The sequence below is a fragment of the Pseudomonas sp. B6(2017) genome, assembly GCF_002112765.1.
Classification (GTDB): domain Bacteria; phylum Pseudomonadota; class Gammaproteobacteria; order Pseudomonadales; family Pseudomonadaceae; genus Aquipseudomonas; species Aquipseudomonas piscis.
This window is the reverse complement of the sequence record NZ_NEIQ01000003.1, coordinates 168,379-399,064: the sequence shown is the minus strand read 5'-3', so window position 1 is coordinate 399,064 and position 230,686 is coordinate 168,379. Positions and strand designations below refer to the sequence as shown.

192 protein-coding genes, 5 pseudogenes and 1 riboswitch (2 of these 198 running past the window's edge) are annotated in these 230,686 nt (G+C 64.1%); of the genes and pseudogenes, 110 read left to right on the top strand and 87 right to left on the bottom strand.

The features are described from left to right. A protein-coding gene (locus CAG11_RS07350; RefSeq protein ID WP_085595716.1) for an ABC transporter substrate-binding protein crosses the window boundary here: on the top strand, positions 1-471 show its 3' portion. Its footprint begins 285 nt before the window's first position; only the last 471 of its 756 coding nucleotides appear in the window; its start codon lies off the left edge, out of view; the stop codon is at positions 469-471. A 77-nt stretch (positions 472-548) separates the two neighbouring features. Here CAG11_RS07350 and CAG11_RS07345 read toward each other — a convergent pair whose 3' ends face one another. The 4 genes from CAG11_RS07345 to gpmI form a co-directional block, all read right to left on the bottom strand. Then, on the bottom strand, positions 549-1,358 hold the full coding sequence (locus CAG11_RS07345; protein ID WP_085595714.1) for a divergent polysaccharide deacetylase family protein: 810 nt from the start codon (positions 1,356-1,358) through the stop codon (positions 549-551). A gap of 98 nt (positions 1,359-1,456) precedes the next feature. Further along, complete coding sequence (locus CAG11_RS07340; protein WP_022639247.1) at positions 1,457-2,767, bottom strand: S41 family peptidase; 1,311 nt, start codon at positions 2,765-2,767, stop codon at positions 1,457-1,459. Between the two features lie 31 nt (positions 2,768-2,798). Further along, on the bottom strand, positions 2,799-4,085 hold the full coding sequence (locus tag CAG11_RS07335) for a murein hydrolase activator EnvC (protein ID WP_053132556.1): 1,287 nt from the start codon (positions 4,083-4,085) through the stop codon (positions 2,799-2,801). A 135-nt stretch (positions 4,086-4,220) separates the two neighbouring features. Continuing rightward, positions 4,221-5,750 (bottom strand): 2,3-bisphosphoglycerate-independent phosphoglycerate mutase, encoded by a 1,530-nt coding sequence (gpmI, locus tag CAG11_RS07330; protein ID WP_031319998.1) that lies wholly within the window; start codon positions 5,748-5,750, stop codon positions 4,221-4,223. A gap of 150 nt (positions 5,751-5,900) precedes the next feature. On the opposite strand from gpmI, the gene CAG11_RS07325 reads away from it, so the two are divergent. Genes CAG11_RS07325 through secB form a run of 3 tightly spaced genes read left to right on the top strand, consistent with a single transcriptional unit; the run spans position 5,901 to position 7,087 of the window. Then, complete coding sequence (locus tag CAG11_RS07325) at positions 5,901-6,314, top strand: rhodanese-like domain-containing protein (RefSeq protein WP_022639249.1); 414 nt, start codon at positions 5,901-5,903, stop codon at positions 6,312-6,314. Continuing rightward, positions 6,314-6,568, top strand: a complete 255-nt coding sequence (grxC, locus tag CAG11_RS07320) for a glutaredoxin 3 (RefSeq protein WP_022639250.1) — start codon at positions 6,314-6,316, stop codon at positions 6,566-6,568. Before CAG11_RS07325 ends, grxC begins: the two co-directional genes overlap by 1 nt. Before the next feature lie 39 nt (positions 6,569-6,607). Continuing rightward, positions 6,608-7,087, top strand: a complete 480-nt coding sequence (gene secB, locus CAG11_RS07315) for a protein-export chaperone SecB (RefSeq protein WP_022639251.1) — start codon at positions 6,608-6,610, stop codon at positions 7,085-7,087. Between the two features lie 166 nt (positions 7,088-7,253). On the opposite strand, the gene CAG11_RS07310 is transcribed toward secB, so the two are convergent. Beyond that, a complete protein-coding gene (locus CAG11_RS07310) occupies positions 7,254-7,709 on the bottom strand; it encodes a tRNA (cytidine(34)-2'-O)-methyltransferase (RefSeq protein WP_022639252.1) in 456 nt (151 codons plus the stop codon). Here CAG11_RS07310 and CAG11_RS07305 point away from each other — a divergent pair. Beyond that, a complete protein-coding gene (locus CAG11_RS07305) occupies positions 7,708-8,148 on the top strand; it encodes a hypothetical protein (protein WP_053132554.1) in 441 nt (146 codons plus the stop codon). The two genes, CAG11_RS07310 and CAG11_RS07305, sit on opposite strands and share 2 nt — an antisense overlap. Before the next feature lie 511 nt (positions 8,149-8,659). Here the strand turns inward: CAG11_RS07305 and ntrC are convergent. Together ntrC and glnL are read right to left on the bottom strand one after the other, a co-directional pair. Continuing rightward, entirely contained in the window at positions 8,660-10,096 is a 1,437-nt protein-coding gene (gene ntrC / locus CAG11_RS07300) for a nitrogen regulation protein NR(I) (protein WP_022639254.1), read from the bottom strand. Next, the gene (gene glnL, locus CAG11_RS07295) at positions 10,093-11,178 is read right to left on the bottom strand and encodes a nitrogen regulation protein NR(II) (protein WP_022639255.1); all 1,086 of its coding nucleotides are present in this window, start codon (positions 11,176-11,178) and stop codon (positions 10,093-10,095) included. Before glnL ends, ntrC begins: the two co-directional genes overlap by 4 nt. Positions 11,179-11,537: 359 nt before the next feature. Here glnL and CAG11_RS07290 point away from each other — a divergent pair, with 359 nt between their 5' ends. Further along, entirely contained in the window at positions 11,538-12,671 is a 1,134-nt protein-coding gene (locus CAG11_RS07290) for a bifunctional transcriptional activator/DNA repair enzyme AdaA (protein ID WP_085595712.1), read from the top strand. On the opposite strand, the gene CAG11_RS07285 is transcribed toward CAG11_RS07290, so the two are convergent. The 3 genes from CAG11_RS07285 to glnA all read right to left on the bottom strand — a co-directional run bounded on the left by CAG11_RS07285 (position 12,640) and on the right by glnA (position 15,262). Further along, positions 12,640-13,089, bottom strand: coding sequence for a hypothetical protein (locus tag CAG11_RS07285; protein ID WP_085595710.1), 450 nt, complete (start codon positions 13,087-13,089; stop codon positions 12,640-12,642). The genes CAG11_RS07290 and CAG11_RS07285 overlap by 32 nt on opposite strands. 60 nt (positions 13,090-13,149) lie before the next feature. Continuing rightward, the gene (locus CAG11_RS07280) at positions 13,150-13,704 is read right to left on the bottom strand and encodes a chorismate mutase (protein WP_085595708.1); all 555 of its coding nucleotides are present in this window, start codon (positions 13,702-13,704) and stop codon (positions 13,150-13,152) included. 151 nt (positions 13,705-13,855) lie between these two features. Further along, a complete protein-coding gene (gene glnA, locus CAG11_RS07275; RefSeq protein ID WP_053132545.1) occupies positions 13,856-15,262 on the bottom strand; it encodes a glutamate--ammonia ligase in 1,407 nt (468 codons plus the stop codon). A 332-nt stretch (positions 15,263-15,594) separates the two neighbouring features. On the opposite strand from glnA, the gene thiI reads away from it, so the two are divergent. Together thiI and typA are read left to right on the top strand one after the other, a co-directional pair. Further along, a complete protein-coding gene (thiI, locus tag CAG11_RS07265) occupies positions 15,595-17,049 on the top strand; it encodes a tRNA uracil 4-sulfurtransferase ThiI (RefSeq protein WP_053132543.1) in 1,455 nt (484 codons plus the stop codon). Positions 17,050-17,188: 139 nt separating this feature from the next. Beyond that, complete coding sequence (typA, locus tag CAG11_RS07260) at positions 17,189-19,012, top strand: translational GTPase TypA (RefSeq protein ID WP_085595703.1); 1,824 nt, start codon at positions 17,189-17,191, stop codon at positions 19,010-19,012. 149 nt (positions 19,013-19,161) lie between these two features. Here the strand turns inward: typA and CAG11_RS07255 are convergent, their stop codons facing one another. Next, complete coding sequence (locus CAG11_RS07255; protein ID WP_031320092.1) at positions 19,162-19,605, bottom strand: YkgJ family cysteine cluster protein; 444 nt, start codon at positions 19,603-19,605, stop codon at positions 19,162-19,164. Positions 19,606-19,870: 265 nt separating this feature from the next. Between CAG11_RS07255 and CAG11_RS07250 the strand changes: the two genes are divergently transcribed. The 5 genes from CAG11_RS07250 (at position 19,871) to CAG11_RS07230 (ending at position 29,351) form a co-directional block, all read left to right on the top strand. Next, the gene (locus tag CAG11_RS07250) at positions 19,871-22,321 is read left to right on the top strand and encodes a glycogen/starch/alpha-glucan phosphorylase (protein WP_085595701.1); all 2,451 of its coding nucleotides are present in this window, start codon (positions 19,871-19,873) and stop codon (positions 22,319-22,321) included. A gap of 212 nt (positions 22,322-22,533) precedes the next feature. Further along, positions 22,534-26,184 carry a DUF2339 domain-containing protein gene (locus tag CAG11_RS07245; protein ID WP_085595699.1) on the top strand — a complete coding sequence of 1,217 codons (3,651 nt, stop codon included), beginning with the start codon at positions 22,534-22,536 and terminating at the stop codon, positions 26,182-26,184. Further along, positions 26,181-27,560 carry a DUF3999 domain-containing protein gene (locus CAG11_RS07240; protein ID WP_085595697.1) on the top strand — a complete coding sequence of 460 codons (1,380 nt, stop codon included), beginning with the start codon at positions 26,181-26,183 and terminating at the stop codon, positions 27,558-27,560. The genes CAG11_RS07245 and CAG11_RS07240 overlap by 4 nt, the downstream gene beginning before the upstream one ends. Before the next feature lie 173 nt (positions 27,561-27,733). Beyond that, on the top strand, positions 27,734-28,744 hold the full coding sequence (locus CAG11_RS07235) for a class 1 fructose-bisphosphatase (RefSeq protein WP_022639522.1): 1,011 nt from the start codon (positions 27,734-27,736) through the stop codon (positions 28,742-28,744). 4 nt (positions 28,745-28,748) lie between these two features. Then, a complete protein-coding gene (locus tag CAG11_RS07230) occupies positions 28,749-29,351 on the top strand; it encodes a DUF924 family protein (RefSeq protein WP_022639523.1) in 603 nt (200 codons plus the stop codon). Positions 29,352-29,499: 148 nt separating this feature from the next. On the opposite strand, the gene CAG11_RS07225 is transcribed toward CAG11_RS07230, so the two are convergent. After that, a complete protein-coding gene (locus CAG11_RS07225) occupies positions 29,500-31,392 on the bottom strand; it encodes a methyl-accepting chemotaxis protein (protein ID WP_218191787.1) in 1,893 nt (630 codons plus the stop codon). Positions 31,393-31,672: 280 nt separating this feature from the next. Here CAG11_RS07225 and CAG11_RS07220 point away from each other — a divergent pair, with 280 nt between their 5' ends. After that, positions 31,673-31,927, top strand: a complete 255-nt coding sequence (locus tag CAG11_RS07220) for a hypothetical protein (RefSeq protein ID WP_022639525.1) — start codon at positions 31,673-31,675, stop codon at positions 31,925-31,927. A 33-nt stretch (positions 31,928-31,960) separates the two neighbouring features. Then, positions 31,961-32,530, top strand: a complete 570-nt coding sequence (locus tag CAG11_RS07215; RefSeq protein WP_031320095.1) for a lipocalin family protein — start codon at positions 31,961-31,963, stop codon at positions 32,528-32,530. Positions 32,531-32,651: 121 nt separating this feature from the next. Here the strand turns inward: CAG11_RS07215 and CAG11_RS07210 are convergent, their stop codons facing one another. Beyond that, complete coding sequence (locus CAG11_RS07210) at positions 32,652-34,016, bottom strand: formimidoylglutamate deiminase (protein ID WP_085595693.1); 1,365 nt, start codon at positions 34,014-34,016, stop codon at positions 32,652-32,654. Positions 34,017-34,235: 219 nt separating this feature from the next. Between CAG11_RS07210 and hutC the strand changes: the two genes are divergently transcribed. The 19 genes from hutC to CAG11_RS07115 all read left to right on the top strand — a co-directional run bounded on the left by hutC (position 34,236) and on the right by CAG11_RS07115 (position 57,840). Further along, entirely contained in the window at positions 34,236-34,904 is a 669-nt protein-coding gene (gene hutC / locus CAG11_RS07205; protein ID WP_235777293.1) for a histidine utilization repressor, read from the top strand. Further along, positions 34,901-35,473: a HutD family protein gene (locus tag CAG11_RS07200; RefSeq protein ID WP_085595691.1), complete on the top strand. Its 573-nt coding sequence runs from the start codon at positions 34,901-34,903 to the stop codon at positions 35,471-35,473. Before hutC ends, CAG11_RS07200 begins: the two co-directional genes overlap by 4 nt. 411 nt (positions 35,474-35,884) lie before the next feature. After that, positions 35,885-37,567, top strand: a complete 1,683-nt coding sequence (gene hutU, locus CAG11_RS07195; protein ID WP_085595689.1) for a urocanate hydratase — start codon at positions 35,885-35,887, stop codon at positions 37,565-37,567. 117 nt (positions 37,568-37,684) lie between these two features. After that, positions 37,685-39,148, top strand: a complete 1,464-nt coding sequence (locus CAG11_RS07190) for a cytosine permease (protein WP_085595687.1) — start codon at positions 37,685-37,687, stop codon at positions 39,146-39,148. Between the two features lie 74 nt (positions 39,149-39,222). Continuing rightward, complete coding sequence (locus tag CAG11_RS07185) at positions 39,223-40,188, top strand: ABC transporter substrate-binding protein (RefSeq protein ID WP_022639531.1); 966 nt, start codon at positions 39,223-39,225, stop codon at positions 40,186-40,188. Between the two features lie 71 nt (positions 40,189-40,259). After that, positions 40,260-41,111: a proline/glycine betaine ABC transporter permease gene (locus CAG11_RS07180; protein ID WP_022639532.1), complete on the top strand. Its 852-nt coding sequence runs from the start codon at positions 40,260-40,262 to the stop codon at positions 41,109-41,111. Next, complete coding sequence (locus CAG11_RS07175) at positions 41,108-41,935, top strand: glycine betaine/L-proline ABC transporter ATP-binding protein (RefSeq protein WP_053132517.1); 828 nt, start codon at positions 41,108-41,110, stop codon at positions 41,933-41,935. Before CAG11_RS07180 ends, CAG11_RS07175 begins: the two co-directional genes overlap by 4 nt. 48 nt (positions 41,936-41,983) lie before the next feature. Further along, entirely contained in the window at positions 41,984-43,507 is a 1,524-nt protein-coding gene (gene hutH, locus CAG11_RS07170; protein ID WP_085595685.1) for a histidine ammonia-lyase, read from the top strand. Between the two features lie 116 nt (positions 43,508-43,623). After that, complete coding sequence (gene hutH, locus CAG11_RS07165; protein WP_143494513.1) at positions 43,624-45,162, top strand: histidine ammonia-lyase; 1,539 nt, start codon at positions 43,624-43,626, stop codon at positions 45,160-45,162. 111 nt (positions 45,163-45,273) lie between these two features. After that, positions 45,274-46,686: an amino acid permease gene (locus CAG11_RS07160; RefSeq protein WP_085595683.1), complete on the top strand. Its 1,413-nt coding sequence runs from the start codon at positions 45,274-45,276 to the stop codon at positions 46,684-46,686. A gap of 12 nt (positions 46,687-46,698) precedes the next feature. After that, complete coding sequence (gene hutI, locus CAG11_RS07155) at positions 46,699-47,904, top strand: imidazolonepropionase (RefSeq protein WP_053132508.1); 1,206 nt, start codon at positions 46,699-46,701, stop codon at positions 47,902-47,904. A 10-nt stretch (positions 47,905-47,914) separates the two neighbouring features. Continuing rightward, a complete protein-coding gene (hutG, locus tag CAG11_RS07150; RefSeq protein WP_085595682.1) occupies positions 47,915-48,718 on the top strand; it encodes an N-formylglutamate deformylase in 804 nt (267 codons plus the stop codon). A gap of 171 nt (positions 48,719-48,889) precedes the next feature. Further along, positions 48,890-49,861 (top strand): prolyl aminopeptidase, encoded by a 972-nt coding sequence (pip, locus tag CAG11_RS07145; protein WP_022639538.1) that lies wholly within the window; start codon positions 48,890-48,892, stop codon positions 49,859-49,861. Continuing rightward, positions 49,858-50,295, top strand: a complete 438-nt coding sequence (dtd, locus tag CAG11_RS07140; RefSeq protein ID WP_022639539.1) for a D-aminoacyl-tRNA deacylase — start codon at positions 49,858-49,860, stop codon at positions 50,293-50,295. The genes pip and dtd overlap by 4 nt, the downstream gene beginning before the upstream one ends. A gap of 276 nt (positions 50,296-50,571) precedes the next feature. Beyond that, positions 50,572-52,425, top strand: coding sequence for a glucan biosynthesis protein G (locus tag CAG11_RS07135; RefSeq protein WP_031320099.1), 1,854 nt, complete (start codon positions 50,572-50,574; stop codon positions 52,423-52,425). Further along, the gene (gene mdoH / locus CAG11_RS07130; RefSeq protein ID WP_085595680.1) at positions 52,418-54,988 is read left to right on the top strand and encodes a glucans biosynthesis glucosyltransferase MdoH; all 2,571 of its coding nucleotides are present in this window, start codon (positions 52,418-52,420) and stop codon (positions 54,986-54,988) included. Before CAG11_RS07135 ends, mdoH begins: the two co-directional genes overlap by 8 nt. 230 nt (positions 54,989-55,218) lie before the next feature. Next, on the top strand, positions 55,219-56,016 hold the full coding sequence (locus tag CAG11_RS07125; RefSeq protein ID WP_022639542.1) for a transporter substrate-binding domain-containing protein: 798 nt from the start codon (positions 55,219-55,221) through the stop codon (positions 56,014-56,016). Positions 56,017-56,153: 137 nt separating this feature from the next. After that, entirely contained in the window at positions 56,154-57,113 is a 960-nt protein-coding gene (locus tag CAG11_RS07120; RefSeq protein ID WP_085595781.1) for an amino acid ABC transporter permease, read from the top strand. Then, positions 57,106-57,840: an amino acid ABC transporter ATP-binding protein gene (locus CAG11_RS07115; protein ID WP_053132503.1), complete on the top strand. Its 735-nt coding sequence runs from the start codon at positions 57,106-57,108 to the stop codon at positions 57,838-57,840. The genes CAG11_RS07120 and CAG11_RS07115 overlap by 8 nt, the downstream gene beginning before the upstream one ends. 79 nt (positions 57,841-57,919) lie before the next feature. Here the strand turns inward: CAG11_RS07115 and CAG11_RS34485 are convergent, their stop codons facing one another. The 11 genes and pseudogenes from CAG11_RS34485 to ubiE all read right to left on the bottom strand — a co-directional run bounded on the left by CAG11_RS34485 (position 57,920) and on the right by ubiE (position 66,008). Next, positions 57,920-58,633, bottom strand: a complete 714-nt coding sequence (locus tag CAG11_RS34485; protein ID WP_371263450.1) for a methyl-accepting chemotaxis protein — start codon at positions 58,631-58,633, stop codon at positions 57,920-57,922. Positions 58,634-58,774: 141 nt separating this feature from the next. Then, positions 58,775-59,836, bottom strand: a pseudogene (locus CAG11_RS34480) (methyl-accepting chemotaxis protein); the annotation flags it as partial. Between the two features lie 126 nt (positions 59,837-59,962). Continuing rightward, positions 59,963-60,670: a 16S rRNA (uracil(1498)-N(3))-methyltransferase gene (locus tag CAG11_RS07105; protein WP_085595676.1), complete on the bottom strand. Its 708-nt coding sequence runs from the start codon at positions 60,668-60,670 to the stop codon at positions 59,963-59,965. After that, the gene (gene tatC / locus CAG11_RS07100) at positions 60,667-61,461 is read right to left on the bottom strand and encodes a twin-arginine translocase subunit TatC (RefSeq protein ID WP_022639546.1); all 795 of its coding nucleotides are present in this window, start codon (positions 61,459-61,461) and stop codon (positions 60,667-60,669) included. The genes CAG11_RS07105 and tatC overlap by 4 nt, the downstream gene beginning before the upstream one ends. Beyond that, complete coding sequence (gene tatB / locus CAG11_RS07095; RefSeq protein ID WP_085595674.1) at positions 61,458-61,889, bottom strand: Sec-independent protein translocase protein TatB; 432 nt, start codon at positions 61,887-61,889, stop codon at positions 61,458-61,460. Before tatB ends, tatC begins: the two co-directional genes overlap by 4 nt. Positions 61,890-61,899: 10 nt before the next feature. Continuing rightward, entirely contained in the window at positions 61,900-62,181 is a 282-nt protein-coding gene (locus CAG11_RS07090; RefSeq protein ID WP_085595672.1) for a twin-arginine translocase TatA/TatE family subunit, read from the bottom strand. Between the two features lie 25 nt (positions 62,182-62,206). Then, positions 62,207-62,539 carry a phosphoribosyl-ATP diphosphatase gene (locus CAG11_RS07085; RefSeq protein ID WP_022639549.1) on the bottom strand — a complete coding sequence of 111 codons (333 nt, stop codon included), beginning with the start codon at positions 62,537-62,539 and terminating at the stop codon, positions 62,207-62,209. 1 nt (position 62,540) lies between these two features. Next, positions 62,541-62,933, bottom strand: coding sequence for a phosphoribosyl-AMP cyclohydrolase (gene hisI, locus CAG11_RS07080; RefSeq protein ID WP_022639550.1), 393 nt, complete (start codon positions 62,931-62,933; stop codon positions 62,541-62,543). A gap of 80 nt (positions 62,934-63,013) precedes the next feature. After that, positions 63,014-64,618: a ubiquinone biosynthesis regulatory protein kinase UbiB gene (ubiB, locus tag CAG11_RS07075; protein ID WP_053132493.1), complete on the bottom strand. Its 1,605-nt coding sequence runs from the start codon at positions 64,616-64,618 to the stop codon at positions 63,014-63,016. Beyond that, complete coding sequence (locus CAG11_RS07070) at positions 64,615-65,238, bottom strand: SCP2 domain-containing protein (protein ID WP_085595670.1); 624 nt, start codon at positions 65,236-65,238, stop codon at positions 64,615-64,617. The genes ubiB and CAG11_RS07070 overlap by 4 nt, the downstream gene beginning before the upstream one ends. Next, on the bottom strand, positions 65,238-66,008 hold the full coding sequence (gene ubiE, locus CAG11_RS07065; protein ID WP_022639552.1) for a bifunctional demethylmenaquinone methyltransferase/2-methoxy-6-polyprenyl-1,4-benzoquinol methylase UbiE: 771 nt from the start codon (positions 66,006-66,008) through the stop codon (positions 65,238-65,240). Before ubiE ends, CAG11_RS07070 begins: the two co-directional genes overlap by 1 nt. Before the next feature lie 155 nt (positions 66,009-66,163). On the opposite strand from ubiE, the gene CAG11_RS07060 reads away from it, so the two are divergent. From CAG11_RS07060 to CAG11_RS07050, 3 genes are all read left to right on the top strand, one after another. Continuing rightward, positions 66,164-66,439 carry a polyhydroxyalkanoic acid system family protein gene (locus tag CAG11_RS07060; protein ID WP_022639553.1) on the top strand — a complete coding sequence of 92 codons (276 nt, stop codon included), beginning with the start codon at positions 66,164-66,166 and terminating at the stop codon, positions 66,437-66,439. Positions 66,440-66,653: 214 nt separating this feature from the next. Then, on the top strand, positions 66,654-67,076 hold the full coding sequence (locus CAG11_RS07055) for a phasin family protein (protein WP_083456918.1): 423 nt from the start codon (positions 66,654-66,656) through the stop codon (positions 67,074-67,076). A 10-nt stretch (positions 67,077-67,086) separates the two neighbouring features. Next, positions 67,087-67,968, top strand: a complete 882-nt coding sequence (locus CAG11_RS07050) for a phasin family protein (protein ID WP_085595668.1) — start codon at positions 67,087-67,089, stop codon at positions 67,966-67,968. A gap of 70 nt (positions 67,969-68,038) precedes the next feature. Here CAG11_RS07050 and CAG11_RS07045 read toward each other — a convergent pair whose 3' ends face one another. The 10 genes from CAG11_RS07045 to CAG11_RS07000 form a co-directional block, all read right to left on the bottom strand. Further along, the gene (locus tag CAG11_RS07045) at positions 68,039-68,659 is read right to left on the bottom strand and encodes a TetR/AcrR family transcriptional regulator (protein ID WP_022639720.1); all 621 of its coding nucleotides are present in this window, start codon (positions 68,657-68,659) and stop codon (positions 68,039-68,041) included. A gap of 59 nt (positions 68,660-68,718) precedes the next feature. Further along, positions 68,719-70,401: a class II poly(R)-hydroxyalkanoic acid synthase gene (phaC, locus tag CAG11_RS07040; protein ID WP_085595666.1), complete on the bottom strand. Its 1,683-nt coding sequence runs from the start codon at positions 70,399-70,401 to the stop codon at positions 68,719-68,721. A gap of 108 nt (positions 70,402-70,509) precedes the next feature. After that, on the bottom strand, positions 70,510-71,370 hold the full coding sequence (gene phaZ, locus CAG11_RS07035; RefSeq protein WP_022639722.1) for a poly(3-hydroxyalkanoate) depolymerase: 861 nt from the start codon (positions 71,368-71,370) through the stop codon (positions 70,510-70,512). A gap of 124 nt (positions 71,371-71,494) precedes the next feature. Next, complete coding sequence (gene phaC / locus CAG11_RS07030; protein WP_085595664.1) at positions 71,495-73,174, bottom strand: class II poly(R)-hydroxyalkanoic acid synthase; 1,680 nt, start codon at positions 73,172-73,174, stop codon at positions 71,495-71,497. Between the two features lie 255 nt (positions 73,175-73,429). Beyond that, a complete protein-coding gene (locus CAG11_RS07025) occupies positions 73,430-73,807 on the bottom strand; it encodes a gamma-butyrobetaine hydroxylase-like domain-containing protein (RefSeq protein ID WP_053132484.1) in 378 nt (125 codons plus the stop codon). 139 nt (positions 73,808-73,946) lie between these two features. Then, positions 73,947-75,290: an ATP-dependent protease ATPase subunit HslU gene (gene hslU, locus CAG11_RS07020; protein ID WP_022639725.1), complete on the bottom strand. Its 1,344-nt coding sequence runs from the start codon at positions 75,288-75,290 to the stop codon at positions 73,947-73,949. An 82-nt stretch (positions 75,291-75,372) separates the two neighbouring features. Further along, positions 75,373-75,903: an ATP-dependent protease subunit HslV gene (hslV, locus tag CAG11_RS07015; protein ID WP_007968352.1), complete on the bottom strand. Its 531-nt coding sequence runs from the start codon at positions 75,901-75,903 to the stop codon at positions 75,373-75,375. A gap of 188 nt (positions 75,904-76,091) precedes the next feature. After that, positions 76,092-76,799: an SPOR domain-containing protein gene (locus tag CAG11_RS07010; protein ID WP_022639727.1), complete on the bottom strand. Its 708-nt coding sequence runs from the start codon at positions 76,797-76,799 to the stop codon at positions 76,092-76,094. Between the two features lies 1 nt (position 76,800). Continuing rightward, positions 76,801-78,537 carry an arginine--tRNA ligase gene (gene argS, locus CAG11_RS07005; RefSeq protein WP_085595662.1) on the bottom strand — a complete coding sequence of 579 codons (1,737 nt, stop codon included), beginning with the start codon at positions 78,535-78,537 and terminating at the stop codon, positions 76,801-76,803. 161 nt (positions 78,538-78,698) lie between these two features. Beyond that, entirely contained in the window at positions 78,699-80,918 is a 2,220-nt protein-coding gene (locus tag CAG11_RS07000) for a primosomal protein N' (RefSeq protein WP_085595660.1), read from the bottom strand. Between the two features lie 263 nt (positions 80,919-81,181). Here CAG11_RS07000 and rpmE point away from each other — a divergent pair, with 263 nt between their 5' ends. From rpmE to CAG11_RS06985, 3 genes are all read left to right on the top strand, one after another. Then, positions 81,182-81,403, top strand: a complete 222-nt coding sequence (gene rpmE / locus CAG11_RS06995; RefSeq protein WP_011058815.1) for a 50S ribosomal protein L31 — start codon at positions 81,182-81,184, stop codon at positions 81,401-81,403. Between the two features lie 41 nt (positions 81,404-81,444). Beyond that, entirely contained in the window at positions 81,445-82,230 is a 786-nt protein-coding gene (locus tag CAG11_RS06990) for a thermonuclease family protein (RefSeq protein WP_085595658.1), read from the top strand. A 187-nt stretch (positions 82,231-82,417) separates the two neighbouring features. Further along, positions 82,418-83,686, top strand: coding sequence for a malic enzyme-like NAD(P)-binding protein (locus tag CAG11_RS06985; protein ID WP_022639732.1), 1,269 nt, complete (start codon positions 82,418-82,420; stop codon positions 83,684-83,686). A 112-nt stretch (positions 83,687-83,798) separates the two neighbouring features. On the opposite strand, the gene CAG11_RS06980 is transcribed toward CAG11_RS06985, so the two are convergent. Next, positions 83,799-86,231, bottom strand: coding sequence for a penicillin-binding protein 1A (locus CAG11_RS06980; RefSeq protein ID WP_371857914.1), 2,433 nt, complete (start codon positions 86,229-86,231; stop codon positions 83,799-83,801). A gap of 217 nt (positions 86,232-86,448) precedes the next feature. Between CAG11_RS06980 and pilM the strand changes: the two genes are divergently transcribed. From pilM to CAG11_RS06915, 12 genes and pseudogenes are all read left to right on the top strand, one after another. Continuing rightward, complete coding sequence (pilM, locus tag CAG11_RS06975) at positions 86,449-87,501, top strand: type IV pilus assembly protein PilM (protein WP_085595654.1); 1,053 nt, start codon at positions 86,449-86,451, stop codon at positions 87,499-87,501. Continuing rightward, positions 87,501-88,067, top strand: a complete 567-nt coding sequence (locus CAG11_RS06970; protein WP_085595652.1) for a PilN domain-containing protein — start codon at positions 87,501-87,503, stop codon at positions 88,065-88,067. Before pilM ends, CAG11_RS06970 begins: the two co-directional genes overlap by 1 nt. Further along, positions 88,064-88,687: a type 4a pilus biogenesis protein PilO gene (locus CAG11_RS06965; protein WP_085595650.1), complete on the top strand. Its 624-nt coding sequence runs from the start codon at positions 88,064-88,066 to the stop codon at positions 88,685-88,687. The genes CAG11_RS06970 and CAG11_RS06965 overlap by 4 nt, the downstream gene beginning before the upstream one ends. Further along, complete coding sequence (locus CAG11_RS06960) at positions 88,684-89,205, top strand: pilus assembly protein PilP (protein ID WP_085595648.1); 522 nt, start codon at positions 88,684-88,686, stop codon at positions 89,203-89,205. The genes CAG11_RS06965 and CAG11_RS06960 overlap by 4 nt, the downstream gene beginning before the upstream one ends. Before the next feature lie 101 nt (positions 89,206-89,306). Beyond that, a pseudogene (locus tag CAG11_RS06955) lies at positions 89,307-90,602 on the top strand (type IV pilus secretin PilQ); the annotation flags it as partial. 4 nt (positions 90,603-90,606) lie between these two features. Then, positions 90,607-91,125: a shikimate kinase AroK gene (aroK, locus tag CAG11_RS06950; protein ID WP_053132472.1), complete on the top strand. Its 519-nt coding sequence runs from the start codon at positions 90,607-90,609 to the stop codon at positions 91,123-91,125. A 145-nt stretch (positions 91,126-91,270) separates the two neighbouring features. After that, on the top strand, positions 91,271-92,371 hold the full coding sequence (gene aroB, locus CAG11_RS06945; RefSeq protein WP_085595644.1) for a 3-dehydroquinate synthase: 1,101 nt from the start codon (positions 91,271-91,273) through the stop codon (positions 92,369-92,371). Positions 92,372-92,380: 9 nt separating this feature from the next. Then, positions 92,381-93,979: an AAA family ATPase gene (locus CAG11_RS06940; RefSeq protein ID WP_085595642.1), complete on the top strand. Its 1,599-nt coding sequence runs from the start codon at positions 92,381-92,383 to the stop codon at positions 93,977-93,979. 348 nt (positions 93,980-94,327) lie between these two features. Further along, on the top strand, positions 94,328-98,776 hold the full coding sequence (gltB, locus tag CAG11_RS06930; RefSeq protein WP_085595640.1) for a glutamate synthase large subunit: 4,449 nt from the start codon (positions 94,328-94,330) through the stop codon (positions 98,774-98,776). Between the two features lie 121 nt (positions 98,777-98,897). After that, entirely contained in the window at positions 98,898-100,316 is a 1,419-nt protein-coding gene (locus CAG11_RS06925) for an FAD-dependent oxidoreductase (protein ID WP_022639922.1), read from the top strand. 229 nt (positions 100,317-100,545) lie between these two features. Further along, complete coding sequence (gene hemE, locus CAG11_RS06920; RefSeq protein WP_085595638.1) at positions 100,546-101,613, top strand: uroporphyrinogen decarboxylase; 1,068 nt, start codon at positions 100,546-100,548, stop codon at positions 101,611-101,613. A 134-nt stretch (positions 101,614-101,747) separates the two neighbouring features. Further along, complete coding sequence (locus tag CAG11_RS06915; RefSeq protein WP_085595636.1) at positions 101,748-102,095, top strand: YgiW/YdeI family stress tolerance OB fold protein; 348 nt, start codon at positions 101,748-101,750, stop codon at positions 102,093-102,095. 90 nt (positions 102,096-102,185) lie between these two features. Here the strand turns inward: CAG11_RS06915 and CAG11_RS06910 are convergent, their stop codons facing one another. Further along, positions 102,186-103,421, bottom strand: coding sequence for an MFS transporter (locus CAG11_RS06910; protein WP_371857915.1), 1,236 nt, complete (start codon positions 103,419-103,421; stop codon positions 102,186-102,188). 152 nt (positions 103,422-103,573) lie between these two features. Between CAG11_RS06910 and CAG11_RS06905 the strand changes: the two genes are divergently transcribed. Next, positions 103,574-104,473: a LysR family transcriptional regulator gene (locus tag CAG11_RS06905; RefSeq protein WP_085595632.1), complete on the top strand. Its 900-nt coding sequence runs from the start codon at positions 103,574-103,576 to the stop codon at positions 104,471-104,473. Here the strand turns inward: CAG11_RS06905 and CAG11_RS06900 are convergent. The 20 genes from CAG11_RS06900 to CAG11_RS06805 all read right to left on the bottom strand — a co-directional run bounded on the left by CAG11_RS06900 (position 104,441) and on the right by CAG11_RS06805 (position 121,339). Then, positions 104,441-104,932 carry an excinuclease gene (locus CAG11_RS06900; protein ID WP_085595630.1) on the bottom strand — a complete coding sequence of 164 codons (492 nt, stop codon included), beginning with the start codon at positions 104,930-104,932 and terminating at the stop codon, positions 104,441-104,443. The two genes, CAG11_RS06905 and CAG11_RS06900, sit on opposite strands and share 33 nt — an antisense overlap. Positions 104,933-105,055: 123 nt before the next feature. Next, complete coding sequence (locus CAG11_RS06895) at positions 105,056-105,502, bottom strand: hypothetical protein (protein ID WP_085595628.1); 447 nt, start codon at positions 105,500-105,502, stop codon at positions 105,056-105,058. A gap of 27 nt (positions 105,503-105,529) precedes the next feature. After that, positions 105,530-106,756 (bottom strand): beta-ketoacyl-ACP synthase, encoded by a 1,227-nt coding sequence (locus CAG11_RS06890; RefSeq protein WP_085595626.1) that lies wholly within the window; start codon positions 106,754-106,756, stop codon positions 105,530-105,532. Beyond that, the gene (fabG, locus tag CAG11_RS06885) at positions 106,756-107,484 is read right to left on the bottom strand and encodes a 3-oxoacyl-ACP reductase FabG (protein ID WP_085595624.1); all 729 of its coding nucleotides are present in this window, start codon (positions 107,482-107,484) and stop codon (positions 106,756-106,758) included. Before fabG ends, CAG11_RS06890 begins: the two co-directional genes overlap by 1 nt. Beyond that, complete coding sequence (locus CAG11_RS06880) at positions 107,481-107,954, bottom strand: hotdog family protein (RefSeq protein WP_085595622.1); 474 nt, start codon at positions 107,952-107,954, stop codon at positions 107,481-107,483. The genes fabG and CAG11_RS06880 overlap by 4 nt, the downstream gene beginning before the upstream one ends. Then, entirely contained in the window at positions 107,951-109,147 is a 1,197-nt protein-coding gene (locus tag CAG11_RS06875; RefSeq protein ID WP_085595620.1) for a beta-ketoacyl-[acyl-carrier-protein] synthase family protein, read from the bottom strand. The genes CAG11_RS06880 and CAG11_RS06875 overlap by 4 nt, the downstream gene beginning before the upstream one ends. Further along, positions 109,144-109,629: a DUF3261 domain-containing protein gene (locus CAG11_RS06870; protein ID WP_085595618.1), complete on the bottom strand. Its 486-nt coding sequence runs from the start codon at positions 109,627-109,629 to the stop codon at positions 109,144-109,146. The genes CAG11_RS06875 and CAG11_RS06870 overlap by 4 nt, the downstream gene beginning before the upstream one ends. Beyond that, complete coding sequence (locus CAG11_RS06865) at positions 109,626-110,387, bottom strand: class I SAM-dependent methyltransferase (protein ID WP_085595615.1); 762 nt, start codon at positions 110,385-110,387, stop codon at positions 109,626-109,628. The genes CAG11_RS06870 and CAG11_RS06865 overlap by 4 nt, the downstream gene beginning before the upstream one ends. A 143-nt stretch (positions 110,388-110,530) precedes the next feature. Next, on the bottom strand, positions 110,531-112,870 hold the full coding sequence (locus tag CAG11_RS06860; protein ID WP_085595612.1) for an MMPL family transporter: 2,340 nt from the start codon (positions 112,868-112,870) through the stop codon (positions 110,531-110,533). After that, complete coding sequence (locus CAG11_RS06855; RefSeq protein WP_085595609.1) at positions 112,854-113,465, bottom strand: outer membrane lipoprotein carrier protein LolA; 612 nt, start codon at positions 113,463-113,465, stop codon at positions 112,854-112,856. Before CAG11_RS06855 ends, CAG11_RS06860 begins: the two co-directional genes overlap by 17 nt. Next, positions 113,462-113,887 (bottom strand): thioesterase family protein, encoded by a 426-nt coding sequence (locus CAG11_RS06850; RefSeq protein ID WP_022639936.1) that lies wholly within the window; start codon positions 113,885-113,887, stop codon positions 113,462-113,464. The genes CAG11_RS06855 and CAG11_RS06850 overlap by 4 nt, the downstream gene beginning before the upstream one ends. Further along, positions 113,880-115,424 (bottom strand): histidine ammonia-lyase, encoded by a 1,545-nt coding sequence (gene hutH, locus CAG11_RS06845; protein WP_022639937.1) that lies wholly within the window; start codon positions 115,422-115,424, stop codon positions 113,880-113,882. Before hutH (CAG11_RS06845) ends, CAG11_RS06850 begins: the two co-directional genes overlap by 8 nt. Further along, positions 115,405-116,352, bottom strand: a complete 948-nt coding sequence (locus tag CAG11_RS06840) for a glycosyl transferase (protein WP_022639938.1) — start codon at positions 116,350-116,352, stop codon at positions 115,405-115,407. Before CAG11_RS06840 ends, hutH (CAG11_RS06845) begins: the two co-directional genes overlap by 20 nt. Continuing rightward, on the bottom strand, positions 116,349-117,083 hold the full coding sequence (locus CAG11_RS06835) for a glycosyltransferase family 2 protein (RefSeq protein WP_085595779.1): 735 nt from the start codon (positions 117,081-117,083) through the stop codon (positions 116,349-116,351). Before CAG11_RS06835 ends, CAG11_RS06840 begins: the two co-directional genes overlap by 4 nt. A gap of 19 nt (positions 117,084-117,102) precedes the next feature. After that, a complete protein-coding gene (locus tag CAG11_RS06830; protein WP_085595607.1) occupies positions 117,103-118,776 on the bottom strand; it encodes an AMP-binding protein in 1,674 nt (557 codons plus the stop codon). Beyond that, complete coding sequence (locus tag CAG11_RS06825) at positions 118,773-119,318, bottom strand: hypothetical protein (protein ID WP_085595605.1); 546 nt, start codon at positions 119,316-119,318, stop codon at positions 118,773-118,775. The genes CAG11_RS06830 and CAG11_RS06825 overlap by 4 nt, the downstream gene beginning before the upstream one ends. Beyond that, positions 119,315-119,569: an acyl carrier protein gene (locus CAG11_RS06820; protein ID WP_085595603.1), complete on the bottom strand. Its 255-nt coding sequence runs from the start codon at positions 119,567-119,569 to the stop codon at positions 119,315-119,317. Before CAG11_RS06820 ends, CAG11_RS06825 begins: the two co-directional genes overlap by 4 nt. A 9-nt stretch (positions 119,570-119,578) precedes the next feature. Beyond that, a complete protein-coding gene (locus CAG11_RS06815) occupies positions 119,579-119,851 on the bottom strand; it encodes a phosphopantetheine-binding protein (RefSeq protein ID WP_022640294.1) in 273 nt (90 codons plus the stop codon). Next, positions 119,820-120,641, bottom strand: a complete 822-nt coding sequence (locus tag CAG11_RS06810; protein ID WP_085595601.1) for a 1-acyl-sn-glycerol-3-phosphate acyltransferase — start codon at positions 120,639-120,641, stop codon at positions 119,820-119,822. The genes CAG11_RS06815 and CAG11_RS06810 overlap by 32 nt, the downstream gene beginning before the upstream one ends. Then, on the bottom strand, positions 120,617-121,339 hold the full coding sequence (locus CAG11_RS06805) for a beta-ketoacyl synthase chain length factor (RefSeq protein ID WP_085595599.1): 723 nt from the start codon (positions 121,337-121,339) through the stop codon (positions 120,617-120,619). Before CAG11_RS06805 ends, CAG11_RS06810 begins: the two co-directional genes overlap by 25 nt. Before the next feature lie 343 nt (positions 121,340-121,682). Between CAG11_RS06805 and CAG11_RS06800 the strand changes: the two genes are divergently transcribed. Next, positions 121,683-122,453 carry a ParA family protein gene (locus tag CAG11_RS06800; protein ID WP_022640297.1) on the top strand — a complete coding sequence of 257 codons (771 nt, stop codon included), beginning with the start codon at positions 121,683-121,685 and terminating at the stop codon, positions 122,451-122,453. Positions 122,454-122,504: 51 nt separating this feature from the next. Here the strand turns inward: CAG11_RS06800 and trxC are convergent, their stop codons facing one another. Beyond that, a complete protein-coding gene (gene trxC, locus CAG11_RS06795) occupies positions 122,505-122,939 on the bottom strand; it encodes a thioredoxin TrxC (RefSeq protein ID WP_085595597.1) in 435 nt (144 codons plus the stop codon). A gap of 226 nt (positions 122,940-123,165) precedes the next feature. Here trxC and CAG11_RS06790 point away from each other — a divergent pair, with 226 nt between their 5' ends. Both CAG11_RS06790 and CAG11_RS06785 read left to right on the top strand, forming a co-directional pair. Continuing rightward, positions 123,166-123,456: a type II toxin-antitoxin system HigB family toxin gene (locus CAG11_RS06790; protein ID WP_085595595.1), complete on the top strand. Its 291-nt coding sequence runs from the start codon at positions 123,166-123,168 to the stop codon at positions 123,454-123,456. 2 nt (positions 123,457-123,458) lie between these two features. Beyond that, positions 123,459-123,860, top strand: coding sequence for a type II toxin-antitoxin system HigA family antitoxin (locus CAG11_RS06785; RefSeq protein ID WP_085595593.1), 402 nt, complete (start codon positions 123,459-123,461; stop codon positions 123,858-123,860). A gap of 1 nt (position 123,861) precedes the next feature. Here the strand turns inward: CAG11_RS06785 and selO are convergent, their stop codons facing one another. From selO to CAG11_RS34460, 7 genes and pseudogenes are all read right to left on the bottom strand, one after another. Next, a complete protein-coding gene (gene selO, locus CAG11_RS06780; protein WP_085595591.1) occupies positions 123,862-125,325 on the bottom strand; it encodes a protein adenylyltransferase SelO in 1,464 nt (487 codons plus the stop codon). Positions 125,326-125,394: 69 nt separating this feature from the next. Further along, positions 125,395-128,721, bottom strand: coding sequence for a mechanosensitive channel MscK (gene mscK, locus CAG11_RS06775; protein WP_022640302.1), 3,327 nt, complete (start codon positions 128,719-128,721; stop codon positions 125,395-125,397). Between the two features lie 69 nt (positions 128,722-128,790). Further along, positions 128,791-130,533 (bottom strand): potassium/proton antiporter, encoded by a 1,743-nt coding sequence (locus tag CAG11_RS06770; RefSeq protein ID WP_085595589.1) that lies wholly within the window; start codon positions 130,531-130,533, stop codon positions 128,791-128,793. Positions 130,534-130,699: 166 nt separating this feature from the next. Further along, on the bottom strand, positions 130,700-131,563 hold the full coding sequence (locus tag CAG11_RS34475; protein ID WP_371263446.1) for a methyl-accepting chemotaxis protein: 864 nt from the start codon (positions 131,561-131,563) through the stop codon (positions 130,700-130,702). After that, positions 131,555-132,310 (bottom strand): annotated as a pseudogene (locus tag CAG11_RS34470) (MCP four helix bundle domain-containing protein); the annotation flags it as partial. The gene CAG11_RS34475 and the pseudogene CAG11_RS34470, both read right to left, overlap by 9 nt. A gap of 203 nt (positions 132,311-132,513) precedes the next feature. Further along, positions 132,514-133,377, bottom strand: coding sequence for a methyl-accepting chemotaxis protein (locus CAG11_RS34465; protein WP_371916603.1), 864 nt, complete (start codon positions 133,375-133,377; stop codon positions 132,514-132,516). Beyond that, a pseudogene (locus CAG11_RS34460) lies at positions 133,369-134,124 on the bottom strand (MCP four helix bundle domain-containing protein); the annotation flags it as partial. The gene CAG11_RS34465 and the pseudogene CAG11_RS34460, both read right to left, overlap by 9 nt. 326 nt (positions 134,125-134,450) lie before the next feature. Between CAG11_RS34460 and CAG11_RS06755 the strand changes: the two are divergent. Together CAG11_RS06755 and CAG11_RS06750 are read left to right on the top strand one after the other, a co-directional pair. After that, positions 134,451-134,681 (top strand): hypothetical protein, encoded by a 231-nt coding sequence (locus CAG11_RS06755; RefSeq protein ID WP_022640306.1) that lies wholly within the window; start codon positions 134,451-134,453, stop codon positions 134,679-134,681. After that, complete coding sequence (locus tag CAG11_RS06750; protein ID WP_031320336.1) at positions 134,678-134,980, top strand: cell division protein ZapA; 303 nt, start codon at positions 134,678-134,680, stop codon at positions 134,978-134,980. The genes CAG11_RS06755 and CAG11_RS06750 overlap by 4 nt, the downstream gene beginning before the upstream one ends. 76 nt (positions 134,981-135,056) lie before the next feature. Here the strand turns inward: CAG11_RS06750 and CAG11_RS06745 are convergent, their stop codons facing one another. Together CAG11_RS06745 and putA are read right to left on the bottom strand one after the other, a co-directional pair. After that, on the bottom strand, positions 135,057-136,859 hold the full coding sequence (locus tag CAG11_RS06745) for an acyl-CoA dehydrogenase (protein WP_085595585.1): 1,803 nt from the start codon (positions 136,857-136,859) through the stop codon (positions 135,057-135,059). A 178-nt stretch (positions 136,860-137,037) separates the two neighbouring features. Further along, positions 137,038-140,991, bottom strand: coding sequence for a trifunctional transcriptional regulator/proline dehydrogenase/L-glutamate gamma-semialdehyde dehydrogenase (gene putA, locus CAG11_RS06740; RefSeq protein ID WP_085595583.1), 3,954 nt, complete (start codon positions 140,989-140,991; stop codon positions 137,038-137,040). 461 nt (positions 140,992-141,452) lie between these two features. On the opposite strand from putA, the gene putP reads away from it, so the two are divergent. Beyond that, positions 141,453-142,937: a sodium/proline symporter PutP gene (gene putP, locus CAG11_RS06735; RefSeq protein ID WP_085595581.1), complete on the top strand. Its 1,485-nt coding sequence runs from the start codon at positions 141,453-141,455 to the stop codon at positions 142,935-142,937. 142 nt (positions 142,938-143,079) lie between these two features. On the opposite strand, the gene CAG11_RS06730 is transcribed toward putP, so the two are convergent. Together CAG11_RS06730 and CAG11_RS06725 are read right to left on the bottom strand one after the other, a co-directional pair. After that, complete coding sequence (locus tag CAG11_RS06730) at positions 143,080-143,574, bottom strand: DUF2165 family protein (protein WP_085595579.1); 495 nt, start codon at positions 143,572-143,574, stop codon at positions 143,080-143,082. Between the two features lie 130 nt (positions 143,575-143,704). Continuing rightward, positions 143,705-144,976: an O-acetylhomoserine aminocarboxypropyltransferase/cysteine synthase family protein gene (locus CAG11_RS06725; RefSeq protein ID WP_053132415.1), complete on the bottom strand. Its 1,272-nt coding sequence runs from the start codon at positions 144,974-144,976 to the stop codon at positions 143,705-143,707. A 256-nt stretch (positions 144,977-145,232) separates the two neighbouring features. On the opposite strand from CAG11_RS06725, the gene CAG11_RS06720 reads away from it, so the two are divergent. Beyond that, complete coding sequence (locus CAG11_RS06720) at positions 145,233-146,078, top strand: 23S rRNA (adenine(2030)-N(6))-methyltransferase RlmJ (RefSeq protein ID WP_085595577.1); 846 nt, start codon at positions 145,233-145,235, stop codon at positions 146,076-146,078. Between the two features lie 66 nt (positions 146,079-146,144). Here the strand turns inward: CAG11_RS06720 and msrA are convergent, their stop codons facing one another. The 4 genes from msrA to aceE form a co-directional block, all read right to left on the bottom strand. Beyond that, a complete protein-coding gene (msrA, locus tag CAG11_RS06715; RefSeq protein WP_022640794.1) occupies positions 146,145-146,792 on the bottom strand; it encodes a peptide-methionine (S)-S-oxide reductase MsrA in 648 nt (215 codons plus the stop codon). A 69-nt stretch (positions 146,793-146,861) separates the two neighbouring features. Beyond that, a complete protein-coding gene (locus CAG11_RS06710) occupies positions 146,862-149,555 on the bottom strand; it encodes a GGDEF and EAL domain-containing protein (protein ID WP_085595575.1) in 2,694 nt (897 codons plus the stop codon). A 314-nt stretch (positions 149,556-149,869) separates the two neighbouring features. Next, complete coding sequence (aceF, locus tag CAG11_RS06705) at positions 149,870-151,822, bottom strand: dihydrolipoyllysine-residue acetyltransferase (RefSeq protein WP_085595573.1); 1,953 nt, start codon at positions 151,820-151,822, stop codon at positions 149,870-149,872. Between the two features lie 11 nt (positions 151,823-151,833). Beyond that, on the bottom strand, positions 151,834-154,479 hold the full coding sequence (aceE, locus tag CAG11_RS06700; RefSeq protein ID WP_085595571.1) for a pyruvate dehydrogenase (acetyl-transferring), homodimeric type: 2,646 nt from the start codon (positions 154,477-154,479) through the stop codon (positions 151,834-151,836). 380 nt (positions 154,480-154,859) lie between these two features. Here aceE and glnE point away from each other — a divergent pair, with 380 nt between their 5' ends. The 15 genes from glnE to CAG11_RS06625 all read left to right on the top strand — a co-directional run bounded on the left by glnE (position 154,860) and on the right by CAG11_RS06625 (position 173,244). Continuing rightward, the gene (gene glnE / locus CAG11_RS06695; RefSeq protein WP_085595569.1) at positions 154,860-157,799 is read left to right on the top strand and encodes a bifunctional [glutamate--ammonia ligase]-adenylyl-L-tyrosine phosphorylase/[glutamate--ammonia-ligase] adenylyltransferase; all 2,940 of its coding nucleotides are present in this window, start codon (positions 154,860-154,862) and stop codon (positions 157,797-157,799) included. 133 nt (positions 157,800-157,932) lie between these two features. Beyond that, on the top strand, positions 157,933-158,967 hold the full coding sequence (waaF, locus tag CAG11_RS06690; protein ID WP_022641018.1) for a lipopolysaccharide heptosyltransferase II: 1,035 nt from the start codon (positions 157,933-157,935) through the stop codon (positions 158,965-158,967). 1 nt (position 158,968) lies between these two features. Then, positions 158,969-160,030 carry a lipopolysaccharide heptosyltransferase I gene (waaC, locus tag CAG11_RS06685; RefSeq protein WP_022641019.1) on the top strand — a complete coding sequence of 354 codons (1,062 nt, stop codon included), beginning with the start codon at positions 158,969-158,971 and terminating at the stop codon, positions 160,028-160,030. Further along, positions 160,030-161,154, top strand: a complete 1,125-nt coding sequence (locus CAG11_RS06680) for a glycosyltransferase family 4 protein (protein WP_022641020.1) — start codon at positions 160,030-160,032, stop codon at positions 161,152-161,154. Before waaC ends, CAG11_RS06680 begins: the two co-directional genes overlap by 1 nt. Next, positions 161,151-161,957, top strand: a complete 807-nt coding sequence (gene rfaP, locus CAG11_RS06675; protein ID WP_085595567.1) for a lipopolysaccharide core heptose(I) kinase RfaP — start codon at positions 161,151-161,153, stop codon at positions 161,955-161,957. The genes CAG11_RS06680 and rfaP overlap by 4 nt, the downstream gene beginning before the upstream one ends. Then, positions 161,957-162,691, top strand: coding sequence for a lipopolysaccharide kinase InaA family protein (locus CAG11_RS06670; protein ID WP_085595565.1), 735 nt, complete (start codon positions 161,957-161,959; stop codon positions 162,689-162,691). Before rfaP ends, CAG11_RS06670 begins: the two co-directional genes overlap by 1 nt. Further along, entirely contained in the window at positions 162,688-163,440 is a 753-nt protein-coding gene (locus tag CAG11_RS06665) for a lipopolysaccharide kinase InaA family protein (RefSeq protein WP_085595563.1), read from the top strand. The genes CAG11_RS06670 and CAG11_RS06665 overlap by 4 nt, the downstream gene beginning before the upstream one ends. Further along, positions 163,440-164,894 (top strand): lipopolysaccharide kinase InaA family protein, encoded by a 1,455-nt coding sequence (locus CAG11_RS06660; protein WP_085595561.1) that lies wholly within the window; start codon positions 163,440-163,442, stop codon positions 164,892-164,894. Before CAG11_RS06665 ends, CAG11_RS06660 begins: the two co-directional genes overlap by 1 nt. A 236-nt stretch (positions 164,895-165,130) precedes the next feature. Further along, on the top strand, positions 165,131-166,888 hold the full coding sequence (locus tag CAG11_RS06655) for a carbamoyltransferase (protein WP_085595559.1): 1,758 nt from the start codon (positions 165,131-165,133) through the stop codon (positions 166,886-166,888). Continuing rightward, positions 166,872-168,002 (top strand): glycosyltransferase, encoded by a 1,131-nt coding sequence (locus tag CAG11_RS06650; protein ID WP_085595557.1) that lies wholly within the window; start codon positions 166,872-166,874, stop codon positions 168,000-168,002. The genes CAG11_RS06655 and CAG11_RS06650 overlap by 17 nt, the downstream gene beginning before the upstream one ends. Continuing rightward, positions 168,002-168,898, top strand: a complete 897-nt coding sequence (locus CAG11_RS06645) for an antimicrobial resistance protein Mig-14 (protein WP_085595555.1) — start codon at positions 168,002-168,004, stop codon at positions 168,896-168,898. The genes CAG11_RS06650 and CAG11_RS06645 overlap by 1 nt, the downstream gene beginning before the upstream one ends. Positions 168,899-168,906: 8 nt before the next feature. Then, complete coding sequence (locus CAG11_RS06640) at positions 168,907-170,331, top strand: PIG-L deacetylase family protein (RefSeq protein WP_085595553.1); 1,425 nt, start codon at positions 168,907-168,909, stop codon at positions 170,329-170,331. After that, complete coding sequence (locus tag CAG11_RS06635; protein ID WP_085595551.1) at positions 170,328-171,284, top strand: glycosyltransferase; 957 nt, start codon at positions 170,328-170,330, stop codon at positions 171,282-171,284. The genes CAG11_RS06640 and CAG11_RS06635 overlap by 4 nt, the downstream gene beginning before the upstream one ends. Positions 171,285-171,326: 42 nt before the next feature. Further along, the gene (locus CAG11_RS06630; protein ID WP_085595549.1) at positions 171,327-172,094 is read left to right on the top strand and encodes a glycosyltransferase family 2 protein; all 768 of its coding nucleotides are present in this window, start codon (positions 171,327-171,329) and stop codon (positions 172,092-172,094) included. Further along, positions 172,084-173,244, top strand: a complete 1,161-nt coding sequence (locus tag CAG11_RS06625) for an O-antigen ligase (RefSeq protein WP_085595546.1) — start codon at positions 172,084-172,086, stop codon at positions 173,242-173,244. The genes CAG11_RS06630 and CAG11_RS06625 overlap by 11 nt, the downstream gene beginning before the upstream one ends. A gap of 24 nt (positions 173,245-173,268) precedes the next feature. Here the strand turns inward: CAG11_RS06625 and CAG11_RS06620 are convergent, their stop codons facing one another. Continuing rightward, a complete protein-coding gene (locus CAG11_RS06620; protein ID WP_085595544.1) occupies positions 173,269-173,913 on the bottom strand; it encodes a phosphotransferase in 645 nt (214 codons plus the stop codon). Between the two features lie 117 nt (positions 173,914-174,030). Here CAG11_RS06620 and msbA point away from each other — a divergent pair, with 117 nt between their 5' ends. The 4 genes from msbA to hldE all read left to right on the top strand — a co-directional run bounded on the left by msbA (position 174,031) and on the right by hldE (position 178,862). Further along, a complete protein-coding gene (gene msbA, locus CAG11_RS06615; RefSeq protein ID WP_085595542.1) occupies positions 174,031-175,833 on the top strand; it encodes a lipid A export permease/ATP-binding protein MsbA in 1,803 nt (600 codons plus the stop codon). Positions 175,834-176,017: 184 nt separating this feature from the next. After that, positions 176,018-176,722, top strand: coding sequence for a sulfotransferase family 2 domain-containing protein (locus CAG11_RS06610; RefSeq protein ID WP_085595540.1), 705 nt, complete (start codon positions 176,018-176,020; stop codon positions 176,720-176,722). Next, a complete protein-coding gene (gene cysC / locus CAG11_RS06605; RefSeq protein WP_085595538.1) occupies positions 176,715-177,326 on the top strand; it encodes an adenylyl-sulfate kinase in 612 nt (203 codons plus the stop codon). Before CAG11_RS06610 ends, cysC begins: the two co-directional genes overlap by 8 nt. A 102-nt stretch (positions 177,327-177,428) precedes the next feature. Then, positions 177,429-178,862, top strand: a complete 1,434-nt coding sequence (gene hldE / locus CAG11_RS06600; RefSeq protein ID WP_085595537.1) for a bifunctional D-glycero-beta-D-manno-heptose-7-phosphate kinase/D-glycero-beta-D-manno-heptose 1-phosphate adenylyltransferase HldE — start codon at positions 177,429-177,431, stop codon at positions 178,860-178,862. 44 nt (positions 178,863-178,906) lie between these two features. Here hldE and CAG11_RS06595 read toward each other — a convergent pair whose 3' ends face one another. The 4 genes from CAG11_RS06595 to CAG11_RS06580 form a co-directional block, all read right to left on the bottom strand. Continuing rightward, positions 178,907-179,878, bottom strand: coding sequence for a metal ABC transporter ATPase (locus CAG11_RS06595; RefSeq protein WP_085595535.1), 972 nt, complete (start codon positions 179,876-179,878; stop codon positions 178,907-178,909). 41 nt (positions 179,879-179,919) lie between these two features. Beyond that, positions 179,920-180,732, bottom strand: coding sequence for an aldo/keto reductase (locus CAG11_RS06590; protein WP_085595533.1), 813 nt, complete (start codon positions 180,730-180,732; stop codon positions 179,920-179,922). Then, positions 180,729-181,904 (bottom strand): FAD-binding oxidoreductase, encoded by a 1,176-nt coding sequence (locus CAG11_RS06585; protein WP_085595531.1) that lies wholly within the window; start codon positions 181,902-181,904, stop codon positions 180,729-180,731. The genes CAG11_RS06590 and CAG11_RS06585 overlap by 4 nt, the downstream gene beginning before the upstream one ends. Positions 181,905-182,016: 112 nt before the next feature. Continuing rightward, positions 182,017-182,349, bottom strand: coding sequence for a multidrug efflux SMR transporter (locus CAG11_RS06580; protein ID WP_022641336.1), 333 nt, complete (start codon positions 182,347-182,349; stop codon positions 182,017-182,019). Between the two features lie 104 nt (positions 182,350-182,453). Here CAG11_RS06580 and CAG11_RS06575 point away from each other — a divergent pair, with 104 nt between their 5' ends. From CAG11_RS06575 to CAG11_RS34455, 3 genes and pseudogenes are all read left to right on the top strand, one after another. After that, positions 182,454-183,344, top strand: a complete 891-nt coding sequence (locus CAG11_RS06575; protein WP_085595529.1) for a LysR family transcriptional regulator — start codon at positions 182,454-182,456, stop codon at positions 183,342-183,344. A gap of 22 nt (positions 183,345-183,366) precedes the next feature. After that, positions 183,367-184,647 carry a lipid IV(A) 3-deoxy-D-manno-octulosonic acid transferase gene (waaA, locus tag CAG11_RS06570; RefSeq protein ID WP_085595527.1) on the top strand — a complete coding sequence of 427 codons (1,281 nt, stop codon included), beginning with the start codon at positions 183,367-183,369 and terminating at the stop codon, positions 184,645-184,647. 92 nt (positions 184,648-184,739) lie between these two features. Next, a pseudogene (locus CAG11_RS34455) lies at positions 184,740-184,856 on the top strand (ISL3 family transposase); the annotation flags it as partial. A gap of 143 nt (positions 184,857-184,999) precedes the next feature. Here CAG11_RS34455 and CAG11_RS06565 read toward each other — a convergent pair. Together CAG11_RS06565 and CAG11_RS06560 are read right to left on the bottom strand one after the other, a co-directional pair. Continuing rightward, positions 185,000-187,318 (bottom strand): molybdopterin-dependent oxidoreductase, encoded by a 2,319-nt coding sequence (locus CAG11_RS06565; protein ID WP_085595525.1) that lies wholly within the window; start codon positions 187,316-187,318, stop codon positions 185,000-185,002. Between the two features lie 647 nt (positions 187,319-187,965). Continuing rightward, entirely contained in the window at positions 187,966-189,399 is a 1,434-nt protein-coding gene (locus CAG11_RS06560) for a TolC family outer membrane protein (protein ID WP_085595523.1), read from the bottom strand. Between the two features lie 196 nt (positions 189,400-189,595). After that, positions 189,596-189,700: riboswitch (TPP riboswitch) on the top strand. Positions 189,701-189,865: 165 nt separating this feature from the next. Between CAG11_RS06560 and thiC the strand changes: the two genes are divergently transcribed. Then, a complete protein-coding gene (thiC, locus tag CAG11_RS06555; RefSeq protein ID WP_022641340.1) occupies positions 189,866-191,755 on the top strand; it encodes a phosphomethylpyrimidine synthase ThiC in 1,890 nt (629 codons plus the stop codon). Positions 191,756-191,873: 118 nt separating this feature from the next. After that, positions 191,874-193,160 carry a putative hydroxymethylpyrimidine transporter CytX gene (gene cytX / locus CAG11_RS06550; RefSeq protein ID WP_085595774.1) on the top strand — a complete coding sequence of 429 codons (1,287 nt, stop codon included), beginning with the start codon at positions 191,874-191,876 and terminating at the stop codon, positions 193,158-193,160. Here cytX and CAG11_RS06545 read toward each other — a convergent pair. Continuing rightward, positions 193,129-193,875 carry a DUF3298 domain-containing protein gene (locus CAG11_RS06545; RefSeq protein ID WP_022641342.1) on the bottom strand — a complete coding sequence of 249 codons (747 nt, stop codon included), beginning with the start codon at positions 193,873-193,875 and terminating at the stop codon, positions 193,129-193,131. The two genes, cytX and CAG11_RS06545, sit on opposite strands and share 32 nt — an antisense overlap. Before the next feature lie 224 nt (positions 193,876-194,099). On the opposite strand from CAG11_RS06545, the gene CAG11_RS06540 reads away from it, so the two are divergent. The 9 genes from CAG11_RS06540 to CAG11_RS06500 all read left to right on the top strand — a co-directional run bounded on the left by CAG11_RS06540 (position 194,100) and on the right by CAG11_RS06500 (position 203,361). Further along, a complete protein-coding gene (locus CAG11_RS06540; protein WP_022641343.1) occupies positions 194,100-194,717 on the top strand; it encodes an NUDIX domain-containing protein in 618 nt (205 codons plus the stop codon). Next, a complete protein-coding gene (locus CAG11_RS06535; RefSeq protein ID WP_022641344.1) occupies positions 194,708-195,160 on the top strand; it encodes a DUF1249 domain-containing protein in 453 nt (150 codons plus the stop codon). Before CAG11_RS06540 ends, CAG11_RS06535 begins: the two co-directional genes overlap by 10 nt. 119 nt (positions 195,161-195,279) lie before the next feature. After that, positions 195,280-196,095, top strand: coding sequence for a 3',5'-cyclic-AMP phosphodiesterase (gene cpdA, locus CAG11_RS06530; RefSeq protein WP_085595772.1), 816 nt, complete (start codon positions 195,280-195,282; stop codon positions 196,093-196,095). 65 nt (positions 196,096-196,160) lie between these two features. Next, positions 196,161-196,769: a YqiA/YcfP family alpha/beta fold hydrolase gene (locus CAG11_RS06525; protein WP_085595520.1), complete on the top strand. Its 609-nt coding sequence runs from the start codon at positions 196,161-196,163 to the stop codon at positions 196,767-196,769. A 42-nt stretch (positions 196,770-196,811) separates the two neighbouring features. Beyond that, positions 196,812-198,716 carry a DNA topoisomerase IV subunit B gene (gene parE / locus CAG11_RS06520; RefSeq protein WP_022641347.1) on the top strand — a complete coding sequence of 635 codons (1,905 nt, stop codon included), beginning with the start codon at positions 196,812-196,814 and terminating at the stop codon, positions 198,714-198,716. After that, a complete protein-coding gene (locus tag CAG11_RS06515; protein ID WP_085595519.1) occupies positions 198,716-199,699 on the top strand; it encodes an esterase-like activity of phytase family protein in 984 nt (327 codons plus the stop codon). The genes parE and CAG11_RS06515 overlap by 1 nt, the downstream gene beginning before the upstream one ends. Continuing rightward, positions 199,696-200,217 (top strand): TIGR02281 family clan AA aspartic protease, encoded by a 522-nt coding sequence (locus CAG11_RS06510; protein WP_085595517.1) that lies wholly within the window; start codon positions 199,696-199,698, stop codon positions 200,215-200,217. The genes CAG11_RS06515 and CAG11_RS06510 overlap by 4 nt, the downstream gene beginning before the upstream one ends. Positions 200,218-200,224: 7 nt before the next feature. Next, positions 200,225-202,483: a DNA topoisomerase IV subunit A gene (gene parC / locus CAG11_RS06505; protein WP_022641350.1), complete on the top strand. Its 2,259-nt coding sequence runs from the start codon at positions 200,225-200,227 to the stop codon at positions 202,481-202,483. Between the two features lie 167 nt (positions 202,484-202,650). Then, positions 202,651-203,361, top strand: a complete 711-nt coding sequence (locus tag CAG11_RS06500; RefSeq protein ID WP_022641351.1) for a membrane integrity-associated transporter subunit PqiC — start codon at positions 202,651-202,653, stop codon at positions 203,359-203,361. A gap of 280 nt (positions 203,362-203,641) precedes the next feature. Here CAG11_RS06500 and CAG11_RS06495 read toward each other — a convergent pair whose 3' ends face one another. Continuing rightward, a complete protein-coding gene (locus tag CAG11_RS06495) occupies positions 203,642-205,174 on the bottom strand; it encodes an AhpA/YtjB family protein (RefSeq protein ID WP_031320620.1) in 1,533 nt (510 codons plus the stop codon). A gap of 133 nt (positions 205,175-205,307) precedes the next feature. Here CAG11_RS06495 and serB point away from each other — a divergent pair, with 133 nt between their 5' ends. Next, on the top strand, positions 205,308-206,522 hold the full coding sequence (serB, locus tag CAG11_RS06490) for a phosphoserine phosphatase SerB (protein WP_022641353.1): 1,215 nt from the start codon (positions 205,308-205,310) through the stop codon (positions 206,520-206,522). A gap of 73 nt (positions 206,523-206,595) precedes the next feature. On the opposite strand, the gene asd is transcribed toward serB, so the two are convergent. The 3 genes from asd to CAG11_RS06475 are packed head-to-tail and all read right to left on the bottom strand — an operon-like array spanning position 206,596 to position 209,873. Then, positions 206,596-207,456, bottom strand: a complete 861-nt coding sequence (asd, locus tag CAG11_RS06485; protein WP_053132362.1) for an archaetidylserine decarboxylase — start codon at positions 207,454-207,456, stop codon at positions 206,596-206,598. Between the two features lie 19 nt (positions 207,457-207,475). Continuing rightward, positions 207,476-208,291 carry a thiosulfate sulfurtransferase gene (rhdA, locus tag CAG11_RS06480; RefSeq protein ID WP_085595514.1) on the bottom strand — a complete coding sequence of 272 codons (816 nt, stop codon included), beginning with the start codon at positions 208,289-208,291 and terminating at the stop codon, positions 207,476-207,478. A 43-nt stretch (positions 208,292-208,334) separates the two neighbouring features. After that, entirely contained in the window at positions 208,335-209,873 is a 1,539-nt protein-coding gene (locus CAG11_RS06475; protein WP_085595512.1) for an HDOD domain-containing protein, read from the bottom strand. A 165-nt stretch (positions 209,874-210,038) separates the two neighbouring features. On the opposite strand from CAG11_RS06475, the gene motA reads away from it, so the two are divergent. Further along, a complete protein-coding gene (motA, locus tag CAG11_RS06470) occupies positions 210,039-210,890 on the top strand; it encodes a flagellar motor stator protein MotA (RefSeq protein ID WP_022641357.1) in 852 nt (283 codons plus the stop codon). A gap of 3 nt (positions 210,891-210,893) precedes the next feature. Next, the gene (motB, locus tag CAG11_RS06465; RefSeq protein ID WP_085595510.1) at positions 210,894-211,988 is read left to right on the top strand and encodes a flagellar motor protein MotB; all 1,095 of its coding nucleotides are present in this window, start codon (positions 210,894-210,896) and stop codon (positions 211,986-211,988) included. 72 nt (positions 211,989-212,060) lie between these two features. Here motB and rsgA read toward each other — a convergent pair whose 3' ends face one another. Continuing rightward, positions 212,061-213,092: a small ribosomal subunit biogenesis GTPase RsgA gene (rsgA, locus tag CAG11_RS06460; RefSeq protein ID WP_085595508.1), complete on the bottom strand. Its 1,032-nt coding sequence runs from the start codon at positions 213,090-213,092 to the stop codon at positions 212,061-212,063. Positions 213,093-213,200: 108 nt separating this feature from the next. Between rsgA and orn the strand changes: the two genes are divergently transcribed. Together orn and CAG11_RS06450 are read left to right on the top strand one after the other, a co-directional pair. Continuing rightward, the gene (gene orn, locus CAG11_RS06455; protein ID WP_022641360.1) at positions 213,201-213,743 is read left to right on the top strand and encodes an oligoribonuclease; all 543 of its coding nucleotides are present in this window, start codon (positions 213,201-213,203) and stop codon (positions 213,741-213,743) included. A 102-nt stretch (positions 213,744-213,845) separates the two neighbouring features. Next, a complete protein-coding gene (locus CAG11_RS06450; protein ID WP_022641361.1) occupies positions 213,846-214,457 on the top strand; it encodes a trimeric intracellular cation channel family protein in 612 nt (203 codons plus the stop codon). On the opposite strand, the gene queG is transcribed toward CAG11_RS06450, so the two are convergent. After that, the gene (queG, locus tag CAG11_RS06445; protein WP_053132359.1) at positions 214,439-215,518 is read right to left on the bottom strand and encodes a tRNA epoxyqueuosine(34) reductase QueG; all 1,080 of its coding nucleotides are present in this window, start codon (positions 215,516-215,518) and stop codon (positions 214,439-214,441) included. The two genes, CAG11_RS06450 and queG, sit on opposite strands and share 19 nt — an antisense overlap. Before the next feature lie 64 nt (positions 215,519-215,582). Here queG and CAG11_RS06440 point away from each other — a divergent pair, with 64 nt between their 5' ends. The 12 genes from CAG11_RS06440 to CAG11_RS06385 all read left to right on the top strand — a co-directional run bounded on the left by CAG11_RS06440 (position 215,583) and on the right by CAG11_RS06385 (position 229,925). Continuing rightward, positions 215,583-216,443 carry an NAD(P)H-hydrate dehydratase gene (locus tag CAG11_RS06440; protein ID WP_085595506.1) on the top strand — a complete coding sequence of 287 codons (861 nt, stop codon included), beginning with the start codon at positions 215,583-215,585 and terminating at the stop codon, positions 216,441-216,443. Further along, entirely contained in the window at positions 216,431-216,901 is a 471-nt protein-coding gene (gene tsaE / locus CAG11_RS06435) for a tRNA (adenosine(37)-N6)-threonylcarbamoyltransferase complex ATPase subunit type 1 TsaE (RefSeq protein WP_031320622.1), read from the top strand. The genes CAG11_RS06440 and tsaE overlap by 13 nt, the downstream gene beginning before the upstream one ends. Positions 216,902-216,904: 3 nt before the next feature. After that, a complete protein-coding gene (locus CAG11_RS06430; RefSeq protein WP_207245095.1) occupies positions 216,905-218,332 on the top strand; it encodes an N-acetylmuramoyl-L-alanine amidase in 1,428 nt (475 codons plus the stop codon). Beyond that, positions 218,329-220,242, top strand: coding sequence for a DNA mismatch repair endonuclease MutL (gene mutL / locus CAG11_RS06425; RefSeq protein ID WP_085595502.1), 1,914 nt, complete (start codon positions 218,329-218,331; stop codon positions 220,240-220,242). The genes CAG11_RS06430 and mutL overlap by 4 nt, the downstream gene beginning before the upstream one ends. After that, complete coding sequence (gene miaA / locus CAG11_RS06420; RefSeq protein WP_085595500.1) at positions 220,242-221,213, top strand: tRNA (adenosine(37)-N6)-dimethylallyltransferase MiaA; 972 nt, start codon at positions 220,242-220,244, stop codon at positions 221,211-221,213. The genes mutL and miaA overlap by 1 nt, the downstream gene beginning before the upstream one ends. A 92-nt stretch (positions 221,214-221,305) precedes the next feature. Continuing rightward, on the top strand, positions 221,306-221,566 hold the full coding sequence (gene hfq, locus CAG11_RS06415; protein WP_007921378.1) for an RNA chaperone Hfq: 261 nt from the start codon (positions 221,306-221,308) through the stop codon (positions 221,564-221,566). 12 nt (positions 221,567-221,578) lie between these two features. Next, positions 221,579-222,880, top strand: coding sequence for a ribosome rescue GTPase HflX (gene hflX, locus CAG11_RS06410; protein ID WP_022641367.1), 1,302 nt, complete (start codon positions 221,579-221,581; stop codon positions 222,878-222,880). Positions 222,881-222,976: 96 nt separating this feature from the next. Next, positions 222,977-224,155, top strand: coding sequence for an FtsH protease activity modulator HflK (hflK, locus tag CAG11_RS06405; protein ID WP_022641566.1), 1,179 nt, complete (start codon positions 222,977-222,979; stop codon positions 224,153-224,155). Next, a complete protein-coding gene (gene hflC / locus CAG11_RS06400; RefSeq protein ID WP_085595497.1) occupies positions 224,155-225,024 on the top strand; it encodes a protease modulator HflC in 870 nt (289 codons plus the stop codon). Before hflK ends, hflC begins: the two co-directional genes overlap by 1 nt. 292 nt (positions 225,025-225,316) lie before the next feature. Next, complete coding sequence (locus CAG11_RS06395) at positions 225,317-226,504, top strand: ATP phosphoribosyltransferase regulatory subunit (RefSeq protein WP_085595495.1); 1,188 nt, start codon at positions 225,317-225,319, stop codon at positions 226,502-226,504. A gap of 54 nt (positions 226,505-226,558) precedes the next feature. Then, on the top strand, positions 226,559-227,851 hold the full coding sequence (locus CAG11_RS06390; protein ID WP_022641569.1) for an adenylosuccinate synthase: 1,293 nt from the start codon (positions 226,559-226,561) through the stop codon (positions 227,849-227,851). A gap of 139 nt (positions 227,852-227,990) precedes the next feature. Further along, positions 227,991-229,925 (top strand): methyl-accepting chemotaxis protein, encoded by a 1,935-nt coding sequence (locus CAG11_RS06385; RefSeq protein ID WP_085595493.1) that lies wholly within the window; start codon positions 227,991-227,993, stop codon positions 229,923-229,925. A gap of 50 nt (positions 229,926-229,975) precedes the next feature. Here the strand turns inward: CAG11_RS06385 and CAG11_RS06380 are convergent, their stop codons facing one another. Beyond that, positions 229,976-230,686, bottom strand: the end of a protein-coding gene (locus CAG11_RS06380) for an iron ABC transporter permease (RefSeq protein ID WP_085595491.1). Its footprint extends 849 nt past the window's final position; only the last 711 of its 1,560 coding nucleotides appear in the window; its start codon lies off the right edge, out of view; the stop codon is at positions 229,976-229,978.

Here is a 230,686-nt window from a genome sequence, read left to right as displayed (position 1 = left end):
GGCGTGTTCGTCATGGCCCGGCTGCCGGACCGCGAGCCGTTGTTCAAGTGGGTCGGCCCCATCGGCCCGGACGACTGGATCATGCTGGCCAAGGCCGGCAGCAAGATCACCCTCGAATCCCTGGAGCAGGCGCGCAAGTACAAGATCGGCGCCTACAAGGGCGATGCCATCGCCGAGACCCTGGCCAAGCAGGGCCTGGCCCCGCAAGTGGTACTGCGTGACCAGGACAACGCCAGGAAGCTGGTGACGGGGCAGATCGATCTCTGGGCCACCGGTGATCCCGCCGGGCGCTACCTGGCCAAGCAGGAAGGCATCACCGGCCTCAAGACGGTGCTGCGCTTCAACAGCGCCGAGCTGTACCTGGCCTTGAACAAGGACGTATCCGACGAGGTGGTAGCCAAGCTCCAGGCGGCCCTGGACGAGATGCGCAAGGAAGGCCTGGTGGAAGAGATCATGGGCCGCTACCTCTAGATCAGCGGCAAGCTACAGGTAACAGCAGATCGGTGGCGCTTTGGCTTGTAGCTTGAGGCTTGCCGCTTCGCGCTGCCCTATCTGTACTTGCCGTTCTTGCCATGCCCGCTCATGGCCTGGTTGCTGCGCAGGCTGATCATCGACTTGATATCGATCCACTCGATGCCCTGGGCCTTGAGCTTGGGCAGTTCGCGCTCCAGCACCGCCAGGGTCTGCGGATACGGGTGGCCGATCATCACCGCCGAGCCCTGCTTGTGTGCCAGCTTGATTGCCGTCTGCAACTGCTGGGCAATCGCCGGCTCGGTACGTTCATCGTCGAGGAACACATCCCGGGAAACGCTGGCCAGGCCGATCTTCTGTGCCTCGGCGGCGGCCACGGTCTGGGCGCTGGTGCGGCTGTCGACGAAGAACTTGTTGCGCCGTTGCAGCTCGCCCATGAGCCAGGCCATGGCCGGTCGCTGGGACGTCATGCGGCTGCCCATGTGGTTGTTGATACCACTGGTGTAGGGCACGGCCTGGAACGCCGCTTCCAGCCGCTTCTGCAGTTCTTCCTGCGGCAGCTCCGGGTGCCAGGCGAAGGGCCCGGTGGCCGGGTCCATGGGCATGTGCAGGATGACGATCTTGCCCGCGCGGTGGGCTTCCCGGGCGAATTCGGCGGCGTGGGGCGTATCGGGCATGATCGCCGTGGTTACCGGACCGGGTAGTCCCAGCACGCGGCGATCGCGGGGCAGGTTCTGGCCCAGGTCGTCGATGATCAGGCTCAGGTAGGCCTTGGGCGCCTGTGGGGCGGCGGCCTGGGCCGGGAGGCAGCAGAGCAGGGCCAGCAGCAGGCCGCCGAGCAGCCTGGAGAGCGGCTGGCGGCTGTGCGTCGAAGGAAAGTGCAGCATGGGAATCAGCAATGGCCTTGGCAGTGGGACGCCCTGGCGGACGCTTCGCCGGCTAGCCGGCTCCCTGCTTGGGAGTCGGCCGGCCGGCGAGGGTTCAATCATTTTCCGCGGGTGATGCTCAAGCCCTTGAGCAGGCTCAGGGCCTGGGCCAGCTGGTAGTCGTCGTCCTGCGGCATCGGCTTGGCCTTGCCGCTCGAGCCGCTTGGCTTGTCGGCGCCGCCGTTGCCGTTGCCCAGGTGGCCCTGGAGGTCGGCTTCCTTGAAGTACTCGCCGTCCTGGGACTCGCTGGTGATCTTGGCGCGGCGCACCTCGATGTCCGGGACGATGCCCTGGGCCTGGATCGAGCGGCCATTGGGGGTGAAGTACAGCGCGGTGGTGATCTTCAGGGCGCGATCGTTGTTCAGCGGCAGCACGGTCTGTACCGAACCCTTGCCGAAGCTGGTGGTGCCCATCAGCACGGCGCGCTTCTGGTCCTGCAGGGCGCCGGCGACGATCTCCGAGGCCGAGGCGCTGCCGCCGTTGATCAGCACCACCATGGGCACGGCTTCGCTCTCGTCCTTGCCGGTGGCGGAGAAGCGCAGCTCGGAATTGGCGATCCGGCCCTTGGTGTAGACGATCAGGCCCTTGGTGATGAAGTGGTCGACCACTTCCACCGCCGCCTGCAGCACGCCGCCCGGGTTGTTGCGCAGGTCGAGGATGATGCCGTTGAGCTTCTTGCCGTTGTCCTTGCGCAGCTTGGCCAGGGCCTTGGAGACTTCCTCGCCGGTCTTGACCTGGAACTGGGTGATGCGGATGTAGCCATAGCCGGACTCCAGCAACTGGCTCTTCACGCTCTTGACCTGGATGGTGGCGCGGGCCAGGGTCACGTCGAATGGCGTGCCACCGTCGCGGACCAGGGTCAGGGTGATCTTCTGGCCGATCTTGCCGCGCATCTTGTCCACGGCCTCGGTCATGGTCTGGCCGCGGGTCGGCTGGCCGTTGATCTTGACGATCAGGTCACCGGCCTGGATTCCGGCCTTGGAGGCCGGGGTATCGTCGATCGGCGACACCACCTTGATGAAGCCGTCTTCGGCGCCGACCTCGATGCCCAGGCCGCCGAATTCGCCGCTGGTGCTTTCCTGCAGTTCGGCGAAGTCTTCCGGCCCCAGGTAGGACGAGTGCGGGTCGAGGTTGCTGAGCATGCCCTTGATGGCGTTTTCCAGCAGGGTCTTGTCATCGACAGGTTCGACATACGCGGCCTTGATGCGGTCCATCACCTCGGCGAAGGTGCGCAGCTCTTCCAGCGGCAAGGGCGCCTTGGTGGTCGCGGCGCTGGTCGCCTGGGCGGTTTCGGCGGCGAACGCCAGGGGCGCGCCGATCACCAGGGCGATCGTCAGGGCCAGCGAGGTAAGGCGGGACAAATGCAGCATGTCGAACGAACTCCTAATTTAGATGCAGCGCTTATCCTTGCGCGTGGCACCACTGTGCCGGGTCGCTGGGGCGGCCCTGCTGACGAATTGCAAAGTACAGCGCAGGAGTGTCCTGTCCGCCACTATTACCCACTGTGGAGATGGACTCTCCGGCCTTGACCACGTCGCCAGCTTCCTTGAGCAGCGTCTGGTTGTGTCCGTAGAGGCTCAGGTAGCCGTTGCCGTGGTCGAGGATCACCAGCAGCCCGGCACCGCGCAGCCAGTCGGCGAATACCACCCGGCCCCCATGCACGGCATGGACCTGGCTGCCGGCGGCAGCGCTGATCATCACCCCATCCCACTTGGAGCGGGCATCGTCGCCACGAGTTTCACCAAAGCGTGCCAGCAATCGACCATCGACTGGCCATGGAAGTTTGCCCCGTGCCGAAGCGAATGCTCCGCCATAGGACGGCCCACCGCTGGAAACCAGTGCCCCAGGGGTGGAGTGGACCGGCTTGCGCGGCGCATCGCTGGTGTCGGCCTGGGCTTCACGCAAGCGCTTTTTTTCGGCTTCCTGCTGGGCAATCAGCGCTTTCTGACGCGCCTCTTCCGCCTCGCGAGCCTGGCGTGCCAGGGTTTCCTCGATGGTCTTGAGAACCTTGCCCAGGTCGGCCTGGTCCTGTTCGCGCTGCTGCAGCTTCTGGTCCCGAGCCTTGACGTCGTCGTTGAGCTTGGCCAGGGCCAGCTGGCGCTCCTTGCGGACCTTGGCCAGTTCTTCGCGCTGGGTGTCGAGGCTGCTTTTCTGCACCAGCAACTGGGCCTGCTGCAGGGAAATTTCCTTTTCCACGTTGGCCAGCTGGCGCAGGGTCTCGTTGAAGTTCTTCAACTGCTCCAGGCGGGCCTGGCTCAGGTAGTCGTAATAGGTGAGGGTACGGGCGAATTTTTCCGGATTCTGCTGGTTCAGCAGCAGCTTGAGGTATTCCTGGCGCCCGTTCTGATAGGCCGCGCGGGCCTGGATGGCGATCAGTCGCTGCTGTTCAGTGCGCGCGCTCTGGAGTTTTTTTTTCTCCTCATCGAGTCGCTGCAGCTCGGATTCGCTTTTCTTCAGCTCTTTCTGCAGGGCCTCGACCTGCTTCTCCAGCTTGCCCATCTCGGTCTCGGTACCGCGCAGCTCCTTCTGTACTCCGGACTTTTCTTCCTGCAGCTTGCCCAGCAGTTTCTTCAGCTCGGCAATGTCCTGACGCGTGGCGTCCAACTGTTGTTGGGTTTGCGCGCGCTCATCGGCGAAAGCCGGTTGGAGCAGGCAGGTCAGGGCAAGGGCAATCAAGGCGCGAAGCATAGAGGCGGGCGACACCAGGGAAAGGGACGGCCTAGTATGCCCGCCCATCGCCGCAAAAAAAACGCCTCAAAGCCAACTGCTTTGAGGCGTTCGTCATAAAAGGCCGTTTGCGGCCAATTATTGGGCCATTTGCTATCAGACCAGGATCGATTTACCGGTCATTTCCGCAGGTTGCGGCAGGCCCAGCAGCTTGAGCATGGTTGGCGCCACATCCGCCAGGACGCCGCCTTCACGGACCTTCAGCGGCCGCTTGCCGACATAGATGAAGGGCACCGGCTCGGTGGTGTGGGCGGTGTGGGCCTGGCCGGTGGTTTCATCGGACATCTGCTCGACATTGCCGTGGTCGGCGGTGATCAGCGCTTCGCCACCGACCTTCTCCAGGGCGTCGACGATGCGCCCGACGCACAGGTCCAGGCACTCGACGGCTTTCACTGCGGCGTCGAACACGCCGCTATGGCCGACCATGTCGCCGTTGGCGTAGTTGACGATGATCACGTCATAGCGCTGGTGCTCGATGGCGTCGACGATCTTGTCGGTGACTTCCGGGGCGCTCATTTCCGGCTGCAGGTCGTAGGTGGCGACCTTCGGCGACGGGATCAGGATGCGTTCTTCACCCGGGAACGGCTCTTCGCGGCCGCCGGAGAAGAAGAAGGTCACGTGGGCGTACTTCTCGGTCTCGGCGATGCGCAGCTGGGTCTTGCCGTTCTTGGCCAGGTAGTCGCCCAGCACGTTTTCCAGGCTGCTGGGGGCGAAGGCCGCCGGGGCCGGGATGCTCGCCGCGTACTGGGTGAGCATGACGAAACCGGCCAGTTTCGGCTGGCGCGCACGCTCGAACTCCTGGAAGTCGTCCTCGACGAAGACCCGGCTCAGCTCGCGGGCCCGGTCGGCGCGGAAGTTCATGAACACCACGGCATCGCCGTCCTCGACCTTGACCGGCTCGCCGATGGTGGTGGCCTTGACGAATTCGTCGCTCTCATCGCGCGCGTAGGCCGCTTGCAGGCCTTCCTGGGCGCTGGCGGCGCTGAACTGGCCCTGGCCCTCGACGATCAGGTTGTAGGCCTGGGCCACGCGGTCCCAGCGGTTGTCGCGGTCCATGGCGAAGTAGCGGCCGATCAGGCTGGCGATACGGCCCTTGCCCAGGGTCTTGAAGGTTTCGTCCAGCAGTTCGATGGACGACTGGGCGCTCTTGGGCGGGGTGTCGCGACCGTCGAGGAAGGCGTGCAGGTAGATTTTCTCGGCGCCACGCTTGAAGGCCAGCTCGGCCATGGCCACCAGGTGGTCCTGGTGGCTGTGCACGCCGCCGTCCGACAGCAGGCCGAGGATATGGACCGCCTTGCCGGCAGCCACGGCCTTGTCCACGGCGGCGCAGATGGTCGGATTCTCGAAGAATTCGCCGTCGCGGATGGCCTTGGTCACCCGGGTGAAGTCCTGGTACACCACGCGGCCGGCCCCGAGGTTCATGTGGCCGACCTCGGAGTTGCCCATCTGGCCGTCCGGCAGGCCGACATCCATGCCCGAACCCGAGATCAGGCCGTTGGGCACGCTGGCGCACAGGCGATCCAGGACAGGCTTGTTGGCGGCATAGACGGCGTTGGATTCGTGGCTCTCGCTGTGACCGAAGCCATCCAGAATCATCAGGACCAAAGGTTTAGGCGTGGTAGTCATGGCGTCCACTCGTGGCTGGAATAGGAGGTGTTGAAAAAGGGAGTGGCAGTTTAAAGGCAAGTTCCATCGGCGTCACCGCCGGGCGGGGTTTGGCCGGCCTTGAGGGCTGTGTATACTGGCCGGCATTTTCACGCCCTGGAACCTCCTTAGATGGTTGCTCACCTGATTCAATTCGCTACTGAACACTACTTGCTCGTCGGCGCCTTCGTCATTCTCCTGGCCCTGCTGATCGCTCACGAACTGAGCCGCGGTGGTCGCAGCCTCAGCACCGGTGAGCTGACTGCGCTGGTCAATAGCGAGCAGGGCGTGGTGATCGATATCCGTCCATCCAAGGAATACGCCGCGGGCCATATCGTCGGCGCGCTGAACATTCCCCAGGACAAGCTCACCGCTCGCATCGGCGAGCTGGAGAAGCACAAGGCCAAGACCATCATCCTGGTGGATGCCCAGGGCCAGCACGCCGGCACCCACGCCCGCGAGCTGATGAAGTCCGGCTTCACCGCGGCCAAGCTGTCCGGCGGTGTCGCCAGCTGGAAGGCCGATAACCTGCCATTGGTGAAGTAATGTCCCAGGTCATCGTCTACTCCAGTGATTACTGCCCTTATTGCTCGCGGGCCAAGCATCTGCTCGCAAGCAAAGGCGTAGCCTTCGAAGAGATCAAGGTCGATGGCAAGCCGCAGGTGCGCGCCGAAATGACCCAGAAGGCCGGGCGTACGTCCGTGCCACAGATCTGGATCGGCGCCACCCACGTAGGTGGTTGTGATGATTTGTTTGCCCTGGAGCGCGCCGGCAAGCTCGACGCGCTGCTGGCAGCCTGAAACTTCCCTTATAGACCCCGAGATCAAGAAGGATCTGAGATGACTGACCAACAGAACACTGCTGCTGCCGAAGACGAAAGCGCACCGCAATTCTCCCTGCAGCGCATCTACGTGCGTGACCTGTCCTTCGAAGCGCCGAAAAGCCCGGCGATCTTCCGTCAGCAGTGGGAACCCAGCGTCTCCCTGGACCTGAACACTCGCCAGAAAGCCCTGGAAACCGACTTCCACGAAGTGGTGCTGACCTTGTCCGTGACCGTGAAGAACGGCGACGAAGTGGCCTTCATCGCTGAAGTGCAGCAGGCCGGTATCTTCCTGATCAAGAACCTGGACGAGGCTTCCATGAGCCACACCCTGGGTGCCTTCTGCCCGAACATCCTGTTCCCGTACGCTCGCGAAGCGCTGGACAGCCTGGTGACCCGTGGTTCGTTCCCGGCCCTGATGCTGGCTCCGGTGAACTTCGACGCGCTGTATGCCCAAGAGCTGCAACGCATACAGGCCGGCGAGAACACCGTTCAATAAGAGCTTCGCCAAGCCATGAAAAAAGCGCCTTTGACGGCGCTTTTTTCATGGCTCGGCGAAACCTCCAGGTAGGAGCGAGGCTTGCCCGCGACAAGGGCGACGCGAAATGCCTGAGCACCGCGTACCGTTCATCGCTGGCACGCTTGGCTCCGGCACGAGCAGGCGCTTATTTGAAGCCCAGTTGGCGCCAGCCTTCATAGACCGCCACCGCCACGGTGTTGGACAGGTTCAGGCTGCGGCAGCCTTCGCGCATGGGCAGGCGCAGGCGCTGTTCGCCGGGCAGGGCGTCCAGCACTTCGGCCGGCAAGCCACGGCTTTCCGGGCCGAACAAGAAGGCGTCGCCTTCCTGGAAGCTGGCGTCGTGGAAAGGCCGCGAGCCCTTGGTGGTGAAGGCGAACAGGCGCGGGTGGCCGAGGCTCTGCAGGCAGCTGGCGAGGTCGGGGTGGCGTTGCAGGGTGGCGTATTCGTGATAGTCGAGGCCGGCGCGACGCAGGCGCTTGTCGTCCATTTCGAAACCCAGCGGCTCGATCAAGTGCAGGTGGCAGCCGCTGTTGGCGCATAGCCTGATAACGTTGCCGGTATTCGGCGGAATTTCTGGTTGGAAGAGGATGACGTGAAACATGCACGGCTCCGAAGAGAAAGACAGGCAGCATTCTACGCCTGAAGAAGACCCGCGGCCGAAGCTAATGCTGCGGGTGTTCGGCTCCCTGGCCATAGTCGGGTTGATGGTTGGCTTGATGATCGGGCGCCTGACCCAGACCGAGCCGGTGCAGTTGCTCAAGGTCGAAGGCGTGGCCGAGGGCCTGGTGGTGTGGTTCGACCGTGAGCCCAAGGTCCATGGCGAGCATATCGAGGGGGCGGTGGCGCTGCTGTTCGATGCCACGGGCCAGGCACAACAGGGTCAATTGCAGGTCAACCAGCGGACCGCGAACTGGCGGATACGCCTGGCGGACCAGGGCTTGTTGCTGAACCTGGTGGCTGCTCGCCCGCTGCGGGGCGAATGGAGCGCAAGCGAGGTGGACGGGCGTTGGCGCCTGGAAGTCCGCCTGCGCGAGCAATAAAAGAGGGAAACCCCGGCCTGCCTGTACCAAGGCCCCCAAAAGGGAAGGGCTGGTCGTTTTGTCGGCGACGAGCCCTGGTGTAAAGAAGGGGATTCCCGGCCTGCCTGTACCAGGGTCCCCAAAACTCTGGCCTGCTCGCTTGGCGCGGGCGGACCGGGTGTTAAAGAGGGGAGTCCTGGCCTGCCTGTACCAAGGTCCCCGAAACGGGTGAGCGGTGGTGCTCGTGATCTTGTTATTGCAGGGGGCGTGCCAATTCGGGATTAAACGGTTCAGTTAATTGCAGGCTCAAGCTGAGGGCCCCGTTTCTCGGGGCTTTCGCCGTTTTGTTGAGTTTTTCTTGCCTGGCCTGGTGCGGCCGTTCGCAAGCAGATCCTGCGTCTGGCTGAGCCTTTTGCTGGTGCAGGCTCACCATTTCGGTGCACGAAAAGCATCGCGGGCAAGCCTCGCGCCTACGCAACACAAGATCCGTAGGGGCGAGGCTTGCCCGCGATAGAGGTTACAGAACGGCAGCTCAAGCCTCGTCGCTGTCCTCCTCGTCGCCACCGTCGACCTTCATGCCCAGTTCCTTGATCTTGCGGGTCAGCGTATTGCGCCCCCAGCCCAGCAGTACTGCGGCGTCGCGGCGCCGGCCCGCGGTGTGCTTGAGGGCGGTCTCGATCATGATCCGCTCGAAGCTCGGTACCGCGCTGTCCAGCAGGTTGGACTGGCCGCGGGCCAGGGCCTGGTCGGCCCACTGGCGCAATGCCTGCTCCCAGTTGGTCACCGGCGCCGAGTCCTGGGGCAGGCTCAGCAGTTCCGGTGGCAGGTCGCCAATATGCACCTCGCGCCCGGAAGCCATCACGGTGATCCAGCGGCAGGTGTTCTCCAGCTGGCGCACGTTGCCCGGCCAGGGCAGGTTCTTCAGGTATTCCTCGGTCTCGTGCTTGAGCAGCTTGGGTTCCACCGCCAGCTCCTGGGCCGCGCGGCCGAGGAAGTGCCTGGCCAGGGTCGGGATGTCCTCGCGACGATCCGACAGGCGGGGAATGTGGATGCGGATCACGTTGAGGCGGTGGAACAGGTCTTCGCGAAACTTGCCGGCATGGACCAGGGTTTCCAGGTTCTGGTGGGTGGCGGCGATGATCCGCACGTCGACCTTGACCGGGGTATGGCCTCCGACTCGGTAGAACTCGCCGTCGGCCAGCACCCGCAGCAGCCGGGTCTGGGTGTCGGCCGGCATGTCGCCGATCTCGTCCAGGAACAGGGTGCCGCCGTCGGCCTGCTCGAAGCGCCCGCGCCGCAGGTTGGCCGCGCCGGTGAACGCGCCTTTTTCATGGCCGAACAGCTCGGACTCCATCAGGTCCTTGGGGATGGCCGCCATGTTCAAGGCGATGAACGGCGAACTCGCCCGGGGGCTGTGGCGATGCAGGGCATGGGCCACCAGTTCCTTGCCGGTGCCGGATTCGCCATTGATCAGCACGGTGATGTTGGAGTGGCTCAGCCGGCCGATGGCGCGGAATACCTCCTGCATCGCCGGCGCCTCGCCGATGATCTCCGGGGTGCGGGCCAGGCTCGGGGCCACTTCCAGGCCTTGCTGTTCCTGGGCGTGCTGGTTGGCGCGCTTGACCAGGGACACCGCCTCGTCGACGTCGAATGGCTTGGGCAGGTACTCGAAGGCGCCGCCCTGGTAGGAGGCGACGGCGCTGTCCAGGTCGGAGTGGGCGGTCATGATGATCACCGGCAGGCGCGGATGCTGCTCGCGAATCCGTGCCAGCAGGTCGAGGCCGCTGGCCCCGGGCATGCGGATGTCGGAGATGATCACGTCCGGGGTCTGGCGTGCCAGGCGGCTCATCACCCCGTCGGCGCTGTCGAAGCTCTGGGTGGTCATCCCTTCCTGCTGCAAGGCTTTTTCCAGGACCCAGCGGATTGAACGGTCGTCATCGACGATCCACACGGTTTCACTTCGGCTCATGTCGATGGGGCTCCTTGTTCCAGTGGCAGAAAGATCGAGAACGTGGTGTGGCCTGGGTGGCTGTCGCACTCGATCAAGCCCTGGTGCTGGCTGATGATGTTCTGGGTGATGGCCAGGCCCAGCCCGGTACCATCCGGACGGCCGCTGACCATGGGGAAGAAGAGGGTGTCCTGCAGTTCGGCGGGAATCCCCGGGCCGTTGTCGATGATCTCGATCTTGGTCACCAGGCGGTGGCGTACGTGGCCGATGGTGAACTGGCGCATGGTGCGGCTGCGCAAGGTGATGCGGCCCAGGCGCAATTCGTTCTGGGTGCTGATGGCCTGCATGGCGTTGCGCACGATGTTCAGGACTGCCTGGATCATCTGCTCGCGGTCGACCAGCACGTCGGGAATGCTCGGGTCGTAGTCCCGGACCAGGGTGATGCAGCCCTGGCTCTCGGCCTCCACCAGGCTGCAGACCCGCTCCAGCACCTCGTGGATATTGGTCGGCGCCAGGACCGGCAGCTTGTTCGAGCCGAGCATGCGGTCCACCAGGTTCCGCAGGCGATCGGCCTCTTCGATGATGACGTTGGTGTAATCCCTGAGGCCTTCTTCAGGCAGCTGGCGGGCCAGCAACTGGGCCGCGCCACGGATTCCCCCCAGGGGATTCTTGATTTCGTGGGCCAGGCCGCGCACCAGCATCTTGCTGGTTTCCTGTTTGGACAGCTGGGCCTCTTCCTTGGTGATGCGCAGCAAGCGATCCCGGGGATGGACTTCCAGCAGCAGCAAGGTGTCACCGTTGCTGAGGATCGGCGTCACTGCATAGTCCACGGTCAGGGTCTGGCCGGTCAGGGCGGTGAGCATCGCCTCGCGCTTGGTGAAGGGGTGGGCCTGCTCCACCGCCTGGCGCAGGGAGCTCAAGGCTTCGGCCGACTCGGTGAATAGCTCGCTGATGAACTGCCCATGGCTGCGCTGGCCGCTGATGGCCAGGAGCATTTCCGCCGCCGGGTTCATGTACTCAAGGCGCAGGTCGGCGTTGAGCAGGATGGTGGCGGTGGTCAGGTTGTCCAGTAACAGGCGATGCAGTGGGTCGCTGATGGTCATTCGGACCTCTTTTGGAGCAGGGCGATCTGCGGCCGGTCGCGGATCGTGCACGGGTTGAAGCACTGTCATGGGGAAAATGCAAAAACCAAACCAAGGCTCCGAAAAGAAGCGTCCGAGCCCCTGAAGCAGGCGTTTGAACGACGCTTGCCTGGCGGGCTGCCAGCCCTGGCGAAGGTTTTCGACCCAAAATGGGTGGCCGATGAGCCATGGGTGCAAGGTTGTGCACCAATATAGTGCATGATCTGCCTCCGTGCATGATCCTTCGGCTGGATGGTGAATCGACGCCCGTTTTTCAGCGGCAACCATCCGGGCGCGGGTTTAGAGTGCCGGACCCGATGCTCGAAGAACCAGGATGCACCATGGACCACGCCCCCCTGCTGTTTCGCCTCCCTGACGACGACACCCTGTACCAGGCACTGCTGGATCGCGATCCGGCCTATGAAGGTTTTGCCTATGTCGGGGTGAAAAGCACCGGAGTGTTCTGCCGCCTGACCTGTGCCGCCCGCAAGCCCAAGCGCCATAACACGGTGTTCTTCGGCTCGATCAAGGGGTGTGTCGAAGCGGGTTTTCGCCCCTGCTTGCGTTGCCGCCCACTGGCCGAGGCGGGAGTCCAGGAGCCCTGGGTCAAGGTCTTGCTCGAGCAACTGCACGCGGATGCCGAGCGCCGCTGGTACGAGGATGACCTGGTGCGCCTGGGTTTGGACCCGTCCACCGTGCGGCGTGCCTTCAAGCGCTACTTCGGCGTGACCTTCCTGGAGATGGCCCGCTTGCGGCGCATGGGCCGGGGCATGCAGCAACTGGCATCGGGCGAGCCGGTGATCGAGGCCCAGATCAGTGCCGGCTTCGACTCCGACAGCGGCTTTCGCAAGACCTTCGGCCGGCTGGTCGGCCAGCCACCCTCGAACTTGCGGGGGCGCGAGCTGCTCAAGGCGGATTGGTTGCAGACCCCCATCGGCGTGATGCTGGCCGTGGCCGATGCCCAGGTCCTGCATCTGCTGGAGTTCTTCGACCGCCCGGCCCTGGCGGGGGAGCTGCGCAAGTTGCAGGACAGCAGTGGTTCGAGCATCGGCTTCGGGCGTTTTGCCCCCATCGACCAGATCGAGGCCGAACTGCGCCGTTATTTCGCCGGTGAGCCGGTGTCTTTCCAGACACCATTGGCGATGCAGGCCTCGGCCTTCACCCGTACGGTATGGCAGGCGCTGCGGGCCATTCCCCTGGGCAGCACCTGCAGTTACGCCGGGTTGGCGCGGGATATCGGCTCGCCGACGGCGGTGCGCGCCGTGGCCCGGGCCAATGGCGCCAACCAGATCGCCATCGTCATCGCCTGCCATCGGGTGATCGGCGCCGATGGCTCGCACACCGGTTATGGCGGTGGCCTATGGCGCAAACGCTGGCTGCTGGAGCATGAGCGACGCATGCACCTGGCTGGACGGGAACAACCGGTGCAGGCCCAGGAGTCGTTCAGCGGTGGGCGCGCAGCAGGAAGAAACTGATTTCCGCGCTTTGCTGCAGGACTTGCTCGCCCTCAAGGACTTGCACCGCCAGGCGATGAAGGCCGCGGTCGAGGTTCGACAAATGCAACTGCGGGCCACGGCCAGGGGCGCCGTGGGGATCGCCATCCAGCAGCAGGCGCAGGCGATGGGACGGCTGTAGCGGCGGGTGCAGGTCTACCTGGACGCTGAAGCTGCCGTTGTTGGCCCGCAGCGCGCCCTGCTCCGGCACTCCGTTGAGCTGCAGGCGGCGGTAGGCCTGCCTTTGGCTGGTCTGGCAGGCGGCCGGTGCCCTGTTCGAAGGCGGCCAGTCGCTGGGTCCTCGGTCGCTGCCGGTGCAATGGCCGGCGGCGGGGTGATAGGGGGCCGCATCAGCCGGCAGCAGGGTTATCCACAGCAGCCATAAAGCAGCGATACGCATGGTCCGGATCCTCCTGGCGAGCCCTCAGCATAGGGGTGCACCGGGCAGGGGCGGGCGTGGTTAACCTTTGAATACACATAATTCGGCGGTGGCCCGGATCATCGCCAGCTGGCGCAGCGGTTCGCCGGCGCTGGCCTGGTTGGCCCGGGCCAGCCACTGCGGGCAGTGCGGGTCGCTGCGCCGGGGAGCGAAGCTGGCCAGTTGTTGCAGCAGGCGCTTTTGCAACTGGTCCAGTTGCGGGCGGATCTGTCCTGCCAGGTCCTGGCGGGGAGTGTCCGGAGCCCGGCCTTGCAGGTTCCAGGCCGAGAGCCTGGCGTATTGCACCAGCTTGTTGGCCTCGATCTGCGCGGCGAAGAACTGCTCCACCATGGCCTCATCCAGGCCATGGCTGGCAGCCTGGGCCGTGGCTGCGGCGATCACCTGTTGCTCCCGGGGCCGGTCTTCCACGGCCTTGTGGCTGTCCCATTTGCTCAAGGCCACCTGCTCGGCGAGTGTCAGGCGTTCAGCGATGCTGCCCAGTAGTGGGGCGAGGCTGGCCGGGGTGTCATCGGCCCGGGCCAGGCTGGCGGACAGGGCGCAGGCCAGGGCGAGAAACAGGCTCAGGGAAGATTTCATCGGCGGGCTTCCGGGTGGGTAATGGGCTGGCCATGATGCCTGCAAGCTGGCGGGACGCCCACGGAAAATCCCCGGGGCGTTTGTGCCGGGAATGAAAAAGGCCTCCCGAAGGAGGCCTTTCGATCACGCCGCTTGCGCGAGCGCTACCGGATCAGCAGCTGTAGTACAGCTCGTATTCCAGTGGGTGCACGAAGGTGCGGACCTTGATCTCTTCTTCGCTTTTCAGGGCGATGTAGGCGTCGATGAAGTCGTCGCTGAAAACGCCGCCTTTGGTCAGGAACGCACGGCCCTTGTCCAGCTCTTCCAGGGCTTCCTTCAGGCTGCCGCAAACTTGCGGGATCTCTTTGGCCTCTTCAGGCGGCAGGTCGTACAGGTTCTTGTCCGCGGCATCGCCTGGGTGGATCTTGTTCTGGATACCGTCCAGGCCGGCCATCAGCAGTGCGGCGAAGCACAGGTACGGGTTGGCGGCCGGGTCCGGGAAGCGTGCTTCGATACGGCGGGCTTTGGGGCTCGACACGTAAGGGATGCGGATCGAAGCGGAGCGGTTACGGGCCGAGTAGGCCAGCATCACTGGAGCTTCGAAGCCTGGCACCAGGCGCTTGTAGGAGTTGGTGGCCGGGTTGGTGAAGCCGTTCAGGGCCTTGCCGTGCTTGATGATGCCGCCGATGAAGTACAGGGCGGTATCGGACAGGCCGGCATAACCTTCACCTGCGAAGGTGTTCTTGCCGTCTTTCCAGATCGACATGTGTACGTGCATGCCCGAGCCGTTGTCGCCGTACAGCGGTTTTGGCATGAAGGTGGCGGTGCGGCCATAGGCGTCGGCCACGTTGTGCACCACGTACTTCAGGGTCTGGGTTTCGTCGGCCTTCTTCACCAGGGTGTTGAACTTGACGCCGATTTCGTTCTGGCCGGCAGTCGCCACTTCGTGGTGGTGGACTTCGACGGTCAGGCCCATTTCTTCCAGTGCGTTGCACATGGAGGTACGGATTTCGTGGTCATGGTCGAACGGTGGCACGGGGAAGTAGCCGCCCTTGATGCCTGGACGGTGGCCCTTGTTGCCGCCTTCCACGTCCTGGTCGGACATCCACGAGCCTTGCTCGGAGTAGATCTTGAACATCGAGCCGGAGATGTCGGACTTGAACTTCACCTGGTCGAAGATGAAGAACTCAGGCTCTGGACCTGCGAATACGGTGTCGCCGATACCGGTGGCCTTCAGGTGCTCTTCGGCGCGCTTGGCGATCGCCCTTGGGTCACGGTCGTAGCCCTGCATGCTCGAAGGCTCGATGATGTCGCACACCAGGATCAGGGTCGGCTCTTCGGTGAACGGGTCGAGCACGGCGGTCTCGTCGTCCGGCATCAGGATCATGTCGGAGGCTTCGATGCCTTTCCAGCCAGCGATGGAGGAACCATCGAACATCTTGCCCGCTTCGAAGAAGTCCTCATCCAGCGCATCACGAGCCGGCATGGTCACGTGATGTTGAGTGCCCTTGGTGTCCGTGAAGCGCAGATCAATCCACTTGACGTCATGATCTTTGATGAGTTGAACCGACTTCGACATAGTGTCCTCCGGGGTGGCTTCGGGCTTGATGTTGGAGTGCCCTTAGAATGTGGGTGATGCCGGCGCGAATACTCTGCCATGGCAACCTGCCTCACAAGGGAGCAAATTGCATGCCAGTGCCCTGGGATGGGTTTTGTGCTCCAAAACCACGCTTTGTACGACCCATGGCAACGAACGCCGGCTTTTTGCGCACTGCAATGTAGCGCTTATTCGAACGAATGACCCGTTTTGGTGCATTGAAAACCTTCTGCACATTAACTGGTTAAACCTTGAGCAATTTCCGCTATAATCCGCGCCCCCCTTTTTCGGCTGGCCCAGCGCGCGCTGTTTTCATGAAACTAATCGTTAAAGTTTTCCCGGAAATCACCATCAAGAGCCGCCCGGTACGGACGCGTTTCATCCGTCAGCTGGCCAAGAACATCCGTGCCGTGCTCCGCGACCTGGACCCGGCCGTGGTGGTCAATGGTGTGTGGGACAACCTCGAGCTGGAAACCGCCGTCAGCGAGCCCAAGGCCCTGAAGGAGATGACCGAGCGCCTGCGCTGCATGCCCGGCATCGCGCATTTCCTGCAGGTCGATGAATACCCCCTGGGGGATTTCGACGACATCGTCGCCAAGTGCAAGCAGCACTTCGGCCACGCCCTGGAAGGGAAGATCTTCGCCGTGCGCTGCAAGCGTGCCGGCAAGCATGAATTCAGCTCCATGGATGTGGAAAAGTACGTCGGCAGCCAGTTGCGCCGGCAGTGTGGTGCGGCGGGAATTTCCCTGAAAGAGCCGCAAATCGAAGTGCGGATGGAAATTCGCGACCAACGGTTGTTCGTGATCCACAGCCAGCACAACGGCATCGGCGGCTACCCGCTGGGCGCCCTGGAACAGACCCTGGTGCTGATGTCCGGCGGCTTCGACTCCACCGTGGCGGCCTACCAGATCATGCGCCGCGGCCTGATGGGGCACTTCTGCTTCTTCAACCTGGGCGGTCGTGCCCATGAATTGGGCGTGATGGAAGTCGCGCACTATATTTGGAAGAAGTACGGCAGCTCCCAGCGCGTGCTGTTCGTCAGCGTGCCGTTCGAGGAAGTGCTCGGCGAGATCCTCGGCAAGGTCGACGACAGTCATATGGGCGTCATCTTGAAGCGTATGATGTTGCGTGCCGCCTCGAGCATCGCCGAGCGCCTGCACATCGACGCGCTGGTTACCGGCGAGGCGATCTCCCAGGTTTCCAGCCAGACCCTGCCGAACCTGTCGGTGATCGACTGCGTGACCGACAAGCTGGTGCTGCGGCCGCTGATCGCCAGCCACAAGCAGGACATCATCGACCTGGCCAACCAGATCGGCACCGCCGATTTCGCCAGGCACATGCCGGAATACTGCGGGGTCATCTCGGTGAACCCCAAGACCAATGCCAAGCGCCATCGCGTCGAGCATGAAGAGAAAGAATTCGACATGGCCGTGCTCGAGCGAGCGATCGAGCGGGCCAAGCTGGTGCCGATCGATCGCGTGATCGACGAGCTGGGCCAGGACCTCAAGGTCGAGGAAGTCGACGAAGCCCTGGCCGGCCAGATCGTCATCGACATCCGCCATCCGGATGCCCAGGAAGACGATCCGCTGGAACTGCCGGGGATCGAAGTGCAAGCGCTGCCGTTCTATGCGGTGAACGCTCGTTTCAAGGAGCTGGACCCCAACCGCCAGTACCTGCTGTATTGCGACAAAGGCGTCATGAGTCGCCTGCATGCTCACCATCTGCTCAGCGAGGGACATGCCAATGTGCGCGTTTATAGACCGAGCTAAATGCCCGGGGCTGTTCGCCTGTGGCTTGCGTCACCGGCCCCCCGACGCCGCCGTCAAGCTGTAACGGCAAGGCCTGAATCTACTGTCCATCGCTGCCCGCACTGGTCAGCACACCGAATCCTCTGATCGAGATACACAAGTGATCGAAAATCTACGCAACATCGCCATCATCGCCCACGTTGACCATGGTAAGACCACCCTGGTAGACAAACTCCTGCGCCAGTCCGGCACCCTGGAGCGCAACGAGCTCAACGACGAGCGCGTGATGGACTCCAACGACCAGGAAAAAGAGCGCGGCATTACCATCCTGGCCAAAAACACCGCCATCAACTGGAACGGCTACCACATCAACATCGTGGACACCCCCGGCCACGCCGACTTCGGCGGCGAAGTTGAGCGCGTAATGTCCATGGTCGATTCCGTTCTGCTGCTGGTCGACGCTCAAGACGGCCCTATGCCGCAAACCCGTTTCGTGACCAAGAAGGCTTTCGAAGCCGGCCTGCGTCCGATCGTGGTGATCAACAAGGTCGACCGTCCGGGCGCGCGTCCTGACTGGGTTCTGGACCAGATCTTCGACCTGTTCGACAACCTGGGCGCTACCGAAGAACAGCTGGACTTCAAAGTGGTCTACGCCTCGGCCCTGAACGGCATCGCCGGTCTGGACCACACCGACATGGCCGAAGACATGACCCCGCTGTACCAGTCGATCGTCGACAACGTGCCTGCGCCAAGCGTCGACCGTGACGGTCCGTTCCAGATGCAGATCTCTGCCCTGGACTACAACAGCTTCCTGGGTGTGATCGGTGTTGGCCGTATCGCCCGTGGTCGCATCAAGCCGAACACCCCGGTTGTGGCCATCGACACCGAAGGCAAGAAGCGCAACGGCCGTATCCTCAAGCTGATGGGCCACCACGGCCTGCACCGCGTCGACGTCGAAGAAGCCCAGGCTGGCGACATCGTCTGCATCAGCGGTTTCGATGAGCTGTTCATCTCCGACACCCTGTGCGCCCCGGATACGGTCGAAGCGATGAAGCCGCTGACCGTTGACGAGCCAACCGTTTCCATGACCTTCCAGGTCAACGACTCGCCGTTCTGCGGCAAGGAAGGCAAGTTCGTCACCAGCCGTAACATCAAGGACCGTCTGGACAAAGAGCTGCTGTACAACGTTGCCCTGCGCGTCCAGGAAACCGATTCCCCTGACAAGTTCAAGGTATCGGGCCGTGGTGAGCTGCACCTGTCGGTACTGATCGAAACCATGCGTCGCGAAGGCTTCGAGATGGCTGTAGGCCGTCCGGAGGTGATCATCCGCGAAGTGAACGGCACCAAGCAGGAACCGTTCGAAAACGTGACCATCGACATCCCTGAAGAATCCCAGGGCAAGGTCATGGAAGAGATGGGCCTGCGTAAAGGCGACCTGACCAACATGGTGCCGGATGGCAAGGGCCGTGTTCGTCTGGAATACAACATCCCTGCTCGCGGTCTGATCGGTTTCCGTAACCAGTTCCTGACCCTGACCAACGGTGCGGGCATCCTGACTTCGATCTTCGATCGCTACGACACCATGAAGTCCGGCCAGATGTCCGGCCGCCTGAACGGTGTTCTGGTTTCGGTCGAGACCGGCAAGGCCCTGACCTACTCCCTGGAAACCCTGCAGGCTCGCGGCAAGCTGTTCGTCGAGCACGGCCAGGAGATCTACAACGGTCAGATCATCGGCCTGAACAGCCGTGACAACGACCTGGGCGTGAACCCGACCAAAGGCAAGAAGCTCGACAACATGCGTGCTTCGGGCAAGGACGAAGTCATCGCCCTGGTACCACCGGTTCGCCACACCCTCGAGCAGGCCCTGGAATTCATCCAGGACGACGAGCTGTGCGAAGTGACTCCTAAGTCGATCCGTCTGCGCAAGAAGATCCTCGACGAAGGCGAGCGTACCCGCGCTGCCAAGAAAGCCAAGTCCAACTAAGACTGGCTGAATGAAAAACGCCCCCGGTCGCAAGGCCGGGGGCGTTTTTTTGTGCCTGGAGAAAACCTGTAGGGACCGTCTTGCCCATTACCGGCCAAGACGCTGTCTACACCGGCGATGGCGGCAGAGTTGCAGAGGGTGGGCGGGGGTCAGAAGCGTTCCAGGGTCCGTCGGCTGGTGTTGCTCGGGCGTTCCAGGGGCTTGGGCTTGTAGGCGCAGTAGCCTGGGCGCGGGCCGATCTTGGGATGGTTGCGGCAGGTATCGGGGCGCTTGTCGTAAATGGTGCACAGGCGGCTCTTGCGGTCCAGATACAGGCAGTCGTTGTTGCTCATGCGCTGCAAGGTGAAGATTTCCGACTTCTGGTTGTAGCGCTCGACGATGCCTTCCTTCTGCAGGCGCTTGGCGATGTTCTTCGCCGGCTCGCCCCGCTCGAACTCGTCGACGATGCCGATGCGGATCAGGTCCTTGATCTTCACTTCCACTGGCAGTGTGCAGCAACTGGACATGCAGGAACCGCACATGGGCGCGGAGTACTTGGCCCAGGTATCGAGGCGATCGATTTCCGCGGCGGCAATCAGGTTGGAGTTCATCAAGGTGGGTTCCGGCATGTTTTCGGGGCGCGCGATCATACCGGGACTGCTGGATTTTTGAACAACTTTGCGTCGGATTTTTCGCACTGATGTGCCGGTTATTTCGTGCTGGTACGACCTCTGCTTGTTTTTTCCCCGCTGGAGCGGGGGACGGCGCTTTTTGCCCGGTCATTTGAATCAAGGCCGAACCAGAGCCTTCACCTCGTGTCAGACCGACTAGGCTCAGTCAATTCCATGCTCACTGTGTATCTCGTCAGAGGTCTTAACGATGACTCAGGAATCCCCTGTTCGCGACACGGAGGTAGCGGCTTTTCGTGAAGCCGTCTTGACCAAACTCACCTATGCGGTCGGCAAGGACCCGGACCACGCCTTCGACCATGACTGGTTCGAAGCCATCGCCCTGGCGGCCCGGGACCACATGGTCGATCACTGGATGGATCACACCCGGCAGATCTATCGCCGGGGCCAGAAGCGGGTGTACTACCTGTCCCTGGAGTTCCTGATCGGCCGCTTGCTGATCGACAGCCTGAGCAACCTCGGGCTGCTGGACGTGGCTCGTGAAGCCCTGTCGGACCTGGGCGTGGACCTGGAGCGCATTCGCCTGCTGGAGCCCGACGCGGCCCTGGGCAATGGCGGCCTCGGGCGCCTGGCGGCCTGTTTCATGGAGAGCATGTCGACCCTGGGGATTGCCGGCCATGGCTATGGCATCCGTTATGAACACGGGTTGTTCCGCCAGGCCATAGTCGACGGCTGGCAGCAGGAGCAGACCGAGCACTGGCTGGACTTCGGCAACCCCTGGGAGTTCGAGCGTCCCGAGGTGATCTACTCCATAGGTTTCGGCGGCGGTGTCGAGACCGTGGTCGACGAGAGCGGCGCGCCCCGCCAGGTCTGGTGGCCGGCGGAAACCGTGCGGGCGGTGGCCTACGACACCCCGGTGGTGGGTTGGCGCGGTGCCAGCGTCAACACCCTGCGCCTGTGGCGGGCACGGGCCATGGAGGAGTTGCACCTGGAGCGCTTCAACGCCGGCGACCACCTGGGCGCCGTGGCCGAAGTGGCGCGGGCCGAGAGCATCTCGCGGGTGCTGTACCCGGCCGACAGCACCGAGGCTGGCCAGGAGCTGCGCCTGCGCCAGGAATACTTCTTCGTCTCGGCGTCCCTGCAGGATCTGCTGCGCCGGCACAAGAACATGCACGATTCGGTGCTCAGCCTCGGCGAGCATGCGGCCATCCAGCTCAACGATACCCACCCGTCGATCGCCGTGGCCGAGCTGATGCGCCAACTGGTGGACCTGCACGGCATCGCCTGGGATGCGGCCTGGCAGGTCACCGTGGAAACCCTGGCCTACACCAACCACACCTTGCTGCCCGAGGCCCTGGAGACCTGGCCGGTGGGCCTGATGGAGCGCCTGCTGCCACGGCACATGCAGATCATCTACCTGATCAACGCCCAGCACATCGATTCGCTCAGGGCCAAGGGCCTGCATGATTTCGACGTGCTGCGGGCGGTATCGCTGATCGAAGAGGACAACGGCCGCCGGGTACGCATGGGCAACCTGGCGTTCCTCGGCTCCCACAGCGTCAATGGCGTTTCCGGCCTGCATACCCAGCTGATGCGCAGCACGGTGTTCTCCGAACTGCACAAGCTGTACCCCGAAAGGATCAACAACAAGACCAACGGCATCACCTTCCGCCGCTGGCTGTACCAGGCCAACCCGCAACTGACCCAGATGCTGGTGGACGCCCTGGGCCCCGAGCTGCTCGACAGCCCCGAGGACCGGCTGCCGGCGCTCGAGCCCCTGGCCGACAAGCCGGCGTTTCGCAAGCAGTTCGCCGAGCAGCGCCTGCACAGCAAGCGGGCCCTGGCGGCGATCATCCATGAGCGCCTGGGAATCGCGGTCAACCCGGCGGCGATGTTCGATGTGCAGGTCAAGCGTATCCACGAGTACAAGCGCCAGTTGCTCAACCTGCTGCATACCGTGGCGCTCTACCAGGCGATCCGCGCCGAGCCGGAAACCGACTGGGTGCCCCGGGTGAAGATCTTCGCCGGCAAGGCCGCCGCCAGCTATCACCAGGCCAAGCTGATCATCAAGCTGGCCAACGATATCGCCCGCACGGTGAACAACGACCCTACGGTGCGTGGCTTGCTCAAGGTGGTGTTCCTGCCCAACTACAACGTCAGCCTGGCGGAGAGCATCATTCCCGCCGCCGACCTGTCGGAGCAGATCTCCACCGCCGGTTTCGAGGCCTCGGGCACCAGCAACATGAAGTTCGGCCTCAACGGCGCCTTGACCATCGGCACCCTGGACGGCGCCAACGTCGAGATGTGCGAGCGGGTCGGGGCCGAGCACATGTTCATCTTCGGTCTCACCGCCCAGCAGGTGGAGGCACGCAAGAGCAACGGCGAGTTCAGCGCGGCGCCGGATATCGCCGCGTCCCACCGGCTCAACGATGTCCTGCAGGCGATCCGTGGCGGGGTGTTCTCCCCGGACGATCCGTCGCGCTACACCGGCTTGGTGGATTCGCTGGTGGACTATGACCGGTTCCTGGTCTGCGCCGACTTCGATGCCTACTGGAGCGCCCAGGCCCGAGTCGAGGAGCGCTGGCACGATTCCAAGGAATGGTGGCGCTCGGCGGTGCTCAACAGTGCGCGAATGGGCTGGTTCTCTTCGGACCGGACCATTCGCGAGTACGCCACGGACATTTGGAAGGCCCTGGAGTAAGCCCGCCGGCCAGGCGCTGGAACTGTGAGCAAGGCCCGGCGTTCGCCGGGCCTTGTCGATATACTGGGCGGCGTTTTTGTCCCGGCCCGTGCCTCGTCGCTCGTGCCCGGCTTCCAATGGCAATGGCGGCCCCGCACAGGCAGGGCCGCGGCCGAAGCGGTAAAACAACAGCTGGACCTGTCCGTTACCGGACTGTTTAGGGATGTCGACACATGCAATGGATGTTCATGCTGCTGGGCGCGGTGCTGGGGTGGATCGTCGATGAGTCTTTGGGCGATGCACTGATTGGCGCTTTCCTCGGCCTGGCGGTTGGCCTGGCCTTTCGTCTTGGCCTGTTGCACAAGCAGCTGGCTGGCCAGCAGCTTGAGCTGCAGCAAGCCAGGCAGGACTTGTCCCGGCTGGGCCAGCGTCTGGAGCTGCTGGAGGCCGGCAGCGGCTCGCCGGCCGAACCTGTGGCCCAGCCCGAGGCCCGCAGCGCACCGGCTCCCGAGGTCCAGGTCGCCAGTGCTCCGGTTCCCGAGCCGGCCGCACCGCCGCAGTTCGTCCTCGACGAGATCCTCCCCGTGCAGCCGGTGCCCGCCGCCTCTGACCTGGTCTGGGAACTGCCTCCCGCCGCCACCCCGGCTGCCGTCAGCGAGCCGCTGCCGGACTCGGCCTGGCGTTCGCAGCCGCAGCGGCAAGCCGAACCGCAGCCGGCACCTTCGCCGGCAGCACCCGTGGAGTACGAGCCGAACCTGATCGAGCGCGCCATCAGCGGTGCGCGCAATTGGCTGTTCGGTGGCAACACCGTGCTGCGGGTCGGGGTGGTGCTGTTGTTCCTCGGCTTGGCATTCCTCCTGCGCTACGCCACCGAAGGCGTGGTGGTGCCCATCGAGTTGCGCTATGCCGGGGTCGCGGCCTGTTCCCTGGGCCTGCTGGGCCTGGGCTGGTGGTTGCGCCGACGTAACGGTGCCTATGCGCTGATGCTCCAGGGCACGGGGATCGCGGTGCTGTACCTGACCGTGTTCGCAGCCATGCGCCTGCACCCGCTGCTCGATCCTTCCGCGGCCCTGGGCCTGCTGGTGGCGGTGACGCTGTTCTCGGCGATCCTGGCCATCACCCAGGATGCCCTGGGCCTGGCCGCCGCGGCGGCACTAGGCGGGTTCGCGGCGCCGATCCTCACCTCCACCGGCGCAGGCAGCCACGTGGCGTTGTTCAGCTACTTCGCCCTGCTCAACGCCGGCATCCTCGCCATTGCCTGGTTCAAGGCCTGGCGCCTGCTCAACCTGATCGGTTTCGTCGGTACCTTCGGCATCGGTTTCGCCTGGGGCATGCGTTCCTACACCCCTGAACTGTTGTGGAGCACCGAACCGTTCCTGGTCCTGTTCTTCCTCATGTACCTGGCCATCGGCCTGCTGTTCACCCGGCGCAAGCTGCTGGACCTGAACGATGCCCCCGCCGATGGTGACCGCCAGGCGCTGTTGCAATGGTCGGCGCGCAAGGGCGACTACGTCGACGGCAGCATGCTCTTCGGTCCGCCGCTGGTGGGCTTCGGCCTGCAACTGGCGCTGGTCCAGCACCTGGAGCTGGCCGCGTCCTTCAGCGCCCTGGCCCTGGGCCTGGTGTACATGCTGCTGGCCCGCTTGCTGATGGGGGGCCGGGCCCTGCTGCTGGGCGAGACCTGCCTGGCCCTGGGCGTGATCTTCGCCAGCCTGGCCATTCCCCTGGGCCTGGATGCGCGCTGGACCGCCGCCGCCTGGGCGGTGGAGGGCGCCGGGATCTTCTGGCTCGGCATGCGCCAGCGGCGCTCGTTGGCCCAGGCCTTCGCCCTGCTGCTGCAGGCAGGTTCTGCCGCGGCCTTCCTCAATGAATTGCGCTTTGCCAGTACCAGCCTGCTGTCCGGTGCGCCCCTGGGGGCGTTGCTGCTCGGTGGCGCCCTGCTGTTCAGCTTCGACCAGTTGCGCCGCACGCCGCAGGAGCAACTGCCGAACTGGCTGAAAGAAGGCATCCGCCCACTGTTGGCGGTGGCTGGCCTGGGCTTCCTGTATCTGCTGGCGCCGCTGTTCTTCGCCGCCCAGGGCACGGCCATCAGCTGGGCCCTGGCAGGGCTGGCGACGCTGTTCGTCGGCTTGCGCCTGCAATCGCGGACGTTCCTGTTCAGCGCGTTCGCCATCCAGTTGCTCGGTGGTGCGTTGTTCCTGTTGCACCTGAAGGGCGCTGACGGCGATGCCGGTGGGGTCTTGAGCAGTGGCTGGAGCGGGTTGATGAGCGCCTCGCTGATCGGCCTGGCGCTGATCGGCGGCATGCTGGTGGCCTCGCGCGATGCCATGGTGCGCGACGATCCGCGCTTGCTGCGTGGCCTGTCGGTGGTGCTGCTGGCGGGCTTGGTGCTGATCAACCTGGCGGTGCTGTTCGTCCTGCCGTGGCGCACCGCCAGTGGCGTCTGGGCTGCCTGTGGCTTGTTGATCATCTGGTTGAGCCTGTACCTGCAGCAGCGGGTGAGTTTCTTCTTCGGCCTGGCGTTGCAGGTGATCGGCGGCAGCGCCTTCCTGCTGGTCGGTTCGGACTGGTTCTACGCGGCGCTGGCCGAGGGCGTGCGGCCCCTGGCCAATGGCGACTTCTGGACGCCGATGGTGCTGGCCCTGGCGGCGCTGGTGGGTGCCTGGCGCCTACAGCGGGGCAACCATGGCTCGGCGTTCGACGCCCTGGCCCTGGGCCGCCTGGCCGATTTGCTGCTGGCCTGGGGCGCCTGTTGGTGGGCGTTCACCTGGATCAAGGAAGTATTGCGTTTCGCTCCCGCGCATTGGCAGCCGGCGCTGCTGTTGGCGCTGGCTACGGCCAGTGTGTTGCTCGCCACGCTGCTGGCGGTACGTTTGCAATGGAAGTCCCTGGGCTTGCTGGGCAGCCTGTTGATCCCGGCTGGCGGGCTGGTGCTGATGGCTTGCTGGACCAGCCGCTACAACCCGGCGGCAGATTTCGGCTGGCTGGCCTGGACGGCGCTGTTCGCCGTGCATTTCTTCAGCCTGCGGCGCCTGGCTGCGCTGCTGCCGGCGCGGGTGGCAAGCGTCGCCCATGTGCTGGGTTGCTGGTTGTTGATTGGCGTGTTGGCGCTGCAGCTGCGTTATGGCCTGCTGCTGTTGTCCGAGCAGTACAACGCTTGGCGCTGGCTGGGTTGGGCGATCCTGCCGAGCCTGTACCTGGTGGCGATGGCCGCGCCGCGCAACTGGCCGTGGCCGGTGGCCGGCCACTCCCGGGAGTATCGCCTGTATGCCGCGCTACCCCTGGCGGCGCTGATGCTTGGCTGGTTCTGGCTGGCCAACCTGTTCAGCGACGGACGCGCCGATCCGCTGCCCTACCTGCCGTTGCTCAACCCGCTGGAGCTGGGGCTGCTGTTCGCCCTGTTCGGGGTCTATGTCTGGTCCCGTAGCGCGGCGCTGGAGCTGGCGATTCGCAGTGGCTACGCCGAGCGTGGCACGCAGTTGGTGGCCGGGGTCTCGCTGTTCGCCTTCTTCACCGTAATGGTGATGCGCGCTGCCCATCACTGGAGCGGGGTGCCGTTCCATCCCGATGCCCTGCTGGCCTCGATGATGGTCCAGGCCGGGCTGTCCATCGTCTGGACCTTGATCGCCCTGGGCCTGATGATCGGCGGGCACCTGCGCCATCGCCGCGAGATCTGGCTGATCGGCGCGGCGTTGATCGCGGTGGTGGTGGCCAAGCTGTTCCTGGTGGAGCTGAGCAACCGTGGCGGCCTGGCGCGGATCGTCTCGTTCATCGGGGTCGGGGCGTTGCTGCTGGTGGTGGGTTATTTCGCCCCATTGCCGCCCAAGCGGGCGGAGGCCGAGCCTGAGGCCGGCAAGTCGTTGAATGAAGGAGTGTCGCCTTGAGTCAGAAGCTGAACCTGCGCTGGTGGGGGGCCATGGGCCTGTGTGTGGCGCTGTCCGCCGTGGCCCAGGAACAACCGGGGGACTTCAGGTCCCGGGTGCCGTTGAGCCTGAGCGGCGAGGGCCCCTGGTACCGCCTGGAGCTGCCCCTGGCGGTGCAGATGCGCGCCAGCCAGACCGACCTGCGCGACATCCGGGTATTCAATGCCGCCGGCGAGCCCCAGGCTTATGCCCTGGCCCGCCAACAGGCCCAGGCCAGCGAGCAGCGCAGCCTCAGCGCGGTGAAGTGGTTCCCGCTGTACAGCTCCGCCCAGGCCGGCGACAGCCCGGCCAGCGTGCGGGTGCAGTCGGGCACCAACGGTACCCTGGTGGAGGTGCAACCCGAGGCGCGGGCGCAAGCGGAGCAGCAGGTACTGCGCGGCTGGTTGCTCGATGCCAGCGCGATCAAGGCACCGCTTCAGCAGCTGGTCCTGGATTGGAGCAGCGAGCATGACGGTTTCCAGCGTTTCAGCATCGAGGCCAGCGACGACCTGCGGCACTGGCAGGCCTGGGGCGAAGGGCAGGTCGCGCGTTTGTCGTTCGCCGACGAGCGGGTCGAGCAGCATGAAGTGGCGTTGCCCGGGCAGTCGGCGCGTTACCTGCGCTTGTTGTGGAAATCTGCGCAGGTGGCGCCGGCGCTGACTGCCGCACAGTTGCAGAGCAGCACCACCAGCAACCAGCCATCGCCATTGGTGTGGTCGCAGCCGCTGGCCGGCACTGCGGCCAAGGCGGGCGAGTACAGCTGGCAATTGCCCATGGGCCTGAACGTCGAGCGGGTACGGGTCGAACTCAAGCAGGCCAACAGCCTGGCCCCGGCCCGGCTCTACGGGCGCCGCGACAGCAGCCTGCCCTGGCAGCCGCTGGGCAACGGCCTGTTGTATCGCCTGACCCAGAATGGCCAGGACGTGCAGCAGAACGAACTGCAATTGCCCGGGCAGACCGTACAGCAACTCAAGCTGGTGGTGGATGAGCGTGGCGGTGGCCTGGGAGCGGCGGCGCCGGCCCTGGAGTTCGCCGTGCGTGGCGCGCAGCTGGTGTTCCTGGCGCGTGGGGATGGGCCTTACACCCTGGCGCTGGGCAACCCCGGGGTGAGCGCGGCCAACCTGCCGTTGTCCACCCTGATTCCCGACTACAGCCCGCAGCGCCTCAAGCAGTTGGGCCAGGCCCGGATCGAGGGTGATGTGCAACTGAGCGCATCCGCTCCTGGCGATGCCGCGACGCCCGCAGCCCCCGGGCCGGACTGGAAGAAGATCGGCCTGTGGGCGGTACTGCTGCTGGGCGTGCTGGCCCTGGGCGCGATGGCCTTCAGTCTCCTGCGCAAGCCTCAAGCCAAGGCTTGAGCCCGGCGCGAGGGGGGTCGCTCCCTCGCCACCCGTGCCCGTGGTTTTGCGACTACGCTGAACCCGGCGCCTGAACTCTATCTGCCCGTTCCCTGTCTCAGAGGAGGAAATGCGCCTCGACTCGCGTTAAACTGCGCGGGTTTTTCAAGCCCCCCATCCTTCCGGAGCCTTCCATGTCCCGCGTTACCCTGAGTCGCTATTTGATTGAGCAGACCCGCAGCAACAACACTCCTGCCGATCTGCGCTTCCTGATCGAAGTGGTGGCGCGTGCTTGCAAGGAAATCAGCCATGCCGTTTCCAAGGGCGCCCTGGGCGGCGTGCTGGGCAGCATGGGCACGGAAAACGTGCAGGGCGAAGTGCAGAAGAAACTCGACGTGATCTCCAACGAGATCCTGCTCGAGGCCAACGAGTGGGGCGGCCACCTGGCCGGCATGGCGTCCGAGGAAATGGACAACGCCTACCAGATCCCCGGCAAATACCCCAAGGGTGCCTACCTGCTGGTATTCGACCCGCTGGATGGCTCGTCGAACATCGACATCAACGCCCCGGTCGGCACCATCTTCTCGGTACAGCGTTGCCCCAACGAGTACCTGAGCCAGAACGAAGCGCTGAATGAAAAGGCCTTCCTGCAGCCTGGTTCCAAGCAAGTGGCCGCCGGCTATGCGATCTACGGCCCGCAGACCATGCTGGTGCTGACCCTGGGCGACGGCGTCAAGGGTTTCACCCTGGACCGCGAGATGGGCAGCTTCGTCCTGACCCACGAGAACATCACCATTCCTGAAAGCACCCAGGAGTTCGCCATCAACATGTCCAACGAGCGTCACTGGGAAGCACCGGTCAAGCGCTACGTGGACGAGCTGCTGGCCGGCGATACCGGTCCGCTGCAGAAGAACTACAACATGCGCTGGGTCGCCGCGATGGTGGCCGACGTGCACCGCATCCTGACCCGTGGTGGCCTGTTCATGTACCCACGCGACAGCCGCGAGCCGGAAAAACCCGGCAAGCTGCGCCTGATGTACGAAGCCAATCCGATGTCGTTCCTGGTGGAGCAGGCGGGCGGCGCGTCGACCAACGGCCACCAGCGCATCCTCGACATCCAGCCTGAAGGCCTGCACCAGCGCGTAGCGGTGTTCCTCGGCTCGAAGGAAGAAGTGGCCCGGGTTACCGCCTACCACCAGGAGTAAGTTCATGAGCGCACCCTGGCAGCCCCTGCTCGACTGGTGGTTCGGCGACGCCGAGACGCCGGCACAGATCGTCGCTGCCAAGGGTGGCTTGTGGTTCGGCAAGCGCGACAGCCAGGATCGCCAGGCGCAAGAGCGTTTCGGTGACCTGGTGGAGCAGGCCCTGGCCGGCGGCCTGGTCGAGTGGACGCAAAGTCCCCAAGGCTGGCTGGCCCTGGTGCTGTTGCTGGACCAGCTGCCGCGCATGATCCACCGCGATACCCCCGGGGCATTCTCCGGCGACGCCCGGGCCCAGGCCCTGGTGGCCCAGGGTATTGCCGCAGACTTCGATCGGCGCCTGACGCCCATGCAGCGCTGCTTCATCTACCTGGTGTTCGAGCATTGCGAACACCTGGCGGTGCAGAATGAAGCCGTATCGCGCTTGGCTGCCTTGCACGACGAGCAGCCGGAGCAAGACCGCCCGGTCTTCGCCAGCCAATTGGACTATGCCGAACGGCACCAGAAGATCATCGCTCGCTTCGGGCGCTTTCCCCACCGCAACGCCATTCTCGGACGTGAATCCAGCGCCGAGGAACTGGCCTTCCTGAGCCAGCCCGGCTCAAGCTTCTAATCCTTTTCCTGTAACCGCTGCCGAGCGGGTGAGGCTGCGCCAAGGCCCCCAGGGCTTGCGGCGCTTTTGCCGATGCGACTCCCGCGTCCTTGCGGGCCGTGTACCGCCTCTAGTAGCGGCTGCACGAGGCTATCCCTGTTGCCCGACGTCAGATCCGGAAGCTGCCCACCAGGTGTTGCAGGCGCTGGGCCTGCTGTTCCAGGTCGGCGCAGGCGCGCAGGGTGGCTTGCAGGTTTTCCACGCCTTCCTGGTTGAGGGTGTTGATCTCGTTGATGTCGACATTGATCGACTCCACCACGGCGGTCTGTTCTTCCGTCGCGGTCGCCACCGACTGGTTCATGCCATCGATCTCGCCGATGCGCTGGGTCACGCTGCCCAGGCGCTCGCCGGCCTGGTTGGCGATGCCGACGCTGCTTTCGCTCTCGCGCTGGCTTTCGGTCATGGTGCCGACTGCCTGGCGGGCGCCTACTTGCAGTTCCTCGATCATCTTCTGCACCTGCTGCGCCGAGTCCTGGGTGCGGTGGGCGAGATTGCGCACCTCGTCGGCGACCACGGCGAAGCCACGTCCGGCCTCACCGGCGCGGGCGGCCTCGATGGCGGCGTTGAGCGCCAGCAGGTTGGTCTGCTGGGAGATACCGGTGATCACTTCGAGGATCTGGCCGATGTTCACCGTGTTGCTGTTGAGGGTCTCGATGTGCTCGCAGGAGTTGCTGATCTTGGCCGACAGCTGGTGCATGGCGTCGATGGTCCGGTCCACTACTTGCTGGCCATCTTGTGCCAGGTTGCGCGCCTCGCTGGAATGCTGCGACGCCAGGGCGGCGTTCTGGGCGATTTCCTGGGCGGCCGCGCCCAGCTGGTTGATGGCTGCGGCCACGCTGTTGGTGCGCGAGGCTTGCTGGTCGGAGTTGAGCATCGACGAGTTGGAGGCGGCGACTACACGCAGGGCCACTTCGTTGACCTGGCCGGTGGCCGAGGAAACTTCGCGGATGGAGCTGTGGATGCGTTCGACGAAACGGTTGAAGGCAACGCCCAGGGTGCCGAATTCGTCATGGTTGTGGATCTCCAGGCGCCGTGTCAGGTCGCCTTCGCCTTCGGCGATATCGTGCATGGCCCGGCCCATCAGGTGCAGGGGTTGCAGCAGCAAGCGGATCAGCATGCCCAGCAGGCCGATGATGATTACCACGGCGATCGCCATGGCGATCAGCGCCGAGGTGCGGAACTCACCGAGCATGGCGAAGGCCGCGTCCTGGTCCAGGACCAGGGCCACGTACCAGTTGGCCGAGTTCACGCCGTTGACGCGAGTGAAGGAGATGAACTGGGTCTTGCCGTTCACCTGTACTTCCTGCAGGCCGGGGCTCACCCGTGGTGCGCCGTCCGGGTAGGCCTCGGCCAGGTTCTTGAGCACCAGCTTGTTGTCGGGGTGGATCAGGATCTTGCCATCGGCGCCGACGATGAAGGCGTGGCCATGGCCGCCGAAGTTGAGCGAGTTGATGATGGCGCTGATGCTCGACAGGTCGATATCGGCACCCGCGACGCCGATCATCCGGCCCTGGTGCTGCACGGGAGTGGCAACGGTGATCACCAGCTTGCCCGACGAGGCGGCGACGTAGGGCTCGGTGACGATGGTCTGCTGCGCCGTGTTGGCCGCCTTGTACCAGCCACGGCTGCGGGGGTCGTAGTCGGCCGCGCGGTTACCGGCCGGGACCGAGAACATCATGCCGTCCTGGCCGCCGAAGTAGGTGAGCTGGAAGTTGCCGGTGTAGGCGGGCAGGCCGACGCTGCGCTTGAGGCTATCGGCGCCGCTGCCGTCCACGGCGATCTGCTGCGCCAGGGATTGCAGGAGCTGGATGCGGCTTTCCAGCCAGGTCTGGATGTTGCTGGTGCTCAGGCTGCCCAGTTCCTGCATCGAGGATTCGGTACTGCTGCGCAAGGCTTCGCGCTGGCGGTAGTCGTTGAACAGAATGAAACAGGCGAACGCGACGGCGACCACAAGGGCGGCGGCAAGCAGGATCTTGTGGCTGAACTTCATATTACTGGTCATTAAGTGAACTACCGCGAGGGGGTGGTCAACGAGGGGCGTCAATTTGCCACAGTGGTGGTATTTGCGCTGCAGTTATGTCGACTGGCCATCAGTGAAAATGAGCCCGACCGGCACAAAACCGACGAACAGCCAGGCGCTGATCGAAGGTGGTTGATTTGCGTGGGAAATGCCTGGTTCATCGGCAAGAAATACCCGGCCTGGCGGGGAACCAGAAGGGGGTTTTCTCTTCTAAGCTTCTGGTTGGCTGACAGGCCTTCCCCCTTTCGTCCAGGAGTTCACCATGTCCCTGCGTTCCATCGCTCTGTTGTCGTTCTGCGTGCTGTTGGCCGCATGCAGCAAGGTCAATCAGGAAAACTATTCCAAGCTCTCGACGGGCATGCCCAAGGCCGATGTCGAACAGCTCCTGGGCAAGCCGACCGACTGCTCGGGCGCACTGGGCATGTCCAGTTGCACCTGGGGCGACAAGAACAGCTTTATCAGCGTGCAGTATGCCGGTGACAAGGTCCTGATGTTTTCCGGGCAAGGCCTGAAGTAAAGACCGGGGCCTGGGGCCCACGGGAGAAAAATAATGATGCGTTTCGTTGTCACCCTTCTAGCCGGCCTGCTCTTGGTCGGCTGCGCCACGTCCCGGGACGATTCGTTGGCGCCCAAGACCGCTAGCCATGTCGAACTCAAGCGCTACCAGGGGACCTGGTACGAGTTGGCGCGCCTGCCGATGTACTTCCAGCGCAACTGCGCGCAATCCGAAGCCCGATACACCCTGTTGCCGGATGCGACGATGGCGGTGCTCAACCGCTGCCTGACCCCGGAATGGAAGTGGGAAGAAGCCCGAGGCACCGCCACGCCCCAGGTGCCGGGCCAGACCGACAAGCTCTGGGTGCGCTTCGACAACTGGTTCACGCGCCTGCTGCCGGGAGTGGCCAAGGGTGAGTACTGGGTGCTGTACGTCAGCGATGACTACAAGACGGCGATCGTCGGCAACCCTAACCGGCGCTACCTGTGGCTGCTGTCGCGGACCAAGGAAGTCAACGAGACGGTACGCGAGGAGTTGCTGAGCAAGGCACGCCAGCAGGGCTACGACACCACGCGCTTGATCTGGCGGGTCTCGGACTCGGCCATGGCCAAGACCTCCAAGTAGTCCGGTTTCATCGAGGCGGGGCCCGCTGTGGCAAGAGCATCGTTGGCGAGATGCCGTGGTGATCAGGAGCCTGGCTCACGGCCCGCAAGGCGGGCCTGGTGGTTGGCCGGGCCGCCGGGACTCAGCCCAGCAAGTCGCGCAGGACCTGGGCGAAGGCCCGGCTGCTGGTTTCCTCTGCGGCATGTCGACCGTCGCGCACCACCCAGCGCCCGCCAACCATCACATCCCGTACCTGGCGATCGCCACCGGCGAACAACCAGCGGTTGAGAATCCCGTCGGCATTGGCGGTGGCCAGGTAAGGGTCGTTGCCGTCGAGCACCAGCCAGTCGGCGCGGTTGCCCACCGCCAGCGTGCCGATCGCTTGCCCCAGGGCCTGGGCGCCACCATCCAGGGCCGCGTCGTAGAGGGTGCGGCCGACCATGGGCTGGCCTGCCCGGTACAGGCGATTGCGGCGCTGATCCCGCAGGCGCTGGCCATATTCCAGCCAGCGCAATTCCTCCACCACGCTCAACGAGACATGGCTGTCGGAACCGATGCCCAGGCGGCCGCCCTGGGCCAGGAAATCCACTGCGGGGAAGATACCGTCGCCCAGGTTGGCCTCGGTGGTCAGGCACAGGCCGGCGATGGCCCGGCTCCTGGCCATGAGGCTGACTTCCTCGGGGTTGGCATGGGTGGCGTGGACCAGGCACCAGCGCTGGTCCACCGCGACGTTTTCATATAGCCACTGCAAGGGCCGGCGGCCACTCCAGGCCAGGCAGTCATCGACTTCCTTCCGTTGCTCGGCAATGTGGATATGCACCGGGCAGTCCGGGTCGCTGGCGGCCAGCACTTCGCTGATCTGCTGTGGCGTGACTGCGCGCAGCGAGTGGAAGCACAGGCCCAGGTGCTGGTTGGCTTGTCCGGCCAGCAGGGGACGTAGCTGCTGTTGCAGCTTGAGGTAGTGCTCGGTGCTGTTGATGAAGCGGCGCTGGCCGTCGTTGGGCGCCTGGCCACCGAAGCCCGAATGGCTGTACAGCACCGGTAGCAGGGTCAGGCCGATGCCGGTGTCGGTGGCGGCCCGGCTGATCCGGCGCGACAGCTCTGCGGGGTCGGCGTAGGCCTGGCCGTCGGTGTCGTGGTGCACATAGTGGAATTCGGCCACCGAGGTGTAGCCGGCCTTGAGCATTTCGATGTACAGCTGGCGGGCGATGACTTCCAGTTGCTCGGGGCTGATCCTGCCCACCAGGCGGTACATAAGGTCGCGCCAGGTCCAGAAGCTGTCATTGGGGTTGCCGGCCACTTCCGCCAGGCCGGCCATGGCCCGCTGGAAGGCATGGGAGTGCAGGTTGGGCATCCCCGGCAACAGTGGGCCCTTGAGTCGTTCCGCACCCTCTGCGCCCGCGTTGGCCTGGATGTGGCTCAGCTGGCCGTCGGCATCGACTTCAAGACGTACATCATTGGCCCATCCGTCAGGCAGCAGCGCGCGTTCGGCAAAGAAGGCGGACATGGTTCGAGTACCCCATTGTGTGTTATTTGTATATACATATACAGACGTTTGCCTGCCCGGTAAACTCCGGCAAGCTAGGCTTTCGTCGCCAGGCGTCGACCGACCCTGACCACTTTCACCGACCCTCAAGGATTTCCCGTGCCGACCCCGACTGCCAACTCGCCGCTGGCCGCCCACCTGAGCGATAGTCCGGCGCCCTTGTATGCCCGCGTCAAACAGATGATCACCCAGCAGATCGAGAGCGGAAACTGGCCGCCGCACTATCGCGTGCCCTCGGAAAGCGAACTGGTCAGCCAGCTGGGCTTCAGCCGCATGACCATCAACCGTGCGCTGCGCGAGATGACCGCCGAAGGCATGCTGGTGCGCATGCAGGGCGTGGGTACCTTCGTCGCCGAGCCCAAGACCCAGTCGGCATTGTTCGAGGTGCACAACATCGCCGACGAGATCGCCTCCCGCGGTCATCGCCACACCTGCCAGGTCATCACCCTGGGCGAGGAGGCCGCCGGTTCCGAGCGGGCCCTGGCCCTGGACATGCGCGAAGGGCAGAAGGTCTTCCATTCGCTGATCGTGCACTTCGAGAACGACATCCCGGTGCAGATCGAGGATCGCTTCGTCAACGCCCTGGTGGCGCCGGAATACCTCAAGCAAGACTTCACCCTGCAAACGCCCTATGCCTACCTGTCCCAGGTCGCGCCCCTGACCGAGGGCGAGCATGTGGTGGAGGCGATCCTCGCCGAACCTGAAGAATGCAAGTTGCTGCAGATCGAGCGTGGCGAACCCTGCCTGCTGATCCGCCGCCGTACCTGGTCCGGGCGCCAGCCGGTGACCGCCGCGCGGTTGATCCACCCCGGTTCCCGGCATCGCCTCGAAGGACGCTTTCACAAATGATCCGGTCTAGCCTGCTACGCGCCGCCGACTATCCGCGCATGCCCTGGAAGAACGGCGGCGGCAGTACCGAGGAAATCACCCGGGACAGCGGGGCCGGCCTGGAAGGCTTCGGCTGGCGCCTGTCGATCGCCGACATCGGCGAATCCGGCGGTTTCTCCAGCTTCGCCGGCTACCAGCGGGTCATCACCGTGCTGCAGGGCGCTGGCATGCAGCTTTGCGTGGATGGCCAGGATGTGCGCCCGTTGCTGCCCCTGGACCCCTTTGCCTTCAGTGGCGCCAGCCAGGTCAACTGCACTCTGCTGGACGGCGCCATCCGTGATTTCAACCTGATCTACAGCCCCGAGCGCTATATGGCGCGGCTGCAGTGGTTCGATGGCCAGCAGCGCTTCTTCAGCCAGGCCCATACGGTGCTGGTGTTCAGTGCCGCCGAACAGGCCTGGGTCGATGTGGCCGGCGCTGCGGTCCAGGCCCTGGGCCGCTACGATTGCCTGCGCCTGGACGACAATGCCGGCCTGCTGGAAGTTGCCCTCGACGGGCGCTGCTGCGTGATCGAACTCACCAGTATCTGAGTCACCCTTGCTGGCGGGCCAGGGCGTGGCCTGCCAGCTTCCCTTCTAGTCTCCATCACTCTTCTATCCGTGCTTCGGCCTCCTGCTCGAGGCGGCTGGCCCTTGTCCGTTCCCGGGGGCGGATCCTGTTCCTGACAGCGCACCAATCTGTTACCGAATGCCCCAGCAGTGGGCAAAACCTGCCCCTGGTAACAACCAGCGGGAGCGTCGATTGATACCCGAGGGAAAATTCATTCAAGGCCGAGGAGCCCGATCTAGAAGGTTTCCAGGCGTTTTTCGGTGATTGTTCCAGGTGGCCTGGACAGAGTTGGCCGCTTGATTGCATATGCTTGTATGTACAAGTAAATATGTGTGCGTAAGAGTCGATGCCATCCTCTTCGCACCTTGGGCTCATCGTCGAGGAGGTTTTCCGTGGCTGACAACAAATTCACCAAATACCGGAACGTAGAAATCCGTGCCCCGCGTGGCAACAAGCTGACCGCCAAGAGCTGGCTGACCGAAGCGCCGCTGCGCATGCTGATGAACAACCTCGATCCGGAAGTCGCCGAGAACCCCAAGGAGCTGGTGGTCTACGGCGGCATTGGGCGCGCGGCGCGCAACTGGGAGTGCTACGACAAGATCGTCGAGAGCCTCACCCACCTGAATGACGACGAGACCCTGCTGGTGCAGTCCGGCAAGCCGGTCGGCGTGTTCAAGACCCACGCCAACGCCCCGCGCGTGCTGATCGCCAACTCCAACCTGGTGCCGCATTGGGCCAACTGGGAACACTTCAACGAACTGGATGCCAAGGGCCTGGCCATGTACGGCCAGATGACCGCCGGCAGCTGGATCTACATCGGCAGCCAGGGCATCGTCCAGGGCACCTACGAAACCTTCGTCGAAGCTGGTCGCCAGCACTACGGCGGCAGCCTCAAGGGGCGCTGGGTACTGACCGCGGGCCTGGGCGGCATGGGCGGCGCCCAGCCACTGGCCGCGACCCTGGCCGGCGCCTGCTCGCTGAACATCGAATGTCAGCAGAGCCGCATCGACTTCCGCCTGCAGACCCGCTATGTCGATGAACAAGCCAAGGATCTGGACGACGCCCTGGCGCGTATCGCCAAGTACACCGCCGAAGGCCGCGCCATTTCCATCGCCCTGCACGGCAACGCCGCCGAAATCCTGCCCGAGCTGGTCAAGCGTGGCGTGCGCCCGGACATGGTCACCGACCAGACCAGCGCCCACGACCCGCTCAACGGTTACCTGCCGGCCGGCTGGAGCTGGGAGCAGTACCGCGATCGCGCACAGACCGAACCGGCTGCCGTGGTGAAAGCCGCCAAGCAATCGATGGCCGTGCACGTGCAAGCCATGCTCGACTTCCAGAAGCAGGGTATCCCGACCTTCGACTATGGCAACAACATCCGCCAGATGGCCAAGGAAGAGGGCGTGGCCAACGCCTTCGACTTCCCGGGCTTCGTCCCGGCCTACATCCGCCCACTGTTCTGCCGTGGCATCGGCCCGTTCCGCTGGGCGGCGCTGTCCGGCGATCCGCAGGACATCTACAAGACCGACGCCAAGGTCAAGGAGCTGATCCCGGACGACGCCCACCTGCACAACTGGCTGGACATGGCTCGCGAGCGCATCAGCTTCCAGGGCCTGCCGGCGCGTATCTGCTGGGTCGGCCTGGGCCAGCGCGCCAAGCTGGGCCTGGCATTCAACGAAATGGTCCGGCGCGGTGAGCTGTCGGCACCGATCGTCATCGGCCGCGACCACCTGGACTCCGGTTCGGTGTCCAGCCCGAACCGTGAAACCGAATCGATGCAGGACGGTTCCGATGCCGTGTCCGACTGGCCGCTGCTCAACGCCCTGCTCAATACCGCCAGTGGCGCGACCTGGGTTTCCCTGCATCACGGCGGCGGCGTCGGCATGGGCTTCTCCCAGCACTCGGGCATGGTCATCGTCTGCGACGGCAGCGATGAAGCCGCCGAGCGTATCGCTCGCGTCCTGACCAACGATCCGGGCACCGGCGTGATGCGCCATGCCGATGCCGGCTACCAGATCGCCATCGACTGCGCCAAGGAGCAGGGCCTGAACCTGCCGATGATCACCGGCAATTGACACTCCGGCGGTTCGCCGCCAGGACCAGGGAAGGAGCCGCCGCACCTCGCAGTGCGGCGGTTCGGTCCATGTAGCAGAGCTTTGACATGACAAGAATCCCCCGGGAGAACAATAACGATGTCCACGGCCAGTGATAGCTCCAAACCCCTGATCGAGCGGCGGTCGATCAACTACATTCCCGAAGCCGAACGCCACGGCAAGCTCTACAGCCAGTTCACCCTGTGGCTGGGCGCCAATCTGCAGATCACCGCCATCGTCACCGGCGCCCTGGCCGTGGTGCTGGGCGGCGACGTGTTCTGGTCGTTGATCGGCCTGTTCGTCGGCCAGTTGCTGGGCGGCGGCGTCATGGCCCTGCATGCCGCGCAAGGACCCAAGCTCGGCCTGCCGCAGATGATCTCCAGCCGGGTGCAGTTCGGCGTCTACGGCGCGGCGATCCCGATCGTGCTGGTATGCCTGATGTACCTGGGCTTCACCGCCACCGGCACGGTGCTGTCCGGCCAGGCCCTGGGCCAGCTGTTCGGCGTCAGCGACAGCCTCGGCATCCTGATCTTCGCCAGCGTCATCGTCCTGGTGACCGTGCTTGGCTACCGGGTCATCCATTTCATCGGCCGGGTCGCCAGCGTCATCGGCGTCATTGCCTTCGTCTACCTGTTCAGCCGCCTCATGGGCCAGACCGATGTCGGCGCGCTCCTGGAGATCCGTCACTTCAGCTGGGCGAGCTTCCTGCTGGCGGTATCCCTCGCCGCTTCCTGGCAGATCGCCTTCGGCCCCTACGTGGCCGACTACTCGCGCTACCTGCCGAGCAAGACGTCCTCGGTGAAGACCTTCCTCGCCGTGGGCGCCGGCTCGGTGATCGGCGCCCAGGTAGCGATGATCCTCGGTGTGTTCGCCGCGGCCATGGCCAACGGGCAGTTCGCCGGGCGTGAAGTGGCCTACATCGTCGGCCTCAGTGGCAGTGGCGCCACCGCGGCGCTGCTGTACTTCAGCATCGCCTTCGGCAAGATCACCATCTCGACGCTGAACTCCTACGGCAGCTTCATGTGCATCGCCACCATCATCAGCGGCTTGCGTGGCCACCTGGAGGTGACGCGCCTGCAGCGCCTGGTGTTCGTGCTGGTCATCGTCGGCGCCGCGACCCTGATCGCCCTGCTCGGCCAGCATTCGTTCCTGGGGGCATTCAAGTCCTTCATCCTGTTCCTGCTGGCCTTCTTCACCCCCTGGAGCGCGGTGAACCTGGTGGACTACTACTGCATCACCCGCGAGAACTACGACGTGCCGGCGCTGGCCGATCCCAATGGCCGCTATGGCCGGTGGAACATGCTGGGTATCAGCGTCTATGTGATCGGCGTGCTGGTACAGCTGCCGTTCATCAGCACCAAGTTCTATACCGGGCCGCTGGTGGAGGTACTGGGTGGCGTGGATATCTCCTGGATCATCGGCCTGGTGGTGCCGGCGGCGCTGTACTACGTCTGTGCCAGGAAATGGCATGGCGCGGTGCCCGAAAAACTGATCCTGCCGCCCGAGCAGGACGCCGCCAACGAACAAGAAATCGCTGGAACCCGCCGCGCCACCGCGGTGTGAGTCCGATTGGACGTGGACAGGGCTGGATGCCTCTTGACTGCCGTAAGCCAACCCATGTTTAGGAGCGTCACATAATGAAAAAACACAAGACCCTGCTGACCACGTTGTTGTCCATGGGCCTTCTGGCCGCGTCCGGCGCCCAGGCGGCTGGCTGGTGCGAGTCGGGCAAGCCGGTGAAGTTCGCTGGCTTGAACTGGGAAAGCGGCATGCTGCTCACCGATGTCCTGCAGTTCGTCCTGGAGAAGGGCTACGGCTGCAAGACCGACAGCTTGCCGGGCAACTCCATCACCATGGAGAACGCCTTGGGCAGCAACGACATCCAGGTCTTCGCCGAAGAATGGGTAGGGCGCAGCGAGGTTTGGAACAAGGCCGAGAAGGCCGGCAAGGTGGTCGGCGTCGGCGCGCCGGTGGTGGGCGCCGTCGAAGGTTGGTACGTGCCGCGCTATGTGATCGAGGGCGATGCCAAGCGCAAGCTCGAGGCCAAGGCCCCGGACCTGAAGAACGTCGCCGACCTGGCCAAGTACGCCAGTGTCTTCAAGGACCCGGAAGAGCCGGCCAAGGGCCGCTTCTACAACTGCCCGGCCGGCTGGACCTGCGAGCTGGACAACAGCGAGATGCTCAAGGGCTACGGCCTGGAAAACAGCTACACCAACTTCCGCCCCGGCACCGGCCCGGCCCTGGATGCCGCAGTGCTGTCGAGCTACAAGCGCGGCGAGCCGATCCTGTTCTACTACTGGACGCCAACCCCGCTCATGGGCCAGGTGGACGTGGTCAAGCTGGAGGAGAAACCCGGCGTCGACAAGAGCGTGAGTATCAAGGTCGGCCTGTCCAGGACCTTTCACGATGAGGCGCCGGAGCTGGTGGAGGTACTGGCCAAGGTCAACCTGCCGATCGACCTGCTCAACCAGAACCTGGCGCGCATGACCAAGGAGCGCATCGAGTCGCCGAAACTGGCGAAAACCTTTCTCAAGGAACATCCTGAGGTCTGGCACGCCTGGGTGAGCGAAGAAGCCGCCAGGAAGGTCGACGCGGCCCTGTAGGTCGGGCCTCTGCGGCGGCCCTGGAGGTCGCCGGAAGCTGGACTACAACCTCCTTTGATCGAGAGTTTCCTATGTTTCCAGAAAGCTTCACGTTTTCCATCGCCGACTGGGTCAACGGCTGGGTCGATTCGCTGGTGACCAACTATGGCGACGTGTTCCGGCACATCTCCGATACCCTGCTATGGGCCATCGTCAACCTCGAAGGCCTGCTGCGCATGGCGCCCTGGTGGCTGATGCTGGGCATCGTCGGCGTCGTGGCCTGGCATTCGACCCGCAAGTGGCTGACCACCCTGGTGATCGTCGGCCTGCTGTTCCTGGTGGGGGCCGTCGGCCTGTGGGACAAGCTGATGCAGACCCTGGCCCTGATGCTGGTGGCCACGCTGATCTCGGTGCTGATCGGCATTCCCCTGGGGATCCTCTCGGCTCGCAGCGACCGCCTGCGCTCGGTGCTGATGCCGTTGCTGGACATCATGCAGACCATGCCCAGCTTCGTGTACCTGATCCCGGTGCTGATGCTGTTCGGCCTGGGCAAGGTGCCGGCGATCTTCGCCACGGTGATCTACGCCGCGCCGCCGCTGATCCGCCTCACCGACTTGGGGATCCGCCAGGTCGACGGCGAGGTGATGGAGGCGATCAACGCCTTTGGCGCCAACCGCTGGCAGCAACTGTTCGGCGTGCAGCTGCCGCTGGCCCTGCCGAGCATCATGGCCGGGATCAACCAGACCACCATGATGGCCCTGTCGATGGTGGTGATCGCCTCGATGATCGGCGCCCGTGGCCTGGGCGAGGACGTGCTGGTGGGGATCCAGACCCTCAACGTCGGCCGTGGCCTGGAAGCGGGCCTGGCGATCGTGATTCTCGCGGTGGTGATCGACCGCATTACCCAGGCCTACGGCCGGCCACGGCATGAGGTGAGCAAATGAGCGCGCAGGTCAGCAAGATCGAGGTGAAGAATGTCTTCAAGATCTTCGGCAACCGCGCCGAGGACGCCCTGCGGTTGATCCAGCAGCAACGCAGCAAGGAGCAGGTGCTGGCCGAGACCGGCTGCGTGGTGGGGGTCAACGACCTGTCGCTGTCCATCGGCAGTGGCGAGATCTTCGTCATCATGGGTTTGTCCGGCTCTGGCAAGTCGACCCTGGTGCGCCATTTCAACCGCCTGATCGACCCGACCAGCGGGCAGATCCTGGTGGACGGCGAAGACATCCTGCAGTACGACATGGATGCCCTGCGCGACTTCCGCCGGCGCAAGATCAGCATGGTGTTCCAGAGCTTCGGCCTGTTGCCCCATCGCAATGTGCTGGACAACGTCGCCTATGGCCTGAAGGTTCGTGGTGAAGGCAAGCAGCTGTGCGTCGAGCGCGCCCAGCACTGGATCAACACCGTGGGCCTCAAGGGCTACGAGAAGAAATACCCGCACCAGCTGTCCGGCGGCATGCGCCAGCGGGTCGGCCTGGCCCGGGCGCTGGCCGCGGACACCGACATCATCCTCATGGACGAGGCCTTCAGCGCCCTCGACCCGTTGATCCGCGCCGAAATGCAGGACCAGTTGCTGGAGCTGCAGAAGACCCTGCACAAGACCATCGTCTTCATCACCCATGACCTGGACGAGGCGGTACGCATCGGCAATCGCATCGCCATTCTCAAGGATGGCCGGCTGATCCAGGTGGGAACGCCGAAGGAGATCCTGCATGCGCCGGCCGACGACTACGTCGACCGCTTCGTCCAGCGCCGGGCGGCGACCGCATGACGGGCCGCCTCGCAATACACCACGGGATCACCCAGTACGAGGTTGGACATGTCCCAGGCTGAAACTATCGTTGTCGCCGACGCCCCGGTGGGTTGGCAGGATGTGGTGGCCGTCGCCCGCCACGGGGCGCGGCTGGAGCTATCGCCCCAGGCCTGGGCGCGAATCGACAACGCCCAGGCCATCGTTCGCCAGGTGGTGGAGAACGGTGAGCGGGCCTATGGCATCAGTACCGGCCTGGGGGCGCTGTGCAACGTACTGCTGGCCGGCGAACAGCTCAGCCAGTTGTCGCGCAATACCCTGCTCAGCCACGCCTGTGGCGTGGGGCCGGCGCTGCCCGACGAGCAGGCCCGGGCCATCCTCTGCGCGGCGGTGATCAACTACAGCCATGGCAAGTCCGGCATCCACCGGCAGGTGGTCGAGGCCCTGCTGGCGCTGCTCAACCGCGGCATCACCCCGCAGGTGCCGTCCCAGGGCTCGGTGGGTTACCTGACGCACATGGCCCATATCGGCATCGCCCTGCTCGGGGTCGGCCTGGTCAGCTATCGCGGGCGCATCATGGCCGCGGCGCAGGCCCTGGCCGAAGAGGGGCTGCAGCCGGTGCAACTGGGCGCCAAGGACGGGCTGTGCCTGGTCAATGGCACGCCCTGCATGACCGGCCTTGCCTGCCTGGCCCTGGCCGATGCCGAGCGCTTGCTGCAATGGGCCGACGTGATCGGCGCCATGAGCTTCGAGGCACAGCGTGGCCAGATCGCCGCTTTCGACCCGGAAATCATCGCCCTCAAGGCCCACCCCGGCATGCAGCAGGTGGGTGGCAACCTGCTGGCCTTGCTCGAGCGCAGCGAGGTGATCGCCGCCAGCAAGGGCCTGCGCACCCAGGATGCCCTGAGCATCCGCTCCATTCCCCAGGTCCATGGCGCTGCCCGGGACCAGTGGGCCCATGCCGCGAAGCAGGTGCAGACCGAACTCGAATCGGCCACCGACAACCCGCTGCTGCTGGGGACTCCCGAACACTATCGGGTGGTCTCCCAGGCCAATCCCCATGGCCAGTCGGTGGCCATGGCGGCCGACGTGCTGGCCATCGCCATGGCCGAGATCGGCTCCATCGCCGAACGGCGCCTGGACCGCTTGATCAATCCCCATGTCAGCGGCCTGCCGGCGTTCCTGGTGAGCGAGCCCGGGGTCAATTCCGGAATGATGATCGTGCAGTACGTCGCCGCTTCGCTGTGCGCGCAGAACCGCCAGTTGGCCCAGCCGGCGGTGCTCGACAACTACGTGACTTCAGGCCTGCAGGAAGACCACCTGAGCCTGGGCACCAATGCCGCGCTGAAGCTGCACCAGGTGCTGGAGAACTGCACCCGGATCCTCGCCATCGAGTACCTGCTGGCGGCCCAGGCTTTCGAATTTCTCAAGGAACAGCGTTTCGGCGCCGGCACCGGGCTTGCCTGGAGCCTGCTGCGCGAACGAGTCCCGGCCTATCACCAGGACCGCTGGCTGGCCCCCGACATCGCCAGTGCGGCGGCGCTGCTCAAGGAGCCGGCGCTGCTGGGCAGGCATTTTCCGAAGTTGCAATAAAAGGTTCTTCCCATAGCCAGCGTGCCAAGGCGCCGCCTGCCCGACTTGGTGGGTGACGACGGATAACGGATGTTTCCGGAGCGACTGGTAGTTATTACAAAACTCTCAAAAGGAGCATGAATGTGACTGCGCTAAACCTGATTCCCGGTCAACTGAGCCTGGCCCAACTGCGGGCCATCTACCAGCAGCCGCTGAGCCTGACCCTGGACGACAGCGCCTCGGCGCAGATCGACGCCAGCGTGGCTTGTGTCGAGCAGATCCTCGCCGAGAAACGCACCGCCTATGGGATCAACACCGGTTTCGGCCTCCTGGCGTCGACCCGTATCGCCAGCGCCGACCTGGAGAACCTCCAGCGCTCCCTGGTGCTGTCCCATGCCGCGGGCGTCGGCGAGCCCATCAGCGACGATCTGGTGCGCCTGATCATGGTGCTCAAGGTCAACAGCCTGAGCCGCGGTTTTTCCGGCATCCGCCGCCAGGTGATCGATGCCCTGATCGCGCTGATCAATGCCGAGGTCTACCCGCATATCCCGCTCAAGGGGTCGGTGGGCGCATCCGGCGACCTGGCGCCGTTGGCGCACATGTCCCTGGTGCTGCTGGGCGAAGGCAAGGCCCGCTACAAGGGTGAGTGGCTGGACGCCCCGGCGGCCTTGAAAGTCGCCGGCCTGGCACCGTTGACCCTGGCGGCCAAGGAGGGCCTGGCGTTGCTCAACGGCACCCAGGTATCCACCGCCTTCGCCCTGCGTGGCCTGTTCGAAGCCGAGGACCTGTTTGCCGGGGCCCTGGTTTGCGGTGGCCTGACCGTGGAAGCGGTGCTGGGTTCGCGTTCGCCGTTCGATGCACGGATCCATGCCGCCCGGGGCCAGCGTGGGCAGATCGATAGCGCTGCGGCCTATCGCGCGTTGCTGGGCGAGCGCAGCGAGGTATCCGCTTCGCACCAGAACTGCGACAAGGTCCAGGATCCGTATTCTTTGCGCTGCCAGCCCCAGGTGATGGGCGCCTGCCTGACCCAGTTGCGCCAGGCCGCCGAGGTGCTGGTGGTGGAAGCCAACGCCGTATCCGACAACCCGTTGGTGTTCGCCGCCGAAGGCGACGTGATCTCCGGTGGCAACTTCCACGCCGAGCCGGTGGCGATGGCTGCCGACAACATGGCCCTGGCCATCAGCGAGATCGGGTCCCTGAGCGAGCGTCGCATCTCGCTGATGATGGACAAGCACATGTCGCAGTTGCCGCCGTTCCTGGTGGCCAATGGCGGGGTCAACTCCGGCTTCATGATCGCCCAGGTCACCGCCGCGGCCCTGGCCAGCGAAAACAAGGCCCTGGCCCACCCGCATTCGGTGGACAGCCTGCCGACCTCGGCGAACCAGGAAGACCACGTGTCCATGGCTCCGGCTGCGGGCAAGCGCCTGTGGGAAATGGCCGAGAACACCCGCGGCATCCTCGCCGTGGAATGGCTGGCGGCCTGCCAGGGCCTGGACCTGCGCGAAGGCCTGAAGTCCTCGCCGACCCTGGAACAGGCCCGCGCCACCCTGCGCGAGCAGGTGGCCTACTACGAGAAGGACCGCTTCTTCGCGCCGGATATCAATGCCGCCAGTGACTTGCTGGCCTCGCGCTGCCTGACCGGCTTGCTGCCGGCCGGCCTGCTGCCGAGCCTGTAACCTCGGCCAGCGGCCCTGGGTCGCTGTCCAGCCAGACGCGGAACGTCTGCTTCAGCCACCGTGCACCGGCGTGCGCGGTGGTTGTCCAATAACAATAAAAGGGACGAAGACATGCAATCGCAAGAAACAGGATTACGGCGCGGCCTGACGGCGCGCCACATACGTTTCATGGCATTGGGGTCGGCCATCGGCACCGGGTTGTTCTATGGTTCCGCCTCGGCCATCCAGATGGCCGGGCCGGCTGTGTTGCTCGCCTACCTGATCGGTGGCGCGGCGGTATTCATGGTGATGCGCGCCCTGGGCGAGATGGCGGTGCACAACCCGGTGTCCGGCTCGTTCGGCCACTACGCCAGCCAGTACCTGGGGCCATTGCCGGGGTTCATCCTGGGCTGGACCTATGCCTTCGAGATGCTGATCGTCTGCCTGGCGGACGTGACTGCCTTCGGCATCTACATGGGCTTCTGGTTTCCCGAGGTGGAGCGCTGGATCTGGGTGCTGTCCATCGTGCTGTTCATCGGAGCGCTGAACCTGTGCAACGTCAAGGTCTTCGGCGAGATGGAGTTCTGGCTGTCGTTGCTCAAGGTCGGGGCCATCGTGGCGATGATCCTCGGCGGCGTCGGCATCATGCTGTTCGGGATCGGCAGCGCGAGCCAGGAGCAGGCCACAGGGCTCGGCAACCTCTGGAGCCATGGCGGGTTCATGCCCAATGGCATCAGCGGGGTGATCGCCTCCTTCGCGGTGGTGATGTTCGCCTTCGGCGGCATCGAGATCATCGGGGTCACCGCTGGCGAGGCCAAGGACCCGCAGCGCGTCATTCCCAAGGCCATCAATGCCGTGCCCATGCGCATCCTGCTGTTCTACGTGCTGACGCTGCTGGTGCTGATGGCGATCTTCCCCTGGCCGCAGATCGGTACCCAGGGCAGCCCTTTCGTGCAGATCTTCGATAGCCTGGGGATCGGCTCGGCGGCGACCATTCTCAATATCGTGGTGATCTCCGCGGCGGTGTCGGCCATCAACAGCGATATCTTCGGTGCCGGCCGCATGATGTATGGCCTGGCCCAGCAGGGGCAGGCGCCCAAGGGTTTTGCCCAGGTCTCCAGGCACGGGGTGCCGTGGATGACCGTGGTGGTGATGGCGGCGACCCTGCTGATCGGCGTGGTGCTCAACTACCTGATTCCGGAGAACATCTTCCTCTTGATCGCTTCCCTGGCCACTTTCGCCACGGTCTGGGTATGGCTGATGATCCTGCTGACCCATGTGGCCATGCGCCGCTCCATGACCGCCGAGCAGGTGGCCGGGCTGCAATTCAAGGTACCGTTCTGGCCCTGGGCGCCGGCGGCGGCCATTGCCTTCATGCTGTTCATCTTCGCTGTCCTGGGCTACTTCCCCAAGACCCAGGCGGCGCTGCTGGTGGGCGTGGTGTGGATCGTGCTGCTGGTGCTGGCCTACAGGCTCTGGGTCAAGCCGGTAGCTGGCCAGGCGCGTTCCAGCGACGGCCACTCTTCTTTAACTATTGATCATTGACGGAGGCCTTGGATGAAGACTCTTTGGCAACACTGCAACGTCGCCAGCATGGCCCTGGGTAGCTACTCGATCATCGAGGATGCGGCCATCGTGACGTCAGGGGCGCACATCGAGTGGATCGGCCGGCGCGAACAGCTGCCGGCCAGCGATTACCAGCAGGTCCACGACCTGGCGGGCGCCTGGGTGACCCCGGGCCTGATCGACTGCCACACCCATACGGTGTTCGGTGGCAATCGCAGCGGCGAGTTCGAGCAGCGCCTGCAAGGGGTGAGCTATGCCGAGATCGCCGCCGCCGGTGGCGGGATCGCCAGCACCGTGCGCGCGACCCGGGCGGCCAGCGAGGACGAATTGTTCGCCAGTGCCCGCAAGCGCTTGCTGAGCCTGATGCGCGATGGCGTCACCAGCATCGAGATCAAGTCCGGTTATGGCCTGGACCTTTCCAGCGAACGCAAGATCCTGCGGGTGATCCGCCGGCTCGGCGAGGAACTGCCGGTCAGCGTGCGCAGCACCTGCCTGGCGGCCCATGCCCTGCCGCCGGAATATGCCGAGCGTGCCGACGACTATATCGAGCACATCTGCAGCGAGATGCTTCCGGCCCTGGCAGCCGAGGGGCTGGTGGACGCCGTGGATGCCTTCTGCGAATACCTGGCGTTCTCCCCGGCCCAGGTGGAGCGGGTGTTCATCGCCGCGCAAAAACTCGGCCTGCCGGTCAAGCTGCATGCCGAGCAATTGTCCTCGCTGCATGGTTCGAGCCTGGCGGCGCGCTACCAGGCCCTGTCCGCCGATCACCTGGAGTTCATGACCGAGGACGATGCCATCGCCATGGCCGCCTCGGGCACCGTGGCGGTGTTGTTGCCGGGGGCGTTCTACTTCCTGCGCGAGACCCAGTTGCCACCGATGGAAGCACTGCGCAAGCACGGGGTGAAGATCGCCCTGGCCAGCGACCTCAACCCAGGGACCTCGCCGGCGCTGTCGGTACGCCTGATGCTGAACATGGCCTGCACCTGTTTTCGCATGACGCCCGAGGAAGCCCTGGCCGGAGTCACCCTGCACGCGGCCAAGGCCCTGGGAATGGACAAGACCCACGGTTCGCTGGAGGTGGGCAAGGTGGCGGATTTCGTCGCCTGGCAAATAGATCGTCCCGCCGACCTGGCCTACTGGCTGGGCGGCGACCTGGAAAAGCGCGTGGTGCGCCACGGCGTCGAAGTGACTGTGTAGGAGAAGGCTTGTGGAAAAGGTTCTGAGCTTCAAACAAGGTCGGGTGCCACTGTTGATCAGCATGCCCCATGCCGGTACGCGCCTGACCCCGGCGGTGGCCGCCGGGCTGGTACCCCAGGCGCAGAGCCTGCCGGACACCGACTGGCATATCCCGCGGTTGTACGAGTTCGCCCAGGAGTTGGGGGCCAGCGTCCTGACGGCCGAGTACTCGCGTTTTGTCATCGACCTGAACCGGCCGTCCGACGACAAGCCTCTGTATGTCGGCGCTACCACGGGCCTGTACCCGGCGACCCTGTTCGACGGCGAGCCGCTGTTCGTCGAAGGCCAGGCTCCATCGAAGGCGGAGCGCGATCAGTACTTGGAGCAGATCTGGGGGCCATACCATCGGACCCTGCAAGACGAGCTGGCGCGGCTCAAGGCCGAATTCGGCTATGCCATGCTGTTCGATGCCCACTCGATCCGTTCGCTGATCCCGCACCTGTTCGAGGGCAAGCTGCCGGACTTCAACCTCGGTACCTTCAACGGTGCCAGCTGCGATCCGCAACTGGCCGGGCGCCTGGAGGGCATCTGCGCTGGCCATGGCGGCTACACCCATGTGCTCAACGGGCGCTTCAAGGGCGGGCACATCACCCGTCACTACGGCGATCCGGCGGAGCATGTGCATGCGGTACAGCTGGAGCTGGCGCAAAGCACCTATATGGAAGAGTTCGACCCCTTCCGTTACCGCGAGGACCTGGCGGCGCCGACCCAGGTGGTGCTCAAGGAACTGCTGCAAGGCCTGCTGGCCTGGGGCCGCGAGCGCTACGGTCGCTGAGCTGCCAGGGCAGAAGCGAGCCCGGCCAAGCGCCGGGCTCGAGCTGTGGATGAGGCCAACAACCCCATTTTTCTCAAGGACATGCTCATTGCGTAATTCGGGTTTATGATGCCGGACGGCAGCATGAATGAAGTCCCTTCAGGGATGACCCCGACCTCCACGGAGCGCGTAATGAAGACTTTGTACCCACAGATCAAACCCTATGCCCGGCACGATCTGGCCGTCGACGAACCCCATGTGCTGTATGTCGACGAAAGCGGTTCGCCGGAAGGCTTGCCGGTGGTGTTCCTTCATGGTGGCCCGGGGGCCGGCTGCGACGGCGCGAGCCGCTGCTACTTCGATCCGACCCTGTACCGCATCGTCACCTTCGACCAGCGCGGCTGCGGACGCTCCAGTCCCCATGCCAGCCTGGAGAACAACACCACCTGGGACCTGGTGGCCGACCTGGAGCGCATCCGCGAGCACCTGGGCATCGACAAGTGGGTACTGTTCGGTGGCTCATGGGGCTCGACCCTGGCCCTGGCCTATGCCCAGACCCATCCCGATCGGGTGCTTGGCCTGGTCGTGCGGGGGATCTTCCTGGCTCGTCCCCAGGAGATCCAGTGGTACTACCAGTGCGGTGCCAGCCGCCTGTTCCCCGACTACTGGCAAGACTACGTGGCGCCAATTCCCCTGGAGGAGCGGCACGACCTGGTCAGCGCCTTCCACAAGCGCCTGACCGGCAACGACCAGATCGCCCAAATGCACGCGGCCAAGGCCTGGTCCGGCTGGGAAGGGCGCACCGCGACCCTGCGTCCCAACCCGCTGGTGGTGGATCGCTTCTCCGAACCGCAGCGCGCCTTGTCGATTGCCCGGATCGAGTGCCACTACTTCATCAACAACGCCTTCCTCGAACCTGACCAGCTGATCCGCGACATGGGCAAGATCGCCCATCTGCCGGGGATCATCATCCATGGGCGCTACGATGTGATCTGCCCGCTGGACAACGCTTGGGAACTGCACCAGGCCTGGCCCAACAGCGAGCTGCAGGTGATTCGCGATGCCGGCCATGCCGCTTCCGAGCCGGGTATCACCGACGCCCTGGTGCGGGCCACCGACCAGCTGGCCCGGCGCCTGCTCGACCTGCCGCCCGAAGAAGCATGAAGGGGCTGTTGCAGCGCGTGGCCGGCGCGCGCGTGGAAGTGGCCGGTGAAATCGTCGGTGCGGTAGACCAGGGCCTGCTGGTGCTGGTGGCGGTAGAGCCTGGGGATACCCGGGCCAACGCCGACAAACTCCTGCATAAGCTGCTTAACTATCGGGTGTTCAGTGATGCCGAGGGCAAGATGAACCTGTCCCTGGCCGATGTGCAGGGCGGCCTGCTGCTGGTCTCGCAGTTCACCCTGGCGGCGGACACCAAGAGTGGGTTGCGCCCGAGCTTTTCCACGGCGGCGCCTCCGGCCCTTGGCGAGGAGCTTTTCGACTACTTGTTAGTGAAGGCGCAACAGTTGCATGGCAAAGTGGCATCAGGACGCTTTGGTGCGGACATGCAGGTACATCTGGTCAACGATGGGCCAGTGACCTTCCTGTTACACACCTGAAGGTGTCCGAAACATCTTTTTCTACCGTTTTCGGCCGGAAACTGCTGTTTTTCACGATAAATACTTTGTTACCCCTGATGCGTTGTAACGCGGCCTACTAGATAATCGCGCGCTACGGGGATCAGCGTTCGTTGGTCCATTTTGACTTAAGTAGAGACTTGTCCACGGCCGTTTGGGGAATCATTTAGCCCCATCGGAGTCGGAACAATGCTCGCCAACCTGGCATGTAGATAGCTGGCCGTTGGTTTTTTGATCTGTTTTCGGCGAGGGTTGCTCGTGATTGTTAGTCCCTGTAATGCACCAAACTTGTTTGCCAAAAGGTTACGAAACGTACTGGTGACGGGCTCTGCGCTGGTCTGCCTGCTTGGCGCCGGTCCACTCATGGCATTCAACCTGGATGACGTATCGACCAAAGCCAAGGACCTGGCCGGGCAGAAGTACGAGGCTCCGCGCAGTAACCTGCCAGCCGAGTTCCGCGACATGAAGTTCGCGGATTACCAGAAAATCCGCTTCCTCACCGAAAAAGCCGAATGGGCCGACCAGAAGACCCCGTTCAAGCTGTCGTTCTACCACCAGGGCATGCACTTCGACACGCCGGTGAAGATCAACGAGATCAGCGCCAACAGCGTTTCCGAGATCAAGTACGATCCCAGCCGTTTCGACTTCGGTGACGTGACGTTCGATCCAAAAGCCACCGAGAAGCTGGGTTATGCCGGTTTCCGCGTGCTGTACCCGATCAACAAGGCCGACAAGCAAGACGAGATCATGACCATGCTGGGCGCGAGCTATTTCCGCGTCGTCGGCAAGGGCCACGTCTATGGCCTGTCCGCCCGTGGCCTGGCGATCGATACCGCCTTGCCGTCCGGTGAAGAATTCCCGCGCTTCAGCGAGTTCTGGATCCAGCAACCCAAGCCTACCGACAAGCACCTGGTGATCTACGCCCTGCTGGATTCGCCACGGGCCACCGGCGCTTATCGCCTGACCCTGCGGCCGGGCGCCGACACCATCGTCGACGTCAAGGCCCGGGTGTTCCTGCGTGACAAGGTGGGCAAGCTGGGCCTGGCTCCGCTGACCAGCATGTACCTGTTCGGCGCCAACCAGCCGTCGAAGGTCCTCAACTATCGTCGCGAGCTGCACGACTCCAGCGGCCTGTCGATCCATGCCGGCAACGGCGAGTGGATCTGGCGTCCGCTGAACAACCCGAAGCACCTGGCCGTGAGCAACTTCTCGGTTGAGAACCCGCGCGGTTTCGGCCTGCTGCAGCGTGGCCGCGACTTCAGCCACTACGAAGACCTCGACGACCGCTACGACAAGCGCCCAAGCGCCTGGATCGAGCCGAAGGGCGACTGGGGCAAGGGCACCGTCGACTTGGTGGAAATCCCGACTGCGGACGAAACCAATGACAACATCGTGGCCTTCTGGAACCCGGAGAAGCAGCCAGAGCCTGGCCAGCCGCTGGATTTCGCCTACCGCCTGCACTGGACCATGGACGAAGCTTCCCTGCATTCTCCTGACAGCGCCTGGGTCGAGCAGACCCTGCGTTCCACTGGTGACGTCAAGCAGTCCAACCTGATTCGCCAGCCCGATGGCAGCGTTGCCTACCTGGTGGATTTCGAAGGTCCGTCCCTGGCGGCCCTGCCTGGGAGCGCCGAAGTGCGTAGCCAGGTCAGCGTCGGCGACAACGCCGAGCTGGTGGAAAACAATGTTCGCTACAACCCGGAAACCAAAGGCTGGCGCCTGACCCTGCGCTTGAAGGTCAAGGACCCGAGCAAGGCCACCGAGCTGCGTGCCGCCCTGGTGCGCGACATCCCGGCAGCCGAGCCGGCCAAGGCCTCGACTCCGAACTCCAGCTCCTCCGTGGCCAAGGCCGACAAGGTCGCCGCCAAGCAACAGGAGAAGAAAGAGAAGGAAGCCGCTGCCGCGGCGGCCAAACAAGCTGAAGCCAAGCAGCCTGAAGCCAAGCCGGCCAAGGACGCCAAGCATGCCAAGGACAAGGACGCCAAGGACAAGGATCCTAAAGACGCCAAGCAGCCTGCTGCTGCCGAAGCGGCCCCTGCCACACCGGAACCGGCCAAGACCGAGCAAGTCCTGACCGAGACCTGGAGCTACCAGTTGCCTGCCGATGAGTAACTCTCAACTACAGCCAGAGTCGCTTGCCGAGTACCTGGCCCACCTGCCCATGTCGGACCAGCAGCGCGCGGAGCTCGCGAGCTGCCAGTCCTTCAGCGAGCTGCACCAGCGCCTGTCGTCCAAGGCCTTCGATGAGTCCGCCGATGCCGCCCAGGCCTCGGTGGGCGAGCGCCTGACCCTCAGCACCGCGGCCGAGCTGAACGATGCCGAAATGCTCGCCGTCGATGCCGAGGGGCGTATCTGCCTCAAGGCCGCGCCGCCGATCCGTCGTACCCGGGTAGTGCCCGAGCCATGGCGCACCAATATCCTGGTGCGTGGCTGGCGGCGCCTGACCGGGCGCACCAACCCGCCGGCACCGCCGAAGGACGAACGAGTGCTGCCGGCTGCCCGCTGGCGCACCGTCGGTTCGATCCGCCGCTACATCCTGCTGGTGCTGATGCTTGGCCAGACCATCGTCGCCGGCTGGTACATGAAAGGCATCATGCCGTACCAGGGCTGGGCCTTCGTCGACCTGGAAGAAGTGGCGCACCAGCCGCTGATGCAGACCGCGCAGCAGGTCCTGCCCTACGCACTGCAGACCAGCATCCTGATCCTGTTCGGCATCCTGTTCTGCTGGGTCTCGGCAGGTTTCTGGACCGCGCTGATGGGCTTCCTGGAACTGCTGACCGGTCGCGACAAGTACCGCATCTCCGGCGCTAGCGCCGGCAACGAGCCGATCGCCGAGAACGCGCGCACCGCACTGGTGATGCCGATCTGCAACGAAGACGTGCCCCGGGTATTCGCCGGCCTGCGCGCCACCTTCGAGTCGGTGGCGGCCACCGGTGACCTGGATCGTTTCGACTTCTTCGTCCTCAGCGACAGCAACGACAGCGATATCTGCGTGGCCGAGCAACAAGCCTGGCTGGATGTCTGCCGCGAGACCAAGGGTTTCGGCAAGATCTTCTACCGTCGCCGTCGCCGCCGAGTGAAGCGCAAGAGCGGCAACCTCGACGACTTCTGCCGTCGCTGGGGCGGCGACTACAAGTACATGGTGGTACTGGACGCCGACAGCGTGATGAGCGGCGAATGCCTGACCAGCCTGGTACGCCTGATGGAAGCCACGCCGGACGCGGGGATCATCCAGACCGCGCCCAAGGCCTCGGGCATGGACACCCTGTATGCGCGCATGCAGCAGTTCGCCACTCGCGTCTATGGTCCGCTGTTCACTGCCGGCCTGCACTTCTGGCAGTTGGGTGAGTCCCACTACTGGGGCCATAACGCGATCATCCGCATGAAGCCGTTCATCGAGCACTGCGCCCTGGCGCCGTTGCCGGGCAAGGGCGCGTTCGCCGGTGCGATCCTCTCCCACGACTTCGTCGAAGCCGCGTTGATGCGCCGTGCCGGCTGGGGCGTGTGGATCGCCTACGACCTGCCGGGCAGCTATGAAGAGCTGCCGCCGAACCTGCTGGACGAGCTCAAGCGCGACCGCCGCTGGTGCCACGGCAACCTGATGAACTTCCGCCTGTTCCTGGTCAAGGGCATGCACCCGGTGCACCGCGCGGTGTTCCTCACCGGGGTTATGTCGTACTTGTCGGCGCCGTTGTGGTTCTTCTTCCTGGTGCTGTCCACGGCCCTGCTGGCGGTCAACACGCTGATGGAGCCGCAGTACTTCCTCGAGCCGCGGCAGCTGTATCCGCTGTGGCCGCAGTGGCATCCGGACAAGGCCATCGCGCTGTTCTCCACCACCATCGTGCTGTTGTTCCTGCCCAAGCTGCTCAGCATCATTTTGATCTGGGCCAAGGGCGCCAAGGAGTTCGGCGGCAAGTTCAAGGTGACCCTGTCGATGCTCCTGGAGATGCTGTTCTCCATGCTGCTGGCGCCGGTGCGGATGATCTTCCACACCCGCTTCGTGCTGGCCGCGTTCCTCGGCTGGGCGGCGACCTGGAACTCGCCACAGCGTGACGACGACTCCACCCCCTGGAGCGAGGCGGTGCGCCGCCATGGCCCGCAGACCCTGCTGGGCTTCTGCTGGGCGCTGCTGGTGATCTGGCTGAACCCCAGCTTCCTCTGGTGGCTGGTGCCGATCGTCGGTTCGCTGATGCTGTCGATCCCGGTGTCGGTGATCTCCAGCCGCGTCGGCCTGGGCCTGAAGTCCCGTGACGAGAACCTGTTCCTGATCCCCGAGGAATATGCACCGCCCCAGGCGTTGCTGGCCACGGACCAGTACACCCACGAGAACCGCTGGCACGCGCTCAACGACGGCTTCATCCGGGCCGTGGTGGATCCGCAGCAGAACGCCCTGGCCTGTGCCCTGGCCACTTCCCGCCATGCCCAGGCCGAGCCGATCGAGTGGCTGCGCCAGGAGCGCGTACGCCATGCCCTCAAGGTCGGTCCTGCGGCCCTGAACAACAGCGAGCGCCTGGCGCTGTTGAGCGATCCGGTGGCCCTGGGTCGCCTGCACCAGCTGGTCTGGAGCGAAGGCCACAGCCAATGGCTGGATGCCTGGCGCGAGTCGGTGATCGCCGATCCCCATGCCCCGCTGTTGCCGTTGCAGCCGCTAGCCGCGACGCCACAACCGGCGTAATGCCAACGCCCCCGGGTTCATGCCCGGGGGCGTTTTGCTTTCTGCACCCCGCTCATCCCCGGCGCTTTCGTCCGACAATAAAAACCTTGTGCAAATACCCGAGTGCGTTAGCATCGCACGCGCAAATTTCTGTGCGTGATCGACCACGACCTGGTATCCGAAGGTTCGCCAACAATGGACTGCGACGCGCAGACACCACAATAAAATGGCTTGCTTTCAGGGGACTTGAGATGAAGAAGTATTTTTCGCTGCTGCTGGCGGGGGCCGCAGCCATGCTGGCGGTCAGCACGGCCCAGGCCGGCGCCATCGACGACGCGGTCAAGCGTGGATCGCTGAAGGTGGGCATGGACCCGACCTACATGCCGTTCCAGATGACCAACAAGCGCGGCGAGATCATCGGTTTCGAAGTCGATCTGCTCAAGGCCATGGCCAAGTCCATGGGGGTCAAGCTGGAGATGGTCTCCACCGGCTACGACGGCATCATCCCGGCCCTGCTCACCGACAAGTTCGACATGATCGGCAGCGGCATGACCCTGACCCAGGAGCGCAACCTGCGCCTGAACTTCAGTGAGCCCTTCATCGTGGTCGGCCAGACCCTGCTGATCCGCAAGGACCTGGAAGGCACCATCAAGTCCTACAAGGACCTGAACAGCGCCGACTACCGCATCACCTCCAAGCTGGGCACCACCGGGGAAATGGTCGCCAAGAAGCTGATCGCCAAGGCCAAGTACCACGGTTACGACAACGAGCAGGAAGCGGTGCTGGACGTGGTCAATGGCAAGGCCGACGCCTTCATCTATGACGCTCCGTACAACGTGGTGGCGGTGAACAAGGTCGGCAACGGCAAGCTGGTATTCCTCGACAAGCCGTTCACCTACGAGCCGCTGGCCTTCGGCCTGAAGAAGGGCGACTACGACAGCATCAACTTCATCAACAACTTCCTGCACCAGATCCACGAAGACGGGACCTACGATCGGATCCACGACAAGTGGTTCAAGAGTTCCGAGTGGCTCAAGGACATGGAATAACACTCGCTCACCCAGACCGGGCTGCCCCGCTTGCGGGCAAGCCTCGTTTCTACAGGTTTGCGCAATCCATGTAGGAGCGAGGCTTGCCGGCGAAGGCGGTGTCCCTGGCGACCCAGCATTCGGAATCCGCAAACCCAATGAAACAGAACAAAGCCCAATGGCCCTGGCACGTGTTGACCGTGCTGGTGCTGGTCGGCCTGGCTGGCGCCCTGTACTACGCCACCTCGCTGATGTCCTATGAATGGCGCTGGAACCGCGTCCCGCAGTACTTCGCTTACCAGGCCGAGGAATCCCAGCGGGCGGCCGAGATTTCCACCGTCGCCGAGGTGGTGCGCAAGGGCGGCAAGGCTGAAGTCACCCTCAAGGGCGACTCCGGCAGCGAGCAGCACCTGAGCGTCGACGAAAGCAGCCTGCAGGTGGCCAGCGGCGACGACGTGGCCGAGGGCGATGTGGTCGGGGTGACCCGGCATTGGGCGGCGGGGCCGTTGTTGTGGGGCTTGTGGACCACTCTGTGGCTGTCGGTGGTGTCCGGCGTGCTGGGCTTGATGATCGGCCTGGCCACCGGCCTGTGCCGGCTGTCCAGCAACCCGACCCTGCGCGACCTGTCGACCCTCTATGTCGAACTGGTGCGCGGCACGCCGCTGCTGGTGCAGATCTTCATTTTCTACTTCTTCATCGGCACGGTGCTCAACCTGTCCCGGGAATTCGCCGGGATCGCCGCGCTGTCGCTGTTCACCGGGGCCTATGTGGCGGAAATCGTCCGTGCCGGGGTGCAGTCCATTGCCCGTGGGCAGAACGAGGCGGCTCGCTCCCTGGGCCTGAGCGCCGGCCAGTCGATGCGCCATGTGGTGCTGCCCCAGGCCTTCAAGCGAGTGTTGCCGCCGCTGGCCGGGCAGTTCATCAGCCTGGTCAAGGACACTTCGTTGGTGTCGGTGATCGCCATCACCGAGTTGCTCAAGAGCGGCCGGGAAGTCATCACCACTTCGTTTTCGCCGTTCGAGATCCTGTTCTGCGTGGCGGCCCTGTACCTGTTGATCAACCTGCCGCTGTCGAAGATGGCCAGCCGGCTTGAGCGGAGGCTCGCGCAAAGTGATTGAAGTCCGCGATCTGGTAAAAGTCTTCGATACCCGTGGTCAAGTGGTGCGCGCGGTGGATAACGTCACCACCCAGGTGGCCAAGGGTGAAGTGCTGGTGGTGATCGGGCCGTCCGGTTCCGGCAAGTCGACCTTCTTGCGTTGCCTCAATGGCCTGGAGACCTTCGACTCCGGTTCGGTGAGCATCGATGGCCTGCAACTGGCCGATCCCAAGACCGATGTGAACGCCTACCGCCGCGAGGTGGGCATGGTGTTCCAGCACTTCAACCTGTTCCCGCACATGACCGTGCTGGATAACCTCTGCCTGGCGCAGAAGGTGGTGCGCAAGCGCGGCAAGCAGGAGCGCGAGGCCAAGGCCCTGGCCTTGCTGGAGAAGGTCGGCATTGCGCAGAAGGCCCACGAGTTCCCCTCGCGATTGTCCGGCGGCCAGCAACAGCGGGTGGCGATCGCCCGGGCCCTGGCCATGGAGCCCAAGGTGATGCTGTTCGACGAGCCGACCTCGGCCCTGGACCCGGAGATGGTCGGCGAGGTGCTGGATGTAATGAAGACCCTGGCCGTGGAAGGCATGACCATGGTCTGCGTGACCCATGAAATGGGCTTTGCCCGGGAGGTGGCGGATCGGGTGCTGTTCTTCGATCACGGCAAGCTGCTGGAAGATGCCGCGCCCGAGGTGTTCTTCAGCGCCCCCCGGGACCCTCGGGCCCAGGCCTTCCTGCGCCAGGTCCTGTAGCCGGCCTTGTAATCGCTGGAAGGCCCACAGGGCCTTCCAGCGGACGATCCGCCCCGCAGGCTCCTTAACAGCCTGCGGGTCAGACCTTGAAGCGTCCCACCAGGCTTTGCAGGTGAATCCCCAGGCGCGCCAGTTCGGCGCTCGAAGAGGCGGTCTCCTCGCTGGCCGACGACGTCTGCTCGGACACGTCGCGCACATTCAAGACGCTGCGATTGATCTCTTCGGCCACCGCGCTCTGCTGCTCCGCCGCTGCGGCGATCTGCTGGTTCATCGCCTGGATCGCCGAGACGGTGCGGGTGATGTTGTCCAGCGAGCCGCCAGCCCGGCGCGTCAGCTCGACGCTGCTGTCGGTGAGATTGCGGCTGGTGTCCAGGGTACTGGCCACCTGCTGCGTGCCGTTCTGCAGGCTGACGATCAGCTCGGCGATTTCCTCGGTCGATTGCTGGGTACGCTGGGCCAGGCTACGCACTTCGTCGGCCACCACGGCGAAGCCCCGTCCTGCCTCGCCGGCCCGGGCTGCCTCGATGGCGGCGTTGAGGGCCAGCAGGTTGGTCTGCTGGGCCACCGACTTGATCACGTCCAGGACACTGCCGATCTTGTCGCTCTCTTGCTTGAGCTGGCCCATGGCTTCGGTGGAGTGACTCACCTCACTGGCCAGGCGCTCGATCTGGGCGATGGCCTCGTTGACCACCCGGTCGCCCTCGCGGGCCTGCTGGTCGGCGGCCACGGCCGCTTCGGAGGCTTCCTCGGCGTTGCGCGCCACCTCTTGCACGGTGGCGGCCATCTCGTTCATGGCCGTGGCCACCTGGTCGGTCTCGACCTTTTGGCTGTTGACCCCGGCGCTGGTCTGTTCGGTAACCGCCGATAGCTGCTCGGCGGCGCTGGCGATCTGGGTCACGCCGTCGCTGATGCCGCCGATCAACTCCCGCAGGCCCTGGGTCATGCGCTGCATGGCCTTCTGCAACTGGCCCAGCTCGTCGCGCCGGTCCACTGCCAGGTTCTGGCTCAGGTCGCCAGCGGCCACACGCTCGGCGGCTTTGAGGGTCTGTTGCAAAGGCAGGTTGATCTGCCGGGTGATGGCCCAGGCGGCGATCAGGCCGAAGACCAGGGCCAGCACCGTGGCGATCAACAGCGTGCTGCGGGCCTGGCTGGCATCGGCGTCACGCTTGTGGGTCTGTTCGACGGTCAGTTGCTTGCTCAGGTCCATCAGGCGATCGCCCTGGGCGGCCATGCGCTTGAGGGCATCGGCACTGGCCTGCTCGGCGTCGCTGAAGGCGCTGACGGCGGCACGATAGGCCTTGAGCGAGTCGCTGGCCTGCTGCAGGTTGGCGATGTGCTGCTCCGGCAGCCGGGACGGCAGGCTGGCCAGGTTGCCGAGGGCATTGTCGATGGCATCCAGGGCGGGTTGCCGGGCGTCGGCCTTGCCGCTGTAGGTGTAGCCACGCACCTGGAAGCGTGCCTGCTGGATCAGCTTGGACAGGTCGATGACGCTATTGAACTGGGCCACGCTATCGCCTTGCAGCAGCGCTTTCTCGACCTCGGCCACCCGGGCCACGGCGTTGTCCGCGGTGGCACCGAGCTGGGAGCGGGCGGTCTCGCGGCTGGCGGTGGCGCGGGTCATGTCGGTGAAGGCCTTCTGGTACTCGGCCACGGCATCCACCTGCTGGTCCACCAGGGCGATGCTTCCAGGTTGCTGCAGCTTGCCGCGGACCGCGCGCAGGCCTTCGTCGAGTTGCTTGAGCATGTCGCTGACCGCGGCGGGACCTTGCTCGCCATGGTTCATCTCGTAGCTGAGGCGGGCGATGCGCAGGTCCTTGGTCATGGCATTGAGCAAGGAGATATTGCCTAGCTTGTCGCCGCGATCGATCACCCGGGACAGGCCGTTCCAGCCGGTGGCGGTGATCAGCAGGGTCAGCAACAGCACCAGGCCGAAGCCGATGCCAAGCTTGCGGCTGACACTCACATTCCCCAAGTTTCTGGCTAGCCAACGGTACATGCTGCGAACTCCCTCTTTAGCGGTTTGGGCTTAACCATAGGCTATCGGCGGGAGCAGGGTTTTACTACAGCTGACTGGCGGGTTGCCACTACGACCGCAAAGTCCGGCTGGCCGGACCCTGGCGGTTCAGAACAGGCGGGACAACAGTGCGGTGACGGCCGTCTCGACCCGCAGGATGCGCTCGCCCAGCTGCACCGGTTGCAGGCCGGCCTTGCCCAACAGGTCGATCTCGTAGGGGATCCAGCCGCCTTCCGGGCCGATGGCCAGGGTCACTGGCTGGTCCAGGTTGCGCGGGCAGGGCGGATACGGGCCGGGGTGGCCTACCAGGCCCAGGGTGCCTTCGCTCAGGGCCGGCAGGCGGTCTTCGACGAAGGGCTTGAAGCGCTTCTCGATGACTACCTCGGGCAGGATGCTGTCGCGGGCCTGCTCCAGTCCCAGCACCAGCTGTTCGCGGATGGCCTCGGGGTCGAGGAAGGGCGTTTGCCAGAAGCTTTTTTCCACCCGGTAGCTGTTGACCAGCACCAGCCGGGGCACGCCCATGGCGGCCACGGTCTGCAGTACCCGGCGCAGCATCTTCGGCCGTGGCAGGGCCAGGACCAGGGTCAGCGGCAGCTTGGCCGGCGGCGCTTGCTCCAGGGTCACTTGCAGCTCGGCTTCGGCGGCTTCCAGGCGCAGCACCCGAGCGCTGCCCATCAAGCCGCCGATACGGCCCACCCGCAGGCTGTCGCCCACTGCCACGCGGTGCACCTCCTGCATGTGGACCAGGCGCCGGTCGCGCAGCACAACACGGTCGGCCGCGATGAAGTCGGCCTCCTCGAGCAGCAGCAGGTTCACGCTTGGGTCGCTGGCGGCTGGTCGTTGTGGTCGTCGGCCGGGGTGTCGTCCGGATGCTCGCCGCGCTTGCTGATCAGCCCGCCGAACAGGACGCCGATCTCGAACAGCAGCCACATGGGCACGGCCAGCAAGGTCTGGGAGAAGATGTCCGGCGGGGTGAGGATCATGCCCACCACGAAGCAACCGATGATCACGTAGGGACGGATCTTCTTCAGGTACTCCACGTTGACCACGCCGATCCACACCAGCAGCACCACGGCCACCGGGATCTCGAAGGCCACGCCGAAGGCGAAGAACAGGGTCATGACGAAGTCGAGGTAGCTGGTGATGTCGGTCATCATTTCCACGCCGGCCGGGGTGGCGGCGGCGAAGAACTTGAAGATCAGCGGGAACACCAGGAAATAGGCGAACGCCATGCCCACGTAGAACAGCAGGATGCTCGACACCAGCAGCGGCACGGCGATGCGCTTCTCATGCTTGTACAGGCCCGGGGCGATGAACCCCCAGATTTGGTGCAGGATCACCGGGATCGCCAGGAACAGCGAGACCATCATGGTCAGCTTCAATGGCGTGAGGAACGGCGAGGCGACGTCGGTGGCGATCATCGTCGCGCCGGCCGGCAGGTACTGGCGCAGCGGCGTGGAGACGATGGTGTAGATCTGCTGGGTGAAGGCGAACAACCCGGCGAAGATGATGAAGATCGCCGCTACGCAGCGCAGCAGGCGGGTCCGCAGCTCGGTGAGGTGCGATACCAGCGGCATGTGTTGGTCGTTCTCTGGAATATCGCTCATGGTGCTCGCGGCGGCAAAGTAGGGTCTTGGGGAGCCTCGGGTGCGGGCGTTGCCGCTGGGGTTGCAGGCTCTGCGGTCGGCGTCGCAGGTACTTCGGCCGGCGCAGCGGCTTCACCTGCAGTGGTGGCAGGCGTCGTTGCGACCTGTTCGGCTACCGGCTCCACGGGCGCAGGCTGTTGCTGGGTCGGGGCGAGGATTTTCCGCGCCTCCTGTTCCAGCGACAGGATGTGCTCGTTGTGCAACTGCCGACGGATCTCGTCGGCGCCGATCTCACGTTCAACTTCCTGTTTTATCGCGTTGAAGCTGCGCTTGAGGCGCCCGACCCAGAGGCCAGCGGTGCGCGCAGCGCCGGGCAGGCGCTCGGGGCCGAGCACCAGCAGGGCCACCAGGCCCACCAGCAGCAGTTCAGAGAAGCTGATACCAAACATTAGTCAGTGCTCACGAGTCTTTGCGGGTCGGCTCTTCGACTTTCTGCGCCTGCACATCGATGGTGTGCGGCTGGTTCAGCGGCGCGCCCTGTTGTGGCTGGGCCGGCTGGGCAGCTTGTGCGGCGGGAGGTACCACGGGTTCGGCTGGTTTCTCGTCGTCGTTCATGGCCTTGCGAAAGCCCTTGATCGATTCGCCGACATCGGTACCCAGGTTCTTGAGCTTCTTGGTGCCGAATACCAGTACCACGACCACCAGGATGACGATCCAGTGTTTCCAGTCAAAAATGCCCATGCTGCGTTTCCTCTTAGAAAATTGTTCAGGCGGACGGACGCGAGGCTTTCTCGGCGTGTCCGGACAGGCCGAAACGGCGGTCCAGCTCATCGAGCACGGCCTGGGGATGCTGCCCCAGCTGCGCGAGCATGACCAGGGTATGGAACCACAGGTCCGCGGTTTCGTAGATCACATCGCTGCAGTCGCCGCTGGCGGCGGCGTCCTTGGCGGCGATGATGGTTTCCACCGATTCTTCGCCGACTTTCTCCAGGATCTTGTTCAGGCCCTTGTGATACAGGCTGGCCACGTAGGAACTGTCGGCAGCGGCGTTCTTGCGCTCCTCCAGCACTTGGGCCAGGCGGGTGAGGGTATCGCTCATGTCAGTGTCCTGCAGAATAAATCGCGTGCGGGTCCTTGAGGACCGGTTCGACGGTTTTCCACTCGCCATCTTCATAGACGCGGTAGAAACAGCTGTGGCGGCCGGTATGGCAGGCAATGTCGCCGATCTGCTCGACCATCAGGATGATCACGTCGGCGTCGCAGTCCAGGCGCATTTCATGGAGCTTCTGCACATGCCCGGACTCTTCGCCCTTGCGCCATAGCTTGCCACGCGAACGTGACCAGTAGATGGCACGCTGCTCGGCGGCGGTCAGGCTCAGTGCTTCGCGGTTCATCCAGGCCATCATCAGTACGCGCCCGGTCTTGTGATCCTGGGCGATGGCCGGCACCAGGCCGTGCTCATCCCATTTGATCTGGTCCAGCCAATCTTTCATTTTCGACTCCGACAACCGGGCTCGACCCGCTGGTGACGCCTCGGCGATTTCGACAGTTTGCCAGCAGGCCGCGCCACTGGCTATCGGCGCACGATCAGATACAGACCCACCGCGATCATGATGCCGGCGGGCCAGTGCCCCAGTTCCTGCAGCGGGCCGCCGGCGGCCAGGATCGCGCCGCCGCCCAGGTGGGCGGTGCCGAGCAGGCGCAGGAACCAGTCGTCCTTGCGCCGCTGCCAGGGGGCCGGAGGGTCGGCGGCATGGGGTTGCGACATGCGCTCGAGCAGGTCGCGGGTCATGTTGGCCAGGTGCGGCAACTGTTCGATCTGGCTGTGGATGTTGCCCAGCACTGCCTTGGGGCTGACCCGCTCGCGCATCCAGCGTTCGAGGAAGGGTTGCGCGGTGTTCCACAGGTCCAGCTCCGGATACAGCTGGCGCCCCAGGCCCTCGATGTTGAGCAGGGTTTTCTGCAGCAGCACCAGTTGCGGCTGGACTTCCATGTTGAAGCGCCGGGCGGTCTGGAACAGGCGCATCAGTACTTGGCCGAAGGAAATGTCCTTCAACGGTTTTTCGAAGATCGGTTCGCAGACCGTACGAATCGCCGCTTCGAATTCATTGAGCTTGGTTTCCGCCGGGACCCAGCCCGAGTCGATGTGCAGTTGGGCTACACGGCGATAGTCACGCTTGAAGAAGGCGAACAGGTTGCGCGCCAGGTAGTCCTGGTCTTGCGGGGTGAGGCTGCCGACGATGCCGCAGTCGATGGCGATGTACTGCGGGCTCCAGGGCTGCACGGTGCTGACGAAGATGTTGCCCGGATGCATGTCGGCGTGGAAGAAACTGTCGCGGAACACCTGGGTGAAGAAGATCTCCACGCCACGCTCGGCGAGCATCTTCATGTCGGTGCGCTGGTCGGCCAGGGTCGCAAGGTCAGTGACCTGGATCCCGTAGATGCGCTCCATCACCAGCACCTTCGGCCGGCACCAGTCCCAGTAGACCTGGGGCACGTAGAGCAGCGGCGAGCCTTCGAAGTTGCGCTTGAGCTGGCTGGCGTTGGCCGCCTCGCGCAGCAGGTCGAGCTCGTCGTAGATGGTCTTCTCGTAGTCGCTGACCACATCCACCGGGTGCAGCAGGCGAGCGTCGGCGGAGACCTTCTCCGCAGCGCGGGCGAGGATGAACAGCCAGGCCAGGTCCTGGGCGATGACCGGCTTGAGCCCCGGGCGGATCACCTTGACCACCACTTCCTCGCCGGTCTTGAGCTTGGCAGCATGCACCTGGGCCACCGAGGCCGAGGCCAGGGGCTCGATGTCGAAGCGGCTGAACACATCGCTGATCTTCTTGCCCAGCTGCTCTTCGATCAGGGCCACGGATTTTTTCGAGTCGAACGGCGGCACCCGGTCCTGCAGCAGCATCAGTTCGTCGGCGATGTCTTCCGGCAGCAGGTCACGGCGGGTGGACAATATCTGCCCGAACTTGATGAAGATCGGTCCCAGGTCCTGCAACGCCAGGCGCAGGCGTGCGCCACGGCTCAGGTCCAGCGGCTTGCGCGGAAACCAGCGCCAGGGCAGGGCGAAGCGCAAGGCCAGGAGAAACCAGGGCAGGGGCAGGGCGAACAGCAGGTCATCGAGGCGGTAGCGGATCACGACGCGCTGGATGCGCAACAGACGGCGGACGGCAAGCAGCTTCATGCGTTATCGCTTGGGTCAGGGGATCGGGAAAGACGCTCGACACGCGCCTCTAGACGTTCCAGGTCGAGTTTGGCCTGGTCCAGTTCGCGAAAGCGCGCCTCGGCTTCATGCTGGCCCACCAGGGCCCGCGATTCTTCGGCGAGGAATTCGGCCAGGCTCTGGTTGAGGCTGGCGAATCCCTGCTGGTACCAGCCTGCGCGGCTGCGTACGTGGCCGCTGAACAGCTGGGTGGCCACCGGGCCGAGCCAGCGCGAGAGTTCGTACTCCCAGTCCAGCTCCAGGTCCTGGAGGACCGCCGCCAGGTCCAGCAGCACGCCGCTGTCGCCTTCGAGTTCCACTTGCGGGCCATGCAGGACGCCGGTCTTGTCCTTGCTCAGGGCCAGGCGCACCAGGCTCGCTGCCGGTGCGCGCAGGGTACAGTCAGGATCGGCGGCCCACTGGGAGGCCAGCATCAGGCCTTCGTCGCTGGGCAGGATGAACAGCCGCAGCGCCGGAGCCTGGCAGTCCACGGCGATCACCTTGCCGCCCAGGTGCTGCAGGCGCGGCAACGCCGTGCTGTCCAGGCGCAGCACCCGATTGATGCCGGTCTCGACGCTGGCGAGCAGGCCGCTGAACAACATCAGGGCTTGATGCCGCGGTGCAGGGCGACGATGCCTGCGGTCATGTTGTGGTAGGTCACCCGGTCGAAGCCGGCCTCGACCATCATCGACTTCAGGGTTTCCTGGTTCGGGTGCATGCGGATCGACTCGGCCAGGTAGCGATAGCTTTCCGAGTCGTTGGTGATCAGCTTGCCGGCCAGGGGCATGAAGGCGAACGAATAGGCGTCGTAGACCTTGGACATCAGCGTGTTGGTCGGCTTGGAGAACTCCAGCACCAGCAGCCGGCCACCGGGCTTGAGTACCCGCAGCATCGAGCGCAGGGCGTCTTCCTTGTGGGTCACGTTGCGCAGGCCGAAGGCGATGGTCACGCAGTCGAAATGGTTGTCCGGGAAGGGCAGTTTTTCCGCGTCGGCCTGGACGAACTCGACATTGCCGGCCACACCCAGGTCCAGCAGGCGGTCACGGCCGACCTTGAGCATGGATTCGTTGATGTCCGCCAGGACGACTTGGCCGGTAGGGCCCACAAGGTGGGAAAACCGCTTGGTCAGGTCGCCAGTGCCGCCAGCGATGTCCAGTACGCGGTTGCCTGGACGCACGCCCGACAACTCGATCGTGAAGCGCTTCCACAGGCGGTGCATGCCGCCGGACAGCACGTCGTTCATCAGGTCGTACTTGGCCGCTACCGAGTGGAACACCTCAGCGACTTTTTCCGCTTTCTGGCTCTCGGGAACGTTCTTGAAGCCGAAGTGAGTGGTGGGTTCGGCATCGCTGCCTTTGCGCTGGTCAGTCATATCGCTGTCACCAAAAGAGAATGCGGGACATTCTAATGCCGGTGACCGTCTTTGTCTTGGCAAGGCTGAATGTAAGATAGCGATCCGCCGGGACGATTTGACGCACTCAGGGTCAAGGCGTTTCTGGCGAGTCCCGAAATAGCAGGAGTCCTTCAATGGCCCGTATTAGTGTTGAACGTGCCCATGGCCTGGGTAAGCAGGCAGCCCGTGAAAAGGCCGACAAACTGGCGCAGAAACTCGCCGATCAATATGGCCTCGAGCCACGCTGGGCGGGGGATACCCTGAATCTCAAGCGCTCCGGGGTCAAAGGCGCGGTGCATGTGGGCGAGTCGTCGATCCGCATCGACGTGGAGCTGGGCATGCTGATGTCGGCCATGAGCGGTACCATCAAGGCCGAGATCGAGAAGGCCCTGGACAAGGCCCTGGCCTGATCCCGGACGGCACGCCGCCTGGCGTGCTTTGCCGGTGAGTCGCGGGGCACTGCAAGGGGGCTCGAGAGCGATCACCGGCAAGTCGGCCCATAACTGGGCGATCATTGTTTTATTGCATTCGTTAGGGTGCCGATTCTAATTTTTCTCTCTAGGTTGTGCCTCAAGTCCTCTTTCCGAGGACAGTTCCTCAAACCTTCTGCGCATGAGGTGCACCATGGCCAAAGTAATCCTGAAGAAAAAAGTTGATGCTCAATCGACTGCTCTGAGCGAAGTCAAATCCTATGCTCGCAAGATCTGGTTAGCTGGCCTGGGCGCCTATGCCAAAGTCGGCCAGGAAGGTAGCGACTACTTCCAGGAGTTGATCAAGGCTGGTCAATCCGTTGAAAAGAAAGGCAAAAAAGTTGTGACTGAACAACTTGAGGCGGCCAACAGTCAGATCGATAGCGTCAAGGGGGATGTCACTACTCTTAAAGGTCGGGTCGAAGTGCAACTGGATAAAGTCGAGAAGGCTTTTGATACGCGCGTCGCCAGTGCCTTGAATCGTATCGGCATTCCGTCTAAACATGACGTTGAGACACTCTCTGCTAAGCTCGATGAGCTGACCGCACTGCTCGAACGTGTCGCGCGTAAACATTAAGGAGAACGGGATGGCTGGTAAAAAGAATACTGAAAAAGAAGGCAGCTCGTGGATCGGGAAAGTCGAAGAGTACTCCCGTAAAATTTGGCTTGCTGGTTTAGGCGTGTACTCGAAAATCGACTCTGACGGCAGCAAGCTTTTCGAATCCTTGGTCAAGGATGGAGAGAAAGCCGAGAAGCTGACCAAGAATGTAGTCGGCAAGAAAGTCGACGCCGCCAAAGACTCCGCGAACTCGGCCAAGTCGCGCATCAGCGACGTCAAGGACCGCGCGCTGGGCAAGTGGGATGAGCTGGAAGGAGCTTTCGACAAGCGCCTGAACAGTGCCATTTCGCGCCTGGGCGTACCGAGCCGCAATGAAGTGAAGGCGCTGCACGACAAGGTCGATACCCTGACCAAGCAGATCGAGAAACTCACTGGTGCCAAGGTTGCGCCGGTCGCGGCCAAGACCGCAGCGGCCAAGCCCCTGGCCAAGCCAGCCGCCAAGCCAGCCGCCAAGCCAGCCGCCAAGGCCGCTGCGAAACCGGCCGCCAAGCCCGCTGCCAAGACCGCAGCTGCCAAGCCTGCGGCCAAACCGGCAGCCAAGCCAGTCGCGGCCAAACCCGCGGCCAAGCCGGCCGCCAAGCCTGCGGCGAAAACCGCAGCGGCCAAGCCAGCCGCCAAGCCTGCGGCGAAAACCGCAGCCGCCAAGCCTGCAGCGAAGCCGGCCGTGGCGAAGAAGCCAGCCGCCAAGAAGCCCGCGGCCAAGCCGGCAGCCAAACCTGCCGTCGCGGCCAAGCCTGCAACCGCAGCCCCGGCAGCCTCGGCCAGCTCTGCGAACTCCGTCGCAGCGCCGGCCCCGGCTTCCAGCCCGGCCGCTACCTCGACCCCGGCGGCGCCAAGCAGCCAGTCCTGATTCCATCAGGCAGACGAAAACGCCCGGCCTGTGAAGACCGGGCGTTTTTCATGGGCGCCCGGCAGCCCTGCTACGGATGTTCGTCCAGGTAGCGCAGGGCCATTTGTTCGGTGGCCAGCTTGGCGGGCGGCAGCAAGTGCGGTGCCACCAGCATCATGATCTGGTAGACCACCAGGCGCACTTCCCCTTCACGATCGAGAATCCGCTGGTAATCCAGGGAGAACAGCAAGGTCATGGTGATCTGTTCCACCAATTGCCCCAGGGCCTGGGTGCCGCTGACCAGTTGCCCCATGGTCTTGAGTCGCGCCAGCAGCGCCGCGAGCGTGCGCTTGAGGGCGTTGAGCAGGTTGCGAATGCCCTTGGCCAGCTTCGGCAGGCGGCCGGCCAGGTTGGACAGGTCCTGGAACAGGAAGCGGTAGTGGGCCAGGCGCTCGACGATCAGGTGCAGGAACAGCCAATAGTCTTCCGGTGCCAACTGGGCATCGGAGGGTGGGTCCAAAAGCGGCGTCAATTCGTTCTGGAAACGCTCGAAAAGACCGAGGACCAACGGCTCCTTGCCATGGAAATGGTAATAGAGGTTGCCGGGGCTGATTCCCATTTCATTGGCCACCTCCATGGTGGAGACATTGGGCTCGCCCTTCTGGTTGAACAACTGCAGGGCACATTCGAGTATCCGGTCGCGGGTCTTCATCCTGACTTCTTGTCGGTCCATTGAGGGCGCGGCAATGAGCGCCGCAGGGCAAGGGGTATTCAGCGCACGCGCACATAGGTGCCCGGCGCGGCCTCCATCGGTGGATACTTCTGGCTGCCGAGGACGGCCAGGGTGTCCCGTTGCGCTCCCGAGCGTTCCTGGATCCAGGCCAGCCACTGGTTCCACCAACTGCCATCGACATGCTTGGCATCGTAGTACCAGGCCCGGGGGTCGCTGCTGAGCTTGGGGCTCTCCACGTAGTTCGCCTTGGGATTGCCTGGCGGGTTGAGGATGCTCTGGACATGCCCGCTGTTGGACAACACGAAGCGGCGCTCGCCACCCAGCAGCAGGGTCGAGCGGTACACCGCGTCCCACGGGGTGATGTGGTCGTTGATCCCGGCCACGCTGAAGCTGTCCACCGTGACCTTCTGCAGGTCGATTGGCGTGCCGCATACCTCCAGGCCACCGACGTGGCTCATGGGGTTGTGCTTGAAGAAGTCCAGCAGGTCGCCGTGCAGGGCCGCCGGTAGCCGGGTGCTGTCGTTGTTCCAGTAGAGAATGTCGAAGACCGGCGGCTCCTTGCCCAGCAGATAGTTGTTGACCCAGTAGTTCCAGATCAGGTCGTTGGGCCGCATCCAGGCGAACACCCTGGCCATGTCGCGACCGTCCAGCACGCCTTGCTGGTAGGAACGGCGCTTGGCCGCTTCCAGGGTCTTTTCGTCGGCGAACAGGGTGGCCGGGCTATCCAGTTGACTGTCCAGCAGGCTCACCAGGTAGGTGGCGCTGGAGACCCGGCGCAGTTGTCGCTTGGCTTGCAGGTGGCCTTGCAGGGCGGCGATGGTCAGGCCGCCAGCGCAGGCGCCCATCAGGTTCACATCACGACTGCCGGTGATGGAGCGAGTGACGTTCATGGCCTCTTCGACGGCCTCGACATAGCTCGACAGACCCCATTCGCGATGGCGCACATCCGGATTGCGCCAGCTGACCATGAACACCTGGAGGCCGTTCTTCAGGCAGTACTGGACGAAGCTGTTGGCCGGGCTGAGGTCGAAGATGTAGTACTTGTTGACCTGGGGCGGCACGATCAGCAGGGGCTTGGCGTACTGCTTCTCGCTCATGGGGCTGTACTGGATCAGCTCCAGCTGCTCGTTGCGAAACACCACCGAGCCCGGGGTGACGGCCAGGTTCCTGCCGACCTCGAAGGCGTGCTTGGTGACCTGGCTGGGCAGGCCGTTGTTGTGCAGCAGGTCGTCCACCAGGTTGCCGATGCCACGCACTACGCTGTTGCCGCCGGTGTTGAAGAGCTCCTTGACCGCCAGCGGATTGAGCAGGGTGTTGGACGGCGATACCGCGTCGTTGAGCAGGGAGAAGGCGAAGTGCGCGCGAGCCCGGTCGTCATCCTCCATGCCGCTGTCGTCGATCCAGTCCCGCACCTGCTTCTGCCAGCTCAGGTAGGCCTGCAGGCCTCGCTTGTAGAAGGGATTGAGGCTCCAGGCCGGGTCGGCGAAGCGGTTGTCCTTGGGGTTGGGCTTGTGCAGCGTCTCGCCCAGCAGCACCCGGCCCAGCTGGTTGCCCAGGGCCAGGGTGTGGCGAACGCTGTGCAGCGGGTTGCGCAGGCTGTGGGCGGCCAGGCTGCGCAGGGTGGAGAGCAAGTCCCGCCCCCGCAGGCCAGTGATCGCGCTCTGCGCTGTGATATAGGTCGCAGGGGCGGGCAGCGAGCCCTGTGCAGGCTTGTCTTGCATGAGTCAACACTCCTTCGTCAAACCACTAACAAGCAGACCAATTCAAGACAAATACCTTAGTCGGTCCTGGCCCTTCTTGCGCGCGACGGTCCTGTCGACGGGGATGTTTTACTTGGTGGGCTGCGCGGGTAGCGGATGCGGGTGCATCACGGCGCGTTGCCGTTCCTCCTGGAGGAACTTCATGATGATCGGGGCGACAGCTTCGGCCCGGGTGATGAGGAACAGGTGGCCGTCATCGATGATGTGCAGCTGGGCGTTGGGGATGCGCCAGGCCAGCATGCGCATATTGATCAGGGGGATCAGCGGGTCGTCGTCGCCGGCCAGGACCAGGGTCGGCTGGTGGATCTTGTGCAGCCAGTGGATGCTGGTCCAGCCCACTCCGGCGAACAACTGCCAGTAGTAGCCCAGCTTGCCCGCCGAGCGCACTTTCGCCGCGTGCTCGGCCGCCAGGTTCGGGTCGCGGCGAAAGGCACCGCCGTAGATCAGCGGGGCGATCCGCATGACGTGGGACGGCTGCACGTAGCGCCGTGGGCTGGCCATCATCCACAACACCTTGGGCTTGCCGGGGACCATGAAGGCGCCGGCGGCCGTGGCGGCCAGCACCAGCTTCTTGCAGCGCTCGGGATAGTCGTAGGCGAACTGCTGGGCCAGGGCCCCGCCCCAGGACACGCCCACGGCGTTGACCTGGCCATAGTCGAGGTAGTCGAGCATCCGCGCGGTGAGCTTGGCCAGCCCCGGAAAGCGGTAGGGCCGGCTCGGGGTCGATGAGCCGCCCACGCCCGGGACATCGAAGGCGATGACCTCCAAATCCGGGTCCAGGGCCTGGACGAAGGGGAACACCAGCTCCAGGTTGGCGCCGATGCCGTTGAAGATCAGCAGCGGCGTCAAGTGCGGCTTGCCGGGGCGAACCGCGGTGCGGATGGTCTGGCCATCCAGGTCGACGGTGCGGAAGATGAAGGAATGTGGCATGCCGTAGCCCTGTGTGTTGAACCTTTGGAGGCGCCGGTCCGGCCACCTCCGGATTTCCTGAGGCCAGGCCTCGTATCAAGAATAGGGCGTGGCGGCACCTTGGGTAGCCGCCGTTGATGCCTGTTTAGCGTTCGTGCACATAGGTGCCCGGCGAGGCCTCGCCGGCCACGTATTTCTTGCTGCCCAGCCCGCTTGGCGCCGGCTTCAGGTCCCCCGAACGCTCTGCTTGCCAGGCCTGCCAGTACAGCCACCAGGAATCGGTGTGCTTGACCGAGTTCTCCTGCCACTGGTCGGGACACTCCGGGATCTCGGAGCTGGTCATGTAGCGCGCCTTGGGGTTGCCCGGCGGGTTGAGGATGCTCTGGATATGGCCGCTGCTGGACAGCACGAACTCCACATGGCCGCCGAACAGTTGCGCCGACTTGTAGCAGGACTTCCAGGGCGTGATGTGGTCGTTGGTGCCGGCCAGGGAGAAGATGTCGGCGGTCACCTGCTTCAAGTCGATTGGCGTGCCGCACACTTCCAGGGCATTGGCCCGGGTCAGTGGGTTGTTCTTGAACATTTCGATCAGGTCGCCATGGAAGGCGGCGGGCAGGCGCGTGGTGTCGTTGTTCCAGAACAGGATGTCGAATACCGGTGGTTCGTTGCCCAGCAGGTAGTTGTTGACCCAGTAGTTCCAGATCAGGTCGTTGGGGCGCATCCAGGCGAAGACCTTGGCCATGTCCCGGCCTTCGAGGACACCGGCCTGGTAGGAGTGGCGCTTGGCCGCCTCCAGGGTCTGCTCGTCGACGAACAGCGCCACCTGGGTATCCACGGTGGTATCGAGCACGCTGACCAGCAGGGTCAGGGCGTTGACCTTCTTCTGCCCCAAGGCCGCGTAGTGCCCCAGCAGCGCGGTGCAGGTAATGCCGCCGGAGCAGGCGCCGAGCATGTTCACGTCGTCGCTGCCAGTGATGGCGGTGACCACGTCGACCGCTTCCTTCAAGGCCTCGATGTAGGTGGACAGGCCCCATTCGCGCTGGGCCTTGGTGGGGTTGCGCCAGCTGACGATGAAGGTCTGCACGTTGTTGCGCAGGCAGAAGCGCGCCAGGCTCTTGTCCGGGCTGAGGTCGAAGACGTAGAACTTGTTGATCTGCGGCGGTACCACCAGCAGTGGTCGCTCATGCACCTGCTCGGTGATCGGCCGGTACTGGATCAGCTCCAGCACATCGTTGCGGAACACCACGGCACCTTCGCTGGTGCCCAGGTTCTTGCCCACTTCGAAGGCATCCATGTTGACCTGGCTGGGCATGCCGCCGTTGTGCACCAGGTCCTTGGCCAAGTGTGACAGGCCGTCCAGCAGGCTCTTGCCGCCGGTCTCGAAGAACCGCTTGACCGCGGCGGGGTTGGCCGCGCTGTTGGTCGGGGCCATGGCCTCGGTCAGGAGGTTGATCACGAAATGCCCGCGGCTGATGTCCTGTTCGGACAGGCTGCTGCTGCCGATCCAGTCGTGGAGCTCCTTGCGCCACGCCAGGTAGGTTTGCAGGTAGCGCCGGTAGAGCGGGTTCTGGCTCCAGGCCGGGTCGATGAAGCGACGGTCGTCGCCGTCGGGCTGCAAGGGCGACTTGCCGAGCAACACGTTCTTCAGTTCGAGGCCGAAGTGCGCGACGTGCTTGACGCTGTGGATGGGTTGTTTGATGGCCTGGGCGAGCACCATGCGAGCAGAGGTAAGCAGATCCTTTCTACGCAAGCCGATGACTGGATTGAGCCCCAGGGTGTTCTCCGAGGCTTGGCGTTTCAGGTCATCGTTGTTCTTGTTACTCATCTACGACGCTCCATTGTCCTGAGACGAGTACCGGACCTGCTGTGTAGTTACACAGCACGAGGCCAGGCACTACTACTCGGGTGACCGTTGATTGCCACTGCTGCGGTTACTTTGCAGAACTCTGCAGGGAACTTGCCAGATCCATTGGTTACCCGAGTTTATTTTTTTTCGCAAGCAGGCCATTCATTGGCCATGCAGCCCTGCATTCAAACAGATGAAATTAGAAAATGCCCTCTAAACAGCCGGAGCCTTGAGCTAGAGCATCAGCTTGACCACGGACTCGCTCGGATCGCGGGATTTGCCGGCGGCCTCGAGTTGCTGCAGATAGTCGCTCCACAACTCTTCCTGGCGCAGCGCCAACTGGTACAGGTAGTCCCAGGTGAACAAGCCGCTGTCATGGCCGTCGTCGAAGGTCAATTTCAGTGCGTACTGGCCGGCGGGCTCGATCTTGTCCAGGCCGACGCCGAGCTTGCCGAACTGCAGGATGGGGTTGCCGTGGCCCTGGACCTCGGCGGAGGGGGAGTGGACCCGCAGGAACTCCGCAGGCAGGTGGTAGACCTCGTCCGGCCCGTAGGTCAGGGTCAGGGTCTTGGAGGCTTTGTGCAGGTTGATGCCGGTGGGCAGGCGAGCCATGGACGTTCTCTCTTGAGCTTCAAGCCCTAAGCTTCAAGCCACAAGAAGGGAGATTCAAGCCATCGCGGATAAAACAGCAGGGAAGGGTTGCTGCAAGCGACGCGAATCGGTCTGTCGCTTGCAGCTCGCAGCCTGGCGCTTACAGGATGTAGCGCGACAGGTCTTCGTTCTGCGCCAGTTCGCCCAGGTGGCTGTTGACGTAGGCCGCGTCGATGCGGATCGGCTCTTCGCTGTGGGCGCTGGCCAGGTCGCCGGCGCTGAACGACACCTCTTCGAGCAGGCGCTCGAGCAGGGTGTGCAGGCGGCGGGCACCGATGTTCTCGGTCTTCTCGTTGACCTGGTAGGCGATCTCGGCCAGGCGCTTGATGCCCTCGTCGGCGAACTCGATGCCCAGGCCTTCGGTCTTGAGCAGCGCGCAGTACTGTTCGGTCAGCGAGGCATGCGGCTCCTTGAGGATGCGCTCGAAGTCTTCCGGGGTCAGGGCCTTGAGTTCGACCCGGATCGGCAGCCGGCCTTGCAGCTCGGGCACCAGGTCGCTTGGCTTGCTCAGGTGGAACGCGCCGGAAGCGATGAACAGGATGTGGTCGGTCTTGACCATGCCCAGCTTGGTGTTGACGGTGCAGCCCTCGATCAGCGGGAGCAGGTCGCGCTGCACGCCCTCGCGGGAGACATCGGCACCGCCGACGTTGCCACGCTTGGCCACCTTGTCGATCTCGTCGATGAACACGATGCCGTGCTGCTCTACCGCTTCCAGGGCCTTGGCCTTGAGCTCTTCCTCGTTGACCAGGCGGCTCGCTTCTTCATCGCGAACCATCTTCAGCGCTTCCTTGACCTTGAGCTTGCGGGTCTTGCGCTTGCCCTTGCCCATGTTGGCGAACAGGCTTTGCAGCTGGTTGGTCATCTCTTCCATGCCGGGTGGCGCGGCGATCTCGACGCCCATGTTCTCGGCGACTTCGATCTCGATTTCCTTGTCGTCCAGCTGGCCTTCGCGCAGGCGCTTGCGGAACAGCTGGCGAGTGTTGGAGTCGCTGCTGGTCTGCGCGGCTTCCTCGGCGAAGCTGCTGACCCGGGCCTGGGGCAGCAGGGCGTCGAGGATACGGTCCTCGGCGGCGTCTTCGGCGCGGTGGCGCACGCGGACGATCTCCTGCTCGCGGAGCATCTTCAGCGCGGCGTCGGCCAGGTCGCGGATGATCGACTCGACGTCGCGGCCGACATAACCGACTTCGGTGAACTTGGTCGCTTCGACCTTGATGAAGGGGGCGTTGGCCAGCTTGGCCAGGCGCCGGGCGATCTCGGTCTTGCCCACGCCGGTAGGGCCGATCATCAGGATGTTCTTGGGCGTGACCTCGGCACGCAGCTCGGCCGGCAGCTGCATGCGCCGCCAGCGGTTGCGCAGGGCGATGGCCACGGCGCGCTTGGCGTCGTCCTGGCCGATGATATGGCGATTGAGTTCGTGGACGATTTCGCGGGGGGTCATGGACATAGTAGTTGGCGGTTCTCAAGCAGGAATGAATGCCGTGGCAGGGGAGCCTGCCGCCTGGCGGCAGGTCCGGGCCGGAACAGGCTCATTCTGCGAGATCCTGCTCCTCGATGGTTTGAGTGTGGTTGGTGAATACACAGATATCGCCGGCGATGCCCAGGGCGGTCTCGACGATCTCGCGAGCCGACAGGTCGGTCTTCTTCAGCAATGCGCTGGCCGCGGCCTGGGCGTAGGCGCCACCGGAACCCATGGCGATCAGGCCGTCCTCGGGTTCGACCACGTCGCCGTTGCCGGTGATGATCAGCGAGGCATCCTTGTTGGCCACGGCCAGCATGGCCTCCAGGCGGCTCAGGGAACGATCGGTACGCCACTCCTTGGCCAGCTCGACGGCGGCACGGATCAGGTGGCCCTGGTGTTTTTCCAGCTGGCCTTCGAAGCGTTCGAACAGGGTGAAGGCGTCGGCAGTGGCCCCGGCGAAGCCGGCAATGACCTGGCCGTGGTACAGGCGGCGAACTTTTTTCGCATTGCCTTTCATCACGGTGTTGCCAAGGGAAACCTGGCCGTCGCCGCCCATGACGACTTTGCCGTGGCGGCGGACTGAAACGATGGTGGTCAAGGGAAAGTCTCCACGCAGCGGGGCGAAAGTGCCCAGATGGAAACTCATATGGGGGTGGCGAGAGCTTTTTCAACTGCCGGGATGGCAGAGAGACGAGTGGCTTGGTGACGGCGGGAGAGAGGGCGCGCCCTCTTTTGGCGCGATAAGCGCACAAAAGAGGGCAGGATTGCCCGGACAGGGCGAGGGCGTCAGCGGTTCTGGCGTTGTTGCAACAGCAGGTTGCTGAAGCCAGCGCCAGCCAGCTGTTTCTGAGCCACGGTCAGTTGCTCGCGATTGCTGAACGGGCCGACCAGTACCCGGTACCAGGTCTCGTCCTTCACCGTGCCGGATTCGACCGACACCGACTGGCCCAGCAGGATGATCTGCGCACGGACCTTGTCGGCATCGGCTTCCTTGCGGAACGATCCGGCCTGGAGGAAGAACTTGGTCACCGGCGCGGCCTTGGCCACCGGCGGCGCAGGTGGCGGGGTGATGCCGGCCAGGGCCGCCTGGGCCCGGGCGGTGTCGATCTTCGCAGCTTCCGCTGGTGTCACCGGAGTGGTCGGCACCGGCGGTACTTGTGGCGTCGGCAGGGTTTTTTCCGGCACGGCTTCCGGCGGCACAATGACCTCCGATTCCGGCAGCAGGGTGTAGAAGTCGTACTTGGGCTTCACCGGCTGCTGCGGGCTGGGTGGGGTCTTGTTGGCCTCGGCGATCTTGCTGGCCTTCTGCTGCTCGATCTTCTCGCGCTTGACGCTGTCGCCGCCCTTGCCTGGCTCGAGCTTCATCAGGAACACGATGAAGGCGCCGATGGTCAGGCCGATGGCCAGCCACAGCCAGCCCGGGATCGGCTTCTTGGCCGGGGGCTGGTAACGACTGGCGCCACGCTTGGGTGCAGGTTTTTTCTTGGCAGCCAACTTACATTTGCTCCAGGACTTCGAGGCCCAGCAGTTCCAGACCTTGCTTGAGGGTACGCCGGGTCAGCTCGGTCAGGCGCAGGCGGCTATTCATCTGTTCGGGAGTCTCGGCTGCCAGGATCGGGCAGTTTTCGTAGAAGCTGGAGAACAGCCCGGCCACATCGTACAGGTAGCTGCACAGCACGTGTGGGGTGCCTTTTTCGGCAACGTTGTTGAGGATCTCGCCAAACTGCGCCAGGCGCGCTGCCAGCTCCAGCTCCTGGGCGGCGTGCAGTTCGATCTTGCCCTGGACCTGGCTGAAGTCCTTGCCCAGCTTGCGGAATACGCCTGCAGCGCGGGTGTAGGCGTACAGCAGGTAGGGCGCGGTATTGCCTTCGAAGTTGAGCATCAGGTCGAAGTTGAAGCTGTAGTCGCTGGTGCGGTGCTTGGACAGGTCGGCGTACTTCACCGAGTCGATGCCCACCACCTTGGCGATGCGCCGCAGGTCGGCTTCCGGCAGTTGCGGGTTCTTTTCCTTCACCAGGGCGTAGGCCCGTTCCTCGGCTTCGGTCAGCAGGTCGATCAGCTTCACGGTGCCGCCGTCACGGGTCTTGAACGGACGGCCGTCGGCGCCGTTCATGGTGCCAAAGCCCATGTGCTCCATGTCCATCGGATGGGTGACGAAGCCGGCCTTGTGGGCCACCGCGAACACTTGCTGGAAGTGCAGGGCCTGGCGCTGGTCGACGAAGTACAGGGCGCGGTCGGCCTTGAGCTTGCCGCTGCGGTAGCGCACGGCGGCCAGGTCGGTGGTGGCGTACAGGTAGCCGCCGCCGGCCTTGACGATGATCACTGGCAGCGGCTCACCCTCGGCGTTCTTGAACTCGTCGAGGAACACGCACTGGGCGCCATTGCTCTCCACCAGCATGCCCTGGGCCTTGAGGTCGTTGACCACGTTGATCAGGTCATCGTTGTAGGCGCTCTCGCCCATCACGTCGGCCATGGTCAGCTTGACGTTGAGCAGCTCGTAGATCTTCTGGCAGTGGGACAGGGAGATGTCCTTGAACTTGGTCCACAGGGCCAGGCAGTCCGGGTCGCCGGCCTGCAGCTTGACCACCAGGCTCCGGGCGCGGTCGGCGAAGGCCTCGGACTCGTCGAAGCGTTGCTTGGCGGCGCGGTAGAAATTCTCCAGGTCCGACAGCTCGTCGCTGGTGATGGGGTTCTCTTCCAGGTAGGCCATCAGCATGCCGAACTGGGTACCCCAGTCGCCCACGTGGTTCTGGCGGATCACGGTGTCGCCGAGGAACTCCAGGACCCGCGCCACGCCGTCGCCGATGATGGTGGAGCGCAGGTGGCCAACGTGCATTTCCTTGGCCAGGTTGGGCGCCGACATGTCGATCACGGTGCGTTGCGCCGGGCCGGCCTTGCGCACGTTCAGGTGGGCGTCGTCGAGCGCGGCGTCCAGGCGCGCGGCCAGGGCCTGGGTGTTCTGGAAGAAGTTGATGAAGCCCGGGCCGGCGATTTGCGCCTTGCTCAGGTTCTCGTCGGCCGGCAGGGCGGCGATGATCTTTTCCGCCAGGTCGCGCGGTTTCATGCCGGCCGGCTTGGCCAGCATCATGGCGATGTTGCTGGCGAAGTCGCCATGGGTCTTGTCGCGGGTGTTCTCGACCTGGATCGCCGGCGCCAGGCCTTCGGGCAACACACCTTCGGCGACGAGTTGGGTGATGGCTTGCTGGATGAGCTGGCGAATGGTGTCTTTCATGGTCTTCTCTTTCGACCGCTGGCGCGGCGGCGCTTCGGTGCGCAGGTGGAAAAACTGGGCATTATCCGTTGCCGGGGGCAGGTTGCCAACCTTTGGGGGTGAGCGGCAAGCGAGCCGGTCGCAGGCTGCTTATTACAGCTTGGAGCAACTGGGGCGGCGGCTCAGTACAGGTCGACCGGGTCCACATCCAGTGACCAGCGAACCTGCCGGCCGCCGGGCATCTGCTCCAGCACCAGCAGCCAGCTGCCGAGCAGGCGGTGCAGCGGTGCCCGGGCATTGGCCTGCAGCAGCAATTGCGCTCGATAGCGCCCGGCCCGGCGCTCCATGGGCGCGGGTACCGGTCCGAGCAATTCGATCCCTGCCGACTGCTGTTCGGCCAGCAGGCGCTCGGCCTCGCTGCAAGCTTCGTCGAGGAAGGCCTCGGCCTGGCCCGGCTTGTGGGCTTCGGCCCGCAGCAGCGCCAAGTGGGCGAAGGGCGGCAGGCCGGCGGCGCGGCGTTCGCTCAGGGCTTGCTCGGCGAAGGCGAAGTAGCCTTGCTCGGTCAGCTGCACCAGCAGCGGGTGATCGGCCAAGTGCGTCTGGATGATCACCTTGCCCGGTTCCTCGGCGCGGCCTGCGCGGCCGGCCACCTGGACGATCAATTGCGCCATGCGTTCGCTGGCGCGAAAGTCCCCGGAAAACAGGCCGCCGTCGGCATCCAGGATCGCCACCAGGGTCACCCTGGGGAAGTGATGCCCCTTGGCGAGCATCTGCGTGCCCACCAGGATGCACGGCTGGCCCTTCTGGATGGTGGCGAACAGCTGGTTCATCGCGTCCTTGCGCGAGGTGCTGTCGCGGTCCACCCGCAGGACCGGGTAGTCGGGGAACAGGATGCCCAGGCGTTCTTCCGCCCGTTCGGTGCCGGCGCCCACCGGCCGCAGATCGACCTTGCCGCACTGCGGGCAATGCCGCGGCACTCGCTCCACATGGCCGCAATGGTGGCAACGCAGCTCGCCCGAGCGTTGGTGTACCGTCATGCGGGCGTCGCAGCGCTCGCATTCGGACATCCAGCCGCAGTCATGGCACAGCAGGGTCGGGGCGAAGCCGCGGCGATTGAGGAACACCAGGACCTGTTGCCCGGCGGCCAGGGTCTGGCCGATAGCCTGCTGCATGGGGCCGGAGATGCCGCTGTCCAGCGGCCGGCTCTTGACGTCCAGGCGCAGGAAACGCGGCGGCTTGGCGCCGCCGGCCCGCTCGCTCATGCGCAGCAGGCCATAGCGGCCGGTGTAGGCGTTGTGCAGGCTTTCCAGGGAAGGGGTGGCCGAACCCAGGACGATCGGGATGTCTTCCTGGCGGGCGCGGACCAGGGCCAGGTCCCGGGCGTGGTAGCGCAGGCCCTCCTGCTGTTTATAGGAGCCGTCGTGCTCCTCGTCGATGATGATCAGGCCGGGATTCTTCATCGGCGTGAACAGCGCGGAACGGGTGCCGATGATGATGTCGGCCTCGCCGTCCCGGGCGGCCAGCCAGGCGTCCAGGCGTTCGCGGTCGTTGACCGCCGAGTGCAGCAGGGCGATGCGCGCATTGAAACGCTGTTCGAAGCGCGCCAGGGTCTGGGGGCCGAGGTTGATCTCCGGGATCAGCACCAGGGCCTGCTTGCCAGCTTCGAGGGTTTCGCGGATCAGTTGCAGGTAGACCTCGGTCTTGCCGCTGCCGGTGACCCCTGCCAGGAGAAAGGCATGGTAGCTGTCGAATCCGGCGCGGATGGCCTCGTAGGCGGCACGTTGTTCGCTGTTGAGTGGCAGTTCCGGCTGGGCCAGCCAGTGTTCGTGGCGGGCCCCGGGGGCATGCCTGCGCACTTCCACCTGGACCAGCTCCTTGGCCAGCAGCAGGTCCAGGCTGTCCTTGCTCAACATCAACTTGCTCAGCAACCCGTGGGGGACGCCGTGAGGGTGCTGGGCCAGGGTCGTCAGGGCGTCGCGCTGGCGTGGGGCACGGGCGATGCGCGGATCGTCAAGGCGGGCGCCGGGGGCTATCGACCAGAAGCGCTCCTGGCGGGCCTCGGCCGGTTCGCCCTGGCGCAGCAGCACCGGCAGCGCCCAGCTCAGGGTATCCCCCAGGCTGTGCTGGTAGTACTGGGCGGTCCACAGGCACAGCTTGAACAAGGCCGCCGGCAGCGGCGGCGTGGGGTCGAGCAGGGCCAGGGCCGGCTTGAGCTTGTCCGCCGGCACCTCACTGTGATCGGCCACCTGGACCAGGATGCCGATCATCTCGCGACGGCCGAACGGCACCCGCAGGCGCATGCCCGGCTGCAGTTGCGCGCGCAGCACGCCGGCCGGGGCACGATAGTCGAACAGGCGGCGCAGGGGCGAGGGCAGGGCGAGGCGCAGGATGGCGTCGGGCACGCGGGGGAGTCTCACAGACAGGCGATGGATAGGGGCCGGAGCCTAACAGACGAGCGGTGGAGTGTCCTGCACAAGCGTGTGGACGGGCCGTGGAGGGCCAGCCAGGGCGAGGGCTGGCCTGTCAAGCTCACGAGGATTTTTTCTGATGGGGGGTAATGCGGATCCCTTGCGCGATTGCTTGGGTCTGGTAGAATCCGCGCCCTAATTCGTGCGGTATTCAACAATAGTGTTGGGTGGCGGCACGCTAGCCTGAGGAATTCATCATGAAAGCCGATATCCATCCAGTATACGAAGCCATTACCGCTACTTGCAGCTGCGGTAACGTCATCGAAACTCGCTCCACCCTGGCCAAGCCTCTGAGCCTGGACGTGTGCAACGAGTGCCACCCGTTCTACACCGGTAAGCAGAAGACTCTGGACGTTGGCGGTCGTGTCGACAAGTTCAAGTCGCGCTTCGGTGCTTTCGGCGCAACGAAAAAGGCCTGAGGCTGATCGTTCTGGAAAGCCGATACCGACTTTCCTCGCTGATGAAAAAGGCGTCCCTGGTGGGCGCCTTTTTTGTGCCTGCGATTTGGCTGACAGCTGCCCAGGCATTCTGCCCGGCACCCGTGCCGGCGACCGTGGTTCCTGCGAGCGTGCTGCGGGTGGTGGATGGCGACACCTTGCGCCTCAAGGACGGCCGCAGCGTACGCATGATCGGTCTCAACGCGCCGGAACTGGCCAGGGGCGGGCGCAAGGCCGAGCCGCTGGCGATAGCGGCGCGCCGGCGCCTGGAGCAACTGGTGGCGCAGAGCGGTGGTCGGGTCGGCCTGGTCCTCGGGCGCGAGCGGCATGATCGCTATGGCCGGACCCTGGCTCACGTCTATGGAGCCAGCGGCCTCAATTTCGAGTCCCGGTTGATCGCCGAGGGGCTCGCCTATCGCATTGCCCTGGCGCCGAATGTCGCACTGGTCGCCTGCCAGCAGGCCGCCGAAGACCACGCGCGCCGGGCCCGGCTTGGATTATGGCGGCAATCACCTGTACTGAAAGCGGAGCAGATCCGTGCCCCGGGGTTTGTCTTGCTCTCTGGGCGGGTGAGCAAGGTCGAGCACAATCGCAGTGGGGTTTGGATCACATTGCACGGCTCGGTTGTATTGCGCGTTGCCCCCAATATCCGGGACGGCTTCGCCCCTGGGCGGCTCAAGCGCCTTGCAGGACGGCGGGTCGAGGCTCGTGGCTGGGTGGTGGAGCGGCGCCGCCAGGACGCTTTCCGGTCTGTCGGCGCGCGCTGGATGATCTCGCTGAAGGACCCCTCGATGCTCAGGATTCCCTGAAACTGAGAAAATTGTAGACATTTTTCAATTGAATTGTGAACAGTCGAAAGCCTTGTGGGCTGCGGTTCTTGGCCCAAAGTCGTAGGCTACGGGCCTTGACAGGGGTGACTAGGCAGTCTTGTGGGGACTATGCGACACGGGTATCCTCGGCGGTCCGTCTGTCCAACAGTAAAAGCGGAATGCCCACATGTCTGATTTGAAAACTGCCGCTCTCGAATATCATGCCAATCCTCGCCCAGGGAAGCTGAGTGTCGAGCTCACCAAGGCCACTGCTACCGCTCGCGACCTGGCGCTGGCCTACAGCCCTGGCGTAGCCGAACCGGTACGTGAGATCGCTCGCGATCCGGAACTGGCCTACAAGTACACCGGCAAAGGCAACCTGGTTGCCGTCATTTCCGATGGCACCGCTATTCTCGGCCTGGGTAACCTCGGACCGCTGGCCTCCAAGCCGGTGATGGAAGGCAAGGGCGTGCTGTTCAAGCGTTTCGCCGGCATCGACGTGTTCGACATCGAAGTCGATGCCGAAAGCCCGCAAGCCTTCATCGACACCGTCAAGCGCATCTCCATCACCTTCGGCGGTATCAACCTGGAAGACATCAAGGCGCCGGAGTGCTTCGAGATCGAGCGCGCGCTGATCGAACAGTGCGATATCCCGGTATTCCATGATGACCAGCACGGTACCGCCATCGTGACCGCGGCCGGCATGATCAATGCCCTGGAAATCGCCGGCAAGACCCTGGCCGAAGCCAAGATCGTCTGCCTGGGCGCCGGCGCTGCCGCCATCTCCTGCATGAAGCTGCTGGTAAGCATGGGCGCGCAGATCGAGAACATCTTCATGGTCGACCGTACCGGTGTGATCCACTCCGGCCGTGACGACCTGAACCAGTACAAGGCGGTGTTCGCCCACGCTACCGACAAGCGCACCCTGACTGACGCCCTGCAAGGTGCCGACGTGTTCGTGGGCCTGTCCGGCCCGAACCTGCTGAGCCCTGAAGGCCTGAAGTCCATGGCGCCGAACCCGATCGTGTTCGCCTGCTCCAACCCTGATCCAGAGATCGCCCCGGAACTGGCCCATGCCACCCGTGACGACGTGATCATGGCTACCGGCCGTTCGGACTACCCGAACCAGGTGAACAACGTACTGGGCTTCCCGTTCATCTTCCGTGGCGCCCTGGACGTTCGCGCCAAGCGCATCAACGAAGAGATGAAGATCGCCGCCGCCAACGCCCTGCGCGAACTGGCCAAGCTGCCGGTGCCACAGGAAGTCTGCGATGCCTACGGCGGCATCAAGCTGGAATACGGCCGTGAATACATCATTCCGAAGCCTATGGATGCCCGCCTGATCACCGTGATCTCCGATGCCGTGGCCAAGGCCGCCATCGAGACTGGCGTAGCTACCCTGCCATATCCGAAGAACTACCCGCTGAAAAGCGTGAACGACGTGTTCAACGGCTAATTGCAGCCCATAAAAAACCCGGCCATCGAGCCGGGTTTTTTTATGGGGAAGTTTCAAGCCTCAAGCTGCAAGGGTTCCTTGTCGCTTGAGGCTCGTAGCTTGCGCCGCTGTTCTAGAACAGGTCGATCGGTGCCGCCTCGTCCGCAGGCAACGGGCTGCCAGGAGCGACGCCATTGCCCAGTTCGTTGACCGAGGGCGGGGTGTCCTCGCTCTTGAACAGCTCGAAGTAGGCGTTCGGCGTGCCCGGAGCGGCTGCACGGCCGCTGACCGGGTCGACCCGCAGGCTGAGGATGCCTTCCGGCTCGGCCAGGGTATGCGGCGGCTTGCCCTTGAGGGCCGCGCCCATGAAGTTCATCCAGATCGGCAGGGCCACGGTGCCGCCGTACTCGCGACGTCCCAGGCTCTCGGGTTGATCGAAGCCGGTCCAGACGGTGGTCACGTAGTCGGCGTTGTAGCCGGAGAACCAGGCATCCTTGGATTCGTTGGTGGTACCGGTCTTGCCGGCCAGGTCCGAACGGCCCAGGGCCAGGGCGCGGCGGCCGGTGCCCAGCTTGATCACGTCCTCGAGCATGCTGTTGAGGATGTAGGCGGTGCGTCCGTCGATTACCCGTTCGGCCACGGCCGGGGCTTGCACTGCCGGTTGCTGTGGATTCTCGCCGGCCCCGGTATTGATCGTGAAGTTGTGCTCCGGCGCGGCGATGCCGCTGCTGGTGGAGTCGCCATTGGGGACGCTGGGCGGGTTGGCGCTGAACAGCAACTCGCCGTTGCGGCTTTCGATCTTGTCGATGATATAGGGCGCGATCTTGTAGCCGCCGTTGGCAAAGGTGCTCCAGCCGGTAGCGATCTCCATCGGCGTCAGGGTCGCGGTGCCCAGGGCCAGGGACAGGTTGCGCGGCAGGTCCTGCTTGTTGAAGCCGAACTTGCTGATGTAGTCGATGGTGCGGTCCACGCCCATGCTTTGCAGCAGGCGGATCGACACCAGGTTACGCGACTTGTACAGCGCCTCACGCATGCGGATCGGGCCGAGGAAGGTATTGGTGTCGTTCTTCGGCCGCCAGACCTTGTCCAGGTACTCGTCGACGAACACGATCGGTGCGTCGTTCACCAGGCTGGCGGGGGTGTAGCCATTGTCCAGGGCAGCGCTGTAGATGAAAGGCTTGAAGCTGGAGCCGGGCTGGCGCTTGGCCTGCATCGCACGGTTGTAGTTGCTCTGCTCGAAGGCGAAGCCGCCGACCAGTGCGCGAATCGCCCCGTTCTGCGGGTCCAGGGTCACCAGGGCGCCCTGGGCGACCGGGATCTGGCTGAACTTCAGCGAGTCGTCCGCCTGGCGCTGTACCCGTACCAGGTCGCCGACCTGGGCTACGTCCGCCGGCTGGCGCGGAACGGCGCCCATGCTATTGGTATTGAGGAACGGCCGGGCCCATTTCATGGTGTCCCAAGCCACATGTTCCTGGCCGTTGCGCGTCAGCACCTGGATGCCGTTCTTCTCGACCTGGGTAACGATCGCCGGCTCCAGGCCGCTGATGGTCCGCTGCTTGGTCAGCTCGTTGGCCCAGGCGGCCTGGGTCTTGCCGGGCAGGCGCGATTCCGGTCCGCGGTAGCCGTGGCGCTGGTCATAGGTCATCAACCCTTCATGAACGGCGGTGTTGGCCATTTCCTGCAGGTCGCTGGGCACCGTGGTGGTGACCCGGAAACCCTCGGTATAGGCGTCGCTGCCATAGCGTCCGACCATTTCGGCCCGGGCCATTTCCGCGATGTAGGGGGCGTTAACCTCCGGAGTCGGAACGTGATAGCTAGCGTTGAGCGGTTCGTTGACCGCCTCGGTGTAGTCCGCTTCGCTGATCTTGCCCAGCTTGTACATGCGCCCCAGGATCCAGTCGCGGCGCTCCTTGCTGCGCGCCGGGTTGGCCAGGGGGTTGAAGCGTGAAGGCGCCTTGGGCAGGCCGGCGATCATCGCCATCTGCGCCAGGCTCACTTCCCGGATGGATTTGCCGTAGTACACCTGGGCTGCCGCCTCGATGCCGTAGGCGCGGTTGCCCAGGTAGATCTTGTTGACGTAGAGCTCGAGGATCTCGTCCTTGGTCAACTGTCGCTCGATCTGCAAGGCCAGGAGGATTTCCGTGGTCTTGCGCGAGAAGCTGCGTTCGCTGGTGAGGAAGAAGTTCTTCGCTACTTGCATGGTGATGGTGCTGCCGCCGGACTGGATATGTCCGCTCTTGACCAATTGGGTCGCGGCCCGCATCAGGCTGCTGGGATCAACTCCGTAATGGTTAGCGAAGTTGTCGTCTTCAGCACTTAGTAACGCATTGATGAAGTTAGGCGGAATTTCGGCGAAACGGATAGGAGTACGGCGCATCTCGCCGAATTCCGCGATCAACTTGCCGTCGCTGCTGTACACCCGCAGGGGAATCTGCAACTGGATGCTTCTCAGGGCCTCTACCGAAGGCAAGCCAGGACTAAGATAGAGAAACGCACCGGAGAGGGCGAGGAGCAGCCCGCAGAATACCGCTACGATGGACCACCCGAAAAACTTCAGCAGACGAATCAAGGCTTTTGGATTTCCAGAGAAAGGAATGAATTAGGCGTCGGGGTATCTACGGTCATCAGGACCGACCCACGCAGCGGGTAACCGCGGAAAAAAACGCGGGCATTATAAGCATTTTCCGCCAAGAGCGTCATTTGACCGTCTGTCAAGATGCGACGATCGAGCGCACTGCGGCCCAAGGAATCCATAAGTTACGGATAGTCATAAGGAATTGGTCGTGCTTGGATTGTTCAGCAGAAAGCCGGGTTCCCTGGTGGGAATCGATATCCAGTCGACGGCGGTGACGCTCCTGGCCTTGAGTCGCCAGGGCCCGGGCTACCGGGTCGAGGCCTATGCCCGGGAACCCCTGCCGCCTGGGGCGGTGCAGGAGCCCTTGATCGTCGACCCCGAGGCCCTGGCCGAGACCCTGTCCCGTGTTTGGCTAAAAAGTGCTACCGACCTGCGCAACGTTGCGGTGGCGCTACCTGGTGAAGTGGTGATCAGCAAGCTGATCGAGATGCCGGCCGGGCTATCGGAGCAGGAGCTGGAAAGCCAGGTCGCCCTGGAGGCCGAGCAGTACATCCCCTACCCGTTGGAAGACGTAGCCATCGATTTCGAGGTGCGAGGGCCTGTGCCTGGCAACTCACCGCGCAACCATGTGCTGCTGGTGGCATGCCACAACGAGCATGTCGAATCCCTGGTCTCGGCACTGGCCCTGGTTGATCTCAGGGTCCAGGTGGTGGAAACCCAGCCCCTGGCCCTGGAGCGTTGCCTGGCGCTGCTGGGCAGCAGCCAACCCCTTGCAGCGACCCTGGCCCTGTTCGATATCGGCCTGGATCGCAGCACCTTCAAGGTGATGCAAGGGCAACGAGTCATCCATGGCCACGAGCAGCCGTTCGGTAGCCGACAACTGTTGGATGACCTGCAAGGGCATGGGTTGACGCTGGACGAGGCATTGCTGGCCCAACGCCAGGAGCGTTTGCCCCAAGACTGCATTGGCGAGGTGCTGCGTGCTTTCGAGGGGGAACTTGTGCATCAGGCGACCCGTTCGTTACAACAGTTCGCCGGTTCACCCCAGCGACGCCAGGTGGACTTGTTGCTGCTGGCGGGGAGCGCCAGTCGCCTCCATGGCCTGGCGCTTTGCGTGGAGCAGTCCCTGGCTGTGGCTACCTGTATCGCCAATCCTTTTCGTGACATGTCCAGCGGTGCCAGGGTGGATGCCCGGGCGCTCGCCGACCAGGCGCCGAGCTTGCTGCTCGCCTGCGGCCTGGCCTTGAGAGGAGTGCACTGATGTCCCGGATCAACCTGCTGCCCTGGCGTGAAGCTTCGCGGGAACTGCGTCGTCGGCGGTTCTTCCAGGTGCTGGCGGCGATGGTGGTGTTGGGGGGCGCGGTGATCCTGCTGGCGGACGCCTATATCTCCCGGGTAGTCGAGCGGTTGCATCTGCGCAACCAGTATCTGCAGCAGGTGGTGGCAAGTCAGGACGATCGGATCGCCAGCCTTCACGAGCTCAAGTCGCAGCGCCAGGAGCTTCTCGAGCGCATGAAGAACATCGAGGAGTTGCAGGGCAACCGTTCGTCCGGAGTGCAGATATTCGAGCAACTGGCCCGTAGCTTGCCTGATGGCGTTTATCTCACCGATGTCGAGCAACGGGGGCGGAGCCTGGATATCAGCGGCGCAGCCGAATCCAACGAGCGGGTTTCCGAATTGCTGCGCAACCTGCAGTTCGCCGAGGGTTTTACTGTCCCTGAGCTGGGTGAGGTCCGGCATGCCGCAGATGGGGAGCCGGGCTTGTCCAACCGGTTTCGGCTCAAGGTGCAGCAAGTACCGGTGTCATCGCTGGATTCGGGGCCGTGAGTCGTTGGTCATGGTGGGATCGTGTGCGCTATACCGATCTGCGGGCGCTGGCATCCGATAGCCCCGGCGATTGGCCGGGGGCGTTCAGGGCGTTGCTGGCGATTCTGCTCCTCTTGGCGGTGTTGCTGGCGGGCCGCGGCTTTTATCTGGCAGCAGGATTGGAGCGGGTGGAGCAGTTGCGGCACAAGGAAGCCCGGCTCAAGGAGCAGGTCGCGGGCAAAGTCCGCGAGGGGGCTGGCCTGGAGGCTTATCGCCAGCAGCTGTTGCTCATGCAGGGCGAGTTTCAGCGTTGGCTGCAACTGTTTCCCGCTAGCGCAGAGGCTCCGGGCTTGCTGGAAGACATCAGTCGAGTGGGGCTGGATGTCGGCCTGGATTTCGAGGAGATCCGGCCGCAGCCGGAGCAACCCTGGCAGTTCCTGGTGCAGTTGCCGATTCAGCTCACGGTTACCGGTGCTTATCACGACCTGGCAATTTTCGTCGGCGGTCTTGCGGCCCTGCCACGGGTCCTCACTGTGCACGATATCCGGATCGCGCCGCTGGATGCCGCCGATCCGGTGCGCTTGAGAATGCGGCTGGAGGCGCGGGCCTACAAATATTCAGGCCCGCAGGCGAGTTCGTGAGGGGCACTCGCTGGCTGCTGCCTGGTGTGATCTGGGTGAGCCTGCCGGGATGTGGGCCAGAGGCTGGATTTCCCGATCTGGATGCCTACCTGGAAACCCTGCGGGGGCAGGCAGCGATCCGGATCGAACCGGCCTCCACCATTCGCGCCTTCCCGACGCTTGGCTACGGTGCCGGTGCGCTGCGCAGTCCCTTCCAGGCGCCATTGGCCACCTCGCTTGCCGGCCGGGGTGCGGTAGGCGGTTGGTCCGATCCTGGGCGGGTTCGCGGACCGCTCGAGGCCTTCGATCTCGAGCAACTGCAAATGGTCGGGACCTTGTCCGGTAATGCCGGGAGCTTCGTCCTGCTGCGCGCAGGCGATGCGGTACATCGGCTGCGGATAGGTGACTACCTGGGGCGCGATCAGGGACGGATCGTGGCCATCGACGAATCATGGGTGAAGGTGCTGGAAATCGTGCCCGACGGCTCGGGAGGCTGGTTGGACCGACCACGGACCCTGGCGCTGAAGCCCCATTCTTGAATGGAGTCAGGATGATGAACAGGGCTGTGCCTGCCTGTGGTGTAGTGCTGTGGATAACGTTGCTGGCGCCATGGGTGAGTGCAGGTGAGCCAAGGCCTGCCGATGGACGCCAGGTGGTCGGTGCCAGGCCTGCGACCGGGAGCCCGGCCTACGGTGGCGACAAGCTGTCGTTGAATTTCCAGGATATCGAGGTGCGATCGGTGCTGCAGTTGATCGCCGATTTCACGGGGCTCAACCTGGTGGCCAGCGATACGGTGCAGGGCAGTATCACCCTGCGCCTGAAAGGCGTGCCCTGGGACCAGGCCCTGGACCTGGTGCTCAAGACCAAGGGCCTGGATCAGCGCCGGGTCGGCAACGTGTTGTTGGTGGCTCCGGCTGAAGAGATCGCCGCCCGTGAGTTGCAGGAGCTGGAATCGCAAAAGCAGTTGGAGGACCTGGCGCCCTTGCGTCGGGAGCTGTTGCAGGTCAACTACGCCAGGGCCGCCGACATCGCCAGGCTGTTCCAGTCGGTGACCGGCAGCGAGGAGCGGATTGGCGAGCGTGGGTCCATCAGTGTCGATGAGCGCACCAACAACATCATTGCCTACCAGAACCAGGAGCGCCTCGACGAGTTGCGGCGCATCGTCACCCAACTGGACGTTCCGGTACGCCAGGTGATGATCGAGGCGCGCATCGTCGAGGCCAACGTTGACTATGACAAGGGCCTGGGTACGCGCTGGGGCGGTTCGTTGCAGAACCGAGGGAGCTGGAAACTGTCCGGTGCCGGCGGCTCTCCGACCAGCGGTCTTGGCGGTGGCAGCGACTCGCCGTTCGTCGACCTGGGTGTCGTCGGCCGGACTTCCGGCATGGGCATCGCCTATATCTCCGACAACCTGCTGCTGGATCTGGAGCTGACGGCGATGGAGAAGAGCGGCAACGGCGAAATCATCTCCCAGCCAAAAGTGGTCACTTCCGACAAAGAGACCGCCAGGATCCTCAAGGGCACCGAGATTCCCTATCAGGAGGCCAGTTCCAGCGGTGCGACTTCGGTTTCGTTCAAGGAGGCTTCGCTGTCCTTGGAGGTTACGCCGCAGATCACCCCGGACGACCGGGTGGTCATGGAGGTCAAGGTCACCAAGGATGAGCCGGACTACTTGAACAAGGTCCAGGACGTTCCGCCTATCCGCAAGAATGAAGTCAATGCCAAGGTTCTGGTGCGTGACGGGCAAACCATTGTCATCGGCGGCGTTTTTTCCAATACGCAGAGCAAGGTTGTAGATAAAGTGCCATTTCTGGGCGATGTGCCGTATCTTGGCCGCCTTTTCCGGCGAGACGTGGTGTCAGAGAAGAAATCCGAGCTGCTGGTGTTTCTCACTCCGCGTATCATGAACAACCAGGCGATTGCTGCGAGTCATTGATTCTGTGCGAAATTTGATTCTTGTTGGGCCAATGGGGGCTGGAAAAAGCACCATCGGCCGCTTGCTGGCCAAAGAGTTGCGCCTGCCATTCAAAGATTCCGATAAGGAAATTGAACTGCGCACAGGCGCGAATATCCCGTGGATCTTCGACAAGGAAGGCGAGCCGGGTTTTCGCGACCGTGAGCAGGCGATGATCGCCGAGTTGTGCAGCACCGATGGCGTAGTACTGGCCACTGGTGGTGGTGCTGTGATGCGCGATGCCAATCGTCGGGCGTTGCATGCCGGCGGACGAGTGGTGTACCTGCATGCTTCGGTGGAGCAACAGGTCGGACGGACCGCCCGGGATCGCAATCGCCCCTTGTTGCGTACCGCCGATCCGGCCAAGACGCTGCGCGACCTGCTGGAGATCCGCGATCCGCTTTATCGGGAAATCGCCGACCTGGTGGTAGAAACCGATGAGCGGCCACCGCGATTGGTGGTGCTGGACATCCTCGAGCGCCTGCAGCAGCTGCCTCCCCGTTAATACGCCGGATGAAATGCGCTATTCTCGGCGTCGCGCCAGACCGCCAAGGTGTGGCGCAGAGCTATCGGGCCGCGTCAGATGACCAGGCGAGGCCCATCGTCAATGCAAGGCACAATGCCTGCTTCCATCTTCTCTGTGGGGACACATGCAGACACTTAAGGTCGATCTAGGCGAGCGCAGCTACCCGATCCACATCGGTGAAGGATTGTTGGACCGGCCCGAGCTGCTGGTGCCGCACATCGCCGGGCGGCAAGTGGCGATCATTTCCAATGAAACCGTCGCGCCGCTGTACCTTGAGCGTCTGACCCGTACCCTGGCGCAGTTCTCGGTGATCTCGGTGGTCTTGCCCGATGGCGAGGCCTACAAGAACTGGGAAACCCTGCAGTTGATCTTCGATGGCCTGCTGACTGCACGCCACGACCGCCGTACCACCGTCATCGCCCTTGGTGGCGGAGTGATCGGTGACATGGCCGGGTTTGCCGCAGCCTGCTACCAGCGTGGTGTCGACTTCATCCAGATCCCTACCACCTTGCTGTCCCAGGTCGACTCCTCGGTGGGTGGCAAGACTGGCATCAACCACCCGCTGGGCAAGAACATGGTCGGTGCCTTCTACCAGCCGAACGTGGTGTTGATCGATACCACCAGCCTCAAGACCCTGCCGAGCCGCGAGCTGTCGGCGGGCCTGGCGGAGGTGATCAAGTACGGCCTGATCTGCGACGAGCCGTTCCTCACCTGGCTGGAAGAAAACGTCGATCGCCTGCGGGCCCTGGATCCGCAGGCACTGACCTACGCCATCGAACGCTCCTGCGCGGCCAAGGCCGCAGTGGTGGGTGCCGATGAACGCGAGTCGGGCGTGCGCGCCACCCTCAATCTCGGCCACACCTTCGGCCATGCCATCGAGACCCACATGGGCTATGGCGTGTGGTTGCACGGCGAGGCCGTGGCGGCTGGCACCGTGATGGCCCTGGAGATGTCGTCGCGCCTGGGCTGGATCAGCGCGCAGGAGCGTGATCGCGGCATCGCCCTGTTCCAGCGCGCCGGCCTGCCGGTCATTCCGCCCGAGGAGATGACCGAGGCCGATTTTCTCGAACACATGGCAATAGACAAGAAAGTGATCGATGGTCGTTTGCGCCTGGTACTGCTGCGCCGCATGGGCGAAGCCGTAGTGACCGACGACTATCCGAAAGAGGTTCTACAGGCCACGCTGGGAGCGGACTACCGCGCCCTGGCTCAGCTTAAAGGTTGATAGATTCCGATGACTAGTTTGCACGCGGACGAGGCATTCCTCGGCCATTACCAGTTGAGTCACGACCCCTTCGCTCCTCGGGTCCCCGGCTTCAAGTTCTTCCCTGCCCAGCGCAAGCCCGTGCTGGGGCAACTGCACCACCTGGCCCGCTACAGCCAGCTGCTGCTGGTGGTCACCGGCCCCCAGGGCAGCGGCAAGACCCTGTTGCGCCAGGCGCTGGTCGCCAGCACCAACAAGCAATCGGTTCAGAGCGTGGTGGTTTCCGCCCGTGGCGCCGGCGATGCCGCCGGTGTACTGCGCCAGGTGGCCCAGGCGCTGAACGTGGCCCAGGCCGAGATCGGCGCGATCCTGGCCCAGGTGGTGCAACTGGCCCTGACCGGCCAGGAGGTCTACCTGCTGGTGGACGATGCCGAGCAGCTCGACGAGTCTGCGCTCGAGGCGCTGCTGGCGCTGGCGGCGGGCGCCCCTGAAGGTCGTCCCCATGTCTTCCTGTTCGGAGAGTCGTCGCTGATCGCGGCGCTGGACCAGTTCAGCACCGACCAGGAGCGCTTCCACGTCATCGAACTGCAGCCCTACACCGAGGAAGAAACCCGGGAATACCTGGCGCAGCGTCTCGAGGGCGCGGGGCAGGGCATCGAACTTTTCTCCGCAGATCAGATCAGTGATATTCACGAAAGCTCCGATGGCTGGCCGGGCAACATCAACCAGGTCGCCAGGGATGCGATGATCGAAGCAATGATCGCCAGCCGCTCTGCGATAAAGCGTCCAAGTATGGGGTTCAACATGCCTAAGAAACACGTATTGGCCATTTCCGCGGTAGTGGTTGTGGCCGTAGCGGCAGCCTGGCTGATGCCTGGGCGCGGCAAGGCGCCCGCCACCGGCACGCCGGCCAACGAGCAGGCGCAACTGCCGCTGGGACAGGCGTCCAATGCCAATGGCGGCCCGGCTGTAGAGTTCGCCGGTTCGTCGCAACCTATGCCACTGCCGCTGGTCGGCCAGTCGCAACCGGTCATGCGTGGGCCTCTGGCCGAAGCCGCAGGTGGTATCACCGAAGGCGACGATGGGGTGCCTGTGCCGGGTTCGAGCGCCGTTCCACCAACGGTAACGACGACTGCACCGCCGGCTGGCGTACCGGCTGGCCCGGCCGCCACTCCGGCGCCACGTCCTACTCCGGCCCCTGCTCCAGCTCCAGCACCGACCCAGGTGGCCGCCGCCAAGCCAGCCCCAGCGCCCAAGCCTGTGGAGAAGCCTGTGGCCGCCAAGCCTGCTCCGGCCGCCAAGCCGGCCGATAAACCACTCACCGTGGCCAAGGCCGCCACCGGTGGCAGCTGGTACGCCGGCCAGGCGCCTGGCAACTACGTGGTGCAGATCCTGGGTACCAGCTCGGAAGCCACCGCGCAGAACTTCGTCAAGGAACAGGGCGGCGAGTACCGCTACTTCAAGAAAGTCCTCAACGGCAAGCCGCTGTATGTGATCACCTACGGCAACTTCGCAAGCCGCGATGCAGCGGTCAGCGCTATCAAATCCTTGCCAGCGAAGGTTCAGGCTGGTAAACCTTGGCCTCGCACTGTCGCCAGCGTTCAACAAGAACTCGCAACAGCCCGCTGAAGATTCGGCGGCCTTACCCAGGCCGCCTCTCCAGGCAACCTCAAATTTCCGCATCAGCATGCTGCCCTACAGGCCGCGTGCTTTGTGGTGTCTGCGTCACAGTAGTTTTTGAGTCGCTGCAGTCCAAGACAAAACTTTTTGACTAGCACAGCGTATCGCTTTAAAACGTTCATAAATGCGACATGAATTTTCGACAGATCGTCGTTAAATTTGTGGGGTTATGTGTCGGTGTGTACAATGACCTCCCTTTTGCCCCTGCAAAGTCGGCGTACGTTCGACGTGGAAGGTAACAGGTTGAATTGAAAAGAAATTTGTCTCGAAAAGAGGCAGCCTGGTGAGAAAGTGTCTATGAAAGCAGGTCTGTACCAACCCGATGAATTTAAGGATAACTGTGGTTTCGGCCTGATCGCCCATATGCAGGGCGAACCCAGTCATACCCTGTTGAAAACGGCCATCGAGGCCCTGACCTGTATGACCCACCGCGGTGGGATCAACGCGGACGGCAAGACCGGCGACGGTTGCGGTCTGCTGATACAAAAACCCGACCTGTTCCTGCGCGCTGTCGCCAAGGAGCACTTCGGGACCGACCTGCCCAAGCAGTACGCCGTGGGCATGGTGTTCTTCAACCAGGATCCGGCCAAGGCCGAAGCTGCGCGGGAAAACATGAACCGCGAGATCCTGGCCGCCGGCCTGCAACTGCTGGGCTGGCGCAAGGTGCCGATCGACACCAGTGTGCTCGGGCGCCTGGCCCTTGAGCGCCTGCCGCAGATCGAGCAAGTATTCATCGGCGGTGAAGGCCTGAGCGACCAGGACTTCGCCATCAAGCTGTTCAGCTCTCGCCGTCGTTCCTCGGTGGCCAACGCCGCCGACACCGACCACTACATCTGCAGCTTTTCCCACAAGACCATCATCTATAAAGGCCTGATGATGCCGGCGGACCTCGCCGCCTTCTATCCAGACCTGGGCGATCCGCGCCTGCAGACCGCGATTTGCGTGTTCCACCAGCGCTTCTCCACCAACACCCTGCCGAAGTGGCCGCTGGCGCAGCCCTTCCGCTTCCTCGCCCACAACGGCGAGATCAACACCATCACCGGCAACCGTAACTGGGCGGTGGCGCGGCGTACCAAGTTCGCCAACGACCTGATCCCCGACCTGGAAGAGCTGGGGCCGCTGGTCAACCGCGTGGGTTCCGACTCCTCGAGCATGGACAACATGCTGGAGCTGATGGTCACCGGTGGTATCGACCTGTTCCGTGGCGTGCGCATGATCATTCCGCCGGCCTGGCAGAACGTCGAGACCATGGACGCCGACCTGCGCGCCTTCTACGAATACAACTCCATGCACATGGAGCCCTGGGACGGCCCGGCCGGCGTGGTCATGACCGATGGTCGCCATGCCGTCTGCCTGCTGGACCGCAACGGCCTGCGCCCGGCGCGTTGGGTCACCACCAGGAACGGCTTCATCACCCTGGCCTCGGAAATCGGCGTCTGGAACTACCAGCCCGAGGACGTGATCGCCAAGGGCCGGGTCGGTCCGGGGCAGATCTTCGCCGTGGACACCGAGACCGGGCAGATCCTCGACACCGACGCCATCGACAACCGTCTCAAGTCCCGTCATCCGTACAAGCAATGGCTGCGCAAGAATGCCCTGCGCATCCAGGCCACCATGGAAGACAACGACCACGGCTCGGCCTTCTACGACGTCGACCAGCTCAAGCAGTACATGAAGATGTACCAGGTCACCTTCGAAGAGCGTGACCAGGTGCTGCGGCCGTTGGGCGAGCAGGGCTACGAGGCGGTAGGCTCCATGGGCGACGACACGCCGATGGCCGTGCTGTCCCAGCGCGTGCGCACCCCCTACGACTACTTCCGCCAGCAGTTCGCCCAGGTCACCAACCCGCCGATCGACCCGCTGCGCGAAGCCATCGTCATGTCCCTGGAGATCTGCCTCGGTGCCGAGCGCAACATCTTCCAGGAATCCCCCGAGCATGCCTCGCGGGTAATCCTCAGCTCGCCGGTGATCTCCCCGGCCAAGTGGCGTTCGCTGATGAACCTGGAGCGCCCGGGTTTCGAGCGCCAGATCATCGACCTCAACTATGACGAGAGCGTCGGCCTGGAAGCGGCGATCCGCAATGTCGCCGACCAGGCTGAGGAAGCCGCCCGGGCCGGCCGCACCCAGATCGTCCTGAGCGACCGCCATATCGCCCCGGGCAAGCTGCCGATCCATGCGTCCCTGGCCACCGGCGCGGTGCATCACCGCCTGACCGAGAAGGGCCTGCGCTGCGACTCCAACATCCTGGTAGAAACCGCCACTGCCCGCGATCCGCATCACTTCGCGGTGCTGATCGGCTTTGGCGCCTCGGCGGTCTATCCGTTCCTGGCCTACGAAGTGCTGGGCGACCTGATCCGTACCGGCGAGGTGCTGGGCGACCTCTACGAGGTGTTCAAGAACTACCGCAAGGGCATTACCAAGGGCCTGCTGAAGATCCTGTCGAAGATGGGCATCTCCACCATCACGTCCTACCGTGGTGCGCAGTTGTTCGAAGCCATCGGCCTGTCCGAAGAGGTCTGCGACCTGAGCTTCCGTGGGGTACCGAGCCGGATCAAGGGTGCGCGTTTCGTCGATATCGAGGCCGAGCAGAAGGCCCTGGCCGCCGAAGCCTGGAGCCCGCGCAAGCCGATCCAGCAAGGCGGCCTCTTGAAGTTCGTCCATGGCGGCGAATACCACGCCTACAACCCGGATGTGGTCAACACCCTGCAAGCCGCGGTGCAACAGGGCGACTACGCCAAGTTCAAGGAATACACCGCGCTGGTGGACAACCGCCCAGTGTCGATGATTCGCGACCTGTTCCAGGTCAAGACCCTGGAGCAGCCGCTGGACCTGGGCGAAGTCGAGCCCCTGGAAGCGATCCTCAAGCGTTTCGACTCTGCCGGCATCTCCCTCGGTGCGCTGTCGCCGGAGGCCCACGAGGCCCTGGCCGAGGCGATGAACCGCCTGGGCGCGCGCTCCAACTCCGGTGAGGGCGGTGAAGATCCGGCCCGCTACGGCACCATCAAGAGCTCGAAGATCAAGCAAGTGGCCACTGGCCGTTTCGGCGTGACCCCGGAATACCTGGTCAACGCCGAAGTGCTGCAGATCAAGGTGGCCCAGGGCGCCAAGCCCGGCGAGGGCGGCCAACTGCCCGGCGGCAAAGTCAACGGCCTGATCGCCAGGCTGCGCTACGCGGTTCCGGGTGTGACCCTGATCTCGCCTCCGCCGCACCACGACATCTACTCGATCGAAGACTTGTCGCAGCTGATTTTCGACCTCAAGCAGGTCAACCCCCAGGCACTGGTTTCGGTGAAGCTGGTGGCCGAGGCCGGGGTCGGCACCATCGCCGCCGGCGTGGCCAAGGCCTATGCCGACCTGATCACCATCTCCGGCTATGACGGTGGCACCGGCGCCTCGCCGCTGACCTCGATCAAGTACGCCGGCGCCCCATGGGAACTGGGCCTGGCCGAAACCCACCAGACCCTGCGCGGCAACGACCTGCGCGGCAAGGTCCGGGTGCAGACCGACGGCGGCCTCAAGACCGGCCTGGACGTGATCAAGGCGGCCATCCTCGGCGCCGAGAGCTTCGGCTTCGGCACTGCGCCGATGATCGCCCTGGGCTGCAAGTACCTGCGCATCTGCCACCTGAACAACTGCGCCACCGGCGTCGCCACCCAGAACGACAAGCTGCGCAAGGACCACTACATCGGCACCGTCGACATGGTGGTGAACTTCTTCACCTACGTGGCCGAGGAAACCCGCGAGTGGCTGGCCAGGCTGGGCGTGCGTTCGCTGCAAGAGCTGATCGGCCGTACCGACCTGCTCCAGGTGCTCGAAGGCCAGACCGCCAAGCAGCACCACCTGGACCTGACCCCGTTGCTGGGCAGCGACCACGTACCGGCGGACAAGCCGCAGTTCTGCCAGGTGGACCGCAACCCGCCGTTCGACCAGGGCCTGCTGGCCGAGAAGATGGTCGAGATGGCGCGCGCAGCCATCAACGACAAGAGCGGTGCCGAGTTCGAACTGGATATCTGCAACTGCGACCGGTCCATCGGCGCGCGGATTTCCGGCGAGATCGCCAAGGTCCACGGCAACCAGGGCATGGCCCAGGCGCCGATCACTTTCCGCTTCAAGGGCACTGCTGGCCAGAGCTTCGGCGTGTGGAACGCCGGCGGCCTGAACCTCTACCTGGAAGGCGACGCCAACGACTACGTGGGCAAGGGCATGACCGGCGGCAAGCTGGTGATCGTCCCGCCCCAGGGCAGCGCCTACAAGACCCAGGATAGCGCCATTGTCGGCAACACCTGCCTGTACGGCGCCACGGGCGGCAAGCTGTTCGCCGCCGGCACCGCGGGCGAGCGTTTCGCCGTACGCAACTCCGGTGCCCATACCGTGGTGGAAGGCACCGGCGATCACTGCTGCGAATACATGACCGGTGGTTTTGTCTGCGTCCTGGGCAAGACCGGCTACAACTTCGGCTCAGGCATGACGGGCGGCTTCGCCTACGTGCTGGACATGGACAACAGCTTCGTCGACAAGCTGAACCATGAACTGGTGGAGATCCAGCGGATCACCGGCGAGGCGATGGAGGCTTATCGCAGCCATCTTTCGCGCGTGCTGGGCGAGTACGTCGAGGAAACCGGTAGTGAATGGGGTCGTGAGCTCTGGGAAAACCTGGACGACTATGCGCGTCGCTTCTGGCTGGTCAAGCCGAAGGCGGCGAACCTGAAGAACCTGCTCTCCAGCACCCGGGCCAACCCGCAATAAAGCAGCTGCAAGTGGCGAGCCTCAAGCTGCAAGCGAAGCAGTACGAGGTTTGCCGGGCATTAGTGATCGACTTGCGGCTTGCAGCTCATAGCTTGCAGCTGCTGTATAGAGGTTTTGAAAAATGGCTGAACGTCTGAATAACGACTTCCAGTTCATCGATGTCGGGCGCAAGGATCCGAAGAAGAAACTGTTGCGTCAGCGCAAGAAAGAGTTCGTGGAAATCTACGAGCCCTTCAAACCCCAGCAATCGGTCGAACAGGCCCATCGCTGCCTGGGTTGTGGCAATCCCTACTGCGAATGGAAGTGCCCGGTGCACAACTTCATTCCCAACTGGCTCAAGCTGGTGGCCGAGGGCAACATCCTGGCCGCCGCCGAGTTGTCGCACCAGACCAACACTCTGCCGGAAGTCTGCGGCCGCGTATGCCCGCAGGACCGCCTGTGCGAGGGCGCCTGCACCCTCAACGACGGTTTCGGCGCAGTGACCATCGGCTCGGTGGAGAAGTACATCACCGACACCGCCTTCGCCATGGGCTGGCGCCCGGACATGTCCAAGGTCAAGCCCACCGGCAAGCGCGTGGCGATCATCGGTGCCGGCCCGGCGGGCCTGGGCTGTGCCGACGTGCTGGTACGTGGTGGCGTGACGCCGGTGGTATTCGACAGGAACCCGGAGATCGGTGGCCTGCTGACCTTCGGCATCCCCGAGTTCAAGCTGGAAAAGACCGTGCTGAGCAATCGCCGGGAAGTCTTCAGCGGCATGGGCATCGAGTTCCGCCTCAACACCGAGGTGGGCAAGGACGTGACCATGGAGCAACTGCTCGCCGAGTTCGATGCGGTGTTCATGGGCATGGGCACCTACACCTACATGAAGGGCGGTTTTGCCGGCGAGGACCTGCCGGGCGTGTACGACGCGCTGGACTTCCTGGTGGCCAACGTCAACCGCAACCTGGGTTTCGAGAAGTCGCCGGAAGATTTCGTCGACATGAACGGCAAGAAGGTCGTGGTGCTCGGCGGTGGCGACACGGCGATGGACTGCAACCGCACGTCCATCCGCCAGGGCGCCAAGTCGGTGACCTGTGCCTATCGCCGCGACGAGGCCAACATGCCCGGCTCGCGCAAAGAGGTGAAGAACGCCAAGGAAGAGGGCGTGAAGTTCCTCTACAACCGCCAGCCCATCGCCATCGTCGGTGAAGACAAGGTCGAAGGCGTGAAGGTGGTCGAGACCCGTCTCGGCGAACCGGACGCCCGTGGCCGGCGCAGCCCCGAGCCGATCCCGGGTTCCGAGGAGATCATCCCGGCCGATGCCGTGGTCATCGCCTTCGGCTTCCGTCCGAGCCCGGCGCCCTGGTTCGAGCAGTTCCAGATCCAGACCGACAGCCAGGGCCGCGTGGTGGCGCCGGAGCAGGGCCAGTACAAGCACCAGACCAGCAACCCGAAGATCTTCGCCGGTGGCGACATGGTGCGCGGTTCCGACCTGGTGGTGACGGCGATCTTCGAAGGGCGCAACGCCGCCGAAGGCATCCTCGACTACCTGGGCGTTTAAGCTGCTGCGCTCGGAAATGCTGCGTTGAAAACAGACTCGGAATGCTCATTGACAGCAGTCAACTCCGCTTCCTCGTCTGTTTTCGCCTTGCCTTGCCTTCGCTCGCGACGCTTAAATAGCTGCTTGTAGTCCGCGACAAATTGACCCGATACATAAAAGGCACGGCTCTTGCCGTGCCTTTTATGTCGCGCTCTGAGAAAATGCCCCCACTTTTTTTCCGGATGCCGACATGACTGCCCTGAAGAACGACCGTTTCCTCCGTGCCCTGCTCAAGCAACCCGTAGACGTCACCCCGGTGTGGATGATGCGTCAGGCCGGGCGCTACCTGCCTGAATATCGCGCCAGCCGCGCCAGCGCCGGTGATTTTATGAGCCTGTGCATGAATCCAGCGTTCGCCTGCGAAGTCACCCTGCAGCCCCTGGACCGTTATCCACAGCTGGATGCGGCGATCCTCTTCTCCGACATCCTGACCATCCCCGATGCCATGGGCCAAGGCCTGTACTTCGAGACCGGCGAAGGCCCGCGCTTCAAGAAAGTGGTCAGCACCCTGGCCGACATCGAGGCCTTGCCGATCCCCGATCCGCACAAGGACCTGGGCTACGTGATGGACGCGGTCAGCACCATCCGCCGCGAACTCAACGGCCGCGTGCCGCTGATCGGCTTCTCCGGCAGCCCCTGGACCCTGGCGACCTACATGGTCGAGGGCGGTTCGTCCAAGGACTTCCGCAAGTCCAAGGCCATGCTCTACGACAACCCACAAGCCATGCACCTGCTGCTGGACAAGCTGGCGCAGTCGGTCACCGCCTACCTGAACGGGCAGATCCGTGCAGGCGCCCAGGCGGTGCAGATCTTCGACAGCTGGGGTGGCAGCCTCTCGGCGGCGGCCTACCAGGAGTTCTCCCTGGCCTACATGCGCAAGATCGTCAGCGGCCTGATCCGCGAGCATGAAGGACGCAAGGTGCCGGTGATCCTGTTCACCAAGGGCGGCGGCCTGTGGCTGGAAAGCATTGCCGATGCCGGCGCGGACAGCCTGGGCCTGGACTGGACCTGCGATATCGGCGAAGCCCGGCGCCGGGTCGGTGCCAAGGTGTCGCTGCAAGGCAACATGGACCCCACCGTGCTCTACGCCAACCCGGAGGCGATCCGCGCTGAAGTCGCGCGCATCCTCGCCAGCTACGGCAAGGGCAGCGGCCACGTGTTCAACCTGGGCCATGGCATCACCCCGGAAGTGAACCCGGAACACGCCGGCGCCTTCCTGCGGGCGGTGCACGAGCTGTCGGCGCAGTACCACGAGTAACCGCACCTGCTGCGATCGAGCCCGGCCTTGGCCGGGCTTTTTCTTGCGGGTGAAAGGCAAGGGCGCCGATTAAGTTTCAATTCAGCCTGGGTGGTTAACCTTGTCGGCATCGAAACCCAGAATGGATCACTGCCATGAAAACCCGTTACCTCGCCCTGTTGCTCGCCCCGCTGTTCAGCACCGCTGCCCTGGCTACCGGCTATACCGGCCCCGGGGCCCAGGCGGTCACTACCGTTGCCGCCGCCAAGGATGCCTCGGACGATACCCCGGTGGTGCTCCAGGGTTATGTCACCAAGAAGCTGGACAACGACGACAAGTACGAATTCAAGGATTCCAGCGGCACCATCACCGTTGAGATCGACGACGAGAACCTGCCACCGGTGCCCTTCAACGAGAAGACCCTGGTCAAGCTGACCGGCGAGGTGGAGAAGGGCTTGATGAAGCGCGAGATCGACGTCGACCTGGTGGAGATCCTCAAGTAAGCCGCTCGCTCATCCCAGGCGATACCGATGCCGGCGCCCGACCTTGCAGATGCCTTGCGAGAGTCGGGCGCCGGCATGCTCGTCCTGGGCTCAGGGCGCTGCCAGGGGTTGCAGCTTGGCCAGCTTCAAGGCCGCCAGCAACGCCACCAGCAGCAGGGCGCCGATGAACAGGCCGATGCCGTTCCAGCCCGCCAGGTGCCAGAACACCCCACCCGCGGTGCCGGCGATGCTCGAGCCGGCGTAGTAGCTGAACAGGTACAGCGACGAGGCCTGGCCCTTGGCCCTGGTGGCGCGGCGACCGATCCAGCTGCTGGCCACCGAGTGCGCCCCGAAGAAGCCGAAGGTGAACACCAGCATGCCGATGATCACCACCGGCAGCGGCTCCAGCAGGGTCAGGGCCAGGCCGGCGAGCATCAGCACGATGGTGGCCCAGAGCATCTTGCGCCGCCCCAGGCGATCGGCCAGGGCGCCGACTTTCGCCGAGCTGTAGATCCCCGACAGGTACACCACCGACAGCAGGCCGACGAACGCCTGGTCCATGTGGTACGGCGCGGCCAGCAGGCGATAGCCGATGTAGTTGAACAGGGTCACGAAGGCCCCCATCAGCATGAAGGCCTCGAGGAACAGCAGCGGCAGGCCGGCATCGCGAAAGTGCATGGTGAAGCCGTCCAGCAGGCTGCGTGGGTGCAGCGAGCGTGGGCGGAAGTTGCGCGACTCGGGCAGGATGCGCCAGAACACCGCCGCGGCGATCAGCGCCAGAGCGCCGATCACCAGCATCGCCGTGTGCCAGCTGACGAAATCGATCAGCACCCCGGTGATCAATCGCCCACTCATGCCGCCGATGGCGTTGCCGCCGATGTACAGGCCCATGGCCAGGCCGATGTGCTGGGGGTGGATCTCTTCGCTGAGGTAGGTCATGGCCACCGCCGCCAGCCCGCTCAGGGACAACCCAACCAGCGCGCGCATCACCAGCACGCCATGCCAGCTGGGCATCAGGGCGCTGGCGATGGTGCACAGGGCCGCGGCCAAGAGGGCCGCCACCATCACCGGCTTGCGACCGATCCGATCGGAAATCGGCCCGGTGACCAGCAGGCCCACGGCCAGCAAGGCAGTGGAGACCGACAGCACCAGGCTGCTCTGGGCGGCGTTGATGGAGAACTCCAGGGACAGCAGCGGCATCATCGGTTGTACGCAGTACAGCAGGGCGAAGGTGGCGAAGCCGCCGGAGAACAGGGCCAGCACCGTGCGCATGAACAGCGGCGTGCCTTTCTCGATATAGGCGTCGTTGAGTTGGGCGACTACCTCGTCCAGGGGCGTAGAGGGAATTTCGTGGGCAAGCGGGGCGACAGCGGTTTTCACGGGGACCTCGGGGGGAACGCAGCCAGGCAGGCAATGAAAAAAGCATATAGCCGGCTAATAATTCATTCCAATATATTGTTCGACCTGTTTGATAGGTTCTACGACTCAATGGGGTTTCCATGGAATTGCGTCACCTGCGTTACTTCATCGCCGTGGCCGAGGAGTTGCACTTTGGCCGCGCGGCCCAGGCCCTGGGAATTTCCCAGCCGCCTCTGAGCCAGCAGATCCAGGCCCTGGAGCAAGAGATCGGCGCGCGTTTGTTCGAGCGTACCAATCGTCGGGTCGAACTCAGCGAGGCCGGCCGGCTGTTCCTCGAAGAGGCTCGACTGGCGCTGGCCCAGGTGGACAAGGCCGCCGATGTGGCCCGTCGCGCGCAGTTGGGCGAACTGGGCGAGTTGAAGATCGGCTTCACCTCGTCGGCGCCCTTCAACTCGACGATTCCCCAGGCGATCTTCGCCTTTCGCCAACGCTTTGCCGCCGTGCACCTCAAGCTCAAGGAAATGAGCAGCACCCAGGTGGCCGAGGCGCTGGTGGACCAGGCCATCCAGGTCGGCATCATGCGGCCCTTGCCCCTGCCGGATTCGCTGTCGGTGGTGGAGCTGTTGCGCGAGCCACTGGTGGCGGTGCTCAGCTCCAAGCACCCGCTGGCCGAAGGTCGCGAAGAAGGCCTGTACCTGTCCAAGCTGGCCCAGGAGCCCTTCGTGTTCTTTCCCCGCAGCTATGGCAGCGGCCTGTACGCCCAGTTGCTGAACCTGTCGCGGGATGCCGGGTTCACCCCGCATTTCGCCCAGGAGGCCTCGGAGGCCATGACCATCATCGGCCTGGTGGCCGCGGGCCTTGGGGTCTCGGTGTTGCCGGCGTCCTACCAGCGCATGCGTATCGACGGCGTGGTCTATCGCCGGCTGCTGGACCCGCAAGCCATGACGGCGGTGTGGCTGGTGCAGCGCAAGGACCAGTGCTCGCCCATGGCCAAGGCCTTCGTCGAGCTACTGACGCGCAAGACCGGGGCCGCGTGCTGAAGGGCTGTTGGGGCGGGGCGGCGTTTGCAGGAACACCAGGTCGCCGCGCAACGCCACGCCGGCCATCAACACCCCGGCGCGACACTCGTAAGTGTTGAGGTCCTTGCGCACGCGCTGCTTGTAGTAGCTGACGATGTTGGTCACGGCATTGGCGCCGACCCGCTTGGCTGCGGCCTGCAGGGTGATCAGGGCCGATTGCAGGGCCCATTCGCAGGCGGCGATATCGCTCTTGTTGAAGGCGTTGGTCTTCTTGTTGGTGGCCAGCTCGGTGACCTTGACCTGAAGTACCGCCGGGTGCGGGTTGCCCGCCAGGTAGAACTTCACGCTGCCGTCCAGGCGCCCGGCGCGCAGGGCATCGGACACCACGCTCTCGAAGGGCATGTACATCAGGTTGGTGGCCCGGCTGTCAGGGCTGAAGACGGACAGCAGGGCCAGGGCAATCAGCGCTTTCACTTGCATGGTCGGCTCCTTGACGGATGTGAAAGGCAAGCCGTCATGGCGCGTCGGCCCGCTGTTGCGAGTGTAGACGCTGATCGATCTTGTAGCCGTCGCCTCACCGGCGTTCGCCTGCGGCCACAGGGGTCATTGGGCTGCGGGAGAGGCCTTGGCCGAGTCCGACAACTGCTGCGCGGTGCGCTGGTTCTGGCCGTCGCGCAGGTCTCGCAGGATGCCCTTGTCCAGCAGGCGTACCCAGCGGATGTAGTTCTTGTGGATCTTGCCGTCCTGGTAGTCCAGGGCGCGGCTGTCGCGATAGACGATCTTGTAGTGGTTGGCCGAGTACTGGATATCGATCTTCGCGTAGAACTGCTCGCGCACGGTGATATCCGCCTGGATCAGCTCGGGGCCGATTTGCCGCACGGTCCACTGGCGGGCCACCAGGTTCTTCAGGATCGCTTGCTTGACCTGCTCGTGGTCGGTCTGGATGGTGGCCGGGATGATGCGGTTGGGGGTGTACATCGGCTTGCTGGTGCAGGCCGCGGTGCCCAGCAAGGCGAGGACGATCAAGGTGGCGCGAAGCAGGGAGGACATTCCATTTTCTCCAGGAGGGGGCAAGGGTCAGGACCAGCGGCGGAAGATCAACGAGGTGTTGACGCCGCCGAAGGCGAAGTTGTTGTTCATCACGTATTCGTGGCTCATGGCACGCAATCCGCCTTGCAGGTAGTCCAGCTCGCCGCAGCGAGGGTCGACCCGGTCCAGGTTGCAGGTGTGCACGTAGAGGTCGCGCTTGAGCATCTCGATGCTGAACCAGGACTCCAGGGCCCCGCAGGCGCCCAGGGTGTGGCCGAGGAAACTCTTTTGCGAGCTGATGGGCATGCGGTTGCCGAACAGGCTGCTGGTGGCCTGGGTCTCGGCGATGTCGCCCTGTTCGGTGGCGGTGCCATGGCCGTTGACGTAGCCGATGGCGGCGGGCGCCAGGGCCGCGTCTTCCAGCGCCAGCTCCATGGCCCGGCGCATGGTGGCCTGCTCGGGACGGGTGGTGTGCTGGCCGTCGGCGTTGCTGCCGAAACCGACGATTTCCGCGTGGATCCGCGCTCCCCGGGCCAGGGCGTGCTCCAGCTCTTCCAGGACCAGCATGCCGCCGCCTTCGCCGATCACCAGGCCGTCGCGATCGCAATCGTAGGGCCGCGGGCTGCTGTGGGGCGCGTCGTTCTTCAAGCTGGTGGCATACAGCGCATCGAACACCATGGCTTCGGTGGGGCACAGCTCCTCGGCGCCCCCGGCGACCATCATCGGCAGGCGGCCGAACTTGATCGCCTCATAGGCATAACCGACGCCCTGGCTACCGCTGGTACAGGCGCTGGAGGTGGGGATCAGGCGCCCGGTGAGGCCGAAGAAGATGCTGATATTGGCCGCGGTGGTGTGGGGCATCATGCGCACGTAGGAGTTGGCGTTGAGCCCTTCGGCCACCGAGTTCAGCAGCATATTGCCGAAGGCCTTGATCTCCTCGGTGCTGCCGGTGGACGAGCCGCAGGCCACGCCCATGCGCCCATCCTTGATCGAGGGATCGCCCAGCAGCCCGGCGTCGGCCAGGGCCTGTTCGGCGGCCGCGACCGCCAGCCGCGAGACCCGGCCCATGCTGCGCAGCTGCTTGCGGGTCCAGTGCCCGGGCACCTGGAAATCGTCGATGGGGCCGGCCAGGCGGGTGTTAAGCTCGCTGAACCTGTCCCACTCGTCCATCCGCCGGATGCCGCTGAGATTGGCCGCGAAGCGCTCGACCAGGCTGTCCCAGTCGTTGCCCAGGGCGGTGATGCCGGCCATGCCGGTGACGACCACGCGCTTCATCAGCACAAGCCCCCGTTGACCGCCAGCACCTGGCGGGTGATGTAGGCGGCTTCGGCGGACATCAGGAAATTCACCGCGCTGGCGACCTCCTCGGGGGTGCCCATGCGCTGCGCCGGAATCATCTTCAGCAGTTCTTCCACTGGCACGTCCTCATCCAGCATGGCGGTGTCGATCAGGCCCGGGGCCACGCAGTTGACGGTGATCTTGCGCTTGCCCAACTCGATGGCCAGGGCCTTGGCAGCGCCGATCAGGCCGGCCTTGGAGGCACTGTAGTTGACCTGGCCACGGTTGCCGATCAGCCCCGAGACCGAGGTGATACAGATGATTCGCCCTGCTGCGCGGCGCCGGATCATCGGCATCATCACGGGATGCAGGACGTTGTAGAAACCGTCGAGGTTGGTGCGCAGCACCTGGTCCCAGTCTTCCTCGCCCAGGGCCGGGAAGGCGCCGTCGCGGGTCAGGCCGGCATTGAGCACCACGCCATAGTAGGCACCATGGGTTTGGACATCGGCCTCCAGGGCCGCCTTGCAGGCCGCGCGGTCGGCGACATCGAATTGCAGGATTCGGGCGGTACGGCCCAGGGCCTGGACCTCGGCCCGGACGGCTTCGGCTTCGGTACGACCGGTGCGGTAATGCAGCACCAGGTCATAACCGGCCTGGGCCAGGCGCAGGGCGATGGCGCGGCCGATGCCACGGCTGGAGCCAGTGACCAGTACGGAGTCAGTCATGACGGGGTTCCTTTGGAAGAATCGGCGGTTTCATGCAGGTAGTCGGCGGCCCGGGGCGGGCGATAGACGTTCAGGCGTGCACTGGCGGCGATGCCCGGGCCGCTCAGGTGGCACTCGAACACGCCCATGCCGTTGTCGTCCTCCAGGGAGCGCAGCGCATGGATTTCCAGCACGCTGCCGGCGGGGAAGCACTCGACATTGCATTGGAACTTGCGAGTGCCCAGCAAGAAGCCCAGCTCCGCTGGCTGGCCTTGCTGGCGGGCACGGCAACCGGCGTAGGCGGCGACGCTCTGGGCCATCAGCTCGACGCCGACCCAGGCTGGCAGGCTGCCGTCGGGCCGGTTGAACAGGCCGCCGGGGCGAACCTGGAGGCGGGTGCGCACTTGCTCTTCATCGAAGGCCAGGACCTGGTCGATGAGGATCATGTCGCCGGCGTGGGGCAGCAGTTCGGCGAGCGGCCAGTCAATCATGGGGCGTCTCCGATAATCAGGCTGACGTTGTTGCCGCCGAAGGCGAAGGAATTGCTCATCAGGCGGCGGGGTGAACGGGGCTCCAGGCGGTCGGCGGCGGTGACCCAGTGCAGCCCTGGCAGCGCTGGATCGGCCTGGCCATCCCAGACATGGGGCGGCAAGGCTCCACCCGGGTTGTCGGCACCCAGGGCCAGCCAGCAGAACGCTGCTTCCAGGGCTCCGGCGGCGCCCAGGGTATGGCCACTCATGGGCTTGGTCGAGGAGCAGGGCACGCCCTCGGGGAACAGCCCGGCCACCGCCAGGCTTTCCATGGCGTCGTTGTGCTGGGTGGCGGTGCCGTGCAGGTTCAGGTAGGCGATCTGCCGGGCTTGCAGCCGGGCGCTGCGCAACGCCAGCTCCATGGCTTGCAGGGCGCCACGGCCGTCGGGGGCCGGCGCGGAGATATGGTAGGCATCGGAACTGGCGCCACCGCCGAGCAGGGCGATGGAAGGGCCGGTGCCGGGCTCCCGGGTCATCAGGAACAGCACCGCGGCTTCGCCGATATTGATGCCGTCGCGATTGCGCGAAAACGGATTGCAACGCTGGCCGGAGACCGCCTCCAGGGCCGAGAAACCATTGAGAGTCAGCTTGCACAGGCTGTCGACCCCACCGCACAGCACCGCGTCGCAGATCCCCAGGTCCAGCAGGCGTCGGGCGCTGAGCAGGGCCCGGGCGCTGGAGGTACAGGCGGTGGAGATCACGTAGGCCGGCCCGCTCAATTGCAGCCACTGGGCGAGGAAGTTGGCCGGGGCGCCGAGCTCCTGCTGGCGATAGTTGTAGTCCGCCGGGAACTGCCGGTCCCGCAGGTAGCCGGCGATGCCGCGGCTGGCCTCGTCGATCCCCGAGGTGCTGGTGCCCAGGACCACGCCGACCCGGCCATGGCCGTAGCGCTCGATGGCCCGGTGGATGTCGTCCTCGATCTGCAGCGTGGCCTCCAGCAGCAGCTGGTTGTTGCGGCTGCCATGGACCTGCTGGTCCGGTGGCAGGCTGGCCAGGGGCCCGCGCACCGCGGCCACCGGCAACGTGCGTTCGGGTACCCAGCCGCTTTCTGCGCGCATGCCCGAGCAGTCGCCGGCAAACAGGCTGCGGGCGACTTCCGGGCGATTGCGGCCCAGGGCGCAGATCAGCCCGAGGGCGTTGAGGTAGGCGGTCATGGAGTGGCCTCGGTGGTCAGCGCCGTGACGTGATAGTGCGGGCCTTGGGGCAGTTGCACGGTGAAATCCAGTGTTTGTCGATAAGTGACCTGCCAGCGTTGGCCAAGGGCCCGGCGCTGGTCTTGGGTTTGAGCGCCGGGGTAGCTGGCTGGCAATTCGGCCGCCGGGGTCAAGGCGAACAGCAGGGCGGCGAACAGCTCCCTGGCCTCGGGATTGGGCGGCAGCAGGCCATCGGCTTGCCATTGGCCATCCACCAGGCGCTGGCGGGCCTGGGGAATGCCCAGGGGATCCATCAGCGACCAGCGCAGTCCCGGACCTTCGGCCTGCAGCACCAGCAGCCAATCCTGGCGCTGGCCCTGGCTTTGGCGCTGGATATGCAGTTGCAGCGGCAGGTCCAGCGCGGGCGCGCGTTGCGGCAGTGGCGCCTGGCTGGCGCAGGCGCTAAGCAGCAGGACACAACCGAGCAGCAGGGCACGGATCATGAGGCTCGACCTTGCCCGGTACCCGGCGCCGCCAGGGGCTTGCGAGCCACCACGTTGACCAGGGTTTCCTCGCGCTGGCCCACCGGTGGCGGTTGACGCAGGCCAAGGCGCTCCAGCAGGCCGAAGTCCTTGGCGCGGCTCCACCACAGGTACGGATAGGACACATTGTCCTCGGAGAACTCGAAGCCTTGCTGGCGAATCATCTGCAAATACTCGGTGGCGCTTTTCTGCACGTGCATGGGGTGGCGGAACAGCCAGCGGATCACCCAGGTATCGATATAGGCCTGGGTGGATTCGGCGAACATCAGGTAGCCGCCGGGCTTGAGCACACGATAGAACTCGGCGAGGGCTTTTTCCTGTTCCACCAGGTGATGGAAGGTCTGGTGGCAGAACAACAGGTCGACGCTGGCGTCGTCCAGCTTCAGGGTCGCGCAGTCGCTGCCGATCAGCTCCACCTCCCATTGCTGGCGCCGGGCTTCCTCGGCGCTGAGCATGAGGCTGTGGGGGTCGGCATCGATGCCGATCAGGCGCTGGGGAGCGAACACCTGGCGCAAGTGCTGGAACGACTTGCCCTGGCCGCAGCCGGCGTCCAGCAGTACCGGAGCCTGCGGCGGCTCGTCGTCGAACAGCGAACGCAAATCGTTGATCGCCACTCGCAACACATGGTGCTGCCAGGTATGGCTGCGCAGGAACCAGAAGCCGAAGCGGGTTTCCTCGACGTAGCTGTCGCTCAGGTAGGGCGAGGCCTGGCCGGTCATGGGCGAACCCTCGCATCGGCTGCCGGAGGGACGCTGGCGCTTTGCGCCAGCAGGCGACATTCCATTTCAATTGTTGGCATTGGGGCTCCTTGCCGCTGCGGCGGGATTCTGGTTCGGGTAGGCCATGCTGGCCGACGGCCGGCTCACGGTGCTGGCTCCGCTGGCGCAGCGGGGTGCGGTTCATGGCCGGCCCAGGGGGCGAGGATGAAACTGAAAGCCAGGCCGAGGCTGACGGCCAGGCCGAAATTGCTTACCGCCGGGGTGCTGGAGATGGCCAGCAGGCCGAACGACAGCCAGGTGGTCAGCGCCGCCAGCAGGGTGCCCAGCAGGCTCACGGCCGCACCGCCGATCCGCTCGCGCATGAGGATCGCGTAGTCGACGCTGATGGCGGTCACCAGCAGCAGGCCGAACAGGCTGAACAGCGTCAGCGGCTGCCCCAGCCAACCGAGGCTGGCCAGGCTGCACAGGGCCGCCAACAGCGGCAGGGCCACCAGGCGCAAGGCCCCGCCGAGACCGAAGGGCAGGATCAGCACCAGCACGATCAGCACGCAGGAGGCCAGCTTGAGCTCGGCGGCGCTGACCTGGGTGGCGGCGAAGACCCGGTTCAGCTCGCCCAGGCGATCCACCAGCTGGATGCCCGGCAGGTCGCCGGACTGGACCCGCAGCAAGGCCGCGTCGTTCAGGCCCTGCAAGCTGACCAGGGCGGCCACGCCCTGGGCATTGGTCCCGAGCCAGAGTGGCCGGAAGGGTTCGGCCAGCGGCCCTGCCAGCGCGCTGTCGATGTCTGCCAGGGGCAACTCCTGCAATTGCTTGAGTTCGGCCTGCAGCGCCTGCTCGGGCACACCCAGCGCCAGCAGTGGCTGCCAGTATTCGGGCAGGCGCTCGAGGGCCGCGCGGACCTGGCGTTGCTGCGCTGGCTGGCTGAGCAACTGGTTGAGCGACAGATAGCCCTTGAGCTTGCCCAGGCCCACCAGGGGTTGCAGGCGCTCGTCCAGGAGGTCGAGGCGTTCCAGCAGTTGTTGCTGGTCGGCTGCGCGCACCAGGAAGAACTGGCTGGTGGGCTGGTAGCCGGTGATCCGGGCGATGGCCTGGGCCTCTTGCAGCAACTGGGGCGGTGCGCCGACCCACTGGCGGATATCGTTCTTGCTGTCGAGCTGCCACAGGCCCGCCGCGCAAAACAGCCCCAGCAGCCCCAGTAGCACCGGGCTCGGCACCCGTGCCAGCAGGGCGCTGCGCAGCCGCAGCAAGCTGGCGGCGACCCGCAGCGGCCACTGCGCCGGACGCAGCTCGACCTTGCGCAGCAGCGCCGGCAGCAGGCACACGGCCGCCAGGTAGGCGCCCAGCAGGCCGGCGGCGGAGAACACGGCGATCTGGGTCAGGGCCGGGAATGGCGTCCAGGCCAGGGCCAGGTAGCCGATGCAGCTGGTGGCCAGGCTCAGGCTCAGGCCCGGCAGGGTCAGGCGCAGGGCCGGCCAGCTGCGCCAGGGCTTGAGGCTCCAGCTCTTGGACAGGTAGTGCAGCGGATAGTCCACGGCCACGCCGATCAGGCTCGAGCCCAGCACCAGGGTCATGACGTGCATGTGCCCGAACAGGGCGACGCAGGCCACGGCACCAAACAGCATGCCCACCAGCACCGGGACGAAGGCCAGCAAGGCGTGCCAGCGGCGAAAGGCCAGGAGCAGCAGCGCCAGGATGCCCAGGGTCGCGCCTCCGCCGACCCAGGAGATCTCCCGGGAGGCCTGTTGCTGGCCGCTGGCGGCATACAGCAAGCCACTGGCCGCCAGTAGCTGTCCTTGCTGTTGAATGGCGTGTTCGCGGCTGTGCTGCAGCAGCCCGGCCACCTGCAACGGCAATTGCAGGTCGAAGGCATTGCCGGCGCTATGGGCCCGCAGCAGCACCCAGTGCTTGCCGTCGGCCTCGGCCAGCAGCGCGCCGCTGCCGATGTCCAGTTGCACGCTGGCGTGTTGTGGCTGGTTGGCCTGGATCCGCCCGGTCAGCCCCAGCCAGTCATCCTGGCTGGGCACCAGGGTGAAGCCGGCAAAGGGATCGAACAGGCTCTGCACTCGTTGCTGGATGAAGGCCCGGGGCTGTTCGAGCAACTGCTGGCGATCCTTGGCCGAGAGCATCGCCAGGCGACCCTGCAACAGTTGCTTGCGCAAGGCCGGCAGGTCGGCCTGCAGGGTCCATTGGACCTTGTCGAACAGGCCGCTGGCCTGCCACTGCACGGCCAGCTCGCGAGCCAGGTCCAGCGCCTGCTGGCGTTGGGCGTGGCCCACCAGGACCAGGATCTCGCGGTTCAACGGTTCCTGCATGCGCTGTTCGGCCTGCAACTCCAGGGCGTCCGGGGCCGTGCCTGGCACCAGTTCCATGAGGTCGGCCGACAAGGGCGCGCCGTGGCGCCACTGCCAGGCGGCAGTGGCCAGGACCAGGGCCAGCAGGATCAGGAAGAGGCGTGGCAACCAGCGCTCACTCGGCAAAGTCATGGCGTTCCAGGTCGCTCAGGGGTTGGTTGCTGGTGCTGTCCTGCATGATCAACAACGTGCGGTCGCCCTGGGTTTCCAGCAGCTCGATGCGTTGCACCAGGGCGCCGCCGTCGATGTCGATCCGGGTGAAGATCTGCTGGAGCAGCAGTGAACGCGGCAGCAGTTGCAGGTGCCAGTCTTGCGCGGTGCCTTGCAGGCGCAGTTCGAAGTCCCGCTGCAGGCCGCTGCTGTCGCCTTGCAGCACGGCCAGGAACAGGCGGTTGTGCTCGGCGCCGGCGCTCTTGCCCGGCAGCATCTGCCAGCCCTCGGCATCGCGGCGGGCGATGCCCTTGGGCGTGATGCGGTAGTCCTGTTGCAACGGGGTCTGCAACAGCCACAGCAGGCCATGCTGGCGGGCCAGGACGAACTGGCCCTTGCTGGTCAGTGGCTGCGGCAGGGCCCGCAGGTATTTTTCCTGGATGAAACGACCATGGATCACCTCGGGGCGCGACAGCTGCTCGCTCAATCGCTGCAGGTCGAAGTCCTGGGCCTGGGTCATGGGCGGCACGGCCAGCAGGAGCAGGCAGGCCAGCAGCAAGTGTTTACAGAGGGTCATGGCAACAGGCGCTCCACGGCGTCGGTGAAGATCTTGGGCGAGGCCAGCTGCATTTCGCGGCTGGCGATTGCCACGGCCACTTGTACCGAGCTGGCGCGGGTCAGGCGCTCACCCGTGGCCAGATCGGTGATCAGGTAGTTGATCTTCAGGCGGTTCTCCCATTCCACCAGGCTGGCGCGCACGTTCAGGGTCTGGCCGAACACCGCGCCACGTACATAGCGCAGTTGCAGGTCGATCACCGGCCAGGCGTAGCCGGAGTCGCGCATTTGCTCATAGTTGTGGCCAAGCCTGTCGAGCAGCGCGCAGCGGGCGACCTCCAGGTACTTGACGTAATGTCCGTGCCAGACCACGTGCATGGTGTCGACATCGAAGAACGGCACCAGGATCTGGGTATCGACGTAGATCGCTCCCTGGCTACGCATGCAACCTCCAGTGTTGTTCGGCGATACGTTGCAGGCACAGGCGCAGTTCGCCCTCCAGGGCGCGGTCCTCGATCACCGGTGGAAAATCCTCGGCCAGCTGCGCGCGCATGGCCGCCAGGGCCGCCGGCAAGGCTCGGGCATCGGCTTCGCGGCTGCGCAGCCAGACGCCCTGGTTGGCGGCCAGCAGGGTCGCGGCGGCCACTTGTTCGGTGAGCTCCAGCACGCGCAGCGCATCGCGGGCGGCAATGGTGCCCATGCTCACCTTGTCCTGGTTGTGGCACTCGGTGGAGCGCGAGAACACGCTGGCCGGCAGGGTGTTCTTCAAGGCTTCGGCGGTCCAGGCGCTGGCGCCGATCTGCACCGCCTTGAAGCCATGGTTGAGCATTGCCCGTTCAGCCGTCGCGCCGGACAGGTTGCTCGGCAGGCCGTGGTTGTAGCGCACGTCCACCAGCAGTGCCAGTTGCCGGTCCAGCAGGTCGGCGACGTTGGCCACCAGGTTCTTCAGGCTGTCCATGGCGAAGGCGATGTGCCCGCCATAGAAGTGCCCGCCGTGGAGCACCCGCTCGGCCTCGGCGTCGATGATCGGGTTGTCGTTGGCGCTGTTGAGCTCGGTTTCGATGAATGAGCGCAACCAGCCCAGGCTGTCGGCCAGCACTCCCAGTACATGGGGCGCGCAGCGCAGGGAGTAGCGGTCCTGGAGACGATGCAGGGGCGCGGTGGGGGCGTCGATCGCCAGGTCCTGGCGCAGCCAGGCGGCAACCTGGGTCTGGCCCGGATGGGGCTTGGCGGCGAACAGGCGTTCGTCGAAGTGCTCAGGGTTGCCTTGCAGGGCCACCACGTTCAGGGCCGTGATCCGCGTCGCCAGGCGCAGCAGGTAGTCGGCGCGGGCGAAGGCCAGGCAGGCCAGGCCAGTCATTACCGCGGTGCCGTTCATCAACGCCAGGGCCTCCTTGGGCCGTAGCACCAGGGGCTGCCAACCCAGCTCGCGGTGTACGTCGGCCGACTCGCGGCGTTCGCCACGGAACAGCACCTGGCGCTCCCCGGACAGGGTGGCGGCCACGTAGGACAGCGGCGTCAGGTCGCCACTGGCGCCCACCGAGCCTTCCTGGGGGATCAGCGGCAGGATGTCCAGGTCGAGGAAGGCTTGCAGGCGTTCCAGCAACTCCACGCGCACTCCGGACATGCCGTGGCACAGCGACTGCAAGCGCGCCGCGAGCACCGCCCGGGTCGCCTGGGGTTCGAGCAACTGGCCCAGGCCGCAGCCGTGGAAGGTGTACAGGTGCCGGGGCAGCGCCTCGACATGCTCCAGTGGCACCGCCACCACGCAGGAGTCGCCGTAACCTGTGGTCACGCCGTAGATCACCCCTTCCTTGTCCAGCAGGGAGTCGAGGAACTGCGCGCCCTTGGCGATACGCTGGCGCCAGGCCGCATCGGCTTGCAGGCGCGCTGGCGCCTGGCGGTTGGCCAGGGCCAGCACGTCCTCGATGCGCAAGGGATGTTCGCCGAAGGTGACCGGCTCAGGAGTCGAGGTTGTCATCGGTTTTCCAGAATGGGTAGAAGTTGAACCACTGTTGCGGGGCTTGCAGGCAGTAATGGCCCAGGCGCTCGGCATAGCGCGTGGCCCATTGGGCGATCACTTGCTGGCGGTCGCTGCGCTTCCACTGCACGGCCTCGGCGAAAGGTTCGAGGATCACTCGGTAGCGCCCCTGCTGCTTGAGGCAGAGCAACAGGTTGACCGGGCACTTGAGCAGCCCGGCCAGCAGCCAGGGTCCCTGGGGAAAGGCCGCCGGCTGGCCGAGGAAATCCACCTGCACGTTGCGCCCGCCATGCAGCGGCACTCGGTCGCCGGCGATCGCCAGCCACTCGCCGCGCTCCAGGCGCTGGCTCAGTTGCAGCATGATCGCCGGGTCCAGCTCACTGACCTGGACCAGCCTCAGGTTGCTGGCCCCGGCCTCGCCCAGCAGGCGGTTGAAGCGTTCGGCGTGCCGGGTATGCACCAGCACGTTCATGGTCACCTGCTCGCCGAGTTCGGCCAGGGCCCGGCAGACTTCCAGGTTGCCCAGGTGGGCGCCCACCAGCAGTTGCCCGCGTTCGCCGCGCAGTTGCTGGCGCAGGCCCGCCGGGTCGAGGATCTCGATCTGTTCCAGGCGCAGCTTGCCGTTCCACACATCGAGCTTGTCCAGCAGGGCCTCGGCGAAGGCCATGAACTGGCCGAATACCCGGCGCTGGCTGGGCAGCAGGTCTTCGCGCTGGTGGAAGCGGGCCAGGCGCAGCTGGTATTGCCAGATGCTGCGGCGGGCGCTGCGGCCGAACAGGAAAAAGTACAGGACGATGGCGTACAGCAGCGGGCTCAGCACCCTGCGGCCCAGGGTCCGTACGCCGAAGGCGGTGAGTTTCATCAGCCAGAAGCTGCCGCGTTCGCGGCGTTCGGCCCAATGCCTGTTGGAGGAGGGCTCGCGGTTCATGTGCGCCACCGCCGCCAGAGAATCAGAGGCAGGCGCGCGAGCATGCCGAAGAACAGCTTGGCGTGCATCCTGGAAATCAGGGCGTTGTCGTGCCACAGGCGAAAGTGCGACAGGCCGTCCTGGGGATAGTGGACCCGGGTCGGCAGCCAGAGCATGGCCTGGTTGCGCCAGGACAGGCGCACGAGGATTTCCGGGTCGAAGTCCATGCGCCGGCCCAGGGCCACTGAATCGACCAGGGCCAGGGTCGGTGCCAGGGGATAGACCCGGAAACCGCACATGGAGTCCGGGATCTGCAACGACAGGCTGTTGATCCACACCCAGACGTGGGTCAGGTAGCGGGCATAGAGCCGACCCTTGGGCACGCTGGCGTCGTACTGTGGATAACCGCAGACCAGGGCCTGGGGCGACTGGCGCGAACAGTGGATGAAGTTATCCACAGCGCTCAGGTCGTGCTGGCCGTCGGCGTCCACTTGCAGGGCATGGCTGAAGCCCAGGCGTGCGGCCTCCCGCAGGCCGGCCATGACCGCGCCGCCCTTGCCCTGGTTGACCGCCAGGCGCACCAGGAACACTTGCTCGCGCTCGGCCAGGCGTTGCAGCACACTGGCGCATCCGGGGCTGCTGGCGTCGTCCACCAGGATGCAGGGCAGGCCCTGTTCCCGCAGGGCGTCGACCACCGCCGGCACGGCGCCTTCGTGGTTGTAGACCGGGATCACCGCGCAAGGGTTATGCACAGGCGCCTGGCTGGACAACTTATCCACAGCTGTCCTCCAGCAGGATACGGCCGCTGGAACAGGCAGCCCCGGCATTGAGGTAGGCGAAGTACAGTTTCTGGCGCTGGGTGTCGAAGCGCAGGTTCAACTGGATGCGATCGCCGGGGCGTATCAGTTGCTGGAACTTCAGCACTTCCATCCCGGCGAAACGGCCCGGCAGTTCCAGCAGGCGCTGGCCGAGGGCCAGGGCCCAGTCCACCTGCACCACCCCGGGAAGGATCGGCGCCTGGGGAAAATGCCCGCTGAAATAGGCCAGGTCCGGGGGGATCGCCAGTTGCAGCTGCCACTCGTCGTCCTGCTGCAATTGGGCCAGGACCTCCGGCTCCCGCGGGCGCGGCGCCTGGAGCAGGGCCTGGACCTGGGCCTGGGGCAGCTTGCCCTGGGCGGTGAGCGGCAACTGGCGCAGCAGGCGCCAGCGCCGGGGCAGGGCCAGGGCCTCGCAGTGCTGGGCCAGGTGCTGGCGCAGGGCCTGGACCAGGTGCCGCCGGCCCTGGTTGCGCAGCACATGCAGGCCGGCTTCGTCGAGCACCAGCAGGGCGCCCAGGTAGGCACGGTTCTCCTCGATCACCCCAAGGCGGGCCTCGGCGACCCAGGCGTGGCTTTCCAGGGCCTGCTCCAGCATGGGCAGGGAGATGCGTTTTTCTTCCAGCTTGACGATGCGGTCCAGGCGCCCCAGCAGTTCGAAGCGACCGTCGGTGGCGATCCGCGCGGCATCGGCACTGTGTTCCACGTGTCCGGCCGGCAGGTAGGGCGAGGCGATCAACAGCGCACCGTCGGCATCCTGGCCCAGTTGCACATCGGCGAAGGGTTGCCACAGTGTCGCGCCCTGGCGCCAGGCGATCCCGCCGGTCTCGGAGCTGCCGAGGATCTCCGTGGGCCATTGCCCCAGGCGCTGCTGCAAGCTCGCGGCGGCGGGCGCGGGCAAGGCGCCGCCGGAAGAAAATACTCGCCGGACCTGGCTCAGGGCCGGCCAGTCGAGGTTGTCGCCCATGCGCTTGAGCAGTGCCGGGCTGGCCACCCAGGCGAATGCCGGGCATTCGCGGCTGGCCCGTTGCAGGTCTTCGGGGAACGCCAGTTGGCGCCGCAGGAACGGGCGACCGGCGCACAGCGGCCAGAGCACCCGGAACAGCAGGCCATAGATGTGCTGGGTGGCGACGCTGCCGATGATCCAGGCCGGGCCCAGGTCGTGGCCCCAGAGCTGCTCCAGGGCCTGTACTTCATTGGCCAGCTGGCGCAGTCGCTTGTCGATGCGCTTGGGTTCGCCGCTGGAACCGGAGGTGCACAGGCTCAGGCGACAGGTGTCCAGGTCCAGGTCGGCCGCCGCCAGGGGGCCGGTCGCGGTTGCCGGCAGTGGCGGGTCCTGGTCGGTCAGCCATAAGTCGACCTCCGTCGCCCAGCGCTGGCGGGTCTGGGCTTGCAGATCGGCGGGCAGCAGCACGCTGGCCCCGGCACGCCAGGCTCCGAGCAGGGCCACCGCCAGTTCCACGGCATCTTCCAGGTGGATCGCCACGCGCTCGACGTGCAGCTCCCGGAGGGTCGCGGCCAGGCCAAGGGCCCGGGCCTGCAGGGCCGCAAGGTCGATATCGGGATGGGCGGCGGCCAACCGTGGCCCTTGTGTCTCGAGCAAGAGCTGCTCAAGGGGAATCCAGTTCATCTACGGCCTCTTACCCGTTGGCGCAACAGCCATTCGATGGCGAACAGCAAGCCTATCAGCCCGTAGGCGATCAGGCCGTTGTACAGCATCCACCAGTCCAGCGGCGCCCAGAGTGTCAGCGCGGCGGCGATCAGGCCATTGCAGAGGAAGAACAGACTCCAGGCGATAGTCACCTGGCGGGTGTAGCGTATGGCCTGTGGCGGCAGCTCCGGCTCGCTGAGGCGGGCCAGGCGCTCGGCTACTGGCGGGCCGTACTTGAGGCTCAGGCCGAACACCCCCAGCATGCAGGCGCTGATCAGCACCGGGTACCAGCGCAGTAGTCCCGGGCGATCGAACCAGGCCAGCAACAGGCAGAAGACGAGCGCGGCACCGGCCATCCACAGGCTGCCGGGACGACGCTCACCGGTCAGTGCCCGGACCAGCCACAGGCTGCCCAGCAACAGGCCGAATTGCCATGGCGCGAAGTGCTCCATGCCCAAGTACACGGCGAAGGGATAAAGCAGGCCGGCCAGCAACAAGCCCAGGCCGATCAGGCGGTTCATGCGGCCGGCTGGACCAGACGATAGACCGCCTCGACCACGTCGTTGACGGTACGCACCGACTTGAACTCCTCGGCGGCGATTTTCTTGCCGGTCTGGCGCTTGATGTGGTCGATCAGGTCGACGGCATCGATGCTGTCGATTTCCAGGTCCTGGTACAGGTTGGAGTCCAGGCTGATGTTCGACGGTTCCACTTCGAAGAGTTCGACCAGGGCATCGCGCAGGGTATTGAAGATATCGTCACGGGTTTGCATGGTCGGTTCTCAAGCTGCCTGTTTTGCGCTGACGAAGGCCGCGAGGCTCGCCACGTTGCTGAAGTGATTGCGGGTGTCCTTGGCGTCGGCGTCGATCTTGATGCCGTACTTCTTCTGGATCGCCAGGCCCAGTTCCAGGGCGTCCACCGAGTCCAGGCCTAGGCCTTCGCCGAACAGTGTCTGCTGGTCGCCGATGTCCTGGGCGCTGATGTCTTCCAGGCCCAGGGCATCGATGATCAGCAGTTTGATTTCAAGCATCAGGTCCGGGTGCGTATCGCTCATCTTTGGCGAGCTCCTTGGTGAAATAGTTGTGCAAGTGCTCATTGAGCTTGCGCGAAGCCTGGGGCGCCGGGCCCTGGGCGGCAAAGGTCTGTGGGTCTATATCGGCACCGACGTGAAAACTGAAGTGCACCCGGCGTTGCGGGATCCGGTACCAGGGCTCGGCCTTGGTCAGCGTGCTGGGGCTGACCCGGATCACCACTGGAGTGATGAGCTTGGCACCGCGCAGGGCGATCGCCGCGGCTCCCCGATGAAAGGCCGGCGCTGCGCCAGGAAGGGTGCGGGTGCCCTCGGGAAAGACGATCAGCGTCTGGCCTTCGTGCAGAGCCCCGCAGGCGTTCTCGAGCATCTCCAGGCTGCCGTCGTTGCTGATGTACTGGGCCGCGCGCACCGGGCCACGGGTGAAGGGGTTGTTCCACAGGCTCTCCTTGACCACGCAGTTGGCGTCGCGCACCAGGCCGATCAGGAACACCACGTCGATCAGCGACGGGTGGTTGGCGATGATCATCTGGCCCGGGCGCCCCAGTTGCCCGGCGCCCTGGACCTCGTAGGTGAGTACGCCGCACCTGGCCATCCAGCGGATGAACAGCCAGAACAGTCGGCTGATGGTCTTGCGCGCCCGCAACCGCTGGTCCGGGGCATCCCCGGGCAGGCAGGCCAGCAGCGGGAAGATCACCAGGCGCAGGCACAAACCACCTATTCCGAACACTGCAAAGCTCAGCGCCGTGGCCACCAGGCGCCAGTAATAGGCATCGCGCCCCTTGGTCTTCACTGGTTGCGTTGCCAGGTCCATGTGCGATTCATCCAGGCATGTTGGCAATAAGGTTGCGGCCCAAGCAGGGTACGCAACAGGTTCAGGGCGTGGGGCCATTGGGTTGGAACCTGGGGCCGGCCGCCGGTGCCCTCCAGCGACAGTTGCCATTCCTCGCCGGGGGTCAGCAGCAGGCCCAGGGCATAGGGAAAGGGCACGTCGTCGATCCAGTCGGCGTAGGCCTGGGGTGGCTGCTCCTCGGTGATCACCAGCAGTACGTGGGGGGCGCCGTCGGCCAACAGCGCCGCAGCTTCCAGCATGCCGTGCTCCAGGCCGTCCCCGGCCGCAGCCAGGGCGGTCATCTCGCTGGTCTCGCCCCGCATGATGGACCACAGGCCGATCACCGCGTTGTGCACCGAGAGACTGAACTGGGTGGGCGACAACGGTTGCTCGGCGGCCAGGTCGCTGAGGATCTCCAGGGTTCGCGGGGTTTCGCCATGGCGGGAAATGAACACCAGGGGCAGGCGCTCGAGGCCCTCGGCCAGGGGCCAGCCAACGCTGAAGGCCATGCGGGCCAGGCGACTGAGGCGACGGCGCTGCATGGCGGGCAGGAAGGAAACGTCCGGAGCGCTATCGCTGCTGGCCGGCAGGGCCGGCTGCTGGCACCAGGCCTGCCAGGCGTCCACGCCCTCGAGCCCAGGGGCCCACGCACGCCATTGAGCGATATTGAACTTGATCACTTGGTTTCATCCCGCCCCTGCGGGCTTTCTTGACGTGGTGCGGCGCTGGGGGTGGCGCCTGGCCAGGATGACGCGTAAGCGCCAGTGGCGCGCATTATCCCGGTGCAACAGTCATGTAGCAAATAGCGGATGGACTGCTGGTCGCAAATGAGATGAATCTGCCGTGGAGCGAAAGTCCCTTCGCCACCACCGGCTGCCAAGGCCTTGTGCAGGCGCCTGGCAGCGGGGCTGGCGCAGTAGCCGACCGGTCCCGGGATAGCCGGCCGAACTTGCGTTGCCGAGGTAGCTAAGGGGCGGCGTCGGCTACTACACTCGGTGATCTTTGATACACGGAGGTCTAGCTATGCGGCGCGTGGTGTTCAATCAGAAAGGTGGCGTGGGCAAGTCGAGCATTGCCTGCAATCTGGCGGCGGTCAGCGCCAGCGAGGGGTATCGCACCTTGCTGGTGGACCTCGATGCCCAGGCCAACTCTACCCAATACCTTACCGGCCTGACCGGCGAGGACATTCCCATGGGCATCGCCGACTTCTTCAAGCAGACCCTGTCTTCCGGGCCGTTCTCCAGGAAGAACCAGGTGGACATCTACGAGACGCCGTTCGACAACCTGCATGTGGTGACCGCCACGGCGGAACTGGCGGACCTGCAGCCCAAGCTGGAGGCCAAGCACAAGATCAACAAGCTGCGTAAATTGCTCGACGAGTTGTCCGAGGATTACGAGCGGATCTACCTCGATACCCCGCCAGCCCTGAACTTCTATGCGGTATCGGCGCTGATCGCGGCCGATCGTGTGCTGATTCCCTTCGATTGCGACAGTTTTTCCCGCCAGGCCCTGTACGGCCTGCTGGCCGAGATCGAGGAGTTGAAGGAGGACCACAACGAAGAGCTCGAGGTCGAGGGTATCGTGGTCAACCAGTTCCAGGCCCGGGCCAGCCTGCCGCAACAAATGCTCGACGAGCTGATTGGCGAAGGCCTGCCGGTGCTGCCGGTGTACCTGGCCAGCTCGGTGCGCATGCGTGAGTCCCACCAGGCCAGCCTGCCGCTGATCCATCTCGACCCACGGCACAAGCTGACCCAGCAGTTCGTCGACCTGCACAACCTGCTGGAAAACGCCTGAGTTTCAAGTTGCCATGGGCGCAGGGCGTGACCTGCGCTTCATGGCGTCATCTCAAATCCCCTGGCTACGCAACCAGCCGATCAACTGCGGCAAGGGCAGGGCGCCGCTTTGCCGGGCCACTTCCCGGCCATTCCTGAACAGGATCAGGCTTGGAATCGAGCGAATGCCCAACTGTGCCGAAAGCTGCTGGTTGGCTTCGCTGTCGAGCTTGGCCAGGCGGCATTTGCCGCTCAGTTGCGCGGCGGCCTGCTGGAAGGTCGGTGCAAAGGATTTGCACGGCCCGCACCAGTCTGCCCACACATCCACCAGCAACGGCAGGTCGCCCTTGACCTGGCTGGCGTAAGCGCCCTGTTGCAAGTCAAAGGGTTTGTCCAGCAACACCTCGGCCTTGCAGCGCCCACACCTGGGATGGTCGCCCAGGCGCTCGGCGGGGATGCGGTTGAGGCCGTTGCAGTGCGGGCAGGGGATCAGCAGTGGGTCGGTCATGGAAGCTCCGGGTCAGTGGCCAATGGCATCTATCTGGAGTCGTGGCGCGGATTTATCAAGCCGCGGGGCGGTGGATGCATCCGCTCACATATTGGAGCCCTGTCCCTGGCCTCCTATCTCTCAGGATTGGGAGGGCATCGACCGCTGGTCTATTCATCATTATCGCAACTTGCGATTGACCGGCTTTCTGGCTAGCTTTCATAGCAATATGCGATAGGGACATTGCATGCGAGTGATCACTGCAAAACGTATATGGGAGGCCAAGGAGAAATGGCCGCAGTCAGCCAAGGCGCTGGATGATTGGTACCGACTGATCAAGAGCAATAGCTTTGCCGATTTCTCGGCAATCAAGGCCATGTTCCCGGCTGTGGACAAGGTCGGTCCATTGCATGTCTTCGATGTGGGTGGCAACAAGCTGAGGTTGATTGCCGTCCTGCGCTACACCACCCAGAAACTCTATATCAGGTACATATTGAACCACCGTGAGTACGACCGAGGGCAATGGAAGGAGGGATGACAATGAGTGTGTTGATCAAGCAGGCGGCCGAGCACTGGCAATTCGTTGCGCCATTGCTACGCAAGCCTCGGACCGAAGAAGACTATGATCGACTGGTCCAGGCTCTGGATGAGTTGCTGGACCTTGCGGGGGATGATGAGGCTCATCCTCTGAACAGCCTGCTGGAGATCATTGGTGACTGGATCGAGGCGTATGACCTCGAACACCGGCCTATCCCCAAGGCTAGTGGCATCGATGTACTGCGTTACTTGATGCGCGAGCACGGCCTGACCCAGAGCGACCTGCCCGGGGTCGGGGCGCAATCGGTGGTTTCCGAAGTGCTGAGTGGCAAGCGCCAGCTCAACCTGCGGCAGGTGCGCTGGCTGTCCGAGCGCTTCAAGGTGGCGATGGAAGTGTTCGCCTGACTCAGGACGAACAGCTGATTTCCAGGTGCTTGCCCCAGTCCGGCGGCCGCTTGGCGTAGCGGTCCATGCCAGCCTGCTCCTCGAACGGCCGGCTCAGCACCTGGTGCAGGCGCCGCACTTCGCTGTAGTCGCCCGATTCCGCGGCCTCGATGGCCTGTTGCGCCAGGTAGTTGCGCAGGATGTACAGCGGGTTGACCGCGTGCATGCGCGTGCGGCGGTGCTCCTGGCCCTGCTGCGGATCGCGGGCCACCCGCGCCACGTACGACTCGGCCCAGGCATCGAAGCCCTTGAGATCGACGAAGTCGTCACGCAGCTGCGCCACGGCCTGCTCCGGCGCCGTGTCCCCCAGGCGGCGCAAGAACAGGCTGTAGTCCACGGCGCTGCCCTGCATCAGTTGCAGCAGCCGTTCCACCAGTTGCTGGTCGGCGTCCTCGGCATGGGTCAGGCCCAGGCGCCGGCGCATCAGGTCCAGGTAATGGGCCTGGTACAACGGCAGGAACAGGCCCAGCGTTTCACGCAGGTCCTCGACCGCAATCAGTGGAGTCAGGGCCTGGGCCAGGGCGCTGAGGTTCCATTGGCCGATGGGCACCTGGTTGCTGAAGGAGTAGCGACCCTGGTCATCGGAGTGGTTGCAGATGAAGTGGGCGTCGAAGTCGTCGAGGAAGGCGAAGGGGCCGAAGTCGAAGGTGATGCCCAGGATCGACATGTTGTCGGTGTTCATCACGCCGTGGCAGAAGCCATAGGCTTGCCATTTGGCGATCAGCTCGGCATTGCGCTCGACGATCTCGCGGAACATCGCCAGGTAGGGCTGGGGCTGGTCCCGGCAGTCGGGAAAGTGCTGGGCCAGTACGTGCTCCGCCAGCTGGGTGTGCTGCTCGGACTTGCGCGTGTAGTAGAAGTATTCGAAATGCCCGAAGCGAACATGACTGGGCGCCAGGCGCAGGACCATGGCGCCGCGCTCCTGCTTCTCGCGCCACACCGGGGTGTCCGAGCCGATCACGCACAGCGCCCGGCTACTGGGAATGCCCAGGGCATGCAGGGCCTCGGAGGCGAGGAACTCGCGGATCGACGAGCGCAGCACTGCGCGGCCATCGCCCATGCGTGAGTAAGGCGTCTGGCCGGCGCCCTTCAGGTGCAGGTCCCAGTATTGGCCGGCATCGTTGCGCACTTCCCCTAGCAGCAAGCCGCGACCATCTCCCAGCTGGGGGTTGTAGGAGCCGAACTGGTGCCCGGAATAGACCATCGCCCGGGGTTCGGCCTCGGACCACAGCTTGTGCCCGCCGAACAGCTCGGCGAATACCGGGCTTTCGGCGACGGCGGGGTCCAGGTCCAGCAGGGCCATGGCTGCCGGGCTGGCCACCACCAGGCGCGGGTTGTCCAGGGGCTCGGGCAGCACATGGGTCGAGAAGGCGTCGCCCAGGCGGGCGAAACGATTGTCGAAGGTCAGTTCGTCGAGGGCTTTCAACGGCCATCTCCCAGCAGAATGTCCGAGTATTCTGCTGGGCAAAGCCGTTCGCGTCGAGTTCGCCGGGCGTTAGGGGGCTGGCTTTTCCGGCGCTGGCGGGTCCTGGGGTTTCTCCGGGCCGATGGGCACCATCTTGTACTCCTGGCCTTGGAGGTTCTTGAGGTAGACCTCCATCTGCCGGAACGAGATGTTGATGTGCTGCTTCTTGAACTCGCGGCTGATGAAGCGGTTGACCTCGTCGATCACCGGGTTGCGGTCGCCCAGCTCGCGCACGTGCATGCGCAGTTCGTGGTCCAGGGTGCTCTCGCCGAAACTGAGGAAGTACACCTGGGGTTCCGGTTCCTTGAGTACCCGTGGGTTCTCCCGGGCGGCCTTGAGCAGCAGTTCCTTGACCAGGTCCAGGTCCGAACCGTAGTCGACGCCGAGTTTCAGGGTCACGCGGGTGATGGTGTCGGTCAGCGACCAGTTGATCAGTTGTCCGGTGATGAAGGTCTGGTTCGGGACGATGATGTCCTTGCGGTCGAAGTCGGTGATGGTGGTGGCACGGATGCGGATCCGGCTCACGGTGCCCGACAGGTTGCCGATGGTGATGGTGTCGCCGATCCGCACCGGGCGCTCGAACAGGATGATGATGCCGGAAATGAAGTTGGCGAAGATCGCCTGCATGCCGAAGCCCAGGCCTACCGATAGCGCGGCCACCAGCCATTGCAGCTTGTCCCAGCTGACGCCGAGAGTCGACAGGGTGGTGACGAAGCCGACCCCGGCGATGGCATAGGAGAGCAAGGTGGTGGTGGCGTAGGCGCTGCCCTGGGCCAGGTTCAGCTTGGACAGCACCAATACTTCCAGCAGGCCCGGCAAGTTGCGCGCCAGGGCGAAGGTGATGCCGACGATGATCAGCGCGCCGAGCAAGTCGCCGATGCTGATGGGCACCATGCTCATGTTGGCGCCGGTGCCGCTGGTGTACTCGTAGAGGGTCACCCGGTCCAGGTAGGAGAACACCGAGATCAGGTCGGCCCAGACCCAGTACAGGGCCACCATGAAGCCTCCCAGCAGGGCCAGGCGGATCAGGCGCAGGGACTGTTCGTTGACCTTCTCGATATCCATGGTCGGCTCTTCGACCACCGCTTCGCCGCTTTCCCCGGCCTCCTTGGCCGCCTGGCGCTTGCTCAAGGCGCGCTGGTAGGCCAGGCGCCGCGCCGCGACGGCCAGGCCGCGCACGAAGGTAGCCTCGACCACCAGCCACAGCATCAAGAGGTACAGGGTGTTGATCAGGCGATCGCTGAGCTTCAGGGCGGTGTAGTAGAAGCCGAAGCACACGGCGATGAACAAGGCGATCGGCAGCAGGGTGAACAGCAAGCCCACGGCCTTGCGGAACAGCGAGGCGTTCTCGTGGGTCGGGCTGCTGAGCAGCAGGCGACTGAGCAGCCAGGCCATCAGGGCATAGCAGGTCAGCACCACGGCGATGCCCAGTACATCCTCGGCCAGGGCCGCGGGTTGCAACTCGGCCACCGTGACCACGGCCACCAGGGCCAGGACTACCAGGCCCAGGCGGCGGATCCACCCACGCAGGAACTCCACCTGGGGTTTCTCCCAGCGAAAGTGCAGTTCGGCCACGCCGCCGGGGGCCAGGATCCGATAGGCGGTGTAGAACACCAGCCAGGCCTGGGCGATCTGCAGCAGCGCTGCGCCCAGGGTGGCATTCTGTCCCCGGGCATCGATCTGCAGGGCATAGCCGCACAGCGCCAGGCCCAGGGCCAGGGGCATCGCCAGCAGGACGTTGACCAGGATCGCCAGGGGCGTGTGCCACTGACTATCACGTTTGAAGTGGCCGATATCCTTGTGCACCTTGCTCAGGCGCGCATACAGGCTCTTGCGTCGCCACAGCAGGGCGCCGATCAACAGCAGCAGGGGCAGGAACAGCAAGGGCTGCTGCACCAGCGCGTCGATCAGCTCGCTGAAGCTCGAGGCCCAGGGCAAGGTGGTGACCTGGTACTGCAAGCGATCGGGCACCTGGCGCAGCCATGCGGTGTCCAGTGGCTTGTTGCTGGGGATCCAGAACATCTGCTCGTCGAGGGTCGCCCGCAGGGTCTGGGTGGTGCTGAGCAGCTGCTTCTGGTTCAGCTGCAGGGTGATGGATTCATTGAGCAGCGCGCTCAATTCGCGGTTCAGGCGGTCCAGCAGGTCGACCCGGGTATTGGCCAGTTCCAGCAGGGTCTTGCGCAATTGCGGGGTGACCTGCTCGGGCGGCTGGTTCTTGAGCAGGTTGTCGACGTAGGCGGTGGGGCTGCTGAGCAGCTCGCGCTGCTGGCTGACCTCGAACTGGTAGAGGCGGATATCGGCGATATTGTTCGCCAGGTCGCGGTCGACCTTGAGCCGCGGCAGGGCCTGTTTCTGCTTGTAGAGGATCTTGGACAGCAACAGGCTGCCCTTGAGCACGCTGATCTGCTCGTCCAGCGCCGCGGCGACCTGGGTTACGTTGTCCAGTTGCTGCTTGGTCTGCAGGTTGCGCTGGGTCTGTTCGTTGAGTTGGTCGGTGAAGTGCAGGAGATAGTCTGAGGCTTCTAGATTGATGGCGCTCTCGGTGGCCAGCAGGCTGCTGCCGCCGGCTTTCTGCGCTTCGATGGACTGCTGGGTAACCGTCTCCTGGGACTGGGCCAGGCGCTTCTGGTTGATCAGGGTCTGCAGGTCCTGGGTTTCCTGTTCCAGGCGCGCGATCTTTTCCACCAGCAGGTCGTGCTGGCTGCTGCCCAGGTCTTGCAGCTGGCTGTTGCCTGCCAGTTCCTGGCGGCGCAGCGGGATCAAGGCATTGATCGCCGCGAGCTCGGCATTGAGCAGGTTGCGCTGGTCGCTGCTTAGCAGCTTGCCGTTGTCCTTGCCCGCCTTGAGGATGGTGTTGATCTGCAGGATTCGCGTCTGGCCGTTGCTGATCTCGGCCTGGGCCCGTTCGGGGCGGGTCTGGGCGCTGATGGTCAGGCTGTTGGCCTGGGCCAGGGCTTTTTGCAGTTCACCCTGGGCGGTGGTGCGCTCGGCCAGCAGTTGCTCCAGCTGCGTCACGCTCAGCGTGGCATAGCGCTGGGTCACCGGCACCACCTTGCTGGCCTTGAGGCGTGCCAGCTCGCGCTGGTTTTCCAGGGTCTGGCGTGGAGCGTTGGCCAACTGCTGCTTGAGCTCCGGCAGGCGCTGTTCGTAGTCCTGCAGGTTGGCCAGTTGGTTCAGGGTGTTCTGCAAGACGGTCTGCAGGGCCTTCTGATCGACTTCCGACAGCTTGCGCTCGGCGATCTTGTCCAGGCTTTGCTGGACCGCCTCGGCACTGGGCGGATCGCCGCCCTGTGCGGCGCCGACAGAGAGACTCAGGCCCAGCAGGGCAATGGCGAAAATTTTACGCAGGGTCGGCATAGGGATCGATCGAGCAAGCAAGTAGGAATAGGGGGAATGCGACGGCAAGAATCTGGCGCGTTTCCGAGTTTAGAGGAAGAGTCCGGGGCCGGGGCGACTTCCTTCGGGGAATCTGACGCCGACTTTGCCGATCTTGTTCCCGTCCATCACCGCGACCGTCCAGGTGGTGTTGTTCCACTCCACCTGGTCGCCGACCACCGGCGCACCGCCGACCTTCTGGGCGATGAATGCCGCCAGCGGCATGTCCGCATCCTGGCCGTCGAGCTTGAGTCCGTAGAGCGCCGAGACCGCGCCCAGCTGGGCGTCGCCTTCGAGGACGAAATCGCCGAAGAAGCGCAGGTCCAGGCCGCGTTCCGGGGCTTGGCTGAAGAGTTTGCCCAGGGCCGGGAGGTTGTGTTCATGGCCGATCACGCATAGCAGGTCGTCGGCCTCCAGCACCGTGCTACCCGAGGGGTGGAGCAATTGCTGGCCGCGAAACAGGGCGGCGATGCGCGTGCCTTCGGGCATCTTCAATTCCCGCAGGGCCGCGCCGATGCACCACTTCTCCGCGCCCAGGCGGTAGACGAACAGCTCCCACTCGCTGGTGACATGGACTTCCAGGGCGGCCCGGGAAATCGGTGCCGGCTCCGGTGGGACCGTGACCTTCAGCCACTTGGCCACCCACGGCAGGCTGGTGCCTTGCAGCAGCAGGGAGATCAGCACGATGAAGAACGCCAGGTTGAAGTACAGCTGGGCGTTGGGCAGGCCGGCCATCAGCGGGAACACCGCGAGAATGATCGGTACCGCGCCCCGCAGCCCGACCCAGGAGATGAAGGCCTTTTCCCGGCCATGGAAGGCCCGGAATGGCAGCAGCCCCACCAGCACCGACAACGGCCGGGCGAAGAGGATCATCCACAGCGCCAGGCCCAGGGCCGGCAGGGCGATGGGCAGCAGGTCGTGGGGAGTGACCAGCAGTCCCAGCACCAGGAACATGCCGATCTGCGCCAGCCAGGCCATGCCGTCGAGCATGTGCAGGATGCCGTGGCGGCTGCGTACCGGGCGGTTGCCGATCATCAGGCCGCACAAGTACACCGCGAGGAAACCGCTGCCATGCAGGGCGTTGGTCAGGGCGAACACCACCAGCCCGCCGGAGATCACCAGGATCGGGTACAGGCCATTGGCCAGGTGGATGCGGTTGACCAGTTGCAGCATCAGCCAGCCGCCGCCGAGGCCGATCACCGCGCCGATGCCGAATTCGCGGACCAGTTCCACCAGCAGGCTGAAGTGCAAGCCGGTATGGCCATTGGCGAGCATGTCGATCAGGGTCACGGTGAGGAACACCGCCATCGGATCGTTGCTGCCGGACTCGATCTCCAGGCTCGCGGTCACCCGTTCGTTGAGGCCCTTGCCTCCCAATAGCGAGAACACCGCCGCGGCGTCGGTGGAGCCGACGATGGCGCCGATCAGCAAGCCCTGGATCAGGTTGAGGTCGAACAGCCAGGCCGCGGCCATGCCGGTCAGCCCGGTGGTGATCAGCACTCCTACCGTGGCCAGTGACAGCGCCGGCCACAGGGCCACGCGAAAGCTCGCGACCCGGGTGCGCAAGCCGCCGTCCAGGAGGATCACTGCCAGGGCCAGGTTGCCCACCAGGTAGGCGGTCGGATAGTTGTCGAAGATGATCCCGCCGCCGTCGACGCCGGCGGTCATGCCCACGGCAAGGATGATCACCAGGATCGGGATGCCCAGGCGGGAAGAGAGGGAACTGACCAGGATGCTCGCACCTACCAGCAACGCGCCGATCAAGAACAGGCTGTTGATGGTCGTCGCATTCAAAGGCAGTACTCCAGAGCGGAAAAGGCGGGCGCGAACTGACCATGCAGTCTGCGTGCCATCGATTCTAACCTGCTGAAATGTGCCGCTGTCAAAAGCTTTTCATGGCAGCGACGCAGGCCCCGGCGGACGGTATCCGTCGGGGCTTTGGCCGGATTTGCGAAGGCCTTCAGAGGTTGAAGCGGGCGACCATGCTGTTGAGGTCCACGGCCAGGCGCGACAGCTCGTTGCTGGCTGCACTGGTCTGGTTGGCGCCGGTGGCCGATTGCACCGACAAGTCGCGAATGTTCACCAGGTTGCGGTCCACTTCGCGGGCTACCTGGGCCTGTTCTTCGGCGGCGCTGGCGATCACCAGGTTGCGCTCGTTGATTTCGATGATCGCGCTGTTGATGGTGTCCAGGGACAGGCCGGCGCCCCGGGCGATGTTCAGGGTCGACTCGGCGCGCTCGGTGCTGTTGCGCATGGAGTCCACGGCCTGTTCGGTGCCGTTCTGGATGCTGCCGATCATGCGTTCGATTTCACTGGTGGACTGCTGGGTGCGATGAGCCAGGGCGCGGACCTCGTCGGCGACCACGGCAAAACCACGTCCGGCCTCGCCGGCACGGGCGGCCTCGATGGCGGCGTTGAGGGCCAGCAGGTTGGTCTGGTCGGCCAGGCCACGGATCACGTCCAGGACCTTGCCGATGTCGCGGGATTCGTTGGCCAGGTCGCCGATCAGGCTGGCGGTGTCTTGCACGTCGCCGCTCATGCGTTCGATGGCGGCCACGGTTTCCTGTACCAGGTCGCGGCCGTCACCGGCCGAGGCGGTGGCATTCTTCGAGGCCTCGGAAGTGCTGACGGCATTGCGTGCCACTTCTTCCACGGCGCTGGTCATTTCGTTGACCGCAGTGGCGGCCTGCTCGATCTCGTTGTTCTGCTGGGTCAGGCCGCGAGCGCTTTCCTCGGTGACGCTGTTGAGTTCCTCGGCGGCGGAGGCCAGTTGGGTGGCGGAGCCGGAGATGCGCTGCAAGGTGTCGCGCAGTTTTTCCTGCATCTTGGCCATGGCCCGCAGCAAGCGGCCGGCTTCGTCGCTACCGTCGGCCTGGACCGGGCGGGTCAGGTTGCCCTCGGCGATCTCCTCGGCGGCTTCCAGGGCCTTGGCGATCGGCTGGGTGATGCTGCGGGTCAGCAGCCAGGCGAACAGCAGGGTCAGGCCAGTGGCCAGGAGCAGCAGGACCACCACCAGCTTGAACGCGGCCGAATACTGCTCGGCGGCCTGGCGGTTGGTGTCCACCGTCTGCTGGGTGTTGATCTCCATCAGGCGGTTGAGTACGGCGTTGATCGCCTCGGAGTTGTTCAGCAACTCGGTGTTGAGCAGGTTGCGCAACTCATCCACCTGGTTGTTGCGCGACAGGCTCTTCATCCGCTCTTCGATCTGCCGGTACTGGCCCAGCAGCTGGATGTACTGGTCATAGGCGGCTTTTTCCGCCGGGCCGGTGATGAGCTTTTCATAGGTGGCCTGGGCCGTGCGGATCTGCTGGTTGCGCATATCCAGCAGTTCCATGGTCTTTTGCTGCACATCCGGCTCGCGGTTCACCAGCAGGCGATAGGACAGCACCCGCAGGCGCAGGGTCAGCTGGGTGAACTCGTCGAGGCTCTGGATGCTCGGCACGCTGCTCAGGGTGATGTCTTCGGCGGCGCCACGGATCTTGCTCATCTGGTTCAGGGCGAAAACCCCGAGGATCAGCATCAAGCCGCCGATCATGGCAAAACCGAGGAAGGCCCGCGGAGCGATATTCATATTACGAAGGGACATGATAGGTACCAGGAAGAGCGCATCCATGCGGGGCTTGAGACTGATCTACCGTGACTTATCGGTCGTACGACTAAAGTCTTGAGTCCTGTCGTGGATTTCAGTCTCGCGCGGGTGTCGCGGATGGCTCTTGCGCTGGTCGTTCATTCCGGCCCCAGCCTGCAAACAGGGGCGGGGCGGAGGGCGTCGGATCAGAGGCGGAAGCGCGCCACCAGGCCGTTCAGGTCCACGGCCAGGCTGGCCAGTTCATTGCTGGCGGCGCTGGTCTGGTGGGCGCCGGTGGCCGACTGCACCGACAGATCACGGATGTTCACCAGGTTGCAATCCACTTCCCGGGCTACCTGGGCCTGTTCTTCGGCGGCGCTGGCGATCACCAGGTTGCGCTCGTTGATCTGGATGATCGCGCTGTTGATGGTGTCCAGGGACAGGCCGGCGCCCCGGGCGATGTTCAGGGTCGATTCGGCGCGCTCGGTGCTGTTGCGCATGGAGTCCACGGCCTGTTCGGTGCCGTTCTGGATGCTGCCGATCATGCGTTCGATTTCGCTGGTGGACTGCTGGGTACGGTGGGCCAGGGCGCGGACTTCGTCGGCGACCACGGCAAAACCACGTCCGGCCTCGCCGGCACGGGCGGCCTCGATGGCGGCGTTGAGGGCCAGCAGGTTGGTCTGGTCGGCCAGGCCACGGATCACGTCCAGGACCTTGCCGATGTCGCGGGACTGATTGGCCAGGTCGCCGACCAGGCTGGCGGTGTCTTGCACGTCGCCGCTCATGCGTTCGATGGCGGCCACGGTTTCCTGCACCAGGTCGCGGCCGTCGCCGGCCGAAGCGGTGGCGTTCTTCGAGGCCTCGCAAGTGCTGGCGGCGTTGCGCGCCACTTCTTCCACGGCACTGGTCATTTCGTTGACCGCGGTGGCGGCCTGTTCGATCTCGTTGTTCTGCTGGGTCAGGCCACGGGCGCTTTCCTCGGTGACGCTGTTGAGTTCCTCGGCGGCGGAGGCCAGTTGAGTGGCGGAACCGGAAATGCGTTGCAGGGTAGTGCGCAGGTTCTCCTGCATCTTGGCCATGGCCCGCAACAGGCGGCCGGCCTCATCGTTGCCATCGACCTGGACCGGGCAGGCCAGGTTACCCTCGGCGATCTCCTCGGCGGCTTCCAGGGCCTTGGCGATCGGCTGGGTGATGCTGCGGGTCAGCAGCCAGGCGAACAGCAAGGTCAGGCCGCTGGCCAGCACCAGCAGCGCCACCACCAGGTCGAAGGCGTTGTGGTACTGCCTGGCAGCCTCCTCGGCGGCGGCGGTGGAGTAGCGGGTATTGATCTGCACCAGGCGGTTGAGGGTGCTGTTGATCGCCTCGGCGCTGTCCATCAATTGCTCGTTGAGCAACGCTTGCATGGCCTCCAGCTGGCCGTTGCGCGACAGTTCGATCAACTGGCTCTCCAGTTGGCGATGATGGGTCAGCGCCTTGATGTATTCGGCGTAGGCGGCACGCTCTTCGGGGAGGCTGATCAGGGCTTCGTAGCGCGGGCGGATATCGTCGATCTCCTGGTTGCGCTTGACGATGGTCTCCAGTGCCCTTTGCTGGGCTTCGGCGTCGCGATTGACCAGCAGGCGATAGGCATTGACCCGCAGGCGCAGGCTCAACTGGGTGAAGTCATCGACGCTCTTGATGCTGGGGAGGGTGTCTTGGGTGATGAGCTCGGTGGCCGCATGGATCTTGCCCATCCGGTTCAGCGCAAAGATGCCGAGAAACAGCATCAGGCAGCCGATCAGGGCGAACCCGAGAAAGGCCCGCGGGGCGATGTTCATAGTGCGCAGGGACATTGTTTTCACCTGTGTGAAGCGCGGTTGGCGCTTTGGGAAAATGGATGAGTCCCTGGCTATCGCGTGGGGAAAATGCTTCTTGAATCGCCAAAAGCGGTTTCGGAAATTTCCATTGGCTTGTCCGATTTTTCGAGAAAAGTCCTAGCCTCCGACCGGGGCTCAGGAACCCCAGGGGAGAATGGCAGTCTCTAGCAGCTCTCGCGGAAGGGTCATCGCCAGCAAAATCAAGGCTTTGCGCCTGGATAACCCTGGCATCCAGGGTGACTTTTCTTTATCGTACGCGCCCTTTGCAAAAAGCCCGGAAGATCAAAATGTTGGAAGCATCCCTCAGCCAATTGGAGCAGCTGGTCAGTGACCTGGTGGTACAGAACCAGGAGCTGCTCGGCACTAACGAAGCCCTCAAGGCACAACTGGCCCAGGCCAGGGACGAGAACGAAAGCCTGCAGCTGAACCTGATGGAGCAGGAAGAGAAGCACGGCGCCACCGCTGCCCGCATCCAGGCCCTGGTTGAGCGCGTCACTGCGAGCCCGGCCAATCCATGAGACATCACAGCGATGGAGTGAGAGTGGTCTCGATCCTCGGCGAGGACTATTCGCTCAAGGCGCCGGCCGGACAGGAACAGGTCCTGATGGATGCGGTGCAGATGCTCCAGGCCGCCCTGGCCGATACCAAGAAGAAGTTCCCGACCCTGATCGGCGAGCGCCTGCTGGTACTGGCGGCGATGAACCTGTGCTCGCAGCAGCTGGAGATGCAGAAGCGCCACGAGCAGGAGCTCGAGCGCTACCAGGAACAGGTGAGCGCCACGGTCGACGTGATCGCCAAGACCATCCAGCAGAACTGATCCCGCTGAGCCGCCTCAGCCCGTTGCGGCTGGAGTCACGCAATGGCCCCGACGCGCTTGCCGGGGCCCGTGGCGCTCAGAACCACTCGTCGCGCATTGCCAGGCAAGTATCGTCCCGGGCCTCCAGGAGCCTCAGCTCATGCTCGCAGCCCGGTACTTCCCAGGTGAGGAAGTAGCGCGCAGCCTGCCGCTTGCCCAGGTAGAAATCCCGATCCGCCGCATCTCCCCGGGCCAGGCCTTCCTCGGCGCGGATCGCCTGCTCCAGCCAGCGCCAGCCAATCACCGCATGGCCGAAGGCTTTCAGATAGAGCGCCGAGTTGGCCAGGGTCGCGGTGACCTTGCCAGTGGCCAGGTCGCCCAGTAGCCCCAGGGTCACGGTTTGCAGGCGCGCCACCAGTTGTTCCAGGGGCTGGCGCAAGGCGTCCAGGCTGGAGTGGGCCTGGGAGCGCCCGCAGGTCTCGATGATCAGGCGGATCAGGCGCTTGAGCCCCGCGCCGCCATTCTGTGCCAGCTTGCGTCCCAGCAAGTCCAGGGACTGGATGCCGTGGGTGCCCTCATGGATCGGGTTCAGGCGGTTGTCGCGGTAGTACTGCTCCACCGGATACTCGCGGGTGTAGCCATGGCCGCCGAGGATCTGGATCGCCAGCTCGTTGGCCTTGAGGCAGAACTGTGAAGGCCAGGACTTGACGATCGGGGTCAGCAGGTCCAGCAACTCGTGGGCCTGCTGGCGTCCGGCTTCATCGTCCAGGGTGGTGGTGTCGTCGAATAACCGGGCCGCGTACAGGCCCAGGTCGAATGCGCCTTCGACATAGGCCTTCTGGGTCAGCAGCATCCGGCGCACGTCGGCGTGCTGGATGATCGCCACCTGGGGCGCGCTCGGGTCCTTGCCATCTGGCAGGCGTCCCTGCGGGCGTTCACGAGCGTACTCCAGGGAGTACAGGTAGCCGGCATAGCCGAGCATCACCGCACCCATGCCGACGCCGATGCGCGCCTCGTTCATCATCTGGAACATGTAGGACAGGCCCGCATGGGGCTTACCCACCAGATAGCCGACGCATTCACCGTTATCGCCGAAGTTCAGCGCAGTCGAAGTGGTGCCGCGATAGCCCATCTTGTGGAACAGGCCGGCCAGCAGCACGTCGTTGCGCTGGCCCAGCGAGCCGTCGGCGTTGACCAGGAACTTGGGCACGATGAACAGCGAGATGCCCTTCACGCCGGGGGGCGCATCCGGCAGCTTGGCCAGCACCATGTGCACGATGTTCTGCGCCAGCGAGTGGTCGCCACCGGAGATGAAGATCTTGTTGCCCTTGATCCGGTAGCTGCCGTCGCCGGCCGGTTCCGCACGGGTGCGGATATCCGCCAGCGAGGAGCCGGCGTGGGGCTCGGTCAAGGCCATGGTGCCGAAGAAGCGACCGTCGATCATCGGCTGCAAAAAGCGCTGTTTCTGCTCCTGGCTACCGAAGCTCTCGATCAGGTTGGCTGCGCCCATGGTCAGGAAGGGGTAGGCGGAGCTGCCGACGTTGGCCGCCTGGAAGTGGGCGAAGCAGGCCTGGGACAGCAGGGTCGGCAACTGCATGCCGCCGGCCTCGAAGTCGCGGGTGGCGTTGAGGAAGCCGGCCTCGAGAAAGGCGTCCACCGCCGGTTTCACCTCGGGGATCAATATCGCCTGGCCGTTTTCATAGCGCGGTTCGTGCTCGTCGCCCTTGCGGTTGTGCGGGGCGAAATATTTCTCGGCGATGCTGCGGGCGGTGCCCAGGGCGGCGTCGAAGGTTTCGCGATTGTGTTCGGCAAACCGTTCGCGCTGGGTCAGGCCCTCGGCATCGAGCACCTCATACAGTTCAAAAGCCAGATTGCGGGAACTGAGCAAGGTCTCGGACATGGCGGCTTACCTGTTGATTGAGGAAATGAGCCGAGTCTAGACCTGTGAATGAAGGTCGGATAGGAAGATTGATAGGCGTGATGAAGCAGGAGAAACCAAGCTACAAGCCAGAGCCAGAAGCAAAAACGGCAAGCAAAGGCTGTTGCCCCTGCTTGCCGCTTGTAGCTTGCCGCTGCTCTTAACCGATGGTCATCAGGCTGGCGTTGCCGCCGGCCGCAGCGGTGTTGACGCTCAGGGCGCGTTCGATCACCAGGCGTTCCAGGGCGATCGTCGTTTCGCCCTGGGACAGGCCCTGGACGCCGATGATGGCACCGGCGCGCTGGGCCACCTGCTGGCAGACGCCGCGCAACTGGTCGGAGTCGCCGTGGTGCAGGACCGCGTCGAACACGGCCTCATCCTTGGTCCAGTCGGCCACGCGCTTGATGCGTACCTGGACTTCCCGGGGCAGGCGGCCGAACAGAGCCTTGGACACGGCGTTTTCCGGCCAGACTGCCGAGCCGCCGACGGCCAGTACCGCCGCCAGTTGCGTCAGCAGGTCGCCTTCGATTTCCGCCAGGCACAGCACGTGCTCACGGGGCAGGATGGCGTAGCTGTTGCGCTCGCCGGTCGGGCCGGCCAGCTGCCGGGTGATCCCGCTCTGCGACCGCCCGGCGAACTGTTTGCACAGGGCCGAGAGTTCCGCCAGCTTGGCGCTGTCAGCCCAGGCTTGCAGGGCCGACAGCGGCTTGAGCAGCGACTCGCGCAGGCGCAGGTCCGGGGCGCTGATGGCGTCGGCACGGACGAAGGACTGCTCGATGGCGTCCACCGGACGGGTCGACAGCAGGCGGTACAGGTACAGCGGGCCGCCGGCTTTCGGGCCGGTGCCCGACAGGCCTTCGCCACCGAATGGCTGCACGCCGACCACGGCACCGACGATGTTGCGGTTGACGTACATGTTGCCGGCGTTGACGTTGTCCACCACCTTGGCGATGGTCTCGTCGATCCGGGTATGCACGCCCAGGGTCAGGCCGTAGCCGGAAGCGTTGATCTGGGCGATCAGCTGGTCGATGTCCTTGCGCTTGTAGCGCACTACGTGCAGCACCGGGCCGAAGATCTCGCGCTGCAGTTCGTCGAAGCTTTCCAGCTCGATCAGGGTCGGCATGACGAAGGTGCCGCGCTTGATTTCCTCGCCTTCGGCAATGGCCACCTGATACACGGTACGGCCTTTGTCGCGCATGCCCTGGATGTGTTTCTCGATCCCGGCCTTGGCTTCGGCGTCGATCACCGGGCCGATGTCCACGGCCAGGCGCTCGGGGTTGCCCAGGCGGCTTTCGGCCATGGCACCCTTGAGCATTTCGATCACGCGGTCGGCGGAGTCTTCCTGCAGGCACAGTACGCGCAGGGCCGAGCAACGCTGGCCGGCGCTGTCGAAGGCCGAGGACACCACGTCGATCACCACCTGCTCGGTCAGGGCCGAGGAGTCGACGATCATCGCGTTCTGGCCACCGGTCTCGGCGATCAGCGGGATTGGCCGGCCCTGGTTGTCCAGGCGCCCGGCGATGTTGCGTTGCAGCAGGCGGGCGACTTCGGTGGAGCCGGTGAACATCACGCCCTTGACCCGCTCGTCGCCGACCAGGCCGGCGCCGACGGTCTCGCCACGGCCTGGCAGCAGTTGCAGCACGCCTTCGGGGATGCCGGCTTCCAGCATCAGGCGCACGGCCTGGGCGGCTACCAGCGGGGTCTGCTCGGCAGGCTTGGCCAGTACCGGGTTGCCGGCGGCCAGGGCTGCGGCCACCTGGCCGGAGAAGATCGCCAGCGGGAAGTTCCACGGGCTGATGCATACCACCGGGCCCAGTGGGCGGTGGGCGTCGTTGCTGAAATCGTTGCGGGCCTGCACCGCGTAGTAGCGCAGGAAGTCCACGGCCTCGCGCACCTCGGCGATGGCGTTGGCGAAGGTCTTGCCGGCCTCGCGGACCAGCAGGCCCATCAGCGGCTGGATCTCGCCTTCCATCAGGTCGGCGGCGCGTTCCAGGATCGCCGCGCGTTCGGCCGGCGGGGTCGCCTGCCAGATCGGTGCGGCGTTGAGGGCGCACTGGATGGCGTTGTCGACGTCGGCGACGGTGGCCTCCTGGACATGGCCCACCACGTCGCGGTGGTCGGACGGGTTGAGTACCGGCGCCGGGGTTTCTTCGCTGGCAGGGCAGCCGAGCAGCGGCGCGGCTTTCCAGTCGTTATGGGCAGTGGCCAGCAGCGCGCAGGACAGCGATGCCAGGCGATGCTCGTTGGCCATGTCGATGCCGGCCGAGTTGGCGCGGTCGGCGCCGTACAGGTCGCGCGGCAGCGGGATGCGCGGGTGCGGCAGGCCGACGCCGCCTTCCAGGGTGGCCATCTGTTCGATCTGGCTGACCGGGTCGGCCACCAGTTCCTGGATCGAGATCGACTGGTCGGCGATACGGTTGACGAACGAGGTGTTGGCGCCGTTTTCCAGCAGGCGGCGAACCAGGTAGGCCAGCAGGGTCTCGTGGGTGCCCACCGGAGCGTAGACGCGGCATGGGCGGTTCAGCTTGCCGTCGGCGACCTTGCCCACCACTTGTTCGTACAGCGGCTCACCCATGCCGTGCAGGCACTGGAACTCGTACTGGCCGGGGTAGTAGTTCTGGCCGGCGATATGGTAGATCGCGGACAGGGTATGGGCGTTGTGCGTGGCGAATTGCGGGTAGATGACTTCCGGTACCGACAGCAGCTTGCGCGCGCAAGCGATATAGGAAACGTCGGTGTAAACCTTGCGGGTGTAGACCGGGTAGCCTTCCAGGCCCTCGACCTGGGCGCGCTTGATCTCGCTGTCCCAGTAGGCGCCCTTCACCAGGCGGATCATCAGGCGGTGGCGGCTGCGGCGCGCCAGGTCGATGACGTAGTCGATCACGTACGGGCAGCGCTTCTGGTAAGCCTGGATCACGAAGCCGATACCGTTCCAGCCGGCCAGTTGCGGCTCGAAGCACAGGCGCTCGAGCAGGTCCAGCGACAGCTCCAGGCGGTCGGCTTCCTCGGCGTCGATGTTCAGGCCGATGTCGTACTGCTTGGCCAGCAGGGTCAGGGACAGCAGGCGTGGGTACAGCTCTTCCATCACGCGCTCGTACTGGGCGCGGCTGTAGCGCGGGTGCAGGGCCGAGAGCTTGATCGAGATGCCCGGGCCTTCGTAGATGCCGCGACCGTGGGAGGCCTTGCCGATCGAGTGGATGGCCTGCTCGTAGGACGCCAGGTATTTCTGCGCGTCGTGCTCGGTCAGTGCCGCTTCACCGAGCATGTCGTAGGAGTAGCGGAAGCCCTTGGCTTCGAACTTGCTGGCGTTGGCCAGGGCTTCGGCGATGGTCTCGCCGGTGACGAATTGCTCGCCCATCAGGCGCATGGCCATGTCCACGCCCTTGCGGATCATCGGCTCGCCGCTCTTGCCGATGATGCGGCTCAGGGAAGAGGTCAGGCCCGCTTCGTTGTGGGTCGACACCAGCTTGCCGGTGAGCAGCAGGCCCCAGGTGGCGGCGTTGACGAACAGCGACGGGCTGTTGCCCAGGTGCGGTTGCCAGTTGCCGGTGCTGATCTTGTCGCGGATCAGCGCGTCGCGGGTGCCTTTGTCGGGGATGCGCAGCAGGGCTTCGGCCAGGCACATCAGCGCCACGCCTTCCTGGGACGACAGGGAGAACTCCTGCAGCAGGCCCTGGACGATGCCGGCCCGGCCGCCGGCGCTCTTCTGGTTGCGCAGTTTTTCGGCGATGGAGGCGGCCAGCTTGTTCGCGGCCTCGGCGGTGGCGGCCGGCAGGCGCGCCTGCTCCAGCAGCATCGGCACCACTTCCGGTTCCGGTCGGCGATAGGCCGCGGTGATGGAGGCACGCAGTACCGATTGCGGCAGGATGCTCTCGGCGAATTCGAGGAAGCATTGGTGAGCATGGTCGGTGATCACGTCACCGGCGTCGTCGCCGTCGCGGGCGATGGCGTTGCTCAGCTCGGTCAGGGTTGCACCACCCTCGAGTTTCTCCAGGTAATTGAAGATCGCCTGCTTGATCAGCCAGTGCGGAGTCCGATCAATCGAGGCCGCGGCCGCCTTGAGACGTTCGCGGGTAGGGTCGTCGAGTTTGACCCCAAGGGTGGTGGTAGCCATATTTTTATCCTCATGTTTGCCACGCGAGTGTGGCATCAGCTGGCGGCAAGATTATCCGCGAGCCGAAATAGGTGCAACCGGGTGCAACCCATTTTTACCGGGAAAAAACCGCAGCTTGTCAGGAATAAAATTCCGCTACGCAAAGTAGGGAATCGATCTGGTGCATTCGCTTCTGAAAAAGATTTTCCTTGCTCCAAAAAGGAGCAAAAACGTCACCAACCGCCGATTTATCGACAAGGTGCAACTGATTCACGTCAAATCGGTTGCACCTTGTTCATTTTGTTGCATAGGATTCGCGCCCAAGGTGCAACCGTCTTCGTGACTGGGGCATCGGCTGATGGCTTTCCTGGGGAAACATCAGTCATAAATGCGCGGCACGCTTGAACGTCTCCCAATCGTTATCGTTTGGCGGCGTGGGGCAGTGACCGCCGCACCATAAAAACAAAGCCAGGGCGTTACTCATGAGTGCAAGCAATCCAACCCTGATCACGTTCGTGATCTACATCGCGGCAATGGTGCTGATCGGCTTCATGGCCTATCGCTCCACCAACAACCTTTCCGACTACATTCTTGGTGGCCGCAGCCTGGGCAGCGTGGTGACCGCGCTTTCCGCCGGCGCTTCCGACATGAGTGGCTGGTTGCTGATGGGCCTGCCGGGCGCCATCTATATGTCCGGCCTGTCCGAGAGCTGGATCGCCATCGGCCTGATCGCCGGTGCCTACCTGAACTGGCTGTTCGTGGCCGGTCGCCTGCGGGTACAGACCGAGCACAACGGTGACGCACTGACCCTGCCGGACTACTTCTCCAGCCGCTTCGAAGACAAGAGCGGCCTGCTGCGGATCATCTCCGCGGTGGTGATCCTGGTGTTCTTCACCATCTACTGCGCTTCCGGCATCGTCGCCGGCGCCCGCCTGTTCGAAAGCACCTTCGGCATGTCCTACGAGACAGCGCTGTGGGCCGGTGCGGCGGCGACCATCGCCTACACCTTCGTCGGTGGCTTCCTGGCGGTGAGCTGGACCGATACCGTGCAAGCCACGCTGATGATCTTCGCCCTGATCCTCACGCCGATCATCGTGCTGCTGGCCACCGGTGGCGTCGACACCACCTTCCTGGCCATCGAGGCCAAGGATCCCACCAGCTTCGACATGCTCAAGAACACCACCTTCATCGGCATCATCTCGCTGATGGGCTGGGGCCTGGGCTACTTCGGCCAACCGCACATCCTGGCGCGCTTCATGGCCGCTGATTCGGTCAAGTCGATCGCCAACGCCCGTCGCATCTCCATGACCTGGATGATCCTGTGCCTGGGCGGCACCGTGGCCGTGGGCTTCTTCGGCATCGCTTACTTCTCGGCGCATCCCGACGTGGCCGGTCCTGTGACCGAGAACCCTGAGCGGGTGTTCATCGAACTGGCCAAGCTGCTGTTCAACCCATGGATCGCCGGTGTACTGCTGTCGGCCATCCTGGCGGCGGTCATGAGTACCTTGAGCTGCCAGCTGCTGGTGTGCTCCAGCGCCCTGACCGAAGACTTCTACAAGGCTTTCCTGCGCAAGGGCGCGTCCCAGCTGGAGCTGGTATGGGTCGGCCGGGCCATGGTGCTGGTGGTGGCGCTGGTCGCCATCGCCATGGCCGCCAACCCGGAAAACCGCGTACTGGGCCTGGTGAGCTATGCCTGGGCCGGTTTCGGCGCGGCCTTCGGTCCTGTGGTACTGATCTCGGTACTGTGGAAAGGCATGACCCGCAACGGCGCACTGGCCGGTATCGTGGTCGGTGCCCTGACCGTGATCCTGTGGAAGCACTTCGCCCTGCTGGGCCTGTACGAAATCATCCCGGGCTTCATCTTCGCCAGCCTGGCCATCGTCCTGGTGAGCAAGCTGGGCGCTCCGAGTGCCGGCATGGTCCAGCGCTTCGAAGCCGCCGAGAAGGATTTCAAGCTCAACCACTGAGTGCCTGATCCGGCCCCTGTTTTTTCGGGGACGCAATGAAAACGGCCCGCTGCGGTGACGCAGCGGGCCGTTTTTTTTCGCCTTCTGAAGCCGCAGCAGGCTGCGAGCGAACGTAGAGAAGGGTGGCCGTGGCGGGCTTAGCTCAGTGCAGTTCAGCGTCGGGCTGGTTGAGGAAGATCAGCACGCCAAGGATCGCCATGTAGAACTTGAACGCCGCTTCCTGGCCGTTCCAGGTGGCGGACTGCCACATCATGAACCATTCCCCGCCCACCACCATGAAACCGAAGAACCAGACGCAGAAACCCAGGCAGAAGCCGGCAATGGCCCAATGCTTGGCGCGATTGAAGTCGCAGGCTTTGCCGTGGCGGGCGCGCCACAGGCGGGTGCCGCCGAGCACCAGCAGCACGCCGGTCGCGGCTTCGCCGGCGATGATCAGCCAATAGCCGGCATTCCACAGCAATGGTTGGGTGATGGCCCGGCCGGTGGCGCTGTTGCCGGGGAAGACGCTGTCCATGCTCAGCACGTGCTGGACGAAGGCGAAGTTGGAACCGTAGTCGCTGATGTTGTTGTAGGCCACCAAAAGGGCGAAGGCGGCGACCGCGAGGGTCATGATGATCTTGGCGTAGCGCACGAGCATGTCAGGGTCCTTTGATAGGGGAGCGATCCTTGGGGGGCGGGGGATCCTGGGTGGGTGTGGCGAGGGCAGCTTAGTGGCGGGGCGCGGGAGGAACAAGGGGCCCCGCCGGTGCGGGCGGGGCCGGTTTGGATCAGGCTTGGCGCAGGGCCTGGTCCAGGTCTTCGAGCAGGTCCTCGATGGCTTCGATACCCACCGAGAGGCGGATCATTTCCGGCTTGACCCCGGCCTTGGCCTGTTCCTGTTCGTTCATCTGCCGGTGGGTGGTGGAGGCCGGGTGGCAGGCCAGGGACTTGGCGTCGCCGATGTTCACCAGGCGCTTGAAGATCTGCAGCGCATCGTAGAAGCGCACGCCCGCCTCGTAGCCGCCCTTGAGGCCGAAGGAGAGGATCGCCGACGGCTTGCCCTGCATGTACTTGCGCGCCAGTTCGTGGTGCGGATGATCCTCCAGGCCCGCATAGCTGACCCAGGCCACCAGCGGGTGGGCCTTGAGGAACTGCGCCACCTTGAGGGCGTTGTCGGTGTGGCGCTCCATGCGCAGGGCCAGGGTCTCCAGGCCTTGCAGCAACAGGAAGGCATTCATGGGCGCCAGGGCCGCGCCGGTGTTGCGCAGCGGCACGGTGCGGGCGCGAGCGACGAAGGCGGCGGGGCCGAACTTCTCGGTATAGACCACGCCGTGGTAGGCCGGCTCGGGGGTATTGAGGCTGGCGAACTTCTGCGGGTGCTCGGTCCAGGGGAAGTTGCCGCTGTCGACGATCACTCCGCCAAGGGCGTTGCCATGGCCGCCGACGTACTTGGTCACCGAATGCACGACGATGTCGGCGCCGAATTGGATCGGCTTGCACAGGATCGGCGTGGCCACGGTGTTGTCCACCATCAGCGGTACGCCACGGGCATGGGCGACCTGGGCCAGGCCTTCGATATCGACGATGTTGCCCGCCGGGTTGCCGATGCTCTCGCAGTACACCGCCTTGGTGTTGTCGTCGATCAGTTCGGCGATGGCCTCGGGGGAGTCGTCGCGGGCGAAGCGCACTTCGACGCCGAAGCTGGGCAGCAGGTGGGCGAACAGGGTGTAGGTGCCACCGTACAGTTGCGGGGTGGAAACGATGTTGTCGCCGGCCTGGGTCAGGGTCTGTATGGCGTAGTGGATCGCGGCGCTACCGGCCGATACCGCCAGCGCCGCGACTCCGCCTTCCAGGGCGGCGATGCGCTGTTCCAGCACATCGTTGGTGGGGTTCATGATCCGGGTATAGATGTTGCCCGGCACATCGAGATTGAACAGGTCGGCACCGTGCTGGGCGTTGTCGAACTCGAAGGCGACGTTCTGGTAGATGGGCACGGCCACGGCCTTGGTGGCGGGGTCCGACTTGAATCCATGGTGCAGCGCAATCGTTGCGTCTTTCATAAATTCTCAACTCAGTAGCAGTCCATTAATGAGCACAGCCAGGCAGGGTCGTGCCCGTACAGCAGTCAGTGGTCCCTTGTGTCTGAGTCGCCAGCAACCGCTTGGTGTACCTGCCCCTTGGCCACGGGCAGGCGCGTCAGTGTCCATCAGGCGTGGCGGATGGGCAAGCTGGCGCGCCGTGCTGGGCAAATGCGATGGCCTGTCCTGACGCGGTCCATGGCACAGGGTAAACTTGCGCTCCTGCGCAGGAGCAACCATGAACTATCGTCACGCCTTCCATGCCGGCAATCACGCCGACGTCTTCAAACACCTGACCCTGACCCGCCTCATCGCCCTGATGTCGCGCAAGGAACAGCCGTTCGCCTATATCGACAGCCATGCCGGCATCGGCTTGTACGACCTCAAGGGCGACCAGGCGACACGCACCGGCGAGTACCTGGAAGGTATCGCCCGGCTGTGGGGCGCGGACGACCTGCCAGAGCTGACCGCCGACTACATGCGCGTGCTGCGCCGGCTGAACCCGGATGGCGAGCTGCGCTACTACCCCGGTTCCCCGGAGCTGGCCCGGCGCCTGATGCGCAACCAGGACCGGGCGCTGCTCAACGAGAAGCATCCCGAGGATGGCCTGCTGCTCAAGGACAACATGAAGGGCGATCGGCGGGTGGCGGTACACCTGGGCGAGGGTTGGCATGTGGCCCGGGCGCTGCTGCCGGTGGCGGAGAAGCGGGCGGTGATGTTGATCGACCCGCCGTTCGAGAAGCTCGACGAGATGCAGCGTTGCGCCGCGTCGATGAAGGAGGCCATCGGTCGCATGCGCCAGACCGTGGCGGCCATCTGGTATCCGGTCAAGGACCAGCGCGCCCTGCGCCGTTTCTACCAGGACCTGGCCGGCACTGGTGCGCCGAAGCTGCTGCGGGTGGAATTGCTGGTGCATCCGCTGGATACGCCCAACAGCCTCAACGGTTCGGGCCTGGCCATCGCCAACCCGCCGTGGGGCCTGGAGGAGGAATTGCGCGAGCTGCTGCCCTGGCTGTCGCAAAAGCTCGGCCAGACCCAGGGCGGCTGGCAGATGGACTGGCTGATCGCCGAAGAGCAGCGGTAAGTTGCAAGCTGCAAGCAAGCTGCAGCGCTACCACTTGCAGCTTGAGGCTTGCAGCTTGCAGCTGCTTTAGATCGGGCAGGTCACCCCGGTGCCGCCGATGCCGCAGTAGCCTTCCGGATTCTTCGCCAGATACTGCTGGTGATAAGCCTCGGCGAAGTAGACGGTCGGCGCCTCTTCGATCTCGGTGGTGATGGTGCCCAGGCCTGCCTTGGTCAGCTCGGCCTGGAACACCTCCTTGCTGTGCAGCGCCTGCTGCAGCTGGGTCGGGTTGGTGGTGTAGATCACCGAGCGGTACTGGGTGCCGATATCGTTGCCCTGGCGCATGCCCTGGGTCGGGTTGTGCAGTTCCCAGAACATCGCCAGCAGTTGCTGGTAGCTGACCTTCTCCGGCTCGTACACCACCAGTACCACTTCGGTATGGCCGGTCAGGCCCGAGCAGACTTCCTCGTAGGTCGGGTTCGGGGTAAAGCCGCCGGCATAACCCACGCAGGTGCTGAACACCCCCTCGCGCTGCCAGAAGCGCCGTTCCGCGCCCCAGAAGCAACCCAGGCCGAAAATGGCGAAGTCCACGTTGCCCGGGAACGGGCCCAGCAGCGGATTGCCGTTGACGAAATGCTCCTCCGGGACGGTCATTGGAGTTTCACGGCCAGGCAGAGCTTGTTCTTTGGTTGGAAGCACGTTTTTGTTCACCAGAATTTCCGAGCGCAAGACCATGTAGCAGTCCTCCAGTCAGTTGGATTGTCGTTATTCAGACCTGCAGTTTGCCCGAGTGTCGCGACGCTGTCAGGCGATTGGTCCGCGCGGATAGCGCTTGAGCCTGGCGATCAATTCGGTGCCGGGAATCGGCCGGTCGAACAGGTAGCCCTGGCCGACGTCGCAGCGATGGCGGCGCAGGAAGGCCAGCTGCTCGGCGGTTTCGATACCTTCGGCGACCACCTTGATCTTCAGGTTGTGGGCCATGGCGATCACCGCCGAGGTGATCTCCATGTCGTCCTGGTTGTCCGGGATGTCGTGGATGAAGCTGCGATCGATCTTGATGATATCGATGGGGAATTTCTTCAGGTAGCTCAGGGACGAATAACCGGTGCCGAAGTCGTCCATGGCCAGGGTCAGGCCGAGCTTTTTCAGCTGTTCGAGTTGCTGGTGGGTGTCGTCGGTGGCTTCCAGCAGCAGGCCCTCGGTCAGCTCCAGCTCCAGCAGCGACGGCGGCAGTTGCTCTTCCTTGAGGATGCCGGCGATGGAGGCCACCAGGTCCGGGTCGGAGAACTGCTTGGGCGACAGGTTGATGGCCACGTGCAGGTTGCCCATGCCGGCGGCGGTCAGTTGCTTGCTCATGCGGCAGGCCTGGCGGGCGATCCACTTGCCGATGGGAATGATCAGCCCGGTCTCCTCCGCCACGCTGATGAACTGATCCGGGCGGATCATGCCCTTCTCCGGGTGGTTCCAGCGCAGCAGCGCCTCCATGCCCAGCAGCCGGCCGCTGCGCAGGCACAGCTTGGGCTGGTAGAACACGTCCAGTTCGTTCTGGGTCAGGGCCCGGCGCAGGTTGTTCTCGACGAACAGCTTGTAGCTGGCCTCGGCGTTCAGGGCCTCGGTGAATACCTGCACCTGGTGCTTGCCGTTGGCCTTGGCCTTGTGCAGCGCCAGGCCAGCGTTGCGCATCAAGGTCTGTGGGTCGCGGCCGTGCAGCGGCGCGCTGGCCAGGCCCACGGAGCCGGTGACGCTGATCAACTGGTTGTCGACGAACATCGGCTTGTCCAGGGTCATCAGCAACTGGCTGGCGATCTGCTGGCCGGCTTCCAGGTCGGTGTTGTCCAGCAGCACGGCGAACTCGTTGCTGGCGAAGCGCGCCAGGCTGCCGCTGGGGCTCAGGCTATTGCGCAGGCGCCGGGCCAGGCTGATCAGCAGCTTGTCGCCGGTCTGGTGGCCGAGGCTGTCGTTGATCCGCTTGAAGTTGTCGATGTCCACCAGCAGCAGGCTGATCGGGGTATCGCTATCCCGGGCGAAGCGTTCGTCCAGGTTGCGGATGAATGCAGGGCGGTTGCCCAGGTTGGTCAGGTTGTCGGTGTAGGCCAGGCGCTCGATGCGTTGCTGGGCCAGCTTGGTCTGGGTGATGTCTTCGTAGATGCCGATGTAGTGGGTCAGCTCGCGGTTGTCGCCATAGACCTTGGAAATCGACAGCTGGCCCCAGTAGGGCTCGAGGTTCTTGCGCCGGCTCTTGAACTCGCCCTGCCAGCTATTGCTCTTGGCCAGGCTGGAAGGGGCGTCGAACAGCAGTTCGCTGAGGTTCTCCAGGGCCGGTAATTCCGACAGGCGGTGACCGTGGACTTCCTCGGTGCTGTATTGGGTGATCGCCGTGAAGCTGGGGTTGACGTATTCCACCACGCCGTCGCAGTTGACCAGCAGGAAGGCGTTGGCGCTTTGTTCCACGGCCCGCTGGAACAGGTGCAGGGCGCTGGTGGCGGCCCGGCGATTGTGGTTGTTGATGACCTGGGCGAACTGGTCGGCCAGCTCGCCGGCGAAGGCGATCTCGTCCGACTGCCAGGCGCGGGTGGTGCCGGTCTGTTCCAGGCACAGCACCCCGACCACCTGGCCGTCGATGCGGATGCTGGCATCGAGCATGGCGTTCACGTCCCGGGGGCGCAGGCTCTCGGCCATTTCCCGGGTACGTGGGTCGCGCATGGCGTTCTGGGCATCGATGGCGCGGCAGCTGTGCAGGGCTTCCATGTAGTCCGGGAAGCTGCTGGCGTCGATGGCGTCGGGCAGGTGGTACTCCTGGGTGGCGCGATGGTAGGCCGCGATCGGCTCCAGGCGCTGGCCTTCCAGGTCCCAGATGCTGGCGCAGTCGATCTGGTAGATGTCGCAGGCACTGCGGGTGATCAGCTCGGCGGCTTCCTTCAGGGAGTTGCCGCTGCTGTAGCGCTGGCGGGTCAGCAGCAGGATCAGGTCCTGCTGGGCCCGTACCCGCTCCAGGTGTTGCAGCTGTTCCTGCTGGGCCCGCTGGTTGAGTTCCAGGGCGATCTGCAGGCGGCTGTTCTGGGTTTCAAGGTCCAGGGTCGGTGTCGTTGGGCTATTGCCGAACAGGCCTTCGACCACCAGCAGGTAGCCACGCAGCAGGTGTCGGTTGTGCTGTTTGTAGGCTTCGCCCAGTTCCAGGATGCTCAGGGGGCCTTGGGCGGTGTGCAGGGTATAGCGGATCAGGTAATGGGAAGCACTGGCCAGTTGCTGCTGGATGTTGTCATGCAGTTGATAGCGCGCTTCAGGCTCCATCAGGCTGGCGTAGGGCGAGCCGACCAGGGCGCAGAGCTCCACGGCGGGCAGGCCGAACTGGCGTTCGCAGTTGGGATCGAGAAACAGTAGCGCCCAGCTCGCTTCATTCAGCCGTTCGAAACGCAACATGCCGAGCCGCGAAGGCACAGGCAACTGCGTCACTACCTCGGCCACCATACGGCTGGCGGCATCGGGTTGGCTTTTCATGGGGAAACTCGCTTCGAAATTGCTGATCGCGCCGGGCTCACGCCCTCTTTACTGTTGCCTGCGGCAAGGTTGCATCATGGCGCATCGACTGACAAGAGAGATGAAGGCCAAGTGCTATAAACCTTTATATCGGCAGGTAAGGGGATTTCTGCAAAGTTACTTTGCGCCACTTGCATGGCTCGTTCCACAGCGGGATCCAGGTTGTTTTTCCGGAAAAAAAAGCCCCGCCAGATTGACGGGGTTGAGGTACGAGCGTGGCGCTCGAAAAAGGCTGCGATGCCAGCCCTCCCATGACAGGAGGGCTGGCTCGCGAGTTACAGCAGGATGGTGCGGATGTCCGCCAGCAGGTCGCTCAGGCGCTTGGTGAAGCGCGCGGCGGCTGCGCCGTTGATCACACGGTGATCGTAGGACAGCGACAGCGGCAGCATCAGCTTCGGCTGGAAGGCCTTGCCGTCCCAGACCGGCTGGATGGTGGCCTTGGAAACACCGAGGATCGCCACTTCTGGCGCGTTGACGATCGGCGTGAAGCCGGTGCCGCCAATGTGGCCGAGGCTGGAGATGGTGAAGCAAGCGCCTTGCATCTCGTCCGCGGAGAGTTTCTTGGTCCGGGCCTTTTCCGCCAGGGAAGCAGCTTCGGCCGCCAGTTGCAGCAGGCTCTTCTGGTCGACGTTCTTGATCACCGGTACCAGCAGGCCATCCGGGGTGTCCACGGCGAAGCCGATGTGCACGTACTTCTTGCGGATGATCGCCTTGCCGCTCGGAGCCAGGGAACTGTTGAAGTCCGGCAGTTCCTTGAGCAGGTGGGCGCAGGACTTGAGCAGCAGCGGCAGGACGGTCAGCTTGACGCCGGCTTTCTCGGCCACGGCCTTCTGGGCAACGCGGAAGGCCTCCAACTCGGTGATGTCGGCGGAGTCGAACTGGGTCACGTGCGGCACGTTCAGCCAGCTGCGGTGCAGGTTGGAAGCGCCGACCTGCATCAGGCGGGTCATGGCCACTTCTTCGACTTCACCGAACTTGCTGAAGTCCACGGCCGGGATCGGCGGGATGCCTGCGCCGCCGGTCGCGCCAGCGGCTGGCGCTTCCTTGGCCTTCTGCATCATGGCCTTGACGTAGACCTGCACGTCTTCCTTGAGGATCCGGCCATGGGGGCCACTGGCGCTCACGGCGTTCAGTTCGACGCCGAACTCGCGGGCCAGCTGGCGCACGGCCGGGCCGGCGTGCACCTTGGCACCTGGCTTGGCAGTCGCAGCTGCTGCGGCGACTGGTGCTGGAGCGGCTGGTGCGGCTTCGGCCTTGGCTGGCGCAGGAGCGGCAGCCGGGGCAGGTGCGGCAGAGGCCGGAGCGGCTGCTGGAGCCGCGCCCTTTACCTTGAGCTTGAGGATCAGGTCGCCGGTACCGACTTCGTCGTCCAGCTTGATCAATACGCTTTCCACGATGCCGGCGGCTGGCGATGGGATTTCCATGCTGGCCTTGTCGGATTCGAGGGTGATCAGCGACTGGTCGGCTTCGACGCTGTCGCCGGCCTTGACCATGACTTCGATGATCTTGGCCTTGCCGGCCGAGCCGATGTCCGGAACGTGGATATCCTGCACGCTGTCGGCCGCTGCTGGCGCAGGAGCGGCAGCCGGGGCAGGGGCTGCAGCGGGCGCGGCCGCAGGGGCCTGGACTGGAGCGGCGGCAGGGGCCGCGGCACCGGCCACTTCCAGGTCCAGGATCAGGTCGCCGGTACCGACTTCATCGTTGAGCTTGACGCTGATGGCCTTGACCACGCCGGCGGCTGGCGATGGGATCTCCATGCTGGCCTTGTCGGATTCGAGGGTGATCAGCGACTGGTCGGCCTCGACACTGTCGCCGACCTTGACCTGGAGCTCGATGATCTGGGCCTTGCCCGAGGAGCCGATGTCCGGCACGTGCACCTGCTGTACCGAAGTACCGGCAGGGGCGGCGCTCGGCGCAGCGGCAGGCGCTGCCGGGGCCGGCGCGGCCTCGGCTTTCGGCGCTTGGGCGGCAGGCGCAGGGGCCGCAGCGGCGGCGCCCTCGACTTCCAGTTCCAGCAGTTCGTCGCCTTCTTTCAGGCGGTCGCCCAGCTTCACTTTCACGCTCTTGACCACGCCGGCGCTCGGGGCAGGGATTTCCATGCTCGCCTTGTCCGACTCCAGGGTCAGGATGCTCTGGTCGGCTTCGATGCGATCGCCGACTTTCACCATCAGTTCGATTACTTCACCTTCACCGCTGCCGATGTCAGGTACGCGAATGAGTTCGCTCACAGAAAGTCTCCTCAGCAGTCCAGTGGGTTGCGTTTTTCCGGGTCGATACCGAACTTGGCGATGGCCTCGGCCACGACCTTGGGTTCGATGTCGCCACGGTCAGCCAGGGCTTCCAGGGCTGCCAGCACCACGAAGTGACGGTCGACTTCGAAGAAGTGACGCAGTTTCTTGCGGCTGTCGCTGCGGCCGAAACCGTCGGTGCCCAGGACCTTGAATTCCTTGGATGGGACCCACTGGCGGATTTGTTCGGCGAACAGCTTCATGTAGTCGGTGGAGGCGATGACCGGCCCCTTGCGGCCGTTCAGGCACTCTTCGACGTAGCTCTGCTGTGGCTTCTGGCCCGGGTGCAGGCGGTTGCTGCGTTCCACGGCCAGGCCGTTGCGGCGCAGTTCGTTGAAGCTGGTCACGCTCCAGACGTCGGCGGCGACGTTGAATTCGTCACGCAGGATCTTCGCCGCTTCGCGGACTTCGCGCAGGATGGTGCCGGAGCCCATCAGCTGTACGTGGTGCGCGGCCTCGCGGGTGTCTTCCTCGAGCAGGTACATGCCCTTGATGATGCCTTCCTCGACACCTTCGGGCATGGCTGGCTGCTGGTACGACTCGTTCATCACGGTGATGTAGTAGAAGACGTCCTGCTGCTCTTCGGTCATCTTCTTCATGCCGTCCTGGATGATCACCGCCAGCTCGTAGCCGTAGGTCGGATCGTAGGTGCGGCAGTTCGGGATGGTGCCGGCCAGCATGTGGCTATGGCCGTCTTCGTGCTGCAGGCCTTCACCGTTGAGGGTGGTACGGCCGGCGGTGCCGCCGATCAGGAACCCACGGGTACGGCTGTCGCCAGCGGCCCAGGCCAGGTCGCCGATCCGCTGGAAACCGAACATCGAGTAGAAGATGTAGAACGGCAGCATCGGCTGGTTGTGGCTGGAATACGAAGTGCCGGCAGCGATGAAGGAGCTCATGGCGCCCGCTTCGTTGATGCCTTCCTCGAGGATCTGGCCCTTCTTGTCTTCCTTGTAGAACATCACCTGGTCTTTATCGACTGGCTCGTAGAGCTGGCCGACCGAGGAGTAGATGCCCAACTGGCGGAACATGCCTTCCATACCGAAGGTACGGGCTTCGTCCGGGATGATCGGCACGATGCGCGGGCCGATTTCCTTGTCCTTGACCAGCTGCGCCAGGATGCGCACGAAGGCCATGGTGGTGGAGATTTCACGGTCGCCGGAACCATCGAGGATCGCCTTGAGGGTATCCAGTGGTGGCGTCGGCACGCTGAAGCTCATGGCGCGGCGCTGCGGCACGAAGCCACCCAGCGCGGTGCGGCGCTCGCTCAGGTAGCGGGCTTCGGCGCTGCCGGTTTCCGGCTTGAAGAACGGCAGGTGTTCCAGGTCTTCGTCCTTGACCGGGATGTCGAAGCGGTCGCGGAACAGCTTCAGGCTCTCGACGTCGACCTTCTTGGTGTTGTGCGCGGTGTTCTTCGCTTCGCCGGCGCCGGTGCCATAACCCTTGATGGTCTTGGCCAGGATGACGGTCGGCTGCTCTTTATGGTTGACCGCCTGGTGGTAGGCCGCATAGACCTTGTACGGGTCGTGGCCACCGCGGTTGAGTTTCCAGATCTCGTCGTCGGACAGATCGGCAACCATCGCCTTGAGTTCAGGGGTGTTGAAGAAGTGCTCACGGACGAACGCGCCGTCCTTGGCCTTGTAGTTCTGGTACTCGCCGTCGATGACTTCGTCCATGCGGCGTTGCAGGATGCCGTCGACGTCCTTGGCCAGCAGTGGATCCCAGAAACGGCCCCAGATGACCTTGGTGACATTCCACTGGGCACCACGGAACACGCCTTCGAGTTCCTGGATGATCTTGCCGTTGCCGCGAACCGGGCCGTCGAGGCGCTGCAGGTTGCAGTTGATGACGAAGATCAGATTGTCCAGCTTCTCGCGGCCGGCCAGGGAGATGGCGCCCAGGGCTTCCGGCTCGTCGCACTCGCCGTCGCCCAGGAAGCACCAGACCTTCTGCTTGCCGGCAGGGATGAAGCCACGGGCTTCCAGGTACTTCATGAAGCGAGCCTGGTAGATCGCCTGGATCGGGCCCAGGCCCATGGAAACGGTCGGGAACTGCCAGAAGTCAGGCATCAGCCATGGGTGTGGATAGGACGACAGGCCCTTGCCATCCACTTCCTGGCGGAAGTTGTTCATCTGTTCTTCGCTGATGCGGCCTTCCATGAAGGCGCGAGCGTAGACGCCAGGGGAGGTGTGGCCCTGGAAGTAGATCAGGTCGCCGCCGTGCTCGTCGGTCGGGGCCTGGAAGAAGTAGTTGAAGCCGATGTCGTACAGGGTGGCGCTGGAGGCGAAGCTGGAGATGTGACCGCCCAGGTCGGAATCCCTCAGGTTCGTGCGCATCACCATGGCCATCGCGTTCCAGCGCACCAGCGAGCGAATGCGGCGTTCCATGAACAGGTCGCCAGGCATGCGTGCTTCGTGGGTGACGGGGATAGTGTTGCGATAGGGAGTGGTGATGGCGTAGGGCAGTTGCGAGCCGCTGCGGGTCGCGAGTTCACCCATGCGGGTCATCAGGTAGTGAGCACGGTCTTCGCCTTCTTTGTCGAGAACCGATTCCAGGGCGTCCAGCCATTCCTGGGTTTCGACGGGATCGAGGTCTTGCATGGCTTGCTCCAGGGCGGAAAGGCTTCCAGAATCGGTTGCCTGAGTTTGCGACTGGCCTTGTGGGCAGACGTTATGAATTCTTGGATTGCCGGAGGTTGCTCCAGCGATGTGTAGTTTTACTACAAATCATCGGCCGTTTCAGCCTTTCGAATGTATAGACGAGTAGTAAAACTACAGAAGAATGGCTCGTGGCCTCCTGCTGTGTTGTGAGAATAATCGTTACTCTTGGTCAATGAATGACGCGAATAGATGGTGGGTTGATGCTGGCTGCTAAAAAAAATCTATTTTCAGCTATTTCTAACTTTTGTTCGACACTCCGTCGCTGCTTGTCCTCTACCTCTCCCTCAGCCTGCACGTTCCACGCCCATCAAGGATAGCCCATGAGCCTGCCCCCGCTTGCCCAAGTCCCCGCGATTCTCCTGCCACTGGTCAGCCGTGCGGAGCAATCATTTCGCAATGCGGTGGCAGCCCTGGAAAATGACTCCGCAGTGGCGCACTGGAGCACCGAGCGCTGGGGTGAATTCGCCCGGGTTTGTGCCGCCAGCGACTTCGTCATCGATCAGAGCCTGCGTGATCCTTCGATGCTGCTGGAGCTGGTCCGTTCCGGCGAGCTGGATCGCGGGTTCGCCCCGGGCGAGCTATGTGCGCAGATCGCCGCGGCGGTGCAGGCGGCCGAGACCGAAGATCAACTGGGGCGAGTGCTGCGTCGCCAGCGCACCCGGCAGCAGGTGCGTATCATCTGGCGCGACCTGACCCGCCAGGCGGACCTGGTGCAGACCTGCCGCGATCTTTCCGACCTGGCCGATGCCTGCATCGACCAGGCCTACCAATGGTTGTACCTGCGCCATTGCCAACAGTTCGGCGTGCCCACCGGCCACCGCAGCGGCGAGCCGCAGCAGATGGTCATCCTGGGCATGGGCAAGCTGGGGGCCGTGGAGCTCAACCTGTCGTCGGACATCGACCTGATCTTCGCCTACCCCGAAGGCGGCGAGACCGTCGGGGCCAAGCGGGGGCTGGACAACCAGGAGTTCTTCATCCGCCTGGGGCAGCGCCTGATCAAGGCCCTGGACCCGATGACCGTCGACGGCTTCGTGTTTCGCGTCGATATGCGCCTGCGTCCCTATGGCTCCTCGGGGGCCCTGGTTCTGAGCTTCAATGCCCTGGAGCAGTACTACCAGGACCAGGGGCGCGACTGGGAGCGCTACGCGATGATCAAGGCACGGGTGGTGGCCGGCGACCAGGCATCCGGCGCCCAATTGCTGGAATTGCTGCGGCCCTTCGTCTATCGCCGTTACCTGGACTTCTCCGCCATCGAGGCGCTGCGCACCATGAAGCAGCTGATCCAGCAGGAAGTGCGGCGCAAGGGCATGGCCGACAACATCAAGCTGGGCTCGGGCGGTATCCGTGAAGTGGAGTTCATCGCCCAGGCCTTCCAGCTGATCCATGGCGGTCGCGACCTGAGCTTGCAGCAGCGTCCTCTATTAAAGGTACTGGGAACCCTGGAAGGACAGGGCTACCTGCCGCCGGCGGTGGTCAGCGAGTTGCGCGAGGGTTATGAATTCCTGCGCTACACCGAGCATGCGATCCAGGCCATCGCCGACCGCCAGACCCAGATGCTGCCGGACAATCCCCAGGATCAGGCGCGGATCGCCTTCATGCTGGGGTTCGCCGACTGGGAGGCCTTCCATGAACGGCTGATGCATTGGCGGGCCCGGGTGGAATGGCACTTCCGCCAGGTGATCGCCGATCCCGATGAGGACGAGGGGGCCCAGAGCGAGGTCGTCGTGGGTGGCGAGTGGTTGCCGTTGTGGGAAGAAGCCCAGGATGAAGAGGCAGCTTGCCGCCAGTTGCAGGAAGGTGGTTTCGTCGATGCGCCCAAGGCCTTGCGGGCCCTGGCCAGCCTGCGCAGCAGTCCGCAGTTGCGGGCCATGCAGCGCCTGGGGCGCGAGCGGCTGGATGCCTTCATTCCGCGCCTGCTGGCCCAGGCGGTGGAGCATGCCAGCCCGGACCTGGTGCTGGAGCGGGTGCTGCCCCTGGTGGAAGCGGTGGCTCGGCGTTCTGCCTACCTGGTACTGCTCACCGAGAACCCCGGGGCGTTGCGCCGCCTGCTGACCTTGTGCGCGGCCAGCCCATGGATTGCCGAGCAGATCACTCGCTTCCCGCTGTTGCTGGATGAGTTGCTCAACGAAGGTCGACTGTTCAAGCCGCCCCTGGCGCCGGAGCTGGCGGCCGAGTTGCGTGAGCGCCTGACGCGGATTCCCGAGGACGACCTGGAACAGCAGATGGAGGCCTTGCGCCATTTCAAGCTGGCCCATCGCCTGCGAGTGGCAGCGTCGGAGATCGCCGGCAGCCTGCCCTTGATGAAGGTCAGCGACTACCTGACCTGGTTGGCCGAGGCGATCCTCGAGCAGGTGCTGGCCCTGGCCTGGCGCCAGACCGTGGCCCGCCATGGTGCACCGCTGCGCACCGACGGCACCCTGTGCGATCCGGGGTTCATCATCGTCGGCTATGGCAAGGTCGGCGGTATCGAGCTGGGCCACGGGTCCGACCTGGACCTGGTGTTCATCCATGATGGTGACCCCCAGGCCGAGACCGATGGGCCCAAGCCCATCGATGGCGCGCAATTCTTCACCCGGCTCGGCCAGCGCATCATCCACCTGCTGACCACCCAGACCAACTCTGGCCAGCTCTATGAGGTGGACATGCGCCTGCGGCCATCCGGCGCTTCGGGCCTGCTGGTCAGTTCCCTGGGGGCCTTCGGCCGCTACCAGGAGAACGAGGCCTGGACCTGGGAGCACCAGGCGCTGGTGCGGGCCCGGGTGCTGGTGGGCAGCCAGGATGTCGGCCAGGCTTTCGAAAAGGTCCGGGCCGCGGTGTTGGGCAAGCATCGCGACCTGGCCAAGCTGCGCCAGGAGGTCAGCGAAATGCGCGCCAAGATGCGCGACAACCTGGGTAGTCGCCTGACCGCCGCCGGTACGGCCGCCAATGCCTTCGAAGCCACGGTGCCCTTCGACCTCAAGCAGGACGCCGGAGGTATCGTCGATATCGAATTTATGGTGCAATACGCGGCCCTGGCGTGGTCCGAAGAGCACCCGTCATTGCTGCGCTATACCGATAACATCCGCATCCTGGAAGGCCTGGAAGAAGTCGGGCTGATGTCGGCGAGCGATGCCAGCCTGCTGCGCGAGGTCTACAAGGCCTACCGTTCCGCCGCTCATCGACAGGCGTTGCAGAATGAGGCCGGGATCATCACCGGTGATCAATTCGTGACCGAGCGGCGGGAAGTGTTGCGGATTTGGCGCGAGCTGGGGCTAAGCTAGGCGGCCTGACAGGGGCCGTCATGTACTCGGCGGGCCTTGCGGCTCGCCAAAACTGAACCGGCGGCTGAGGCCGCGGTGCTGGATTCTCGAGGCGGGGAGGCGTATGCCTCCCCGGCTTGTTTATGGAAACCACATGAATATTCTGATCGTTGGGCCCAGTTGGGTCGGTGACATGGTGATGGCGCAGACACTCTTCGAGTGCCTGAAGCAGCGCCATCCTCAATGCGAGATCGACGTGCTGGCCCCCGAATGGAGCCGGCCGATCCTCGAGCGCATGCCCCAGGTGCGCCGGGCCCTGAGTTTCCCCCTGGGCCACGGGGCCCTGGAACTGGCGACCCGGCGCGGCATCGGCAAGTCCCTGGCCGGCCAGTACGATCAGGCCATCCTGCTGCCCAATTCGCTGAAGTCGGCACTGGTGCCCTTCTTCGCCGGCATTCCCAAGCGCACCGGCTGGCGTGGCGAGTTCCGCTACGGCCTGCTCAACGATGTGCGCAAGCTCGATAAAGAGCGTTATCCGTTGATGATCGAGCGCTTCATGGCCCTGGCCTACGAGCCTGGCGCCGACTTGCCTGCGCCCTATCCGCGGCCCAGCCTGCAGATCGATCCGCAGAGCCGTGACGCGGCCCTGGCCAAGTTCGGCCTGGCCCTGGACCGTCCGGTCCTGGCGCTGTGTCCGGGAGCTGAGTTCGGCGAGGCCAAGCGCTGGCCGTCGGAACACTATGCCCAGGTGGCTGAGGCCAGGATCCGTGACGGCTGGCAGGTCTGGCTGTTCGGCTCGAAGAACGATCACGCCGTGGGCGAGGAAATCCGCAGCCGGCTGATTCCCGGCTTGCGCGAGGAGTCGGTCAACCTCAGTGGCGAGACCTCCCTGGCCGAGGCCATCGACCTGCTGTCCTGTGCCGATTCCGTGGTGTCCAACGACTCCGGGCTGATGCACGTGGCCGCTGCGCTGAACCGCCCGCTGGTGGCGGTGTACGGCTCCACCTCGCCGGGTTTCACCCCGCCGTTGGCCGATCAGGTCGAAGTGGTGCGCCTGGGTATCGAATGCAGTCCGTGCTTTGACCGCACCTGCCGCTTCGGCCATTACAACTGCCTGCGCCAGCTGATGCCGCAGTCGGTGAACGAGGCCCTGCAGCGGTTGCAGGGCACTGCGGTCGAGGTTCGATAAGTTGCGGGTACTGTTGATCAAGACCTCTTCCCTGGGTGACGTGATTCACGCCTTGCCGGCCGTCACCGATGCCGCGCGGGCGATCCCGGGGATCAAGTTCGACTGGGTGGTGGAAGAGGGTTTCGCCGAAATTCCCACCTGGCACCCGGCTGTGGGCAAGGTGATCCCGGTGGCGATCCGCCGCTGGCGCAAGAATATCTGGCAGACCATCAAGAGCGGCGAGTGGCGGCGCTTCAAGCAGAGCGTGCGCTCGACCAAGTACGACCTGGTGATCGATGCCCAGGGTCTGCTCAAGAGCGCCTGGCTGACCCGCTACGTGCGTGCGCCAGTGGCCGGGTTGGACAAGGACTCGGCCCGCGAACCGCTGGCTTCGCGCTTCTATTCCCGGCGCCTGGCGGTGGCCCGTGGACAGCATGCCGTGGAGCGGGTGCGCCAGCTGTTCGCCTTGGCCCTGGGTTATGACCTGCCCCAGGGGATGGGCGACTACGGCCTGGATGCCGAAAAGCTGGTGGAACTGCCACGCAAGAATCCTTTCGTGCTGTTCCTGCATGGCACCACCTGGGACACCAAGCATTGGCCCGAGGCTTACTGGCGCGAGCTGGCCGAGCGCATGGGCATGCTCGGGGTCGAGGTCAAGTTGCCCTGGGGCAATGCCGCCGAGAAGGCCCGGGCCGAGCGTATCGCCAGCGGCCTGAAGAACGCCACGGTACTGCCCAAGCTGAATCTGGCCGGCGTGGCCCGGGTGCTGGTCGACGCCCAGGCCTGCGTCGCCGTGGATACCGGGCTGGGGCACCTTGCCGCCGCCCTGGATGTGCCCACCATCTCGCTGTTCGGCCCGACCAATCCGGGGCTGACCGGTGCCTATGGCCGGGTGCAGATCCACCTGGGGAGCAACTTCCCCTGCGCCCCGTGCCTGCAGAAGCAGTGCACCTACCAGCCGACTGCCGTGGACCGGCAGCGGTTCGATCTCAAGCGCGAGTGGCCCCTGTGCTTTACCCGCCTCAACCCCGAGCGTGTCGCCAGCCGGCTGAGCGCCTTGTTACTGGCTGAGGAGCCACGCTGATGCAATTGGCTTTTGTCCTTTATAAGTATTTTCCCTTTGGCGGCCTGCAGCGCGATTTCATGCGCATTGCCCTGGAGTGCCAGCGGCGCGGCCACCAGATTCGCGTCTACACCCTGATCTGGGAAGGTGACGTACCCCCTGGCTTCGAAGTGCTGGTGGCGCCGGTCAAGGCGCTGTTCAACCATCATCGCAACGAAAAACTCAGTGCCTGGATGGCGGCCGACCTGGCCAGGCGTCCGGTGGACCGGCTGGTGGGCTTCAACAAGATGCCCGGGCTGGATGTCTACTACGCGGCCGATGGCTGCTTCGAGGACAAGGCGCAGAACCTGCGGCACTCCCTGTACCGGCGCTGGGGTCGCTACCGGCATTTCGCCGAGTATGAGCGGGCGGTGTTCGCCAAGGATGCCAAGACCGAGATCCTGATGATCTCCGAAGTCCAGCAGCCGCTGTTCATCAAGCATTACGACACCCCGCTGTCGCGTTTCCACCTGCTGCCACCCGGGATTGCCCAGGACCGTCGGGCACCGGCCAACGCGGCCGAGATCCGTGCCGGGTTTCGCCGCGAGTTCGACCTCAAGGACGACGACCTGCTGCTGGTGCAGATCGGTTCCGGGTTCAAGACCAAGGGCGTGGATCGCAGCCTCAAGGCCCTGGCGGCCTTGCCTGCGGCGCTGAAGAAACGCACACGGCTATTTGTAATCGGCCAGGACGACCCCAAGGTATTCCAGGTGCAGAGCGCCGCCCTGGGGTTGAGTGACCAGGTGCAGTTCATGAAAGGGCGCAGCGATATCCCGCGTTTCCTGTTGGGCGCCGACCTGCTGATCCACCCGGCCTACAACGAAAATACCGGGACCGTGCTGCTGGAGGCCCTGGTAGCCGGCCTGCCGGTGCTGGTCAGCGCGGTTTGTGGTTATGCCCACTACATCGCCGAGGCCGAAAGCGGCCTGGTGCTGGATGAACCGCTGGAGCAGGCACAGCTCAACCAATACCTCACCACCATGTTGACCGACGATGCTGCACGCGCGACCTGGAGCCGAAACGGCCTGGCGTTCGCCGAGACGGCCGACCTCTACAGCATGCCGCAGCACGCTGCGGATGTGATTCTGGCGGAGCAAGACCGATGAAGTTGATGCTTGCCGAGCCCTTCAAGAGCCTCTGGGCTGGACGCGATGCGTTCACCGCCGTCGAGGAGCTCAAGGGCCAGGTCTATCGCGAGCTGGAGGCGCGCCGTACCTTGCGTACGGAAGTCGCCGGCCGTGGGTATTTCGTGAAGATCCACCGGGGGATCGGCTGGGGCGAGATCGCCAAGAACCTGGTGACCGCCAAGCTGCCGGTGCTGGGCGCCGGTCAGGAATGGCTGGCCCTGGAGCGCCTGCACCAGGCCGGCGTGCCCACCATGACCGCCGTGGCCTATGGCGAGCGCGGTGCCAACCCGGCGAACCAGCATTCGTTCATCGTCACCGAGGAGCTGGCGCCGACCATCAGCCTCGAGGACTTCAGTATCGATTGGGTCAAGCAACCGCCGGCGCCTGCGCTCAAGCGGGCGCTGATCGCCGAGGTGGCGCGCATGACCGGCACCATGCATCGCGCCGGGGTCAACCATCGCGACTGCTACATCTGCCACTTCCTGCTGCACACCGACCGGCCGATCACTCCGGGGACATTGAAGTTGTCGCTGATCGACCTGCACCGGGCCCAGACCCGCGCGAAGATCACCCAGCGCTGGCGTAACAAGGACCTGGCGGCCCTGTACTTCTCGGCCCTGGATATCGGCCTGACGCGCCGCGACAAGCTGCGCTTCCTCACGGGTTACTTCCAGCAACCGCTGCGGCGGATCCTCGCCGAGGAAGCGCCGCTGCTGGCCTGGCTCGGGGGCAAGGCCGAAAAACTCTACGCACGCAAGCAAAGGTACGGAGATGCGCTCTGATGGCTAGCTGGAACCTGGACCCTGCCTACCAGGCATTGGCACAAGATTTCGGCAGCCTGGAGGCGGTGTTCACCCTCGAGGGCGAACATCTGACCCGCGACCCGCTGTCCGATGTCGTGCGTGTCCAGCGTGATGGGGTCAACTATTACGTCAAGCGCTATACCGGTGCCGGCAAGAACCTGCGGCGCTACCTGGGCAAGCCCCGGGTCAAGTTCGAATGGCAGAACCTCAAGCGTTTCGCCAAGTGGGGCATTCCAACTGCCGAAGTGGTGGCATGGGGCCTGGAGCGACGCTGCCTGGCCTATTCCAGGGGCGCGATGATCACCCGCGAGCTGCCGCGCACCGAAGACTTGTCGGTGCTGGCCGAGCGCAACGATCCCAAGCTCAAGGACCGGCGCTGGGTCGACGGGATCAGCCGCCAGCTGGCCGCCTATACCCGGATCATGCATGACCATCGCTTCACCCATAACGATTTGAAATGGCGCAACCTGCTGGTCGATGACCAGGACCGCCTGTACCTGATCGACTGTCCGAACGGCGATTTCTGGCGTGGGTTCTGGCTCAAGTACCGGATCACCAAGGACCTGGCCTGCCTGGACAAGGTGGCCAAGTACCATCTTTCCGCCACCCAGCGCTTGCGCTTCTACCTGCAGTATCGCCAGCGCGATCGCTTGAGTGCCTCCGACAAGGAGCGCATTCGCCACGTGGTGAGATTTTTCGAGGGACGTGAATGACTGATTTCCTGGCGTCCGAGGAGCGTGCGCTGCTGGAGCGCAACGGCCTTGGCACTTTCGACCAGCTGTGGGCCAGGCAACTGGATGCGGTGGACGAACCCAATACCGGCCGTGGCGGCCATAGCAGCGTCTATCGCCTGGACGTGGAGGGGCGTGGGTTCTACCTCAAGCGGCAAACCAACTACCTGACCCGGACCCTGCGCCATCCGTTCGGCGAGCCGAGCTTCTCCCGCGAGTTTCGCAATATCCGGCGCTACCAGGAGCTGGGTATCCCGGCCTTGCAGGCGGTGTTCTTCGGCATGCGCAAGGTCGCCGGCGAGACCCGGGCGATCCTCATGACCCGGGCCCTGGATGGTTGGGACGACCTGGATGCACTGCTGGCGCAATGGGCGCAGATGCCCGAGTCCCAGCGCCAGGCCGTGCTCGAGGCCTGTGGTCAACTGGCCCGGCAGCTGCACGGCCTGCGCCAGGTACATGGCTGCTTCTACCCCAAGCATATTTTCCTGCGCCCGGAAGGCGCGGGTTACCAGGCGCAACTGATCGACCTGGAGAAAACCCGGCCATTGCTGTTCGGTCAGCGCGATCGGGTCAAGGACCTCGAGCCCTTGTTGCGCCGCGCTTCGGTGTGGAGTGTCGAGGATGTGCGCTGCCTGTTGGCGGCCTACCTCGACCAGCCCCTGGACAGCTCCCTGCTGGACGCCTGGGTCGCCCGGCTCAGTGCCCGCAGCAGCCACAAGGAATCTCGCTGATGCGTTTGTCCGAGCTGAAGCACGCAGGGCGCAATCCGGTCCTGCCCCTGAGCCTGGAGTTGGCGGACGCCGCCGGTGCGGCGCAGTTGCAGTTGTTGAGCCTGCTGCGCGTGCTGCCGGGGCAGCGTTATGTCGGTGCCGGCGTCTGGCGTGGGCGCACGGTGCTGGCCAAGCTGCTGGTCGGTTCCAAGGCGGCACGGCATTTCCAGCGGGAGTTGCAAGGTGTGCGCCTGCTGGCGGAGCAGGGGCTGACCACGCCATTGCTGCTGGCCGATGGCTTGCAGGAAGGCGAGGGCGGCTGGCTGCTCTTCGAGTTCCTGGAGGGTGCCCAGGGCCTGGGCGACGCCTGGAGCCAGGTGCAGGCCTTGCCAATGCTGGCCGATGAGCAGGTCGAGGTGCTGGCCGAGGCGCTGGGGGCGATTGCCCGGTTGCATGCCAAGGGCCTGTGGCAGGAAGACCTGCATCTGGACAACCTGTTGCGCCACGATGGCCAGTTGCACTTGATCGATGGTGCGGGCATCTGCGTCGAAGATGCGGGCAAGCCCCTGTCGCGGCAGAAAGTCCTGGAGAATCTCGGGGTGTTCTTCGCCCAGTTGCCCAAGAACCTTGAGCCCTTCACCGAGGAATTGCTGGTGCATTACCTGCTGGCCAATGCCGAGCATGCGCTGCCCCTGGAGGCATTGCAGAAGCAGGTGGACAAGGTGCGAGGCTGGCGCCTGCGGGATTTCCTGAGCAAGGTCGGCCGCGAGTGCACGCTGTTCAGCGTACATCGCGGCCCCTTCGCCCTGAGGGCGATCCGGCGCGAGGAAGAGGCGGCGATGCTGCCGGTGCTGGAACAGGCCGACGCCCTGCTGGACCAGGGGCATCTGTACAAGACCGGTGGCGCGGCCAGTGTCGGGCGGATCGAGTCCGCGGGGCGCACCCTGGTGCTCAAGCGCTACAACATCAAGGGTTTCGCCCACTGGCTCAAGCGTTTCTGGCGTCCCAGCCGAGCCTGGCACTCATGGCGCGAAGGCAATCGCCTGGCCTTCCTCGGCATCGCCACGCCCAAGCCCCTGGCCGTGCTGGAGCGGCGCTTCCTCTGGCTGCGCCGGCGGGCCTACCTGGTGACCGAGTACCTGCCGGGGCCGGACATCATCGAGCGCTTCGCGCCGTTCGTCGACAGTGGCGGGGCGCCTGAGCCGGAGCTGCGGGCCCTGGACCTGCTCTTCGCCAGTTTGCTCAGGGAGCGCATCAGCCATGGCGATCTGAAGGGCCATAACCTGTTCTGGCAGGAGGATCGCTGGTCCCTGATCGACCTGGATTCCATGCGCCAGCATTCCAGCGTGGGGAGTTTCGCTGCGGCTTATGCCCGTGATCGCGCACGTTTCATGCGCAACTGGCCTGAAAGCAGCAAGTTGTATCAAATGATTGATCAGCGCTTGCCCAAGGCTCCCGACGCGTCTGCGGCCTGACCTGCGACCCGTGGTCGCTGCCATCGCCGCCATGAGCCCTGGAAGATCTTCCTGGGTCGTGGCGGCGGTGGGGCGGGCGCGCCGCGATGTAGCCTGGCTTGTGGCTTGCCTCTAGAGGCTTGCCCCTGCTTTTACGCTATAATCCCGCCCTTTCGTTGTTTCTCGCCCTCTTGCGAGCACACTTTCTTTTCAAGGCGCTTTGCGCCCGCATGCAGACTAAACGAGGCTAGACCCCTGTGGCATTGACGATTCTTGGCCTGTCCGGCGCCCTTAGCCATGATCCTTCGGCGGCCCTGTACATCGACGGCAAGCTGATTGCCGCTGCTGAAGAAGAGCGTTTCGTGCGCGACAAGCATGCAAAGAACCGCATGCCCTACGAGTCGGCGAAGTTCTGCCTGGAGCAGGCCGGGATCAAGCCTTCCGACGTCGATGTGGTAGCGATTCCATTCGCCCCGATCAGCCTGTTCGGCAAGGCGCGCTGGCACTACGCCAAGCGCTACTGGTATGCCCCGGACCGTGCCCTGGACGCGATCCTGATGGGCAACCGTCGCTACAAGCGCTATCGCAAGAAGATCGTCTGGTGCCTGGAGCAACTGGGCTTCGATCCGAAGAAGATCAAGATCGAGCCGGTCGAGCACCACCTGGCCCACGCTTCCAGCGCCTACCACTGTTCCGGCTTCAAGGAGAAGACCGCGATCCTCGGGATCGACGGCAAGGGCGAGTACGCCACCACCTTCTTCGGTTATGGCGAGAACGGCAAGATCCACAAGATCAAGGAATTCTACGATCCGGATTCCCTGGGCGGCCTGTACGGCGCGATCACCGAGTTCCTCGGCTTCGAGATGCTCGACGGCGAGTTCAAGGTCATGGGCATGGCGCCTTACGGCGATGCCAGCAAATACGACTTCTCGCGCCTGGCCAGCTTTGAAAACGGCGAGCTGGTGATCAACACCGACTACGCCAACGTCATCGGCCTGCGTCGCTATAAAGAGAAGGGCAAGGGTTTCTACTTCTCGCCGAAGCTGATCGAGTGGCTGGGTCCCAAGCGCGAAGGCGATATCGCCGACGAGCCATACATCCACTACGCCGCCAGCATGCAGGCATTGTTCGAGAAGCTGGCCCTGCAGATGATCGACCATTACCTGGGCGACACCCTGAAGGAAACCGGCAAGCTGGCCTTCGCCGGCGGCTGTGCGCTGAACGTCAAGCTGAACCAGAAGATCATCGCCCGTGCGGACGTGAAGGAACTGTTCGTCCAGCCGGCCTCCGGCGACGCCGGTACCGCAGTGGGTGCCGCGGCCTATGTGTCCCACGCCCGTGGCGTACCGGTGGAGAAGATGGAGCACGTCTACCTCGGCCCGGCGTACTCCAACGAAGACGTGATCGCTGCCTGTGCCCGGCACCCGAACCAGCCAGCCTGGCGCCAGATCGACAACACCCCCGAGCGCATCGCCAAGATCATGGTCGATGGCAACCCGGTGGCCTGGTTCCAGGGCCGCATGGAGTTCGGCCCGCGCGCCCTGGGCGGCCGTTCGATCATCGGTTGCCCAAGCGCCTCGGGCGTGGCCGACCGGATCAACGAGCAGATCAAGTTCCGCGAGCGCTGGAGGCCTTTCTGCCCGTCGATGCTCGACACTGTCGCTCCGCAAATGATCAAGGTCGACCATCCGGCACCGTTCATGACCTTCACCTTCGAAGTGGCGCAGGAGTGGAAGACCCGGGTACCGGAAGTGGTCCACGAGGACGGCACATCCCGGGCCCAGGTGCTCAAGCGCGAATACAACCCGCGCTACTACGACATGATGAAGGCCCTGGAAGTCCTGACTGGCAACGGTGTGTCGCTGAACACTTCGCTGAACCGCCGTGGCGAACCGATGATCTGCTCGCCGACCGATGCCTTGAACATGTTCTACGGGTCCGACCTGCAGTACCTGATCATGGAAGACATCCTGGTGGTCAAAGACGGCGTGGATCCTTATGACACGGTCGGCTGAACGCCATGTGCTGCAGTTCTGCCACGGCTATGACGGGCCGTTCCTGGACTGCGCGCGGCAATATGCCAACCTGTTCGCGGGCAGCGGCTATCGGGTGACCACGGTCTTTCTGACCGGGGTCGCCGATGCCGAAGTCGCCGCGGGTTGCGCGTCCGACGAAGTGCTGTTCATGGAGTACAGCTCCAAGGCCATTCGTGGCCTGAAGCTGGGTGCCATCCGTGACCTGCGCAAGATCGCCGCATCGCGCAACTTCAGCTTCTGCATCGCCCATCGCTTCAAGCCGATCTACATCGCCCTGCTGGGCACACGCCTGCCGGTGATCGGCGTCCACCATGCGTTCAGCGACTACAAGCGCGGCAGCCGCAAGCTGTTCGCCGGGCTGTTCGGCAAGCGCCTGAGCCTGCTCGGGGTCTCCGACGCGGTGCGCGACGATATGCGTGCCTGCCTGCCCAAGTGGCCGGCGCAGCGGATCCAGACCCTATACAACCGGATCGACCTGGAGGCCTTGCAGGCCAGCCAGCTGAACCGGGCCGCAGCCCGTGCCGAGCTGGGCCTGCCCGCCGATGCGTGGATCGTCGGCAACGTCGGGCGCCTGCATCCGGACAAGGACCAGGCCACCCTGTTGCGTGGTTTCGCCGCGGCAGCGGCGCAGCTACCCCAAGGCAGCCAGTTGGCGATCCTGGGTACCGGCCGCCTGGACAAGGACCTCAAGTCCCTGGCTCGCGAGCTGGGGATCGCCGATCGCGTGCTGTTCCTCGGCCAGGTTCCAGAGGCCCGGCGCTATTTCCGGGCGTTCGATGTATTCGCCCTGAGCTCCGACCACGAGCCTTTCGGCATGGTCCTGCTGGAGGCCATGGCCGCCGGCGTACCCTTGCTGGCCACCGCGTGCGGCGGGGCCAAGGAAGTGGTCGAGGGTGTGGGCATCCTGTTTCCCCTGGGGGATGTCGAACATCTGGCCCAGGGCCTGCAGCACCTGGCGGCGATGGACGAACACCAGCGCCGGGTCTGCGCCGAGTTGATGCTCGATCGCTTGCGCGAGCGTTTCTCCGATCGGGCCGTACGCGACGTATTCTGGCGCTTGCCACAAGTCACCGAACTGACCGCGAGGGGCTGATGCTCAATCGATTCCAAGGCTGGCGCGAACGCGGCTGGTCAGTCATTGACGCATCGACCTATGCCCAGGCCTGGCAGCGTTTTGGTGGCAGCGTGGCAACCCATCCACTGGTGGTCGAGCAACTGGCGGACCTGGCGCAGATTCCCGTGCGTTACCTGGCCTGGGAGCGCGATGGCCAGCTACAGGCGGCCATCGCTACCTGGGGCCGGGACCTGGCGCTGTCCAAGGATGTGCTCAAGCGCGCGGGCAAGAAAGGACTGTTCGATATCGGCAATGCCGAGCTGATCTTGCCGGCAGCGGCGCACGCCCAGGCTCCGTTGCGTCATCGTGGCCGCTACCTTTCGGCCCTCAACGAGGGGCGTTTCGCCGGCCAGCGGCCCCAGGCCGAGCAGTTGGCCATGGCTCGCACCCCGGAAGAACTGTCGAAGAAGTTCCGCTACAACCAGCGCCGTGAACTGCGCTTGCTGGAGGAGGCGGGCGGTGTGGTGCGTCCGGTGAGCGAGTTCAGCAGCCCTGAACTGGCGGCTATCTACTGCGATCTTTTCCAGCGGCGCTGGGGATTCGCCGCCACCGGTGCCGAACGCATGGCCGAGGTGCTGGAGCGTCTGCGCGAGCTGCTGATTGGCTCGGTGATCTTCCTCAACGATGCCCCGATCGCCGTGCAGCTGATCTACCGGGTCGAAGCCCCGCAGTGGATCAGCGTCGAGTACGTGAATGGTGGTGTCGACCCCGAAACCCGGGAGTTCAGTCCAGGCAGCGTGTTGAGTTTCCTCAATACCCAGAGCGCCTGGGAACAGGCTCGGGCGCTGGACAAGCCGCTACGGTTTTCCTTCGGTCGTGCCGACCGTGAATACAAGGATCGTTGGTGCAATCCTGTGCCGGTTTTCCAGGTGTGAGTCAGCCCATGAGCCGCAAGCAGCAACTGCTCAAGCGCCACCGGCGCAATAAACGAATCGCCTTGCTGATCGGCCTGGTGCTGTTGCTGCTGGCTGGCGTCCTGGTGGCCTGGTGGTTGCCGTTGTTGCTGGCGGTGGCTGCCTGGCTGGCCCACGAGGCCTGGTTCGCCGACCACCTGTTCTATTCACCCAAGGATGACTACGACTACCAACTGAAGGCCGATGAGCAGCTTTCACTGCAGCTTGTCGAGGGTAAGTTGAGCCTGCCTGGCCCGTTGGCGCTGGGTGACAACGACACCTTGATCCTCAAGGTGCGCATCAAGTCCTCCTGGTTGGGGAGATTGTTCGATCCTGGAGTGCGGATACTTGGCGGGATGGCGGACTGCCAGGACTTCGAGCGCGGTGTGCAGGGAGTTCGCTACCTGAACCTGACTGGCCAGCAAGTTGCCCTGAACGAATCGAGGTTGGCGCTCGAGGGGCGTTTCTGTCGATTGGATCCCGGGGTCGAGCTCTTCATCCTGCGTCACCCCGACTATCTGGCCAAGCGAGTATTGGTGGTCGCTCCCCATGCCGATGATGCCGAGTTGGCGGCGTTCGGCCTGTACAGCCAGGCGGCCCAGAGTTGGATCGTGACCCTGACCGCCGGCGAGATAGAAGCTGAACATTACCGGCAGATGGGGCTCGATGGTGTCGAAGCGGCGCGCTTGAAGGGCTCGCTGCGGGCCTGGGACAGCATCAGCGTGCCTTTATGGGCGGGTGTCCCGCAGGAACGCTGCGTGCAGTTGGGGTATTTCTGCCTGCAGTTGGCGGCGATGCAAGCTGCGCCCGAGCAGCCGGTCGGTTCGCGAGAGGCCGATATGCTCGATACCCGTCCTTTCCGGCGCTTCAATCAATTGGGCCTGGCCAGTGATGCCAATGGGATTCCCTCCTGGCAGAACCTGGTGCAGGACTTGGTGGAACTGATCGAGCATATCCAGCCCCAAGTCATCGTTGTGCCCCATCCCCATTTCGACCCGCATCCGGATCATGTCTGTGCGCAACAGGCGGTGCTGGAGGCCCTGGGCAAGACCAGCAGCCAGCCCGCGTCCCTGCTTTATTATGCCAACCACCTGCATGACAACGATCGCTGGCCCATGGGGCAGGCCGGTAGTGGCGTGGCCTTGCCACCACAGCTGGCGGCACAGTCACCGTTGCGACCATGGGCGTTGACCGTTCTCCCGCAAAGGCAGTGGCACAAGGCCATGTCTTTGGGCATGATGCACGACCTGCAGCCGCCGCCTCCCTTCAAGCGCAAGATCCGACGCCTCATTCAGCGTTGTCTGGCTGGCCGGCATTGGCCCGCCTTTGGTGAAAACGAGTTTTTCCGCAAGGCAGTGCGTCAGCACGAGCTGTTCTGGGTCGACGAGAATCCAAGCAAAAGAGAGGAAGTGTGAGAGTTCTGTTTCTGGTTCAGAAAGAACAGCGGGCGATTCTTGATCGACTCTACGATGGCATTGCTGAGCGATGCGAATGCGATATGCGCATGCTGAGCAGTGCCGAGCAGGACAATCTGCGTAAGTACTTCCGCAAGCACGTGGACGTTGAGCGTTACGACCGGATCGTCTTCTTCCTGCGCTTCAAGAAGGAAATCAGACAGGTTAGGTTCATACAGACCCTGCCTAACCTGGTTATCCTCGAGCACGACGCGTACCAGAACTACATCCCTTGCAAGTACACCGGCAAGTTTAGTGCGCACTACCGCAAGTTGCCTTGGGCGCGGGTCATCAGCTCGGGATACATGGTCAGTCAGCGTCTGTGTGAAGAAGGTTTCGATGCGCATTTCGTGCCCAAGGGCTACGACCAGGCGTTGCTGCAGGACCGAGCCCGTGAGCGGGATATCGAACTAGGTTTTGTCGGCAGTTTGAACAGCGTGGCGTACTCCGGTCGCAAAGAAATGCTTGAGTCGATCGCTGAAGTCGAGAATCTGCTTGTCACCCGGACCAAGTCGGGTGAGGAGTATTGCGAAACCTTGAATCGAATTCGCTACTTCGTCAGTGCCGATGTCGGCATGGGCGAATACATGATCAAGAACTTCGAGGCCATGGCTTGTGGCTGCGTACTGTTCGCCTTTGACCAGGGGAACGAAGAGAACCAGGCCTTGGGTTTTATCGATATGCAGAACATTGTACTGTATCGCGATCGCGAGGAACTGAGGCTGAAACTCCAGCAATTGCGCGCTTCGCCGGAGCTCAGCCAGTCTATCGCTCAGGCGGGACAAGCCCTGGTGGAGCAGCGTTACAGCTTCCGTTCGGTCGGCCATGCAGTGGTCGAATGCATGCGTGCGCCGCTTCGTGAGCGTGCGCCGCTGAGCTGGACAGAAAGATTGCGTGTGGCATTGGGCTTCTAAGAGCCTTGTGACAACTTCCCGCTAATGACTTGGTGCTATTAAATGCTGTTTAGCGAAACTAGCGATATATCGGTGGTGGTGACCAGTTGTGGTCGCTTCGACCTGTTGAAGCGAACTTTGGAATCATTCGATCGTTTCAACACCGCGCCGATCCGCCGGGTGTTTATCACTGAAGACTCTGGTGATAAAGAGGTAGAGAACTGCATTCCGGAGCATTGGCGGGCGCACACCCAGTTTTTTGTCAATGTTCCGCGTTTGGGCCAGTTACGCTCCATCGACCTGGCGTATGAGCACGTGCAGACTTCCTGGATCTTCCACTGCGAGGATGACTGGGACTTCTATCGTGAAGGTTTTATCGAAGAGTCCCAGGTCCTGCTGGAAAACGATCCCCAGGCGCTACAAGTCTGGCTGCGCAGCTTTCATCATGACCTGGCTGTACACAGTCCCTACATTTTCCTCAACGAGCGCAAGGTCGTCGATGGAATTCCTTTCTATTTGCTGGGTTCGCACAAGGCCGACTGGCAGGGTTTTTCACTGAATCCGGGCCTGCGACGCAAGGCAGATTACCTGCTGCACGCACCTTACTCGGCGTTTTCGGGAGAGAAGGATCTGTCGCGAATCTACGCCCGTGACAATCGTCATGGCTTGATTCTGGAAAATGACGCAGTGCTGCACACAGGGTTTGGCGAGCACGTTGAACTTCCCAAGGAGCGGGTGGACAAGCAGCGCCGCAAGCGTCGTGACCGAATCAAGTTGGCGGCGGTTTTTATTCTTGGTCTCGCATTGGGTTGGTTGATACATGGAATTTGATCGTATGAAACTGGGGAAAACAGCGCTCTACTTCAGCACGCTGTTATGCGTGTTCTTGTTGAGCTACATAGTGGGTGGTTCTTCAAAGTGGACCAACAATATCTTCTACGCCTTCATTGCCTTGCCGGGATTGGTGTTCCTGCTCAAGGGTGATGGTCGTAAGTTGCTCAGGGAGCCTTTGGCCTGGGGGTGGCTGGTCTTCATCCTGTGGTTCTTCGTGCCGGGAATCATCGCCGGAAAGGCTCAGTTCTATAAGCACATCGTCTACACCCTGTTGTTCATGTTTGCGGTCGCAGCCCTGACTGCGCCGACATTCTTCCGCAGTCCGCAGTTCATTCGCGCCCAGTTCTGGATCCTCTGCCTGTATATCTATGCCAGTGCGGTTTATAGCTGGAGTACGGGAGAATTCGCTTTTGGTAGCCGGGTCGGTCTGTTGCCGGCCCGCCTGCAGAATGTGATCTACGCCAGCATCTGGCTGTTCTGTGCGCTGGCGCTGGCCTTGCCTTGGTGGGTGCGGTCCAAGCGCTGGGTTGAGGCGGGGGCGGCGATCCTGTTGTCGGTGGTGGCCGTGACCTTTGTCCTGCAGACCCGTACGGCGTTGGTTGGTGCGGCATTCCTCTTCGGCCTGTGGGTTCTGTATGGGCTTTACCACAAGCCCAAGGCCATGGGAGCTGCGGTTGTCCTCGGATCGGCGGTTCTTGCCGCGGTCATTTGGGGCATCCACGACGAGGCGTGGTTCCAGTCCTTGTGGACGCGCGGTGATTCCTACCGGAGCGAGTTGTTCCATGTGATGGTCGGTGAGTGGCAGAACTGCGGCTGGACGCTGGGTTGCGGTGTGGGTTTCCACTCTAGCCAGTTGCTCGCTGGCTGGATGCCGATCCAGCATCCACACAACATCTTTGTCGCTCTGGGGCTGTACACCGGTGCGCCGGCGCTGCTGATCTTCATTGCCCTGATGGTGGCTTCGCTTGTCTATGCCTGGCGCCTGCGTGATGCCTGGGGCATGTACCTGGCCTGTGCGCTGGTGATGCTCAACTTCGATGGCAGTCTGTTGATCGGCAATCCGGATGAGCTGTGGCCACTGGTACTGCTGCCAGCAGCCATGATCCTTGGCCGGGTGTTGCAGGCCCGGCAAGCCCAGGGCCTGTAAGGCTGTTCCCCCAAGCGCCGCGCACTACGCCTGCTGCAAGACCGTGATCAGGTCTTGTCTCGAGCAGGTGTTCTGCGCGGCGCTGTAGTGTTCGAGAAAGGTCGCGCCCTGGTTCTTCAGCAACCACTGGCGATCTTCTGCGTAGCGCAGCATGTGTTTGAAGTTGCGCAGCCGCAGGTTCTTGCGTAACGGCCGGCGACGCACTTGCAGGTCGGCAATGTCGATCAGGCCCAACTGTTTTTCCGGTGTCAGGACGATGTTGCCCAGGTGAGCCGAGCGGAAGTAGATGCCGCTTTCGTGCAGCCTAGCCATGAAGGCGCCCAACTGGGCTCGCAGTGTTTCGCCCTGCTCTTCATCCTCCAGCAACTGACGTAGGGTCTGCCCCGGCAAGGGGCTGTAGTGCACCGCGTCGCGCTCGATGCTGGCAATGCGGTAGACCTGGCGCACCTTGGGGCAAGGGATGTGCCGTTCGTCCAGGGCCTTGCAGTTGTCGGCGAAGCGTCGGGCGTAGGGATACCAGGCTGCGGAGGTCAGCAGGCGCTTGCGCCGAAAGAGCTTGAAGATCGAGCCGTCTGTCAGACGCAATACCTTGTCGCCATGGCCATCGGCCTCGAGGACTTCGGCGCCCTCGCGCAGGGTGAGGTAGCGGGCAGGGTCGAGGGCTTGCATCAATACTCCAGGGTCAACGCCGGCGGGCATGGATAGGGGCCGGTATACTACCTCAGCTCAGGCGTGAAAATGGCCTGTGTTATAGTGCGCGGCTTATTTCTCATCCCACGAGTTCTCATGACTATCCCTACTCCTGCCGCGGCGTCGAGTCTGAAGATATACCTGCGCTTGCTGTCTTATGTGCGTCCCTACTGGGGAATGTTCGCACTGAGTATCCTGGGTTTCGTGATTTTCGCTTCCACCCAGCCGATGCTGGCGGGAATCCTGAAGTACTTCGTTGATGGGCTCAGTAATCCCAACGCGGTGCTGTTCCCCGATGTTCCTTATTTGCAGGACTTGCAGTTGCTGATGGCGGTGCCGCTGCTGATCATCCTGATCGCGGCCTGGCAGGGACTGGGTTCGTTCCTTGGCAACTATTACCTGGCCAAGGTCTCCCTGGGCCTGGTGCATGATCTGCGGGTCGAGTTGTTCAACAAGTTGCTGGTCCTGCCCAATCGTTATTTCGACACCCACAACTCCGGGCACCTGATCTCGCGTATCACCTTCAACGTGACGATGGTCACCGGGGCGGCCACCGATGCCATCAAGGTGGTGATCCGCGAAGGCCTGACCGTGATCTTCCTGTTCGGCTACCTGATCTGGATGAACTGGAAGCTGACCCTGGTGATGGTGGCGATCCTGCCCTTGATCGCGGTGATGGTGAGCAATACCAGCAAGAAATTCCGCAAGCAGAGCAAAAAGATCCAGGTGGCGATGGGGGACGTGACCCATGTCGCTTCGGAAACCATCCAGGGCTATCGCGTGGTTCGCAGCTTCGGTGGCGAGGAGTACGAGCAGCAGCGTTTCGCCCAGGCCAGCCAGGGCAATACCGACAAGCAGTTGCGCATGACCAAGACCGGCGCGGTCTATACCCCCATGCTGCAGCTGGTGATCTATTCCGCCATGGCCGCGCTGATGTTCCTCGTGCTGTTCTTGCGTGGCGATGCTACAGCCGGTGATCTGGTGGCCTATATCACGGCTGCGGGCTTGTTGCCCAAGCCGATCCGCCAGCTGTCCGAAGTCAGCTCGACTATCCAGAAAGGCGTGGCCGGCGCCGAGAGCATCTTCGAGCAGCTGGATGTCCAGCCTGAGGTCGATACCGGAACCGTCGAGCGTGAACGTATCGACGGGCGCCTGGAAGTACGAAACCTGAGCTTCACCTATCCTGAGACCGATCGCGAAGTACTGAAGGACATCAATTTCAGTGCCGATCCAGGACAAATGATTGCCCTGGTTGGCCGTTCCGGTAGCGGCAAGTCGACACTGGCCGGGCTGATCCCGCGTTTCTACCATCACGAATCCGGGCAGATCCTGCTAGACGGCATCGAGATCGAAGACTATCGCTTGCGCAACCTGCGCCGTCATGTCGCCCAGGTAACCCAGCACGTGACCTTGTTCAACGACACTGTGGCCAACAACATCGCCTACGGCGACTTGGCCGGGGCCCCGCGGGCGGACATCGAAAAGGCCGCCGCCGACGCCTATGCCATGGATTTCATTGCGCAACTGCCCGATGGCCTGGACACCCAGGTTGGCGAGAACGGCGTGCTGCTTTCCGGTGGCCAGCGCCAGCGCCTGGCGATTGCCCGGGCATTGCTCAAGAATGCCCCGCTGCTGATCCTCGACGAAGCCACCTCGGCCCTGGACACAGAGTCGGAGCGGCATATCCAGGCAGCCCTGGACAAGGTCATGAAAGGGCGCACGACCCTGGTGATCGCCCACCGCCTGTCAACCATCGAGAAGGCCGACCTGATCCTGGTCATGGACCAGGGGCGTATCGTCGAGCGGGGCACCCATGCCCAGTTGCTGGCGCAGAATGGCTACTACTCGCGGCTGCATGCCATGGGGCTGGAAGAACCAGTGCAAAACGGGATCGCCTGATCCCTTCCGGGAGCGGCTCGCTCCCGCTCCCATTCCCCGGGGCCGCAACGGCCTTGGGGCATATGTATCGCCTTGCTTACAGTCTTGACCAAGGCTAAATAATTCCACGCTACGCGCTTGTTATGTTTCGCGCCTGAATCGTCGATTGGATCGAGAGGGCCATCCCTTTCGCGCAGGTGTCGGAATGCTGCAACGCTTTGTCTGGAAGCTCTTACCCAAGACCCAACGCAATTTCCTGCTGGGGCGCCTGTCAGTGGTGGATCGCCAGGCCGTGAACAAATCCATGTCCGCCAACGTGCGTTTCCCCTCTGCTTTTGCCCGTCATTCCTGCTTGTTCATCCATGTCCCCAAATGTGCTGGCAGCAGTGTCTGCTCCGCGCTGTTCGATGGATGGACACCTGGGCACTTGCCGTTGTACTGGTATGAACAGCAGTTTCCCAGGACGTTCTCCAGCAGTTTCAAGTTTGCCTTCGTCCGTGATCCGTTGGAGCGGGCCTATTCGGCCTATACCTTCTTGCGGGGCAATCAACTATCGCGCCGAGACCAGGCTGCCCAGGCACTGGCCGTGCATTATCGGGATTTCGATGATTTCGTCAGTCGCTGGCTGCATCCGGAGAACGTCCACCGACAAATACATTTCGCTCCCCAGGCTGACTTCCTCACCGATTCCCTAGGGCATTTGTCCCTGGATTTCGTCGGCTACCAGGAACACTTGCAACGCGATTTTCAATTGCTTTGCGAGCGCCTGGGCATCAAGGCGCAGCTTCCTCATCTGAACAGTACCCAGCAACGCGAGCACGTTCCCGTCCGGGAGTTGTGTTCGGTCCGTACCCGGCGCCTGGTACGTCGGGTCTATCAACGTGACTACGAGATGCTCGGTTATGAATGAACCTGCCAGCATGCCTTTGCAGCAACCGCAGATCCGTCCCTACAACCTGGCACTGTCGGCCGCTGCCCGGGCCGAACTCAAGCACCAGCAGCCCCGCTGCCTGTGGCTGACCGGCCTGTCCGGAGCCGGCAAGTCGACCCTGGCCAACCTGCTGGAGTTGCGGCTCAACGAACTGGGCATGCATACCTTCGTCCTTGATGGCGACAATGTACGCAGTGGCTTGTGCCGGGACCTGGGAATGGGTGTCGAGGCGCGCAAGGAAAATATCCGGCGCATGGCCGAGGTGGCGCGGTTGATGGTGGAGGCCGGGCTGGTGGTGATCGTCGCGGCGATCTCGCCGTTTCGCGCCGAGCGCGATGCCGCTCGGGCGCTGTTCGCTCCCGGGCAGTTCCTGGAAGTTCATGTGAGCACGCCATTGGATGCCTGTGCCCTGCGTGATCCCAAGGGCCTCTACCGGGCCGCGCGGGAAGGACGGATCAAGGACTTCACCGGGCTCGACAGCCCCTATGAGGAGCCGCTCGAGGCCGATTGCCGGATCGATACCGCAAGCATGGCGTTGCCCGAGGCAATCCGTTGCCTGCTGCAGCTTTTGCAGCGCAAATGAGCAAGGTCAATTCTTCGTCGGAGCCACGCAAGCCATAGAACTAGGCGGCGCCAACCCTGTGCTAATATCGCGCCCCTGTTCATTTTGTATGTGGGATGCTCCATGAAGTTGTCCATGCCGCGATTCGATCAAGCCCCCGTCTTGGTGGTCGGCGATGTCATGCTCGACCGTTACTGGCATGGTGGTACCTCACGGATTTCCCCTGAGGCGCCGGTGCCGGTAGTCAAGGTCGAGCAGATCGAGGACCGCCCGGGCGGTGCCGCCAACGTTGCCTTGAACATCGCCGCCCTTGGCGCGCCGGCCTCGCTGGTCGGGGTGACCGGCGACGACGAGGCTGCCGATAGCCTGGCCAACAGCCTGCAGGGTGCTGGTGTGCGGGCCCTGTTCCAGCGCATCAAGCACCAGCCGACCATCGTCAAGCTGCGGGTCATGAGCCGCCACCAGCAGTTGCTGCGTATCGATTTCGAAGAACCCTTCGCCACCGACGCCCTGGCCCTGGCAGCCGAGGTCGACACCTTGCTGGACGGCATCAAGGTGCTGGTGCTGTCCGACTATGGCAAAGGTGCGCTGCGTAATCACCAGGTGCTGATCGCCGCCGCCCGGGCCCGCGGCATCCCGGTGCTGGCCGACCCCAAGGGCAAGGATTTCTCCATCTACCGTGGCGCCAGCCTGATCACGCCGAACCTCAGTGAGTTCGAAACCATCGTTGGCGGCTGCGCCGACGAGCACGAGCTGGTCGGCAAGGGTGCCAAGCTCATGCACGACCTGGAGCTGGGTGCGCTGCTGGTGACCCGTGGCGAGCACGGCATGACCCTGCTGCGCCCGGATCATCCGCCCCTGCACCTGCCGGCCCGAGCCCGCGAAGTGTTCGACGTCACCGGTGCCGGGGATACCGTGATTTCCACCCTGGCGGCGGCGATCGCTGCTGGCGAGGAATTGCCCCATGCGGTGGGCCTGGCCAACCTGGCGGCGGGTATCGTGGTCGGCAAGCTGGGGACCGCGGCCATCAGCGCTCCCGAGCTGCGTCGGGCGATCCAGCGCGAAGAAGGCTCCGAGCGCGGCGTGCTGAGCCTCGACCAGTTGCTGCTGGCCATCGACGACGCGCGGGCGCACAACGAGAAGATCGTGTTCACCAATGGCTGCTTCGACATTCTCCATGCCGGACACGTGACCTACCTCGAGCAGGCCCGGGCCCAGGGCGATCGCCTGATCGTGGCGATCAACGACGACGCTTCGGTCAGCCGGCTCAAGGGCCCGGGCCGGCCGATCAACAGCGTCGACCGGCGCATGGCGGTCCTGGCTGGGCTGGGTGCGGTGGACTGGGTGATCAGCTTCCCCGAGGGCACCCCGGAAAACCTGCTGGCCCAGGTGCGTCCGGACGTCCTGGTCAAGGGCGGCGACTACGGCATCGACCAGGTGGTCGGGGCCGATATCGTCAAGGCCTATGGCGGTACGGTGAAGGTGCTGGGGCTGGTGGAGAACAGCTCGACCACCGCCATCGTCGAAAAGATCCGCAAGACCGACCAGGCCCAGTGAGGCTCCTGGGCTGAATCACGGCGCCCCTTGGGGCGCCGTTTTTTTTAGCCCTGGCGCCGGTTCTTGGCGGGCACCATCTTGCGCAGGATCTGCCGTGCCTTGCCGGTCAGGCGTGCCAGCTGGGTGTCCTTTTCCGCTTCGCTCAGGCCGCGCTGCCTGAGCCAGTCCTTCCAGCGAATCCGCTCATCACCGACCACCCAGCCTTCCTGCTGGGCGAAGCTCTCCGCCAGGTACAGGCCGCGGGTGCTGGCCGGATGCAGTTGATCTTTCTTCAGGGTGTACAGCTCGGCGCAGGGCTGGCCGTTTTCCAGGGGCATCAGGTACAGGTCGGGACGCTTGCGATCCAGGCGGGCCACCAGTTGGTCGCCCTCCAGGCGTTCGTCGACATGGAACAGGCTCAGGGACTTGGCTTCCTTGGGGACATCCAGGCGCAGGTCGTAGATCAGTTGCAGCGAGGCGGTGGGCAGGTGTACGTAGGCCCGGGGGCGTTCCAGCAAGTGCAGGTTGGCGCAGCGAACCGGGCGTGCCGCGCCGGACAGCGGGGTCAGGCGAAAGTGTGGCGTCTCGCGGTAATGCAGGGCCCCGGCATAGGGCGCCGGCAGCCAGGTATCGTTGAAGCGCCCGGCCAGCCAGCCTTCCGGGGTTTCCAGCAGGCATTCCTCGGCGATTTCCTGGATGGCGGTGTGCAGCGGCAGGTTCAGCTCGTGGGCCGGCACGTAGCCGGAGATCAGCTTCAGGACCACATCGCCACGGTCCTGGCGGCGCTGGCGCACCAGCACCCAATAGTCGCGGTTCTGCCAGTGCAGGGTCAGGCGTACCGAGACCCCGAGGTTCGCCAGTTCCAGGGCGAAGCGCTCGTTGTCGGCAACGCTCACCGGGCGCCGGCGTTGCAGGGTCTGGGCGAAGTTCAGCGGCATGCCGACGCTCTGGTAGCTGAGCCCTTCGGGAGTCGCTTCGACGAACAGGGGCAAGGTCTTGAAGTTGCTGGGGTTCTTTCTGATCAGCGGTCGCGACATCTCGGCTCCTTCCTGCGTCGGGGGCGGCCGCCTCGGCGGCGTCAGTTCTTGCCCAGGACCTGTGCCACGGTTGTCACGTTGTGGGCCAGGTGCAGTGGATTGATGGTCCCGACGATAGCACTGGCGACACCGGGCTGGTCAAACAGCAGCTCGAAACTGGCCCGTACCGGATCGGTGCCCGGGCTCAGGCAGACGTGGCCGCTGGCCAGGGCCTTCTTCACCAGGATGCCCTTGTGGTGGGCGGCGGCATAGTCAATGACCGCCTTCTCCGCCTGTTCGTTCAGATTGTAGGTAACCATGGCGCAATCGCCTTGCTCCAGGGCCTTCAGGCCGCCGTCGACGGTCTTGCCGGAGAAGCCGAAGCCGCGGATCTTGCCCTCTTGCTTGAGCTGGGCGAGGGCCTGGTAGGCCGCGCTGTGCTCGAGGATTTCCAGGTCGTTGCCGTCCGAGTGCACCAGCACCAGGTCGATGAAGTCGGTTTCCAGGCGCTGCAGGCTGCGCTCTACCGAGAGTCGGGTATGGGCGGCGCTGAAATCGTGGCGGGAGACGCCATCGGCGAACTCCTCGCCGACCTTGCTGACGATCACCCACTCATGACGCTGGCCGCGCAACAGCGGGCCCAGGCGCTCTTCGCTGCGGCCATAGGCCGGGGCGGTGTCGATCAGGTTGATGCCCAGGTCGCGGGTCAGCTTGAGCAGCATCCGTGCCTGTTGGTCGTCCGGGATCTGGAAGCCGTTGGGGTACTTGACCCCCTGGTCGCGGCCCAGCTTGACCGTGCCCAGGCCCAGGGGCGAAACCAGCAGGCCGGTGCTGCCCAGCGGGCGATGCAGATCGTGCAGGGTGAGTTGGCTCATGGCAGCAGTTGCTCCCAGGCCGGTTGGCCGAGCGGCGGGCGCGGCAGTTCCGGCAGCGGATCGCCGTGGGCCGGGCGGATACCATCACGTTCCAGGGCCGCCAGGACCCGGTCGGCGAAGTCCGGGGCCAGGGCCAGCTTGGTCGGCCAGCCCACCAGCAGGCGATCCTGTTCGGCGAGAAAGGCGTTGTCCGGGCGGACCAGGCCGGACTGTGCCGGTTCGGCGCGATCCACCCGCAAGGTGGCCCATTGCGCCTGGCTGAGGTCGACCCAGGGCAGCAGTTGGGCCAGTTCCTTCTGGGCGGCGGCGATCTGCGCCGCCGGTTCCCGGGCCACGCCCTCGGCCTCGGCGAGATCGCCGCCCAGGTACCAGACCCACTGGCCATCGGCGGCCGGGTGGGTGGTGACGGTGATCCGCGGCTTGGGGCCACCGCCCAGGCAGTGGGCGTACAGCGGCTTGAGGGTCGTGCCCTTGACCAGCACCATGTGCAGCGGCCGGCGCTGCATGGCCGGTTGTTCCAGGCCCAGGCCCTGGAGCAGGTCGGCGGTGCCGGCGCCGGCACTGAGGACGATGCGCTGGGCGCGGATTTCGCGCTCATCGACCCGCAGTCCCGCCAGCTGGCCGTTTTCCACCAAGGGCTGGATCCGCTGGCCGGCCAGCAGGCTGTCGCCGGCCAACTGGGCCAGGCGCTCGATGAGGCTGGGGACATCCACTACCAGTTCGGCCAGGCGGTAGACCTTGCCCTTGAAGCGCTTGTCCTGCAGGGCTGGCGGCAGTTGCTCGCCCTTGACTTGGTCGACCCGGCCTCGCACGGCCTTGCTGGCGAAGAAGCTGGTGAGGTTGCCGGCCAGGGTGCCGGGGGACCAGAGATAGTGGGCCTCGGACAACAGGCGCACGCCGGCCAGGTCCAGCTCGCCATTGCCGGCCAGGGCCTCGCGCCAGCGCCGCGGCATGTCGGCGATGGCCTCCGAGGCGCCGGTGAGGGCTCCGTGCAGGGCGTACTTGGCGCCACCGTGGATGATCCCCTGGGACTTGACGCTCTGTCCGCCGCCGAGGCTGGCGTTCTCCACCAGGACAGTGGAAAAACCCTGGCGTCGCAGGCGAGCGTTGAGCCAGAGACCGGCGACGCCTGCGCCGACGATCAGCACATCGGTGGAAATAGCGGATGGCATGCAGCAACCTCGGAGAACCAATCGAAGCCGCAAGTTTCTAGCTTCAAGCCTCAAGCTGCAAGCAACAACCGGCGCTTGCGCCTTCTTGTCGCTCGCGGCTTGCCGTTGTCTTTCAGTGGCCGGCGGTCTTGGAGAACAGCTGGATCACCGCCACGCCAAGGACGATCAACGCCATGCCCAGCATGGCCGGGACATCCAGCTTCTGGCCGTAGAGCACCAGCGCGGCGATGCTGACCATGACGATTCCCAGGCCTGACCACACGGCATAGGCCACGCCCACCGGGACCGTGCGCATCACCAGGGTCAGCATCCAGAAGGCCACGCCGTAGCCGGCGATGACCAACAGCAGCGGCTGCGGGGTACTCAGGCCCTTGACCGCTTTGAGAGAAACAGTGGCGATCACTTCCGCGCAGATGGCGATGGCCAGGTAGTAGTAAGCGTTCATGGGAGGGTCCTCGTGACAGGGGCTGCTTTCTGGGGTCGGCATTCTAGTGCTTGCCCAGATGGGGTAAAGTCATTTCCTATCTGAATAATAGATAGGGTCGCTTCATGAATACCCAGTGGAACCTGGAACAGTTGCGGATGTTCGTCGGCGTGGCCGAATTGCGCTCGTTCTCTGCGGTGGCTCGTCAGCAGCGCAAGGCCCAGTCCGCGGTCAGCAGCGCCATCTCGCTGCTGGAGGACGACCTGGGCGTGGGCCTGTTCGAGCGTAGCAGCGGCCGCCAGCCGAAGCTGACCGAGGCGGGTAGCGCCTTGTTGCAGGAAGCCCGGGAAATCCTTCGCCAGTGCGATCGCCTCAATGGCCGGGCGCTGGCCCTGATGCGAGGCCAGGAGGCCCGGTTGCGCCTGGCCCAGGATGAGGCGATGCCCTACCAGCCGGTGCTCGACAGCCTGGAAGCCCTGGCCGAGCGTTTTCCCAGCCTCGAAGTGCAGTTGGCCAGCAGTGCCCAGGGCGACGTGGCGCGCCGGCTGGTGGAGCGCCGGGCCGACCTGGGCCTGCTGTTCCACCACGAGCAGATGCCCGAGACCCTGGAGCGCCAGGCCCTGGGCAGCGTCGAGATGGTCACCGTATGTGGCGTGGGCCACCCCCTGGCCCGCCAGGGGCGGGTCGACCGGCAGATCCTCGCCCTGCACCGGCAATTGCTCATGGCGCCGCAGCAGAGCGGTTATCCCGGCGGCGAGCCGTTCAGCCCCCAGGTGTGGCGGGCCGACAGCTTCTACGTCCTGGCCGAATGGCTGATGCGCGGCCTGGGCTGGGCCTGGCTGCCACGGCATGTGGTGCAGTACTCGGCCTACCAGCACCAGATGGTGGAATTGACCAGCGAGTGGACTCCGCCGGCGCTGGTGGTGGAACTGGCCTGGCGCCGCGACGAGCCCCTGGGGTTGGCGGCGCGTTGGCTGGCTGAACGTTTTGCCGTGCACCTGAAGGCGATCGGCTAAAAAACCGATAAACTCCGCCGCCATGAATAGAACTCTCTACACCGCACTGTTTTACCTGGGGCTGCCATTGGTGGCGATTCGGCTGTGGCTGCGCTCGCGCAAGGCGCCGGCCTATGCCAAGCGTATCGGCGAGCGTTTTTCCCTCGGCCTGCCGGCCATGCAGCCTGGCGGTATCTGGGTGCATGCGGTGTCGGTGGGCGAAAGCATCGCCGCAGCACCGATGATTCGCGGGTTGCTGGCGCGCCATCCGCAGTTGCCGATCACCGTGACCTGCATGACTCCCACCGGCTCCGAGCGGATTCGCGCGCTGTTCGCCGATGAGCCGCGGATCCAGCACTGCTACCTGCCCTACGACCTGCCGTGCGCCGCTGCGCGCTTTCTCGAGCGGGTACAGCCCCGGCTTGCGGTGATCATGGAAACCGAACTGTGGCCCAACCACATCGACCAGTGCGCTCGCCGGGGGATTCCGGTGGCCCTGGCCAATGCCCGGTTGTCGGCGCGCTCGGCCAAGGGCTATGGGCGTTTTGCCGGCCTGACCGCGCCGATGCTGGCGCAGATGAGCCTGTTTGCGGTGCAGACCCGGGCCGAAGCCGAACGTTTCCGCCAATTGGGCGCGCGTGCAGAGACGGTGGAGGTGACCGGCTCGATCAAGTTCGACCTGAACATCGACCCGCAGCTGCCAGAGCGCGCCGCCGAGTTGCGTCGACAATGGCAGGCCATGGAGCGTCCGGTATGGATCGCCGCCAGCACCCACGAAGGCGAGGATGCAGTGGTGCTCGAAGCCCATCGGCAATTGCTGGCCAGTTATCCGAATGCCTTGCTGATCCTGGTGCCGCGGCATCCGGAGCGTTTCGACTCGGTGTTCGAGCTGTGCCGGCAGCAGGAACTGGCAACGGTGCGCCGCTCCAGTGGCGAGTTGGTAACGCCGGCGACCTCGGTGCTGCTGGGGGACACCATGGGGGAGTTGCTGTTCCTCTATGCCCTGGCCGACAGCGCCTTCGTCGGCGGCAGCTTGGTGGCCAACGGCGGGCACAACCTGCTGGAGCCCGCGGCCCTGGCCAAGCCGGTGATCAGTGGCCCGCACCTGTTCAACTTCCTGGAGATCGCCGCGATGCTGCGCGAGGCCGGGGCCTTGCAGGAAGTGGACGACGCCCAGGGCCTGGCGGTGGTGGTGCAGAGCCTGTTCGAACTGCCCCAGGACGCACGCAAGATGGGCGAGGCGGGCCTGGCGGTCATGCGCTCCAACCAGGGCGCCTTGCAGCGCCTGCTCGACGGCCTGGATCGTCTGTTGCAACGCTCTTAGCACTTGTCCGAAGCCGGGGTCCAGGCTGTCACCAACTGCCTATTCCGCGCATCGCAGATCTGTTTGGCTTGCATTAGGACAGCGCGCACTTGCTGGAGTGGCGAACGCTACAAGCAGTATTGAAGAGGCTATCGAAAGCTCGGCCCAGGCGCTTGGCGATGGATGAGTTCGCGTTACTCAAAGGGCATCGCTACGCTGCCAGCGTGGTGTTGGATGCCGATATTTGCCGGGGACGATTGACCGGATGCGGTGATCAAGCAGATGGTTGACGGCTGCCGGGAAAGCGAATTCTTTTTCATGACGATCAAGAATGACTTCCCGGCAATCCGTTAAGAACCAACAAGGGGCGCGATCATTCAGTGGCGAATGCGGGTATGTCGAATGCGGTCACTGCCGGTAGCGTTCCTGTGAACAGTTCGATGTCCACAAGAACAGACTGCGCCGCAATTGACTGAGATAGTCGGGATGTTCCTTCATCACGGGTTAACACATTCGGATTTCCATGCTTCTCCAGGGCGCCAGCCTTCCCCGGTTCAGCCGGGTCATACCAAGCTCCAGTTGCGATCAACAGCACCCCCGAAAGAAGGTCATCCACGATCTCAACACCTGCGAGCATCGCACCTCTATCATTGAAAACACGAACAACATCACCGTTCTTGAGACCCTTCGCATCTGCGTCCTTGCGGTTCATCTTGATCGGCTCGCGATCCTGAACCTTGTTCTTGCGACTTGCCGGGCTCGCGTCAAGTTGGCTATGCAACCTCCATGTCGGCTGGTTTGACAGCAGGTGAAATGGAAACTGTTTCGATATGGGGGAGCCAAGCCACTCTTTCGGTTCAATCCAGGTTGGTTGCCCAGGGCAGTCGCTGTAGCCAAATCCGTCCACGGTCTCGGAGTATATTTCGATTTTTCCCGAGGGGGTTGCGAGCCGATTCGATTCCGGGTCAGCCACAAAATCAGCGAAAAGTACTTCATCACTCTCTGGGGCAGGGAACAAGTAGTCTCCGGCTTGCCAGAATTCATCGAATGGCGGAGGAGCGTATCCCCGCTCCTGCGCTGTGATTCGCGCCGTGTCGTACATATGGCGCAACCATCCCATCTCGTTGCGATTCTCGGTAAAGGCAGCACCAACCCCCACGCGCTCCGCCAAGTCGGAAAATATATCGAAGTCGTTGCGTGCGCTCTTGTAGGGTTCTACCACCTTCTTCATCGCGACCCAGCGGCTTTGCTGATCCGCGGCAAGGATGTCATTTCGCTCCATGGTGGTCGTGGTCGGGAATACGATGTCGGCGTGTTTTGCCGCCGCGTTCCACCAGATCTCGTTGACGATCACTGTATCCAGGCGCTGCCAAGCCTGCAGCAAACGGTTCGTGTTGGCATTGTGATGGAAAGGGTTGCCGCCCGCCGAATACAAGAGCTTTATATCGGGGATCTTCAAGTTCAACCCGTTGTATTCCAACTGTTCACCTGGCCGCAGGAGTAGATCATTGGTTCTACCAGCTGGACAAAATGCTTTAACCGCATTCGGTCCAAGGGACATCTTAGGTCGCGGGATGTCGCGGGCCCGTGAAGCCAGGCTTCCGTTCGTGGCCCCGAACCCGAGCGCAAAGCCTCGTCCCGGTTTGCCTATCTGGCCCAGCATCGCCGCCAGGGCCACCGTCATCCATACGGGCTGTTCTCCATGGTCAGATCGTTGAACAGACCAACTGGTGGTGATCAGCGTTCTTGAGGTGGCCATTCGCCGTGCAAGTGCCCGGATTGCTTCCGGTTCCATTCCTGAGTGTTGGGCCGCCCACTCGGGCGTTTTGGGTTGTCCATCTGTTTCACCCAGAACGTACTGCTTCAATCGATCGAAACCGACACAGCAACGTTGGAGGAAAGATTGGTCGTGAAGGGCCTCGGTGATGAGTGTATGCGCCAGGGCCATCATTACGGCCGTATCAGATCCTGGGCGAATCGCTTGCCACTGCGCTGCAGCTGTCTCGGGCAGGTCATCGCGAAATGGACTGATGTTTACGAACTGGATACCCGCGGCCCGCGCGCGCATGAAACCCGAACTGTTTTCATGGCTCGCCGCACCGCCGGAATCGATCTGCATGTTTTTTATGTTGGCGCCACCAAACATTACGACAAGTTCGGTGTTTTCCAATACTGAGCGCCACGATACAACCATGTCGGTGATATCGTTGCGGCCGACCACATGGGGCATGATGCCGAGCGCGGCGCCAAACGAGTGGTTTCCTCTCTTATCGACATAACCGCCGAACAGTCCAAGGAATCGCTTTAAAACACTTGGTGCGTGGTGAAGGCGCCCGGCACTGGCCCACCCATATGAGCCTCCGTAAATGGCTTCGTTGCCAAAATTCGCGCGCACGCGCAGCAATGCATCAGCCGCCAATCCTAGCGCCTTCTCCCAGCTCACTGGTACGAAAGGTTCGCCGCCACGATTATGCGGGCCGTTTGCTTCCGGGTTTTGCAGAAACCCTTGCCGTACATAGGGCTGATCTATGCGAAGCGGGCTATGTACCAAACTTTGCAAGCCACGGATCAGTGGTGATGGCTCGGTGTCGTAAGGTGCAGGATAAGTGTTGAGTATATCGCCGCTCTCGTTTGTTTCGACGCTGTAGACGCCCCAGTGAGATGCGGTTTGGGTCAGTGTTCTTGTTCTCATATAGACCTCCCCTGATTGTCTAGATCGGATATTTGCGGCTACGACTTCATGCTGCTAGAACATCGGCTTTGACAAAACCCATGAATGACATGATCAGCATGCTTACTAAGCATCGTATTGATCAATCGAGTGACGAACTTGAGGCCGGATGGGGGCTTCCATGCCTCAAGCGCAATCTTCGAACATGTCGTTCATGGCGGTACATTCATATCGGCGACCGGTTTTTTGTAAGATCCTCGACCGGCACTGCGGTTTGGATAATCCCGCTCTCGATATAAAAACTCTGTGCTTTTATTAAACTTCCAGAGTCGAATGTTCCGACAGGGTAATCTTCTTTCTCAAGATACTTCAACCGCGAATAGGACTTCATGATGCTTGCGCTACTGTTGAGTAACAGCCATACGCTTGATTAAAAGGTGCACCCAGTGCGGATCATCGATCCTTCATTCGCCTAAGTTATTGATGGTCCTGCTAAAGCGGCTTCCGACCTGGTCCAGCGCGCGGCCAAGCTGGAGTCAGCTTGAAATAAAAAATCCGATGTTTGTTTCCAAACATCGGATCTTGCGGCCTAGAGGTTAAAGATCAATGTGTCAGTTTTAACTGAACGGCACTGACCTGGGCGGTGGCCTCTTTCTGGATAGCGGCCTTCATTGACGAGCCTTGAGCTGCTCGGCGGCGGCCTTGGCCAGGTCTGGCGGCAGGAAGTCGCGGTCCGGGTTGTAGTCGGCCTTGAGGTAGCGGGCCAGGTCTTGCAGGTCCCCGGGGTTCAGGGTGCCCGCGGCCTGCTTCAGGCGCAGGTTGTCGAGGATGTAGTCGTAGCGGCTGTTGTTGTAGTTGCGTACCGAACTGTACAGCTGGCGCTGGGCGTCGAGCACGTCGACGATGTTGCGTGTACCCACCTGGTAGCCGATTTCCGTGGCGTCCACGGCGCTCTGGTTGGAGATGATCGACTGGCGCCGGGCCTGGACCTGCTCGACGTCGGTGTTCACCGCCCGGTGCAGGTTGCGGGTGTTCTCCACCACCTGGCGCCGCAGGGATTCGCGCTGCTGCTCGGACTGGCTCAGGCGCGAATAGGACTCGCGGACCTGGGAGCTGGTCAGGCCGCCGCTGTAGATCGGGATGTTCAGTTGCAGGCCGATGGAACGCTGCTCGACGTCACTGCCATAGCGCGTCAGGGGATTGGGGTTGCTGAAGCCCAGGGCATCGTTGTCGCCCTTCTTGTATTGCACCACGGCGTCCAGGGTCGGGGCGTGGCCGGCCTTGCGCTGCTTGAGGGTTTCCTCGGCGGCGCTGACCGCGTAGTTGCTGGCCAGCAGGTTGAGGTTCTGCTTGGCGGCGGTGTCGACCCAGGCCTTGGCGTCGTTCGGGGTCGGCGTCAGTACCGGAAGGGTATGGACGATGCCCTGGATCGCTTGGTATTCGCGGTTGGTCAGGGTAATCAGGGCCTCGAAGGCATCTTCCACCTGGCGCTGGGCGACGATCCGGTTGGCCCGGGCGGTGTCGTAGCTGGCCTGGGATTGCAGCACGTCGGTCTTGTCCGACAGGCCCACGTCGAAGCGCTCGTTGGACTGGTCGAGCTGGCGCTTGAAGGCGGCTTCCTCGGCCTTGGTCGAGGCCAGGTTGTCCTGGGCGCGCAGTACCGCGAAGTAGGTCTCGGCGCTTTGCAGGATCAGGTTCTGCTCGGTGGCCGAGAGTTGCAGCGCGGCTTGTTCGTTGACGTCCTTGGCGGCTTGCAGTTGGAACCAGCGGTCGGCGCGGAACAGCGGCTGGGCCAGGGTCGCGCGGTAGACATTGCCACTGCGGGTAGAGGTCATCGACGGTTCGTCGAACTTGGTGCGGGTGTTGTTCATGTCCGCGCCGGCCGACAGGTTCGGCAGCAGTCCGGCCCGGGCCTGGGGCACGATTTCTTTCTGGGCGCCGTATTGGGCGCGTGCGGCGGCCAGGTCGGCGTTGTTGTCCACCGCTTCCTGGTAGACGCTGACCAGGTCGGTACGGGTGGGAGACAAAGGCGCTTCGGCTGCCCATGCCATTCCATTGGACGCACAAGACACGGCAACAGCCAGTGAGAGTTTGCGCAGCATTCGGCGATCCCTAGTGTTGATATTACGGAGATAATCCAGGCGCCAAGGCTAAGGCGCACCCTACAGAGCGTCAAGGCTCGACACTGGGCAACGAGTGTAGAGGCGTGGCCCTGGCGCAACAATCCGTCGATTACGCCATTCATCACGCTTATCGCTCGGGTGTTGGCGTTCTGTCCCGGCTTTGTCTAGACTGGCCCGGTTCTTGTCGGGGTGCCTTGCTATGAGGCTGAGATCGGATAATCCGGATCCCGTTGAACCTGATCAGGTTAAGGCCTGCGTAGGGAACAAGATTTCTCGTCACCCGGCGAGTCCTCTTGTGCTTCGTCCGGGATCTTGTTCGACAATCGAACATTCTTCTTGAGTACCAAGCACTGCACTCACTAGTCGCCTAGACAGGGTGCGTCCGTCCGCTACAGGTTCGCTCCGACAAACTTCCACTGCCTGGATGCTGTCTGGAGAGCCCGTGATGACGACAAAACTAAAAAACGCTAGCAACCTCAGTGAGTCGGCCCAAGTCGACCAGCAATCGGTCCAGCCCTTTGCCCGCTCGCAAAAGATCTATGTCCAGGGTTCGCGCCCGGATATCCGCGTGCCAATGCGGGAAATCAGCCTGGATGTGACCCCCACCGACTTCGGCGGTGAAATCAACGCCCCGGTGACCGTCTACGACACTTCCGGTCCCTACACCGACCCCAACGTGCTGATCGATGTGCGCAAGGGCCTGGGCGACGTACGTTCGGCCTGGATCGACGACCGTGCCGACACCGAGCGCCTGGCCGGCTTGTCGTCCGACTTCGGCCAGCAGCGCCTGGCCGACGCCGAGCTGACCAAGCTGCGTTTCGCCCATGTGCGCAACCCGCGCCGGGCCAAGGCCGGGGCCAACGTCAGCCAGATGCACTATGCGCGCAAGGGCATCATCACCGCCGAGATGGAATACGTCGCCATCCGCGAGAACATGAAGCTGCAGGAAGCCCGCGCCGCCGGCCTGCTCAAGCAGCAGCACGCTGGCCACAGCTTTGGCGCCAGCATTCCCAAGGAGATCACCCCCGAGTTCGTGCGCGAGGAAATCGCCCGCGGCCGCGCGATCATCCCGGCCAACATCAACCACGTGGAGCTGGAGCCGATGATCATCGGCCGCAACTTCCTGGTGAAGATCAACGGCAACATCGGCAACAGCGCCCTGGGCTCGTCCATCGAAGAAGAAGTGGCCAAGCTGACCTGGGGCATCCGCTGGGGTTCGGACACGGTCATGGACCTGTCCACCGGCAAGCACATCCATGAAACCCGCGAGTGGATCATCCGCAACTCGCCGGTACCGATCGGCACCGTACCGATCTACCAGGCCCTGGAGAAGGTCAACGGCGTGGCCGAGGACCTGACCTGGGAGCTGTTCCGCGACACCCTGATCGAGCAGGCCGAGCAGGGCGTGGACTACTTCACCATCCACGCCGGCGTGCTGCTGCGCTATGTGCCGCTGACTGCCAAGCGGGTCACCGGCATCGTCAGCCGTGGCGGCTCGATCATGGCCAAGTGGTGCCTGGCCCACCACAAGGAGAACTTCCTCTATACCCACTTCGAGGAAATCTGCGAAATCATGAAGGCCTACGACGTCAGCTTCTCCCTGGGAGATGGCCTGCGTCCGGGCTCGGTGGCCGACGCCAACGACGAAGCTCAGTTCGGCGAGCTGGAAACCCTCGGCGAACTGACCAAGATCGCCTGGAAGCACGACGTGCAGTGCATGATCGAAGGCCCTGGCCACGTGCCGATGCAGCTGATCAAGGAGAACATGGACAAGCAGCTGGAATGCTGCGATGAGGCGCCGTTCTACACCCTCGGCCCACTGACCACCGACATCGCCCCGGGCTACGACCACATCACCTCGGGCATCGGCGCGGCGATGATCGGCTGGTTCGGCTGCGCCATGCTCTGCTACGTCACGCCCAAGGAACACCTGGGCCTGCCGAACAAGGATGACGTCAAGACCGGGATCATCACCTACAAGATCGCCGCGCATGCTGCGGATCTCGCGAAAGGTCACCCGGGCGCGCAGATCCGCGACAATGCCTTGAGCAAGGCGCGCTTCGAGTTCCGTTGGGAAGACCAGTTCAACCTCGGCCTGGACCCGGACACTGCGCGTGCGTTCCACGACGAGACCCTGCCCAAGGATTCGGCCAAGGTGGCGCATTTCTGCTCCATGTGCGGGCCGAAGTTCTGCTCGATGAAGATCACCCAGGAAGTGCGCGAGTACGCCGCCAACCAGCGTATCGAGGCGGTGGATGTCGATGTGGCCAAGGGCATGGCCGAGCAGGCCGAGCGCTTCAAGCAGGAAGGCAGCCAGCTATACAAGAAAGTCTGAGAGGCGCCGGTAAGCGCCTGACTGCAAGCGGCAAGCAAGGGCCCCAGGGTTCTTGCTTGCCGCTTGCGGTTTGCAGCTGCTCCTTGCCTCTGTCCCTTTTTCTTTCGAGATCACCGCCTTGAGCAGTCCAACCAGTACCTACTCTCCCGACCTTGCGGTACCTGCCGACAAACGCGTATTCGGCGCCCGCGACCTGTTTTCCCTGTGGTTCTCCCTCGGTATCGGCCTGATGGTGTTGCAGACCGGCGCGCTGCTGGCGCCGGGGCTGGGGCTGGCCCATGGGGTGCTGGCGATCCTGCTGGGCAGTGCGGTGGGGGTGCTGTTGCTGGCGGCCGTGGGGGTGATCGGCAGCGATACGGGGTTGTCCGCCATGGCCGCCCTCAAGCTCAGCCTGGGACGCCACGGCGCCCGGTTGCCGGCGTTGCTCAACCTGTTGCAACTGGTGGGTTGGGGGTCGTTCGAGATCATCGTCATGCGCGATGCCGCCAGCCTCCTGGGAGCCCGGGCCTTCGGCGAAGGCAGCAGCTGGACCAGCCCCGTGCTCTGGACCCTGTTGTTCGGGGCGCTGGCCACCTTGCTGGCGGTCAGCGGACCCTTGACCTTCGTCCGGCGGATCCTGCGCAAGTGGGGGATCTGGCTGCTGCTGGCAGCCTGCCTGTGGCTGACCTGGAACCTGTTCGCCCGGGCCGACCTGGCGGCGTTGTGGAAACGGGCCGGGGATGGCTCGATGCCGTTCGCCGTGGGCTTCGATATCGCCATCGCCATGCCGCTGTCCTGGTTGCCGTTGATCGCCGACTACTCGCGCTTCGGCAAGAGCGCGCGGAATGTGTTCGGCGGCACCGCCCTGGGGTTCTTTATCGGCAATGCCTGGCTGATGACCCTGGGAGTGGCCTATGCCCTGGCCTTCGCGCCAGACGGCGAGGCCAATGCCTTGTTGCTGGCGCTGGCCGGGGCCGGGTTGGGAATCCCGCTGCTGTTGATCCTGCTGGACGAGTCGGAAAACGCTTTCGCCGACATCCATTCGGCGGCGGTCTCCACCGGCATCCTGCTGCGGCTGAAGGTCGAGCACCTGGCCCTGGGCATTGGCGTGCTCTGCACCCTGATCGCCTGCCTGGCGCCATTGGCCCAGTACCAGAACTTCCTGCTGCTGATCGGCTCGGTGTTCGCGCCGCTGTTCGGCGTGGTGCTGGTGGATCACTTCATTCTGCGCCGGCGCGGTGCCCAGGCGTCGCTGGTGGCCTGGCACGGGCCGGCACTGCTGGCCTGGCTCGGTGGGGTGAGCACCTACCACCTGCTGGCCAATTTCTATCCGGATGTGGGGGCAACCCTGCCGTCGCTGTTGCTGGCAGGGCTGCTGCACGGAGTGCTGGGCTTCAGTCGGCGTCGGGAAGCAGCTCGGGCTTGAGTATGCCGCGCAGGCGCGAGTAGGGGATCTGCAGCTCGACGTGGCCCAGGGGGGCTGGGGCGATGCTGCTGACGTCGTACTTGAGGGTCACCACGTTGCGGGTCAGGGCCACGTTCGGAGTCTTCTGGAAAGGCCAGGCCCTGATGAACTCCGCCTCGCGATCCAGGTGGGTGCTGATCAGCCAGTTGTTGTGGGCGACCCGGGCGGCCTTCCAGAACATCTCTTCCTGGCCTGGCAGCAGCATGTCGGCCAGGTCCAGGGCCTTGTGCTGCTGGCGCGAGTAGTTGACGAAGCCGCGGCCCGGCGTGCCGTTGGCGGTGCCGGTGTCCAGGTAGCTGGCCAGTTCGACGATCACCAGGCCGTCATGCTGGTCGCGTAGCTTGGACTGCAGGTACATGCCGTGGCGGTCCGCGGCGCTGCGCAGGAACTGTTCGCGGTAGGCCACCAGGCTGGCCGGCGTCGGCGCATCGGGGCTGGTACGAGTCATCTGCAACAGGCGTTTCTCGACGATGGCATCCAGTTGCGGCTCGGCGGGGAAGTGCACGAGGTCGAGGTTGACCAGCGGACAGTCGGCGCCGCTGCAGCCGGACTTGAGTTGTTCGGATTTATCTCGGGTGACCTCCAGAGGAGCCTTGTAGCTTGGCTGGAACAGGCTCTGGCAGGCGCCCAGGGTCAGGGCGATGCAGGCCACGGAGGCGATTTTGACAAGCGACATGGGCGTCCTTCATAAACCAGGGGGAGGCGAAAGCTACCGGCTTCGACTACCTGCGGGGCAGTCGGTTCGCCACTAAGCTCAATGGAGGCAATTAGAGTAGGTTTAGCCCCTCGCCGTCTATCCCGCTGAGGGCAAAGGGGCTGCATCGGCAGGCGCGAGCGCGTTAGGATTGCGCGAAGTCGAGGAGGATCCTCGGATCGAACATGTAGTACACGAGGATTGTTATGACTGACTTTGCCCACTCCACGCCGAGTGCCGTCGAGATCATCCGGCGCGAAAACTGTTTCCAGGGTTTCTATCGGCTCGAACGCCTGCATTTGCGCCACGAGCTGTTCGCCGGCGGCATGGGGCCTGAAATCAATCGTGAAGTCTTCGTCCGTCACGATGCGGTCTGCGTACTGCCGTACGATCCGCAGCGCGACGAGGTGGTGCTGATCGAGCAGTTCCGCATCGGCGCCATGGGCAAGGCCGCCTCGCCCTGGCTGGTGGAACTGGTGGCCGGCCTGATCGACAAGGACGAGCAGCCCGAGCAGGTCGCCCGTCGCGAGGCGCAGGAAGAGGCGGGCCTGGACATCTCGGCGCTGTGGCCCATGACCCGGTATTTCCCGTCGCCCGGCGGCAGTACCGAGCTCGTCCATCTGTACCTTGGACGCTGCGACAGCAGCGCCGCCGGCGGGCTGTACGGGCTGGAGGAGGAAGCGGAGGATATCCGGGTTTCGGTGATGGCCTACGAGGATGCCCAGCAGGCCATGCGTGACGGGCGGATCTGCAATGCGGCCAGCATCATTGCCTTGCAGTGGCTGGCGCTCAACCGCGCGGAAGTGAGGGGGTTATGGTCGTAAACAAGGTGCGTGATCGCTATCGGGTGGACCTCGCGGGGCTGCAAGCTTCCTGCGAGGCCAACTACGCCCGGTTGATGCGCCTGTTGCCCGACATGCGCAACCAGCCGGAGGCGCGACGCATCGCCGTGACCCAGGGCGAGCAGATGCTCGGCGTGCTGGCCCTGGAGGTGGTGCTGGCCTGTCCCTATACCACCACCTTGCAGGTGCGCCAGGAGCACAGCCTGCCCTGGCTGCCGGTCCCGCAGCTGGAGGTGCAGGTCTACCATGACGCGCGCATGGCCGAGGTGATCAGCGCCGAGCACGCCCGGCGCTTTCGCAGCATCTATCCCTATCCCAACGCCTTCATGCACCAACCGGACGAGAAGGCGCAGCTGAACATCTTCCTCGGGGAGTGGTTGAGCCATTGCCTGGCCTGCGGGCACGAGTTCGAGGCCGTGCGCTAGGCCGGCAAGCGGACAGGATGAAGATGTGAACTGGGTCCGGTTCCGCGGTTTCCCCCTGGCGACTTCCCCAGCATAATTGCCCCATTCCTCATGCCTTGGTCCTGCCCTGGGAGAACCCCTTGCCAAGCGTATCCGCTTCGCCCATCGATGATTCCGTGTTGCTGGTGCAACTGTCGGACAGCCACCTGTTTGCCGAGACGCACGGCACGCTGCTGGGCATGAACACCGCCGACAGCCTGCAACGGGTCATCGACCTGGTGCTGGCGCAACAACCCAAGATCGACCTGGTGCTGGCCACCGGCGACTTGTCCCAGGACGGCAGCCTGCAGTCCTACCAGCGCTTTCAACAGTTGAGTGGGCAGATCCCGGCACCCGCTCGCTGGCTGCCCGGCAACCACGACGAACCAGGCATCATGCAATTGGCCGCCCAAGGCAGCCAATTGCTGCAACCTGTGGTGGATATCGGCAACTGGCGCATCACCCTGCTGGATTCGTCCGTACCGGGTTCGGTGCCGGGGTTTCTCCAGGACGAGCAGTTGCAACTGCTGGCCCGTTCCCTGGATGAGGCGCCGGGGCGTCATCACCTGGTCTGCCTGCACCATCATCCGGTGTCCATCGATTGCGCGTGGATGGAGCCCATCGGCCTGCGCAATGCCGAGGCGTTGTTCGAAGTGATCGAGGGGCGGTCGCAGGTCAGGGCCCTGTTGTGGGGTCATGTCCACCAGGAAATCGACCGCCGGCGCGGCGGCCTGCGACTCTTGGCCTCACCCTCGACCTGCATCCAGTTCGAGCCCCGCAGCGACGACTTCAAGGTCGAGGAGCGGGCGCCGGGTTATCGCTGGCTGCGGCTGCTGGCCGACGGACGGCTGGAAACCGGCGTGCAGCGGGTCGAGGGTTATGCCTTCACCGTGGACTACGGCAGCGACGGTTACTGAAGCTGCTTCGTAACCCGGCGCCATCCCTGTAAACTGCGGCTTTTGCCCAGGCACAGGGAGTCTGCATGCCCGCTTCCATCCTTTATATCCACGGCTTCAATAGCGCCCCGGCCTCGACCAAGGCCTCCCAGTTGCGCCGGGTCATGGAGCAGATCGGCCTGGGCGACCAGTTGCGGGTACCGGCCTTGCACCATCATCCGCGCCAGGCCATCGGCCAGCTGGAGCAGGCGATCGTCGAGCTGGGCCGTCCATTGCTGGTCGGCAGCTCGCTCGGCGGCTACTATGCGACACACCTTGCCGAGCGCCACGGTCTGAAAGCCTTGCTGATCAACCCCGCCGTCAACCCGCATCGCCTGTTCGACGGTTACCTGGGCCCGCAGCAGAACCTGTATACCGATGAAACCTGGGAGCTGACCCTCGATCACGTGGCGGCCCTGGAGGCATTGGAGGTCCCGCCGCCCCAGGATCCGGAGCGTTACCAGGTATGGTTGCAGACCGGGGACGAGACGCTGGACTATCGCCACGCCCAGGCGTATTACCGCGCTTGCGCCTTGCGCATCCAGGCGGGTGGCGACCATAGTTTCCAAGGTTTTACCGGCCAATTGCCGGCGATATTGAATTTTGCCGGCATTACCGCCGATCAGTACCAGGCGTTCGACTTCACCGCACTGTGAAGCCGCGCCCCATATTCATTGAACGACTAACGACGAGAACCCATGGCCACTCCCAGCGCTAGCTCCTATAACGCAGACGCCATCGAAGTCCTCTCGGGACTCGACCCGGTGCGCAAACGCCCGGGCATGTACACCGACACCACGCGGCCCAACCACCTGGCCCAGGAAGTCATCGACAACAGTGTCGACGAAGCCCTGGCCGGCCATGCGAAGTCGATACAGGTCATCCTGCACGCCGATCATTCCCTGGAAGTGTCCGACGACGGTCGTGGCATGCCGGTGGACATCCACCCGGAAGAGGGCGTATCCGGCATCGAGCTGATCCTCACCAAGCTCCACGCCGGCGGCAAGTTCTCCAACAAGAACTACCAGTTCTCCGGCGGCTTGCACGGGGTGGGCATTTCCGTGGTCAACGCCCTGTCCAGCCAGGTACGGGTGCGGGTCAAGCGCGATGGCAGCGAGTACCAGATGACCTTCGCCGACGGCTACAAGGCTTCCGAGCTGGAAGTGGTCGGCAGCGTTGGCAAGCGCAATACCGGTACCTCCGTATTCTTCGCCCCGGACCCGAAATACTTCGATTCGCCGAAATTCTCCGTCAGCCGCCTCAAGCACGTGCTCAAGGCCAAGGCCGTGCTGTGCCCGGGGCTGCTGGTCAGCTTCGAGGACAAGGGCACCGGCGAGAAGGTCGAGTGGCATTACGAAGATGGCCTGCGTTCCTACCTGGTGGATGCCGTCAGCGAGTTCGAGCGCCTGCCGGCCGAGCCGTTCTGCGGCAGCCTGGCGGGTAACAAGGAGGCGGTGGACTGGGCCCTGCTGTGGCTGCCCGAGGGCGGCGACAGTGTCCAGGAAAGCTACGTCAACCTGATCCCCACCGCCCAGGGCGGTACCCACGTCAATGGCTTGCGCCAGGGCCTGCTGGACGCCATGCGCGAGTTCTGCGAGTTCCGCAACCTGTTGCCGCGCGGCCTCAAGCTGGCACCGGAGGACGTCTGGGAGCGGATCGCCTTCGTCCTGTCGATGAAAATGCAGGACGCGCAGTTCTCCGGCCAGACCAAGGAGCGCCTGTCGTCCCGCGAGGCTGCGGCGTTCGTTTCCGGGGTGGTCAAGGATGCCTTCAGCCTGTGGCTCAACGCCAACCCCGAACTGGGGATGCAACTGGCGGAGCTGGCCATCAGCAACGCCGGCCGACGCCTCAAGGCCAGCAAGAAGGTCGAGCGCAAGCGCATCACCCAGGGCCCGGCATTGCCGGGCAAGCTGGCCGATTGTGCCGGCCAGGACCCGATGCGTTCCGAGCTGTTCCTGGTGGAAGGTGATTCCGCCGGTGGTTCGGCCAAGCAGGCGCGGGACAAGGAGTTCCAGGCGATCCTGCCGCTGCGCGGGAAGATCCTCAACACCTGGGAAGTGGACGGCAGCGAGGTCCTGGCCAGCCAGGAAGTGCATAACATCGCCGTGGCCATCGGTGTCGACCCAGGCGCCGAGGACATGAGCCAGCTGCGCTACGGCAAGATCTGCATCCTCGCCGACGCCGACTCCGACGGCCTGCACATCGCCACCTTGCTCTGCGCCCTGTTCGTGCAGCATTTCCGCCCGTTGGTGGATGCCGGCCACGTCTACGTAGCCATGCCACCGCTGTACCGGATCGACCTGGGCAAGGAGATCTTCTACGCCCTGGACGACGCCGAGCGTGACGGCATCCTCGATCGCCTGGTGGCCGAGAAGAAACGCGGCAAGCCGCAAGTCACCCGATTCAAGGGCCTGGGTGAAATGAACCCGCCGCAACTGCGCGAGACCACCATGGACCCCAATACCCGGCGCCTGGTGCAGTTGACCCTGGACGACGTCGAGGCCACCGCGGAAATCATGGACATGCTGCTGGCCAAGAAACGCGCCGGCGACCGCAAGTCCTGGCTGGAGTCCAAGGGCAACCTGGCCGAGGTGCTGGCCTGATGCACAAAGGCCTGGTCCTGGCCCTGGCGCTATCGGCAACCTCGGCGGTGGCCGCGCCGGCCCCCGAGCTGACCCTGCTGTCCGAGCATCCGGTAGAAGGCATGCGCGGCGGCAACCTCTCGGGGCTGGCGCTGTGCGGCCAGCAGCTGTGGACCGTGTCGGATCGCGACGACGACCAGATCTACCGGCTCGATACCCGCGACAGCGTCTGGCAGGCCGAGACGGTCAAGCTGGAAGTGCCACCGGTACCCGATATCGGTTTGCCCTGGGGGCTGAAGTCACGGACCTGGGCGGCGTCCTTCGTGCGTGGCGGGGACCTGGACTTCGAAGGCATCTCTTGCGATGCCGCCGGCAACAAGTATGTGATCAGCGAGGCCCATGCCTCGGTGTTGCAGGTACCGGCCCAGGGCGCGCCCGAGTGGTTGAAGATTTCCCCGCTGATGGTCCGCGAAGCCCGGGCCAGTGGCATGCTGCTGCACTTCAACGCATTGTTCGAGGGGCTGGCGGTGAACCCGGCCGGAGATCGTATCTGGCTGGCGGCGGAGCGTGAGCGGCGTGGCCTGTTGCTGATCAAGCGCGGGCAGAGCACCTGGGATTGCGATGGCGGTTGCGTGCTGCTCAGCGAAGCCGGCCTGCAGATGCAGCCCGAGCAGGTGCCCCATGCCAAGGCCGTGACCCGTGACTTCGCCGATCTTTCGCTGTTCGACGGCAAGCTGTTCACCCTGGAACGCAACGCCTACCAGATCTGTCGCCGCGATGCGCAGAGCGCCAAGGTCGAGCAGTGCTGGTCCTTCGCTGCCGAAGCGCTGGTGGAGTCACGGCGTTATCCACAGCCCTACGGCCTGGCCGAAGCCCTGGTGGTGGATGCCGAAGGCGCCTGGATCGGCCTGGACAACAACAATGGCGCCCGCGCCGATGGTGAAAGCCGACCGATCGTCTGGCGCTTTGCCGCGCCGCAAGGCGGCTGGAGTGCCAAGCCGTGAGCCAGCAACCGGGGCGCAGTGCCGGCAGAGTGTTGTTGATCCTGGCCTGGGCGGCGGGACTGTTCCTGGCCACGCGGTTCTTCGCCGATTGGGAAGCGCGCCAGGAGAACCCCAACACTGTCGTCAGTTCGCAACACCATGAGGGTTACATCGAAGTGAAGCTGGTCGGCAACGGCCAGGGGCATTTCGTCGCCAGCGGCCATATCGACGGCCAGCCGGTGCAGTTCATGCTCGATACCGGCGCCACCGAAGTCTCGATCCCCTCCGGGCTGGCCGAGCGCCTGGGCCTGGAGCGAGGACTGCCGGTGACCCTGAGCACTGCCAACGGTCGCAGCGAGGGCTACCGGACCCGTATCGAGCGCCTGCAGCTGGGCGATATCACCCTGCACGATGTCCGGGCCCTGGTGGCTCCAGGGCTCGACGGGGACCAGGTCCTGCTGGGCATGAGCGCTTTGAAGAAACTTGAATTTACTCAGCGCGGCGGCACCATGCTGCTGCGCCAGACCACGAACCAATGAGGCCCGCATGAGCGACTCCCTTGATCTCAGCCTGGATGGCGTAGAACGCCGGTCACTGGCTGACTTCACCGAAAATGCCTACCTCAACTACTCCATGTACGTGATCATGGACCGTGCGCTGCCGCATATCGGCGACGGCCTGAAACCGGTACAGCGGCGTATCGTCTACGCCATGAGTGAGCTGGGGCTGGATGCCGATTCCAAGCACAAGAAGTCCGCCCGTACCGTGGGTGACGTGCTCGGCAAGTTCCACCCGCACGGCGACTCCGCCTGCTACGAAGCCATGGTGCTGATGGCCCAGCCGTTCAGCTACCGCTACACGCTGGTGGACGGCCAGGGCAACTGGGGTGCGCCGGACGATCCCAAGTCCTTCGCGGCCATGCGCTACACCGAGGCGCGCCTGTCGCGCTACTCCGAGGTGCTGCTCAGCGAGCTGGGCCAGGGCACCGCGGACTGGGGGCCGAACTTCGACGGCACGCTGCAGGAGCCGCTGGTACTGCCGGCGCGCCTGCCGAACATCCTGCTCAACGGCACCACCGGCATCGCCGTGGGCATGGCCACCGACGTACCGCCGCACAACCTGCGGGAAGTGGCTTCGGCCTGCGTACGCCTGCTGGACGAGCCCAAGGCCACGGTGGAACAGCTGTGCGAGCACATCCAGGGGCCGGACTATCCAACCGAGGCGGAGATCATCACCCCGCGTGCCGACCTGCTGAAGATCTACGAGACTGGCCGTGGCTCGGTGCGCATGCGCGCCGTGTACCGGGTCGAAGATGGCGACATCGTGGTTTCCGCGTTGCCGCACCAGGTCTCCGGAGCCAAGGTGCTGGAGCAGATCGCTGCCCAGATGCAGGCCAAGAAGCTGCCGATGGTGGCTGACCTGCGGGACGAGTCGGACCATGAGAACCCGTGCCGCATCGTGATCATCCCGCGCTCCAACCGGGTCGATCCGGGCGAACTGATGCAGCACTTGTTCGCCACCACCGATCTGGAATCCACCTATCGGGTCAACGTCAACATCATCGGCCTGGACGGCAAGCCGCAACTGAAGAACCTGCGCGCGCTGCTGGTGGAATGGCTGGAATTCCGGGTCGCCACCGTGCGCCGCCGCTTGCAGTTCCGCCTGGACAAGGTCGAGCGCCGCCTGCACCTGTTGGACGGCTTGCTGATTGCCTACCTCAACCTGGATGAAGTGATCCACATCATCCGTACCGAGGACCAGCCACGGGCCAGGCTGATCGAGCGTTTCGCCCTCAGCGAGATCCAGGCCGACTACATCCTCGACACCCGGCTGCGGCAACTGGCGCGACTGGAAGAGATGAAGCTGCGGGCCGAGCAGGACGAACTGCTCAAGGAACAGGCCAAGCTGCTGGCGCTGCTCAACAGCGAGGCCAAGCTCAAGAAGCTGGTGCGCACCGAGCTGCTGCAGGATGCCGAGACCTATGGCGACGACCGCCGTTCGCCGATCGTCGAGCGTGCCGAAGCCAAGGCCCTGTCGGAAAACGAGCTGATGCCGACCGAGCCGGTGACTATCGTTCTGTCGGAAAAAGGCTGGGTCCGCTGCGCCAAGGGGCATGATATCGACGCTACTGGCCTGTCCTACAAGGCCGGCGATGGCTACAAGACCGCTGCGGCCGGGCGCTCCAACCAGTTCGCGGTGTTCATCGACTCCACCGGCCGCAGTTATTCGGTGGCGGCCCACACGCTGCCATCGGCCCGTGGCCAGGGCGAGCCACTGACCGGCCGGTTGACGCCGCCGCCAGGCGCGACTTTCGAGTGCGTGCTGCTGCCGGACGATGAGGCGCTGTATGTGATCGCTTCCGATGCCGGTTATGGCTTCGTGGTCAAGGGCGAGGACTTGCAGGCCAAGAACAAGGCGGGCAAGGCGCTGCTGAGCCTGCCGAACAATGCCAAGGTCCTGGCGCCAAGGCCGGTGGCCGATCGCGAGCAGAACTGGCTGGCTTCGGTGACCACCGAGGGTCGCCTGCTGGTGTTCAAGATCAGCGACCTGCCGCAGCTGGGCAAGGGCAAGGGCAACAAGATCATCGGTATTCCCGGTGAGCGGGTCGCCAGTCGCGAGGAGTATGTGACCGACATCGCGGTGCTGCCGGAAGGCGCGACCCTGGTGCTGCAGGCGGGCAAGCGCACCCTGTCGCTCAAGGCCGACGACCTGGAGCACTACAAGGGCGAGCGCGGGCGCCGCGGCAACAAGCTGCCACGGGGTTTCCAGCGAGTGGATGCGTTGTTGGTAGAGCCTCTCAGTTGAGAGGCGCGATCAGCCATTTAACTGGTCGATCGTTGTTGGAACACTGGAGTCATGGCGCATATTCACGGATGATATGCGCTTTCAAACGCCGGCCTGGTCCGGCGTTATTCTGTTTTTTTGAGTATTTTCACTGTGGCTGGCCTGGTGGCCGCCACCTGGATGGGATGATGACTGTTCTGCGCCTTCCTTTTATTTTCCTGCTCGCGGGCGTTCTCGGCCTGGCGGGTTGCAGCGTTCACCAACCGGTGTCGCTGTATCAGCTGGACAGCGGAAGTCCAGCCCAGCCGGCCAGCACCGGCATGTCGGTATTGCTGGGTCCGGTGCTGATTGCCGATTACCTGCAACGTGAAACCCTGCTGCAGCGCCAGGATGATGGCAGCCTGCAGGCCGCGACCGACGGCCGTTGGGCCGGCAGTCTCTCTTCGGATATCGACCAGTTGCTGCTGCGCCAGGTAGCCGGCCACCTGGACAGCCAGCGAGTGGTGCTGGCCCCGGCCACCAACGGCTTCACTCCGGATGTGCAGGTCCTGCTGTCGATCACCCGCCTGGACTCCGGCAAGACCCAGCCGGCGGTACTGGATGCCCAGTGGCGCCTGATCGACCGTCGCGGCCAGGTACGCGACAACCGCATCGTCCACCTGCAGGAACAGCATGCGGGGACCACCGCGTCCCAGGTGCAGGCGCAAGGCGTGCTGTTGCAGCGCCTGGCCGAGCAGCTGTCCGGTGCCCTCAAGCCCCTGGCCAACCAGCCTGCGGTAGCCGAGGTGCCGCGCAAGGCGCCAGCGGCGCCGGCACCCAAGCCGGCTGAGCCGGAAAAGCGGCCGAAGATGCCGATGGCCACGCCGATCCGTACGGATATGGAAGTGTTCCGGTTCTGATGTGATCCGCAGCAAGACAAGGCCCGCCATTGGCGGGCCTTGTGGTTTCTGGGGTGCAGGCACAAAAAGCCTGTGCAGGGCTAAGCCGATCAGCTAAGGAGACTGTAGGCGCGAGGCTTGCCCGCGATGACTGCAGGGCGCTGCGTGTATCCGGTCGACACGTGCGACCGTTAACGAGCATTGCGAGCAATCGAGCGTCGACTGGCTGCTCCTGCAGGGATCGCCTGGCTTAACTGATCGGGATCACGCACCGGGCACGCTTCGTTGAACAGGGCAGGCGTTACAGCTTGGCCCGGGTCTCGTGCATGCGCGCCAGCTGGCGTTCCAGCATCGACGGGTAGGGTTCCATCAGGCGCTCGACGCAGCAGGCACCTTCCGGGCTGGCGATCGGGCGGATACGGGCACGTTGGCGCAGCAGCACATCGTCGTTGACCTTGCGTTCCACCAGCAGCAGGTTGCGGCTGTGCTGGGACAGTGCCAGGGCGTCCTGGGCGGTTTCGGTCAGCAGCAGGTCGATCTGGCTCAGGCCGAACAGCCCTTCGCCCAGGGTCAGGCCCAGCTGCAGTTGAAGGGTGATGCCGCTGTCCGCCACTTCGATCTGCAGGGCGTGGCCCAGGGCGCGCAAGAGCTCGCCGCAGCAGATGGCGTTGGTCAGGTAGTCATCGCCGCTGTCTTCGCTGTGGAACAGCATCAGCGTGCTGCCATCGTTCAGGGTGTGCAGCTCGCTCTGGTACAACGAGGCCGCCTGGTCGAGGCAATCACGATAGCGTTCGAGCAATTCCGTCAGGCGCGCCCGGGGCAGGCGCCGCAGCTGTTCCTGGGCGCCCAGTTGCACCGCCAGCACGGCGCTGTGCTGGGGTTCGGCGGGGACCTCGGGCTGCGCCTGGGGCTTGGCCAGTGGCGCCGAGGGCGAGGAATGATCGCGCAGGTCGGCGAACGGGTCTTCTTCGTCCAGTTCGTCTTCCTCGGCACTGACCAGGTGCCGTGGCGCTGGTTTCAAGCCGGCCACCGGGGCGCTTTCATCGAAGCTCGGATCGCGCAGGTTGCGGATCTCGAAAGCCGGGGCGTCTTCTTCCTCGTCCTGTTCTTGCGGTTCGGGCTGTGGCTCGGGCTCGGGGATTTCCGGGGCCAGGCGGGCATGCAGCTGGCGCGCCAGGTCGCCGATTTCGTCCTGGCGCTGGATCGCCGGGGTATGTTCGTCCAGGTCCCGCAGCCAGACCCGCAGCTGCAGCAGCGGGGTGGAGATATGGCGACCCAGGCGCAGGCTCAGGGCGAGCGCCAGTGCCAGCAGGATGGCACTGAGGATGCCCATGCTCTGCAGGCTGATGGTCATCGGCTGCTGGAACTGGGCCATGTCCAGGCTGATCCGCAGGTTGCCGGCGGTGACATCCTGGAAGGTGATCTTGGTCTGGTACACACCCTCGGTTTCGCCCAGCAGGCTGCTCTTGGGCCGTTGGCCGGCCTCGGCGAGGATGCGGTTGTCGACGCTGTAGATCGCCGCGTGGGCCACCAGCGGATTCTTGGTCAGGTTGTTGAGCAAGACATTGAGGCTGAGGATGTCGTTGGACACCAGCAGCTCGGTGGCCGAGGTGGCGGTCTGGGTGGTCAGGCTCTGGCCCAGGGCGTCCGCCTGCTCATGCATGGCTTGCTTGAACTGCAGGCCCATCACGCCGGCATAGATCACCAGGGCCAGGGCGACCAGGATCACGTTATGGCTGGCAATACGCAATGCAATCGGTACACGGCGGTGGCGCAGTGCACGGAAGATCAGCAAGAAGAAGTTATCGTTTTTAACTGGCGTGGGCCGGTTCACTGAGCTCGGCTCTTTAGTCCGTGAAGTTGACGCGCAGTATAGCGAGAGGCCCTAGGCCGGCAAAGCGCTGGCTGTGCCCGATGGTCAGCGAAAGTGGGTAGAATGCGCTTTTTTTCCACCTCGGGGGTGCGCCTTGCGCGAAATTGTCCTGATAAACATCACCGGCGAAGATCGTCCCGGTCTGACTGCGGCCATTACCGGCGTCCTGGCCCAGGGTGGTGTGAACATTCTCGACATCGGTCAGGCGGTGATCCACGACGCCTTGTCGTTCGGCATCCTGGTCGAGATCCCGGATGACGAGCGCAGCTCCTCGGTGCTCAAGGACATCCTGTTCACCGCCTACAAGCTCGACCAGCAGGTGCGCTTCACCCCGGTCTCCGAGGAGGATTACCAGCAGTGGGTGGCAGGGCAGGGCAAGCAGCGCCACATCGTCACCCTGCTGACCCGCAAGGTCACCGCCGAGCAGTTGCAGCGGGTGAGTTCGATCACTGCCAAGTACGGCTTGAACATCGACCATATCGATCGCCTGTCCGGGCGCATGCCCCTGGATATGCCCGCCGACCAGGGCAAGGGCTGCATCGAGTTCTCGGTGCGCGGCGAAGCTGCCGATCCCCAGGCGCTGCGGGCCGAATTCCTCAGCGTGGCCCAGGAGTTGAACGTCGACATCGCCTTCCAGGAAGACTCGCTGTTCCGCCGTAACCGGCGCCTGGCGGTGTTCGACATGGACTCGACGCTGATCGAGGCCGAGGTCATCGACGAGTTGGCCAAGGCCGCCGGGGTCGGCGATCGGGTCGCGCAAATCACCGAGCGAGCCATGGCCGGCGAGCTGGATTTTCGCGCCAGCTTCAAGGAGCGCCTGGCCCTGCTCAAGGGGTTGGACGTCAGCGTGCTGGACTCCATCGGCGCCTCCCTGCGCCTGACCGAGGGCGCCGAGACCCTGTTCGCCGAACTCAAGCGCCTGGGCTACAAGACCGCGATCCTGTCCGGCGGCTTCACCTATTTCGCCAAGCAGCTGCAAGCCAAGCTGGGCATCGACTACGTGTTCGCCAATGAGCTGGAAGTGGTGGATGGCAAGGTCACCGGCGTGGCGGTGGAGCCGATCGTCGATGCACAGCGCAAGGCCGACCTGCTGCGTGAACTGGCCCAGAAGGAAGGCTTGCGCCTGGAGCAGACCATCGCGGTCGGCGACGGTGCCAACGACCTGCCGATGCTGGGTATCGCCGGCCTGGGCGTGGCGTTCCGCGCCAAGCCGCTGGTCAAGCAGTCGGCCAAGCAGGCGATCTCGACCCTGGGCCTGGACGGCGTGCTGTACCTGTTGGGCTTGCGCGATCGTGACGGGCAGCCTTGATCGGGAGCGAGTCTTGGTCCATGAAAAACGCCGCTGATCAGCGGCGTTTTTTGTTTGCGGTGTCAGCCAGGCATCAAGCCTTGGGCGCGCCCAGGCCTTGGCCCATGCGGACTGGCGAACCGGCCGCCAGCCCTTCGGCCCACTGCACCTGGTCTGGGCCGAACAGCACGATGGCGGTGGAGCCCAGCTTGAAGCGGCCCATCTCGGCGCCTTTCTCCAGGTGGATCGGGGCGCGGGCGGCCTCGTCGTAGCGCACGGTCTTGAGCTCGCGCTTGGGTGGCGTCACTAAGCCGGCCCAGACGGTTTCGATCGAGGCGACGATCATCGCGCCCACCAGCACCAGGGCCATGGGGCCGCGCTCGGTGTCGAAGATGCACACCACACGCTCGTTGCGGGCGAACAGCTCGGGGACGTTTTCCGCGGTGGTCTGGTTGACCGAGAAGATCCGTCCGGGGACGTAGACCATTTCCCGCAGGGTGCCGGCCAGCGGCATGTGCACGCGATGGTAGTCCTTGGGGGACAGATAGATGGTGGCGAAGTCGCCGCCCATGAACGGCGCAGCCAGGGTCGGATCACCGCCCAGCAGCTCCAGGACGCTGTAGCTGTGGCCCTTGGCCTGGAATACCCGGCCATGTTCGATCGGCCCGAGCTGGCTGACGGCGCCGTCGGCGGGGCTCAGCACCGCGCCTGGAGTCGGGTCCAGCGGCCGTGCGCCGTCTTTCAGGGCGCGGGTGAAGAAAGCGTTGAAGTGCTCGTAGGCGGTCACGTCCTCGACCTGGGCCTCGGACATGTCTACCTGGTACTGCTTGGCGAACCAGCTGGTGAAGGCATTCTTGAACCAGCGCACGCGGCACTCGGCGATGCAGCCGGCCAGGCGCGACAGCAGGTGGTGAGGCAGCAGGTACTGGCTGATGATGAACAAACGCTTTTTCATTGGGTGTCCTTAAAAAACCTTAAATCTCTACGGGCGTATCGGGATGATTGCCCCATTCGCCCCACGAGCCGGCGTAGCCTTTGACCCGTGGATAGCCCAGCGCCTTGGCCACCAGGTAGGTGAAGCCGGAGCGGTGGTGGGTCTGGCAGTGGGTGATCACTTCTTTGTCTTTGCTGATGCCCAGGCTCTCGAGGATCTGCGGCATGTCACGGCGGATGCGCAGGTGGCGGGCCTGGTCCATGCCGGCGGTCCATTCGAAATTCACTGCGCCGGGAATATGCCCGCCCTTGGCGGCCAGGACCTTCTCGCCCGAATACTCCAGCGGGCCGCGGGCGTCCCAGATGGCCAGGTCGGCAGCGCCGAGGCGGCTCTGCAGGTATTCGCGGGTGGCGGTAGGTTCGTCGTGCAGGGTCAGGGGTACCGGGCCGCCGACTATTTCCGGTACCTCGGTGGATACCGGCAGGCTTTGCGCCAGCCAGGCCGGCAGGCCGCCATCGACGTAGTGATAGTGGCGGTGGCCGATTACATCCAGCAGCCAGATGAAGCGTCCGGCCCAGCCGCCGCCTTCATCGTCATACACCACGTAGACCGCGTCGGGGTTGTGTCCGAGTTCACCGAACAGCGCCTCGAGGGCGGCCTTGGGTGGCAGCAGTCCCGGGGCTGGCGCCTGGCCGAGCTGGGTACGCTTGGGATCGACGAAGCGTGCCCCGGGAATATGCCCGGTGCTGTAGCGGGCGGCGCTGGTCAGGTCGACCAGGATCAGTTCGCGGGCGTCGAGGCGGGCGAGCAGGTCGCCGGGCTCGATGACCAGCGGCAAGCCGGAAAAATCAGACATGTCAGGTCCCCAGGGCACAAAGGGTGGAATTGTAGCGCAAGCGTTACTGGCTGCGGTTGGTAAAGCTGTGCAAGGCCTTCTCGAAGCACTGGGCGGTCTTGCCGAAGGCCTGGACGCTGGTTTCGGCGAAGGGCACGCCGTCCTGGTCGGCGATCGCCAGCAGTAGAACCCGACCATTGCAGGACAGCGAGCGGATCAGCAGGTGCTCGCCACGGAACAACTGGCGCAGGGCCCCGGGCAGGTGGGGAGCGAATTGCCGATAGTTGTCCGGGGTCAGGCGGATCTGCGCGGATTTCTCCAGCAAGCGCTGTAGCAGCGGGTTTTGCTTGACTTGCAGGCTCAGTCCGGCGGCTTCCCTGGGCAGGCCATGCAACTGTTGCACTCGCAACTGGCTGTGGCTGCGATCGACCATCAGCAGCATGATCCGCCGCATGCCACATGCCGCCAGGGCATCCCGGGCAAAACCGGTGAGGTGCACGGCATTGGTGAAGGGACTCGGTTCGAGCAGCAGCTCGCTGCACAGCTGGCGCCACTTGGCCAGTTCCAGGGGCGTTGGCGCAGGTGCCGGCAGCTCGCCGTTGTGCAGGCGGCGCACGTTCCAGGGCCAGAGCAGGGCCTGGGCCGGGTGCCAGAGATCGGGCTGGCTGTCGTTGCGGGCGCTGTTGGCGGCTTGTTGGTGCAACTGTTGCTGGACCTCGGCGACCGGTATCTGCAGGTACAGGGCGGTGAGGTTCTGCCAGCGTTGGCCGTGGGGGTTGTTCCAGGAAAATTGCGCCGCCAGCGCCATGCCGTTGGCCAGCAGGACGCAGTTGGCCGGCTGGTTCAGCCAGCGCCGCAGCTCCGGGTCGTCGTCCAGGCGCTGTTGCTGGCGCAGCGGGTTATCGCTGTCGCGGGCGATCAGCATGACCTTGGCCAGCAGGTGTTGCTCGCTGGTCAGCAGGCGGTAGCCCTGTTGCACCCAGATCGGCAGGTGCCAGGCTTGAACCAGGGCTTGGCAGACCTCCATCAGGCGTACGCCGAACAATTGCAGTTCAACCTTGCGCGCTGGCTCGTGCTTATAGATGACCCGCAGCTCCCACTCTTCCATCAGCTTGGGGTAGCTCAAGGCGATGGCCCATAGAGGCGAGAGGAACAGCAGGCTGCCCCAGTGGATGTCCTGCCACAAGCGGGCCAGGCGCCCGGCAAAGAAACCGTTGGCTTGTTGGGTGGCGTGCTGGCTGATCAGCTGCAATTGCCGCAAGGCCTGGGGAATTTGCTCTTCGGGCAGGGTCGGCAGTTGTTCCAGCAGTTCCTGGGTACGCTTGAGGCCCAGGCGGTTGACCGCGATCTCCAGGTTCTCCGCCGGCTCGCTCATGCTGCCATGGGTGTGCCGGTTGGCCTCGCGGATCACGCTGAGGGCCAATGCCGGGCTATTCTGCATCAGGTCGGCGATTTCCCGCAGCGAACTGCGGTTGTTGGCGATGGCCTTGCAGACCCGGTCATGGCTGGCTTGCGGCACCGGCAGGCGCACAGCGCAGAGAAGCTTGACCCAGGCCTCTAGAGAGCTGGGGGCAGAGTGCGGGGTGCTGGTTTCATTGGACATGGTCGGGCGCAATCATCGTCTGCTGTGAACACGCCCTGAGCGGGCCAAACTGGCTTTTCACCTTAACTGGCTATAGTCTGGCGCAGTTTTGCCGATAAGTAGAAGAAGAGTTTTAAGAACTTCCGAATATGACCTTGAACCCGACTCATAAGTACTCTCCTATCTATGGCTAAAATCATCGGCATCATCGTCGTATTCGCTAGCGTGCTCGGCGGATACGTGCTTTCCCATGGCAAGATCGCAGCGCTGATCCAGCCTTTCGAGGTATTGATCATCGGTGGTGCGGCCTTTGGTGCATTCCTCCAGGCCAACCCCGGCTACATGACGATGCACGTCGTCAAGAAATCCCTGGGGATGTTCAGCTCGCGTTTCACCCATACCTTCTACCTGGAAGTGCTGGGCCTGATCTACGAGATCCTCAACAAGAGCCGCCGCGAAGGCATGATGGCCATCGAGGGCGACATCGAGGACGCGGCAGCCAGCCCGATCTTCGCCAAGTACCCGGCGGTGCTCAAAGACGAGCGCATGACCGCCTACATCTGTGATTACCTGCGCATCATGTCCTCCGGCAACATGGCTCCCCACGAGCTCGAAGGCCTGTTCGACATGGAGCTGTTCAGCCTCAAGGAAGAACTCGAGCACCCCTCCCATGCGGTGACCGGCATCGCCGACGGCATGCCCGGTTTCGGTATCGTCGCGGCGGTACTGGGTATCGTGGTGACCATGGCGTCCCTGGGCGACGGTGACCAGAAGTCCATCGGCCTGCACGTGGGTGCGGCGCTGGTAGGTACCTTCTTCGGTATTCTGGCGGCCTATGGTTTCTTCGGCCCGCTGGCCCATTCCCTGGCCCACGATGCCAAGGAAGAGCTGAACGTCTACGAAGCCATCAAGGCATCCCTGGTGGCCTCCGCTTCCGGCATGCCGCCTTCGCTGGCGGTGGAGTTCGGGCGCAAGGTCCTGTACCCGGCGCACCGTCCGAGCTTCGCCGAGCTGGAACAAGCGGTTCGCGGTCGCTAAGTCATGGAAAACAATCAGCCGATTATCATCAAGCGCGTCAAGCGCTTCGCTGGCGGTCATCACGGGGGCGCCTGGAAAATCGCCTTCGCCGACTTCGCCACGGCGATGATGGCGTTCTTCCTGGTGCTGTGGCTGTTGTCCACGGCCACCCCGGAACAGAAGATCGCCATCGCCGGTTACTTCAAGGACCCGATCGGCTTTTCCGAGAGCGGTACGCCCTACATCATCGACCTGGGCGGCTCGCCGGAACTGGCGCCGGAAAACACCCTGAATCCCGAGATCCAGTCCCAGCCACAGCCGGACAAGGTCACGGTGGACTCCGAGCAGGTGGAGGGCATGGCCGAGCAGGTCGAGCGCGAGCGTCTCGAACTGCTGCTGCAGGAGCTGCAGAACAAGGTCGAGGAAAACCCCCAACTGCAGAAGTTCAAGGACCAGATTCTTTTCGAGATCACGCCTGACGGCTTGCGCATCCAGATCATGGACGCCGAGAACCGGCCGATGTTCGACTCCGGCAGTGCCCGCCTGAAGCCGTATTTCGAAGACATCCTGCTGGCCATGGCCGACACCATCAAGGCGGTGCCGAACAAGATCAGCATCAGCGGCCATACCGATGCCACGCCTTATTCGGGCAGCGGCGAGTTTGGCAACTGGGAGCTGTCGGCCAACCGTGCCAACGCCGCTCGTCGAGCACTGGTGGCCGGTGGTTATCCTGATCCGCAAGTGGCGCGGGTAGTGGGTTTTGCTTCTTCGGCGCTGTTCGATCGCAAGGATCCGTTCAATCCGGTCAACCGGCGTATCGACATCGTGGTGCTGACCAAGCGCGCCCAGCGCGCCATCGAGGGCGAACAGGGCGACCAGAAGGCTCCGGCGCCGACCCAGGGCACTGGAGCCCCTGGCGAAGTACCGGCTGCAGCGGCCGATCCGCACGCCTTGCCGCCGGGCAGCGAGCCACTGCCGGCCCACGAAGTGCGCCAGCGCCTGAACATCTTCGAAGACGGCGTGCTGAAGATGGATGAGCAGGGCGCAGCGGGCCAGGCTCCTGCACCTGCACCTGCACCTGCACCTGCACCTGTGGCGCCGGCAGCGGCGCCCCGGTGACACTGGGAACTGCCAGGTAAAAACCACAAGGCCGCGATCATCGCGGCCTTGTGGTTTCTGCGTGGGGCAGGGTCAGTAGCTGTCGTCGGGCAGGCTGGCGATGATCGAGCGGTAGCTGTTCATCCGCTGTTGCTGGATGCGGCCATCTTCCAGGGCCTTGAGCAGGGCGCAGCCGGGCTCGCGGTCGTGCTTGCAGTCACGGAAGCGGCAGGTGCCCAGCAGGTCGTTGAACTCGATGAAACCCGCCTCGACGTCGGCGCGGCTGACGTGGCCCAGGCCGAACTCACGAATACCGGGGGAGTCGATCAGTTCGCCGCCACCGGGGAAGTGGAACAACCGGGCGGTGGTGGTGGTGTGGGTGCCCTGTCCGGAAAACTCCGACAGCGGGCCGACCCGGGTGAAGACGTCCGGCAGCAGGCTGTTGACCAGGGACGACTTGCCCACCCCCGACTGGCCGACGAACACGCTGATGCGACCATCGAGCAGCGCTTGTAGTTGCTCCATGCCGTCGCCGTGATGGGCCGAGACTTCCAGCAGCGGATAGCCCAGCTGGCGATAGACCGCCAGCAGGGCGTTGAGCGCCGGGGCGTTCTGCTCGTCGATCAGGTCGGCCTTGTTCAGCAGCAGCAAGGGGCGGATCCCGGCGTGCTCGGCGGCCACCAGGTAACGGTCGATTAGGTTGGCATGGGGTTCTGGCATGGGCGCGAAGACGATCACGATCATGTCGACGTTGGCCGCTACCGGCTTGAGCTGGCCACGGCTGTCGGGGCGGCAGAGCTCGGTGCTGCGGGGCAGTTGGGCGACGATCACCCCGATGCCCTGGTTGCCGGCGCGCCAGACCACCTGGTCGCCGGTCACCAGCGCTGGCAGGTTGGCCCGCAAGTGGCAGCGAAACACCTGGCCGGCCAGTTCGCCTTCGCGGGCCTCGACTTCGACCTGGACGCCGAAGTGGGCGATCACCAGGCCGGTCTGTTCCGGACCCAGGTCGCCCCCTTCCAGCGCCTCCATGACGGAGGACTCGCGTTTGGCGGCGCGGGCTGCGCGCTCACCCTGGATCTTTTCGATGCGCCAGTTCTGGCGACGATTGAGCTGGCGTTTGGCCATTGATGTTCCGTGTCGATAATTACGGCGATTGGGTAAAACGGCGGCGAGTTTAGCACGCCGGGCAGGCCCTCTAGGCTAAACTGCGCAACTACGCCGAGGAGCCCACCCATGCAGAACCCGCAGAACCTGATTTGGATCGATCTGGAAATGACCGGTCTGAACCCCGACACCGACGTCATCATCGAGATGGCGACCATCGTCACCGATAGCAACCTGAACACCTTGGCTGAAGGACCGGTCATCGCCATCCACCAGAGCGACGAGATCCTTGCCGGCATGGATGAGTGGAACACTCGCCAGCACGGCAATTCCGGCCTGACCCAGCGGGTGCGTGAAAGCCGCATCGACATGGCCGAGGCCGAAGCCCAGACCATCGCCTTCCTGGAGCAATGGGTGCCCAAGGGCAAGTCGCCGATCTGTGGCAACAGCATCTGCCAGGACCGGCGCTTCCTCTATCGCCACATGAAGAGCCTGGAAAGCTATTTCCACTACCGCAACCTCGACGTCTCGACCCTCAAGGAACTGGCTGCCCGCTGGGCACCCGAGGTACGCGACAGCTTCAAGAAGGGCAGCACTCACCTGGCCCTGGATGACATCCGCGAATCCATCGCCGAGCTGCAGCACTACCGCAAGCACTTCATCAAGCTCTGAACATGCAGGCGAGCGGGCTGGTTGCCTCGCGCCCGCTGCCGCCCTCTTTTGGTGCCCGCGCCAACTGAGTAGACTGCGCGCCTTCTTGAAGGGACCGCCAACATGTTGCTGATGCTTTATCTGATCGCCATTACCGCCGAAGCCATGACTGGCGCCCTTTCTGCCGGACGTCGCGGCATGGACTGGTTCGGCGTGGTGCTGATCGCCTGCGTCACCGCCCTGGGCGGCGGTTCGGTACGCGATGTGCTGCTCGGGCACTACCCACTAACTTGGGTCAAGCATCCCGAGTACCTGGTGCTGACATCGGTGGCGGCCCTGGTGACGATCTTCATCGCCCCGTTGATGCGCCACCTGCGCTCGCTGTTTTTGGTGCTCGATGCGGTCGGCCTGGTGGCCTTCACCCTGATCGGCTGCATGACGGCCCTGGAGATGGGCCACGGCATGCTGGTGGCTTCGGTCAGCGGGGTGATCACCGGGGTCTTCGGCGGCATTCTCCGGGATATCTTCTGCAACGATATTCCGCTGATTTTCCGTCGTGAGCTGTACGCCAGCGTGTCCTTCGCCGCTGCCTGGTGCTACATGCTGTGCATCTATCTGCAACTACCTAGCGAACAGTCGATCCTGATCACGTTGTTCGGCGGCTTCCTGCTGCGCTTGCTGGCGATTCGCTTTCACTGGGAAATGCCCAAGTTCGTCTACAACGACGAGCATTGACGGCTGGCATGCTGGGCCAGGGCCCACTGCACATGTTCGCGCACCAACTCCGACGGGTAGTCCTGGCGGGCCTTGAGGGCCTCCAGTACTGGAATGGTGGATGGCGCGTTGCCCAGGCCCACCGCGAGGTTGCGCAACCAGCGCTCGTAGCCGGCGCGCCGCAGCGGTGAGCCTTCGGTGCTGCTGAGAAACTGCTCTTCATCCCACAGGAACAGCTCCGCCAGCTCGGCGTTGTCCAGGTTGTGCCGGGGCTTGAAGTCGCCCTCGCCCGAGGTGCGGGCGAAACGGTTCCAGGGGCAGACGATCTGGCAGTCGTCGCAGCCAAATACCCGGTTGCCGATCAGCGGGCGCAATTCTTCGGGGATGGCGTTCTTCAGCTCGATGGTCAGGTAGGAAATGCAGCGCCGGGCATCCAGCTGGTAGGGGCCGACGAAGGCGTTGGTCGGACAGATATCCAGGCAGGCGCTGCAACGCCCGCAATGCTCGCTGGCATGGGGCTCGTCCACTGGCAGCGGCAGGTCGACGAACAGTTCGCTGAGGAAGAAGTAGCTGCCGGCCTTGCGGTTGAGGACCAGGGTGTTCTTGCCGATCCAGCCCAGGCCGGCCTGTTCGGCAATGGCTTTTTCCAGCACTGGCGCACTGTCGACGAAGGCGCGGTAGCCGAAGGGCCCGATGACCTGCTGGATGCGCTCGGCCAGTTGCTGCACGCGCTTGCGGATCAGCTTGTGGTAGTCGCGGCCCAGGGCATAGCGCGAGACGTAGGCCTTGGACGGCTGGGCCAGGCGCTGGGCCATCTGGGTGTCGCCGGGCAGGTAGTCCATGCGCAGCGAAACCACGCGCAGGGTGCCGGGCACCAGTTCCGCAGGGCGCGAGCGCTTGTTGCCGTGGGCGCCCATGTATTCCATTTCACCGTGGTAGCCAGCGGCGAGCCAGCGTTCCAGATGGCTTTCGTGTTCGGCAAGGTCCAGGCCGCTGATGCCGACTTGCTGGAAGCCCAGTTCGCGGCCCCAGTCCTTGATGGATTGGGCGAGGGCGGGAAGATCCTGGGTGATGACGGACATGAGGCGAGAGAAACCGACTACTGAGGTGCGTATAATTCTGCCAGACATCGGAGCCGGAAGACGCATGCCGCAGACAAAACACCCCTTGCCAGACATCCAACTGCTGACGGCCGGTCAGTTGCCGCGCCTGGCTGCCCGTCCAATGGACGCCCATAAGGGCCAGTTCGGCCATGTGCTGTTGATCGGTGGCGACCGGGGTTTTGCCGGCGCTGCGCTGCTGGCGGCCGAAAGTGCCTTGCGCAGCGGTGCGGGCCTGGTGTCGCTGGCCACTCGCAGCGAGCACGTGGCGGCAGCCGGCGCCCGGCTGCCCGAGGTCATGACCCTGGGTACGCACTCGGCCAACCAGTTGCTGGAGCTGCTGGCCCGGGCCACGGTATTGGTCGCCGGTCCTGGCCTGGGCCAGGGCGCCTGGGGGCGCAGCCTGCTGTCGGCGGCGGCCAATGCACCGTTGCCCCAGGTCTGGGATGCCGATGCCCTGAACCTGCTGGCCCAGGGTGGCCTGCAGGTGCCGAGCGGCAGCGTGATGACCCCGCATCCGGGGGAAGCGGCGCGACTGCTGGGGCTGGCCACTGCGGATATCCAGGCCGATCGCCCGGCGGCGGCCCTTGCCTTGAGTCGCAAGTATGGTGTGGTGGCGGTGCTCAAGGGTGCGGGCAGCCTGGTGGCCAGCCCCGATGGGCGTTTGGCCCGCTGCGATGCCGGGCATCCGGCAATGGCTACGGCCGGCCTGGGCGATGTCCTGGCTGGTTTGCTCGGCGCGTTGCTTGCCCAGGGCCTGCCGGCGTTCGAGGCAGCTTGTCTGGCGGTCTGGCTGCATGCCAATGCCGGCGAGCAGCAAGGAAAAATGGGCCGTGGGCTGGCGGCCAGTGATCTGATTCCAGCCATTCGTCAGTTGTTGGAGGAGCAAGCACCGTGTCTGAGTTAACCCTTTATCTGGCCGACGAGCAGGCCATGGTGGAATTTGGTGCACGCATTGCTCAAATCACCGGTGGCGTGGGGGTGATCTTTCTCGAAGGGGACCTGGGGGCTGGCAAGACTACCTTGTCCCGGGGGATCATCCGCGGCCTGGGGCACACCGGCGCGGTGAAGAGCCCGACCTTCACCCTGGTGGAGCCCTACGAGATCGGTGCGGTGCGGGCCTTCCACTTCGACCTGTATCGCCTGGTCGATCCGGAGGAACTGGAGTACCTGGGGATCCGCGACTATTTCGAAGGCGATGCCCTGTGCCTTCTGGAGTGGCCCCAGCGCGGTGCAGGCTTTTTGCCAAAGCCCGACCTGACCATTACCATTACCCCGCAAAACAATGGGCGTTGCGTACATCTATTGTCCCAAGGCTCGCGAGGCGAGTCCTGGTGTGCCGCTTTGGCGTTGGAATTCAAATAATTGATGGGGTTAGGTATGCGCATTCGCGCGTTGGTTGCTGTCGTAGGACTGTTGCTTACGGCATTGGCCGTCGATGCTGTGGCCGCTACACAGGTTCGCAGCGTCCGCCTCTGGCGGGCACCGGATAACACGCGATTGGTATTCGACCTCTCCGGCCCGGTTCAACACAGCGTCTTTACCCTCACGGCCCCAGATCGCCTGGTGATCGATATCAATGGCGCCACCCTCGGTGGTTCGCTGAATGTCGCCATGGCCAATACCCCGATCACTGCCATGCGTTCGGCGCAGCGAACTCCCACGGACCTGCGGGTAGTGGTGGACCTGAAGAAGGCCGTCACGCCGAAGAGCTTCACCCTGGCCCCCAATGCCCAGTACGGCAACCGCCTGGTGGTCGACCTGTTCGACAACCCGGCCGACGCAGCGCCGCCGACTGCGCCGCCGCCAGCCGTGGCTACCGTCCCGGCAGTGCCTGTCACGCCGGCAGAACCGGCGATCAAGCTGCCTCCGGCCCCGGCGGGCAAGCGCGACATCATCGTGGTGATCGATGCCGGCCACGGCGGCGAGGACCCGGGCGCGTCCGGGTCCCGTGGCCAGCACGAGAAGGACGTGGTGCTGTCCATCGCCCGTGAACTGCAGCGCCAGATCAACGGCGTCAAGGGCTACCGTGCCGAGCTGACCCGTACCGGCGACTACTTCATTCCTCTGCGGGGCCGGACCGAGATCGCCCGCAAGAAGGGCGCCGACCTGTTCGTTTCGATCCACGCCGACGCCGCGCCGTCCACGGCGGCTTTCGGTGCCTCGGTGTTCGCCCTGTCCGAGCGCGGTGCCACTTCGGAAACCGCGCGCTGGCTGGCGGATAGCGAAAACCGTTCCGACTTGATCGGCGGTGCCGGCAACGTCAGCCTCGATGACAAGGACCGGATGCTGGCCGGGGTACTGCTGGACCTTTCGATGACCGCATCCCTGACCTCCAGCCTGAACGTCGGGCAGAAGGTGTTGAACAACATCGGCCGGGTCACGCCACTGCACAAGCAGCGGGTGGAACAGGCCGGGTTCATGGTGCTCAAGTCGCCGGACATTCCTTCGATCCTGGTGGAGACCGGCTTCATCTCCAACTCCAACGAGGCCTCGAAACTGGCCACCGCCAGCCACCAGCAGGCCCTGGCGCGCTCCATCAGCAGCGGCGTGCGACAGTTCTTCCAGCAGAATCCGCCCCCAGGCACCTATATCGCCTGGCTGCGGGATTCCGGAAAGATCGCCCAGGGTCCCCGTGACCACCGGGTCAACCCGGGAGAAACCCTGGCCATGATCGCGGTGCGCTACCAGGTTCCGGCCGCTGCCTTGCGCAGTGCCAACAACCTCAAGGGCGATGAATTGAAAGTGGGGCAAGTCCTGACCATCCCCGGTACTGAACTGGCGGCCAAGGAATGAGTGAGTCAGTAGTCGGCGGTTCGCGCATCGAGCTGCTCAGCCCGCGCCTTGCCAACCAGATCGCCGCCGGCGAGGTGGTCGAGCGCCCGGCCTCGGTGGCCAAGGAACTGCTGGAAAACAGCCTCGACTCCGGCGCCCGGCGGATCGAGGTGGAGGTCGAGCAAGGTGGCGTGAAGCTGTTGCGGGTACGTGATAACGGCGGTGGTATCGCCCCTGACGACTTGCCACTGGCCCTGGCGCGCCACGCCACCAGCAAGATTCGTGAGCTGGAAGATCTCGAAGGCGTGCTCAGTCTCGGTTTTCGCGGCGAGGCCTTGGCGTCGATCAGTTCGGTGGCCCGGCTGACCCTGACTTCACGTACTGCCGAGGCCAGCGAGGCCTGGCAGGTGGAGACTGAAGGCCGTGACATGACCCCGCGGGTGCAGCCTGCGGCGCATCCGGTCGGCACCTCGGTGGAAGTGCGCGACCTGTTCTTCAATACCCCGGCCCGGCGCAAGTTCCTCAAGGCCGAGAAGACCGAGTTCGATCACCTGCAGGAAGTCGTCCGGCGCCTGGCGCTGGCGCGCTTCGACGTGGCTTTTCACCTGCGCCACAATGGCAAGACCATCTTCAGCCTGCACGAGGCCGCCGACGAGATGGCCCGGGCCCGGCGCGTGGGCACCATCTGCGGTCCGGGCTTCCTCGAGCAGGCGCTGCCGATCGAAGTCGAACGCAACGGCCTGCGCCTGTGGGGTTGGGTCGGCTTGCCGACCTTCTCGCGCAGCCAGGCGGACCTGCAGTACTTCTTCGTCAACGGCCGCGCGGTCCGCGACAAGCTGGTGGCCCATGCGGTGCGCCAGGCTTACCGTGACGTGCTGTTCAACGGCCGGCACCCGACTTTCGTGCTGTTCCTAGAGCTCGATCCCACTGGGGTCGATGTCAACGTGCATCCGACCAAGCACGAAGTACGCTTTCGTGAAGGCCGGATGGTCCACGACTTTCTGTATGGCACCCTGCACCGGGCCCTGGCTGACGTGCGTCCGGAGGATCAGCTGGCGGCTCCTGCCTCGACTGCCGAAATGGTCCGCCCAAGCGGCCTGCAGGCTGGTGAGTTCGGGCCCCAGGGCGAGATGCGCCTGGCTTCGCCGGTACTCGAGCAGCCCCAGGGCGAGCAACGTCCGGCGTTTTCCTCGAGCGCAGCGGGTGCGGGTTATCAATATCAGTACACGCCACGCCCTGCGCAGCCAGTGAATGCCGGGGAGAGCCAGGCGGTCTACCGCGAATTCTATGCGCCGCTGGAAAATGCCCCGAGCGCGAGCGGCGCGTTGCCGGAAAGCCAGGGCGACATTCCTCCCCTGGGGTATGCCCTGGCCCAGCTCAAGGGCATCTATATCCTGGCCGAGAACGCCATTGGCCTGGTGCTGGTGGACATGCATGCCGCCCATGAGCGGATCATGTACGAACGGCTGAAGGTGGCCATGGCCAGCGAGGGGCTCAGTGGCCAGCCGTTGTTGGTGCCCGAGTCGCTGGCATTGAGCCAGCGCGAAGCCGATTGCGCCGAGGAGCACGCCCAGTGGTTCCAGCGCCTGGGCTTCGAGTTGCAGCGCCTGGGCCCTGAGAGCCTGGCGATCCGGCAGATTCCCGCGTTGCTCAAGCAGGCCGAGGCCAATCGCCTGGTGCAGGACGTACTGGCGGACCTGATGGAATACGGTACCAGTGATCGTATCCAGGCCCACCTCAACGAACTACTGGGAACCATGGCCTGCCATGGTGCCGTGCGCGCCAATCGGCGCCTGGCCATCCCGGAAATGAACGCACTGCTGCGCGACATGGAAAACACCGAGCGCAGCGGCCAGTGCAACCACGGCCGGCCGACCTGGACCCAGATGGGCCTGGACGATCTGGACAAACTTTTTTTGCGCGGCCGTTGATGACCCAGCTTCCTCCCGCGATTTTCCTGATGGGCCCGACCGCGGCGGGCAAGACCGACCTGGCCATCGAGCTGACCAAGGTATTGCCCTGCGAATTGATCAGTGTCGACTCGGCGCTGGTCTACCGCGGCATGGATATTGGTACCGCCAAGCCCTCCAAGGAGCTGCTGGCGCAGTTTCCCCATCGCCTGATCGATATCCTCGACCCGGCCGAAAGTTATTCGGCGGCGGATTTTCGTACCGGTGCCCTGGCGGCGATGGCCGATATAACCGCTCGGGGCAAGATTCCGCTGCTGGTGGGGGGCACCATGCTGTATTACAAGGCGCTGCTCGAAGGCCTGGCGGATATGCCGCCGGCGGACCCGCAGATCCGCGCCGAGCTGGAAGAAGAGGCGGCGCGCCTTGGTTGGCAGGCGCTGCACGGCCAGTTGGCGGCGGTGGACCCGGAGTCCGCGGCGAGAATCCATCCCAATGATCCCCAGCGTTTGACCCGGGCATTGGAAGTCTATCGGGCCAGTGGCCTGACGATGACGGCCCATCGTCAGCGTCAATTGGCGCAAAGTACCGAAGCAGGCGCTTCGGGACACGGCCAATTGCCCTATACTGTCGCCAATCTGGCCATCGCTCCGGCGAATCGCCAGGTACTGCACCAGCGTATTGCACAAAGATTCACACAAATGTTGGAACAGGGATTCATCGATGAGGTCGTAGCACTGCGTTCGAGAAGTGACCTGCATGCCGGGTTGCCGTCTATACGTGCAGTGGGCTACCGCCAAGTCTGGGATCACCTGGATGGCAAGTTGACGTTCGCCGAAATGCAGGAGCGGGGCATCATCGCCACGCGCCAATTGGCGAAACGCCAGTTTACCTGGTTACGCAGCTGGTCCGGCCTGCAATGGTTGGACAGCTTGGATTGCGACAATCTGCCACGCGCCTTGAAATACTTAGGGACGATCTCCATATTGGGCTGAGTCCTTGCAATTGCCGTCTATCCTTGGGGGTGTGACGGCTTTGGCCATCTGTTTTCCGGTTTTTATTATTGATCCTTAAAGGAGTGCGGCACATGTCAAAAGGGCATTCGCTACAAGACCCTTACTTGAATACATTGCGTAAAGAGAAAGTTGGGGTTTCCATCTACCTGGTCAACGGCATCAAGCTGCAAGGCACGATCGAGTCCTTCGACCAATTCGTCATCCTGCTGAAAAACACCGTCAGCCAGATGGTGTACAAGCACGCTATCTCGACAGTGGTTCCAGTTCGCCCGATTCGCCTGCCTAGTGCATCCGAATCCGAACAGGGTGACGCTGAGCCAGGTAACGCCTGATAGGAGTCTCCTTTGTTCTTTGAGCGCCACGGTGGTGGTGAGCGAGCCATCCTCGTTCACTTGGAAGGTCAGGACCCTGAGGCGCGCGAAGATCCGCAGGAGTTTCAGGAGCTGGCAGTATCGGCCGGCGCCGAGACCGTCGCGTTTATCAGCGTGCCGCGTCATCGGCCAACCGCCAAATACCTGGTTGGCAGCGGCAAGGTCGAGGAATTGCGCGACCTGGTCAAAGCCGAACAGGTAGACCTGGTGATTTTCAATCATGTCCTCACGCCCAGCCAGGAACGCAACCTCGAACGCGCATTCGAGTGTCGCGTGATCGACCGCACGGGGCTGATTCTCGATATCTTCGCTCAACGAGCCCGTACTCATGAAGGCAAGCTCCAGGTCGAACTGGCCCAGCTTGAGCACATGAGCACCCGATTGGTTCGTGGCTGGACTCACCTCGAACGACAGAAAGGCGGTATCGGTCTGCGTGGTCCGGGGGAAACCCAGCTGGAAACCGACCGACGCCTGCTGCGAGTGCGTTTGCGCCAGATCAAGGCGCGCCTGGAAAAGGTCCGCAGCCAGCGTGAGCAGGCTCGTCGCGGCCGCAAACGGGCCGATATCCCCTCGGTATCGCTGGTGGGTTATACCAACGCCGGCAAATCCACCCTGTTCAATGCTGTCACCGTGTCCGATGTCTACGCGGCAGACCAGCTTTTCGCCACCCTGGATCCTACCTTGCGCCGGCTTGAGCTGGATGACTTGGGGCCGATCGTGCTGGCCGATACCGTGGGCTTCATTCGCCACTTGCCGCACAAACTGGTCGAGGCGTTCCGTGCGACTCTCGAAGAGTCGAGCAACTCCGACTTGCTGCTGCATGTGATCGACGCCCATGAGCCTGAGCGCATGGCCCAGATCGAGCAGGTCATGGTGGTGCTGGGGGAGATCGGGGCTCAAGACTTGCCGATCCTGGAGGTCTATAACAAACTCGATTTGCTCGAGGGGGTTGAGCCGCAGATCCAGCGTGATCCCGATGGCAAGCCGCAGCGGGTCTGGCTTTCGGCCCGTGACGGGCAAGGGCTTGACCTACTCAAGCAGGCCATCGCCGAGCTTTTGGGTGAAGATTTGTTCGTGGGCACCTTGCGCTTGCCCCAGCGTTTTGCTCGACTGCGAGCACAGTTTTTCCAGTTGAACGCTGTGCAGAAAGAAGATCACGACGACGAGGGTGTCAGTTTGCTGGCCGTTCGCCTGCCCCGTACCGAGTTGAATCGGCTGGTCAGTCGCGAAGGATGGCAACCGTCGGACTTCATCGAGCAACACACTTTGCAATAAAAGCCTGGGCATGCGGTTGTGCCGCTGTAGCAGGCATTCTGTAGCATTGGCCGGCGCGCCGTGGGCGCGTCTTTGCTTTATCAGATGGAGAGCGCTATGGCTTGGAATGAGCCGGGTGGCAACTCGAATAATCAGGACCCTTGGGGCGGTAAGCGCCGCAATAACGGCGATCGCAAGGGCCCGCCAGATCTCGACGAGGCCTTCCGTAAGCTGCAGGAAAGCCTGAATGGGTTGTTCGGTGGTGGTAAGAAACGTGGTGATGACGGCCCCAGCTCCGGCAAGGGCGGTGGTTTCGGCTTGCTGGGCATTGGTCTTGTGGTGTTGGCGGCGGCATGGCTGTACAGCGCCGTCTACGTCGTCGACGAGCAGGAGCAGGCCGTGGTGCTGCGCTTCGGCAAGTATTACGAGACCGTTGGCCCGGGCCTGAACATCTATTTCCCGCCGATCGATCGCAAGTACATGGAAAACGTCACGCGTGAGCGTGCCTACACCAAGCAGGGCCAGATGCTGACCGAGGACGAGAACATCGTCGAGGTGCCACTGACCGTGCAGTACAAGATCAGTAACCTGCAGGACTTCGTGCTGAACGTCGACCAGCCGGAGATCAGTCTGCAGCACGCGACCGACAGTGCCCTGCGCCATGTGGTGGGCTCCACCGCCATGGACCAGGTGTTGACCGAGGGTCGTGAACTCATGGCCAGCGAGATCAAGGAGCGTCTGCAGCGTTTCCTCGACAACTATCGCACCGGTATCACCGTGACCCAGGTGAACGTGCAGAGCGCGGCGGCCCCGCGTGAAGTGCAGGAAGCCTTCGACGACGTGATCCGTGCTCGTGAAGATGAGCAGCGTTCGCGCAACCAGGCTGAAACCTACGCCAACGGCGTGGTTCCTGAAGCTCGCGGCCAGGCCCAGCGCATTCTCGAGGATGCCAACGGTTACCGCGACGAGGTGGTCTCGCGCGCCAAGGGTGAGGCCGATCGCTTCACCAAGCTGGTCGCCGAGTACCGCAAGGCGCCAGAGGTCACTCGCCAGCGCCTGTACCTGGACACCATGCAGGAAGTCTTCAGCAATACCAGCAAGGTGCTGGTGACCGGTGGCAAGGGCGGGCAGAACAACCTGCTGTACCTGCCGTTGGACAAGATGATCGACAGTGGTCGTAGCGGTGGCTCCTCGGTAACGGGCTCTGCTTCTACTTCCAGCAATGAAGCGAATGCGCGCGCGGCGGTTGAGCATATGCAGCAACAGCAGCAGACGCGTTCTAGGGAGAGTCGCTGATGAGCAATAAATCGCTGATCGCCCTGATCGTGGGTGTAGTCGTGGCGGTGGTTGCCTGGAACAGCTTCTACATCGTGGCTCAGACCGAGCGCGCGGTGTTGCTGCAGTTCGGTCGTGTGGTCCAGGCCGATGTCCAGCCTGGCCTGCATGTGAAAGTGCCCTACGTGAACCAGGTGCGTAAGTTCGATGCACGCCTGATGACCCTGGATGCACCGACTCAGCGCTTCCTGACCCTGGAAAAGAAAGCGGTGATGGTGGATGCCTACGCCAAGTGGCGGGTGAAGGACGCCGAGCGTTTCTACACCGCGACTTCCGGTCTCAAGCAGATCGCTGACGAGCGCCTGTCCCGCCGCCTGGAATCGGGCCTGCGCGACCAGTTCGGTAAGCGCACCCTGCACGAAGTGGTGTCGGGTGAGCGCGATGCGCTGATGGCCGACATCACCGGCTCGCTGAACAAGATGGCGGAGAAGGAACTGGGCATCGAAGTCGTGGATGTCCGGGTCAAGGCCATCGACCTGCCCAAGGAAGTGAACCGCAGCGTGTTCGAGCGGATGAGCACCGAGCGTGAGCGTGAGGCTCGCGAGCATCGCGCCAAGGGTAACGAGCTGGCCGAAGGTATCCGTGCCGACGCCGATCGTCAGCGCCGTGTACTGCTGGCCGAAGCCTATCGTGAGTCCGAAGAGGTGCGCGGTGATGGCGACGCCCAGGCTGCGGCTATCTATGCCAAGGCCTACGGCCAGGATCAGGAGTTCTACGCCTTCTACCGTAGCCTGCGAGCCTACCGTGAAAGCTTCGCGAACAAATCCGACGTCATGGTCTTGGATCCGAGCAGCGACTTCTTCCACTACCTGGAAAAGTCCAAGCCTTGATCCGCCCTTGGCCCAAGGGCACCCCGCCGGGCGGCTAAAACGCCTCGCGGGGTGATCCTTTGGGAAAACGGGTGTATGATGCGGCAGCCGGGAAATTCCCGGCTTTTTTGCGTCTGCATGTTTGATTGGCCGTGGCTCGTTCAAGAGTCCGGCGAGATTTTTCGAGGAAAAGGGTCTGTACAGCCGATTTCTGGCTGCCTGTCCGGCTGAGCTCGCGTCGGATGCGACTGTTTTCTGCTTCACTCTAAGGCTGGCCCCAGGCTTGCCGCCCGGACCATAGGGGAATGGCGTAATGGCAACGGTAGACCGCTGGCTGCTGCCAGATGGCATCGAAGAAGTATTGCCGCCGGAAGCGGCGCGCATCGAAGTAGCGCGTCGTCAGGTGTTGGATCTGTTTCAGAGCTGGGGTTACGAGTTTGTCGTCACTCCCCATATCGAATACCTGGAATCCCTGTTGACGGGCGCCGGCCAGGACCTGGACCTGCGCACCTTCAAGGTCATCGATCCGCAATCGGGCCGGCAAATGGGGTTCCGTGCCGACATCACGCCACAAGTGGCGCGTATCGACGCCCACACCCTGCGTCGTGAAGGGCCGAGCCGCCTGTGCTACGCCGGCAGCGTGCTGCATGCCCAGCCGCGGGCCCTGTCGACTTCCCGTAGCCCGATCCAGCTGGGTGCCGAGTTGTACGGCGACGCCAGCCCAAGCAGCGACGTCGAGGTCATCAGTCTGATGTTGGCCATGCTGCAGCTGGCCGAGGTGCCGGATGTGCACATGGACCTGGGCCACGTGGGGATCTACCGTGGCCTGGCCCAGGCTGCCGGCCTGTCCGGCGCCGTGGAGCAACAATTGTTCGACGCCTTGCAGCGCAAGGCGATCGATGAGGTCATCAGCCTGACCGAAGGGCTGCCGGCGGACCTGGCGCAGATGCTGCGTTCCCTGGTGGACCTGTGCGGTAGCCGTGAAGTGCTGAGCGATGCTCGCCGTCGCCTGGCCGGTGCGCCGACTCCGGTGCTGGTGGCCCTGGATGAGCTGCTGACGATTGCCGAGCGCCTGTCGGTGCGTTTCCCGGATCTGCCGCTGTATTTCGATCTTGGTGAACTGCGTGGCTATCACTACCACACTGGGGTGGTGTTCGCGGTATTCGTCCCTGGCGTGGGTCAATCCATCGCCCAGGGCGGTCGCTACGATGACATCGGCGCGGATTTCGGGCGTGCCCGGCCGGCTACCGGTTTCTCCACCGACCTCAAGACCCTGGTGACCCTGGGGCGTGCCGAGATCGAATTGCCGTCGGGTGGTATCTGGATGCCCGACAACACCGACGCAGCACTCTGGCAGACCGTCTGCCAGTTGCGCAGCGAAGGCCAGCGCGTTGTCCAGGCCTTGCCTGGGCAACCCTTGGCCGCTGCCGCGGAAGTGGACTGCGACCGGCAATTGGTTCAGCAAGATGGTATTTGGCAAGTATTGCCACTGGTTTCCTGAGTTTTCCTGCCGGCTCTCGCCGGCACCAAGTTTGCGCGAATGAGGACAAATGTTATGGGTAAGAATGTCGTAGTCCTGGGCACCCAGTGGGGTGATGAGGGCAAAGGCAAGATCGTTGATCTGCTGACCGAACATGCCGCCGCCGTAGTGCGCTACCAAGGTGGCCACAACGCCGGCCATACCCTGGTGATCGACGGTGAGAAGACCGTTCTGCACCTGATCCCGTCCGGCGTGCTGCGCGAGGGCGTGCAGTGCCTGATCGGCAACGGCGTAGTGGTGGCTCCGGATGCCTTGATGCGTGAAATCGTCAAGCTGGAAGAAAAAGGCGTACCGGTACGCGAGCGCCTGCGCATCAGCCCGTCCTGCCCGCTGATCCTGTCCTACCACGTAGCGCTGGACCAGGCCCGCGAGAAAGCCCGCGGCGAAGCCAAGATCGGCACCACCGGTCGTGGCATCGGCCCGGCCTACGAAGACAAGGTGGCTCGCCGCGGCCTGCGCATCGGCGACCTGTTCCACCGCGAGCGTTTCGCCGCCAAGCTGGGCGAGTTGCTGGACTACCACAACTTCGTCCTGGTCAATTACTACAAAGAGCCGGCCATCGACTTCCAGAAGACCCTGGACGAGTGCATGGAGTACGCCGAGCAGCTCAAGCCGATGATGCTCGACGTCACCGCCGAACTGCACCAGCTGCGTCGCGACGGCAAGGACATCATGTTCGAAGGCGCCCAGGGTTCGCTGCTGGACATCGACCACGGCACCTATCCGTACGTCACCAGCTCCAACACCACCGCTGGCGGCATTGCCACCGGTTCTGGCGTGGGTCCGATGTACATCGACTACATCCTGGGCATCACCAAGGCCTACACCACTCGTGTTGGCTCGGGCCCATTCCCGACCGAGCTGTTCGATGACGTCGGTGCCTTCCTGGCCAAGCGTGGTCACGAGTTCGGCGCCACCACTGGCCGTGCCCGCCGCTGCGGTTGGTTCGATGCCGTGATCCTGCGTCGCGCCATCGACGTCAACAGCATTTCGGGCCTGTGCCTGACCAAGCTGGACGTACTGGACGGCCTGGAAACCATCAATATCTGCGTTGGCTACAAGAACCAGGATGGTGCAGTCATCGACGCGCCAACCGACGCCGACAGCTACATCGGCCTGGAGCCGGTGTACGAGCAGATGCCGGGCTGGAGCGAGTCGACCCTGGGCGTCAAGACCCTGGAAGAGCTGCCGGCCGCCGCCCTGGCCTACATCAAGCGCATCGAAGAGCTGGTCGGCGCGCCGATCGACATTATCTCGACAGGCCCGGACCGCAACGAGACTATCGTCCTGCGCCATCCGTTCGCTTGATAAGCTGTTGATGTAGCAAACAAAGGGCCCCTAATGGGGCCCTTTGTCGTTTCTGCCTGCCGCACGGCACGACCCTTGCTGGGAAATCCACTTCTAGAGTGCCATCAGAATAATGGCGTCAAAAGTAGAGGGATTTCCTGTGTCGGCCGTTCTCTCACTGTTACAAAGCCGTTTACTACGGCCTGTATTCGTTACTCTCGGTATCGCCCTTTTGGTGCAAGTGCTGGTCGCCGTTGCCCTGACCCGGAGCACGGTGACAGCCCTGGAGGCAAACCTGGCTTCGCGCCTGGGCGGTGACAGCCAGAAGCTCGCGGGGGAGCTGGAGCAGGCGGGCAAGGAGGTCACATCCAGCCTGGAGAGCCTGTCCGCCAGTACTCGCCAGCGGCTTACGGCTGGCTTGTCGTCGCGGCTCAAGGAGGAGCAGGTACAGCTGCGCGACGCGCTGGAGAAAGACCTGAAGGATTCCGCCAACGATATGGCCCAGTTGCTGGCCTCGGTGGCGCCTCGGGCCATGTGGGACAACGATGTGCCAACCTTGTCCGAGTTCGCGCGGCGGGCCCAGCGCAATCCTAGCGTGCTCTTCGTGGTGTATGACGATGCCACGGGTGCGCACCTGACTCGCTACCTGAACCGGGAAAACCCCATCAACCGCGCCCTGCTGGAGAAGGGCAAGGGCGATCGGGCCCTGGACAAGGTCCTGGATGCGGCGAAGAACGATCCTTCGGTCTACTACATCGAGGCCTCGATCAATCCCAATGGGGTGGAGATCGGGAAGGTGCTGATGGGGGTATCCACGGCATCCGTGGAGGCAGACATCGCGGCGCTGGACCAGCGCTTCACGGCCTTGATCGCGAGCAGCGACCAACTCGTTGGCGACAGTCTCAAGGGGGCTTCCGCCGACAGTTCGGCGGCGATGCGTTCACGGCTGCAGTCGGCCCAGGGCACGGCGGCCCAGATGCAGGCCAACACTGCCAGTACCGTGCAAGAGGCGGCGGCCACCCTGCGTTGGCAGATTGGCGTAGGCCTGGCCTTGGTAGGCCTGGCGTTGCTGCTGTTGCTGGCGGTGGTGCTGGGGCGGCGGGTGGTCAACAAGCTGCACCTGCTGATTGCCGCGCTCAATGACCTGGCGGCCGGTGAGGGCGACCTGACCAAGCGCGTGCCACTCAACAGCAACGATGAGATCGGCGACATGGCCTCGGCGGTGAATCGCTTCGTCGACAAGTTGCAGCCGATCGTCCGTGAGGCGGGTGATGTGGCGCAGCGCACTGGCGTCGAGATTGGTGCGATGAGCTTGCGTAATGCCGGTGCCGATGCGGCGGCCGAGGCCCAGCGCGACGAGGTGGCGGAGAGCCTGCGGGCCCTGTCGCACATGGCTGATGAGGCCCAGGCGGAAAGCCAGGCCATGCAGGCCGCGTTGCAGCAGGTGGTGGAGATCCGCCAGGCCACCGACGAGACCACCCGGACTTCGGAGCAGGTCGGTAGCTTGATCGAGGCCCTGGCCGGGCAGGTGGATACCGGGGCCAAGGTGATCGAGCGCTTGGCCCAGCAGAGCGAGCAGATCGAGGTGGTGCTGACGGTGATCCATGGCATCGCCGAGCAGACCAACCTGCTGGCGCTGAACGCGGCGATCGAGGCGGCGCGGGCCGGGGAGACCGGGCGCGGTTTTGCGGTAGTGGCGGACGAAGTGCGGGCCTTGGCCAGCAAGACCCAGAGTTCCACTGGCGATATCCAGGCCCATATCGGCGCTTTGCAGCAAGGTGCGCGCGAAGCGGTGGCGGCTATCGGCCAGGCTGGGCGCCAGGCCAGCGAAGGCTTGCTGGTGCTGCGCGACAGCGCTCGATTGCAGCAGTCGGTGCAGTCGTCGGTGGAGCAGGTGCACGCTGCCATTGGCTTGGCTACCCAGGCTGCGGCGCAACAAGCCCAGGGCGCGCAGGCGGTGCGTGGACGAGTGGAGACCATTCATGCCCAGGCCGAGCGTGCGGCCCAGGCGGTGGTGGAAACCACCGCCAGCGGCAAGGTGCTGGACGGCCTGGCGGCGCAGCTCAAGGCCAGCCTGGGCCAGTTTCGCGCCTGAGGTCGGTACTGGCTGATGGCTCTGGCGAGCCATTGGCCGGCAGGGTGTTCTCAGCGGCTCAGGTACATGCGCGTCGTCAGCAGATACACCGGCAGGCCCGAGACCAGGATCAACAGCACCGCATAGGGCGCCGCTGCGGCGAACTCCAGGTTCGAGGTATGGGCCCAGACTGCGGTGGCCAGGGTGTTCAGCCCCGTGGGACTGAGTAGCAGGGTTGCGGTGAGTTCCTTCATCGCATCCAGGAACACCAGGGCGAAGGCCGCACCCAGTGCCGGGAAGATGATCGGCAGGGTGACCCGGCAAAAGGCCCCGAACGACGAAGCTCCCAGGGTTCGCGCCGCCTCTTCCAGCTGTGGTGCTGCCTTGTTCAAGGCTGTGCGAATCGGTGCCTGGGCCAGTGGCAGGAACAGCAAGGCGTAGGCGATCAGCAGCAGCGCCGAGGTCTGGTACAGCGCCGGCACATAGTGCAAGGCGAAGTACACCAGGGTCAGGGCGATCACCAGGCCTGGCAAAGCGTGCAGCAAGTAAGGCAGGCGTTCGACCCAGATCGCCAGTCGCCCTTTGTAGCGCACCACCAACAGGCCCACCGGCACCGCCAGCAGCAGGCACAGCGCCGCGCCGCCAAGAGAGAGCGCCAGGGATGAAAGCAGGGCTTCACCGATGGCGGCCATGGGAAAGGCGGCCGATGAACCTATCGCCAGCCAGTAGGCCAGCATTACCAGGGGAACGCCGCTGCCGATCAGTGCCAGTACCAGGCAATA

What these genes read in the sequence shown, in the direction of transcription:
- CAG11_RS07085 (WP_022639549.1), bottom strand. Translation starts at nt 62,539, where the DNA reads ATGAGCGATACCCTCACCCGCCTGGCCCAAGTGCTGGAGGAGCGCAAG.
- hisI (WP_022639550.1), bottom strand. Translation starts at nt 62,933, where the DNA reads ATGAAAGATTGGCTGGACCAGATCAAATGGGATGAGCACGGCCTGGTG.
- CAG11_RS06820 (WP_085595603.1), bottom strand. Translation starts at nt 119,569, where the DNA reads ATGCAAACCCGTGACGATATCTTCAATACCCTGCGCGATGCCCTGGTC.
- CAG11_RS06545 (WP_022641342.1), bottom strand. Translation starts at nt 193,875, where the DNA reads ATGTCGCTTGTCAAAATCGCCTCCGTGGCCTGCATCGCCCTGACCCTG.
- putP (WP_085595581.1), top strand. Translation starts at nt 141,453, where the DNA reads ATGAGTGCAAGCAATCCAACCCTGATCACGTTCGTGATCTACATCGCG.
- CAG11_RS06440 (WP_085595506.1), top strand. Translation starts at nt 215,583, where the DNA reads ATGCCGCAGACAAAACACCCCTTGCCAGACATCCAACTGCTGACGGCC.
- CAG11_RS07175 (WP_053132517.1), top strand. Translation starts at nt 41,108, where the DNA reads ATGAGCGCGCAGGTCAGCAAGATCGAGGTGAAGAATGTCTTCAAGATC.
- parE (WP_022641347.1), top strand. Translation starts at nt 196,812, where the DNA reads ATGGCCACTCCCAGCGCTAGCTCCTATAACGCAGACGCCATCGAAGTC.
- tatC (WP_022639546.1), bottom strand. Translation starts at nt 61,461, where the DNA reads ATGAGCGATATTCCAGAGAACGACCAACACATGCCGCTGGTATCGCAC.
- motB (WP_085595510.1), top strand. Translation starts at nt 210,894, where the DNA reads ATGGAAAACAATCAGCCGATTATCATCAAGCGCGTCAAGCGCTTCGCT.
- thiI (WP_053132543.1), top strand. Translation starts at nt 15,595, where the DNA reads ATGAAACTAATCGTTAAAGTTTTCCCGGAAATCACCATCAAGAGCCGC.
- hfq (WP_007921378.1), top strand. Translation starts at nt 221,306, where the DNA reads ATGTCAAAAGGGCATTCGCTACAAGACCCTTACTTGAATACATTGCGT.
- CAG11_RS06640 (WP_085595553.1), top strand. Translation starts at nt 168,907, where the DNA reads ATGAGCCGCAAGCAGCAACTGCTCAAGCGCCACCGGCGCAATAAACGA.
- CAG11_RS07090 (WP_085595672.1), bottom strand. Translation starts at nt 62,181, where the DNA reads ATGGGCATTTTTGACTGGAAACACTGGATCGTCATCCTGGTGGTCGTG.
- CAG11_RS06745 (WP_085595585.1), bottom strand. Translation starts at nt 136,859, where the DNA reads ATGTCCGAGACCTTGCTCAGTTCCCGCAATCTGGCTTTTGAACTGTAT.
- CAG11_RS06585 (WP_085595531.1), bottom strand. Translation starts at nt 181,904, where the DNA reads ATGCCATCCGCTATTTCCACCGATGTGCTGATCGTCGGCGCAGGCGTC.
- hutH (WP_022639937.1), bottom strand. Translation starts at nt 115,424, where the DNA reads ATGACAACCTCGACTCCTGAGCCGGTCACCTTCGGCGAACATCCCTTG.
- hflK (WP_022641566.1), top strand. Translation starts at nt 222,977, where the DNA reads ATGGCTTGGAATGAGCCGGGTGGCAACTCGAATAATCAGGACCCTTGG.
- CAG11_RS06890 (WP_085595626.1), bottom strand. Translation starts at nt 106,756, where the DNA reads ATGAAGCGCGTGGTCGTCACCGGCATGGCCGGCATCACCGCCCTGGGC.
- rsgA (WP_085595508.1), bottom strand. Translation starts at nt 213,092, where the DNA reads ATGGCCAAACGCCAGCTCAATCGTCGCCAGAACTGGCGCATCGAAAAG.
- CAG11_RS06590 (WP_085595533.1), bottom strand. Translation starts at nt 180,732, where the DNA reads ATGAGCCAACTCACCCTGCACGATCTGCATCGCCCGCTGGGCAGCACC.
- secB (WP_022639251.1), top strand. Translation starts at nt 6,608, where the DNA reads ATGACTGACCAACAGAACACTGCTGCTGCCGAAGACGAAAGCGCACCG.
- phaZ (WP_022639722.1), bottom strand. Translation starts at nt 71,370, where the DNA reads ATGCCACATTCCTTCATCTTCCGCACCGTCGACCTGGATGGCCAGACC.
- CAG11_RS06750 (WP_031320336.1), top strand. Translation starts at nt 134,678, where the DNA reads ATGAGACATCACAGCGATGGAGTGAGAGTGGTCTCGATCCTCGGCGAG.
- CAG11_RS06580 (WP_022641336.1), bottom strand. Translation starts at nt 182,349, where the DNA reads ATGAACGCTTACTACTACCTGGCCATCGCCATCTGCGCGGAAGTGATC.
- CAG11_RS07325 (WP_022639249.1), top strand. Translation starts at nt 5,901, where the DNA reads ATGGTTGCTCACCTGATTCAATTCGCTACTGAACACTACTTGCTCGTC.
- mscK (WP_022640302.1), bottom strand. Translation starts at nt 128,721, where the DNA reads ATGCCGACCCTGCGTAAAATTTTCGCCATTGCCCTGCTGGGCCTGAGT.
- CAG11_RS07305 (WP_053132554.1), top strand. Translation starts at nt 7,708, where the DNA reads ATGCACGGCTCCGAAGAGAAAGACAGGCAGCATTCTACGCCTGAAGAA.
- queG (WP_053132359.1), bottom strand. Translation starts at nt 215,518, where the DNA reads ATGTCCGTCATCACCCAGGATCTTCCCGCCCTCGCCCAATCCATCAAG.
- CAG11_RS06665 (WP_085595563.1), top strand. Translation starts at nt 162,688, where the DNA reads ATGACTGATTTCCTGGCGTCCGAGGAGCGTGCGCTGCTGGAGCGCAAC.
- CAG11_RS07340 (WP_022639247.1), bottom strand. Translation starts at nt 2,767, where the DNA reads ATGCTGCATTTGTCCCGCCTTACCTCGCTGGCCCTGACGATCGCCCTG.
- CAG11_RS07215 (WP_031320095.1), top strand. Translation starts at nt 31,961, where the DNA reads ATGATGCGTTTCGTTGTCACCCTTCTAGCCGGCCTGCTCTTGGTCGGC.
- ntrC (WP_022639254.1), bottom strand. Translation starts at nt 10,096, where the DNA reads ATGAGCCGAAGTGAAACCGTGTGGATCGTCGATGACGACCGTTCAATC.
- CAG11_RS06535 (WP_022641344.1), top strand. Translation starts at nt 194,708, where the DNA reads ATGGTCGTAAACAAGGTGCGTGATCGCTATCGGGTGGACCTCGCGGGG.
- CAG11_RS06500 (WP_022641351.1), top strand. Translation starts at nt 202,651, where the DNA reads ATGACTGTTCTGCGCCTTCCTTTTATTTTCCTGCTCGCGGGCGTTCTC.
- CAG11_RS06905 (WP_085595632.1), top strand. Translation starts at nt 103,574, where the DNA reads ATGGAATTGCGTCACCTGCGTTACTTCATCGCCGTGGCCGAGGAGTTG.
- CAG11_RS06755 (WP_022640306.1), top strand. Translation starts at nt 134,451, where the DNA reads ATGTTGGAAGCATCCCTCAGCCAATTGGAGCAGCTGGTCAGTGACCTG.
- CAG11_RS06875 (WP_085595620.1), bottom strand. Translation starts at nt 109,147, where the DNA reads ATGACCGCCTACCTCAACGCCCTCGGGCTGATCTGCGCCCTGGGCCGC.
- CAG11_RS06870 (WP_085595618.1), bottom strand. Translation starts at nt 109,629, where the DNA reads ATGATCCGTGCCCTGCTGCTCGGTTGTGTCCTGCTGCTTAGCGCCTGC.
- CAG11_RS06720 (WP_085595577.1), top strand. Translation starts at nt 145,233, where the DNA reads ATGAACTATCGTCACGCCTTCCATGCCGGCAATCACGCCGACGTCTTC.
- CAG11_RS06985 (WP_022639732.1), top strand. Translation starts at nt 82,418, where the DNA reads ATGTCTGATTTGAAAACTGCCGCTCTCGAATATCATGCCAATCCTCGC.
- CAG11_RS06815 (WP_022640294.1), bottom strand. Translation starts at nt 119,851, where the DNA reads ATGAGCGATACGCACCCGGACCTGATGCTTGAAATCAAACTGCTGATC.
- CAG11_RS06515 (WP_085595519.1), top strand. Translation starts at nt 198,716, where the DNA reads ATGCACAAAGGCCTGGTCCTGGCCCTGGCGCTATCGGCAACCTCGGCG.
- CAG11_RS06810 (WP_085595601.1), bottom strand. Translation starts at nt 120,641, where the DNA reads ATGGACCTGGCAACGCAACCAGTGAAGACCAAGGGGCGCGATGCCTAT.
- CAG11_RS07225 (WP_218191787.1), bottom strand. Translation starts at nt 31,392, where the DNA reads ATGACCAGTAATATGAAGTTCAGCCACAAGATCCTGCTTGCCGCCGCC.
- CAG11_RS07025 (WP_053132484.1), bottom strand. Translation starts at nt 73,807, where the DNA reads ATGGCTCGCCTGCCCACCGGCATCAACCTGCACAAAGCCTCCAAGACC.
- CAG11_RS06900 (WP_085595630.1), bottom strand. Translation starts at nt 104,932, where the DNA reads ATGCAAGTGAAAGCGCTGATTGCCCTGGCCCTGCTGTCCGTCTTCAGC.
- trxC (WP_085595597.1), bottom strand. Translation starts at nt 122,939, where the DNA reads ATGACCGACCCACTGCTGATCCCCTGCCCGCACTGCAACGGCCTCAAC.
- mdoH (WP_085595680.1), top strand. Translation starts at nt 52,418, where the DNA reads ATGAGTAACTCTCAACTACAGCCAGAGTCGCTTGCCGAGTACCTGGCC.
- CAG11_RS06865 (WP_085595615.1), bottom strand. Translation starts at nt 110,387, where the DNA reads ATGACCGGCCAGGCCTCGCCCTACCTGAGCGACAGCTACGTCGAGGAA.
- CAG11_RS06660 (WP_085595561.1), top strand. Translation starts at nt 163,440, where the DNA reads ATGCGTTTGTCCGAGCTGAAGCACGCAGGGCGCAATCCGGTCCTGCCC.
- ubiE (WP_022639552.1), bottom strand. Translation starts at nt 66,008, where the DNA reads ATGACTGACCAGCGCAAAGGCAGCGATGCCGAACCCACCACTCACTTC.
- CAG11_RS06990 (WP_085595658.1), top strand. Translation starts at nt 81,445, where the DNA reads ATGAAAAAGGCGTCCCTGGTGGGCGCCTTTTTTGTGCCTGCGATTTGG.
- CAG11_RS06970 (WP_085595652.1), top strand. Translation starts at nt 87,501, where the DNA reads ATGTCCCGGATCAACCTGCTGCCCTGGCGTGAAGCTTCGCGGGAACTG.
- CAG11_RS06560 (WP_085595523.1), bottom strand. Translation starts at nt 189,399, where the DNA reads ATGCTGCGCAAACTCTCACTGGCTGTTGCCGTGTCTTGTGCGTCCAAT.
- parC (WP_022641350.1), top strand. Translation starts at nt 200,225, where the DNA reads ATGAGCGACTCCCTTGATCTCAGCCTGGATGGCGTAGAACGCCGGTCA.
- CAG11_RS07335 (WP_053132556.1), bottom strand. Translation starts at nt 4,085, where the DNA reads ATGCTTCGCGCCTTGATTGCCCTTGCCCTGACCTGCCTGCTCCAACCG.
- CAG11_RS06710 (WP_085595575.1), bottom strand. Translation starts at nt 149,555, where the DNA reads ATGAAAAGCCAACCCGATGCCGCCAGCCGTATGGTGGCCGAGGTAGTG.
- CAG11_RS07180 (WP_022639532.1), top strand. Translation starts at nt 40,260, where the DNA reads ATGTTTCCAGAAAGCTTCACGTTTTCCATCGCCGACTGGGTCAACGGC.
- CAG11_RS07055 (WP_083456918.1), top strand. Translation starts at nt 66,654, where the DNA reads ATGGCCAAAGTAATCCTGAAGAAAAAAGTTGATGCTCAATCGACTGCT.
- aroB (WP_085595644.1), top strand. Translation starts at nt 91,271, where the DNA reads ATGCAGACACTTAAGGTCGATCTAGGCGAGCGCAGCTACCCGATCCAC.
- CAG11_RS06575 (WP_085595529.1), top strand. Translation starts at nt 182,454, where the DNA reads ATGAATACCCAGTGGAACCTGGAACAGTTGCGGATGTTCGTCGGCGTG.
- CAG11_RS06925 (WP_022639922.1), top strand. Translation starts at nt 98,898, where the DNA reads ATGGCTGAACGTCTGAATAACGACTTCCAGTTCATCGATGTCGGGCGC.
- CAG11_RS34475 (WP_371263446.1), bottom strand. Translation starts at nt 131,563, where the DNA reads ATGCAGGAAAAACTGCGCGACACCTTGCAGCGCATCTCCGGCTCCGCC.
- CAG11_RS07200 (WP_085595691.1), top strand. Translation starts at nt 34,901, where the DNA reads ATGATCCGGTCTAGCCTGCTACGCGCCGCCGACTATCCGCGCATGCCC.
- CAG11_RS06730 (WP_085595579.1), bottom strand. Translation starts at nt 143,574, where the DNA reads ATGCTCGTGCGCTACGCCAAGATCATCATGACCCTCGCGGTCGCCGCC.
- CAG11_RS07190 (WP_085595687.1), top strand. Translation starts at nt 37,685, where the DNA reads ATGTCCACGGCCAGTGATAGCTCCAAACCCCTGATCGAGCGGCGGTCG.
- CAG11_RS07210 (WP_085595693.1), bottom strand. Translation starts at nt 34,016, where the DNA reads ATGTCCGCCTTCTTTGCCGAACGCGCGCTGCTGCCTGACGGATGGGCC.
- phaC (WP_085595664.1), bottom strand. Translation starts at nt 73,174, where the DNA reads ATGAGTAACAAGAACAACGATGACCTGAAACGCCAAGCCTCGGAGAAC.
- CAG11_RS06620 (WP_085595544.1), bottom strand. Translation starts at nt 173,913, where the DNA reads ATGCAAGCCCTCGACCCTGCCCGCTACCTCACCCTGCGCGAGGGCGCC.
- CAG11_RS06840 (WP_022639938.1), bottom strand. Translation starts at nt 116,352, where the DNA reads ATGAACCGCGAGCCCTCCTCCAACAGGCATTGGGCCGAACGCCGCGAA.
- thiC (WP_022641340.1), top strand. Translation starts at nt 189,866, where the DNA reads ATGACGACAAAACTAAAAAACGCTAGCAACCTCAGTGAGTCGGCCCAA.
- aceE (WP_085595571.1), bottom strand. Translation starts at nt 154,479, where the DNA reads ATGCAAGACCTCGATCCCGTCGAAACCCAGGAATGGCTGGACGCCCTG.
- hflC (WP_085595497.1), top strand. Translation starts at nt 224,155, where the DNA reads ATGAGCAATAAATCGCTGATCGCCCTGATCGTGGGTGTAGTCGTGGCG.
- CAG11_RS06565 (WP_085595525.1), bottom strand. Translation starts at nt 187,318, where the DNA reads ATGAGAACAAGAACACTGACCCAAACCGCATCTCACTGGGGCGTCTAC.
- CAG11_RS06650 (WP_085595557.1), top strand. Translation starts at nt 166,872, where the DNA reads ATGACACGGTCGGCTGAACGCCATGTGCTGCAGTTCTGCCACGGCTAT.
- CAG11_RS07220 (WP_022639525.1), top strand. Translation starts at nt 31,673, where the DNA reads ATGTCCCTGCGTTCCATCGCTCTGTTGTCGTTCTGCGTGCTGTTGGCC.
- CAG11_RS06940 (WP_085595642.1), top strand. Translation starts at nt 92,381, where the DNA reads ATGACTAGTTTGCACGCGGACGAGGCATTCCTCGGCCATTACCAGTTG.
- CAG11_RS06395 (WP_085595495.1), top strand. Translation starts at nt 225,317, where the DNA reads ATGGCAACGGTAGACCGCTGGCTGCTGCCAGATGGCATCGAAGAAGTA.
- CAG11_RS06680 (WP_022641020.1), top strand. Translation starts at nt 160,030, where the DNA reads ATGCAATTGGCTTTTGTCCTTTATAAGTATTTTCCCTTTGGCGGCCTG.
- CAG11_RS06645 (WP_085595555.1), top strand. Translation starts at nt 168,002, where the DNA reads ATGCTCAATCGATTCCAAGGCTGGCGCGAACGCGGCTGGTCAGTCATT.
- glnE (WP_085595569.1), top strand. Translation starts at nt 154,860, where the DNA reads ATGAGCCTGCCCCCGCTTGCCCAAGTCCCCGCGATTCTCCTGCCACTG.
- CAG11_RS06855 (WP_085595609.1), bottom strand. Translation starts at nt 113,465, where the DNA reads ATGACCCTCTGTAAACACTTGCTGCTGGCCTGCCTGCTCCTGCTGGCC.
- CAG11_RS07345 (WP_085595714.1), bottom strand. Translation starts at nt 1,358, where the DNA reads ATGCTGCACTTTCCTTCGACGCACAGCCGCCAGCCGCTCTCCAGGCTG.
- CAG11_RS06595 (WP_085595535.1), bottom strand. Translation starts at nt 179,878, where the DNA reads ATGTCGCGACCGCTGATCAGAAAGAACCCCAGCAACTTCAAGACCTTG.
- hutI (WP_053132508.1), top strand. Translation starts at nt 46,699, where the DNA reads ATGAAGACTCTTTGGCAACACTGCAACGTCGCCAGCATGGCCCTGGGT.
- hutH (WP_143494513.1), top strand. Translation starts at nt 43,624, where the DNA reads ATGAATGTGACTGCGCTAAACCTGATTCCCGGTCAACTGAGCCTGGCC.
- CAG11_RS34465 (WP_371916603.1), bottom strand. Translation starts at nt 133,377, where the DNA reads ATGCAGGAGAACCTGCGCACTACCCTGCAACGCATTTCCGGTTCCGCC.
- argS (WP_085595662.1), bottom strand. Translation starts at nt 78,537, where the DNA reads ATGAAAGACACCATTCGCCAGCTCATCCAGCAAGCCATCACCCAACTC.
- fabG (WP_085595624.1), bottom strand. Translation starts at nt 107,484, where the DNA reads ATGACTGACTCCGTACTGGTCACTGGCTCCAGCCGTGGCATCGGCCGC.
- CAG11_RS07185 (WP_022639531.1), top strand. Translation starts at nt 39,223, where the DNA reads ATGAAAAAACACAAGACCCTGCTGACCACGTTGTTGTCCATGGGCCTT.
- CAG11_RS07160 (WP_085595683.1), top strand. Translation starts at nt 45,274, where the DNA reads ATGCAATCGCAAGAAACAGGATTACGGCGCGGCCTGACGGCGCGCCAC.
- CAG11_RS06800 (WP_022640297.1), top strand. Translation starts at nt 121,683, where the DNA reads ATGCGGCGCGTGGTGTTCAATCAGAAAGGTGGCGTGGGCAAGTCGAGC.
- CAG11_RS07045 (WP_022639720.1), bottom strand. Translation starts at nt 68,659, where the DNA reads ATGAAGACCCGCGACCGGATACTCGAATGTGCCCTGCAGTTGTTCAAC.
- orn (WP_022641360.1), top strand. Translation starts at nt 213,201, where the DNA reads ATGCAGAACCCGCAGAACCTGATTTGGATCGATCTGGAAATGACCGGT.
- tatB (WP_085595674.1), bottom strand. Translation starts at nt 61,889, where the DNA reads ATGTTTGGTATCAGCTTCTCTGAACTGCTGCTGGTGGGCCTGGTGGCC.
- putA (WP_085595583.1), bottom strand. Translation starts at nt 140,991, where the DNA reads ATGGCTACCACCACCCTTGGGGTCAAACTCGACGACCCTACCCGCGAA.
- CAG11_RS07285 (WP_085595710.1), bottom strand. Translation starts at nt 13,089, where the DNA reads ATGCGTATCGCTGCTTTATGGCTGCTGTGGATAACCCTGCTGCCGGCT.
- CAG11_RS06790 (WP_085595595.1), top strand. Translation starts at nt 123,166, where the DNA reads ATGCGAGTGATCACTGCAAAACGTATATGGGAGGCCAAGGAGAAATGG.
- motA (WP_022641357.1), top strand. Translation starts at nt 210,039, where the DNA reads ATGGCTAAAATCATCGGCATCATCGTCGTATTCGCTAGCGTGCTCGGC.
- CAG11_RS06860 (WP_085595612.1), bottom strand. Translation starts at nt 112,870, where the DNA reads ATGACTTTGCCGAGTGAGCGCTGGTTGCCACGCCTCTTCCTGATCCTG.
- CAG11_RS07070 (WP_085595670.1), bottom strand. Translation starts at nt 65,238, where the DNA reads ATGTTGTTCAGCGGCCTGCTCGCCAGCGTCGAGACCGGCATCAATCGG.
- CAG11_RS06850 (WP_022639936.1), bottom strand. Translation starts at nt 113,887, where the DNA reads ATGCGTAGCCAGGGAGCGATCTACGTCGATACCCAGATCCTGGTGCCG.
- msbA (WP_085595542.1), top strand. Translation starts at nt 174,031, where the DNA reads ATGACTATCCCTACTCCTGCCGCGGCGTCGAGTCTGAAGATATACCTG.
- hldE (WP_085595537.1), top strand. Translation starts at nt 177,429, where the DNA reads ATGAAGTTGTCCATGCCGCGATTCGATCAAGCCCCCGTCTTGGTGGTC.
- CAG11_RS06725 (WP_053132415.1), bottom strand. Translation starts at nt 144,976, where the DNA reads ATGAAAGACGCAACGATTGCGCTGCACCATGGATTCAAGTCGGACCCC.
- CAG11_RS06475 (WP_085595512.1), bottom strand. Translation starts at nt 209,873, where the DNA reads ATGTCCAATGAAACCAGCACCCCGCACTCTGCCCCCAGCTCTCTAGAG.
- hemE (WP_085595638.1), top strand. Translation starts at nt 100,546, where the DNA reads ATGACTGCCCTGAAGAACGACCGTTTCCTCCGTGCCCTGCTCAAGCAA.
- CAG11_RS07230 (WP_022639523.1), top strand. Translation starts at nt 28,749, where the DNA reads ATGAGCGCACCCTGGCAGCCCCTGCTCGACTGGTGGTTCGGCGACGCC.
- phaC (WP_085595666.1), bottom strand. Translation starts at nt 70,401, where the DNA reads ATGCAAGACAAGCCTGCACAGGGCTCGCTGCCCGCCCCTGCGACCTAT.
- CAG11_RS06610 (WP_085595540.1), top strand. Translation starts at nt 176,018, where the DNA reads ATGCTGCAACGCTTTGTCTGGAAGCTCTTACCCAAGACCCAACGCAAT.
- CAG11_RS06895 (WP_085595628.1), bottom strand. Translation starts at nt 105,502, where the DNA reads ATGTCCTCCCTGCTTCGCGCCACCTTGATCGTCCTCGCCTTGCTGGGC.
- CAG11_RS07060 (WP_022639553.1), top strand. Translation starts at nt 66,164, where the DNA reads ATGGCCCGTATTAGTGTTGAACGTGCCCATGGCCTGGGTAAGCAGGCA.
- CAG11_RS06825 (WP_085595605.1), bottom strand. Translation starts at nt 119,318, where the DNA reads ATGAACCGCCTGATCGGCCTGGGCTTGTTGCTGGCCGGCCTGCTTTAT.
- gltB (WP_085595640.1), top strand. Translation starts at nt 94,328, where the DNA reads ATGAAAGCAGGTCTGTACCAACCCGATGAATTTAAGGATAACTGTGGT.
- hutH (WP_085595685.1), top strand. Translation starts at nt 41,984, where the DNA reads ATGTCCCAGGCTGAAACTATCGTTGTCGCCGACGCCCCGGTGGGTTGG.
- CAG11_RS07120 (WP_085595781.1), top strand. Translation starts at nt 56,154, where the DNA reads ATGAAACAGAACAAAGCCCAATGGCCCTGGCACGTGTTGACCGTGCTG.
- CAG11_RS06785 (WP_085595593.1), top strand. Translation starts at nt 123,459, where the DNA reads ATGAGTGTGTTGATCAAGCAGGCGGCCGAGCACTGGCAATTCGTTGCG.
- CAG11_RS07125 (WP_022639542.1), top strand. Translation starts at nt 55,219, where the DNA reads ATGAAGAAGTATTTTTCGCTGCTGCTGGCGGGGGCCGCAGCCATGCTG.
- CAG11_RS07310 (WP_022639252.1), bottom strand. Translation starts at nt 7,709, where the DNA reads ATGTTTCACGTCATCCTCTTCCAACCAGAAATTCCGCCGAATACCGGC.
- cysC (WP_085595538.1), top strand. Translation starts at nt 176,715, where the DNA reads ATGAATGAACCTGCCAGCATGCCTTTGCAGCAACCGCAGATCCGTCCC.
- mutL (WP_085595502.1), top strand. Translation starts at nt 218,329, where the DNA reads ATGAGTGAGTCAGTAGTCGGCGGTTCGCGCATCGAGCTGCTCAGCCCG.
- ubiB (WP_053132493.1), bottom strand. Translation starts at nt 64,618, where the DNA reads ATGAAGCTGCTTGCCGTCCGCCGTCTGTTGCGCATCCAGCGCGTCGTG.
- CAG11_RS34485 (WP_371263450.1), bottom strand. Translation starts at nt 58,633, where the DNA reads ATGAACGAGATGGCCGCCACCGTGCAAGAGGTGGCGCGCAACGCCGAG.
- CAG11_RS07290 (WP_085595712.1), top strand. Translation starts at nt 11,538, where the DNA reads ATGGACCACGCCCCCCTGCTGTTTCGCCTCCCTGACGACGACACCCTG.
- msrA (WP_022640794.1), bottom strand. Translation starts at nt 146,792, where the DNA reads ATGGTCTTGCGCTCGGAAATTCTGGTGAACAAAAACGTGCTTCCAACC.
- grxC (WP_022639250.1), top strand. Translation starts at nt 6,314, where the DNA reads ATGTCCCAGGTCATCGTCTACTCCAGTGATTACTGCCCTTATTGCTCG.
- CAG11_RS06880 (WP_085595622.1), bottom strand. Translation starts at nt 107,954, where the DNA reads ATGATTGACTGGCCGCTCGCCGAACTGCTGCCCCACGCCGGCGACATG.
- CAG11_RS07235 (WP_022639522.1), top strand. Translation starts at nt 27,734, where the DNA reads ATGTCCCGCGTTACCCTGAGTCGCTATTTGATTGAGCAGACCCGCAGC.
- CAG11_RS06450 (WP_022641361.1), top strand. Translation starts at nt 213,846, where the DNA reads ATGTTGCTGATGCTTTATCTGATCGCCATTACCGCCGAAGCCATGACT.
- CAG11_RS06670 (WP_085595565.1), top strand. Translation starts at nt 161,957, where the DNA reads ATGGCTAGCTGGAACCTGGACCCTGCCTACCAGGCATTGGCACAAGAT.
- CAG11_RS07245 (WP_085595699.1), top strand. Translation starts at nt 22,534, where the DNA reads ATGCAATGGATGTTCATGCTGCTGGGCGCGGTGCTGGGGTGGATCGTC.
- CAG11_RS07280 (WP_085595708.1), bottom strand. Translation starts at nt 13,704, where the DNA reads ATGAAATCTTCCCTGAGCCTGTTTCTCGCCCTGGCCTGCGCCCTGTCC.
- rfaP (WP_085595567.1), top strand. Translation starts at nt 161,151, where the DNA reads ATGAAGTTGATGCTTGCCGAGCCCTTCAAGAGCCTCTGGGCTGGACGC.
- gpmI (WP_031319998.1), bottom strand. Translation starts at nt 5,750, where the DNA reads ATGACTACCACGCCTAAACCTTTGGTCCTGATGATTCTGGATGGCTTC.
- CAG11_RS06390 (WP_022641569.1), top strand. Translation starts at nt 226,559, where the DNA reads ATGGGTAAGAATGTCGTAGTCCTGGGCACCCAGTGGGGTGATGAGGGC.
- pip (WP_022639538.1), top strand. Translation starts at nt 48,890, where the DNA reads ATGAAGACTTTGTACCCACAGATCAAACCCTATGCCCGGCACGATCTG.
- glnL (WP_022639255.1), bottom strand. Translation starts at nt 11,178, where the DNA reads ATGACCATCAGCGACCCACTGCATCGCCTGTTACTGGACAACCTGACC.
- miaA (WP_085595500.1), top strand. Translation starts at nt 220,242, where the DNA reads ATGACCCAGCTTCCTCCCGCGATTTTCCTGATGGGCCCGACCGCGGCG.
- hutC (WP_235777293.1), top strand. Translation starts at nt 34,236, where the DNA reads ATGATCACCCAGCAGATCGAGAGCGGAAACTGGCCGCCGCACTATCGC.
- CAG11_RS06525 (WP_085595520.1), top strand. Translation starts at nt 196,161, where the DNA reads ATGCCCGCTTCCATCCTTTATATCCACGGCTTCAATAGCGCCCCGGCC.
- CAG11_RS06830 (WP_085595607.1), bottom strand. Translation starts at nt 118,776, where the DNA reads ATGAACTGGATTCCCCTTGAGCAGCTCTTGCTCGAGACACAAGGGCCA.
- CAG11_RS06540 (WP_022641343.1), top strand. Translation starts at nt 194,100, where the DNA reads ATGACTGACTTTGCCCACTCCACGCCGAGTGCCGTCGAGATCATCCGG.
- rhdA (WP_085595514.1), bottom strand. Translation starts at nt 208,291, where the DNA reads ATGTCTGATTTTTCCGGCTTGCCGCTGGTCATCGAGCCCGGCGACCTG.
- rpmE (WP_011058815.1), top strand. Translation starts at nt 81,182, where the DNA reads ATGAAAGCCGATATCCATCCAGTATACGAAGCCATTACCGCTACTTGC.
- CAG11_RS07250 (WP_085595701.1), top strand. Translation starts at nt 19,871, where the DNA reads ATGACTCAGGAATCCCCTGTTCGCGACACGGAGGTAGCGGCTTTTCGT.
- CAG11_RS06430 (WP_207245095.1), top strand. Translation starts at nt 216,905, where the DNA reads ATGGGGTTAGGTATGCGCATTCGCGCGTTGGTTGCTGTCGTAGGACTG.
- CAG11_RS06630 (WP_085595549.1), top strand. Translation starts at nt 171,327, where the DNA reads ATGCTGTTTAGCGAAACTAGCGATATATCGGTGGTGGTGACCAGTTGT.
- CAG11_RS07050 (WP_085595668.1), top strand. Translation starts at nt 67,087, where the DNA reads ATGGCTGGTAAAAAGAATACTGAAAAAGAAGGCAGCTCGTGGATCGGG.
- dtd (WP_022639539.1), top strand. Translation starts at nt 49,858, where the DNA reads ATGAAGGGGCTGTTGCAGCGCGTGGCCGGCGCGCGCGTGGAAGTGGCC.
- CAG11_RS06625 (WP_085595546.1), top strand. Translation starts at nt 172,084, where the DNA reads ATGGAATTTGATCGTATGAAACTGGGGAAAACAGCGCTCTACTTCAGC.
- hslU (WP_022639725.1), bottom strand. Translation starts at nt 75,290, where the DNA reads ATGTCCATGACCCCCCGCGAAATCGTCCACGAACTCAATCGCCATATC.
- asd (WP_053132362.1), bottom strand. Translation starts at nt 207,456, where the DNA reads ATGAAAAAGCGTTTGTTCATCATCAGCCAGTACCTGCTGCCTCACCAC.
- glnA (WP_053132545.1), bottom strand. Translation starts at nt 15,262, where the DNA reads ATGTCGAAGTCGGTTCAACTCATCAAAGATCATGACGTCAAGTGGATT.
- waaF (WP_022641018.1), top strand. Translation starts at nt 157,933, where the DNA reads ATGAATATTCTGATCGTTGGGCCCAGTTGGGTCGGTGACATGGTGATG.
- CAG11_RS06915 (WP_085595636.1), top strand. Translation starts at nt 101,748, where the DNA reads ATGAAAACCCGTTACCTCGCCCTGTTGCTCGCCCCGCTGTTCAGCACC.
- waaA (WP_085595527.1), top strand. Translation starts at nt 183,367, where the DNA reads ATGAATAGAACTCTCTACACCGCACTGTTTTACCTGGGGCTGCCATTG.